The organism is Microbulbifer maximicatervae (SeqCode), assembly GCF_056231245.1.
Genome location: NZ_CP174334.1, coordinates 4,771,029 through 5,001,714, shown reverse-complemented (window position 1 = coordinate 5,001,714; position 230,686 = coordinate 4,771,029). Strand labels below are relative to the sequence as shown.

Here is a 230,686-nt window from a genome sequence, read left to right as displayed (position 1 = left end):
CGCAGCCAGGGCGCGGCGCAGGCGGGATTCGCGGCCCTCCAGATTCAGCAACTCCACCTCTGCCGCAGACAGGTCACCGTTGCCCGGGATCAAATCAAAACCGCTCTCTGTGGATACAATGGCCTGCTCAACGGGTAATTCAGCGGCCAGCACATCGTAACCGGACACCTCAAGGTCACTTTTATCCACACCGCTGCCCATGGTGGCATTGCCCTGGGGGTCCAGATCGATCAGCAATACGCGCCGCTTGTTGGCAACCAAAGATGCGGCCAGGTTGACGCAGGTAGTGGTCTTGCCAACCCCGCCTTTCTGGTTGGCCACAGCAAATATCTTGCTCAAGATTCTTGTCCTTTGTTGTTTCCGGGTGCGTTTGCCCCGACGCCGGCTCGGCTTCGGGCGGCAGCTGTTGTGCCCCACGATAGGGGAGCAGGATTGGGCGGGCGACAAACCCGCCAAACTATCATCTTACTCTGTGCGACAGAGCTGAATCATATGTCGCTCACCGTCGCAGCCGGGCACCGACAACCGGTGCACCTGCTCGACCTTAATGCCTTTTGGCAGAGCGCTCAACTCATCCTCAGGCAGCTTGCCCTTCATGGCATAAAAACGACCCCAGGGTGCCAACATGTGCTCACTGCCATTGACCATATCTTCGATGGAGGCAAAGGCGCGGGACACCACACCGGCAAAAGGCTGTTCTGGCACAAAGGCTTCTACCCGCTCATTGACTACCGTGATATTGGGCAGGGGCAGGGTGCTGGCGACTTGGAACAGGAAGCGGGTCTTCTTGCCATTGCTGTCGAGCAGGGTGATGGCGCGCTCCGGATGCACAATTGCCAGGGGAATCCCTGGCAGGCCGCCACCGCTACCCACATCGATTAAAGAACCTTCGCCACAGAGATTTACCACACTGAGGCTGTCGATAATATGGCGCTCCAGCATCTGCTCCGGGTCGCGTATGGCGGACAGGTTGTAGGCACTGTTCCAGCGGGCGAAAAGCGCCAGGTATTCCAGTAGCTGATCCTGCTGCCGGTCACTGAGTACCACCGACATCTGTGCCGCCGCCTCTAACAGGCGCGGACGAAACTGTTCCATTGAGTGAGAAATGGGTCTATCCCCCAGTAGTCCCGCGAAATTCAAACCCCGCAGGGCCTCGCGGGATACCCTGTGGAAAACCGATTTATACCGCTTTTTTGCGCTTCAGCAGCCCGCGCTTTTTCAACTGGATCAACAGCAGGGATATGGATGCGGGCGTCACGCCCGGTATTCGCGAGGCCCGCGCCAGGGTATCTGGGCGGGTCTCTCCCAGCTTTTGCTTAACCTCATTGGACAGACCAGAAATATCGCTGTAGTCGAAGTCCGCCGGGATCGGGGTATCTTCGTAGGCCTGCAAACGCTCAATTTCCTCGCGCTGGCGATCGATATAACCGGCGTACTTGGCCGAAATTTCCACCTGTTCGGCAACCTGCTCGTCGGTTACCGCTTCCCCTTTGAGGCCCGCCACATCCTGATAGCCCAGTTCCGGACGGCGCAACAGGTCCATCAGGCTATATTCCCGCGCCAATGGCTGCGGCAATTTGGTTTCTACAGAGGCGGCCTGGGGCGTCTTTGGGTGCACCCAGGTATCTTGTAGTCGCTGGGTCTCCCGAGCGATCTCCTCGCGCTTTTCACTGAACGCTGCCCAGCGGGTATCGTCGACCAGGCCCAATTCGCGACCTTTTTCGGTCAGGCGCAGGTCAGCATTGTCCTCACGGAGCAGCAAGCGATATTCCGCGCGGCTGGTAAACATGCGGTAGGGCTCTTTAGTGCCGCTGGTGATCAAATCATCCACAAGCACGCCCAGGTAGGCTTCATCCCGACGCGGGGCCCAGGCTTCGCGCTCCTGGGCCTGTAGGGCGGCATTGGCGCCAGCCAGGAGTCCCTGGGCAGCCGCTTCCTCGTAGCCGGTGGTGCCATTGATCTGGCCGGCAAAGTAGAGCCCCTGGATAAATTTGGTTTGCAGGGACGGCAAAAGGTCGCGCGGGTCGAAGAAATCGTACTCAATTGCATAGCCAGGGCGGGTGATATGCGCCTTTTCAAAGCCTTTGATGGAGTGCACCAGCTCAATCTGTACATCGAAGGGCAGGCTGGTGGAAATACCATTGGGGTACAGCTCGTTGGTGGTCAACCCTTCAGGCTCGATAAACACCTGGTGGCTATCTTTGTCCGCAAAGCGGTGCACCTTGTCCTCGATGGAGGGACAGTAGCGCGGGCCAATCCCTTCAATCACGCCGGAATACATGGGCGAGCGATCGAGCCCCCCCTGGATAATTTCATGGGTGCGGGCATTGGTGTGGGTAATCCAGCAGCAGACCTGGCGCGGGTGCTGATCGCGGCTGCCCAAATAGGACATCACCGGTGTGGGGCTATCTCCCCACTGTTCCTCCAGCTCGCTGAAATCTACCGAGCGGGCATCAATACGGGGAGGGGTGCCAGTTTTGAGGCGATCGACGCGGAAAGGCAGTTCGCGCAGACGATCTGCAAGGGCAATCGAGGGCGGGTCTCCAGCGCGGCCGCCGGCGTGGTTATCCAAGCCGATATGTATACGCCCACCGAGGAAAGTCCCGGCGGTCAGTACCACTGTCTTGGCGCGAAAGCGCACCCCCGCATTGGTGACAACGCCCACAACCTGTTCACCTTCGACAATCAGGTCATCCGCCGCTTGTTGGAAGATCTCCAGGTTTTCCTGTGCTTCCAGGATTGAACGGATAGCGGCGCGATACAGGGCTCTATCGGCCTGGGCACGAGTTGCCCTTACTGCGGGGCCTTTGCGGGCATTGAGGACCCGGAACTGAATTCCGCCCAAGTCTGTTGCCGTTGCCATAGCGCCACCGAGGGCATCGACTTCCTTCACGAGATGACTCTTGCCGATACCGCCGATCGCCGGGTTGCAGGACATTTGTCCAAGGGTCTCGATATTGTGGGTCAGCAGCAGAGTGGAAGCTCCCATACGTGCCGCTGCCAGTGAGGCTTCGGTACCTGCGTGGCCTCCGCCGATCACGATCACATCATAGGTCTTAGGGAATTCCATAGTGGCTGCTACTGGTTACAACTGGGGGCGCACATTTTATAGGCAGTAGGTGTGAGTCAGCAATTGGCTACAAGCATATTCCTGCACTCTAGTTGGTAGACGCTTGTAAAGCTGTAAAAACTGAGACTATCCAGTTCCATGCTATTGGGACTCTCTCTCCAATGAAACTTTCTAGAGCTAGCTTTAGAGCAAATTATTTTTTGGCTCTCTTAAGTTTATATAAATGAATATATGTATTTCTTAGAGAGAGGTTTTTGATTTAGTTGTTTTTATTAGTGTCCGGCAAATCATGTATAAGCAAAAAAAAGTCTTATAAATCAAAAGGTTACACTGATGAAAACATGGGCAATAACCCCTTGGCTGAAGGGGGAGCAACCCCGGTAGACGATTGTGGAAAGCCGGGACAACTTTGCGCGCCTCGTGCTGGCGGGAAAGTTATCATCATAGCATTCGTTGCTTACGCAGGTGTTTATCCCCTTTTTTACTCACACCTGGCAATTTCAGGTTTTAGCTTGTGCGTAGAGGGTGATAAGACTTGGGGGTTAATTGTGCGTAAGAGTGAATATTGTATAAGTCTGTGAGTTTTGTTGCTGTATCTATGTGATTTATAGGTGATTGAAGCAAGTGAAAAGATATCCACGGGAAATCCCCGTGGACATGTATAACTCGATCGGCGCCATATCTTATTTTGCAGAGTTTTTTGCCAGATTTTTTCGCGAATCTATTTAATAAGATCGGGAAAAATTGGGGATTTAATTTACCCGCCCTGAAAGTCGGGGTTAAGCCTGTGTAAAAGAAGTGAGAAATATGTTGGGAAGCTGGAAGTAGAGAAGCGGGGGAGGATAAAGTAGCCTCCCCCTTGGGATAACTTGGAAGTTGGGATGGGGCGTTTACTTACCGATACAAAAACTGCCGAAGATCTTGCCGAGTAATTCATCGGCACTGACGGTGCCAGTAATTTCTCCCAGAGCCTGCTGGGCTTGGCGTAAGTCTTCGGCGAGCAGTTCGCCTGCACCGCTAGTGTGAAGTTGCCGCTGGCCCTGATGTATAAAAGCTTGTGCCCGGCCCAGTGCGTCCAGGTGTCGGCGCCTGGCACTGAATGTTCCCTCTCCAGCGCCGCTGAAACCAATACTCTGTTTTAAATGTTCTTTTAACGCATCGAGCCCGGCACCTGTTTTTGCACTGATGGCAATCACTGGCACGCCTTCAGTGTGTGCCTGAAGGCCAGCGCTGTAGTCGGTGAGGTCAATCTTATTCAGTACTAATGTCAGTTTGTTGAGATCTTTTAGCTGACTGGTAAATTCTGGCCAAACTTGTGTGGGGTCCAGGGAGTGGAGCTGCTCTGCATCCATGACAAGAAGTACCCTATCTGCGCCGTGGATTTCCTCCCAGGCGCGTTCGATACCAATTTGCTCGACTCTATCCGGGGCATCCCTTAATCCCGCAGTATCGGCAAACTGGAGGGGCATACCGTCGATATGAATATTTTCGCGCAGGATATCCCGAGTGGTACCGGCGATATCGGTGACAATAGCGGCGTCGTGTCCGGCCAGTGTGTTGAGCAGGCTGGATTTCCCTGCATTGGGGCGTCCTGCGATAGCAACTCGCATTCCTTCGCGCATTATCGCGCCCTGACGCGCCTGGGTTTCCACACCCACCATTTGTGCCTGTAGGGTTTCTATATCAGCTGCCACTTTGCCATCGGCGAGGAAGTCGATTTCCTCTTCGGGGAAATCAATGGCGGCCTCCACGTAGATACGCAGATGGGTAAGGTTTTCCACCAAGTCTTCGATTTTCTCGGAAAACGCGCCCTGCAGTGAACGCATGGCATTACGCGCTGCCTGGGCACTGCCGGCGTCGATTAAATCGGCGATCGCTTCGGCCTGAGTTAAATCCATTTTGTCGTTGAGGAAAGCCCTCTCGGAAAATTCTCCGGGTCGGGCTTGTCGAGCGCCCAACTCGATAGTTGCTTGAAGTAACTGATCGAGAATCACTGGGCCGCCGTGTCCCTGGAGTTCCACCACATCCTCCCCGGTAAAGGAGTTGGGGGCGGGGAAAAAGAGCGCCAATCCCTGATCGATTAACTGCTCTTTGTGGGTAAAGTTCCGGTAGTGGGCAGAACGGGGCTGGAGGGAATTTTCCCCGCAGATTTGTTGGGCAATTTGCAGGGCTCTTGCGCCCGACAGTCGGATAACGCCGATGCCGCCGCGCCCGGGCGCGGTGGCAACAGCGGCAATAGTGTCGCGATTGAGGCTTTCTTGTATCATCGGCTGAGTTTACTCGACAGAACGGAAAAGGGCCGCATTAGCGGCCCTTGTTTATTGTGTTGCTGCAGATCGGTACTGGTTAGTACTTACCGGCATCCACCTGTTTATTGATATACCAGGTTTGCGCAATGGTAATCAGGTTGTTGGCGATCCAGTACAGAACCAGACCCGCTGGGAACCACAGGAAGAACACTGTCATCATTACCGGCATCAGCTGCATGATGCGGGCTTGGGTTGGATCGGTGGGAGCCGGGTTAAGCTTTTGCATAAACCACATAGACAGGCCCATCAGTACCGGCAGGATAAAGTAGGGGTCCTTCGCTGACAGATCGTGAATCCAGAAGATCCAGGGCGCGTGGCGCAGCTCAACGGTTTCGGTGAGCATCCAGTAGAGCGCGATAAATACCGGCATCTGCAACAGGATCGGCAGGCAGCCACCCATCGGATTGATCTTCTCGCGGCGGTAGAGCTTCATGGTCTCTTCCGCCAGCTTTTGCCGGTTATCCTTGTACTGTTCCTGCAGCTTTTTCATCTGCGGCGCAAACTTGCGCATACGCGCCATGGATTTGGTGCCAGCGGCGGACAGAGGCAAAAGCAGCGTCTTGATAAATACGGTGAGCAGGATAATCGCCCAGCCCCAGTTGCTGACAATATGTTCCTGGATAAAGTGCAGAACACCGAACAGCGGTTTGGCGATCCACCAGAGCCAGCCGTAATCGACGGTCAGGTCGAGGCCGGGAGAGATTTCTTCCAGACGGTAGACATCTTTGGGGCCAGCGTAGAAAGAAGCGCTCAGCTCGCCTTGGGTGGCAGCGGGGATTTGCACTTGAGGTGCGGTAAAACCCATGCGGAAGAGGCCGTTGGATAGCTCCTTCAATTCAAAAGTATTGCGCTCGTCCTGGGGGGGGATCCAGGCACTGATAAAGTAGTGCTGAACCATAGCTACCCAACCACCTTCGATGGTTTCGCGGGTGGGGCTTTCAGCAATCTCCTCGAAGTCCTGCTTGAAGTAGTTCTTTTCGTTGGTGCGGATGGCAGCGCCGAGGAAAGGCGACATACCGAAACCGGTGTCGGTTGCGGGTTCACTGGCATCGCGCTTAATCTGACCAAACATGGCCGCGGACCAGGGTTTGTCACTGGTGTTATCCACCAGGTAGGCCACTTGGATCAGGTAGTCTCCACGCTTGAAGGTGAAGCGCTTGGTGATATTGGCGCCTTCCTGTTGCAGAGTCAGGTCTACTATCAGGGTATCGTCGCCCTCAACCATCGCATATTCGGTTTTTGCCACCTTGAAAACCGGGCGGCCAGCGGCGCTGTCGGTCCCGTTTTTACCGATAAGACCACTCTGGGCAATATAAGTATGGTTGCGGGTCTGGTTCAACAGGATCAGGGGTTGGTCCGGGGTATCCAACTTCTCTTGCTGTTTGCGCAGCGCCACTTTGACGATATCGCCGCCACGAGGATTGATGAGCAGATCAAAAACGTCGGTGGTGACACTGATCAGCTTGCTCTCAGTACTGCTGCCTTCATTGGATGCGGGCACCTGGGAGCGAAGTTGGGGAACATCACTGTCGCCGGTGCTTGCGGGTGTTTCGGGGGGTATTTGGCTGACAGTCTCGCCGCCAGTCTGCACGACGGTTTCGCGGTCGAGTTCAGGAGTGTGTTGCTCTTGAAATGCGTTCCACTGGAAGATAAGTGCCAGGAGAACCGCGAGAATTCCGCCGAGCAGCGTATAGCGTTGCCAATCCATCTTATTACCTAGAGCGTGTTCTTGTGTCTGGTGGGGGGAACCGGGTCCAATCCACCAGGGTGCCAGGGGTGGCATTTTATAAGGCGGCGCAGAGTTAAATAACCCCCTTTTATCGCTCCATGAGTTTCAATGGCCTCTTCAGAGTACCGGGAGCAGGTGGGGTAGAAGCGACATTGGTTGCCTACCCAGGGGCTGGCCAGGTAGCGGTATACATGGATCAGCTTGATCAGTATCCACTTCATGGTCGGGGTTGCGGCTGTCGAGCCCGCTTGGCCAGTTTACGCCAGAGTTTATTCAGTAGTTTCGCCAACTCGGCCTTATCCAGATCTGCGACCCCAGGGCGCGCGAGCACCACGGCATCCAGCGGCGGCAAATCGTATTGCTGCAGACGGAAGGTTTCCCGGGTTATACGCTTGATTTGGTTGCGGTCGGAGGCGTTGCGTACATGCTTTTTAGCAATAACGAGACCGAGACGCGGGTGTTCCAAGGAGTTTGGACGGGCGAGGATCAACAGATGAGGGTGTGCGGCGCGCACCTGGTTTTCATTGAATACCAAGCGATACTGCGCCGCATTGAGCAGGCGCAGCGTCTTGGCAAATCCGAAGCTGCTGCGCACCTGCTGCATAAAGAGATATCTCTAAAAGGGAAGAGATCTTATGCAGACAGTACTTTGCGGCCTTTAGCGCGACGGCGGGCCAGAATCTTACGGCCGTTTTTGGTTGCCATGCGAGCGCGGAAACCGTGAGTGCGCTTGCGCTTCAAGTTGCTTGGTTGAAATGTGCGTTTCATAGTCTTGCTACCTGAGACTTTGTGTTCAAAATTTCTCGGGACCTTTCCCGGCTGCGGCCTGGACTCCGGTCCGGCACAAAGCCGGTGCAGACGGAGCTACGCGCTGCGAAGGCCGCGGATTGTATAGAAAGCCAGCAGCGAAAGCAACGCGCTAATCAGGGAAATTCTTTTTATTGGTGCGCGAGTTTACTGTAATTTTTTACGCCAACTAGACAAGTCGTTGAGTCATCAGGGGTATCTCTGAATGCCCACTGATTGACCCCAAGATACCCACAGCCTCCTGTGGATAACTTTCGAAGGGTTTCCACCTCAATTGTCTAATTGTTGTGCAAATCCTTGATTGTGTGGATCTTTTTGCGCAGTTTTTTCAACAGATGCAGTCTTTCTTGTGGATAACCTAAAGGTGGAAAGGTATACTGCGCCGATCTTATTTGATGGCCCCGGGTGATTCCTAATCCGGCCTTGCCGTCTCTCCTTGGTCTTACCATTTTGGGGTTTTTTGGGGGGTTTCTTGACTGAATCCGTATGGAAGCAGTGCGCGAGCTGTTTACAGGACGAGCTGCCGTCTCAGCAGTTCAATACCTGGATCAGACCGTTGCGCGTCAATCCCGTCAGTGCGGAGGGCGAGTTGCGCCTGATCGCACCGAACCGCTTTGTGCTGGACTGGGTTGGCAATAAATTCCTGAACCGCATTCGCGAGTTGGTGCAACAGTTTGCACCGGGACGCCCTCTGCAAGTGGCGCTCGAGATTACCGCTCGCCGGCCGGCTCGCTTCCAGCGCGGCCATGTAACAAATAATGCCCCTCCGACACCGGTACCGACACCCGCGCCATCGGCGCCAATTCCGCCACCACCTCCAGTCCAGCCGGCAGTAGTACCGCCACAGGTATCTGTACCACCTGTTGCCACTGCGCCACCTCCGGTGACTTCACCGCTGGGGTCTGGGTTTGGTGCCAGCAGGCCGGTGCCTCACCCCGCGATGGCTGAGGAGGTTACTGCCGAGCAAATGACGACAGGCGAACTGGCCCTGACAGATCTGCGACCAACGGCTATGAATGGGATGGCTCGCCCCGTACCGGAGCAGCCGGCCAGGCAGGTTGAGGTGGAGGGGGCCATCAAGCACGGTAGCTCACTCAATCGCAACTTTACTTTCAAATCCTTTGTTGAAGGTAAGTCCAACCAGCTGGGCCTCGCTGCGGCACAACAGATTTCTGACAATCCGGGCGGCGCCTACAATCCCCTCTTTATATATGGGGGCGTGGGTCTGGGGAAAACTCACTTGATGCACGCGGTTGGCAACGCACTGCTGGAGCGCAACCCCAATGCTAAGGTGGTGTATTTGCACTCCGAGCGCTTTGTTGCAGATATGGTGAAAGCGCTACAGCTGAATGCCATCAGCGACTTTAAGCGCTATTACCGGTCTGTTGACGCCCTTTTGATTGATGATATCCAGTTTTTTGCCGGTAAGGAGCGCTCTCAGGAGGAGTTTTTCCATACCTTCAATGCCCTGCTGGAGGGTGGTCAACAGATTATCCTAACCTGTGATCGCTATCCGAAAGAGATCGACGGCTTGGAAGAGCGCTTGAAATCCCGCTTTGGCTGGGGATTAACGGTGGCTGTAGAGCCTCCGGAGCTCGAGACCCGGGTAGCTATTTTGATGAAGAAGGCTGAGCAGGTGGGTGTGGATTTACCTCACGACTCCGCTTTCTTTATTGCGCAGCGTATTCGCTCCAATGTGCGGGAGCTCGAGGGTGCACTGCGCCGCGTAATTGCCAATTCGCAATTTACCGGCCGCGCTATTGACGATGTCCTTGTGCGCGAAGCACTAAAAGACCTGTTGGCCCTACAGGATCGACTGGTCAGTGTGGATAATATCCAGCGGGTTGTCGCTGAATACTACAAAATTAAGGTGGCGGATTTGCTCTCCAAGCGGCGCAGTCGCTCGGTGGCCCGTCCCCGCCAAGTCGCTATGTCCCTGGCCAAGGAGCTGACCAATCACAGCTTGCCGGAGATCGGCGATGCCTTCGGTGGTCGCGACCACACAACAGTACTGCATGCCTGCCGCAAAATACGTGAGTTGCAGGAGTCCGACGCGGATATTCGCGAGGACGTTAAATTGCTGACACGGTCGCTGACCACTTAATCGAATAACTGACAAAACAAGGCGAAACTACCGATGAAATTCAATGTGAGCCGGGACGCCCTTCTGAAGCCGTTACAACTGGTGGCCGGTGTTGTTGAGAAACGCCAAACACTGCCAGTCCTGGCCAATGTGTTGATGCAGTTACAGGGCCAGGAACTCTCCCTGACCGGTACTGACCTGGAAGTGGAAATTGTCGGCCGTCTCGGTGTAGACGGTGTAGAAATGGAAGGTGAGGTGACCGTTCCCGCACGCAAGCTGCTGGATATCTGTCGCTCTCTGCCCGATGGTGCTGAACTAAAGTTTGAGCGCGATGGTGAGCGCCTGATACTGCGCAGTGGCCGCAGCCGTTTTCAGCTGTCGACTCTGCCCGCAGCGGACTTCCCGAACCAGGAAGAGGCCAGTGCACAGACCCGTTTCGATATCTCCCAGCGCGAGATCCGCCGCCTGATAGAAGCCACTAGTTTTGCTATGGCTCAGCAGGATGTGCGCTATTACCTGAATGGTTTGCTGCTTGAATGCCGCCCGCAGCAGCTGCGTGCGGTTGCTACTGATGGCCACCGCTTGGCACTCTGCGATCGCGATGCCCCCGGCCTGGATGTCTCCACGCCTATCCAGGCTATTGTGCCGCGCAAAGGCGTACTCGAGCTGGGTCGTTTGCTTGAGGACAGCGATGCACAGGCACAGGTGGTGCTGGGTAACAACCATATTCGTGTGGTTAGTGGTCAGTTTACTTTCACCTCTAAATTGGTAGACGGAAAATTCCCTGACTATGAGCGCGTGTTGCCGCGAGGCGCGGGCAATGTGGTTTATGCGGATCGCCAGGGATTGCGCCAGGCCTTCTCCCGAGCGGCGATTCTCTCCAACGAGAAATACCGCGGGGTGCGCCTTCAGGTTTCTGAGGGGCTGCTGCAGATTGTTGCCAACAACCCGGAGCAAGAAGAGGCGGAAGAGCAGATGATGGTGGATTACGTAGGTGAGCCAATGGAGATTGGTTTTAACGTTTCCTATCTGCTGGACGTCACTGGTGCTATTCACAGTGACCAGATCCGTATCAGTCTGGCGGATGCCAACAGCAGTGCTCTGCTGCAGCAACCTGAAGAAGGTGATGCTCTGTACGTGATTATGCCTATGCGCCTGTAAGGCAGCCCACCCATTGCTCTTTTTTGAATGGATTGAGGCTACCTCCCCGCTCGGTGGGGTAGCCGATAAACAAACCGATGCCTGTGCATCGCGCTCTTCACTCTGGGGGAGGTGTCTGTGGCGCTGACCCGTCTTCTCTTGTCTAATTTTCGAAATATCTGCTCTGCCGATCTCAAACTGGGTCCTGGCGTTAATGTGTTTTGTGGTGCGAATGGCAGTGGTAAGACTTCACTGCTAGAGGCGGTACATATGCTGGCAACCGGTCGTTCCTTTCGCTCTCGTCAGCATAAGTCAGTTATTCAGCATGATACTGGTGGGCTTACAGTTTTTGCCCAGCTCGATACAGGTTTTAACTTGGGGGTAGAGCGCCTCGCCGATGGCTCGGGCAGAATCAAGGTTAACCAGGCTCCTGCTGAATCCAGCTCACAGCTTGCTAGTTGCCTGCCACTTCAATTGATAAACAGTGAAAGTTTTTCCGCACTTGATGGTGGCCCCGGCGTTCGACGCCGGTTGCTGGATTGGACAGTGTTCCACGTGGAACATTTATTTGCCCAGGAGTGGAAAAATTATCAAATCGCATTGCGGCAGCGAAATGCTCTCCTGCGTCGTGGTAAAATCGATGAGGCCAGCATCGGCGTATGGGAAGAGCAGTTGGCCCTTAGTGGCGAGCGTGTAAACGATCTGCGATTAGCTCAGTTTTCTCAATTGCAGTCTGCCGTTTCACAACTGCTTGGTGAGTTACCACAGAGCCTATTGAGCCGTGTCGATATGAGTTACCGTCGCGGTTGGCGTAAAGAAGTTGACCTGCGTGGCGCTCTATCTGAATCACGGGAATCAGATGTTTCACAGGGGCATACGCGTATTGGTCCCCATAGGGCGGATATTCGTTTTAGCGTAGCCGGTGAGTCGGCTCACAATATCCTATCTCGCGGCCAACAGAAGATGTTGGTGTGTGCAATGCGCACTGCCATGGCGGAGGTAGTCTGTAGGCTGGGGGATATGCCAGTATTCCTGGTAGATGACTTGCCGGCAGAGCTGGATGACAGTAACCAACAGATTTTTGCGCATTGGGTTGGGCGTTGTGCCAGCCAGGTGCTTGTAACCGGAATTGAGGAGGGCACTACAAGTCGCCCCTGGCGGCAACTAGATGCCCCTTGGAATTGCCCGAAAGTGTTCCACGTGGAACATGGGAAGATCAGTGCCGAAGCTTCGGCCGCACAATAAGTTTAATGGAGCGAATAAATGTCAGAGCAGCAAAGCTATGACTCAAGCAGTATCAAGGTATTAAAAGGCCTGGATGCGGTGCGCAAGCGCCCCGGAATGTATATTGGTGATACCGACGATGGCACCGGTCTGCACCACATGGTATTCGAGGTGGTCGACAACTCCATCGATGAAGCGCTGGCCGGCCACTGTGATGAGATCCGTGTAACCATCCACCCGGATGAGTCCATTTCCGTCTCGGACAATGGCCGTGGTATCCCAACAGAGATTCACCCGGAAGAGGGGGTCTCTGCAGCAGAAGTGATTATGACCGTCCTTCACGCGGGTGGTAAATTTGATGACAACACCTACAAGGTCTCCGGCGGTCTGCACGGGGTAGGGGTATCGGTGGTAAATGCTCTGTCCAAGGAGCTGAAGCTGATTATCCGTCGCGGTGACAAGATCCACGAGCAGATCTACCACCACGGTGTGCCCCAGGCACCCCTGGAAGTCGTGGGTGACAGCGATACCACCGGCACCACGGTGCACTTCAAACCCTCAGAGGACACCTTCAGCAATATCGAATTCCATTTCGACGTGCTGGCCAAGCGCCTGCGCGAGCTGTCCTTCTTGAACTCCGGTGTGCGTATTGTCTTGAAGGACGAGCGCAGTGGTAAAGAAGAAGGTCTATGAATACGAAGGTGGTTTGAGTGCCTTTGTGGAGTTCCTCAACCAGAACAAAACCCCGATTAACAAGGTTCTGCACTTCCAGAGCCAGCGTGAAGACGGCATTGCAGTAGAGGTGGCATTACAGTGGAACGATAGCTTCCAGGAAAGCATCTTCTGCTACACCAACAATATTCCCCAACGCGACGGCGGTACCCACCTGGCGGGCTTTCGTGCAGCCCTGACCCGTGGCCTGAACAGCTATATCGAGCGGGAAGGCCTGGGCAAGAAAGACAAGGTGAACACCACTGGCGATGACGCCAGGGAAGGTCTCACCGCGATTATCTCTGTGAAGGTCCCGGACCCGAAATTCTCCTCCCAGACCAAGGACAAGCTGGTTTCATCCGAAGTGAAACCCGCAGTAGAGCAGGAGATGGGCCACCACTTCACAGACTACCTGATGGAGAACCCACAGGAAGCCAAATCTGTCGTCACCAAGATGATCGATGCGGCCAAAGCCCGTGAGGCGGCCCGCAAGGCCCGCGAAATGACTCGCCGCAAGGGAGCGCTGGATATTGCCGGCCTGCCCGGAAAACTGGCAGATTGCCAGCAAAAAGACCCGGCACTATCTGAAATTTACCTGGTGGAGGGTGACTCCGCCGGTGGTTCTGCCAAGCAGGGCCGCGATCGCCGCACCCAGGCGATCCTGCCGCTGAAGGGTAAGATCCTCAATGTGGAAAAAGCGCGCTTCGACAAGATGCTCTCAAGTGCCGAAGTGGGTACCCTGATTACCGCACTGGGCTGTGGCATCGGCAAGAGCGAGTTTAACCCGGACAAGCTGCGTTACCACAGTATCATCATCATGACCGATGCTGACGTAGATGGAGCCCATATTCGCACCCTGTTGCTCACCTTCTTCTTCCGTCAGATGCCTGAGCTGATCGAGCGGGGTCACATCTACATCGCCCAGCCGCCGCTGTACAAGATCTCCAAGGGCAAACAGGAACAGTACCTGAAGGATGAGGGCGCTCTAACCCAGTTCCTCACCAACGCCGCCCTGGAAGGCGCCACGCTGTTTGTGAACCCGGACGCCCCAGGGCTTTCTGGTGCCTCCCTGGAGAGCCTGGTAGGCGAATACCGCAGCGTACTGGCGACAATCGACCGCCTGTCGCGTCTGTACCCCGAGGAAGTGCTGCGCAGCATGATCTACCTGCCCAGCTTGTCTCAGGAAGACCTGCAGTCCCAGGAGAAAGTTGCAGCTTGGAGTGAGAAGCTCCAGGAGAAACTCGGTGACGAAGAAAGTGGTGGAACCCGTCGTCACGAAGTGACGGTTCAGGAGAACACCGAGCGCGGCCTATTCCTGCCCCATATCCATATCGTGGCTCACGGTGTTGGCAGTGACTACCTGATTAACCACGAGTTTTTCGATTCCGCTGAGTACGCGTCTATCTGCGCTCTGGGTGAGAAGATGGTGGGTCTGTTGGAAGAGGGTGCCTTTATCCAGCGCGGCGAGAAGCAGCACCCTGTTGGCAGCTTCCCTGAAGTGATGGACTGGCTGATGGGCGAGAGCCGCAGAGGCTACGGTATCCAGCGCTATAAAGGTCTGGGAGAAATGAACCCGGAGCAGCTTTGGGAAACCACCATGGACCCGGAGAGTCGCCGTATGCTGCAGGTAACCGTTGAAGATGCCATTGCCGCGGACCAGATCTTTACAACTCTGATGGGTGATCAGGTAGAGCCACGCCGTGACTTTATCGAGACCAACGCCTTGGCAGTAGAAAACCTCGACGTCTAATTGCCATTTTTCTGAAAATCCCACAGTAATTCCCCAAAAGGGGAATTACTGTGGATATTTTTTCCGCTTAAAAATAACTTGCGACAAATTCGGTCTTTTTTCCCCCCTATCAAAAGCGTCACGCCGATTGGGCACCTACCCTTCCTTTAAAGCTTAAAATTACTGACAAACCATTAAAGTAAACAGTAAAATTTTTAGTAAATTCTGGCCAAGCAATAATTTTGTTGTATTTTTAAAAAGAAAAAAATTTTAGGTAACCTTTCTACTTATCTATTTCTACGAAAAAATAAAACTAAACGGACCATAAGGCTTATGGGGAACCTAATCTCTTCTATTCTCGGCGATGCTCGTCGTTTGATAGTTACTAGTGGTGTGATTGCACTGGCTTTATACGGTTGCACAAGCACGCAGAAATTAGTGAATTCCGAATGGTATGAGATCGAAACCGAGCATTTTCGGATCGTTACCAATGACAACCCCAAGCAAGTTGAAAAGCTGGCAATAGACTTGGAACGATTTCGAATTTTCGCAAAACGATACATCAGGTATTCAGCAGATCAACAAAAGTTGACGATATACGCCCTGGATGATCGGCTCAGCTTTAAAGGAGTCAGCGGTAGTGAGTCGTCTAGAACTGTCATTGGACAATTCCATAATACTGCGTATGGGAGTTTTGCATTATTAAACCTAAACGGAAATCGCGTCCTTCCTGACAACCCGGCTCGCCAGACGTTGTTTCATGAATATACGCATTTTTTGACCTACAGCGGAAGCCAGCACCTCTACCCCTACTGGTTTAGTGAAGGTATTGCTGAAGTGTTTTCCACGGTAGATTTTGAGGAAAATAAAAAGTACAGCTTCGGAAAAATACCTGTTGATCGAGCGATTAGTCTTACTCGAGCGAGAGAGTTACCACTGGATAAGCTGCTTTCAGCCACTCCTGGTTCGCTGAATTCAAGGGATACCGAGGCACTTTATGCCAGTGGATGGATGTTAGCTCACTGGATGATTTTCGATAAAGGTAGAAATAAAGCCTTAAATAACTATTTGGAGGCTTTCAACGCCGGCGATGATCCAATTGCGGGCCTACCTGAAGCTCTGGGAATGACTTTTGACGAGCTCAATGAGCAGTATAAGAAATTGCCGAAAAGTCATTTCAATTATTATGAGGGAGAATTTTCCGATAATGGTATCGTTAAGTCCCCCACCGTTAACCTGATGGAAAGTAGTACCGCAGTCGCAGAACTGGCCTACTTTATGGCAATTTCAGAGCAGGGATCCGAAGCACTAGAGAGATATATTGCCTATGCAGATAAAAAGCAGGCTTCTAGCCCATCGTTAAAGTCCGCACTGGCCATTGCCTTGACAGGTGAAGAAAACTATTCCCGCGCTGAGGAAGTCTTGAACTCTATTCCGGCGCAGTACCAGGGAGAAACCTGGTATCTTGAAGCCCAGGCAAAAAATGATTTATCGGCAGCCTTGGCGGAGGAGGGACACCCCAGTCCCAGAAACATGAAACGTATCCGGGATAAATATGTTCAATTGGTAAATGCCAATGGGGAAGTACCGGCGTACTGGCATGAACTGGCGATCACAATGCAAGTTTTGGGGTATCCCCGCCAGAAGTATACGGAAATGTTGGAGCAGGCGTATCTACGCGCACCGAGAGAAACAGGAATTGCTTGGTGGTATGTGCTGGAGCTTTACCTGGACCGAGATAAAGATCTTTTCGCAAAAGTCTCCCAACCGCTATTCATGCAAATTGCAGAAGAGGGCTCGCGGGCACAGTTGCAGTCGATGCTGGATGAGTTGGAGGAGGAAGAGGGATTGGAGTTCGAGCCTGAGATCAGTGGTTTGGGCCAACTAATGTCAACTTACAGGAAGTACTCAGGAAACAAGGCCCTGGCAATGGCTGTGGACTATCGTGGCGCATTTGTGGCCGGTTTTAACGAAGATGGTGGAAGCACCCAAGCTGAGGCGAGTCAAAGTGCTCTTCAGGCCTGTGAGGAACAGCGAAAGCAGTACCAGATAAGGGATCGCTGTGAACTCTACGCGGAAGGTGAAGTATTGGTGAATTCAACTACGAGGATGTAATTATCCAGTGGGCGTTAGGTAAGGCGCAAAGTAGGCTGTAATAGAGCTTGCTTTGCGACAATATTAAGCTTGGTGATGAGAGTGGATGAGCCGATTACCCCATTACCAAGTATCCACTCTGACAATCAGCTCCCAGAAAATTGGGTATTGGTCGGCAAAAATTATGGCCAAAAAGCGTGTAAATCAGTATTGAGTTATCACTAAAGTCACAATACATCCCATCACTTTTAGAATAATATCAGTCGATGCAGTTAAGCCTTGCCTATTAACTTATCATTCAGGCGGCTAAACAACTTCACGATAAATTCCCTAAAAACCTTAAAACGCATAACATTGCGGTGCTCTGGGTTGGAGACTAGCCACAGTTCATGCAGGCTGGATGGAGCTGCCCCAGGGACCCGGATGACTCCTTCAGCACCATCTGCAAGAAAGCAGGGCAGCCTGGCCAGCCCCAGTCCACTCTTAACTGCCTCTAGCTGTATCAAGCCATGATTAATCTGGTGCTGATAAGGCATCTGCGGATAGGGCGTGTCTTTGGCCCAATTCAATGTGGCGTCATCGCCACTCCAGCCGAGCCAGTGGCCATCGTCAGGTACAGATTTCTCGATATACCTCGGAGAACCGTAACAGCAACTGGGTAGGTCGGCGAGCTTGCGAGCAACAAGTCGATCCGAAATATCGACGTCGCCTTTGGGGAGAATACGAAGTGCTATGTCGGCTTGGTGACTTTCCAAATCGAGAACGTGGCTAGTAACCAGTAGCTGTATGTTGATCTCTGGATACGTACGTGAGAAGTCATTTAGGTAGGGGATAATTAAGTGCGATGCGACTACATCCGGCATAGTGATGCGAACTTCCCCGGACAGCTGGTTACTCCCCCCCTGTAAATGCTTCTGCGCGGCATTTAGATACTGCTCTGCCGATTGGGCGTAGTCGAGCATCGCCTTGCCATCCTCCGTCAGCTGATAGCCTTTGGAGCTGCGATAAAACAGCTTGGCCTGGAGTTTTTCCTCCAGGGCATCAATACGGCGAGAAACTGTGGAATGGCTGACTTTAAAGTCGTCAGCAACGCTGCGAGCGCTCTTACTCCTGGCTACCGCGATAAAGAACTGGATATCTCCCCAATCGATGGACTCTTTATGCAACACATTGTCCTATTTTGCTGTATTCCGTTGCATATAGTGTCCAGTTAATCTGTCTCCCGTCAATAGCACTCCGTAGAGAAACCCAGGAGATCAGAGATGAAAGAAGCCCAAGTAAACCGAGAAATCGCAATTAACCGCCCAATTGATGAGGTCTGGAAAGTCCTCGCCGTTGATTTTGATACAGCTTACGAGTGGATGACGTTAATCCCTCACTCCTTCGCTAAGGAGGGAAAACCTGTTGAAAATGCGAGTGTAGAAGGCCGGGTTTGTGTGCTGACAAATAAGGGACCGTCGGGTCTTGTCGCAGATGAAACTATTACAAGGTTTGATGAGAAAAACTATGAACTGGATGTCTCGGTTGAAACAAAAAATTCGCCACCGGGATTCCCCGTTAAAAAGAGTTTATCTCAATTTAAATTAAGCCCCTCTGTTGGTGGAGGCACAACAGTGAATTTCACTGCAAATATGGAGTTAAATGCTTTAGGAGGCGTGTTGAGTCCTGTGGTGAAGAAGATGACTGGCTCTCAATTTGAGCAAATGCTGAAGGACCTGAAAATTTACATGGAAAAAGGAGGTCATCTTGCAAAAGGGGCAGTTGCCTAGCCTATCGCATGATAAGTAATTTAAAGACTCTTCTGGATTTACGCGGAAGTAAATAGAAGAGTCTCCTTTTTGAAAAAATACAGCGAGTCGAGGCTCGCCTTTTGTAATAGATTTTATTATTCGGTAAATACGCAAAAAGTATTCACTTTATAAACGGCTGGGATAGAAGGCCTTGTTAAAGAAATAGGCGAAGTACGCTAGTCCTCGCCGAGTATTCCACTCTATTTTTCCAACAGCAATCCGCACTCCCGGTGCTCCTCACCTTTAGTTGGATCAAAGTAAATATCGTTATCGGGGAGGTTATTCTCATAAACATACTCTTCCACATCGATTTCCTTGAGGTGGAACATCGGTGCCACTCGAATAGTACCGTGGTTGCCCTGGGTGAAAATATCCAGGTTTTTGCGATGCGAATTCTGATCGTGGCGGATACCGTTTAGCCATACATCCGGTTGCAATTCCTGCATAGCGCGGTTAAACGGCTCCAATTTAACGGTCCTGGAGAAGAAGTCATGTTCAGGGGTATCCAGCTGTGGGATTCCCCCGTATACAGCGTTGTAGTGGGCCGCGGACATCTTCGGTGAGTAGGTGCGCAGGTTCAAATCGAGAGATTTGACCACGTTTTCAATATGGCGATAGGTTTCCGGGGTGTTATAGCCGTGATCCACCCAAATTACCGGGATATCCGGTTTGGCGCGCGTAACCAAGTGAAGAAAAGCTATCGCCAATGGGCGGAAATTAGTAAAAACCACCGGGTTCTGAGCGTGTTCCATGGTGAACTGCATAATTTCGCTTGGCTTGGCGCCAGCGAAACGAAGGTTCATGGACCCCAGATCCGCATCGTGATGAAAGGTGCGTTCTGGAATAGGCTGTAAAGTTTGGCTGGAAGCGTTGCGTCCCATAAAAATTCAGCGCTCAGGAAAATTATGATGGGAGGCATGCTACCCGGTTCAAGAGTCGCGTAGAAACAATAAAAAGAAGTGATTCAATAAGCTTCAGTTATAAGGGAAAGTCTATTCAATGGGCATAGTGCGGCAAATTTTATCTTGCAGATGCCTTGGGGCACTGCATGGAGATTGAATGCTGGCCATACTCCACGTGATAGCTGCGCTCCACCTCCACAAAACCATGCTTTTGTAGAAAGTATCGAGTGCGAAGATTTTCACGAAGTACTTCAGCCTTTAGTGGATAGCGTCGGTCACGAATTGCAGAAATGAGGTTAGTGCCGATTCCACAACCGGTAAATAAAGGACTGACACAGAGGTGGGTGACGGTACCGTCACTAAGAAGCGTGATAAAGGCTTCCGCGACAGCGTTGTTGCGATCGGTATAAACCAGGCATTGAGTGGCGTTACGGCAGTCTTTACGAAATTGAGCTATACGGTCCACCCAAAACTGGCGGGGTATGGAGGGGTGGGAGTTCGCTGATGCATGTAGCCAAAGTTGCTCCAACCTGTCCAGCTCTTTGAGTTTTGCCTTTCTAATCATGGGCACACCCGAAGCGGATACGTGAGCCCAATGCTAGTCAGATCGAAGAGTAGATCCTAGAAAACATCTGCTTATAAGCAAAACCTTAAAGTTGCAGGCACCCCAGCGAAGTTCGTGACGCTAAACAACAAAAATAAGAGTGTAAATAAAGTGTAATGGGAATGTTAAAATACAATCATTCGTATTTATAAAAACAATGACTCAAGGTTACTAATAATCCTTGGAGGGTTCATGAAGCACATTCCATTTACACCCCTGGCCTTTACGATAGCCACTCTTAGTGCTGCGCCGACTTTAGCCGAGCAACAGCTGGAGAGCGTAACAGCAATCGGCGACTCCTCATCTATTTCCAAGTTGCCTGGCTCTGCACACTTGGTTGATGCTGATGAGTTAGCCGAGTTCGAGTTTGTTGATATCAATCGCATGATGCGCTCAGTTCCTGGGGTCTACATTCTTGAAGAAGATGGCTACGGATTGCGTCCGAATATCGGGATTCGCGGTGCCCAAGGGGGACGCTCCGCCAAAATTTCCTTGATGGAAGATGGAGTGTTAGTGGCTCCGGCTCCTTACTCTGCACCAGAAGCTTATTATTTCCCCAGTGCGGGCCGCATGAATGCAATTGAGGTGTTAAAAGGCCCCGGATCTCTGCAATATGGCCCATTCACCGTGGGTGGTGCAGTCAATATGTTGAGCACACCTATTCCCACTGCCAGTGAAGGTATGGTGCAACTAGAGGCCGGAGAATTCGGTGAGACCCGTTTGCATGCTCATTATGGTGCCAGTACAGAAAATACTGGCTGGTTGTTGGAAACACAGCAGCAGTATGCAGATGGATTCAGAGAAATCGATAGTGCCGGCAGCGCAGATATTGCTAAAGAAGACTATCTATTAAAGGGCCGTATCAGTTCCGATAGAGACGCAACTTATCGCCAGCAGTTGGATATCAAGCTTCAGTACTCCGAAGAGGAGTCTGGCATGAGTTATCTGGGCCTAACGGATGCCGACTTTAAGAAAGATCCGAACCGTCGATACGGTATCAGCGCCCTGGATGAAATGCAGAATCGCCACAGCACTATCCAGCTGAACCACAGTATCGAACTGAGTGACAGTTTTGCCCTGCATACCCAGGCTTACTACAACAAGTTTAAACGCGACTGGTTTAAGGTCAGCGAGGGTGACTTGATAGATGCTGTTAATACCGGCGGCAGTGTTGATGGAGTTTTAGACCCTCAAGCGGTTTTGGATGGCACTGAAGATTACACCTTCGGTGTTAAGCACAACAATCGTGAGTACGAGGCCAAGGGCCTGCAGATCAGTGCCGATTGGCGCTTTAATACTGCTTCCGTTAGTCATGAGCTGTCCTTTGGAGTGCGCCAGCATCGAGATGAGGTGGATAGATTCCAGCCTGTGGAAAACTATGAGCAGGTTGATGGCAAATTGGTGTATCTGAGCACAGATATTCCCGATACCGCTGAAGAAAGCAGCAATAACCGTGTTGAAGAAGCGGATGCAACTTCGTTCTTTATCTACGACGATATCCAGCTGAACGATAAGCTGACTCTCACCGCTGTTCTTCGCTACGAGGATATAGAGACCGAGCAGCAGCGTTATAACGACGCTGAGCGTACAGAGAAGGGCAGCTATCGCTCCAATCAGGTGGATGAATGGCTGCCAGGCTTGGGACTTGTTTACCAGGCAAGCGAACAGTGGAGCCTGCTGGCAGGTGTGCACCGTGGCTTCGCCCCTCCCGGCGCAGGTGCAGCCGATGGCCAGGGGCCGGAGTTATCCACAAACTATGAATGGGGTGCTCGCTTCGATAACGGAAGCCTGAATGCTGAATTGATCGCCTTCTACAGTGACTATGAAAATGCTGTGCAAAACTGCTCGGTGGCGGTGAAATGTCCCAATGGTGCCGAGAGTGGTACCTACCAGTTGGGTGAAGCAGAAATCAAAGGGCTGGAAGCTACGCTTGGAAGTGAGTGGGTGCTCACAAACGGTTGGATACTACCGGTGCGGGCAACCTATACCTTTACTGATGCAGAAATCAGTGAAGATAGTGATGGTAATGACCTGCTTGCCGGCGACAACCTCGAATACCTCCCAGAAAATGTCTTTGCGATATCTGCGGGTCTGGATAGCGGCGCTGCTTGGCGTTTGAACCTGACTGCAGCCTATCAGGACGAGATGTGTGTTAATACCCAATGCAACCGGGGAGATACCGACCAATTTGATTATACCGAGTCACTTTGGGTTGTAGATGCTGCTGCGCATTATGATTTCATGGCTGACCTGACCGGTTACCTGAAAGTGGATAATCTGTTGGATGAGCAGGTTATTATTAGTCGCAGTCCAGATGGCGCCCGTGCAAACAGACCCCGCACTGCCACTTTAGGCATGAAGTATGTCTTTTGACCTGAAGTAGGTTCATCGATCTGAGAACAAGGCCCCGGTCATTACCGGGGCCTTGTGGGGTTCATGAGCACCTACTTATTGGTGTTTCCCCCGAGATGTACAAAATGAGCTTTTAGGTAGTTGGTTTCCGGAATTGCTGGATGCATAGGGTGATCAGCCCCTTGACCACCACTGGCCAGAATTGAGGCTGGGCGCCCCAAGCGGTGAGCGGCGCCACGGATACAGTCGAGAAGCTCATCAGATTGCAGATGCATAGAGCAGGAAGCGCTTACTAACAGCCCATCCTTCGCCAACAAACGCATTGCGAGTTCATTGATATGGCGATAGGCCGCCAAGCCGGCTTTATGATCTTTCCTCCGCTTAATAAAAGCGGGTGGGTCGAGCACAATCGCATCAAACCTCTCCCCCTCTGCGACCAACCCTTTGAGGACATCCAGTGCTTTACCCTGGATGGTTTTGAGCTTGTCGGCGAATCCATTGTGATCCGCATTGAGCAAACACCAGTCCAAGGCCTGCTGAGAGGCGTCTACGCACACTACCTCTGCCGCACCATTGGCCAGTGCCTGAATACCCCAACCGCCCGCGTAGGAAAACAGATCTAATACTTTTTTGCCGTTGACCCAGCGATTCAACAGCCTGCGGTTTTCCCGGTGATCGTAAAACCAACCGGTTTTCTGCCCCTGGTGTACCGGGGCCAGAAGTGGAACGCCGTTCTCCTCGAACGGGACCATCTCGGGTACATCTCCAAAGGCCACGTTGTGTACCAGCGGCATATCTTCAACTGCGCGCCCCTGATGATCATTGCGCAGCAGGATGCCTTTGGGGTTAACCATCTCCACCAACTTATCCACAACCGTTTGTTGGTAGCGCTCCATTCCCCAATTGCTGACCTGGACTACTAAATAATCCCCAAACCTATCCACTACCAAGCCCGGAAGCCAGTCAGAGTCACCGTATACCATCCGGTAGCTGGGGTGGGAAAAGTACCGTTGGCGCTGTTCAAATGCAGTTTGTATGCGCTCACAAACAGTATCTGTGGAAAAGTCAGAATTACGGCTGACTATTCGTCCACAAATAAGTTGGCTCGGATTTACAAAGGCTGTGCCGAGCAGCTTGCCCTGGCTATCGTGAACTTGGCACTGACTACCCGCATCAATTCCCTTTAATGGAGAGCGCTTAGTGTCCACCTCATTGCTGTAAATCCATAGGTGGCCACGCTTGAGTCGGCGCTCTGCGCCTCGATTCAGTATTAACTCCACCAAAAGGGGATCTCCGTTGATGTGTACAAATTAGGGGCCAATTGTGCGGACAGCTAAGTGAAGGTCAAGCCTCAAGCTGATGTATGGCTCGTTCGGAGCTTTAAGAACCAATAGTCACCCGAGGGTTACTCATATCCGTCAAAGTTTATACGTCAGTACCGGAGAAAATGACTATCAATTTGGGGTAACAGGGTGTCTAAGATGGTTATAACTGGCAGAATCTGGCGCCTGTAAATCATTCTTATCCCCAGCCGTTGTGGAAAACTGCCGAGATGAATAAGCACCAACAAACACAAAATGGAGCTAGGAAAGTCGCCATGGTGGTCTGCCCGGGTGCAACTAGCCTGGATATCACAGGTCCCCTAGAGGTTTTTGCCTTGGCAAATGATCAGTTGCGCAAACAAGGGCGTTCCAACCAGGATTTCTATGATATTCAGTTGGTGGGACTTGAGTCTGGTCCGGTTACGACTTCGACAGGGGTTAAGGTTTTTATAGACCTCCCGTTTCATGAAGCTGAGGGGATTCATACCCTGTTAGTGAGCGGCATGCCACCGGACTCCTGTCAGCGAGCTTGTGCCAATAGTTCTGTTCTGGAGTGGCTGGCTGAGCAGCAGAAAAAAGTTGCTCGTATTGGTTCAATCTGTAGTGGGGCCTTGATGCTCGCCAACGCAGGCATTCTCAATGGGCGGCGTGCTACGACGCATTGGGCGGATGTTCCTGAGTTGCAGGGATTCTCCCAGGTAGAAGTGGATCCGGATGCCATCTTTGTCCGCGACGGTAATGTTTATACGTCGGCCGGAATTACTGCTGGAATTGATTTGGCTCTATCGATGATTGAGGAGGACCATGGGAGGGGCTTGGCACTCAACCTGGCTCGAATTCTTGTTCTCTACTTAAAGAGAGATGGAGGACAGCAGCAATTTAGTGTGCGATTGGAAAATCAGATAAACAGCGATCGTTTTGCAACTTTAATTGAATGGATGTACCAGAATATTAGGAAACCTTTAACGGTGGAGAGGCTGGCTCAGGAAGCCGCTATGAGCCCACGGAATTTTGCCCGGAGCTTTGTGCGAGAACTTGGTGTAACACCTGCTCGTTTTCTAGAGCAGATAAGAGTGGAACGAGCTTGCCAATTATTTTCCGAACAAAATCAGTCACAGGATAAAGTGGCAAAACTCTGTGGCTTTCAATCCCAAGAGCAATTGAGAAGAGCCTTTAAAAAGCACAAGGGTATTTTGCCGAGTGAATATCGAAAGCGTTTTCACTAAAAATATAATTATTAATTACTTGCAGCCAATTGTTAATATTTAAATTGGAAGATTTATATTTAGCCTAGTTAAAAAGTAAATGATTCTTTAAATCTCTCCCAAACGGCATTTTTAATAATTGTTTATTGAAGGTTAGTTTTCAACTTTAGAGAAAATTTACTGAGTTGGAGGTAAACCTATGAATACCCTAATGGCGCTAGAGTTTATTAGTTTGCGAATAAAATACTTCTTTATGGAAAAATCTAAAAATAAATTTCGATATTGTTCACCGCTTAGGAAACGTGGGAATAGAATAAAACTTGAGACCTAGGGCCGATCTAAAATCGTGTCGGAATTGGTCGTAAATGTGTCTCCTGCGACACTTTTAATTGTGTCAAGCTTGCTTTTAAATCGGGCAACAGACCTAAAGCTTAATTCGGAGGGGGTATGAGACGTAAGCTCATATTGATGAGCGTGGCCACACTTCTGTGTGGTTTTACTTATATGTTGTGGCCAGTTTATCAATTCTATGCCTGGTCACTAAATACAGTGCCGTTAAGTCCATTGGGGTGGCAGGCTCTACCTACAAAGGCGCCGTCCACTCAAGAGCTCTCCGATAGTGGATTGCAGCTTGCCGCAGGGCAATCGCTTAAAGCAATTGAAAATCATCGTGAGAAAATCGGTGCTCCGGCAATTTCTGCGGCAGTATCTGCTTGTGGTGCAGTAGTTTGGGCTGGGGCTGCCGGCTGGGCTGATTTAGAGGAGCAAGTACCTGTTTCTACAGAGACACGCTTTCGTATTGGTAGCACCTCTAAGGCTTTAACAGGAACTGCATTGGCGCGTTTGGTACAGAGGGGGGCTATTGATCTGGATAAACCTATCTCAAATTATCTGGAACCCTTACCAAACCCCGATTGGGCGTCAATGACCCCGCGCCAATTGGCTTCCCATATGTCTGGCTTGCCACATTATAAAAAGAACTCCGATTGGCTGGGGTTGTATCAAACTCTGGCACTGGATGTTCACTACGAGGATATGTATCGGGCTCTGGGAATTTTTGATGCTAGTGAATTACTTTTCGAACCGGGTACCGATTTTTATTACAGTACTTTGGGCACAGTTCTTCTGGGAGCCGTTTTGGCTGGTGCTGAGGACAAACCTTATCTGGAAGTGATGCATGATGAGGTATTTACGCTTAGCGGAATGAACAGCACAGAGGTATCGCCACTGAATGGTGATATAGAACGTAATATTGCTCGTTTCTACAAAAGTAATGGCTTGTCTGGCAGTGCCCTTCGCCTGCGGGAATGGCGTCCAGTGGATTTAAGTCATCGCCTGCCGGGGGGAGGCTTTATTTCCACACCCAGTGACTTGGTGAGACTGGGTGCTCAGTTCCTGAAAGCAGACTACTTGTCCCCAGGAGTCCGGGAGATATTTTGGGCGCCACAAAAATTGGCCAATGGTGAAGTGAATGAACAAAACTATGCCTTGGGTTGGCGGGTGACTGAAGTAGAAATCCCTGAGGTAGGATTAACAAAAGTGGCCAATCACGGCGGAGTTAGTCGTGGCAGTCAGAGTTGGTTAATGATATTACCGGAATATCAGCTTTCTGTTGCTGTGAATATCAATCGAAAGACAAAAGATTTTTGGGACTTTGGTCGAGTATCCCTAGACATAGCGAGCGCTTTTATTCACCAGCAGGATGATCTTAAATGTGACTAAAAAACCGGCCAGATTCTGATCGGTTTTAATTCGCTCTTCTTACCACGAATGGCTAGCGGGTGAGTCCTACAGAGTATTTACTATAGTTTGGGTCTGCGAAAGTACTTTTTACCCGCCTTAGTGAGTCAAAGTCCCAGATGACGAGTGTTGGGGCAAAAATCATCCACTCGAGTGAAACCATACTAGCAGCACCGATTATGCCTGAATCGGTGCATCCCTGCGGCACACTATCCAGTAGAGATTAACCAGAAAAACTGGCTCATCGGAAGCCGCGTTACCGTTGGTGCTGACTTTAGGGTAGTCTGGGGCAGGAATGTAAACTGACAGATTCAGGTTATCACTTCCGCTACCGTCACCTACATCCGCATCAAACATGGCGATATATGCGTGCTCCGTTCCTGCATGGATATCAAAGAAAATCACCATCACCATCACCAGTGGCTGTGTTGATTTCACTTTCTGCCAAGCCAGTTAAGTCTACCTGGAAATTACCGTTGTAGCCGACGCCCATATTTAGATTGAGGTTGCCATCGGTGCCGTTGGCAGTTAGTCGAAGTGGAGCAGTCAGCTGAACAGGACGCTATTTATTACAAGTGTTGAAGGTTAGAGATTTATTTATTTAGGTTTTTGGAGAAAATGATTTTCTTAAAAACACTGTTCGGACAACCTTGGGATAATTTGTATACAAAATCTCTAGTCACTACCTATGTACCAACCACCACTAAATGTAATTTATGAGATTGATTATCTACGGTGAGCGAATAAGTATTCGCTAATGATAATTTATACAGAATGATTTAGTATATAAGGGATGAATTTTCATTTTATAGGGATTTTATGAAGGTTTTTATTAAAACAATAGTGCTAATTCAGCTTCTAACGTTAGTTGCTTGTGGCGGTAGCGGTAGCGGTAGCGGTAGCGGTAGCGGTAGCGGTAGTGGTAGTGGTAGTGATAGTAGTGGCGTATCCCCCACACCAACAACTTTAACTGTCACAGGAAAAGTTATTAGTGGAGTTGATGGAGCTTCAGATATTGAGTTGTTGGTGGGAGATGAAAGTTTTTCTACTGAATCAGAAAGCGATGGAACATATACTTTAAAAATTGAATTAGATAATGTAGTAGAAGATGATGTAGCTTATATTATAGCGAAACATTCAAGTGAAGAAAAAATAAAGTTTGTAAGTATTTTAGGTTCTATAGAAGAGTTAAAGCTCGCTGCTGGTGAAGATGAGTTGCTTGAAGCTTTCGAACTCCCAGAAGTAAATCTTTCGAGTTTGTCGACAGCTATCTCAGCGCAAATTACAGGTGGCTCAAACAACGGAATTGAAAATAGAGAGAGTTTATATACCTACTCTAAAAATATTGATACTCCATATGCTATTACAGTGGCATCAATTATTAACCTACTGATTTCTAATCCTTGGGAGCTTGAATCAAAAAATATAAAATTTCCCTCTGAAATCGAAGATACATACTTACTTGCAAGCAATGAATCGGTTATATCTAATTATCATAGTTTAATTAATAGCGATTTGATTGAAAGTACTACAGAAGACATAGTAAACAACGAAGATCTTGTTTTCTCTTCTCCAGGGAAGGGGGAGTTAATTGAAGATATTTATTATTTATCTTCCTCTGATTTCCACGGCGTGAAACTTCTCATAGGTTCTAGTAATGAGGGTAGTTTAAGCCATATTACAGGAGTTAAAAATTTTACCTGGCGGGAGACTTCAAATGGAATAGAGCTTGAGGGAGCAGAATTAATCGACTCAAAGAACGATGAATATGAAATTAAATTAGTACTTAATAAATTAAAGTGGATTTCTAGCAGAAAATCTATCGATTCCATCCTTGTCGAATACACTAAGTACAAAACTAATTTCGAATATAATACAATTACGAAAGATGAAAGTAGTGTACCATTAAATGCAATACGTAATTTTGGCCTTTTATCTGTAAGCAATGCGCTTGAAATAGGTAAAAATTATATTTTCCCATCCCCTTCAATAGAAAATACAACTAATTCACCTTATACCACTAACACTGAATCTCTAGAAATAAATTTTAGTGGAGATTTTGAAAATGGTGGAGTAGTGAACGTTGGTTATCCTCTGCTTTATTTATCGGGTGAAACTTCTACTTTATCCATAGCCGCCAACTGGTATGTTAACGATAGAGAACTAACAATTGAAATGCCGGGTGCGGAAAAACTAACATATGTTTTTTATGAAAAGCCCAGTAAAAATCAGATAGATACTTTCTTTTATACAAGTAAATTTCAGCATGAAATATCGTCCTATTACCCTCCTTTAATTTCAGGTGGAGATTATATGTGGGAGGAAGAGACCACTCCCGCCATATATCAGCGTGATAATTCTATTTACACGTTAAATAGTGATGGAACTGGTGAATTGGACTTAGATGGGTTTAACAGTCCTTTAGTATGGAAAATAACTACTAACGGAGATCTTGTTATAGGTTTTTATTATCTTCCATATGAAATGTCTGATTACAATAAGTGCATACCTGACTCATGGGACATTGGCCCATACGACAAATATGCTTCTTGCCAGCCATGGTTTTGGGAGGAATGGGATTTGAAGGAAATGCAAGAGCAAGGCAAATTTTGGGCACAAAGGATAGTTTATAGTCCTAATAATGGTGAGGTTACACGCCTTAACATTAATACCTATAACTTTACAAAAAAAGAAGAAACCGCCTTATAAAATTGAAAAGTATGCCCCTACTAGTTTTTTTGAGTAGGGGCCTCTGTCCCTGTTAGTCATCTATAGATGAAAAGACCACTAATTATAGACAATAAAATAAATAGGTTATCGGGTATGGATCATTATATTAGTTCCAGAAAATATTTTTTCACCATCCCCGTAAGTCAAAATACCAAGATGCCGAGTGTTGGGGGCAAGATTAATCCACTCCAAAGAAACTACTCCAGTTTCCCCAATCTGTGCTTGAGTTGGCGCATCCACTGCGGTATTTCCGTTGTCCCCGTTCAGATTAAAGTTGAATAAGCTGAAATTGGTGGGGCCGGCGGATGTCGCATAATCGACAACAACGGCTGCATATTGACCGGGAGAGGGGTTAGCCAGGGAAACTGACTCTGCGGAAGTGGCGCTGCCGCTGGTACCGACTTCGGGATAGTTTGGCGCTGGGCCATAAACTTCCAGGTCCAGGTCGTCACTTCCGCTACCATCGCCCACATCGGCATCATACATAGCGATATGCGCAAGCTCCGTTCCTTCAGGTATATTAAAGAAAATTACTTGAACATCGCCATCTTCAACAGTGGTTGTAGTGGCCTCACCCTCCGCCAGGCCAGTGACATTCACCTGGAAATCACCGTTGTAGCCGAAGCCCACATTGAGTTCTAGGTTGCCATCGGTGCCGCTGCCAGTTAATTGCTGTGGTGCAGCTAGAGGAACAGGCCGAATAGCAATTGGGCTGCGCACACTGATCTGGGAGCCTACGGATTGCCAGGTGAGGTCACCAAAGACCCAAGTATTCATTTCGGCGGACTCTGTGGCGGTGAAGGTCACCTCAAACTCAGCACTCTCTCCCTCCCTGAGGCGTAGCACTTTCGGGTTGATATCTACATCGATACCGAGTGGCGCGTTGATGGATGCCCAATACCAACGCTGGCCGGGGGCGACGCTAGTAACCCGGCGTTTGATGGTCTGGCTGCCGAGGAGGTCGGCGACCCCCATAGAAGCGAGGTTCAGGTCGCTGGAATCGCTAGAGTATCCCAGGGACGTCAAAGCATCACAGGTTGTGCTATCGACCATCTCGGGCTGGAGTTCAGCGCCACATAGGAAGGCGAGATAATCATTGAAGCCCGCATCGTAAACCAGACCCGGTTTAAAGGCGTCACGGGGCACTATGGCACCGGCACCAATATCAAATGGTGTTGCATCCGCTAGTCCGTAAGACTTGCGCAGGTCATTGCGTGCACTCGTCATCAATGCGGACTTGGCCATTGCCGGGCTCCAGTGGGGGTTGGCCTGTTTCAGCATGGCCATTACACCGGCGACATGGGGACTGGCCATAGAAGTTCCACTGAGGGCTCCGAATAGTTCTCCTCCGCTTAACACTGGAGAAATCCCCGCGATAATGCCAACCCCCGGGGCACTGATATCCGGCTTGATAATATCCGGAGCTCCGCCGTTCTGGCCGCGAGATGAAAAGTTTGCGACGCGGTCTTCCCTGGGGATCAATTGAGATGGATCGATAACCCCAGAAACTTCGCTACTGGCTGCGAGAGTTTCGCCCTCGTAGTACGAGATCATCATTCCGGGGATACGGGTATCAGGGGCTGACATGGAAATCGGGTTGATGCGATCGTCTGCAGTACCATCGTTGTAAACGACGATAGCCAAGGCTCCGGCATCGGCAGCATTGTTATATTTATCGGTAAAGGAGCAACCCCCACGTCTTACCAGAGCAATACTGCCCTCCAAAGACTCGCTGTTAGTGACTTCGCTACAAGCTTCTAACGGCTCGCTGAGAACAACCTCAGCAGAGACTGCTCCAACCTCTTCCAGACTTACTGTGCCGTTACCCTCGCGTCCTTCGTAAGTGCCGGAAACCGACTCTGGTGAGGATACTTGTAGGGCTAAGCCGAAGCTCTGGTCATCTTCAGAGGCGCCGACTGCGGTTATCCAAGGAACCCCTGAAGGGGTTCCCATGGTCTCTGGGCCTGGTCCGTTATTACCGGCAGATGTGGCGACGAAAACGCCGGCATCGGCGGCAAATAAAAATGCGATGTCATCGGCACCACTAAAGGTGGTACTGGCGCCACCTATCGAGAAGTTAATAACATCCACACCATCGGCAACGGCTTCATCAATAGCCGCCATGGAGTCGGCGGACGAGCAACCACTATCATCGGGGTCTGGAGCATCCCAGCACACTTTATACACCGCGATGCGGGCTCGTGGCGCCATTCCGGTAAGGGTTTTTCCATCCGGGGTAATAACGCCATAGTTACCGGCGGCAGTGGTCGCGGTGTGGGTACCGTGCCCGTCTGCATCCCTGGCTGACAGGAATTCGTAATCTGCCAATTCGTTGTTGGTCAGGAAGGCATCGGAAAATGACTTGGCCTTAATCAGCTTATTGTTACAGGTAAACGCAGCGTCGTTGGGGTTTTGGTCACTGTTACCAAATTCACAACCGTCACCAGTAAAGCTGTCGGGTATTGAACCGTAGGGAACTTGGGGCCCCAGGTTGCCCTGTAACGGTGTAGCTATATCTGCGACACTCTGGTGTTCAGGGTGGATCCCCGTGTCGATAACACCTACAACAATATCCTCACCCGTAATCCCCCAAAGCCATGGACTGGGCATATCTGTGATGCCGAGGAAGTCCGCAGTGGAGTCAGTATGGGGCTTTAGTATTTCATCTTCCCAAACACCTTTAACGTCGGCGCGACCGCGCAGAGCAGCCGCTTCCTTTTCACTCATTACGGCGGCGAAGCCATTAAAAGCGGTGTCGTATTCATGAACAGTGTGTGCGCTGGGAACGGTGGATAGAACTTGTTCCCGCCGCGACCGGAGGAAATTGGAATAGTGTTGGTAGCTACTGCTTTGGGGGTCGATTTTGCCACGCTTGGTCGGTTTGGTGGCCGATAAGCCGGGGATGGTACCGCTATAGGAGGACAGAGGTTCGCTGTCCAGTTGAACAATGTAAACTTTTTTTGGTTTTTCTTGACTGGGGGCGAACTTTTCCGCTGCTGACGCAGAAAATACGATGCTCGATAGCAACACTCCCGCTGTCAGGGCAGAAAAAATTTTTCTTTTCATTGGAATATCCCTTTTGTTATTTTGCGCAGGCGGCAACAAAAGGCCTAAAAGAGCTCGTCTCTCAGGGGCAATACTCCGTTTCCCCAGTAGAACTTCTCAGAGCTTCATTCAAGTCTTACCCATCCATGGCCTAGCACGAATCATTAATACAACAATGGGCTCACCTTCCCGCTAGTTGCTTTTATAGGAATGTGTCGTGCAACTCAATAACTTGGCGTGTAGCTAAACGTGTTGTGTCGAATATAGTGCGTGAAGCTCGGGATATGACGTCTTTTTGATTTTGTGGGGCTACATCTAAGAGTTGACTACTGGGTGAGAAAAAAATTAGAAAAGTGTGCCAGATCTGTGAAAACTGAAGTGGCGGTTAGGCGAGGATCCGGCTGCTCGATTAGGTGCTGCAAAGTCTGATCACCTGCACCAGTTTTTACTAGAACGGGTTTACACCCCTTCTCCAACGCCAGATAAAGGTCTGCCAGCTTGTCTCCGACCAAATAACAGTCGTGCAGGCTGGTATCAAATTCAGCCTCGATGGCATCCAGCAGACCCGCCAGGGGTTTGCGGCAGCGGCAATTATCTTCAGGGCCGTGGGGACAGTAGAAAATAGCGGCGATTTCGCCACCGGCATCTTCCACCTGAGCACGCATTTTGGCGTGCATTTCTTCCAGGTCATCCAGATCAAATTGGCCCAGCGCCAGGCCGCTCTGATTGGTGGCTATCACCAGTTGATGGCCGGCCTGACTGAGCGCTGCCAGCGCTTCAATACTGCCGGGCAGGGGTTGCCATTCGTCGGCGGATTTGACGAATTTATCGGGATTTTCGTTGATCACCCCGTCGCGGCCGAGAATGATAATTGCCATATTCGTATCTCCCTGATTTGCGAGGCGGGGGTTTAACACCCCGCCTCTGCAAGTCATTACTTGGCAGGAACCAGCAGGGAAATATCGGCAACTTCGAGGAACAGTGCGCGCAGCTGGGCTAATAGGGCCAGGCGGTTGTTGCGCAGTTGCTCGTCGTCACTCATTACCATTACATGGTCGAAGAAGCTGTCTACGGTTTCACGCAGGCCAGCCAGACCGGCGAGGCCCTCGGCGAAGAGCGCATCGCTATACAGGGGCTCGACTTCTGTGCGGGCAACCTGTACTGCGGCGAAGAGAGCCTTTTCCGCCTCTTCCTGCAACAGAGCTTCATCAACACTGCTGGGTACAGCACTGTCTAACTTGGCGAGGATATTGGAAACGCGCTTGTTGGCGGCGGCCAAAGCACCGGACTCCGGCAGCTGGCTAAACGCGTTGACCGCGTGCACGCGGTTGTCGATATCCAGCGGGCGCGACAGCTTGCGCGCGGCAACGGACATAAATACTTCGGTGGCGATACCCTGATCTTCGTAACGGGCGCGGAAGCGCTCCAGTACATACTGCAGAGTTTGCTCCACCACCTTGTCATATTCACCCAGGGCGGTGCGCGGGTAGTTGTCGCGGGCCAATTCCAGCAATTCGCGCAGGTCCAGGTCGAGACGCTTCTCTACGAGAATACGGATGATCCCCAGGCTGGCGCGGCGCAGGGCGAAGGGGTCGCGAGAGCCGCTGGGGGGTTGGCCTATGCCGAAGATGCCGACCAAAGTATCCAGGCGATCCGCCAGGGCGATTACAGTGCCGGTGTCGCTGGCGGGCAGCTCGTCACCGGCAAACTTGGGCATATACTGCTCGTACATGGCCTTGGCCACATCCAACGGCTCGCCGTCATTTTCGGCGTAGTAGTAGCCGGCGATGCCCTGCATATCGGCAAACTCGAACACCATCTCGGTAACCAGGTCCGACTTGCACAGGCGGCCGGCGCGCTCGGCCCAGTCGCCGTTGCTTCCGGTTTTCTCAGCGATGGTGCGGGCGAGGGTGGCTACCCGTTCAGTCTTGTCGTAGACGCTACCCAGGTGCTGCTGGAACACGATTTGGCGCAGTTTCTCGCGGCGTGATTCCAGGCTGGTCTTTTTGTCGGTCTCAAAGAAGAAGGCGGCATCCGCCAGGCGCGGACGGATTACGCGCTCATTGCCGTGGATAACCTGAGCGGCATCCTGGCTCTCGATATTGGACACGGTGATAAAGAAAGGCAGCAATTGGCCATCTTCATCTACCACATGGAAATATTTCTGGTGCTCCTTCATGGAGGAGATCAGGGCTTCAGCGGGTACTTCCAGGAAGCGCTCTTCGAAGCGACCGGTGAGGGCTACAGGCCATTCAACCAGTGCAGTCACTTCGTCGAGCAGATCGTCATCGATGACCGCTTCACCATTGACGTTGTTGGCTTCGGCGATCACCTGGGCGCGAATAGCTTCGCGGCGCTCGGCGAAGTCAGCCATTACGTATCCGGGTTCGCGCAGAACCTGTGCATAGTCGTAGGCGGAGTGGATCTCCAGCTCGCGATTGCAGTGGAAGCGATGACCACGGCTGGTGTTACCGGCTTTTAAGCCGAGTACTTCACCGTTGACTACCTTGTTGCCAAACAGCATGACGAGCCAGTGCACCGGGCGCACGAACTCCTCGCGGCGTGCCCCCCAGCGCATACGCTTGGGAATTGGCAGTTGAGCCAATGCTTTCTCGACAATGCCCGCTAACAGGGATTCGGTTTCAGCGCCTTTTTGCTCGCTGATAAAGGCCAGGCGCTCACCTTTGTCGGTCTCTTTGCGTCCCAGCTCTTCAACAGTTACACCGTTGCTGCGGGCGAACCCCTCAGCGGCTTTACTGGGCTTACCCTCTTTATCAAAAGCGGCTTTGACAGCCGGGCCCAGCTTTTCAATTTGTTTGTCTTGCTGCTTATCTGCCAAACCGAATACTGCTACGGCCAGGCGACGGGGGGCTGCGTAGGCTTTAACTTCGCCAAAAGACAACTCGGCGCCTTTGAGGCCCTGGGTAATACCATCGGCGAAAGCGCTCATTAATTTGTGTAACGCCTTGGGCGGCAGCTCTTCGGTGCCCAGCTCTACCAGAAAATCCTGAGCCATTACTGCTTCTCCTCTTGCTCGATGTCTTCCGCCAAAATATCTGCCCGCAGTGCTTTATCTGCCATGGGGAAGCCTAAGGCGCGGCGCGCATCGTAGTAAGCCTGTGCCACGGCGCGGGCCAGGGTTCGTACGCGCAGGATATAGCGCTGGCGCTCAGTCACTGAGATGGCGTGGCGCGCATCCAGAAGGTTGAAGGCGTGGGAGGCCTTCATAACTTGCTCGTAAGCGGGGAGCGGCAGGCCCAGCTCAATCAGGCGTGTGCTCTCGCGCTCGCAGTGATCGAAGGTCGCGAACAGGAACTCCACATCGGCGTGTTCAAAGTTGTAGTGGGACATTTCCACTTCGTTCTGATGGAAAACGTCGCCGTAGGTGACGGGGCTGCCATCCGGGTTGCGGGTCCACACTAAATCGTAGATAGACTCGACACCTTGCAGATACATGGCGATACGCTCAAGACCGTAGGTGATCTCGCCGGTAACTGGGTAGCACTCGAGGCCGCCAACCTGCTGGAAGTAGGTGAACTGGGTAACTTCCATACCATTCAGCCAAACTTCCCAGCCGAGGCCCCAGGCGCCCAGGGTTGGGGATTCCCAGTTGTCCTCAACAAAGCGAATATCGTGGACAGCGGGATCTACGCCCATGGCGCGAAGGCTATCGAGGTACAATTCCTGGATATTGTCCGGGGATGGTTTCATTACTACCTGGTATTGGTAGTAGTGCTGAAGGCGGTTGGGGTTCTCACCGTAGCGGCCATCGGTAGGGCGGCGGCAGGGCTGTACATAGGCCGCATTCCAGTTTTCCGGGCCTATGGCACGGAGGAAGGTCGCTGGATGAAAGGTGCCGGCGCCCACTTCCATATCCAGAGGCTGTAGAATGACGCACCCTTGGCGCGCCCAATAATCCTGCAGGGCAAAAATGAGTCCCTGAAAGGTACTGAGATCGTATTGCTTGGACACCGCTATCTCCGGATCAGTATCTGCTGTGGGCAAAGGGACGCAATTATAGCGGCAGCGGCTCCTGTGCTTAAAGCGCTATAGCCGCTTCGGAGGTGTCAATGTTCATTCTCGAACTAGATAGCCGTCTCAAAATGGCTTTTGTGGATAGGAAGTAATTCAGTGGATATTAAAGGGCGCCTTGCAGTAGGGGCACTGAAAATCATTGGCAAACTGCCGTTGTCTTGGTCGCGACGCCTCGGTTTACTCGTTGGCAAAATTGCTGTGTGGACGCGCTCCGAGGGGCTGCGTCTGAGCCGTATAAACCTGGAGTTGTGCTATCCGGCCATGGACCCAAAGCAGCGCGAACGGCTCGCCAGAGAGAGCGTGATCAGTACTGCAATGACCGGCTTTGAGATGGCGGCCCTATGGAACACCCCCTGGGCCAAAAGTAAGAATGCGATTGTGGGAGTGCGCAACCAGCACTTGCTCGACGGGAGTGAAGAAGGCAGGACCGGCACAATTGTACTGATGCCGCATACGGGCAATTGGGAAATTTTTGGCTTGCATGTAGGCACCCTGGCTCCCTGCACAGTGCTATACCAGCCTCCCAAAATTGAAGCCTTGGACCCGGTTATTCGCAATGGGCGGGAAGTGACCGGTGGCAAGATGGTTCCCACCAACGTACATGGGGTTCGCTCGCTACTTAAGGCTCTCAAAGCCGGTAATTTTGCCCTGATACTTCCCGATCAGGAGCCGGATATGGGCGGTGATTTTGCTCCTTTCTTTGGCCGCCCGGCCCTGACGATGACCCTCGCCCACAACTTGATTCAGCGCACCAACTGCCATGTGGTGTTTGGTTTCGGCAAGCGCGTTGAAGGTGGATTTGAGCTGGTATTTGTTCCTGCGGAAAAGGCCATTTATAGCGATGAGCAGAAAGTTTCCCTGGCGGCGATGAATCGGGGAGTGGAGGCCTGTATTGCCCAGGCACCAGAGCAGTATCAGTGGGAATACAAGCGCTTCAGGAAACAGCCGGAAGGCAAGAGTAAAATTTACCGCAAGAAAAAGTAGGGGCTCTTCATAGAAGCCCCCACATAAAATTATTTAAGTCGCGTGCCGGAAAGCGACCACAACCGGCATGCGTGCCGCGCGCCAGGCTGGGAAGAAGCCGCTGATAAAACCGATCACCAGCGCCAATACGGCGCCCTGCACAAACAGGTCTGGGGACATCTCAAAACTGAACACCACCTGGGTAAAACTGCCTCCCAGAGTTGAGGTGTTGAGACCGTCGAAAAACAGGTAAGCAGCCAGGGAACCCAAAAGCCCGCCGGCAAGGGCTAAAACCATTGCCTCAGCAATAGTGCCGCAGAACGCGGAGAAGTTGCTGAATCCCAACGCGCGCAGCGTGGCGATTTCACGAGCCCGGTCCGCTACCGAGGTATACATGGTGTTGAGAGCTCCGGCCAGTGCGCCTAGCGCCATCACAGAGCTGATGATCCAGCCAAAAGTAGCGATATATTGCAGCTGTTTACCCTGGCTGGCGAAGTACTCCTGTTCGGTTTGCGCTTCCAGGTTTAGGCGGGGCTCGCGTTTGATGGTTTCCTGAATGGGCTTGAGATCGCCGTCATTCTCCAATTGCAAACGGATTGACTGGTAGCTGTTGCCGCGGTTGTAGTGACTTTGGATAATTTTGATATCTGCCCACAGCTCGCTCTCAAATATATTACCCCCTGTGGAAAAGACCCCAACAACTGTCCACAGGTTTTTGCCAAAGCGCACTTCTTTACCGATTTCGAAACCATTAAATTCACGCAATACCCCTTCACCAACAATCATTTCGTTAGTGCCGGGAGTAAACATACGCCCCTCTACCATACGCATGTTATTGCGCATGGCCATGCCGGTTTCATTGAGGCCGCGCAAGGGGATATTGGCTTCGGTGCCGGTGGATTTCTTCAGGCCATCGACAATAACGTAGAGCTCCGGTGATACCAGCGGGCCGTTCGTATCCCTGGCAACACCGGCCGATTCCGCAATCAGGTTGACCTGGTCCTGCAGGATTACAGAGTTGATTTCACTGGCAGACCCCTCTCGCATCAGGATTGCGATCTGGCTGGAGCCGGCCCCACTCATGGTCGCCTCAAATCCCTTGGCCATAGCGAGAAACGCCAGCAGGATTACGACGACAACTGCCGAGGCAAATACCATGGCCAGTGACATCCACAGGCGCCGGCGCAGGCTGCCCAGATTCATCAGGGTTACCGAAACAATTTGAGCAATAAGAGAACCCATAATTTCTTCTCCTTTAAGGTTTCCCCAGTGAAAACCATTGTGTAGTTTCAGTGGGGCACCAGTTTATTGTTGTCGGTTAAATGCAGTTACTATGTTAAGTCGCAGAGCCTGAAAGGCTGGCATCAGCCCGGTAATCAGACCCAACAACAACATAAATAGAATGGCTTGCAGGGCGATATCCCCATCCAAAATCAAGTTGGGCAAAAAGCGGGCAAGGAAGGTTTTTACCCCTTCGACCAGCAGCCAGGCTGCGGCCAGGCCGGAAAGGCCGCCGACAAAGGCAATTAACAGGGACTCCGACAGCACCATTCGGAAAATACGGGTGCTGGAAAAACCCAGGGTTTTTAATACGGCAATTTCCCCGGTACGCTCGCGAATAGCTAGCGCCATAGTGTTGCCAACCACTACCAATATGGTGAAAAAGGCAGTAAACACCACAGAAAAAATAATTAAGCCAATATTTCCGATTTGTTCAATAAAGGCTTTATTAAAGGCTTTCTCGGTACTGGTATCGGTTTCACTCTGCGAGTTGGCAAAATTGTCATCGATAGTTTTTGCGACGTTTTCATTGATGGCGGGATCATCGGTTGTTAGTGCCATCCAGCCAATCCAGTCGCCACCGAAAGTCTGTGTCTCCATAAAATATTTATAATGAAACAATAATTGGCGTGTATCGTACTGTTCCGTATCCCCTTTAAAAATCCCGGAAATTACAAATTCCCAGGTGTAGCCACCTTCTTTGTGCGAAAAAATATTGGAGGATAAAGGAATCCTATCGCCCACTTTCCAGCCGTAAATCTGCGCGAGTTTTTCCCCAACCAAGGCCCCTTGCCGATTGTTAAACCAGGCCTGCTTTTGTTCCTCGGGAATAACAATTTCTTCATAGACTTTTAAATAGGATTCTGGATCTACAGCCATTGAAACGACCTGCCGGCTGGGTTCCTGAAAATAACCGCCAAACCAGTTGAGATGAGTTACATGTTTCACTCCCTCGACGGCTGCAACCTTTTGCACATAGGCAATGGGTAGTGACTGGGTAAAGTTAATTCTATTGAATACCACCAGACGATTATCAGCGGATAATTCCACGCTGGAATTTAATGCGGACTTGAGGCTGGTAACCGCACCGAAAATCAAGAAGGCGATAAAAATAGCAAAGCAAGTAAGGAATAGCCGCAAGGGCTTCCTTGTCATATTTTTAAAAACCAAATAAAAATCACTCATGCCACTATTTCCCTCTGCACAAATTGTCCTTTATCCAGATGCAGGGTGCGCTTGGCGTATCTTGCAGCCGCGGGATCATGGGTAACCATCACGATGGTTTTGCCGTGATCGCGGTTTAACAATTGCAGCATTTCCAGTATTTCATCTGCTGTGGCCCGATCCAGGTCACCGGTGGGCTCATCACACAGAATCAGTTTTGGATCGGAAACGATGGCGCGAGCGATGGCAACACGCTGTTGTTGGCCGCCGGACATTTCACTGGGCATATGTTTTGCCCGATCACTTAATCCCACCAGGGCCAGTGCGGTTTCCACATTGTGGCGGCGTTGAGATTTGGACAGATTTGTCAGCAGTAGCGGCAGCTCTACATTGCGCTGGGCATTGAGCATCGGCATTAAATTGTAAAATTGGAAAATGAAACCAATATTTCTCGCTCGCCAGCGGGTTAGGGCGCCTTCATTGAGGGAGTCAATGCGCTCGATGTCAAACCATATCTCTCCACCGCTGGGTTGATCGACGCCGCCCAACATGTTTAACAGCGTTGTTTTACCGGAGCCCGAAGGCCCCATAATGGCAACGAAATCACCGCGATCAATTTCCATATTCAGGGATTCAAAAATGGAAATGGTCTCTTTGCCCTTGGTAAAACTTTTGCTGACATCCTTCAGCTGAAACAACACTTCCTCTGACATCTCAAATTCCCTCTTATAAATACTGTTGTGTTTTTATTGGTGTTTGCTAGGGAGCTGCGGCCTCGCCTGCGAGGAAGCCCACCTTAACGCCCATATCCGGCAGGATTCGAGCATCTTTGTCGTCGATAGCGATTCGTACCCGGACAGTCGCCTTGGCTCGATCGGCCGTTGGAATGATGGCGATAACGGTAGCTGGAATGTCCCAGTTCGGGTAGGCATCCAGGTTGGCGTTAACTTTCTGTCCCTTGGCGACCCGGCCGATAAAGGCCTCGTTCACATCCACTTCGATTTCGAGTGAATTCATATCCACGATGGTACAGATTCCAGTACGGGTAAAACCTCCGCCGGCAGAGCTGGGGGCAACTATCTCGCCAGGTTGTGCATTTTTTGTAGTGACTACGCCGGCAAAAGGCGCGCGGATAATATGATCTGCCAGGCGTTCGCGCTGCCTCTCAGCTTCAAGAATGGCGACTTGAATATTGGCGCGGGCACTTTTTAAGTCTGCCCGTAACCCCTCTACCGAGGATTCACTTTGGGTGAGCTGCGCTTTGCTGGAATAATTTTTGTCTCGAAGTCCGGCAAAACGCCGATATTGGCGTTCAGCCTCTTTTAACTTCGCGTGAATACTCGCTTCCTTGGCTTGAAGCACTTGAATTTGTGCCTGGGCAAAATCCAGCGCGACCCGCGCTTTGGCATCATCCAAGCGGGCCAGAACCTGCCCCTCCTCGACCTGCATTCCTTCTTCGACATCCACACTACTGATCAGGCCCATTACTTCAGCAGAGACGGTAGCCATGCGCCTTGGTGTGATATAGCCGGAAGCATTGAGAATGGTCTCGTGAAATTTTTCCTCCCTGGGAATTAAGCTGAGAGTTTTGGCTTGAGGTTCGCTACTTTGGGGGAGCACTGGTGTACTGTCTTCTGCAAATAGAGAAGCGCCGGCAAGGCCTATAACTATGCCAGTAACTAGGCCGACAGATGCCGCCAATATAACTTTGCGCGATGGGGAACTGGGTTCGGGCGCTGTTTCCCGATCAATTTTGAGTTGACCGAGCAGCGCACTAGTATCTCTGCTCATACAGCCTGTTTTTATTAGTTACTTCCTGTAAACAGCAACTGTGGCAGAAATTAAAAAATATTGCCACGCGTTAGCGTGGCCATGACATCTTGTGTTGTTAGTGGCGCCAAAAAGCCGGGGTAAGTAGTACTAGCAGGGTAAAAATTTCCAAGCGTCCCATCAGCATCGCCAGGATGAGAAACCATTTGGCGACTTCATTAACCGCACCATAGTGGGCAGCGGCTTCGCCGAGGGCGGGTCCGATATTACTCAGGCAGGAGGCTACTGTCGTGACGGAGGTCACAAAGTCTTCACCGGTGGCGATGACTATAATGGCGAGGATAAAAAAGGATGAAACATAGACCGCAAAGAAGCCCCATACTGCGTCGGTAACTCGATCGGGGACAATTTTGCGGTTGATCTTGATAGGGATAACCGCATTGGGATGTACCAAGCGATTCAGCTCGCGCATGCCGGACTTCATAATCAGCATACCGCGCACCGCCTTAATGCCCCCTGAAGTGGAGCCGGCACAGGCACCGAGAATACCTAACAGCAAGAGGACGTAGGGTAAGAATACTGGCCAGGCTGAGAAATTTTCCGAGGCGAAGCCGGCAGTGGTGCTGATCGAGACCACCTGGAAGAAACCGTGTAGCAGGCTGTTACCGGGGGAGAAGATATTCAATATCCACAGGTAACAGCTGATCAACAGGCCGGCACCGAGAATCAGCATAACGTAGAAGCGGAATTCTGAGTCGCGCCAATAGTGGCTGAGGGTCCTGTTGCGAAATGCGAAGAAATGCAGACCGAAGTTAATGGCAGCAGTAAACATAAACACGATACAAATAATCATGATCGCACGGTTGTGGGCGTAGAACCCCATACTGGCATCGTGGGTGGAGAAGCCTCCATTGGCCACAGTGGAAAACGCATGGCCAACGGCGTCGAATACCGTCATGCCGGCCCACCAGTAGCCGATGCCGCAGAGGATTGTAAGAATCACATAAATAACAATTAGTGCCCGTGCTGTCTCGGCAATACGTGGGGTCAATTTGGTATCTTTTACCGGGCCGGGAATTTCCGCCTTATACAGCTGCATACCACCGATACCCAGCATCGGCAGGATGGCCAGGGCGATAACAATTACGCCGATACCGCCAAACCACTGCAACTGCTGGCGGTAGTAGAGAATGGCAGGAGGCAGTGAGTCCAACCCGGTAATCACCGTGGCGCCGGTGGTTGTTAGCCCTGAGATGGATTCAAAAATAGAGTCGGTGATACTCAAGTCAGGCTGTGGGCTGATAATAAAGGGCAGGGCACCGAAGCTGCCCAGTACCAGCCAGAACAAAGATGTCACTACGAACCCGTCCCGGGTGCGCAGGTCTTCGCGCAAATCGTGCACTGGCAGCCACATGAACAGGCCGGTGATCAGAGTGATGACGAAAGCTGCGACAAATGCGCTATGAGTACCATCTTCATACCAAAGGGATACGCCAATCGGCGGCAGCAGAGTCAGGCTGAACACCGTCAAGAGAATTCCAAAAACTCGCGCAATTACCGCAATTCGCATTGGCGCCTATCAGCCTATCGTTATTTGTTGCAATGTTATCTGGACGGCGGAGACCGTTATCGCCGGAAAACGAAAATATTATTTGCTCAGAAAAAGCCAAAACCAACTTGGAACAGTTGTTCTACATGGCGGGTCTGGCGGCGGTCGATAAGGAAGACAATCACGTGGTCATCGCTCTGCACAATGACATCATCGTGTGCCATCAAAACTTCGCTGCCATTTTCCGTTTCCCGTACTATGGCGCCAATCGAGGCGCCCTCAGGTAAGTCGATATCTTCGATCTTGCGCCCCACCACCTTGGAAGTGCGCTCGTCACCGTGGGCGATAACTTCAATGGCTTCAGCTGCACCTCGACGCAGGGAGTGGACGTTGACCATATCTCCTCGGCGCACATGGGTGAGCAGGCTGCCAATCGTATTTTGCTGCGGTGAAATGGCAATATCGATTTCACCGCCCTGTACCAGGTCCACATAAGCGCGGTTATTGATCAGGGTCATCACTTTGCGTGCGCCCAGACGTTTGGCCAATAGTGACGACATGATATTAGCCTCGTCGTCATTGGTAAGGGCAAGAAAAACATCGGTATCTTCGATGCTCTCTTCCAGCAGCAACTCCTGATCGGAGGCGCTGCCGTGCAGGATAATGGTGTGAGACAGCTCCTCGGATAAAAATACACAGCGCTTGTGGCTCTGCTCAATAATTTTTACCGAATAGCGATTCTCAAGCCGAGTGGCTAGGCGCAAACCAATATTGCCACCGCCGGCGATCACTACTCGTTTATAACCGTGTTCCAGTCGACGCAGTTCGCTCATTACCGCGCGAATATCTGCTCGCGCGGCGATAAAGAACACTTCATCGCCGGCTTCAATCACCGTATCACCCTGGGGAATAATTGGCCGGTTGCGACGATAAATCGCAGCAACCCGGGTATCTACCTTGGGCATATGCTCGCGCAAATAGCGCAGTTGGTGCCCAACAAGAGGCCCGCCCTGAACGGCTAAAACCGTTACCAGCTGTACGCGACCGCCGGCAAAATCTAACACCTGCAAGGCACCGGGATGTTCCATCAGGCGGGAGATATACTCTGAAACCAGTTGCTCCGGGCTGATCAGTACATCGATAGGGATGGCCTGAGTATCGAATAATTCCGGGTATTGCAGGTAGGAAGAGGCCCGTACCCGGGCGATTTTGGTGGGTACGCGAAACAGAGAGTGCGCAATTTGGCAGGCCGCCATATTGGTCTCATCGTTATTGGTGACTGCAACCAGGATATCCGCATCCTCAATCCCGGCTTCCATCAGAATATCCGGGTGAGAGGCGTGGCCCAGTACCACGCCGATATCAATGCGGTCGCGCAGTTCGCGCAGGGTTTTCTCGTCGCTGTCCACCAGGACAATATCATTGCGCTCGGAGGCCAGGGCCTCCGCCAGAGAGCCGCCCACCTGGCCGGCGCCGAGAATGACAATTTTCATATCGGATGAGACTCGCGACTAGCGACGCCGTTATTCAGCTTTGCTCAGCAGAGCGTAGTAGAAACCGTCACCGCCGCCGGTTTGGGGTAGAAGCTGCATACCGGCAACTTGTTTCTCACCCCAGGGCTTATCGTTTAGCAGTTCGGGGGTATTGTCGCTCGCATCCTCAGTCTCCGCAATGAACGCTGCGACGACTTCACTGTTTTCCGCCGGTAGGCTGGAACAGGTGGCGTAAAGCAACTGCCCACCCGGTTTAACCAGGGGCCACAGAGCGCGCAGGATCTTGCCCTGCAAAGCCACTAACTCGGCAATGTCTTCTTCCCGGCGCAATAGTTTGATATCCGGGTTGCGGCGAATTACCCCGGTTGCCGAACAGGGTGCGTCCAGTAGTATCTGGTCGTATTGCTGCCCGTCCCACCACTCATTCGGAGACGTGGCATCGGCACAAATAAGCTCGGCACTCTGCCCGTTGCGCTCGAGGTTTTCCTCGACCCGCACAAGGCGGTCCTCCTCAATATCCAACGCGCTCAGCTGAATGCTGGATTCCTGCTCCAATAAGTGGCAACTCTTGCCTCCAGGTGCCGCACACGCGTCCAACACCCGGGCATTTTCCTGCGGCTGTAACAGCAGCGCCGCTAATTGTGCGGACTCATCCTGAACACTGACCAAGCCCTCGGCAAAGCCCGGTAGCACTGTGACTGAAACCGGCTCAACCAGGGTGATACCGACCGGAGAAATAGTACAGGGCTCGGCGGAGAGGCCGGTTTCGTCGAGCTGTTGTAAATAATCCGCGCGCGAGATCTTGGCGCTGTTTACCCGCAAGGTCATGGGTGGGTTGGCATTGTTGGCGCGGAAGATGTCTGACGCCTTCTCAGGCCAGGCGGCTTTAATCCGCTGCTGTAACCAGGCCGGGTGCATAGAACTGAACTGTGGATTGCCGGACAGTTTGCGCTGAAGCTGCTCACTGTTGCGCAGGGCGTTGCGCAGCACCCCGTTGATCAGCCCGGTCGCTCTGTCCAGACCGAGGCTGCGTGCGGCATTGACGGTTGCAGATATGGCGGCGTGATCGGGTATGCGAGTGTACTCGAGCTGGTAAATGCCCAGCAGGATCAGTGCATTGATCTCAATATCCGAGACTTTTTTACGCAGCAACTTGGCGGCGATCAATTGCAGGCGCGGTGCCGTGCGGGCACTGCCGTAACAGAGCTCCCGCAACAGAGGGCGGTCGCGCTCCTCGACTTTGTCCTCGGCGGCAGGCAGAAGTCTTGCCAACGAGCCACGTTCTTCCAGCAGTGAGGCGATAACTCGGGCGGCCTCGGCGCGTACATCTCTGCTCATAATTATCCCAGTTTGGTACCCGGGGCGAACTGCTCCCGGTAGCCTTTCAAAATTTCTGCTGCGGGAAGCGCTTTTTTACCCGGTAGCTGTATTAATTGGAGGCGCAGGGCCTCGCGGCCGCAGGCCACTAAAATACCTTCGTCGTCACTGGAAAGAATGGTACCGGGCTGATCACTGTGGCAGCCCTGTTCGATGGCTGCGCTATAGATACGCAGGCGCTGCTCGCCCTTCTTATCCCGATAAGTGCTCCAGCACACCGGGAAGGGGTTAAAAGCGCGTATCAATCGATGCAGTTCAGCAGCGGGGCGCTGCCAGTCGATCTGCGCCTCTTCCTTGGTAATTTTGTTGGCGTAGTTAGCCTGGGTATCGTCTTGTACCTGAGGGTTGGCACTGTCACTTTCCAGTAGAGCCAAGGCCTGGAGGAGGGATGGGCCGCCGAGTTCCGCCAGCTTATCGTGCAAACTGCCACCGGTATCGGATTCGGTAATGGCGCAGCGGTTTTCCACCAAAACCGGGCCGGTATCCAGACCCGCCTCCATTTGCATAATGGCGACGCCACTTTCATTGTCGCCTGCTTCCACCGCGCGTTGGATCGGCGCGGCACCGCGCCAGCGTGGCAACAAAGAGGCGTGCACATTGATGCAGCCCAAACGCGGGGTATCCAGCACCACCTGCGGCAGTATCAGGCCGTAGGCCACCACCACCATAATATCCGCTCCAAGGGCAGCGAGCTCCGCCTGGGCCGTCTCGTCGCGCAGGCTCAGGGGTTGGTACACCGGGATATTGTGGGAGAGTGCCAGCTGTTTCACCGGGCTGGCGAGCAATTTCTTACCGCGCCCAGCCGGCCTGTCCGGTTGGGTGTAAACGGCAATGACATTGTGCTCGCTGTCGAGCAGCGCTTGCAGGTGCACAGCGGCAAAGTCCGGTGTGCCGGCAAAAATAATATTCACTGACTTGCTCTCAGGTAATGGGGGTGGGAGAGCTGCCGTAAGGCGGCAGCTCCAGGCTCCTGCGGCTGGCGCAGATCAGGCGCGGCGGCGCTGGGATTTTTCCAGCTTGGAGCGGATGCGGTTGCGCTTCAGTGGCGAGACATAATCCACGAACAGCTTGCCGTCCAAATGATCGACTTCATGTTGGATACAGACCGCCAACAATCCCTCGGCCTCAAGGGCAAAAGGTTCGCCATTGCGGTCCAGGGCTTTAACACGCACTTTGCGCGGGCGCTCCAATGTTTCGTAGAAACCGGGAACTGACAGGCAGCCCTCGTCGTACTGGTGGATCTCCGGGTCCAGCACTTCGATCTCAGGGTTGATAAACCCGAGTGGTTCATTGCCGTCTTCAGAGATATCCACCACTACAATGCGCTCCTGCACATTGACTTGGATGGCGGCGAGGCCGATGCCGGGCGCGGCGTACATGGTTTCAAACATGTCGTCGAGCAATTGGCGGTGGGCGTCGGTCACTTCAGCGACGGGTTTAGCGACCTCGCGCAGGCGCGGGTCGGGAAATTCCAGTATCTCGAGTTTAGCCATAACACCTGTGACAAACTTCTAGTATTCGTTGAACGTGCGCTGATAACATTATGATCGCGCTCAAAATTTACCGAGTGGACCCCTGTTTTTGCTGGCGCTATGCGCCCGGGTCCGGTCTCGCTCCCTTCACGGGAGTGGCCCGGCGCTGAGAATTATAGCGATAAAGAGCATAGGAATGCTTCCATGAAAAAAATTATCCTGGCCGCGATCTCGATGTTAGCGGTTGCCCTTGGTGTCGAAGCACAGGATCAGGTTCGCCTGAACCCCAGTCACCCCGACGCTTATGTGGTGCAAAAGGGCGATACGCTCTGGGATATTTCCAGTCAATTTCTGGTGCAACCCTGGTACTGGCCGGAGATTTGGCAAGTGAACCCACAGGTGGAAAACCCCCACCTGATTTATCCAGGAGATAGCCTGCGCCTTGTTTACATCAATGGCCAGCCACAATTACAACTGCAGCGCGGCCCCCGGGCGTATCAACTATCCCCGGGGATTGATGGTAATCGGTTGTCGCCCTCGATCCGTCGCGAGGCGGTAGAAGACGCGATCTCGGCGATTCCGCTGGATGCGATTAATGCTTTCTTATCCCGTACCCGTATTGTGGAGCCCGGTGCTTTTGAAGGTACTCCTTACATTGTTTCCGGCTCCGATGACCACATTCTGATGGGAGCGGGTGACACCATCTATGCGCGCGGTAATTTTGGTGCTCCACTGCCGTCTTATGGCATTTATCGCCCCGGCCCGGTCTATACAGACCCTGTATCCGGAGAAGTCCTCGGTCGACAAGCCCTCGGTGTAGGTTCTGTCGACTTGCTGCAGTTGGACCCAGACAACAACCCGACCTTTTCCGTTGCGACTATGGGCGTGCGCAGCACTGCCCGTGAGGTTCGCCTTGATGATCGGTTGATGCCGGTGGAGGAGCGCTCAATTGAAGCCCTGTTCCACCCCAGCGCGCCCACTATCGCTATCGATAGCCTGATTGTAGGAGTCGATGAAGGGGTTACTCAAATTGGTAAATTTGATGTCGTAATTCTCAATGTCGGTGATCGGGATGGACTGCTGCCGGGTAATGTCCTGGCGATATACAAAGCGGGTTCAACAGTGCGTGACCGTATTGCTGGTGACGTAGTGAAGCTTCCAGATACCCGTGCCGGTGAGCTGATGGTATTCCGCACCTTTGAAAAAATGAGCCTAGCCCTGGTACTGGACGCCCGTCGTCCGCTGGCAGTGATGGATATGGTGCGCAACCCCTAAGCGATCCCAGAAAATCTCGCGGCTGGTGTTGCTGTTTGCCCTGCCGCACAACCTTCAAAACAGAAAATGGTAAGTCGCATGGATGCATTGACCGCTACTATGGCGTTGCTGCGTCTCGAGGGAATTGGCCCGGCTCGCTACTGGCAATTACTGGAGCACTTTGCCACTGCCGAAGAGGCTCTCCAGCAGTTTCCTCAATCTCTTCTGCAAAAGTTATCACCGCGGGCCCAAAACCAGTGGCGGGAATTTTCCAGCCGATCTGCCGCCAGTGAGCTCGCTGATTGGGTTGAGCTTGAGCGAGCCCGCTGCGCAGATCTGGGCGTGCAGCTGATTTGTCACAGCGATCCCGACTATCCCGCCCTTTTATCGGAGACGTCGCGCCCCCCGCCTGTGCTTTATATCCGTGGTGAAAAAAGCGCTCTAAATCTACCGCAGGTAGCGATGGTGGGTGCCCGTCGGGCCACTGTGGCGGGTCTGGATAATGCCCGGGCCTTTGCCGCGGAATTGGCAGGTTCCGGATTTGCTATCACTTCCGGGCTGGCTCTGGGCGTGGATGCCGCAGCTCACCGGGGGGCGCTGCAGGGAGCGGGCTCCACGATCGCAGTTTTGGGTAGTGGAGTTGACCGCATTTATCCAAAACATAATCGCTCCCTGGCGGAGGATATTCTCTCTGCAGGCGGTGCTCTAATAAGCGAATTGCCTCTTGGCAGCAATGCTGAAGCGAAGAATTTTCCTCGGAGGAACCGGATTATCAGTGGCCTTTCAATGGGGGTATTACTGGTAGAAGCAGCAATGCGCTCAGGTTCTCTGATTACGGCACGTTTGGCGCTGGAGCAGAATCGAGAGGTTTTTGCGATACCAGGTTCTATCCACAATCCAATGGCCAGGGGTTGCCACTACCTGATTAAAGAAGGTGCGACACTGGTTGAAACCAGCGCAGATGTAGCCGGCCAGCTCGGCGGTTTACTGGCAGAGCCCACACCCACTGAACTCCCCCCCGGTAAACCACTGCCCGAGCTTCAGCAACATATCATCAGAGCGCTTGCCGGAGGGCCTCGGAGTATCGAGCTATTGTCTCGTGATACCGGGATTGAGGCGGGTGAATTGATGGCTGTATTGATGGAGTTGGAGTTAGAGGGCTTGGTAGAGCAATTCACAGGGTCTTACCAGCTAACAATGAAGGGCAGCCGTTATACAGAAGGGAAAAAACTGGCTAAACCCCCTGCGGAGCCAGTGAGCCTCTAAAGGTCTTGCTCGGAAGTTACGGAAAGAATTAGTAAGAATCCCCTTGTTTGATGGTGTAGCCGCCGATCAATTCGCGCAGTTCTGGGACAGCGCTAATACTCAGTGGATTCCAAAAGTGGAGTCTAATTATGGCGGATAAACCCAAACTCACCACTGATGCCGGCGCTCCGGTTCCCGATAATCAAAATAGCCTTACAGCGGGGCCAGATGGCCCACTATTGATTCAAGATTATCAGCTTATCGAAAAACTGGCGCATCAAAATCGTGAGCGTATACCCGAGCGGGCGGTACATGCCAAAGGTTGGGGCGCCTATGGGGTTTTGAGGGTAACCGGTGATATTTCTAACTACACCTGTGCCCGGGTGCTGCAGCCTGGAGCAGAGACCCCACTGTTGGCTCGATTTTCAACTGTGGCCGGCGAGTTAGGTGCAGCTGATGCGGAACGGGATGTTCGTGGTTTTGCACTGAAGTTTTATACGGAGGAGGGCAATTGGGATTTGGTCGGCAACAATACGCCGGTCTTTTTTGTACGAGACCCCTACAAGTTCCCGGATTTTATCCACACACAAAAACGCCACCCCCGCACTCACTTGCGCTCCCCTACGGCCATGTGGGATTTCTGGTCGCTGAGCCCCGAGAGTCTTCACCAAGTGACCATACTATTCTCCGATCGCGGTTTGCCCATATCCCCGTTGCATATGAATGGTTATGGCTCCCATACCTTCTCACTGTGGAATCACAATGGAGAGCGCTTCTGGGTCAAATTTCATTTTAAGACTCAGCAGGGACATAGGTACTTCACCAATACGGAAGCTGAAGCTGTGATTGGACGCTCCAGGGAGAGTTACCAGGAGGCGATGTACAGCGCGATAGAAAATGGGGAATGCCCGAAGTGGACATTCCAAGTTCAGGTCATGCCCGAGGCAGACCTTGGCAAAACAAGCTACAACCCCTTTGACCTCACCAAGGTTTGGCCCCACGGTGATTACCCTCCCATCGAGGTGGGAACCATGGAGTTGAATCGCAACCCGCAAGACTATTTTGCAGAAATCGAGCAGGCAGCTTTCTCTCCATCCAATATCGTACCGGGTATCAGTTTCTCACCGGATAAGATGTTGCAAGCGCGTATATTTTCTTATGCCGATGCACACCGTCACCGCTTGGGGACTCACTACGAGAGTCTTCCCGTGAATGCTCCCCGCTGCCCGGTCCATAATTATTACCGGGATGGTGAAATGAATAGTACGGGTATCCGAAGCGGCAACCCGGATGCCTTTTATGAGCCCAATAGTTTTTCTGGACCAGAGGAGGACCCAAAAGCGAAAGAACCCCCGTTACCAATATCCGGTGCGGCAGATAGATATGACCACCGCAAAGGCAATGACGATTACAGTCAGGTTCGAGCGCTCTTTGATTTGTTCGACGATGAACAAAAACAGCGCTTATATAACAATATTGCAGAAGCGATGGCGGGTGTACCGGATGAAATAATTCAGCGACAATTGGCTGAGTTCCACAAAGTACATCCCAGCTATGCGTCAGGGGTAAAAATGGCGCTTTGAGGAGCTGTTCGCAGGCCCTGTTTAATATAAATTGCCACAGCCTTTGCTCAAATAGAAAGCTGGGCTGAGCAAGGCGGTTACAACTTGTGCGCAGTTGGGCAATCCGCTAGATTGCAGTGGTTTACCTCGCTCGGCAGTAAAGTAAGTCGAAAGAGAAGCCTTTTGGAGCGATCCTCGTGGATTTTGACTTCGATCTGCCTGTAGGAAAAGTTGCCTGGCGCCTTGGATAAATTCCATCTTCCGTTGCAGCAAGATTGGCAGCGGCCTAAAAATGAAGTAAGACCAGCTTAAAAATGAAGTATTCACCGCTTTCCGTAAAACAGGCTGCCCGCGCCCTGGCAGCGGGTGGTGTTATTGCCCATCCCACTGAATCTGTATGGGGCTTGGCTTGCGACCCCAATAACCTGCTGGCTGTCAGGCGCTTGCTACAACTCAAGCATCGCCCACTTGAGAAGGGTTTGATCCTGGTCTCCGGTGACAGAAGACATTTTGATCCGCTCCTTAGAAACCTTAGTGATCAACAACAGGAGCAGCTGGATTGCAGCTGGCCGGGACCGGTGACATGGCTCGTACCCCATCGGGGCTTAATTCCTGCCTGGGTCTGTGGAGTACATAAATCTGTGGCCCTGCGCTGCACCGATCACCCGTTTACTGCTGCGTTAACACGCGCCTTTGGCGGTGCTATCGTATCCACTTCAGCAAACCCGGCCGGGTCTCAGCCCGCCCGTAATAAGTACCAGGTACTACGCTATTTCGGCCGCGACCTCGACTTTGTCGGCGGCGGCTCGACCGGCGGCCGCAGCGCCCCCAGTGAAATTCGCGATCTGCAAAGCGGCCGTGTGCTGAGGGCGGGTGCCTAACCTCAAACAGAGACGTAGTTTTCGCCTATGAGTGATATCGATACCAAGGAAGTAAAGGCCTATCTACTCGGCCTACAAGACCGTATTTGCAATGCCCTGAGCGAAGAAGACGGTCAGTCATTTCGTGAGGATAACTGGGACAGGCCCGGTGGTGGCGGTGGTCGAACTCGAGTGCTGGAAGAGGGGAATCTGATCGAAAAAGGCGGAGTGAACTTTTCCCATGTTTATGGGGATGGACTCCCGCCTTCGGCCACGGCTAATCGCCCCGAACTGGCCGGTTGTTCTTTTGAAGCAATGGGCGTCTCCTTGGTCATTCACCCGCGCAACCCTTACGTACCCACTAGCCATGCAAACGTGCGTCTATTTGTGGCGAAAAAGCCAGGAGCTGAGCCCATCTGGTGGTTTGGTGGTGGCTATGATTTGACCCCGTATTACGGCTATCACGAGGATGCCGTACATTGGCACCAAACGGCCAAGCAGGCCTGTGAGCCTTTTGGCAGGGAGGTATACCCTCGCTTTAAGCAGTGGTGTGACAAATATTTCTACTTGAAGCATCGGGATGAAGCTCGGGGAGTCGGCGGACTCTTTTTCGATGATTTTAACGAAGGTGGCTACGACAATGCTTTTGCGCTTATGCGCGCTGTTGGCGATAGTTACTTGGAGGCTTATCTACCCATTGTGCAGAAGCGCAAAGAGGCTGCTTACGGTGAGCGCGAGCGTGAATTCCAACTCTACCGCCGTGGGCGCTATGTGGAATTCAACCTGGTCTTTGATCGTGGCACTCTGTTCGGATTGCAAAGTGGTGGGCGTACAGAATCCATTCTGATGTCCTTGCCGTCACTGGTGAGTTGGAAGTATGACTGGCAACCAGAGCCGGGATCTGCGGAAGAGAAGCTATACACTGATTTTCTGCCACACAGAGACTGGGTATAGCCAAGCAATTTGTCACAATGGAGGTTTGTTGTGCACCCATCGCGATTGGAAGGAATCAACTCCCTGTTTCTCGATTACAGGCGGCATTTTGAAACGGGAGATGTTGAGCAGATTGCTGACTTTTATCGTTTCCCACTGCACTACTACCGGGAAGATGGCGTAAAGCTCACCGTAGAACGGGATGAGTTTATCCAGCAGGTGGTTAAGCTCCTCAATGCTTATCGACGCCTTGGTGTCTGTCAGATTCTCGGCACTGTTACCGAGGTGATAGAGCTGAATAATTACAGCACCCTTGCGAGCTTGCGCTGGACCCTGTTACACCCGCAGGGGGAAGAAAAGGCGGTAGAGCTGTACAGCTCACAAACCCGCTATTTAGTCACCGAAGCTGCCGACGGCCTCAAAATTGACGGTTTAATAATTGTCGATGAAAGTGCCAAGATTCGTGAGGCAGCGAGAGAGCGCAAAAGGGCGGAATCATGAGTGACCGCTATGCGGTGGTGGGTAACCCTATAGAGCACTCCCTCTCACCGGAGATACACCGAGCCTTTGTCGCGCAAACAGGCGAGGATATCGATTACAGGAAACTGCTTGCCCCTCTGGATGGCTTTGTTGATTACGCGCGAACATTTTTTGCTGAGGGTGGTTGTGGCCTCAATGTGACGGTGCCCTTCAAGCTGCAAGCATTTGAGATGGCGGATAACTTGACCGAGCGGGCTGCGTCAGTGGGAGCGGTGAATACCTTGGCACTGGCCGAAGGTGGAAAGATTCTCGGCGACAACACCGACGGGACCGGCCTGGTATTTGATATTTGTACCAACTTGGGCTGGGAAATTAAGGATCGGAAAGTTCTCTTACTGGGAGCTGGCGGAGCCGCCCGGGGAGCATTGCTGCCAATCCTTGCGGAAAAACCAGCACATTTACATATTGCCAACCGCACCTCAGAAAAAGCGGTACAGCTTGCGGCAGAATTTTCCCAGTTGGGCGAATTAAGTGGTGGCGGCCTGGAGGAATTGAGAGGCTGCTACGACCTGATTATCAATGCGAGTTCCGCAAGCCTTGGCGGTGTGCTGCCGCCGCTTCCTGAAGGCTGTGTCGCCAGTCATGGTAAAGCTTACGACATGATGTACGCCGCCGAGCCAACGCCTTTTTTACAATGGGCGCGTGGACAGGGCGCAGAGAGTGCTGATGGCCTTGGGATGTTGGTAGAGCAGGCCGCTGAGTCATTTTTACTGTGGCGTGGTGTACGTCCTGAAACAGCGCCGATCATGGCCAAGTTGCGCCGGGCCCTCAATCAGACAACCGATAATTAAAAGAGAGAAAGCGTTGTGCGTGATATTGTGCGAAACCTGTCGATTTGTTTTGCTGTGGGGTGTTTCGGTGGGCTCTGCTATGCCGTGGGGCTATGGGCCATGGGGCGGTATGGCTTCACCCAGTTTCTAGGGGTAGATTTGGCGCCATCCCTGAGCAATGCCTACCTGTACCAGCGCGTAGTTTGGGGTGGAGTTTTCGGGCTGCTGTTTTTGTTGCCTTTGCGCAACGCCTGGTTAATAAGGGGCTTCCTCTTATCCCTGGTGCCGGCAGGGTTGATGCTGTTGTATCTTCTGCCGCAGAGAGGTTATGACTACGGTGCTCTGGTACTGGGACAAATGACGCCCCTGGTTATCGTTCTAGCTTGTGCCATTGGCGGCATAGGTGCATCGGCACTGCTGCGGCTACAGGGTAAATAGTGAGGAGGCCTTGGTTGCCAAGGCCTGCCACATCACTGTTTAAATTCGATCTCAACCAGGCTGCAGCTTTGGGTATATCCCATAGCCCGCTTGATTGTGGGGAAGACCGACGCGGTAGCGACGCTGACCCCCAGCTCGATTCTCTGTCGGTTATCCAGTTGTGCACCTATCCGTTCATTGAGAACAGGATCGATCGTTTTGTAGCTGGCCACGGCTGTTGCAAAATCAAAAATGTCCTGCAAGTTCTCAGGCAGGCCGCTGCCGCCTTGGATACAAGCTTTCACCAAGTGGGGTTCAACACCAGCCTCTAGGGCCATACGCACATTCAGTTGCAGGCACATGCCGCAATCAGCTACTTGCATTGCCGCTATCTTACTCACCCAAAAAACATCAATAGGTAAAAACTCCCTGTGCATGGATAGGGGCTGAAAATTTCTAAATTTTTCAAAGCCTTCAGGAGAGCCCTGAAGAAACTCGCGCAAGTAGTCCATGTCATAGCGGTATTTTTGGGAGAAGGCCTCCATTTCCTGGAGGTATTGCTCTTTCGACATAGTTTGGCTCCTAATCAAGTCGGATTGAGTCACAGACCATCGGCCTACAACGCCAAGTCTTATGTAAAAGCCTGATAGGTAAAAATTAGTTTCTATCGGATATTTCGATAGGTGGGCTGTAAAAGTTACCGTAGAGTCGCCGGGCCTCTCGGGCAAACCATTGCGCAGCTAAGCCTTGTGGCGTCTGCTTGGACCAGAGCAGATCCACACCGAGGCTCCAGGTATTGAGAGAACCGGTTAAGTTGAGCTCAACCAACCTGCCGCTTTTTAAAAAGGGCCGGGCCAGTTCGTAGGGCGCATTGACCCACCCAACCCCCTTACATGCCAGATCCAGGGCCTGTAGCAGAGAATCACTCCGCCAAGTCTGTGCAGAGAGCTGCCAACGGTACCTTTGGGATTCTGGTGCTGTGGTGATCTGTCGGTGCTGGGCCGCTTCATTCAATGAGGATTGTTTTTTCTGGGCAAGGGGATGTTCCGGGCAGGCCAGGCTAAGTACCCGCTGTTGTCCCAGGTTACTGGTATCCAGCGAGCTGGGATAGGAATCCCTTGAGGTGACAAAGGCAAAATCGGCTTCACCCAGTGTCACCTGCTGGACTGCTTCCTCCCCAGTAACACTGCCGAGCTGAAGCTCAGTATGCGGAAAGCGCTCGCTGAAAGTTACCAGCATATCGTTGAGTCGATCTGGCATTACCAGCTCTTCAAATAATATATTGAGCTGGGGCTCCTCTCCCCGCTGGAAGGAAATTGCCGCTTGTTGGAAGCGCTGCAACTGCCCCAACGATTGACGTGCTAATGGTAGTAATGCCAAAGCGGCGGCGGTGGGTTGGGGATATTTCCCTTCGCGGTTAAATAGAGTCAGCCCCAGGTCGAGTTCAAGATTTTGAATCAAGCTGCTTACAGAAGACTGAGCCCGGCCCACTTCGCGAGCAACCGCCGAAAAAGATCCGACTTCACAGGAGCGCACAAAAATATGCAGCTGGTCCATATTCAGGTTAAGCATAGCGGGGAGCCGGCTGTGACTATGGTTGCTGCTTAAGGAGATACTGATCTTTCAGTTTCACGTAGTTTTCAGCGGAATACTTAAAGAAAGCCTTTTCCTTGTCAGACAGGGGGCGCGCCTTTTTGCAGGGGGCGCCTACGTAGAGATAACCACTCTCCAGGGTTTTACCGGGCGGAACCAGTGCTCCGGCTGCCAGTACGACATCGTCCTCAATAATGGCTCCGTCGAGAACAATAGATCCGATACCAATTAAGATCCGGTTGCCGATGGTACAACCGTGCAGGCAGGCTTTATGACCGATAGTGACATCTTCGCCAATGGTCAGCGGCCAACCGTCGGCGTTGAATGGTCCCGCATGGGTGATATGGAGAACAGCCCCATCCTGTACACTGGTTCGCGCGCCGATGCGGATCTTATGCATATCACCGCGCACAACGGCCATGGGCCATACGGAGCAATCATCCCCCAGGGTAACGTCACCAATGACTGCGGATTGCGGATCGATATATACGCTGTCGCCAAGTTCTGGAAACTTCTCGCCGTGGGAATCATCGTGGCTGCGCAGTGGGGACATAAATAAGCTCCTGTACAATGAATCCTCTATCATAGCTTTATCCTAATTCGAGCACAGAGTCTTATATGTCCAATCCACTGTTGAATATCCCGCTGCTGCCGCCTTTTGATAATCTCGAGCCCGAGCAGGTGGAACCCGCCATCGCCGAACTGATTAAAACGTGTGAGCAAACCCTTCAACAGGGATTGGAGACCCCCAGCTGGGATAATACGCTGGTGCCTCTGGAGCAGGCGGAAGACCAGCTAAATCGAGCCTTCTCCCCAGTCAGTCACCTGAATAGCGTTCTAAGTGGCCCCTGGCGGGCGCCCTATGAGGCCGCTTTAGCCAAAGTGACGGCTTACTGGACAAAGCAGGGGCAAAATCGTGAACTTTACGACCTGTACCTCCAATTAATGCAGTCGCCCGAGTTTGTAAACTGGCCACAGGCACGCAAGAAGTCTTTGGAGCTGGGAGTCAGAGACTTTGAACTTGGTGGTGTAGGCCTTGAAGGAGAGGCCCGTGAAAAGTTTGCCGTTAACAGTCAGCGTTTGGCGGAGTTATCCAGCCAATTTGCCAACAATGTCCTCGATGCAACCAATGCCTGGACCTGGCATACAAATGATGAAGCTCAGCTTCAGGGGCTTCCTCAAACTGCTCTTGCCGCTGCACGGAATGCAGCTGAGGCAAAAGGCCTCGATGGGTGGCTGATTACCTTAGAGGGGCCCAGCTTTCTCGCTGTTATGACCCACGCTGAAAATAGATCTCTGCGTCGGGATGTCCATTTGGCTTTTGTTAGTCGCGCATCCGAAGTTGGTCCCCAGGCAGGTGAATACGATAACTCCGAAGTGATGGAGGCAATTCTCGCATTGCGCGCTGAACAGGCCAGTTTACTGGGAATGAACAGCTATGCGGAGTTGTCATTGGCCAGCAAAATGGCTCCAAATACAGAGCGGGTTTTGGAATTTCTACAGGATCTGGCAGAACGAGCCAGGCCAGCTGCCCAACGAGAAATGGCTGAGCTGAAAGCGTTTGCTGCAGACCAACTCAGTATTGAAGAGTTGCAACCATGGGATGTGGCCTGGGCCGCAGAAAAGCTCAAACAGCAGCGATACGCCATCAGCCAAGAGGAATTGAGGCCCTATTTCCCTTACGCCAAAGTCGTTGACGGCCTCTTTACTGTGGTGGATAAATTATTCGGAATCACAGTTGAAGAAGATACCAGCGTTGCTACTTGGCATGCCGACGTGCAGTTCTTTTGGCTGCTGAGAGATGGCGAAAAGATAGCTGGTTTCTATTTGGATGCGTTCGCGCGTGAGAAAAAGCGTGGCGGGGCCTGGATGGATACAGTAAGTAGTCGTCGCCACACGCTCAACGGACTCCAGTTGCCTATAGCTTATCTAGTATGTAATTTCAGTCCGGCTGCAGGTGATATCCCCTCACTTTTAACCCACACGGAAGTAACCACTTTATTCCATGAATTCGGCCATGGCCTCCACCATATGCTGACACAGATTGATGTGGCAGCAGTTTCTGGTATTAATGGTGTTGCTTGGGATGCGGTGGAAATGCCCAGCCAATTTCTGGAAAATTGGTGTTGGCAACCCCAGGCTATTTCCATAATTTCTGCACATTTCGAAACTGGAGAGGCCCTTCCCGAAGCTTTACTGAATAAAATGCTGGCAGCGAAAAATTTCCAATCTGCCATGTTTACAGTACGCCAGTTGGAGTTTGCACTTTTTGATTTTCGCCTCCATGCCAGCGAAGAGGCATTGACCGCCGATAAAGTTCAGGTTTTACTGGATCAGGTACGAGCAGAGATTGCTGTTGTGCCTATCGCCGCAGAAAACCGCTTCCAAAATGCTTTTAGCCATATTTTTGCTGGTGGTTATGCCGCAGGATATTACAGCTATAAATGGGCAGAAGTGCTTTCGGCAGATGCTTTTTCTCTATTTGAGGAAGATGGTATCTTTAATAGAGAGACGGGAAATAAATTTCTGCACAGTATTTTGGAACAGGGTGGTAGCCGTGATGCGTTGGAGCTGTTTGTTCAATTCCGTGGACGAGAGCCGCAAATTGATGCCCTATTGCGTCACTCTGGTATCGAGCAGCAAGAGCTGAATATCAGTCCTGTGTAACGGATAAGTCAGTCATGAAATATTGAGTAGTAGTCATGATGAAGAAAGAAGATTCGGCTGAGTCTGGTAAGATCGTTAAAAAACGCTTTATTGCAGGGGCTGTGTGCCCCCGCTGTAGCGAAATGGATAAAATTATTAACTATCACAAGGATGGGAAAAATTATAGGGAATGTGTTGCCTGTGGGTTTAAGGATGAAATTCGATTGCAGTCAGCGCCAACAGAACTGTCTACTCGTGTTAACCAAGATACAGAGAAAGATATTCACGAGGAGCCAGTGAAACTTATCCAACCCACAAGTAGCCGTAAAAAGTGAAAAAAATATTTTTTATACTGGTGGTTTTTATTACGGTTGCGATCATAGGTCTCTATGGCCTTGATCGCCATCGAAAAAATACAGAACGGCAGAGAGAACAAGTTGCCTATCTACTAACGAGCTGTGTGAATCAGGGGATACTTACGTTATTCCGTTTACAGGCTAATGACTGGAAAGCCCATCCAGATTTTTACATTGAAGAGGAAAATAGGTTGGGAGTGGCTGTAAAAGCTTTACCTGATCAAATCCTTAAAGGAGAATCTTTTGAAAAGTGGAGACATGCAATAAAGATTTGTGACAAGCTCACAAGGAATAGCAATTTGCAACATGTCACTATTTTTCGCCCCCTAGGCGATTTCTCCGAAAAGGAAATCTCCAATATATATACCTTGAAAGATCGCGGTGCTCTGCGGAAGCGGGAAAAGACTATTCACGCACTATATGAATCAGCAGAAGCTGCTGCTCGCTATATGAAAGACCTAAAGCGTGATATCAACACGCAATTAAAAGCCTTTCGTTTTTCAGATGAAGAGCGCGAATTAACTCTTCAAAGAATCAGTTCTCAGGTTTTAGATAATTACCAACAAGGTAATTTTTCCAAAAAGCAGGCAGATACCTATCTGGAAAGGGTATCTCTTTTTTACAAAACCATGGCCGAGAACCCAAAGTCCTACAGTGTCCGAAATGGCAGCCTATATTTTTATAGCCAAGAATTAAAGCAGAAGGTTGAAGACTTATATAATGCTGTCATCCAGGGAGAAGGAGCGTTTTATGGAAATTTTAAGCAAATTTTAGTGCAAAAACAGGTGCGGTCTTCAAGCTATTAAAAATGTGAGCGGGCTTTATTATTTGTTGCTTTGCCCGCTCATTATTTACCAACCTGAGATTATAGCTTTAAATGTGTTTGTAGCATCGTAAGAGATTTACTATTTTGATAGTGAGTAATCCTGACTGAAATAGTTAATTTCTCAATCGCAAAATTTGTCACATTCTGTTATTTATACATTAAAAAATAACTCTAAATATCCTGCCACAGTTTTACTGTAATTTACGTATCCAGGAATTGGTTACAATGTAGTATTGAAAATATACTATGAGTCCTAAAGATCGTGCTCCGATCCACAAAAACAAGCTGAACCATATGCCTGTATTCCCCCAATCCCTTGTAAACCACCAGGCGGGAAAGAAAACCAGTACTGAGGCTATAAACATAGTATTACGCATATCGCGACTTCTCCCAGCACCGATAAAAACACCATCGAGCTGATAGCTCCAAACCGCTAATAAAGGTAGTGCACAGAGCCACCAATATACCTGTTCCGCTTGGTGAATTACTGGTTTGATATCTGTAAATAAAGATAGAATGAAGGGTTTCCCTGAAACTAGAACCAGCGTAATCAGGACAGCGCTTCCCAGGGCCCACAAACCTGCACTGCGAACGGTATTTCTGAATAGAGCCGTTGATCTTTTTGCCATGGATTCCCCAACCAAGGCCTCGGTAGCATGAGCAAAACCATCCAGGGCATAGGAAGTCATCATTAATAACTGTATAAGAATAGCATTTGCAGCAAGTACATTATCACCTTGGGCTGCCCCTTGTGCAGTAAAAAAAGTGAGTGTTAGCAAGAGCAAACAGGTTCTTATAAACAAGTCTGTATTTATCTTTAAAAGATTGATCCATGGGGATGAATCGATCCAGGGGAGAAGTTTCTTCTGCCCAATTTCTTTGCGTATATAGGACCAGATACCAACATGAACCCTGGAAAGAAGATAGAGACCCAGTAGAAATGCAAAAATATCAGCGAGTACCGTTGCCGCTGCTGCACCTTTTGCCCCTAGGCCCAGGCCAAGAATAAATAGGAAATCGAGGGCTATGTTCAGTAGATTGGCAGCGAAAAGTATATATAGAGGCGCACGGCTATCTTGTCGACCAATAAAAAAACCCAGAATGGCAAAGTTTGCCAGAGCCAGTGGGGCAGATAACAGACGTATTTGTAGGTAGGCCAGTGCGTGGGGTTGTGCTTCCTGACTGGCATTCATCCACTCAACGATATAGTAGATTAAAGGAGAGGCAACAATAAACAGAATGATTCCCAACCCCATGGCTAATACTAGTGCACGTACTAACCATTGAATCCCAAGATCTGTACTCCGAGCCACCAGTCCGGTAGTACCCATGCGCAGAAACCCAAATGCCCATAAAAGCATCGACATTACGCTAGCCCCGATAGCTACACCGGATAGGTACTCTGCAGATGGGAGGTGACCAAGAATTGCGGTATCTACTATCCCGAGTAAGGGCACTGAAATATTACTCAGTATCATTGGCCAAGCCAGATTCCAGACGCGAGACATGGGTTGGGATTCAAGTTTTGTAGAAGAAGGCATAAGTCATAACAACTAACGGATAGATTGGCTTCTAGCCGAAATCGGAAAAAGAAAAGCTGTGCAGGCGGATTCTACCAATGGTAACAGTACAGAGCTGATAAGATCCTTTTCCTAAATCGGTCTCCAAATACTGCTATTAGCAATTCATTTGGTAACGCTTACAAAATCGAAACGAAATATTTGGCGGAAAAATCATTTTGATTGAGTGTAGATAGTACAGGATTCTGTATTGATCTGCCTGATAATCCTCAAGCTTATTGAAACTAATCTGCCTTGGTTGTGTGAAGCAGTCAGAATTTAGTATTAGAGATTAAAAATCGTTGTCAACCTGTGTAAAAGCAATCAGGGGCACTTGAACCCGAGGATTTATACTTCTCTTGGCAGCATTGTTAATGCTTGATTAGTTGTCATCTTTCACCAAATAAATTGCCATGTCTCTATTTGGTGCGACTTTTTTCTGCTTGTGAAAAAGTATCCTATCAAAGTGGTTAAATTTATTTGTTAATCACCGAATTTTTTCACAAAGCGACAACGTTATTCAAAAATGATCCCGATTGACTTTTTCGTGTCGATGTGTTCCTTTTGTACCTGCAGTAGTTGCGACAAATAAAGAAACTGGTTGTTGGTTGTACCTTTCCGGACGACGGCATCTGGAGTAAAAAATCTTTTACTAAGAATAACAAGTTGCACTGACGGCAGTAACGCGAGGTGGTCTCCTCGCCCAGTGTATGTAGTCTTGTGTTACTACAGTATGTCCACAAATTTTGTGTGGAATTAATCCTGTTAGGCAGTTGATACAGGTAAAATTCGCTTATCCGTGAAGGCCAGTGGCCAAAATAAAAATTACGGGTTTCCCTGAGAGACCCGCAACCACGGAGATCTGTAGGCGATGTTGAAAGGCTTTGATCGGCTGTTCGCCTTGCTGGCTACTTCGCTATCTGCACAAGCGGTGTTAGCGAATGAGCAGGACGTTGAGCGCTGGGGGGTTAATATGCCCCAGGGGGTGACAGAAGTCGCCCAGACCACCTACGAGTTACACATGCTGATCTTTTGGATTTGTGTGGCTATAGGGGCATTGGTGTTCAGCATCATGTTCTACAGCATGTGGCGTCACCGCAAAAGTAAGGGATACCAAGCGGCCCAATTTCATGAGAGCACGGTTGTGGAATTGGTGTGGACTATTATTCCCACCGTCATCCTGATTCTGATGGCGATACCGGCCACCAAAACGCTCTATGATATTTACGATACTGAGGAAGAAGATCTCAATATCGTAATCACCGGTTATCAGTGGAAGTGGAAATATGAATATCGGGGCACTGATGTTTCATTCTTTTCCAGCTTGTCCACTCCCAAAGCTCAAATTGATAACCTCCAGCCTAAGGGTGCTAACTACCTCCTAGAAGTCGATGAGCCCCTGGTTGTTCCTATCAAGAAAAAAATCCGCTTCCTGATTACTGCCAATGATGTGATACATGCGTGGTGGGTCCCAGATCTAGCCGTTAAAAAAGATGCTATCCCCGGTTTTATCAATGATGCCTGGACGCGTATTGAGGAGCCGGGAATATATCGCGGGCAGTGTGCTGAATTGTGCGGAAAAGACCATGGATTTATGCCTATTGTTGTGAAAGCAGTACCACAGGCTGAATACGATGCCTGGTTGAGTTCTCGTGCAGCAGAAGCCATAAAAATGCGTGAACTTACAGCGAAGACATTTACCTTCGAAGAGCTTTTTGCTCAGGGTGAAAAAGTCTATACACGCACATGTGCCGCCTGCCACCAGCCGAACGGGCAGGGAGTACCCGGAGTATTCCCGGCAATTGCTGGCTCAAAAATTGCTACCGGTCCCCTCAATGGCCACTTAGATATCGTTATCGATGGTTCTACGGTAAACCCCGCAATGCAGGCTTTTGGTGAGCAGCTATCAGAAGTGGATCTGGCTGCGGTAATTACTTACCAGCGAAACGCTTTCGGCAATGAGATGGGTGATACCGTCCAACCCGTAGATATCCTCAACTTTAAGAATAAGCAGTAAGCGCCCGGAGGAATTTAAGAATGGCACATGGTCCTCAGCCCGGTATAAAGCGTTGGCTCTATACGACCAACCACAAAGATATAGGCTCTATGTATTTGTGGTTTAGTTTTGCGATGTTCCTGCTCGGCGGATGTATGGCATTGGTTATACGCGCTGAATTATTCGAGCCCGGTTTGCAAATTGTACAGCCGGAATTTTTCAATCAAATGACCACTATGCATGGTCTGATCATGGTATTTGGTGCCGTAATGCCGGCTTTTGTGGGGTTGGCTAATTGGATGATACCAATGATGATTGGTGCGCCAGATATGGCACTGCCAAGAATGAATAACTGGAGTTTTTGGATTTTGCCCTTTGCTTTCGCAATGTTGGCATCGACCTTATTTATGGAAGGGGGAGCGCCTAATTTCGGTTGGACATTTTATGCACCACTTTCAACGGAATATGCGCCACCCAGCGTAACCTTCTTCATTTTTGCCATTCATATTATGGGTGCCTCGTCCATCATGGGTGCGATCAACATTATCGCTACCATTTTGAATATGCGTGCTCCTGGTATGACCTTGATGAAAATGCCGTTGTTTGTATGGACCTGGCTGATCACTGCTTACCTTTTGATTGCTGTAATGCCGGTGTTAGCCGGAGTAGTGACCATGATGTTGATGGACATTCATTTTGGCACAAGTTTCTTCAGTGCAGCCGGTGGCGGTGATCCGGTTCTATTCCAGCATGTGTTCTGGTTCTTCGGACACCCGGAAGTTTACATCATGATTTTGCCGGCCTTTGGCATTATCTCTGCAATTATCCCCACCTTCGCTCGTAAGCCTCTTTTTGGATACAGCTCCATGGTATATGCCACCGCAGCAATTGCATTCCTGAGCTTTATCGTATGGGCGCACCATATGTTTACTGTGGGAATGCCGATTGCAGGTGAACTGTTCTTTATGTACGCCACAATGCTGATCGCTGTACCTACAGGAGTGAAAATCTTTAACTGGGTTTCCACCATGTTCCGGGGATCCATGACATTTGAAACCCCGATGCTTTTTGCAATTGCATTCATCATCCTTTTCGCCATCGGTGGATTCTCTGGTCTGATGCTAGCGATTGCGCCTGCAGACTTCCAATATCACGATACATACTTTGTGGTTGCCCATTTCCACTATGTGCTGGTTCCTGGTGCAATCTTCTCAATTACTGCTGGTGTTTACTATTGGTTGCCCAAATGGACTGGCCATATGTATAGCGAAGTTATGGGCAAGGTACATTTCTGGCTGGCATTTATTGGTCTCAATGTAACTTTCTTCCCAATGCACTTTGTTGGCCTGGCTGGTATGCCACGTCGGATACCTGATTACGCACTGCAATTTGCGGATTTCAATCAAATATCCAGTATCGGTGCCTTCCTGTTTGGCGCCGCACAAATAGTATTTTTGTTTAATGTGGTACGAACTGTAATGGGCGGGAAACAAGCATCCGATCAGGTTTGGGATGATCCTGAGGGACTGGAATGGACGGTTGCTTCCCCGGCCCCATATCACACGTTTAGTACGCCACCGGTTGTACGTTGACCTATGAAAGTTGGAGCAAATGCAAAGGTAACTATCAAGCTGCTGGCCGTGGCGACCAGCATGCTGGTATTTGCAATCTTCATTATGCCGCCTATTTACGATGTCTTCTGTGAAATCACAGGACTTAATGGTAAAACCGGTGGTCGTTATGAAGCTGTGCCAGCTGCGGTTGATAAAAATAGGCTGGTCACGGTGCAATTTGTGGCAAACAATAATGAAAATATGCCATGGGAATTTCGCCCGAGTGTAATGTCTTTGAAAGTACACCCTGGAGAAATTAAAGATACTGTTTTTATTGCAGAAAATAAGACATCTAGGGATATGGTTGGTCAGGCAATTCCCAGTATGGTTCCTTTCAAGGCTGCTGAGTACTTTCATAAAACAGAGTGTTTTTGCTTCAACCAGCAAGAATTAAAAGCGGGAGAGAGTGCAGAATTACCACTACGTTTTATTGTGGATCCAGATCTTCCCGCAAGTGTGAATACTGTAACGCTTTCCTATACGTTGTTTGATGTAACGGAAAGGTTTGCCAATAAAACCGATAAGAATGATATCGACCCCGAGCGAGAGGGATAAAAATTATGGCTAGTGAAAGCAGTTATTACGTGCCCGAACAATCCAGGCTGCCAATTTTTGCGACGATAGGTCTATTCCTAATAGCGTTCGGCGCAGCAAATTGGATTAATGGAGGAAGCTCCTATATTTTCTTCACCGGTGCGTTAGCGATGGCCGCAGTTTTGTGGTTTTGGTTTGCTGCCGTAATCAAGGAGAATATGGCAGGGCTCAATAGTGAACAGTTAAAGAGATCATATGTTTGGGGGATGGGCTGGTTTATATTTTCTGAGGTGATGTTTTTTGCTGCATTCTTTGGAGCACTATATTACATACGCAATTTTACAGTTCCCTGGCTAGGTGGTGAAGGTGATCGTGGAATTTCCAATATGCTTTGGGAGGGATTCGAAAGTAGCTGGCCCCTATATGTGACTCCTGACGCGGCAGCAAACGGAGAAACGGCAAAATTTATGGGGCCTAAAGATGTAATAGACCCATGGCACTTGCCACTATGGAACACCATCATACTTCTCACTTCCAGTGTAACTGTACACTTCGCACATGTTTTCCTGAAAAAGAATCAAAGAAAAAATTTCAATATATTACTGGCAATCACTGTGGCATTGGGTGGGGCGTTTATTTTTTTACAAGGTAAAGAATACTACGAAGCCTATCAACACTTGGGGTTAACACTTGAGTCAGGAATCTATGGTACAACATTCTTTATGCTGACCGGATTTCATGGTGCCCATGTCACACTCGGTACAATTATGTTGTTGATCATGTTGTTAAGGTCTGTGATAGCCAATCATTTTAGACCTGATGATCATTTTGGCTTTGAAGCAGCAAGTTGGTATTGGCATTTTGTCGATGTAGTTTGGGTCGGGCTGTTTATATTTGTATATGTTCTAGGTGCTTAATGTGGGCAAGGCTTTCTATCGTATTAATAGAAAGCCTTTGTTTTCTTAATATTTATCAGCCCAAGGTGCCGTTTTTGCCAAAATGCCACTTTCAAAGCCGTACCAAATGGCAAGAAGTAAGAGTGACGCTAGGAGTATTCTAATACCTAATGCGTAGAGTGTGCGCTTGGATTGAGGTGTTCCCATATCTCTAAGTAGAAAAAAAAGTGCACTTGAAAGACTTGCAAGTACGGAAAGGAATAGGACAACAATAACAATCTTTAGCCACATTTTATTATTTTCCATTATTTATGTAGTTGCGCATGATAGTAGATATTCCATCAGCTTCTGCGAAAGATATCAGTTTACCACTGATTCGCAATTGGCCCATCACGATATTTTCTCTGGGTGCATTCATCCTTTTTATCTTTTTAGGATTGTGGCAGCTTGATAGGGCAAAGCAGAAAGTCGAACTTATACAAAAGGTAGAGAGTAGGCTCTCTCTGCAACCGCAGGAAATCTCAAATCTAAGTTCTTATCAAGAGTATGCGTCTGTAACTTTAGTGGGAGTTTTCCAGAAGGAAATATATTTTCTGGATAACAGAACAAGAAACGGTCGTGTTGGCTATGAAGTACTACAAGTATTCTCAACAGAAAGTACTGATTGGCTTATCAATAGAGGTTGGATTCCCTCTACTGGCGACCGAGATAGCTTACCTGAAGTAACAGCTTCACTTGATGTGAAATCACTTCAGGGCTACTTATACCCTATCGATACTGAAACCTCCTCGAGTGTTAGTCTAGACCCGGTTTTTAATAATAGAATTCAACAAATAAATTCAAATTTCATTGAGACTATAGGCTTAGTTAACAATGGATGGTCGATCCGTTTGTTTGCGGATTCAGGTGCAGCTTTAATTACTGATTGGAATTTTTTCAATAGTGGCCCTGAAAAACATCAAGCGTATGCTTTCCAGTGGTTCACGATGGCAATAGCTGTCTGGCTTTTATGGGCTTATTCAGCCACAAATATTATTTTTAGATTACGTCGTAGATTGAGTAGAAGTTTGAAAAAGGAGTTTTAAAATGAAATCAAATAGTCAGCCAGTTTCACCTGAAAGAAATCTGAGCAAAAGGAAGCCAGCGAATAAAATCATTCAAGGACTCTCAGTGCTAGCATCCGTCGTACTCCCAATTACAGCTGCCTATGTCGTTTACTATACGGGCTTAGGCATGCCTAAAGAGACAATTAATCAAGGTGAATTATTGCAGCCCCCATTTGATATCACTGAAATAAAAATCACCTTTCAAGGACAACAGCAATCCCTGGCACAAGAGGGAGAATCAAAATGGCGCTATCTAATATTAAGTGACAGTGATTGTGGTAAAGATTGTGAAGATCTCTTGTATATAAGTAGGCAGGTTCATATTCGGCTGGGGGAAAAAGCTCATAGGGTTGAGAGGCTACTGGTGGTTGGTGATAGTTTGGATGAAAAACGACAAGAACAAATACAAACTGAGCATCCGAAACTAAAAATAGTTAATTTGGATGATGAAAACTTTAAGCAGTTGGTACAGAAAACTGATCATGACGGTGTGACTTCAACCAAGGCATTGCTGGTTGATCAGGAGGGTTATGCAATGATGGCCTATGATCGGCAGCATAGCGGAAACCAATTACTTAAAGATATAAAAAGATTATTGAAGTACTCCTACGAGCAATAAGATTAGTATTCGGAGATTTTCAGTAGTGTCTAAACAAGAAACCCCTAAGAATTGGCGACATATCATTACCTGGGCGGCCTGTATTCTAGCTGTCGTAGTTGTTGTTCTAGGTGCATTTACTAGGTTGGTGGATGCCGGTTTGGGCTGTCCAGACTGGCCTGGTTGTTATGGTCATCTCACCTGGCCGAATGATATAAAAGAAATTAAAACGGCCAATATGATTTTTCCGGACTCTCCGGTAGATGTTAGTAAAACTTGGCCGGAAATGGTTCATCGATACTTTGCAGGAACTTTACTTTTATTCGTTGTATTACTCACTTATCTTGCTTGGAGAGATCGGCAAGCCCCAACCTTTAAGCAAACACATATTCTTTTAATTATTATTATACTGCAAGCTGCTTTTGGGATGTGGACGGTAACCTTGAAGCTTTGGCCGCAGGTAGTTACTGCTCATCTATTAGGTGGAATGGCAACATTATCTATGTTGTGGATTCTCTGTGAAAGGTTGGCTGATAAACCTAGACAATTACATGGGAGGTATTTGCCGGGAATAAGGCGATTACGGCTACTTGCTCTGACTGCAGTTGCAATAGTAATTCTACAGATTGGACTCGGTGGTTGGACCAGCTCTAATTACGCAGCTTTAGCTTGTCCAGATTTTCCAACTTGTCATAACCAATGGTGGCCACAGGCAAACTTTGTAGAAGGCTTTAATATTTTTCAACAAATTGGCCCAAATTATTTAGGTGGTGCATTAGAGAGTGATGCACGTACGGCAATACATCTTGCCCATCGTATTGGAGCACTGATTACAACAGCAATTGTACTCATTCTTTCAGTTTTAGCTTGGAGGTCTGGGTTGAGAGGTTGGTCATTATGGCTTAACGGGGTACTACTTCTTCAAGTCAGCTTGGGAATAGCAAATGTTGTTATGTCTCTACCATTAGGGATTGCTGTGGCACACAATGCTGGTGCAGCTCTTCTACTTCTTAGTCTGCTAACTTTTTGTTACCGAATATACACAATGAATGCTGTCATTATAAATAAACAAGAGGTAGTCGATGTGGAAGTAATAGAGCGGGGAGAAGGTTTAACTACCGTATCCAATCTTAATTAGATATTAAGCGTATATAAATATAAAAATAGGTGCGAATATGGCCATAAATTCCACGGGAATACATCAAATTCAATGGCGGGACTACTATGAGCTTACTAAGCCTCGAGTAGTTATGCTTATGCTGTTAACTTCTGTTATTGGAATGTTTTTAGCTGTTCCAGGAATGGTGCCGCTAGATATTTTAGTATTTGGTAATTTGGGAATTGCATTTTGTGCGGGTAGTGCTGCGGCAGTAAATCATTTAGTTGATCGTCATATTGATACAAAAATGGCTCGTACCAGTAATCGCCCGATTGCGAAAGGACGGGTTGAGCCAACTAAAGCTATTGCTTTTGCTCTTAGCTTGGGCGTGACGGGGATGTTTATCCTATTGGTTTTTGTAAATGCCCTTACCGCTTGGCTAACCTTAATATCTCTTCTCGGATATGCGGTGATTTACACCATGTTTCTGAAACGCGCCACACCACAAAACATTGTTATAGGTGGGCTTGCAGGAGCCGCTCCGCCCTTACTGGGATGGACTGCGGTTACTGGGGAAGTGCATGGGCATGCATTGTTGTTAGTATTGATTATTTTTGCTTGGACTCCTCCACATTTTTGGGCCCTTGCCGTACATAGAAAAGAAGAGTATGCAAAAGCTGATATTCCTATGTTGCCGGTTACGCATGGAATACCCTATACAAACCTAAATATAGTTTTGTATACCTTTATTTTACTGGCCGTTAGCCTATTGCCCTTTGCTACCGCGATGTTTGGGTGGTTATATTTACTGGGTGCTGTTGTACTTGGGTTTGGTTTTGTTTATTGGAGCTTTGTAATGCTCATTGGAAAAAACCCCAATGCTGGTATGGAGACTTTCAAATATTCGATAATTTATTTAATGGCACTATTTTTTATCATGCTATTAGATCATTATTTAATTGAAGTGTGAGGGAAAAGTGGAAAATCAATATTCTGCCATCGATAAACAGAAACGTGGAATTAGAATTACCGTTATTGTTCTTTTAGTATTGATTCTTGCTGTGCTTGCAGGATTCATACATAAGCTCGGACAGCCTCGTATTATTACTGATGAGGAGCTTAGAATTAATGGCGCTGTAAAACTGCAGAGACCAAGAATCATAGAAGATATACAATTATTGTCTGATGACAGTAGAGATTTCTATACCAAAGACTTTCAAGGTAAGTGGACTCTAGTATTTTTTGGGTTTACCCACTGTCCAGATATCTGTCCAACAACTCTATCTACACTTAATAATTTTTATAAAACTTTAGACGAAAGTACCAGAGCATCTACAGACGTAGTACTCGTATCGGTTGACCCAAGCAGGGACAAGCCGGAGCAGTTAGGGCAGTATGTCCGTTATTTTAATTCTGAATTCCGTGGTATTACCGGTGATTTTTTTAAGCTGAAGAAATTTGCCACTCAGCTAAATGTACCTTTTAATAAAGTTTCTCTTGCTGAGGGCGGTTATACTATCGATCATGGGTCTCAAGTTGTATTAATTAATCCTAGAGGGCATTATCACGCTTTTTTTAAGGCACCTTTAGATCCTGCAAAAATGAAGTTGACCTATCGTTCAATACGAGCGACCTTTAATGGATAGTGAAGGAATCGCATGAGCTATTGTTATCAAATAATATATTAATTCTGGGTCAATCGATGCAAAATGAAGTTGCTGCCTTAAGGAGAAGAGGAGATCAGACACCATCTGGTATGGTGAGTCCTTGGGCTGCGCCTATCTTGCTATCACTTTGTATAATTCCTTTTGGCTGGAGTGGGCTTATAGCCCCTTTAATCTGGATTTTCCTGCGAGCAATTGAGTCTACCAGCAGTTGGCCGAGAGCGCTGTCTTTTCTTTCTGTAGCAGTTTTAATGCTGGTATCGGGGTTAAATTTGCTTCCCGGTAGTGAACATATCCAGGTGTTGCCACCCTATACAGATGCAAGTGGTAATCTTATCTATGCCAGCATAAACAGCGGTAAAGCAGTTATTGCTATTGCTTTATTGGCTTTTATGTTGCGCATGAAGCAGACCTTCCGTTTTACGGACTTACCCTATCTTTTATTGGCTATATTTACTCCCGTTGCATTGGGTCTACTCCTATGTATGCCTTCGATAAAATTTACTGGCACTATCGCCGTTGCGGTAATGATAAACTTAGTAATTGTTTGCATTTCTGAAGAGGGGTTCTTCCGGTGGATATTACAGCGGGGTACCGAAGAACTATTAGGGCGCTGGCGCTGGTTATCCGTACCAGTTGTAGCTACGGTGTTTGTGCTTCTACATGGAGGGTGGTCAACAGATATCTCCGCAGTTCTATTATTGATAGTTGCCTCAATCTGTTATGCATTGATTTGGACATTGCGGCAGAATTTTTGGATATGCGTAATGACGCATTGGGGGGTAAATCTTTTGCATATGATCTTGTTGCCTTACCCGTTACCCGGCTAGGCCATATATCAACTGCTTTGGATCATTGTTTTATTGTTACCCCTAAGATTCAGCCAATCTGCAGTTAAAAGAAAGACAACGATTTAATCTTTGTAGATTAACAAATCAAAGTAATGTATTTAAGAAATGTGGTTCTAGATGAGCACCATCTACGGTAAATTTTCTAGATTTATTCATATAAATAGGGAGATTGTCATTTGAAAAATTATTTTTTAGTTGGGACATTATGTGCACTAACTTGCACCCCTGTATTTGCAGATGAAGGTAAAAGTCTGGCCCAAGAGCTGGTTCAAGAGTATTTGATTGTTGATGGACATGTAGATGTTCCCTATCGTCTCGAACAAGGTGAAGAAGATGTTGGACTTAGCACGGATAAGGGAGACTTTGATTACCCTCGAGCTAAAGCAGGTGGACTAAATGCGCCCTTTATGTCTATTTATGTACCTGCAGAAAAGGAGGACCAGGGTGTTGCCAAATCGTATGCAGATACTTTGATTGATAAAGTGGAGGCAATGGTCAAACAGCACCCGGATAAATTTGCAATACCTAAGTCAATAAATGATCTACAAAAGCAAGTCGATGCCGGCTTAATTTCCTTACCTTTGGGTATAGAGAACGGGGCTCCTATTGAGGGGGATCTTGCCAATTTAAAGTATTTCTCTGATAGAGGGGTGAGGTACATTACCTTAGCCCACTCAAAGAGCAATCATATCTCTGATTCCTCGTATGATAAAAACAGGCCCTGGGAAGGCTTGAGTGCATTCGGAAAGCGCTTGGTACGAGAGATGAATCGGATGGGAGTAATGATCGATATTTCCCACGTATCAGATGCAGCTTTTTGGCAAGTTGTTGATTTATCTGCTGTTCCTGTTATCGCTTCACATTCTTCGGCAAGGCATTTTACGCCGGGATTTGAACGAAATATGAATGATGAAATGATAAATGCGTTGGCTGACAATGGCGGCATTATCATGGTGAATTTTGGCTCTACTTTTATTAGTGGTGAATCACTGAATTCATATCGTGAAATAACTGATCAGGTTGAGAAATTTGCTAAAAAAAAGGATTTACCCAAAGATAGTAAGGAAGTTGAGGAGTACTCCGATAAGCTTTCAACTGAGAAGTTCATTTTTGCAGATTTGGAAGATGTTCTTGATCATTTCGACCATATTCGTGATTTAGTGGGAGTGGATCATATAGGCATTGGATCGGATTTTGACGGTGTCGGAGATAGCTTGCCCGTCGGCTTAAAAGACGTCTCTCAATATCCTAATTTGGTTGAAGGCCTGCTGAAGCGTGGGTATAGCAAGCAGGATATTAAAAAAATTCTAGGCGGAAATTTAGTTAGAGTTTGGCAAGCTAATGAAGATTACGCCAAGCGCAATAAAGGATGAGACTCACACTCCTCTAACCATCTGAGGCTGCACTATTCTGTCAATAATGTTAAAACGGGCAAATCCCGTTTGTTTTGTATTATTAATGCAGAAAATACTTTTGGCCGGTTATTTTCGATCTAAGAAAGTACGATTGATAGTGGGTTGGACTGGACTGTCGATTGCCGGTATTTTCTTTTTATGGGGAATTTTAGGATTTCTTTCATTTATTCCCTCAATGCTGGACGTTTTTGGCGTATTGTGGATGCGGATTCCAGCTGGTATTACAGTTTTTGGTTTGCTGATGGCGGCAATTGGATTCTGGGAATTTGATGAAGATTAGAGGATATGGTGCGTGCTCAAAGTATCAGATTTCTTTATCTTACTGGCAGTTTTAATCTCTTTGATATTATCCGCGAGTTTGTGGTTTAGCGGTTATAAGGAGCAAGGAATTTTTACCGCACTTTGGGTTCCCACTATTCTGACACTGGGCATCTATTTCAAAGTGACGGCTTTGCTAGCTCGCAGGAGATAGTTGTGCCTGAAATTTATCTGTTATTGATTGGAGTGGCGGTTTCGCTTTTTGAGTTAATAGGAATTCTACTGGGCATTCGTGAGTTTCGAAAGGCAGGGCAAGAATTGACTAAACAGCGTATTTCTTTGGAGTCGGCAGCAATAAGAGTGCGGAAGAATGGCGTAGAAAAATGATTGTCGTCCTTAACTACTCTTAGTTAGGAATTACAAAGGGGAAGCCTAATGCTTCCCCTTTGTAATTTTTATGGTTTACAAAAAACTTAGAAGCTATAAGTCATCTTGCCGTAGATAAAGCGACCACGGGGATCGTGTTGTGACTGTACATAACCATAGAGGTCTCCGTCGCCATCCCCGATAGCGAAGGGCGGTTCTTCATCGAAGACATTATCCGCACCCAGGCTCAACACCATATTCTCGAAGCCGGTATAACGGGCCTGCATATTCATGGTCAGGAAAGAGTCTACGGTGCGGGAGTTATTGCTGTCATAGTCGAGTGTCCCGTCGAAATCGATATCCGGAGTATCCTCGAACTCACCAATGTAGCTGAGCCCGGCACTAAATCCGAAGGTGTCAAAGGTCCAGTCAGCGGTAGCGTTCCAACGGTGTTGTGGATACTCATATTCACCGGCCAGATCGCGGGTGATAAATGCGTCGCCGCTGGAATTCAGTTCAACACGCTCAAATTCTGCCAGGTAAGAGTAATCCAGGCGCAGGCCAAGCTCTCCGCCCACTAGCTCAAATCCGCTGTAGACAATACTTAGGTCGACGCCCGATACGTCCTGTTCACCAATATTGGTGAAGCTGCTGTCGATAGATTGCAGGGCGCCAAGGGTTTCACCATCAATCGGGGTATCGCGGCGGCACACGGTGCTGTCTTGATCCCAGCAATAGAGACTGTAGATATAGCCGAAGGGGACCTCGTCAATCTTACCTTCCTGGGTGATATTCCAATAATCCAGAGATAGTCGCAGGCCTTCTATGGGCTCGTAAACAGCGCCGATGTTGAAGGATTCTGACTCCTCTGCATCCAGATCCGGGTTGCCGGAGAAGACAATGGTGTAGTCGGTCTTTGCACAGTAGGCATCGTTAACTTCACAGCCATAGGTATCAGCGAAGAATAAGGACTCTTGTGACGGGCCTAAGCCGACCTGCGCCAGGGAAGGCGCGCGGAAACCGGTACCCCAAGAGGTTCGGAAGGATAGCTGGTCGGTTACTGTCCACAGCAGATTTGCCATTGGATTGGTGGTGCTGCCAAAGTCGCTGTAATCATCGTAACGGGCGGCCACAGTCAGATCGAACCTGGCAGGAAGGGGGATAGCAACTTCCACATAAGCTGAGGAGATATCCCGGCTGGCACTGGCGGATACGGATTCGGTACCGAAGATCAAACCGCGCTGGAACTGGTCATCAGGGATATCGGAAGCCTTTTCCTCCCGGTATTCCAGGCCTGCGGCCATAGCGATGGTGCCACTGGCGGTATCGACTAAATCTCCATTGACTGAGAAGTTATAGCTGGTGAGGTCGGACTTACCTTGGCGGACCAGGCTGGTGGTGATGGCATCAATGACCGAGTCCGGATTTTGAACCCCGCCAAACGGATTGTAGTTACCGGCATTAATCTGCTCTTGTAACAGGTCCGTACGCACCCAGCCCTGGGAGCGGTCACCGGTCTGGGTTGTTTCACTGCGGGAGCGCTGCACAGAAGCCTCCCAGTCCCAGTCAGCGACAGAGCCGCGCAGGCCGAAGACACCGCGCAAGTTATCGGTTTCGATATCCCACTGGCGGGCGCCTGCATCCACGGTGCGATAGCGGTAAATATCCACATCTTCGCCGAATGGGTTATTTGGATGATCTGCCAGTACATAGAGACCCGCGTCGCCATCGAGGGGGGTGGGTGCACCCTGGGCTACGGAGGTATTGTGCTGAACAGCGACCTCGCTAAAGAACTCCACGCCTTCGGCCAACTGGGTATGGCCAAGCATTAATAGGCCAGTGCGTTCGGCTTCGGGTGTGATCAAAGTCCAGGGGCCGTAATCATAGACACAGACTTCACCGGTATCGCGCTCTTCGGGACAGTTGGGGTCGGAAACAAAGGTACCGCCCACATTGAAGCTACCCGGATAGCCCCTGGAGGAGCGGAAGTCCATACCGCCACGGCTGGATTGGTTAGCGGTATCCAAACCACTGCGTTCGGTGCTGGATAGGCGGCTGTTTTTATGGTGGTCAAAAATAACAGTCAGGTTTGAGTCATCCCCATTGATGCCCCAGACGGCGGACATGGATTGCTCGTCATAGCCATCGGCACCGCCGTAATCTACGGATACCTCAGTACCTTCAAAGTCTCTACGCAATACCAGATTGACTACACCAGCAACGGCATCGGAACCGTAAATTGCGGAGGCGCCATCCTTTAGGACTTCGACCCGCTCAATCGCCGCAAGGGGCACACTGTTGATATCCACAAAGTTGGTAGTAATGCTCTCAGCAAATGCGCTGATAGCCACCCGGCGACCATTTACCAATACTAGAGTGGCGTCGGCACCCATACCGCGCAGGCTCACAGCGGCAGCCCCGTTTGCGGTAGAGTCCTGGTTGTTACCCCGGGTTGAGAAGGTGCCATTACCTGCGGCGGGGTTTTTCTCAAAAAGTTGCTGCAGATTGGTGTAACCGGACTTTTCGATGGCATCGCGATCCATTACCTGGATCGGGGTAGCTGTTTCAAATTCAGCGTTTCGACTAATACGGGAACCCACAACTGCAACTTCTTCCATCGCCTGATCCTCGGCGGCAAAGAGTGTTTGTGGGCTAGTGGCAGCGGTTGCCGCCACTATGGCTGTAGTTAATACCTTGCGACGAAGAGAGAACTTTTCCATATCGTTGTGAGTCCATTTTTTTGTCATTATTGGTGACCGGCCTAATACGGCTGGTCGTCGGGCAACACTAGCAACGACGGAAAATTGACACAATTAGCTAGCGGCTAACCATCTGCTTATTGCGATAAACGGTGACAGGTATCTCACCAATGGGTAGATTTAGGCGACAATGTGCGACAAATAACGAAATAAAATAAGAAATTAGGATGAGATTAACCGGCAGGCCACCTTTAGCTGGCTCGCAGTTGTGAAGTGAGGAAAAACAGTGCTGCGGCCAGAACAATGGAGGGGCCCGCCGGTGTATTCCACAGGATGGAGGCAAGAAGGCCGAGTACTACAGCTAAGCATCCCATCAATGAGGCCAGCACCGCCATACGCTCTGGAGTGTGCGACAGTTTTCGCGCGGTAGCTGCGGGAATAATCAGCAGGGCGGTAATTAACAGAACCCCGACAACTTTCATTGCGATCGCGATCAGTATTGCCAGCATCAACATCAGAGCGATTCGCAATCGCTCGATGGGGACACCTTCTACTGAAGCCAATTCCTCGTGCAGGGTGAAAGCCAGTAACTGTTCCCACAGGAAATAAAGCAGTCCCAGGATTGTGGCGGCGGCAATGGCCATTAGTACCAGATCCTGGCCACTGACTGCGAGTAAATCTCCCAGCAACAGAGATAAGAGGTCCACCTTTATCTTGAAGAAACTGACGGTGACAATCCCCAGTGCCAGCATGGAGTGGGACAATATGCCCAGCAGGGTATCTACGGCGAGCTTTTGGCGTTGCTGTAAATACATCAGTAGCAGTGCCAGTACACAGCAAGTAATGCCGACGGCCACCGTTGGCATAATTTGAAGTACAAAACCCAGCGTCACTCCGAGAAGGGCTGAGTGAGCCAGGGTGTCGCCGAAATAGGCCATACGTCTCCACACGGCGAAGCAGCCCAAAGGACCGCTGACAACAGCGACCATAAGGCCGGCGGCGAGGGCGTACCAGAGAAATTGGCTATGCAGTAATTCGCCGAAATCGACCACTTATTTTTGCTCTTTGTTTTTTGTATTTGTGTGAGTGTGTTGATGATTGCAGCTGCTTGCGGGCGCAATATCTCCACTTAATTTATGTTGGTGGTTATGTTGATGGGTATAGGGGGCGACCTTGTCCCCAAATAATTCCAGATAGGCAGGGTGGCGACTTACTTGCTCCGGATGTCCGTGACAGCAGATATGCTGGTTCAAACAAAGGACCCGGTCGGTTGCAGCCATAACTAAATGAAGGTCGTGGGAAACCAGTAACACACCGCAGCCGAGCTCGTCGCGCAGAGTGGCAATTAACTGGTACAACTCACTTTGACCACCGATATCGACTCCCTGCGTGGGTTCATCCAGGACAAGCAGCTGAGGTTTGCGCGATGCGGCACGGGCGAGTAAGACCCGCTGCATTTCTCCACCGGATAGATTTGCCAGAGAGGCGCCTCTAAGCTGCCCTGCGCCCACCCTGTCCAATGCCGACTGCGCTTGCTCGGGCTTCATGGCCGGTTGGCCAAGCTGCAAGAAGCGTTCAACTGACATGGGCATTGAGCTATCGATATGAAGCCGTTGGGGCATATAGCCAATACGCAACCCAGTTTGTCGCCACACGCGGCCCTGGGTCGGCTGGCTGAGCCCCAGCAGAAGGCGAAGGAGAGTGGTTTTGCCGGCTCCATTAGGGCCTATTAAGGTGACAATCTCCCCCTGGGACAATTCGACTGTAATATCTTTAAGTAACTGCCTGCCGCCCACTTGAAGGGCGATATTGTCAGCTGTGATAAGCGGCTGGGGTGGATTCAGAATTCAATCTCCGCAGGGAAGTCTTTAAGATGTTTGCTTCCATACCTTCTTTACCGGATATGGACAACCAGGCTGGCAGCTTGGCGCTGGTTGTGATTATATCGCAATTTTTCGCCGCCTAATGTCTCTGATGTATCCCTTCAAACGTCTTTTTACAATCTCCACGGTGCTTCTATTCGGGCTCTTTCTCCCGGCTTGTAGCAAACCGGAATCCGACAGTGGTGGAGAGCTGGTCGTCAGCGTGCGCCCTTTAGCCCTGATCGCCCGGGAAATAACCGGTGAGGATATTCCTGTTCGGGTGCTGGTTGAGGGAGCAGATCCTCACCATTATGCCCCTACGGTTTCCGATCGGGCTGCACTTGAGCGCGCCTTACTATTGGTGTGGCTGGGGCCGCAAATGGAGGGGGTGTTGGCAAAACAGGCAGCGCTGTTACCAGCGGGCCGGCAAATGCAGCTGCTGGATATAGAGACCCTTGAATATGAGGGAGCCAGTGCTACCGACCCCCACCTCTGGTTGCGTCCCCGCAATGCGGCAATAGCTGCGGCGCAGATCGCTGAGCGCCTGGCGCAATTACAGCCGCAGCAGGCGGAATTGTTTATGGGGCGTGCACGGCAGTTTTCCAGTTCGATGGCCAACTTGCAGAAAGTACTCGATCGGGCCTTGTACGGGTATCGTGAAGTTCCCATCGTTGTTACGCACGATGCCTATGGTCACTTTTTTGGTTCCGCAGGAGTGAAAACCCATGCCCTGGGCGATGGCAGTGGCGGGGGCTATGGTGCCAAGGCAATGCTGGATTTGTCACAGATTGGCGACGGCTGTCTATTTGGAGATATGCCGGCTAATGAACGAGATCAACAGTTGGCAGAAAATTTGGGGCTGCGTTACGCCGCTTTGGATCTGCTGGGAGATCAGTTGAGTGAAAATGCTGATTACAGGGAATTGATAGAGTCCCTCTTGTCTCAAGCCCGCACTTGCTTGAGTCAGGTTCCCGACCGCAACAAGGATAAATCAGAGGCTCCTTGAGGGCACCAAGTATCCCGCCTACCCAGGGAGGAGGCGGGACCTGGTAGGGTGGCTTCTAGGAACGATTGGTTATTTGCTGTAGTTTCTCTACCCGGGCAGCATCTCTTTCCGCTTGTTTTTGCAGTTTCTCCAGCTGCTGTTTTTGTCTCTCCAGCAAATCATTCTCTCTTTCACGGATAGCCTGCCTGAGTATTAATTCATGGCCTTCTACCTCAGACTGCTGTGAGTGTGTTTCATCAGTCGCCTCGGCTTCAGCGGTATGCTCTCCACTGCAATCCGAGCCGGCACTTGCCGAAATGGCAAAGATACTTGCGGCAAACAACAGGGTGGCGCGCATCACTCCTCTCATCTTTCGAATCCTTCCTTCAACATCGGGTGGCACAGTTTTTTGGAAATAAAAGATCCCTGACTGCCTGGGGGCAGCCTGTGACAATTTGATTTCCGGGGAGTAGCGAACGCATAAGGTCGCTACCGGCAAGACTAGCCAAGCCTGGGGATTTGGTGAGATCGATGCGCCGATAGTTTTAATCGGCGGGGTAAGTCGAGTGGGCTTTTGTGCAGAGGTTGCCTACGGTGTCTGGCGGGAAAGAATCAGTAAGCGGAAAAACAGAGCGAAGGGCGTTATCCTATCGGCCTGCCGCGCGTCCTGAACGCCAAACTAAGCAAGCAAGAATTCATCGTCTATGAGTAAACAAAACACCTCAGCCGCCCCGTTGATTTTGGTGGATGGTTCCTCCTACCTTTATCGCGCTTTTCATGCGCTGCCGCCATTGACCACCAGCCAGGGTAAGCCTACTGGTGCGGTGCGCGGTGTGATTAGTATGCTGCGCCGCCACCTCAAGGAGCATCCAGGCAGTCCTGTAGTGGTTGTTTTTGATGCCAAGGGCAAGACTTTTCGCGATGAGATGTTTGCCGAATACAAATCCCATCGCCCTCCTATGCCGGATGACCTGCGTGAGCAGATTCAGCCCATTCACGACATCATCGACGCTATGGGATTGCCGCGCTTGGTGGTCGACGGTGTTGAAGCTGATGATGTGATCGGCACCCTGGCGCTGGAGGCCCAGAGCCAGGGGCAGCAAGTCATAATCTCCACCGGCGATAAAGACATGGCGCAGCTGGTGCGTCCGGGCGTTACCTTGGTTAACACCATGTCCAATACCGAAATGGACAGCGAGGGCGTGACTAAGAAATTTGGCGTAGGTCCAGAACTGATTATCGATTTTCTCGCCCTGATGGGAGATAAATCAGACAATATCCCCGGAGTTCCTGGTGTGGGCGAGAAAACCGCTCTGGCACTGTTACAGAATCTGGGAGGCTTGGAGACCATTTATTCCGACCTGGATGCCATTGCACCGCTGGGGTTCCGTGGCTCAAAAACCCTCGGCAAAAAGATGGCGGAGCACCGCGAGGCGGCAGAACTCTCCTATAAGCTCGCCACTATCAAAACCGATGTGGAGATGCCTTATCACCCCCAGGAACTGCACAATTCAGAGCCCAATACAGAGGCACTGGTTGAGCTATTCACGCAGAATGAATTTCGCGGCTGGTTAGAAGAGCTAACCAGTGAAGAGGCTGAAGAAGCCATGGCGGAAGCCGTTGAGCGCGATTACGTCATCGTCACAGAAATGTCGGAGTTCGATGCCTGGCTGGAACAACTGAAGGGTTCAGACATCTTTGCCTTCGACACGGAAACCACCAGCCTCAATTATATGCAGGCAAAATTAGTGGGGGTGTCCTTCGCGGTGGAGCCCTATCGTGCAGCCTATGTTCCCCTGGCCCACGACTATATGGGTGCACCAGAGCAACTGCCGTTTGACGAAGTACTGGCCAAACTCAAACCCCTGCTGGAAGATCCACAGCAGAAGAAGGTGGGGCAGAACCTGAAGTACGACAGTCATATCCTGGCCAACTACGATATTGAATTGCGCGGCATCGCACGGGATACCATGTTGGAGTCCTATGTTCTGGACAGCACTGGCAGCCGCCACGATATGGATAGTCTCGCACTCAAGTACCTGGGGGAGAACACGGTTCACTTCGAGGATATTGCCGGTAAAGGCGCGAAACAGCTGACGTTTAACCAGATCGAGCTGGACAAAGCGGGCCCCTATGCGGCTGAAGATGCAGATATCACCCTGCGTCTCCACAATGAGTTGAGTGCGCGTCTTGAGCGAGAGCCAACTCTGGTAAAGGTACTCGATGAAATTGAGATGCCTCTGCTACCAGTTCTGGCCCGTATGGAGCGTAATGGTGCTTATATCGATGCCAAGATGTTGGCGGAGCAGAGTGCTGAACTTGAGCAGCGAATGCGAGAGCTGGAACAGCAGGCTTACGAAGTAGCCGGCGAAGAGTTCAATCTGGGCTCCACCAAGCAGCTGGGGGCGATCCTGTTTGAAAAGCTGCAGATTCCAGTGATCAAGAAGACCCCCAAAGGTGCGCCCTCTACCGCTGAGGCTGTATTGCAGGAATTGGCCCACAACCACGAGCTGCCCGCACTGATAATGCAGTATCGCGGCCTGGCCAAACTGAAGAATACCTACACCGATAAACTGCCAAAAATGATCGACCCGGGTAGCGGTCGTGTACATACCTCTTATCACCAGGCAGTAGCTGCTACCGGGCGCCTATCCTCCAGTGACCCTAACTTGCAGAATATTCCTATTCGTACAGAGGAGGGGCGCCGTATTCGTCGGGCCTTCACCGTTGACCCAAGAATCAATGGTGGCAGTGAGATCATCGCTGCGGACTACTCCCAAATTGAGCTGCGTATTATGGCTCACCTGTCTGGGGACAAAGGTTTGGTGGATGCATTTGCTCAAGGCGCAGATATTCACCGCGCGACGGCGGCAGAAGTCTTTGAAGTGGCTCAGGATGAGGTGACTGATGAGCAGCGCCGGCGGGCCAAAGCGATCAACTTTGGTTTGATTTACGGCATGTCGGCTTTTGGCCTGGCCAAGCAATTGGATATCCCCCGGGCTGACGCCCAAACTTATATCGACCGTTACTTTGAGCGCTACCCGGGTGTATTGCGCTATATGGAAGATACCCGTGCACAGGCCGCAGAAAAGGGCTATGTGGAAACCCTGTTTGGACGCCGTCTCTATCTGCCGGAAATTAACTCACGCAATGGCATGCAGCGCCAAGCAGCAGAGCGGACCGCAATTAATGCGCCAATGCAGGGTACTGCCGCCGATATTATCAAGCGGGCCATGATCGCTGTGGATAACTGGCTCAGGGAGAAGAAGCTGGCGACCCGGATGATTATGCAAGTACACGATGAATTGGTTCTTGAAGTACCCAAGGATGAGGTCGAAATTGTGGCCGATGGCATTGTTGAATTGATGCAAGGCGCGGCAGAACTCCACGTTCCCCTGATTGTGGATCTGGGGCAGGGCCGAGATTGGGATCAGGCGCACTAATTTGACTGAAGAAACCATCTAAGAATTGAGGGTAGGCGCGCTGTCCGGAATGATTTGGCGCGTCCTTGTTGGTACGGATGAATAAAATGCCAATTTTTGTGTTTTGTTAGGCGTTTTTACAATCTTTTTGAAATTCCGTGGAACTGTTCCGGCGACAGCCCCTCTAAAAAGGCAAGATCGTTGGAATGCGTCATCATCCCCCAAGGAAGTCAGATGTTTGCCCCGGTACTCCCCCAAGTCCGGGGCATTTTTTTGCCTGTCTTTCAGCCCTGACCCTCCCTATCTACGCAAGCCGCAACAACTGCAACACCCGCAGTACTCCAGATCCTAAATTTCACTGTCCATACTTCTATTAAAACGTGGGCAAGGCGCTTAGCGAGTGTGAGGCGTCAGGCAGGGTACTGAGCTTATGAGCCGCATTAAGTTATTCAGTCTCGATGTGGGAGCAGACTTCGCCGGACGTGTCGCCGCGAGTCTCGGTGAACCGGTATCTCGCCATGAAGAGCGTCAATTCGATGATGGTGAACACAAAGTTCGGCCACTGGATGACGTGGAAGGGGCGGATGTTTTTCTGGTCCAATCCCTTTACACCGATACCAGCAGCTGTGTTGACCAGAAACTTATGCGCTGCCTGTTTTTTATTGGGGCGCTTCGCGATGCCGGTGCCGCGAGAGTGACTGCGGTCATCCCCTACCTTTGCTATGCACGAAAAGAGCGGCGAACCAAATTGCGCGACCCCCTGCCGAGTCGCTATCTAGCCAGTTTTCTGGAAGCCGCCGGAGTGGATGTAGTCGTGACTATGGATGTTCACTCCCTGGCGGCCTTTGAGAACGCATTCCGCTGCCGCACCGTTCACCTGGTTTCCAACCCCCTGTTGATTGAAGTAGCGCGAATGCGCCTGTCCGGAGACCCGGGTCCCCTGGTTGTTTTGTCTCCAGATGAAGGAGGGATAAAGCGTGCGGAAAAATTCCGTTTGGCCCTTGGGGATCAGTTGGGGGTGCCGGTGGCTAGCGCATTTGTGGAGAAGTATCGCAGCGGTGCTCTGTTGAGTGGGGGAACTTTGATTGGGGAAGTTAAGAATGCCACGGTCATTATCGTCGATGACTTACTTGCTACTGGCCACACAGTTACACGGGCAGTGGACGCGGTGATAAAAGCGGGAGCGAGGCGGATTTTGGTGTTTTGTGTTCACGGACAATTTAGTCGCGATGCCCATACAGCAATGGCGCGCTTGCCGGTGGAATCAATTGTGGTGACTAATTCTCTTCCTCAGTCGCAGCTGCGAGGAAACTGTGAGTGGGTAGATTGTGCGCCGTTGATTGCAGATTGTATTCGCCGCCTCCACAGCAATGGGCCAGTGGCTGAGTTAACAATTTGATAAAAATCGACCGCCTTTACATAGAAGAACGTATGAGGCGCCAAAACACGTATTTTGTTTACACTTATTTACCAAAGGGGCGGGAACCATCGGGCTTGAGAGCCTATCCAAGTAATCAGTTCATTGTTGCTCCCTAACCCCAAAGCGTTTAGCTTTTTCTACCCCGGATGGTCCCCAACTCCGGGGTTTTTTTATGTCTTTCATAGAGTTCTGCAGTTTCATCCATCGGGATACCTGTCCTTTCCTTTTTGAGTTAAGACCTTAAATCGTTTTATGAGCCGCTCAGCTACTTTAAGTTTTCGTATACGGCGAGCAGGCCCTTAGATTGGCTCTCCCCGAGACTCCCGCAGAGGTTTTTCACAGTTACCCCTGGGTCCCACGACTACATTGCCTGTTATCCACTTCCGGCATAATCGATTTTGGGGGCATGGCGTAGGGCTAACCCAAAGGCTCAAACATGCGCTTGGGAAGAATGAAAGTTCAGCCTAATATCGATGCAGGTAAAGAAATTTTGGGATGAAAAGAACCCTCAGGCGTACCCGTCCCCCTGGGTGCGTCTGACAAGTGCCCCACCCCAAGGGCACTGTCCCCTAGCCGGCAGCCCCCATCTGCCGGCTTTTTTTATTTCAGTAAATGATGCCATCACAGCAGAAAGTAAAAGTTGCTTGTGAATGCGCTTGCAAATGATAATGGTTCGCATTATCTTTAAGTTAAATCAAATATGGGGGGTTATCGGTGAATTTACGTTACTTGTGTGCCAACCATCGCCAATGGTTGATCGCTGACACGGATCGTGCGGAAAAGGCGTGGCTCGATTGGATTGAGCGCGGCAAGCTTTTGCTTGAAGAGTGCAATTACGCCGAAGCAATACCTTATTTGGGATGCGCCTTCGATCTGGCCAGCTTTCTTCTGGAAAAGCAGTGGCCAACTTATGCCATTTCGGCAACGCGTTTTAGTGAAAGCGCTATCTGGTTAATGGCTGCCTACCGGGAGCTGGGTGATGAAAAACTTCGAAACTACATACTTGCCGGCGCCAGCTCAGTACTCGCCCGCGAGTTGGGCGATAGCCATAAGCAAAGGGTTGCGGCGGATTGCATCAGCTCACTCTACCCCGGAGAGACACAGCAGCAGGTACGCGAGTTCTCCACAGCCAGAATATCCGCCTGTATCAATGGTGGAAACAGAGTGCACTGAGGGGAATGAAAAGATGAATGCCAATGGCAATTCCCGTCTGCTGACGATTGCCATACACGAAGAAACCCTTGCCGCTCTTCTCGCGCAGAGGTACTTACATGCAGAGGAATTGCATTGTTTAACTCCGGGGGCACGCCGACGGCTGCACCGGGTACTGCTTCGCTCCCTGATCCCCGAACAGAAGCGCAAAGCAGCGGCAACTGGTGTGCCCGGAGTTCGCTTTTAGGAATTTTCTCCGGTGAGAGATAAATTGAAGTGCTTGTATTGCTCGGGGGGCGCTGCCCCCGGGTTCTCGGCTCGTTCAATCTTCAGTGGGGGCGGCTTCCTCTGGGATTTCCAGCCACTCATTGAGCTTGCGCTCGAGTTTGTCCAGGCCTGTTTTTTTGGTCGATGAGAAGATCTGCAGAGTGACCCCGTGATTGAGTCCCTGCTCCTTGAGGGTCTTCTCTACTGCAAAGCGAGTGTTGTTGGCTGGACCATTCTTCAACTTGTCGGCCTTGGTTAGCAGGATGTGCACTGGGAGCTCGGCCTCTACTGCCCAGGTGAGCATATGCAGATCGAACTCCTTGAGGGGTTGGCGAATGTCCATTAGTAATACGAGTCCACGCAGGCACTCTCGCTTCTCAAGGTAGGTGGCCAGATGGCGCTGCCACTCATCTTTCATACTTCGGGCGACCTTGGCAAAGCCATAGCCGGGCAGATCCACCAAGCGCTGCTGGTCGGAGAGGCGAAAGAAGTTGATCAACTGGGTGCGTCCCGGTGTTTTAGAGGTACGCGCCAACTTGTTGTTTTCCGTGAGCGCATTGATGGCACTGGACTTCCCCGCATTGGAGCGACCGGCAAAGGCCACCTCGGCACCAAAGTCCTCCGGACACTCAGTCAGGGTGGGGGCACTGGTGAGAAATTGTATGGAACGGTAGTTCAGTTTTGGTGGTTGGGCTTTAAAATCTGAATTTGACATCGTATAAGTCTGTTTATTCGGTACACTCGCTTGGCGCGCAAGTATATAATGCCGCCGTTTTCGCGTCGCAGGACTATCGGGGGCGGTGCGAAACGCCATCTCTCAGCGCGCAACGGGACGACGTATGAACAGCATTATCAAGAACACTGCTCTGGCACTCGGTTTAGTTTTCGGCTTGGGCGCCGTGCCCTTGGCGCTGGCTGCGGGTGACGCTGCTGCGGGCAAGGCAAAGGCCGCTCAATGTGCAGCCTGCCACGGTGCAGACGGTAACAGTATTGCTCCGGCTTTTCCAAAGATTGCCGGACTCGGTGAAAAATACCTGTTTAAGCAGTTACAGGATATCAAAAGCAAAACCCGCGATGTGCCGCAAATGATCGGTCAGTTGGACAACTTCAACGATCAGGACCTGCAGGATATCGCCGCTTACTTTGCCTCGCAGCCAATGCAGCTGACCGGATCTGAGGCTATTTCCGTGATGCTAAACAACGGTGAGAACGTCGACGGCCTGATGCTTGGACGTAAAATCTACCGTGGTGGCAATATGGAGACTGGTGTTCCCGCATGTATGGGATGCCACTCACCTGCTGGACTGGGCAATGCACCGGCCGGTTACCCTCGTCTGGGCGGTCAGTATCCAGAGTACATCGAAGCCCAGCTGAAAGCATTCCGTGCGGGTACCCGCAACAATGACGGTGAAGTTCGCACTATGCGCACCGTGGCCAAGCAACTCTCCGATGCAGAGATCAAGGCGCTGGCCAACTATATCGCAGGCCTGACTGACTAATAGTCACAGGGTTTGAGTACACTGAGGCCGGTCTGTAACCGGCCTTTTTTGTGCCTGTCGCCTGAGCATAAAGCCGCTTTCCATAGACGTATTAGGCAGTTTTTGCAGTGTTTCCTTGCACGAGGGTCCGGGAACTTAAATAATCTGCGTTGTCTATTGTGTCCTCAGTGGCTCGACAGCCCGCCGCTAGATGGCGTTCGCACCACTAAATAAAAGTTGGAGAAGACTTATGAGAGCATTTCTCGCCCCGATCACGATGGTTTTTGCTGTAATGTTCAGCCTCGTTGCCTGCGCCCAGGAAAGTGGCGAGTTCAAAGCGGGCCAGCACTATGAAGTATTGCCGCAGGCTGTACCACAAAAGAGCAACGACAAGATCGAAGTGACTGAGATGTTCTGGTACGGCTGTGCCCACTGCTTCACTTTTGAGCCAACTCTGGAGCGCTGGAAAGAAAAGATGCCCAGCGATGTTGCGCTGCTGAAATTGCCAGCAATTTGGCAGCCGGTTATGGATGTACACGCTCGTCTTTACTACGTAGCAGATTCCATGGGTGTTCTGGAAAAGATGCACACCCCTATCTTTAACACCATCTACACTCAGCGCCAGATGCTGGCTGTCCGCGAAGGTCGCAACTGGGTGCCTGACTTAAAGGCTATTGAGGCTCTGTTTAACAAGCATGGTGAAGATGGTGCCAAAGCTGCGAAGCTGATGAATTCCTTCGCTATCAACAGCAAAGTTAAGCAAGGTATGGCCAATCAGCGCGCTTACAAAATGACTGGTACCCCGGAAGTTGTTGTTGCGGGTAAATACCGCATCAGTTCCTCTTTCCCCGGATATAAAGGTAAGAGCAATGGCCAGGAGCTGATGCTGCAAGTGGCAGATTACCTAATTGCCAAAGAGCGAGCGGATCGCGGCTAAGCTTTCCGATTGAAGAAACCCCGCCTCGAGCGGGGTTTTTTATTTCTACCCTAAGAAAGGTGCCCCGCAATCTGTCGAGAGGCTCCTAACATCGATCAAACTTGCCCGATCCGGAAGCCACTAATGGGATTCAAATGGATTTTACTGTTTACCCTCCTAGCTGGCTTAATCGCACCTGTTTCAGCCCAGGACACTTCAAGCAGCAATACTGTGGCCGCTCAGGCCAGCAATCTTCTCTCCTATATAGCGGTAGACTACGGCGACGCCGTAGAGAAAGGGCAGCGACTGGACACTCCTCTTTATGAACTACAGAAGCAACAGGTAGAAGAAGTACTGCGCCTGGTCACTCAACTCCCCGATCGGCCTGGTCGGCAGGGTTTGCAGAAAAGCCTCTCGGACTTGCGTAAGGCGATTGAGGATAAGGATTCCAGCGCAGAGGTGCGCCGTCGAGCCAATGCAATCGCCGATCGCCTTGCTGCTTTGTATCAGCTGCAGCGGTCACCCAGTTACTCTTTGCCCTCGCCGGGTTTTATGATGCCTGTTTATCAGCAGCGGTGTGCCATCTGCCACGGTGTCGACGGTGAGGGTAGTAATGAAGGCCCAGCCCTCAATGATCTCGAGAGAATGGCGGGGTTCAGTCTCTATGATCTTTATAACACCCTGGACCCAGAAACTGACTCTATTCACACAGTCGACATTGATGGAGATCTGACCGGCCTACAGCGCTGGGCATTAGCGGTGACTGTCGCTGCTTTTCCAGTGGCGAATCAGTTACCACCCTCTTCCGACTTGGCGACCCGTTACTCCGGGTTACTGGGACTCCCGGGAATGGCGACCACTAAACCGGCGGAACTTGAGCCAACTCTGCAACAAGCATTGATGTGGTGGCGCGGAAACCCCCACCTTGTACGCACTCTGATCCCCCCTCTTATCAGCGCAATTGGCTTGCTGCAGCTGGCGGAGACGGACTATCGAGGAGGAGATATAACAGCGGCATACGGTAAGTTAATGCTGGCTTATCGTGATGGGTATAGGCCGTTACGACAGGAGCTGCTGATTCGTGACAAGGTACTGGTGGAGCAGCTTCAGGTCCAATGGCAGCAATTGCGGGATGACTTGATTGGTGGTGCCAGTTCCACAGAAGTTATTGCCGCGTTTCAAAATCTGCGGGCGGATCTCAATCTGGCCCACTCCAAGTTGGAGCCACCAGCGATGGGGGAGGGGCGATACCTATGGACTGCCGCTCTGTTTGCTTTGGCAATCGGTTTGGGGGCGCTGCTCTGGTGGGGACTGCGAAGACAAAAGCGAACTAGACTTTAAAAAGTTTTGTCCGCCATTTCCCGGCGCAGTAGTGAGGCCATACCATGTCAAAATTAGTTGCCACTGCCTTCATGATGTTACTGGCCCTGGATTGCCACAGTTCTGAGCCTCTGGATGCATTTCCAGAGGAGGTTGATGGCAAGTTACGTCACGTTATCAAGCTGCCCAAGGTTGTCGATGAAAGTCGCTTCAGGGTTGAGTTGATACCGGGAAAAAGCCAAGTCGCGGAATGCAACTTGCAAAGCTTTAGCGCCCCATTGCGCAAGGACATACTCCCAGGCTGGGGTTACCCCTTCTATGTCCTGTCCGACCTGACCCCGACCACAGATACGCAAAAGGTCTGTGCCCAAGGCAGTGAATCCCGGCGATTTATCACCGTGCGCGGTGATGGCTTGATGCTGCCTTATAGTAGTAAGTTGCCAATGGTTATATATCTGCCACAGGGCGTGCAGTTAAAGTATCGGGTGTGGAGAGCAGACAAGAATTTTTCCGAAGCAAAATCCAGATAGTTGGACTACCGGTAAAAATGACTTGCCATTCTTTTTGTGAATTTGTCGTAAATTTGAATATTTTTAACGTTTAACCTGCCACCGTTGTAAATTGCGTCTAGCCTTACTTTTCGAGGGATGTGAAAAATAGCGCCTGAGCGTTTTTTCACGCCGATAAGTGAGGCTTTAGCCCCGTAATCGGAAAGGAAAATTGGCGACTTCCCCAGTCGTCTTTTGAATAACCCGCCCCCTGTAATGCACTGGGGCCGATACCGTAGGGCAGCGCATGAAGTTTTTGCGTCTTTTACCAAAGCGGCATTTTATCAAGCCGGTTGTTCCATTTGTCACAGCAATTTTCCTAGCGATACCAATGTGGGCCTCGGCGGAGTCCGCCCAGCAAAAGTGGGCGGGAAATTGGCTGGTTGTGAGTGAAGGCGATGATCAATTAGTGTGGCAACTGCATGCCGATGGCTCCGGATATGCCTATGGATTTAATGCCAAAGGCCTATTGACCCATGGTTTTGCCATTAACTGGCAATTGGATGGTGACCGGGTGCGAGTTAAAACGGGAACCTCGGTGCGCTGTAAGGGCGGGGTTGTATCTGTCGCATTTCGAGATTGGAGCCGTGCCACCCTCCTATTTGCAGTGATTGATGGCCGTCATTGGCTGCAGGCGGGCGGTGGACTTCTGAGCTTTCAGCGTCGGTTGGCTGATTGGCGAACCCCCAAGGCCGGTGCAAGTTGCCCGGATATTGTCAGTCGCTAGCAGCTTAATTCCGTGCGAACGCTATTTAATCCGTGCGTGGAAAAGATGAGTAGTGGGTGGGAATGGATAAAATTCTATCTCTTCCTGCCACTGCTAATTTTTGTCGTAAGTGCAAATGCCAGTGAAGGGAAACGAAAAACACTCAATGAAGGCTGGCATGCAAAATCACGCTACGATGCCAGTCAATGGGTTGGGGCCTGGCTGATTTCCCGCGATGGTGAAGCGCGGCATGTCTGGAGTCTCAAGCCCGATGGCACTGGGAGATCCTACGCTTTTTTAAGGCAAAATGGAGAGATGCAATTCGTATTTGGATACGATATTAATTGGTATTTTGATCCATTTACTCAAATGGCCAATATAAAGACCGGACGCAGAATTATTTGCAAGCGAGGGAAGATTTACCCCTATTTTCTCACTTTAAAATCCTACGAAAGCGACTATGCGGTAAGGGGAAAGTTTGCCTGGCAAACAACATGGACAGAAGTGAGTATTGGGCGAAATCGCCTGCATAAATCCTACGTAGTTTTTGTAGCCCCCCTATCCGCATGGCATGATCCAGATAGAGATTCACCCTGCCCCAAATTTCCCCGTGTGCGACTGGAAAAGGATATTGATGCGGTGCTGAAGAGCTGGGAGGTTGAACAGGATTCGTCGGAAGTGGATACAACTCCGGCACTCAATGAACCGGAATTTGATGGTGAAGAGCTGAGAAATCCGTAACTTCTCACAGTCATTGGGTCAACTTCTCTCAATAAGAAGTAATCCCATTAATATATTTTTAACTTTCCACCAGCTAAAATCCGACTTTTCTAAGCTTCAGGAAAACTCATAAAAAGATTTAGTTATTAAACTGCCAGCTCTGTTAGGAAAATAATTCTAAAAAAATGCGTGATCTTATTTTTTCCAAATTAAAATACTCTGCCGGGTAATAGAGAGCCCACAAAAAGTAGTTTTAGAGTTGGACTATTTTCACCTGAAAACAGGTATTAATCAGGTTGGAGAAAACTTCCAGACGGCAAAGAAAGCATGAAAGCTGATCTATCCGTAGTGAGAGCATTGAGAACTTTGTATCCCAAGCTGCACGATGAAATCTATGTGTTTTGTCAGGTTTCAGATAGTCGGTTTACAGATATTTTGTCAGAGAGTTTGTGTTTCTTCCGAGAAGGTGAGGGAATGAGTGTGATACTGCCTCAACGTTCGGCTCGGCAATTAGATATTGCCGCAAGCGCCCCCTTTCGCCAAATCACTTTGCAGATCCTGGCTGGTCTTGATGCGGTGCGGGTTATTCCTGTGGTCGCCCAGGAATTAATGGAGGCTGGAATAGATACCAGCGTGGTATCCACACTACACCGTGACCACATTTTTGTCCCTGATGAGCGCGCGGAATTTGCAGTAAAAATTCTGCGCGGTATTCGAAATCGAGTTCAATATAGCTGATATGTAGCCTGCCAGTGCGTATCAACTATCCCCCCACAGAGCCCCACGGCGAGATTCGCCAACTGTTGCCTAATTTTTTTTATGTTCCCGGAACTATCAAACTAGCGCCGGGGGTCACTATCAATCGCAATATGGGAATCGCTCGCTGGCAGGATCACCTTACCTTGATTAATCCCATCAGATTGCGTCCACAGCAGGAGGAAAAGTTAAAAGATCTTGGGCGTGTGAGTCACGCGATACGGCTCGGCTATCACCATGGACGTGATGATCTCTACTACAGAGACCACTTTGATCTTACCTTTTGGACACAGCGCGGCTCAGATTTTTATCCGCCAAAAGCAGATAAGGTGTTGCGACAGGAGGATGTTTGTCCAATACCGGGGGGGCGCTTTATTGTCTTTTCCCAAAGTCAGTTTCCAGAAGCCGTATTGTGGCTCCCGTTTAGTGGCGGACTACTGGTCAGTTGTGATGCCCTGCAGTACTGGCAGTCATGGAATGGATGTACCTGGTTTGGTAAAAACCTGCTGAGGTTTTCTGGTATCCGCCGAGGTATGCAGATTGCTCCCTCCTGGAGAGCAAGGGTGACACCAAGTGATAAAAATCCCAGGCTGTGGTTGAAGTACGACTTCGAACAAATCCTAAGGCAGCCATTTTTGCACTTTCTTGCGGCTCATGGAGATTTTTGTGCGGATAATGCCTACGAGAAAGTAGCTTATGCGGTTGGACAAGCGTTCCCCGGTTTGGGGAAGGCTGCATAGATGAGTTTAGCGAGTACAGTCAGGGCGCAGCTCACTGGGCCTCAGCTTAGATTGCCCTAAATCGTGGTAAGATGGGCAATTGCTCGACGGTCCACAAGCACCTGTAGTGGTGCGATTTCAAATGACCTGTCCGTATCAACAATCACGCTTTGTATTCCTGAGAAGTAGCACTCCCCATGAGAGTTAAAAGTCTATTGGGTGCCCTGGCTATGGCACTATTGGTGGCTTGTACCACCTCCAGCATTAACAGCACTGGCCCCATTGCAGATAGTGATTACATCCGTAGAGATATCAATTTCCTCGCATCAGCGGAACTAGAGGGTCGCGATACCGGTAGCGAGGGTTATCGCCAAGCGGCACAGTATGTGGCTGGCCAATTTAAAAAGATGGGGCTGATTCCAGCAGGGGAGCAAGGTTACTTCCAGGAAGTGCCTTTTCGCAGTGCCAGTTGGGATGGGAGTGATCCTGAATTTGTCTTAGAGGGCCAGAACGATGAAATCGCCATGCAATTTGGCGAGGACTTTCTAGCATCGCCCTCCGCACTGAGTGAGCGCTCGCAGATCAATGCCGAGTTGGTATTTGTCGGTTACGGTATTGAGGCTCCGGATTTTGGCATTAATGACTATCACGGCCTGGATGTACAGGGAAAGATTGTCGTTGTGTTAGCAGGCCGGCCGCAGAGCTTGCCCAGTGAAGTGGGGGCTCACCACTCCTCTCCTCGCACCAAACGCCAGGTTGCCGCAATACATGGCGCTGTGGGTTTTGTTCGCCTGTATACGCCTGAGCGGGAGAAACGCCGCCCATTTGACTACTATGCGAAGCACCGTTTTGACGACACTTTTGACTGGGTGAAAAAGACTGGTATGCCCGGTAGTGCAATCCCGGGGATGCACCCGGGAGTTATGTTGAGCATCACTGCAGGCGGCAAGCTGTTTGATGGCGCTGAGCGCAGTCTTGAAAGTATTTTTGCCGATATCGAGCAAGGAAAAACTCCAGAAGGCTTCCCCCTTAGTTACCGTGCAAAAATGAGCAGCAGCTCTAACCACAAGCGCGTAACCAGCCCGAATGTAGTGGCCGTTTTACCGGGAAGTGATCCACTCCTGAAAGATGAATATGTTGTTTTTTCCGCACACCTGGATCATGTTGGAAAGAAAGAGGACGGCGAGATTTACTACGGAGCCCAGGATAACGCTGCCGGTATCGCGGTGATGTTGGAAACCGCACGTCTTTTTGTTGAATCTGGGCAAAATCCTCGAAGATCACTGCTGTTCGTTGCTGTTACCGCAGAGGAAAAAGGTTTGCTGGGATCGGATTATTTTGCCGAGTACCCCACGGTGCCACTGGAATCGATCGTAGCCAATATCAACCTTGATATGCCCATGCTGCTCTATCCATTCCGCGATATTATTGCTTTCGGTGCTGAACATTCATCTTTGGGGCGAGTTGCGGAGGAGGCTGCAAACCGTTCCGGGCTTAAACTCAGTCCCGATCCTATGCCGGAGGAAGTTATCTTCGTGCGCAGTGACCACTACAATTTTGTCCGTCGCGGAGTGCCCTCAATCTACTTGATTACCGGAAGGGAGGCAAAAGACCCCAGTGTGGATGGTACTGCTGCACAGATGGCTTTCTTCCGCGAGCGCTACCACAAGCCAGGGGATGCTGCGGACGAGCAGATTAATTATGAGGCGGCTGAGCAATTTACCAAGGTAAATTACCTGATTGCCCGGCAAGTTGCCGATGCCGACAGTCAACCATATTGGTACGAAGGTGATTTCTTTGGGGATTTATTTTCCAGGGATTGAGCGGTTTGAACACCCTGGGAGCAAACCTAACTGAAACCATTGATTGGCTTCAGGATAGTACTATCGCTTGTTCTCCCGCAGTGGCTAGCTCTAAATGTGCCTATTGGGTTTACGACAGAGGTGGCTTGATTGTGTTTAACCGCAAGGCTTAGGTAGGCTCCAGGCCTCGGCTGTCCTGTCCACAATAGGTAATTCTTGTACGGATGGTTCAATTGCTGAGGTCGATTAATTATAGGAGCTGAGGCCAGCAGCTGCCCCAAATCGACACCAGAACATTTAGCTAATGCTTCTTTGGCGGTCCATTTAGTGAGGAAACAAGCAGCTACTTGCGATGTCGGGAGCGAGTTTAGTTCGGTTATCTCCGCCTTGTGGAAGTATTGCTTAGCCATGGCCAACCAATTCCTTTGGCGGGACTCATTTTCGCAATCAATACCTACTGGAGTTTCCGCTATTGCTACGGCAACAAAGTCATCGGAATGGCTTATGGAAATATGACAAAGGGGTTTTCCTCTAACCATAGCAATGGTCGGTGCTTCAGCCTCAACTGTAATTTCCCAAGGTGAATACTCGTATTGCTCCGCAATTAAAGTGCGCAGTAATATTCGCCCGGCCAGGAACTGGGCTCGGCGTTTAATACTGTGTATTTTCTCCAGCCGTGAGAGCTCAGTGCTTCCCAGCAGGTGAATGGAATCTCCCTGCCAGTTTCCTGACCAGCTATTGAAGGAAGAGCAGGTAAAGTAAGGCATTTGATAACCCCTAAGAATTTGTTCCCTTTGGAAGCGATGGAATCTGGTCGACTTAAAAAACCTTCACTTTAACGGCTGGGGGGCTGTGCAATACAAGTTTCCCATGGCAAATGTGTACCATAGTACGAGAGAATAAGTGGCCGGAAAAGCCCGTGTATTTCACTGTAATCTAAGGCCGCGCATCGACCTATAATTCAGCGCTTTTACTGGCGGCTATTGGTCATTTTGTGTACCATTCCCGCCCTGTCTCTGGTCGCGCAATACCTATTAGCCAACTAAAAATAATGGTGGGAAAGGCCAGCTTCAGCTTTTTGATTTTGGGGGATGGAGCTCTGCTTCAGAATTAATGTTTGGTTATGGAATTTGTTGTCAGTAATTGGCGAGCATGGTGCTCGGGAATATCAGATCAATCGGATTGGCAGGGTTGGCGTAGAGGAGAAAAGCAGCTTGGTGGAAATAGCCAGGCGGATGTGTCTTTTCTTCCTGCAATGCAGCGCCGTCGTTTGAGTCCGCTGGCTAAAGCCGTTTTTAATACCGCTTTTCCGCTATTAGAGCAGGAAGATATTCCTTTACTGCTTTGCTCAGTGCATGGCGAAGCAATGAGGACTTATTCCTTGTTACAAGGCGTTGCAGCAAGTGAAGACCTATCGCCAACTGCATTTGGACTTTCTGTACACAACGCAATTGCAGGACAGTTCTCTATTGCCTGTAAAACCAGGTCTCCAGCACTTGCGTTAGCTGGGGGAGATTTTCCTATGCAGTCGGGTTTTATAGAGGCTGCTGGACTACTCCAAGAGGGTGCTGAGGAATTGCTTTTAGTGTTCTGTGAAGAAACACTGCCTGAGATGTACTATCCCAGCGCTGAGAGCTCAACATATATTTGCGCAACGGCTATGCGCTTGGCGAAACATAAATCTAGTGATACAGATATAAAACTATCGTTAACTGCCAGTGAATGTGCTGGAGCTGAGTCAGTATTTGCAGAGCCTGATTACCAGCTTCCGTTGATTAGATCTTTGATTGATCGCGAGGGGCGTATACCTGTTTCAGAGAGATGGGAGCTACAGATCAATGCCAGTTAACTTATTGCCGGCAAAGAAAAAAGACAAGTATTGGCTAAGGTTGGTCGCTACGGCGATAGCATTTAGCCTGTTCGGTATCGGTGGATTGATACTGCGGTTTGTTCTGTTCCCACCATTAAAGGTGATCTATCGGGACACAGAAGTTCGAAAATGCAAGGCTCGTTTGTGTATCCACAACGCTTTTCGATTGTTTATTGGCTTTATGCATATCACGGGAATCTACACCTATCAATTTCGTGATGAACAAAAGTTAGCTAAACCAGGCCAATTGATATTGGCAAATCATCCATCGCTTATTGATGTGGTATTTCTAATATCCCGAATACCGAATGCCAACTGTATTGTAAAAGCCAGTTTATTTAGAAACCCGTTTATGCGCGGCGCAGTAGTGACTGCAGGCTATATACCTAATGATGACCCGGAACAGATTATCGAACTGGCTTCGAAATCACTACAAAAAGGGGAATCAGTAGTTCTCTTTCCAGAGGGAACTCGCTCTGTACCAGGACAACCGTTTAGGTTTCAGCGTGGGGCAGCCTACATGGCGTTACGCTCCGGGGTGACCCCAACTCTGGTAACAATACGGTGTAATCCACCGATGCTGATGAAAAATATTCCTTGGTACAGTATTCCTCTGAGTCGACCACATTTTCAATTCGATGTGAATGAATCAGAGAGTTTTATTCAAGTAAAAGAAAAAGATGAAACACCACAAGTAGCCCGAGAGGTTACTCAAGAATTAAAAGCATTTTTTACCGAGGAGTGTGCTGCGTGAAAGAGTTAGTTGAAGAGCTTAAAGTTCTGATTATTGATGTATTAAATCTGGAAGATATTACTCCAGAAGAAATCGTAGCAGATGAGCCCCTTTTTGGAGAGGGCTTGGGGCTGGATTCTATTGATGCACTAGAGTTAGGTCTTGCTCTGCAAAAAAAATACAACATATCAATAGATGCAGAAAGCGAAGATACAAAATCGCATTTTGCTAATGTGAATAGCCTGGCAAATTTTGTCAGCAGCAGCCGCGCATAATAGAGGTATTTATGTTGAATAGCAGAGAAGAAATTTTACCAAAGTTGACCGAAATTCTGGTTGAGATGTTTGAGGTCGATGAGGCAGATATAACAGAAGAAGCCCACCTCTCTGATGATCTTGATATAGATAGTATTGATGCTGTGGACCTAATTGTTCGCTTGAAAGAAGTAACAGGAAAGAAAATTGCACCTGAAGAGTTCAAAAGTGTAAGAACTGTTGGAGATGTAGTTGGTGCAATTGAAAAGGTAATGGCAGAGAAGTGAGTCGATTCGCGCAGCTAATATTGGTCATTATTCTGACACTGTACCCTATGGCAATTTACTTTGGCATAGAATACTTGTCTTTAAGTAGTATTCTGTTACTGCTGTTGATAGTTGCGGTTTTAAGGGTATTGTTTGGCGGCGCGAATAAGGCGATTGGCACCAAGTTAATGGCTGTGGCCTTGGCTTTTGTTGTTGGGGTTTCCTGGTTAAGGGGCGACTCAAACGGACTTCTTTGGTATCCAGTTCTTTGTAATCTGATTCTATTTTCACTGTTTTTTTACAGTTTGAGTCAACCGCAAACATTAGTAGAACGGCTTGCTCGCCTTACGACTCCAGATTTACCACCTGAAGGTGTCCTATATACACGAAAGGTTACCAAGGCATGGTGTCTATTCTTTTTAATTAATGGAAGCCTCGCACTGGCAACTGTTTTAAACGGCGATATGAAAGTCTGGACTCTTTACAATGGCCTTGTTTCATATGTGCTAATGGGAATTATGATGGGTGGTGAATGGCTACTGCGTCGTCGCATCCAAAATAAGGTGTGAGTTAAGCTCGTGGACAAAGTACAGTTTGAACAGGTGTTTGGTTACTCGAATGACCAAGCAGTAGTTAGCTATTCAAGTCGTGGGGGAATTTCATTCGCACAATTTAAGCGTGAATTGGCATTTGTTGAGCGAAAGCTAAAAAAATCCCTAAGCGAAGCTGGGATCAAAAAAGCTGCCATTTTCTGTGAAGATAGTTACGAGTTTAGTTTACTTTTTTTTGCCGCTATGTCTTGTTGTGAAGTCGTTGTTATTCCGGCAAATAACAAGCGATTTACCCAGCAAAAACTGGGTGAGCAAACTCTATTACTGGGCAGCTGGGAAGACAGCTCGGCATTTAGTATAAATATTCCGGATCAATATAGCGAAGAGCTTTTTGTTCCCAGTTATTTTGATGCTGGTATTCAATTATTCACATCAGGAACCAGTGGTGAACCACAAATCGTTGATAAAACCTTATATCAATTGCTCAACGAGGTTAAGGCCCATAATCTGAAGTGGTCATCCCGGGTGGTTAATACAACTACTTTGGCAACAGTAAGCCACCAGCATATATATGGCTTACTGTTTAAATTACTGTGGCCGCTAGCCAGCGGGCGTCGATTTGTTAGTAAGACTTATGTGGATATTGTGGGATTACTCCAAGACGCCCAGAAATGGGGGCCTGCCGTGTGGGTTGCAAGCCCTGCACAATTAAGCCGCCGTATTTCTTCCTGGCCATGGGAGTTAGGAAAGTCCTTAGTGGATATCTTTTCTTCTGGGGGGCCTTTACTGGAAGTAGATGCAAAGGCGATTGATCAGTTGTGTGAAATCCAGCCCATAGAGGTCTATGGAAGCACTGAAACCGGGGGGATTGCCTGGCGTAATCAATTGCGTCAGAAAAGTTGGATTCCACTAAAAGGAGTGAACATTGCAAAAAACAGCGATGGGTTACTCAAAGTCTCTTCTCCGTGGTTACCCAAGGAGTTTATTTGTCAGGACAAAGTACAAATAAGTACAGACGGTATGTTCGAACTTAAGGGGCGGGCTGATCGCATTATTAAGATTGAAGAGAAAAGAATTTCTCTTACACAGGTTGAGTCCCTACTAGTTGGTAGCTCATATATTGTAAAAGCCAATGCACTTGTCCTGGAGCGTAAAAGAAAAGTAGTTGCCGCTGTTGCCACACTTACGGAATCCGGGAAAGAACTATTGCAAAAGAAAGGAAAGGCTTCTCTTGTTCGTAAACTTAGAGAAACCCTGGCCAAGGATCTTGATGGCGTGGCTGTGCCACGTTCTTGGCGTTTTGTTGATGAAATTCCCACTAACTTACAGGGAAAAATAACGAGAGACCTGCTAATGCAACTTTTTGATGAAATTCCGGCAGCAATGGTGCCACAGATTATTAGCAGCGAAATATTAGATAATACTCGTCAAGTTAATTTTACGGTTAATGACGATTTGCCTTGCTTGGATGGTCATTTTGAAGGCTCACCGGTAGTGCCGGGAGTGGTACAGCTGGATTGGGCTATGCATTTTGGCCGCCCACTTGTAAAAGCCGGCAGTACGTTTACCCAAATGGAAGTGATTAAATTTAAGCAGTTAATGATGCCCGGTGATGCTGTCACTTTATCTTTGGAGTTCAGCCAGGAAAAGAACAAATTAAATTATTCTTTTCGAAACACTCAAGATGGCAATATAGAATATAGCAGTGGTAGGTTGTGCTTCAGCCATGTCTAACTTTTGTTTTGTAATACCCGTTTATAATCATGAGGGGGCGATCGCACAGACGCTGGCATCTCTGGATGGCTTTAACCTGCCTTACATTCTGGTAGATGATGGCTGTGATAAACCCTGTAGAATTGAACTACAACGCTTAGAGCAGAGCTATGGTCCCCGGGTTCACTTGGTTGTTCGCCAGGCTAATGGTGGAAAAGGTGCTGCGGTAAAAAGTGGTCTGCGAGCTGCGAAAGAGCTTGGATATAGTCATGGAATTCAAGTCGATGCCGATGGTCAACACAGCCCCGCTGACATACCTCAATTCCTAGAGAAAAGCAGAAAGTGCCCTGATTCACTGATTTGTGGCTATCCGCAATACGATAAATCAGTACCTAAAGTTCGTTTGTGGGGACGCTATCTAACTCATGTATGGATCTGGATTAATACTCTTTCTCTGGAGATTAAGGATTCCATGTGTGGGCTGCGTTGTTATCCCTTATCTCGAACTGTAGATTTGTTAGATAACGAGTATACCGGTGATCGAATGGATTTTGATCCAGAGATCTTGGTACGGTGGTATTGGAGCAAAGGCGGTCTTTGCCAGGTACCTGTTAATGTGAGCTACCCAATAGATGGCGTTTCCCATTTCCGGGGATTTGAGGATAACTTCCTTATATCGGCAATGCACACCCGTCTATTTTTTGGCATGTTGGCCAGAACTCTGCGTATTTCGACAGTAGGGCGAAAAGCGTGAGTAATTTACACTGGTCAAAATACCGGGAACAAGGCTTTTTCCTGGGCATCAAGTTCTTATTCTGGTTGCATCACTGGTTGGGTCCGATTGCCTTTAAAGTTGCGGTATACCCGGTAGTTTTATGCTATTACCTAAAAAATCAGAGTGGCCGCAATTCGATCCGTGAGTACTTGGAATTATTCACCAAACGCTACCCATCTAGCGGTATAGAACCGAATTGGAAAACCGGATTTAGAATTTTTCTTAATTTTGCTAACAGCGCTAGAGAAAAGCTTGAAGCCTGGTTTGTGGGTATCCCGGATAGTCAGGTAAATTTCCCAAAAAGAGCGGGTCTTCATCAGTTGGCGGCTAGTGGCCAGGGTGGATTAATAATTGGCTCCCATCTCGGGAACCTGGAGGTTTGCAGAGCGCTTGGCAGCCTGACAAAGGTACGGGTAAATGTGCTAGTGCATACAAAGCATGCGGTGAAATTTAATCGCATGATGAAGATGCTCAATCCCCTGAGTCAAGTACGGCTTATCCAGGTGACAGAAGTAACTCCCGCTCTAGCGATGCGACTCTCCGAGGCTGTTGAAGCCGGGGAGCTGGTTGTTATTGTCGGTGATAGAACACCTATTAACTCTATGGGGCGCACCTGCGAGGCAGAATTCCTAGGGCGAAAAGCGCCTTTTCCCCAGGGGCCATATATTCTTGCTGCGCTGCTCAAATGCCCGGTGTACACGCTTTTCTGTCTGCGCAGTACTTCCGGATACGATATTTATATGGAAAAACTCTGCGATCGCGTTGTGATGAAACGCGGTGACAGAGAGGGGCATATTCGCTCTCTTGTCGAGGAGTTTGCACGACGGTTGGAACGCTATTGTCATATAGCACCTTTGCAATGGTATAACTTTTACCCGTTCTGGGATCAGCAAAAATGAATTCAGCAGTACTACAACGAACCCAAATAGTCTTTGATGGCACAGATCTATCTATTGATCAGGTAAACACCATTGCAGCTGGCCGTGGCGATATCTCTCTATCTGATGAAGAGGGCTTTGTCGCAAGGATAAATCGCGGTGCCGAGTTCCTGGATAGCCTTTGGCAGAAGGAAGGTGTGATCTACGGAGTAACCACTGGATATGGTGATTCCTGTACCGAAAGTATTCCAGCAGACCTGGTGGAAGAGTTACCTCATCGGTTATTTACCTTCCATGGTTGTGGAATGGGGGAAGTCTTTACTCTTGAGCAAAGTAGAGCGATTGTTGCTGCCCGGATTGCCAGCCTTGCAAAGGGCAGTTCAGGGGTCCGATATCGGCTGTTGCAGCAATTGGTTTTGTTACTTCAGAAAGACATTATTCCGGTAATTCCCCAAGAGGGTTCTGTGGGAGCCAGTGGCGACTTGACCCCACTGTCTTATGTTGCTGCGGTTTTGTGCGGGGAGCGCAAAGTTTGGTACCGAGGCCACCAGAGAGATACTGCTGAGGTATTCGATGAATTACAGATTGAGCCATTAAAGCTACATCCAAAAGAGGGTTTAGCAATAATGAATGGCACCGCCGCAATGACTGGCTTGGCGTGCTTAGCCTACAAACGGGCAGAGTATCTAGCACAGCTGAGTGCTCGTATTACCTCCATGATGAGCATTGCACTGGATGGCAATGCCTATCATTTCGATAGCGCGCTTTTTGCAGTGAAGCCTCACCCCGGTCAAAACCAAATTGCAAAGTGGATTCATGACGATCTCAATGTTGGTGCTGCTCCAAGACAAAATAGCCGATTGCAGGATCGCTATTCACTTCGGTGCGCTCCCCACGTAGTGGGTGTATTACAGGACTCTCTGCCCTGGCTCCAGCAGTTTATTCATAACGAACTAAACAGTGCCAATGATAACCCGATCATCGATGGTGAAAACGAGAGGGTGCTTCATGGTGGGCACTTCTATGGTGGGCATATAGCCTTCGCCATGGATAGCCTGAAGAATGCGGTAGCAAACCTCTCTGACTTACTGGATCGACAAATAGCCCAACTGGTAGACGTTAAGTTCAATAATGGACTCCCGGCAAACCTATCAGGTGTAACCGGGCCTCGAAGATCGATTAACCATGGCTTTAAGGCTGTTCAAATTGGTGTGAGTGCCTGGACTGCTGAAGCACTAAAGCAGACCATGCCCGCAAGCGTTTTTTCCAGATCAACGGAGTGTCATAACCAGGATAAGGTCAGTATGGGCACCATTGCTGCCAGGGACTGTATCAGGGTATTACAGTTAACGGAGCAAACAACCGCAGCGGCACTGATGGTTGCTTGGCAGGGCATTCAGCTTCGAGTTCGTAGTGGAGGAGTGGATTTGGAAAAATTATCTACCGCTCTTAATACCACAATCAGGCAGATAGGAGATGAATTTTCTTTTCTGGAGGAAGATAGAGAGCTTGAACAGCCATTGAGAAAATTCGTTTCGTTAATTCAGCAAAGACATTGGCGCTTATATGAAAACTAATAAACCTATGCGCCCTGAAAAATGGACGGCACAAGTTGAACTACAAATTCCTTTCCACGATGTGGATATGATGGAGATAGCTTGGCATGGGCATTATGCAAAGTACTTTGAAATAGCCCGATGTGCATTGTTTGAACAGTTGGAATATAACTACCAACAGATGAAGGAATCAGGTTTTGCCTGGCCGGTCATAGATTTGCGCGTACGATATGCCAAGCCTTTGCGATTTCAGCAGTGGATTGTTATTCGCGCTGAGGTTTCTGAATATGAAAATCGATTTAAGATCAATTATACGATAACAGATAGAGATACCGGTGTACGCTTAACAAAAGGACATACCGTACAGGTAGCTGTCGAAATAAGCAGTGCCGAAATGCTGTTTGCATCGCCTCCAATTTTGCTGGAAAAATTGGGGGTAAATTAGTGATGACTGCCAAGCGCTTGGTTTTATTTTTTATTTGTTTTCTATTTTCCACAGTAACTTCTGCTTTGACTTCGGAGCAGCAGGCAGTTTTGCGGGAGATAGAGAAAAATATTGTGTCATCTCCACAGATGCTTGGCACTTTTTCCCAGACAAAGAGGCTGCCCCAATTGCCCAGGCCTCTGGTTTCTTCAGGCATCCTGGCTATTTCTGAAGAGTTAGGATTAAGCTGGCGAATAGAGAATCCAATAGAATCCCATCGAATATTTAAGCTAGATGATGCTGATTCTGGGAATCGGGTCAATAGCAATATTGTAGGAAATCATGTGGCTGATCCTCTATTAAAGATTATCAGTGGTGATTTTAGCGAACTGGATCAGACTTTTACGGTGGGACCACAGATCGCAGAAGAGCAATGGAGAATTAACTTAATTCCCAAGCAAGAGGCTTTTAGAAAGGTTATTGAATCAATAGAAGTCGTGGGAGACAAAAAGATTCGGAAAATAGTACTAGCTGAAGCCAACATGGCAATTACTGAAATAGATATTTTGAATTTACATTCAGTTGAAGCTAATAACAGTCAACTACTGAGTGAATTCTCAGAAGATAACCAGAAATAATCTCATGTCACGTCGAGTTGTTATTTGGCTTTCCTTTGTTAGTGTAATTATTGGGATAACTGTATTACGCTATCAATCCAGCTGGCTACAAACAGATATTTTGTTATTAGCTGAAAATAACTCCGACTCGGTAAGTAGTGCTGGCATCCAGAAAAAAGTCAGTCAGCAATTACAGGGAAGTTTAATTTGGGTTTTAGTTTCTGAAGGAAAAGAATCACAACATCTGGCCAGGCATACCCAAGAGTTGGCGCAGAAACTAAAGGCCGCTAAATCTTTAGAGTCTGTTGAATATCGTTGGGCCGATTCTGAAAGCTATAAAGAGGAGTGGGAGCTGCTCTTTCCTCTGCGCCAACAGCTACTCAGCCCTGAAGATAGGGCGTTATTAGACGCTACGCCAGAGGAACTTATACAGCGTCAATTGAGTAAATTATACGGGCCTGACGGCGCTGGAATTGACTTGGAGAAAGATACTTTCTCAACTTTTCGCAATTACTTTACCGCTGATATTGAAGTTACTCCACAAGTCTTTGATGGAATTCCGGTACATACAGAAGGACATAAAGTTTTTACCCTGCTTTATACGCTGGCCGCACCAGTTGATTTGACTGGAGAGAGCGATATATCACTTCTTTCTTTACAGTCAGAATTAAAGCAATGGGCTCAAAAAAATGGTTATTCGCTGCTGGTAGCTGGAGCCCCCCTGCATACAGAGTATGCTGCTGCTATGGCACAGGATGAAATACGCCTGATTGGCTCCCTTTCGATCCTTGCTATTTGCTGTCTATGTATTGTTGTCTTTCGCTCATTAAAACCTTTACTAGCCTGTACATTCGCAATTCTATGTGGCGTGGCCAGTGGTATATCTGGTGTTATTATTATTTTGGGCCAAATTCATATACTGGCTTTTGTATTTGGTACAACGGTTTCTGGATTGGCGATTGACTACGCATTTCACTTTATTTGTAATAGATTGAGGCTGGGCAAGCCAAAAGATAAGGATATATTACCTGGGCTATTGCTGGGCTTGATATCAAGCTGCTTGGCATTTTTCTCTCTTGCATTAACACCTTTTCCGCTTTTACAACAAATAGGGGTTTTTGTCGGCTGTGGTTTAATAGGGGCTTGGTTGACTGTAATCCTGCTATTCCCACGCTGGATTAATATTAAGCATAGGCCTTTATCGTTTTCCAGTCAGTTTCCTAAACTCAATATTAGGTACTACCTGTTTCCATTGGTTGGGCTGTTGATTTTTGGATCTGCGGCACTTCAGAAAATTCAATTTAATGATGACCTAAAACTGTTTTACCAGCCTCCAGAATTTCTTACACAAGATGAAATAGATCTAAATTCTCTGATTAAATCCCGGCCAGACTCCCGTTATTTTTTGGTTTTTGGTGAAGATGAACAGCAAGTAATAACACGAGAATGGGAACTTAGAAATCAACTAGGCTATTTAGTAGAAAAGGAAATTATTAGTGGTTTTCAGGGGGTAACTAACCGGATACCTCCAAAAGAGGTTCAAGAAGCTGACTGGAAGTTATTGTCGAAGTTTTACAGTGGGGATGCTGTCAGGTCTTTTTATCAGCAATTGGGTTATTCTGAACAAGATATTAACCAGCAGTTAAGTTCTAAAATACAGCCATTCAATACCTTTAATTTCTCTGAATGGCTGCCAGTTGCAGGTCGGCAATATAAAGGGTTATGGCTGGGTTGTGAAAATAATCACTGTTATTCTGTGGTACGTATTTATGGCTTAAAAGAGGATTTGTCATCTTTAGAGTTACTGCCTGGAGTAACCTATGTTGATACTACTAGAAGTATCTCTAATGTTATGTCACAACAGCGCGATCTGTTGCTGCAATTACTGCCATTAATATTTATTGTTGTATTTCTGGTAACTGCAACTAAAACAGGAATAAAGCAAGCCTTAAGTATAGTTGCACTTCCATCCAGCGCAGTACTAGGCACCCTGGCGATAGTGATTTTACAGGGATCAGCAATTAATTTATTTCATGTTGCGGCTTTATTACTTGTCTTTGGTATTGGTATAGATTACGCAATATTTAGCCATACAAGCAGAAAGGCAGAGCAGCATTATACCCTGCTGGCGATAGCTATGGCTGGGTTAACAACTTTTTTAGGGTTTGGTTTGTTAGCATTGTCTGGCACACCGGCGATAGCAAATTTTGGGTTAGTCCTGGCTGTGGGCACAGTATTAACTTTGTTGTTGGCATTTTTATTTTTTTGTACACGGGGTAAGGGATATTAGCCAATGAAAGAAATTAAGTCTGACGTTGTTATTATTGGTGCCGGTCCTGCCGGAGCTATCGCAGGTGCGTTATTGGCTAAAAAAGGTTGGCAAGTTTCGATAGTTGAGCGGGAAGAATTTCCTCGCTTTTCTATTGGTGAAAGCCTACTGGCTCAATGTATCGAGTATCTTGAAAAAGCAGATATGTTAGAAGCTGTGAAATCAGCGGGCTTTCAATATAAAAATGGTGCTGCTTTTGAGTGGGATGGTGCTCGTACATCATTTGATTTCCGGGAGAAGTTCTCCCCTGGGCATGGCACCACCTTCCAGGTACAGCGAGCTAAGTTTGATAAAATCCTGGCTGATGAAGCAGAGCGCCAGGGTGTTAAGGTCTATTATCGCCATTCTGTAGTGTCAGTTGATATTGCTGAGAATAACGCAAAGTTAATTGCCGAGAATGACGGCGAAAACCTGGTTTTCCAGGCGCGCTTTGTATTGGATGCCAGTGGCTTTGGCAGGGTTTTACCGCGATTACTTGATCTCGATCGTCCGTCAGAGTTTCCTGTTCGAGAATCCGTATTTACACATGTTGAAGACAATATTGATGATAGCCATTTTGACCGGGATAAAATCTTAATCACTGTGCATCCCAGTGAGCGGGATATTTGGTACTGGTTGATTCCCTTTGCAGATGGAAGAGCTTCTATTGGGGTTGTAGGTGAGAAAGAAAAGATTTCGACCTGGGGGCAGGATCCGGAACAGATATTGAAAGGGGCTATTGCCTCCGCCCCCGAGTTGGCAAAAACTCTGCGCAATGCCAAATTCGATACAGAAATACAACGTATTCGCGGATATTCCAGTGATGTGACCAAACTGGCCGGCCCTGGTTTTGCGCTTTTGGGGAATGCCGGTGAATTTCTAGACCCGGTATTTTCATCCGGTGTTACCATTGCAATGAAATCTTCAGAGTTAGCAGTTGAGTGCCTGCATCGCCAGCTCTCAGGGGAAGCGGTTGATTGGGATGAAGAGTTTATTGAACCCCTGAAGCACGGTGTGGAAGTTTTTAAAACCTATGTCAAAGCTTGGTATGACGGTCGTTTCCAGGATGTAATTTTTTATCAAACCGACCAAAAAGAAATAAAAGGCATGATTTGCTCAATCTTGGCTGGTTATGCATGGGATAAAAAAAATCCGTTTGTTGCCGCTGCTGAGCGTCGATTGAATACGCTGGTAGAAATATGTTCCGCCAAGTAATACTGTTTTTGAGCTTTCTTACTCTGGTGGGGTGTATGTCCACAGGGGGGAGGAAAGAAGAGCTGCAAAGTTGGCCTTTGGCCCCGTTATTGAGCGAGGGACCGCGCCAGCTCAATCAACATTTACGCATTGTCTATCAAGGCGATGAGTATGAATTGATGGCGGCTACTTTCCACACTATGGAGAGTTTAAAGCTATCTCTTCTCAGCCCTGAAGGGATAAGCCTGCTGGATGTTACATACGATGGTAATGAGGTCAGCACCCATTACCACATGAGTAGAGCAGAGAGAGTGCCACCAGAGAAATTGCTGGCAGATATCCAGTTTGTATACTGGCCAATTGCCCAGCTTCGTGAAGTATTGCCCGTAGGCTGGAATTTGGACGAGGCTATTGTCGAGGGAATTTACACGCGAAAACTCTCACGCAATGGTGAAGTGAATTCAGTGGCTCGCTATAGCAGTAAAGATATTTGGAGGGCCCAAATTGAGCTGGAGCACAAACTACTGGGTTATAGGTTAAGCATTAGGAATTTCTAAGTATGAAAAATTTCTATCTTAATCATATGGGGATCATCTGCACTCTGGGAAATACTGCTGAGGCAGTAGCTAATTCCTTGTTCGGTGATGAGAGTTCTCATATGCAGGTCGATGAAACCTATTTGCCACAATACAGAGGGAATCTGGGTATTGTACAGGGGAAGCTGCCTGATTTACCGAGTTCGTTGCAAGATTACCACTGCCGCAATAACCAGCTGGCTATGGCTGTGCTGACTCAAATTGAAAGTGCAGTCGCTGAACTAATAGAAAAACATGGTGCGGGCCGAATTGGCGTTGTGATGGGAACCTCAACCTCGGGAATAGACTCAGGTGAGGCCTACTTAAGTGGTGAGAAAGAGACCGGATATAATTATCGGCTTCAACAGCAAATGGCTGGTTTAAGTACCTTTGTTGCGAAGTACCTGGGAATCCAAGGCGTTCAGCTCACCGTCTCCACAGCTTGCTCGTCCAGTGCCAATGCTTTTGCCTGTGCCCGGCGCCTTATCTCAACCGGTACTTGTGATGCCGTTGTTGTTGGCGGTGTGGACTCCCTCTGTGGCATGACAGTCCGGGGTTTTCATAGCCTGGGGGCACTTAGTGCCGGCCAGACCAATCCTTTCAGCGTTAATCGGGATGGTATTAACCTCGGTGAAGCTGGAGCAATGTTTGTGCTTAGCAAAGAGCCTGGTCCTGTGGTTCTATCCGGTGTTGCTGCCACGTCTGATGCCCACCATATGTCGGCCCCAGACCCAGAAGGACGTGGTGCGGAAGCCTGTATGCGCGGGGCTCTGGAGAATGCTGGCTTGGATACCGCCGACATTGATTACCTGAATCTTCATGGTACGGGAACGCCACATAACGACTCTATGGAGGCTCTAGCCGTTGAAAGAGTGTTTGGAAGCAAGCTACCGTGTTCTTCCACAAAACCTCTCACCGGGCACACGCTGGGTGCTGCAGGCGCTCTAGAAGCGGCTTTTTGTTGGCTTGCCTTACAATATGATCAATTTCCCCGCCATCAGTATGATGGCCACTATGATCCGGAGATAGTGCGACTGAACCTGTATCAAGGCCACGAGGCTCCTGGAAAATTGCGCTATGTAATGAGTAACTCTTTTGCCTTTGGTGGGAGTAATTGCTCGGTAATCTTGGGCAGTCAGAGGTAAAATAGATGCACAAATATACTGCTGAAGAACTGGTTCCACACAGTGGAAATATGTCACTCCTCGATGAAGTGATCTCTGTAGGCGAGGAGCAGCTACAGGCAAAGTTGCGAGTTCGTGATGATGGAATATTTTCCCGCAACGGTCGTGTTCCCGCTTACGTGGGCATTGAATATATGGCCCAATCCATCGCAGCCTTCTCCGGATATCATGCAAAAGAACAGGGTAAAGACGTTCGCCTGGGTTTTTTACTGGGTACTCGCAAGTTCCTGTCAAATATCGAGAGTTATCGCTGCGGGGAAGAATTAACAATTGATGTCCAGCGCATTCTCCAGGCTGAAAATGGCATGGCGACATTTGAGTGTGTGATAACCGGCTCATCTATCGAGCAGAGCGCGCGGCTTAATGTTTATCAGCCGGATAACGTAGAACAGTATTTGAAGGAAAGAAACTAAATGTCAGAGTGGGTTTTAGTTACCGGTTCCAGTCGTGGTATTGGCCGGGCGATTGCACTTCAGTTAGCTGAAGATGGCTACGATATTGTTTTACATTGCCGCAGCCGCCGTGATCAAGCAGAGGAAACAGCAGAAGAGATTGCTAAGTTAGGGCGAAAAAGCAGAATTTTGCAGTTTGATATTGCCGACCGGGAGCAAGCACGGGATGTCTTATTGGAAGATGTCGAGAGTAATGGCTGCTACTACGGCATTGTGTGCAATGCTGGTGTTACTGCTGACAATGCTTTCCCTGCGATGCCTGCAGAAGATTGGGATTCTGTTGTACACACCAATCTGGATGGTTTCTACAATGTTTTACACCCCTTAACCATGCCAATGGTCAGGCGCCGTGCGCCCGGCCGTATTGTCGTGATGACTTCTGTATCCGGCATTGCTGGAAATCGCGGCCAGGTAAATTACTCCGCATCCAAAGCGGGTTTGATCGGTGCGAGTAAGGCATTGGCGTTGGAGTTAGCCAAGCGAAAGATTACCGTGAATTGTGTTGCTCCGGGCCTCATTGACACCGATATGTTGGATGAAGACTTGCCCGTTGAAGAAATTTTAAAAATGGTGCCTGCCCGCAGAATGGGTAAACCAGAAGAAGTGGCGGCAACTGTAGCGTTCCTGATGCACGAACGTGCCGCTTACATCACCCGTCAAGTTATCTCAGTAAATGGTGGTCTCTGCTAATGAAGCGCGTGGTTGTTACAGGAATGGCCGGAATATCCCCTATCGGCCAGGGTTGGGACTCGGTTAGTCAGGCTTTACAGAGCGGTCTTTCAGGCATTTCCTACATGGAAGACTGGGATAAGTATGAGGGGCTTGAAACCCGACTGGGCGCGCCGGTAAAGGACTTCGAAAAACCGGCTCACTACAACCGTAAACGTGTGCGCAGCATGGGGCGCGTTTCATTAATGGCGGTTCGCGCCAGTGAGATTGCGCTTGAGGATGCGGGATTGTTGGATGACCCCATTCTCAAAAGTGGTGCTGTCGGAGTCTCCTATGGCTCGTCAGCAGGCACTCCGTCAGCAGTGGCTGATTTCGGCAATATGTTGATAAATCACCGCACCGACGGCCTCAATGCGACCAGTTATATAAAAATGATGTCCCATACGGCGGCGGTCAATATTGGGGTATTTTTCGGTTTGTGTGGACGGGTTTATACCACAAGTTCCGCTTGTACCTCTGGAAGCCAGGGGATTGGGTATGCCTATGAGGCAATTCGCAATGGTAGCCAAACCATTATGGTGGCCGGTGGTGCAGAGGAGTTGTGTGCAACTGAGGCTGCGGTCTTTGACACCTTATATGCGACTTCAACAAAGAACGACACCCCTGAATTGTCTCCTCGTCCCTTCGACCGCAACCGGGATGGATTAGTTATCGGCGAGGGCGCCGGTACACTTATCTTGGAAGAGTATGAGCACGCGATTGCCCGTGGAGCCAGGATTTATGCAGAGGTCGTAGGGTTTGGAACCAACTCTGATGGCAGCCACGTTACCCAACCTCAATCGGCAACTATGCAGGTGGCATTGCAGCAGGCAATAGCACAGGCTGGGGTAGAGACTAGCGAAATAGGTTATGTCAGTGCGCATGGCACAGCTACGGACCGAGGCGATATTGCGGAAAGTCACGCAACCCGTAATGCATTTGGGCGTGCAGTACCCATAAGCTCACTTAAGAGCTATACCGGTCATACGCTGGGTGCCTGTGGCGCATTGGAGGCTTGGGCAAGCATTCAGATGATGCGTAACGGTTGGTTCCATCCCACGATTAATTTGGCAGAGGTTGATTCTGACTGTGCGGAATTGGATTATATCCAAGGCAGTGGAAAGCACATCGATACTGAGTATGTGATGAGTAATAATTTTGCCTTTGGCGGAATCAATACTTCTTTAATATTTAAAAGACGTATTTAATTTTCCTCTTAAAGAGCTTTAATCTAGGGATTGCATATGAAGTGGATACAGGCTGCAGTTTCGACAATTCTTTTGGCTCAGCCAGTTACTGCTGATGAACTCCTAGTGAGTTTTGGCGGTGGCCCGCAACCTGATTCAAGTCAGAATAATAAAACCTACGGGATAGATTACTCCTTTAAAACATTTGAAAAGAGTTACCGTCAGCATATTGATATAGGTGTTAGCTATACGGAGCTAACTACTGATGCCGATGAAAATGAACGTATAAGAGCGTTTTCCATCTATCCTCAATTAAATTTATATCCCAGGCAAAGAAGTTGGGGGCAACCTTATTTCTTTGTTAGAGCGTTGGGTCCTAGCTATATTTCCAGCAACCAATTGGGAAACCGTCGTCAGGATAATAACTTTTCTTTCCAGGCACAGGTTGGATATGCTGCGCGAATTAACTGGAGAGGGAAAGAAGATCTGGTGCTAATGGTTTCCTGGAAACACTTCTCCAACGCCAACCTGTTCAGTAACAATGATGGAATAGATGTTCCGTTTGTTATTAATTTGGGCATGAAAATCTAATTTCCAGTTAAGATAGTTCCCCAATAGTCACAGCTACTGGGGATAGATATAAAAGCTATTAAATGGACAGTTCTTTTATAATTGCGTCATTCAAATTTCTGACCCAGCGATTGTAGTTTCTGTGAATGGTGTAATATTTTTCACTATAGTCAAGCATATCGCTGTCTTTATAGGTGATACTATAGCTATTAAGGTTATATATAATATCTGCTTCAGCATGATGCTTGCGAACGTTAATGGTGGCTAATATTTTCCCAGGAGCAACTTGTTGGCAAGTCCAGTTTCTCGCGATACACCCTGCAATAATTGATGTTTTAATTGAATCTTGAGTTTGAGCTGATCCATCAAGACGATCGGGAATTAGTCTACTTTCAATATTCATGATCGGATTACTTGTGCAGCCAGATATAATCAATACGCAGGCCGCAATAGATATAGACTTAATAATATAATTCATGAAATTTCCTTATTGGGGTGAGGCTAAATTTTATGGTTTCTAGAGATCCACTTAGCTACGTCATTGCCAAGGGTATTAACACAACGTTCAAGAACACTGCAGGAGCTTTTGAATTTATAAAATAAGCCTCCGTTTGAGTTTCTGGTGGTCTTGAAGTTATCTATCAAGTCGCCGTTTTTGTAAAGTTCAGCCTCAATTGAGACTGATTTTTGATGGCTACCTGAAATATATCTTCCGCTATATGCATTGAGAATTGTTAATTTAAGACTGTATCCCTCTGATTGAATATCCAACTCTGGGTCTAGTGAACTGGCAAATCCATGCTTACCAAGAAATTTCTTGGTTGAGCTTGAAAATTGATAAGCAAGGTTATTACACTCTTTAACTATATTGGATGCAATTAATTCTTCGTCGTGATATTCGGCTTTTTTATTGATGGAAATCAGGCCATTTCCGTAAGCGGATAGTGAGAGGCTGAAAACAGCACAAAACAATAAGATTCCTTTAATCTTCATATAATCTCTTTGTAAGTAAGGAGCAGACCACTTAAATAATCATAGATAAAACTATAAGTTGGGGAGGTCGTCTTAGGTTGCGTAATTTACCAAAATAAGTAGATAGGTAGTAGATCTTGGATTGATGGTAGAGGTGGATAAGAATTCATCATACGCAAAATGCAGGGTTAGCCCATACGGCTTAAAGACTGAAATGATGTAACTTTACTGATTTTAAGCAAACTAGATAACTCTATGATTTAAATACAAATTTTCTCAAATAATTAATCTTTTTTTATCCTGCTGAGTCACATAATTCCATCCATCGTTTAATTCCGGCGCTTCTGTATTTTTGTCGATGCAGGACAAAATAGAACTCTCGATGAAAGTCTCTATGTGGTACGGGTAGCTCAATAAGCGATCCGCGCTTTAAAGCATCAGTTAATGAAACACGGGAAAGGCAACTGATTCCCAGCCCCGCTTCTACGGCTCGCTTGATCGCTTCTGTATGTTGTAATTCCAATAGGATATGTAGTTGTGGCAATAGCCCTGCCATGGCTCTCTCAAAAGTCTGTCGCGTTCCAGAGCCCGATTCCCGGGTGATCCAGGTTGCACTGATCAGGTCTTTATCGGCGAGGCGCTTGCGGCTTGCCAATGGGTGGTTTGGTGCACAGAAAACAACCAGCTCATCATGGCGCCAGGGGATGATTTCCAGATCCGGGTGATTGATCTCTCCTTCAATTAATCCCAGGTCCAATTCAAAATTGAGCACCCTCTCGGCAATCGCTGCGGTATTGGCAACTTCCAGTTGTACTTGAGTACCGGGCTGCTCTTCCATATAACGAGCCATCACGCTGGCAGTCAGGTAGTTGCCAATGGTTAGGGTGGCTCCGATCTTCAGGCTTCCCAGTTCCCGGTGAGTGGCCAGTGTCTGCTCAAGTTCCTGGGCTCGCTCCAGGAGTTCTTCCGCCCTTGGCCACAATTGCCGTCCCAGTTCATTGAGACGCAATCGCTTACCGGTGCGCTCGAACAGGCGCAACTCAAACTGCTGTTCAAACTCTTTCAGCGCTGTGGAGGCTGCGGACTGGGACATACTCAGGCTCTCCGCAGCACGACTGACATTCTCGTGATGGGCACAGGCAAGGAACACCTCTAACTGGCGGAGCGTGTAGCGCAAAGGGATATCTCCAGTGATCGTTAAAATAGATAAGGAATATCGAAATATCCCACTTTGCCAATAGATCTTCTAGGGCTAAAATTCAACTATCAAGAGACTCGTGGAATAACCGGTTTTAAGTTTATGTCCAAATTGAATATAGAGAAGGTGTTGGAAGTCCATCACTGGAACGACACACTGTTTAGCTTCAAGACCACCCGGGATTCGGGTTTTCGCTTTGAGAACGGACATTTCACGATGATCGGTTTGCAGCAGGACAATGGCCGTCCACTGCTGCGCGCCTACTCTATTGCTAGTGCCAACTACGAAGACGAGTTGGAGTTCTTCAGTATCAAGGTTCCCGATGGCCCCCTGACCTCCCGCCTGCAGAAGATTAAGCCGGGCGATGAGATCTACGTGAGCCAAAAACCCACCGGTACTCTGGTGGCGGACCACCTGCTGCCGGGCAAACGCCTGTGGTTGCTGTCCACGGGTACTGGCTTGGCACCTTTCATGAGCATCATCAAAGATCCCACGGTCTACGAGCGTTTTGACCAGGTAATCCTTACTCACGGTGTTCGCTATGTTTCTGAGCTGGCTTACCAGGAGCAGATCGAGAACGAATTGCCGGAACACGAGTACTTTGGCGAGATGGTACGCGAGCAACTGCTTTACTACCCAACCGTTACCCGTGAGCCCTATCGGAATACTGGCCGCCTGACTGATCTCATGCTGTCCGGAAAGCTTTTCACCGATCTGGGTGTGCCCAAGCCGAGTGTTGAGGAAGATCGCTTTATGCTGTGCGGCAGCCCGGCAATGCTGAAGGATCTCACCAATATCCTCGATGACTGGGGATTCAAGGAGACCCGCGCAGGTGTACCTCACGAGTATGTGATTGAGCGCGCTTTCGTCGAAAAATAAGTTGGTCAGTCCAGCGATAAAAAAACCACCCTCGCGGTGGTTTTTTTATGGGTGAAATACAGATTCCCGAAACTATCCTGATCTTGTGAAACCCCTGCCTTCTATTCTGACTTGAGGGGAGCTTGCTGGGAGTGGCTAGATGAAGCTGTTTTCACTGGGTGTATTACTGATTTCCTTTTTCTGGCTGGGTGCCTGTACCCGGGTGCCGGAGGGGGTTGAGCCTGTCCAAAACTTCCAGCTACAGCGATATTTAGGTCACTGGTATGAGATTGCTCGATTGGATCACTCATTCGAGCGCGGCCTGACCCAGGTAACTGCCGACTACAGTCTCAACCATGATGGTTCTGTCGCGGTGATCAATACCGGCTATTCAAAAGCGCGTGATGCCTGGCAAATGGCGGAGGGGAGGGCCGAGTTTGTCGGCCCGAAAAATGTGGGCCATTTGAAAGTCTCTTTTCTTGGCCCCTTTTACTCATCCTATATCGTGATTGCTCTATCGGATGACTACCAATACGCGATGGTATCTGGCTACGATAAATCCTATCTGTGGATATTGTCCCGCACCCCAACCATGCCCAAGGATGTGTTGGAGCAGTTTTTACAGAAGGCCAAAGCTTTGGGGTATCCCGTCGACCAGATGATATTTCCCAAGCAAGAGGCTAAGCCCGGAAATAAGCCCTCGGTGCAGCCCTCAGGGTCGTGATCTGTTCAAAAGCCTGCGTTCCCGCCACCAGCTTATACACACTAGTAACAGCAATATAAGGGCCGGCCATTGGCGCCCCAACAAAACCCTGTTTGCGTGATTATTTGCTTCTGGCCCCAAACGTGCGGCAGCCATTAGTTGGGTTTCCCTGGCATTCAGGGACTGCTGCCATAGAGGCCAGTCCTCTTTGGCAAAGATATAGAAGTCTAGTACCGACTCCCCTTCCAATTCAGTCCAAAGCTGGTGCCAACCTGAATTTTGGGGCCAGAAGCTGTAGCACTGACCCTGGGAACTTCTGCTTGCGGCGATTCCTTTGGTAGAGCGGGAGCTATCTTGAAACTCTGATAAGAATGGACTCTGATCAGAAAAAAGTGGGCTGCATAGGGTGATGCGTTCTTGTGTACGCGGTAACTCATTGGAGAGGATTACTGGCTGCTGACTACCCAAATGCTTGAGTTGGTAATCAATAATGGACTTCCACAGGCTGGCGAATTCAGTAGTAAAGCCACTGGTTAGCCAGCGATGGCTGTCACTAAATAGGATAAACCCCAGGTGTTGTGTCTCAGTCGAACGCCCCCAGAAAAGTGGGGGCTCTCCATTGCCCAGTAAAAAGTCGTAGGAGCCGGGCTGTGTGACTTTGAAGCCAAGATTACGCAGTGGGGGAATCTCCGGATTGTCCGCTTTTTGGTAGCCAAAGCCGGAATGTAAGTGGGTGGCTTCTTCCTTTTGTAGAGGCATGGATTGGGCAGCAGCGTATTGGAGAAACTCTTCAGAGCTATCGTCACTGACTAACCACAACAGTGACTTTGTAGTGGCCAGCTCGTTGAGCTGACGCTTTTGCAGAGCAGAAAATTGTGGCCACAAACTGCTGTCGAGTATCACTAAATCGAAGGGACTTTCATTCGTGAATAAATCTGCAGACCCGGTAAGTGGAAGGCCGTTGAGAGTTTCTTTTCTTATGATTTCAGGTGCCAACTGGGTCATCACTTGTGCTGTTACACCGGATTGGCGCAGCCAGCGAGAGAGGGCTGCCGTCTCAAAAGAGGGGCGTGCCAGCCACAGTAATAATTTGGGTTGGAGCGGTTCTCGCACCAGGATGGGTAAAGGATCTGTATGGGTTTCGCCGGCTTCGCTTTCCGTCCGTACCCGGTATAGCTGGGGGCCCGCGAGTTTTGGAGTGGCAGTGAGTTGTGCCTGAATTGTTTCTCCCACTTTCAGCTCAAGACTGTCTTCAATATGGCCGTAGGGATTGAGCAGGCTAATTTTTACGTTTTCAGTCAGTGGCTGGTTGTTGTGAACCTTTAACTTTAAAGAATCACCCAAGGTAATTTGCCGCTGCCAGTCCAATTCCCAGCGGCCATCAGATTCCAGGATCTTCGATAACTCCAGACGCACCGGTGCCAGGTCCCGAAGTTTGTCGCGGCCGAGTGGCTCCCCACTGAGAGAGATATTTTCCACACCATTGAGATTCATTGGATGTGAGCTCGCCAGCTGTTTGCTGTCGATAGAGATATTGCGCTCGGTGGGAATGATTGCCGGCGGCTGCCAGAGCATCCAGGCACTCAACCAAATCGCCAGTTGCAGGCCATAGTCGAACGGCTTGGCACCTCGGCGGTGCAACAGAACGAGTGATGCTAAGCAGGCCAACAGGCACAGGCCGGGTATCAAGAAATCAATCACAATGACTTCTCCCCTTGCTGATGTAGCCAACGATTGAAATGGCCGTCGGCCTCAGCTTGCAAAGGCAGTGAAGGCGCAGACTCAGGTACTGGTAGTAGCTGATAGAGCAGCTGGCTCAGGGAGTCAGTGCAATCAACACAGTTCGGTTGTTGGTGGCGCTGCTGGTATAAACGCAGCTGTTTGGCGAGCTCCAGGCCAAGATCTAATGATTGCTCTGTGGCTAGCTCATTTATCTGCACTAGCAGATCGGTATCGAGTTCGGCGCCAGAGTCTACTTGGGCCATTAGGGCGAGCACCTGTGCTCTTTGTTTTTGTTCAAAGGCACTGTCGACAGTTTCTGGCGCTACGTCTTCCCGTTCACCGCTAAGCCGACGGCTTTCGTCTATGGGCGGCGCCTCGAAGCCGACTCTCTGTAAGTAAATACGCGAAGCCTGCTGTACTTCTTTGATAAAGCGCAGAGCCCGGTGCTGATGGGGCAGGGAGGCTTGGGGCTCTATAACCGACAGGTCGCGCCAGGAACTCCACATGGCATTCAGTGCATTGCGCAGTAGCTCCTTGGTTTGGGGATCAAACAGGGTGGCATGCTCAGAGCTGTCATGCTGATGCCCGGCAGAAGCAGCTATGCGCTCTGCCTGTTGGAAATGGGAGTCTCGCTGTGCAAAGGGAGTGGTATTTTCTTCGCCATGTGCCTGGTGCTCACCTTGTTCTGTATGATCGTGGCCATGGCCGTGTTCGGCTTCTTCTTTATCATCGTGCTTCTCGCTATCTGCGCCAGAATGCTCCGCTTCCGAATCCTCTTCGCCGAGAAAGCGGCCGTAGCGCATGCGCAGCAAATTCTGTTCATAGGCTAAACCCTCGGAGCGCTTGCGAAACTCCTGTGGATGCAGCTGCTCTCGCTCGGCTAGCAAGGCCTCGGTGTCAATAATCAGCTGGCGTTGGCTGCGGAAGTACTCCGGTAATATCTTAATCGCCATCCCCTCGCTGTCACTCAGCCCGAAAATCTCTTCTTGCGGCCAGCGCAAGATAAAGTGTTGGCTTTTGGCAACGTTGGCGCTGGGCTCGCGGTTATCCCTGGCCTCCAGATACCAGTAGAGTTCATCTCCCGCTTCCATGGAAAACTGGTGGATGGGCAGGAGGAAATCGTAGCGAGCTGCTTTCTTATCTTCCGAGGAGTTTGTTGATAAAGCAGTGGATTGCAAACTGGTGAGTGCAATACGCTCTTCGCGAAAACGTAAATTTTCCCCGGTGCCGCTGGCGAGGGTGACCAATAAATCTGCAGAGCTCACCTGGTAATCATCATTAATGATTACTTTTACGGGAATACCCTGGGTGCTTCCTTGAATGGTATCGACGCGCAGGCTGGGTGCCTCAAAGGTAAACTCCGGAGCATTGTCTTTTTGCACCCGAATATTATGAATTTCCGGCAATAGCATTTGGCTCTCCGCGAGTTGCACTGAGAGCTGGTAAAAGTCTGCTTTAGCGATTGTGCGTTGTAATTGCCATTTTTTACTGGGTAGATCACCTAGTGGAGAAAAGGCGAAGCACTCAGTTTCGGCCAGCATTTCCAGCCCTTGCACCGGTTGATTCAATTCAAGTAGCCACTCGACCGCAGACTGCTCCGGCACATCGACTTGTAGGGATTGGTTGTTGGCTGTGAGCCCAGTGTAGGCGGGCGGCTGGATATGGGTTGCCGCGCGTGTTATGGCGAGCTTTTCGGCAACGGGAATAGCTGTATTTTGTTGCGTGGTCTCGGTTTTATCCCCAGTGAAGTGAGAATTGCTCAGCACAAATAACAACAGTCCCAGGCAGGCACCGAAGGCATTTGTCAGGGTACTGCGGAGTTTTTTTGGACCGAAAGACGACCGGTCGCCACTTTCCAGCAGTTGTTGCAGCTCTGTTTCGATACGCGTGCGCTGTAATTGCTGCAATGGACTTAGGTTGGTTTTCTGTTGGCTAAGCAACTGGCTGCTGTCTTGCAGCTGTGGATATTGTCCATCCAACTGTCGACATAGGCTTTCAGGGCTAGGGCGCCAGCTGCGATCCAATAGAATTGCTACAACAGTAATTCCGAGCCAGGCGAGCAATAGCCACTGTGGCCAGCCGAATACAAAAATGCCCAAGCCAGCCAGAAGGCTGAGGCCAGTGGCAAGCCAGAGATAGGGCCGCAGGGCTGTCAGTTGCCAGCGCCTGCGCACAGCGTTAAGGGTGGACTCCCGCTTATCCATGGTCGGCCTCCCCGTTACTATCGGTTGCCATGATGACTGCGGGTCGCGATAGGACAATTAGGCGTTCAAAAGCCAGAAGTAACAGTAGGGCGGCTATTAACCAGGGTTGCAGTTGTTCAATACGGCGGTTTTCTACCTCGCTGTCTTCTACAGGAAGGCCTGCCACTACTTTATTGGCAGACCAGTGGCCACGATTTTGGTGTTGCAGAGCCCAGTCTTGCCCAGACCAGTGCTGCCATAAACGTTCAGGTAAATCTGCGCGGCGATAAAAGGCCTCGCTGTACCAGTCACTTTCGTAGCGCAGCCAACTTCCCCGTCCCACTGAGGCCGCTTGAGCTGACTGGCTGTTATCCACAGCAACGAAGTTGAGATTATCGGCAGGGGGGATGCTGTTGTCGGTGATTAACAGGCTGCCATCTGAAACAAATTCCAGCACGGCTTGTGGCAGGGGAGCGGGGCCCGTGTAGATCAACCAATCTGCCTGCTCGGCATTGGGGGTCTCTTCTTGTTCCTGAATATGCACCGGTAGTCCCGGCATATTGCTGTGCCAGTCTTCCAGCACTGGCGCCCACCAGCTGGGCGGTTTGCCCATTAAAGCGATACTCGGTAATACCGGGCTCGGAGCTGTGGATGCTTTGTTGAGGCCGTGCCACTGCCAATGGGGACTGACTCTTAGTGCCTGGTGGGATGCTGGAACTCCGTTGTTTATCAACAGGATATGAGCCCTGCGCAAATCCGCCCGGCGTGATAGTGCTGATAGAGTTTTCCACAGGTCCACATTTTGTGGTGGAGGTGAGGTTACTGAGGGTGTTTCTGGGGATAACCACAGCACTTTATAACCTTCCCCGACAAGCTGTGGCAGTGAATTGTGGATAAATGTATTCGCTTCGCCCGCCCCAATTCTGGGGTCTACCAGTATCACGCCCTCTTGGGGATAAATTTCCCGTTTAATCAGCGGCTGTGCCAATAAACCTGCCAGCAGGGCGACGATTAGCAGGCGCAATAGCAGCAACCACTTGTTATCCACAATAGGGCGGCGCGCGCGACTCTGTGAATATCTTTGTACCCATTGCAGCGCAGCAAAGGAGATCTGCTGTGGATTACTTCGGCGCAGCAAATGAATGGCGATAGGGATAATCAGGGCTGTGAATAGCCATAGCCACTGTGGGGATTGAAATAAGTTATTTATCCACAACATCTCAGCACAACCTGCCGTGCAGTTGAATAAATTGGCGCAGTGACTTTTCCACAGGCTGCTCGATAAGGTCGGTCTGCAGTGAACACTCCTGTGTGGCAAAGCGTGCTTTTAACTCGCTCTGCGCTTGAGCAAAAGCATCCAGGTAAGACTGGCGTTGCCGCTCGGCGTCTACTTCTAAAGTTGCGGGAGTACTGGCGCTTACTTCTGGATTGAGCAGCTTTAGCTCTCCGACAAAAGGAAAAGTCTGTTCTGCCTCAATTAACAATTGCAGTGGCAGGCAGGGGCGGCCGGCGGCATGCAGGCGTGCGGCAAAATCGCCGATCTCATTACCCTGTTGAAAAAAATCACTCAGTAACACCACCTGACAGGGCCGCTCAAAGTATTGCCACAGCGGCGCCAGTTGAGTGTGATCTGGCCAGTGGTCGCTGGCGTCGAGTTGTTGTAGCTGAAGGGCGATTTGGCGCTGGTGGCCCTCGCCCTGGCCTTCGGGCACATAAACCGTCCGGCTGCTGTTAAATGCCAATAGGGAATAGCTGTCTCCTTGGGCGTTGAGCAGCCAGCAGAGGCTGGCAATCCAGCACTTGGCGTAATGCAATTTATTCAGGCTGGGCTCGACAAAGCTTGCCTGGCCCAGGGAGGCGCTGCTATCGAGCACAAAGCACACGTGCATACGGCTCTCCTGCTCGGTCTCGCGCACATAGTAGCGATCACTGCGGGCAAACAGTTTCCAGTCGATATGGCGGATGGAATCACCCGCTTGATAGCCTCGGTATTGATGAAATTCCAGGCCGGTGCCACGGCGCTGGCTGTGTTGCACACCGAGCATCACGCCCTCGGCGATATGCCGCGACAGCCACACCAGATCGCGACAACTGGCCAAGGTTTTGGGGGACAGGTATTCCACGCTGATCAGTCCCTGCCCGGTTCCGGCACCGCCGTCAGTAATTCGTCAATCAGCTGTGGCATCTGCACGCCATCGGCCTGGGCTTGGAAGCTGAGCAGCACCCGGTGGCGCAGCACTGGCAGTAACAGGCTGCGGATATCCTCGCGGGTGACGGCGAGGCGTCGTTGCAAAAGGGCGCGGGCCTTGGCGGCGAGAATCAGAGCCTGCCCCGCGCGGGGGCCGGCGCCCCACTTGATCCACTGTTGCAGGGTATCGCTGCCGCTGGTTTCCATACGGGTAGCGCGCACCAGTGTCGCCACGTAGCGGTACAAATCGTCGCTAACATGAATTTCCCGCACCAGTTGCTGCATTTCGCGCAATTGCTCCGCATCCAGGCTGGGACTGGGTTTGCCCCTGCTGACACCGGTGGTGGAGCGCAGGATTTCAACTTCATCCCTCTCATCGGGATAGTCGATATGAATATTTAACAGGAAGCGGTCCAGCTGAGCTTCCGGCAGCGGATAGGTGCCGGCCTGCTCTATGGGGTTTTGTGTGGCCAGTACGAAATAAGGATCGGGCAATTTCAGTGTTTTACCGCCCACGGTTACTGAGCCTTCCTGCATGGACTCCAATAGGGCTGCCTGGGTTTTCGGCGGTGTGCGGTTAATTTCATCGGCGAGCAGGATATTGGTGAAAACCGGGCCCTGCTGGAATTTAAAAAAGCGCTTGCCGGTGCTGTGATCCTCTTCGAGGATCTCACTGCCGAGAATATCTCCGGGCATTAAATCCGGGGTGAACTGTACCCGCTTAAAATCCAGCGCACTGGCATCGGCGAGGGTTTTTACCAGCAGGGTTTTACCCAGCCCCGGCACCCCTTCGAGTAGGGCGTGGCCGCCGGCCAACAGGCAGATCAACATCTGCTCCACCACAGGTTTCTGGCCGACAATCACCCGTGCAATTTCCTGTTGAAGATTGTCGAGGCTGTGCAGTTGTTCTTCGATACTATTTTCCAGGGTGGTCAGCATAATCAGCTCGTCAGTGCGTAAATAACAATGTTCACCGCAAATTTTGTGTTATCGATGGCGAGCCAGCGTTTGTTGCGGTAGTCGTAGTCCCATTCGCAGCCGAAATCCTTGTTGCTATAGAGCACGGCGATACGGCCGTTAACAACTATGGCTTTCAGGTAGTCGTGTACCAGATCATCACCCCAGCCATTTAATTCAAAGCTGGTTACTGGCAATTCGTCGAATTGGAAGAAGCAGCGGTAGAGGTCGTGATCATCCGGGAGCTTTTGCAGGCAGTCTTCGCCAAACAGCTCGGCCATTTGCGCTTCGAAGGATTTGGCAAAGAGACCGTCGATATCGTGGTTGCAGTCGTCGACAAATACAAAGCCGCCGCGATTGACGTAATCGCGAAAATTCTTTGCCTCTTCCGTGGTGAATTGCACCAGCTTGTGTCCGGCCAGGTAGCAGAAAGGCGCCAGCAGCATTTTCTTATCGGCCAGCGGCACTATGTGCTCTTTGGGGTCGACTCTGAGGTTGGTGTATTCCACCAGCGAATTGAGCACGTTGGAGGGCATGCGCTGATCTACATCCCAGTCACCGGACTCGTACATTAAGCGGGTGAAATAAAAATCGTAGTGCTCCTGCGCACTACCCGGTGCGGTATTTTGTGCGCGTGTGCCCAGCGGCAGCGCTGCGGCGCAGCTACCCAGGATCAGGCGCTGGAGAAAAGCCTTGCGGGTGAGGGACACGGGATAACTCTGTTACTGCGTTGGTTTTTATTGTTGAGAGCAAAGGAAAGAAGGTGCTTCGTTCGAGACTCGCTGTAAATACATCCCTGTACGCTCGTAATCGGCATCCATGCCTCATACGGTCTCGAACGGAGCACCTTCTTTCCTTCTACCCATTTATTTTCAATGCTGGGAACTGACTGGTTTGCTGGCCAGCTCCCGCCTGGATCAATGGCTAGCCCAGCTTGCGCTTGGTGTTAATCACATTGATACCGTCGAAGCGTGCAGTGGAACTACCGTGGGATACCGCACTGGTTTGCATCGGTTGTCCCTTACCGTCAAAGAAGGAACCACCCAGGCGGTAATCATCTTTGTCGCAGACCTGCGAACAGGCATTCCAGAATTCCTGGGTGTTGGACTGGTAGGCGACGTCCTCCACCATGCCGGTAATCTTGCCGTCTTCAATCTCGTAGAACAGCTGTCCACCAAACTGGAAGTTGTAGCGCTGCTGATCGATGGAGAAGGAACCGGCACCCACAATATAAATGCCTTTCTCCACATCCTTGATCATATCGTCGACGCTCAGCTCCTCCTTGCCGGGCAACAGCGAAACGTTGGACATGCGCTGGAATTGCACGCTGGACCAGCTGTCTGCGTAGCAGCAGCCGTGGGATTTCTTTTGCCCCAGCATATGTACCTGATCGCGAGTGGCCTGGTAGTTCACCAGCACACCGTCTTTTACCAGATCCCAGTTGCGGGTCTTCACGCCTTCATCGTCGTAGCCGACGGCGCCGAGAGAGCCGGGCTGTACCTTATCGGCAAACAGGTTGACCTTGTCGCTGCCGTATTGGAATTTGCCGCTGCGCCATTTATCGATAGTGGCGAAAGAGGTTCCGGCAAAGTTGGCCTCGTAGCCGAGCACGCGGTCTAGCTCCAGTGGGTGGCCGACGGATTCATGGATGGTGAGCCAGAGGTGGCTTGGGTCCAACACCAGGTCGTACTTGCCCGGTTTGACCGATTTAGCCGTGAGCTTTTCCTTGGCTTGTTGCGCCGCCAGGCGTGCGTCTTCGGCCATATCGTAGGAATCGCGATAGAGCACCGTCTGTGCTTGGATCTTGTCTTCGGCGCGGCCATCCAGGTATTCAAAGCCGCGTCCTACCGGCTGGCTGAGGCCCTGGCGGGTACGGAAACCGCCGGTTTTCTTGTCCACTGCGGTGACCGAGAAGGGCGCCCACAAACGGTGAACGTCCTGGTCGATATAGGAGCCGTCGGTAGAGGCAAAATACTTTTGTTCATTCACCAGGTACAACATGGAGTTGATATAGCTGGCGCCGGCATCCATAGCGGACTTGTTCACGTCCATTAACAGGTCCACCTTGTCGGCCAGGGGGATCTGCATAGCGTTTTTCTGGATGGGTGTCTGCCAGCTCACCTCGCCGTGGCCTTTTACCGGAGCCAACTGTACGGGCTCCTGCTGGTACTTGGAGTTGGCCTTGGCGGTAGCTACTGCCTGGCGGGTGGCGCGAGCGACGCCATCGGCTGTCAGGTCATTGGTGGCAGCAAAGCCCCAGGTGCCGTTGGCAATAACCCGAATCCCCATGCCGATAGATTCGGTGTTCACCACGTCCTGCACTTTCATCTCGCGGGTGATCACATATTGGTTCAGGTAGCGACCAATACGCACATCGGCATAAGTGGCGCCGAGTTTAGTGGCGGTATTCAGGGCGACATCGGCAAATTCTTTTTTTACCGAGAGATCAATACCGCTTTGCGTCAGTTTGCTCTCGGCGACCAGATTGCCGGACAGCGGCAACATGGAAACACCCAGGCCGGCACCGCTGAGCTGGAGAAATTTTCTTCTTTCCATTTCGTTATCCTCGATGGGTGCTGGCTGTTATACGGCGTCGGAAAGGCTGCTGAAGGTGAAGTCGCGCACTTTCAACGCGGGAATCATGGCGGACATGCCCCACATACCCACTCGCTGGGGTACACCCATATCTTCGATATTGTTGAGCATGATTACCGGGCTCTCGTTGAAGCGGAAGTTCTTCACCGGGTATTTGATCTTGCCGTTTTCGATATAGAAGGTGCCGTCGCGGGTGAGGCCGGTCAGGAGCATGGACTGCGGATCGACCATACGGATATACCAGGTGCGACTTACTAAAATGCCTCGGTGGGTATTTTTGATCAGTTCTTCGGTGGATTTATCACCGCCGACCATAATTAGGTTGTTGGGCTCAGGGACCACTTCGCCTTTGCTTTGCTCGGCCCAGTAGCGACTGCGCGCCAGGTTTTTCACTACCCCATCTTTCACCCATTCGGTGCGTCCCAGCTGCATAAAATCACCGCCGGTCCAGGGTTGAGCCGGCACATCGAGGCTGGTGGGGTCGGAGTAGAAATTTACTCGCTTGTCGAACATCTTCTCGCCGGTACGGTTGCCGCCGCCCTTTTTGCTCATAAAGCTGCGGCCCTCGTCGGCACTGCGCGCATCGAAGCCGCTCATCATGTAACCCACCAGGCCGGACACCGCATTGGGCTCCAGGATCACGGTGTACTTGCCCGGTTCCAGGGCACGGGCTTCCTGGGACAGGACCGCTTTGTCGATGGCGACAGAGGAGGTGCTGCCGGTATTCATTGCACCGAAATCGGTAACGTCACTTTCGGCCCAACCAGAACCCAGGCCATTCTCGGTGCGCATAGTTACAGTGAAATTGGCAGAGGTAGAAGCGTGGTAGCCGAACAAGCCTTTACTGGTGGCGACTGCAGCAAAAGAACGCTGGTCTTCCAGGTAACCTGCGGCAACCACTTTCTTTTCCTTGGCTGCAATAATGGAATCTGCCGCAGCCTTGGCGCGCTGGTCTGGAGTGATATCTGCAGTGGACTTGGCGAAGCCGTCTACGCTGACATATTTCTGCGGTCCCAGCATCGGCATGGCTTCCGGGTTTTCCGGAGATAGCTTGGCCAACTCTTCGGCGCGACGCATCACTTTTTCCAGGGAGGCATCACTGAATTCATTGATAGTGGCCACACCGGATTTCTTGCCGAAACGGGCCTCTACGGCCAGCTCGATATCATTGACGATACCACTGGTGGAAACGCTGTTGCGCGCGTAGCGAATATTGCCGGTTTCGCTGCCGGCCAGCTGCGCGCTGGCTTCATCGGCGCGGCTGTATTTTAAAACCTTGTCGAGAATGCGCTTCGCTTCACTTCTACTCAGAATGGCCATTGCCTTTTCTCCAATTACTTATTCTTGTGCGCCGCTCAGGAAATCTTGCGCTTGGTATTGATTACATTAATTTGGTCAAAACGAGTGGTGGAACAGCCGTGGGAGACCGCACTCACCTGGCTCGGCTGGCCCTTGCCATCGAAGAAGGTTCCACCCAAGCGGTAATCGCTGCTGTCGCATATCGCCGAGCAGGAATTCCAGAATTCCTGGGTATTGGACTGGTAGGCGACGTCCTCAACCTGGCCGACGATCTCGCCGTTTTTGATCTCATAGAAAAGCTGCCCGCCGAATTGGAAGTTGTAGCGCTGCTGGTCGATGGAATAAGAGCCGCGTCCGACGATGTAAATGCCTTTTTCCACATCGCGGATCATGTCTTTGGCTGAGTACTTCTTCTCGCCCGGAGCCAGGGAGACATTGGGCATGCGCTGGAATTGCACGCTGGACCAGCTATCGCCATAGCTGCAGCCGTGGGATTCCTTTTGGTCGATCATATGCACCTGATCGCGGGTAGCCTGGTAGTTCACCAGGATGCCGTCTTTTACCAAGTCCCAACGCTTGGTTTTTACCCCCTCGTCGTCATAGGCGACGGCGCCGAGGGAGCCCGGTTGCACCTTGTCGGCAAACAGGGTGACCTTATCGCTGCCGTACTGGAATTTACCGCTGCGCCACTTATCCAGGGTGGCGAAGGAAGTTCCCGCATAGTTGGCCTCGTAACCCAGCACGCGGTCCAGCTCTAATGGGTGACCCACAGATTCATGGATGGTCAGGCACAGATGCGAGGGTTCCAGTACCAAATCGTACTTGCCCGGATCGATGGACTTGGCTGATAGCTTGGCCTGGGCTTGCTCGGCTGCAAGCACTGCATCCTCGGCCATATCATAGGAAGCTCTATAGAGCGTGGTCTGACCAGGAATCTTGTCTTTGTCGTGACCGGCCAGGTATTCATAGCCTCTTCCCACTGGGTCACTGAGACCGTTGCGAGTCTTGAAAGCACCGCTCTGCTTATCAACAGCGGTCACCTGCATAGGTGCCCATAGGCGATGGACATCCTGGTCAATATAGGAGCCGTCGCTAGAAGCAAAGTACTTTTGCTCATTCACCAAATACAGGGAAGAGCGGATATAGCTGGCCCCAGCTTTGAGTGCCCCATTGTTAACATCCATCAGGAAATCGACTTTTTCACTGATGGGGACCTGCAGGGCATTTTGTTCGATAGGTGTCTGCCAGGAAACCTCGCCCACCCCTTTTACCGGTGCCAAACGCACGGGCTCAGTTTGGTATTTGGCATTGGCCTTAGCTACGGCAACTGCTTGGCGCGCGGCAAGGGCGACGCCATCCGCTGTAAGGTCGTTGGTGGCGGCGAAGCCCCAGGTACCATTGGCGATCACACGAATACCAGCGCCAAGGGATTCTGTGTTGACGATATTCTCCACGTTGGTTTCGCGGGTCATAACATACTGGTTCAGATAGCGGCCGATACGCACATCGGTATAACTGGCCCCGGCTTTGCGCGCGGTATTCAGGACTACATCAGCCAGGTGTCTTTTATGGGAGCTGTGCATGCCCTCATTGAGCAGCTGCTCCGCGCTGACCTGAATGCCCTGTAGAGGCAACAAAATACCACTGGAGCCGACGCCGGCGATCTTGAGGAATTTTCTTCTTTCCATTGGCTACCTTTACCCCACGAGAGCACGAGCACTCTCTGCGGGTACTTATTGTTATTACGACTGACGCTGGAGGCCTTGTGTGCACGGAGGTCAGACTTTGGATACGCACAACTAACAGGACCAACCTAAAGTTGTAAAGTACTCGCTCGGTAAAGTGAAGTTTCGTAGGGGTAAGACGTTGTGAGGGTGGAACGGGAATCAGAGGGCAGCATTTCTTCGAACTTTGTCGAAAGTAATGTCCTTAAGCAGGAGACCGTTGCGGTAAACGGGCCTTAGCAGGCTAGCCCCTGATTTTAGATCGCTCTGCGCAATAGTTCGAAGTGCACCATCATCGCCGCGAATCAAGGCAAGGCGGCCACCCTTGGACCTTTTCTCGGGTCCGGTTCTCGGATTCTTAAAAATATCGTACCAACGGCCATTGATACAGATAGCGCTAGCTTTCATAGCAAATCCCATCATATCGCGGTCAACTTTTTGTAGTAATCCTCCGCCCATACCAAAGGTCAGATTTTCAGTGCTTTGATTGTTTTCTTTCATTGCTTGGAGAATTTTCGGGATTACAAAGCGAGTGATACCGTCTCCTTGTATGACGCGAATAAAGGGGGGGAGTAATCGATACCCTTTTTTATTCTTCTGCGAGCCAAATATCCGCATCAACCTTTCTATTGCTTCTATCACGACTTCTTCTGGGTTGCCGGAGTCAGGCCTTATTACTAATGTGCCGCCACTATGAGTAACTCTATCCTTTAATTTTTTTCCCCAGATATTCTCTATAGCATTCCATAAATCGTAGCTATCGCTGACAACAGCCACAGTTTTTCCTTCCCCAGAAAATTGCTCAAGTATATTACGGTAAGCATCTTCCTCATGCTGTTGTCCCCAAGCGATAATTGTGCTGTGTTCAGCGGCGGGAATGGAAGCTCCAGGTACAGCGGCGTTGTAAAATCTTTTTGCGGCTAATATTCCAGATATCGTATCAGTCCCCTTAAAATTAACTAAGTGAGCCATACCTCCCAGCATCGCTGTTTCGAGACTGCTGGCTCCCCGAGCCCCGAAATCATGTAAACGAAATTCCAGCGTATCCAGATTTTCCGCTGTTTCAAATAAATACTGTGAGATAATTTTCTTTATTTCGCGGCTCTGGGTAGCTACGGTTGATGGATACCAGATGCTCCGTAAAAGTGCAGTTTCAATATAAGTGGTGAGCCAAAAGCAGGAGGGGCAGGTATTAACAACCTGAGCTAAAACATTGGTTACTGGAATAACTTGTCCTTCTTCTATCGCTGTAATTTCAAGGGGCATTAAACCATTGTGGTCGTTTAAAATATGATTCCATCCATCACGGTTAAATGGCAGTCCATGGGGTTTTAAAATATTTTCAGCTTCATTAATTTGATGAAAACTGATGGGGGTGCTTAGGTATTGCTTGATAAACGCCTGCAAGCCAAAGAATACCGTCGACGCAAATTCACCGCCACGACACTCTACATAACTACTAATATGTGATGTTCCTGGGGGGTACTGCAGATAATGACTAGTTTTATAGCTATCGACATTGAGAATAGGATTTCCCAAGCACTCAAAGGATGAATTAGAGCCGGGCGCGTTCATATTTTCAAAACCATAAGTTGGCGTTGATTTTATGTCACTATTTTCCTGCTGTTATAGCGTGTAATTGATTTTTGAATTGTATACCAACCACAATGTTCAGTTTTACAGCGCTAATAGCTGCTACTTAAGCAAAGCATAAAAGCAAGCGACCCACGTTTAAAAACTTGTCATCCACTCATTTTACCTCCTATTGATTGACCTACTCTATTGGTATGTGTACATTTATATGCATGTGAGGCAAAGGAACGTCATGCTCAATGAACTCCAGTAAATTTCGGCGTGTTTACCGGCGGATGACTATGCCTACCATGGTGTCGATCGATCACAGTAGCGCTGTCACACAAAGTAAAAAATGCGTAAATTGGTTGCTGTAGAGAGAGGTTCGGCAGAGCAAAAAAATCTGCCCGGTCATAACTTTCCTGTGTAGAAGCGTTCCTTCCATTAATGACTTATTGTTTGGGAAAAAGTCATCGCAGTTTACTAATTTGAATGATATTGGAATTGCTCGTAGAGAATACGGCATTGATATAATTTAGTATTGATTCCAATCCTATTGCGCTACTTATAAAAACTCTGCTGCAGACTCGTAATACTTTGCGGAAAAATTGTCTTGCCGTCATAGCAGGAAAGCATAAACAGTATCTTTGGTGAGAGATTGGACACTGTTTCGACATCATTTGAAGTTTGTAGCCAATAATAAGGTGGATTTTTCTATTTGGGAGCAGGAGATAAGTTATGAGTGAAGGGTTTATAAAGCGCATATCACGTTTAATCTCTGTGTCCGCCAATGCCGTCGTGGACTCGGTTGAAGCCGCTGCACCAGAGTCAGTGATGGAGCAGGCAATTCGGGAGGTGGATGATGCAATTGCAGATGTGCGAGATCAGCTAGGGAAGGTGGAGGCATCCAAGTATCTAAACAGTAGAGCGTTAAGCGATGAAAATGCTCGTCATAAGCGTTTAGCTGAACAAATTGATATTGCTATAAATGAAGGTCGTGATGATTTGGCTGAAGTCGCCATTGCCAAACAAATGGATATTGAGGCGCAACTTCCAATTTTAGAAAAAGCGATCAATGAAAATGAGATAGAAATAAAGGAACTAGGTTCCTATATTCTTGCCCTGCAAGGTAAGAAACGTGAAATGCGTGAGCAGTTACAAGATTTTATTGCAGTCAATAAAAAGGTAAGTAGTAGAGTTACTGCGGATGAATATGGCAGGGATAGAAAGCCAAAAGCCCAGGTAGAACAAGCTACCGATGCATTTAATCGAGCAGTAGGTAATACAGCTATATCGACATTTGACTCTGGGATAGATGCCAGCAAATTAGCAGAACTTGAGGAGTTCGCGCGAAATAATCGTGTGAAAGAACGTTTAGCCAAGATTAAATCGGGGGGCTGATGATATTTTTATTGCAAGACCAAAACCTGATCTTTACCGGTGCGCTGATTTTAATGTTTATGATAGCGCTTCTTGAAGGCATCATGACATTGATTGGTGTTGGTATTTCAGATTTACTGGATAATTTATTACCAGATTTTGATGTTGACGTGCCAGATACAGGGTTGTCTGGGGGGATGACTAAGCTGCTTGGGTGGTTGCGTTTCGGTGAAGTTCCTGCACTTATACTGTTAGTAACTTTTCTGGTTAGCTTTGGAGTGACCGGCCTAGTAGCCCAAATGCTCATAGAGTCTCTTGTTGGATATTTATTGCCAGGCGGTTTACTTGCTGTGGCAGTCTTTTTTCTTGCGCTACCTCAGGTACGTTTTGTTGGCAACATTATGCGGCGCTTTGCTGTGGGTGATGAATCCGAGGCAGTTGAGAGAAATTCCTTTATTGGCCGTGTAGCTATTATTACGATCGGTAAAGCAGAAATCGGTTCACCAGCAGAAGCACGTTTTAGTGATGAATACGGAACTACACATTATGTGATGGTGGAACCGGATGAAAGTGAAACATTTAATCAGGGGGATAAGGTGTTACTGGTTGAAGAGCTGGGAGCACATTTTCGAGTAACACGCCCCAGCAGTATACATCTTATGGAGAATAACTAAATGGAGAATCTAGAAGTGATAGGAAACCTACCGGTTATGGTATTTATTGCCGGGGCTGTATTAGTGGCCTTAATTGTTATTGGAACTATTTTTGCGCGCCTGTATACAAGAGCCTCAAAAGAGCGCTCATTTGTGCGTACTGGTATGGGGGGTCAAAAAGTCATAATGAATGGAGGTGCATTGGTACTACCGGTTCTACATGAAATTATTCCTGTGAACATGAATACTTTACGCCTGGCGGTTTCCCGTAAAGAGCATCAAGCGCTGATCACCAAGGATCGTATGCGTGTTGATGTACTTGCTGAATTTTATCTGCGGGTAAAGCCGGATGTAGATGCGATAGCCAATGCTGCACAGACTTTGGGGCTGCGTACTTTAGACCCCGAAGCATTAAAAGAAATGATCGAGGGTAAATTTGTTGATGCGTTACGCTCTGTAGCAGCTGAAATGGAAATGGCTGAATTACATGAGCAGCGCAGTCAGTTTGTACAAAAAGTTCAGCAGGTAGTTTCCGAAGATCTATTAAAAAATGGATTGGAACTCGAGGCTGTATCTTTGACCGGTTTGGATCAAACCCATAAAGAATTCTTCAATCAGGATAATGTGTTTGATGCTGAGGGCCTCGCCAGCATGACCCGCTCTATTGAGACGCGTCGTAAAGAGGTCAATGATGTCGAGCAAGAAACTATGGTACAGATCGAGAAGAAAAACCTCGAAGCTGAACGCCAAAAGTTAGAAATTGATAAAGAAAAACGTTACGCACATCTGGAGCAGCAGCGCGAGCTGGAAAATCGTGAAGCTGCTCAGAAGGCGGATATTGCCCGTGAACAAGCAGAGCAGGAACGCGCAGCACGCAAGGCTGAAATTGAAGCCCAGCGTGAAGTGAGTCAATCCCAAATTGCTGCGGAACAGGCAACTAAGTTGCTGGAAATCGAGAAAGAGCGTCGCTTGAAAGAACAAGAGATTGAAGGTGAGCGTATTCTCGATGAACAGCGTATTTCCAAAGAGAAGTCGGTAGAAATTGCTGAACAGGAACGTGCCATTGCCGTTGCGGAGAAATCAAAAGAGCAATCCCTTGCTGACCAACAGGCAAACGTGGCCCGGGCTGAAGCCGTAAAAGCCGAAGAACAAGTCCGCACTGCCAAGGATGTTGAAGTTGCAGAGCGTGATAAGCGCATTGAAATTATTGAAGCTCAAAAAGTAGCGGAACGTCAGGCCACGGGTATTAAAGTAATGGCCGATGCGGAGAAAGCGGCTGCTGAAGATAAGGCCGAAGCGTTGCGCTTGCAGGCTGCAGCTGAAGCTGAGGCTATTCGTATTAAAGTTGAAGCTGATCGTGAAAAATATGCAGTGGACGCTGAGGGTCAGCGCCTGATGAATGAAGCCTATAACAGCCTGAATGAAGCCCAAATTGCCCTTAAGAAGGTGCTCAGCTTGCACGAAAATCTGCCCAATATTATCCGAGAAAGCGTTAAGCCGATGGAGAGTATTGAAGGCATGAAAATTATTTCTGTTGAAGGCTTAAATAGTGTTGATGGTAGAGCAAGCAGCGGCATTTTAGATGGCGAGGCTGAATCCAAAGGACAAAGCTTGCCTGAGGCTCTGGTGGGTAGTGCTCTAAAACATCGGGCTATGGCGCCACTAGTCGATTCGTTGTTAAAAGAAGCTGGTGTAGCTGATTTCAGTGCTTCAAGAGAGATAGAATCTTAATAATTTGGTCAATATTTAATTAAATAATAAAGAGAGAGCACTCTCTCTTTATTATTCTAGATATTAGCTGAATTGTGATTAACCTTTGAGTAACATTTTTGTGATATAGTTATCATCACTGTCCTTTATTCTATCTATTAATAAAAACTCTTTTTATAATTGTACCTTACATAGATTTTAATTGCGGAAGCTATAGGTACATTTATGAAAAGGAAGTTATATATTATTCTTTCTGTTCTTTATATTTTTTCATTTTCTGTAAATATTTTAGCCAATGATTTTTCTGATAATAGAACTAAAGTACTTGATGTATCCCTAGCAAGGGTAGATTATTTTGAAGCAGAAGTTATTCTGGATATATGGGTAAGTGAAAATATAGGGCATGCAAATTTAGGCTACGACATCTCTGAAATAACTGGGGGATATGCGCCGCTGAGAGTTAATCCAGGATTTAATACATTAAAGTTGTATATACAGAGAAATAGAAATAAGTTTTCTGCTGTAAAAACTTCTCAAATCGAAGTACATATATATAGTCGCGAGGACACTTTTTTAAAGGAAATTGTTCCTCTACAGATTACCTGGCCAGGTCCGGAATATGCTGACAAAATCCTAAAATCTAGAACTATTAATAAGTTAGAATATGCAGGCGTGGATAAATTAAATGTAAATAGAAATCTCTCATATTCTGAAAACTTAATAGAAAATTTTCTGCTTAACGGTTTCCCAATTGAAAAGCTTGATACATTTAGGCCTGCATATGATTTCTCTAAAAATAATTTAACATTAAGTCGATTTTTAGATGTCAATACGATTAAAAACATAAGTAGAGTTTTTGCGATATCTACAAACGGTACACCTTTAATTAAAGTGAAAAATAATGAGGTGAAAGCTGGGGAAGTTTATATAGGATCTGGCGAGCATATATCAGACGATAACTTAATTAAAACTGAAGAATTAACCTCTCTAAAGCAAAAGAATTTAAGTGTCGATAGTCTTTCTCGAATCCTTAATTTTGACGTTCCAAACGGTAGTGAAGTCGAAGATAGAATGTACAAGGAAGCCTATAGTTTAATTAATACAGGTTATAGGGATAACATATATAGAGCTAAAGCAATTTTGGATGAATTATTAAGTTTGAATTCAGAGTACTATAGGGCGTACTTAGAGTTGGCTAGATTTCATATGAAAACGAACTGGCCAGCTGGTGTAAAAAAAGCTGAAAAATTAATTCTTATTGCCAATGATCTTGAACCTGAATTTGCTGATACTCATGTCCTATTGGGATATGTATATACACATCAGGGAAAATATTTGGCTGCAAATGATGAATATATCCTTGCTGAAAAACTTGGAACTGACAATTTATGGTTGTATGCAAATTGGGGTTTGAACTATGAAATGCAAGGCGAAAAAGCTAAATCTATTAATCAATATTTGATGGCAATTGATAAGTCTTCAGATGTATCTCGTAATCAGAGGCCAATTTATTGGATTCTAAGAAATAGCAAGTTATTTGAATTCTTAATTTCTGAAGGTGAATTAAAAAAAGCTGATGATTTGTACTCATTTTCTGCTGACAAAATTCACTCTGAAAAATGTTTTTTACAGCAGCAGGCAAAGCTAAGACTTCATTATATGCAATGGTATGATGGGGCAATAGATAGTTCCATTAAAGCTAAAAAATCCGGCTGTAAAGTGAATAGTCCAGTTCTCGCTGTTTCGTATTATATGAAGTGGGTACATCAGCTAGACAATAATTTTAACCGAAAACAAGCAGAATCAAATTTAAGACGGGCGGAGGCTGCTGGTGATTCAGACGGCCACCTATTTTTTGAACTTGCTGATAGTGATCAAGTATCAAAAATAATTCCTAAGATAATTGATTTAGGGAAAGATATAGATCATGAACTTGATGGTGGTAAAACAGCTTTATTGTTGGCGATAGAGAGCGGTGATATAGATAGGGTAAGTCGCCTTTTAACTAATGGTGCCAATGTAAACAAGAGCACTATAAATAATTATTATCGCCCGTTAACATACGCGGTTTACTTAAAAGATTTTGAAATGGTTAGCCTTTTGTTAAGTTTTGGAGCAAATGCAAATTTCTATGTAGAAGAAGGCATTTCCCTATATGACTTCTCTAAGGAAGTAGGGGGGGAGAAAATTTCTAATATGTTAAGTGCTGATTTGAAAACCTAAAATAACTTCTATTGAACTTGAAAGGGCCGTCCTGGCGGCCTTTCTTATAAAGCACATAGAAACTGAGTGTTAAATTGGAAGTTAAATTAAGTGTGTTTAATCTTAGTTAATTAAATTGTCTGTAAGATGGTTTAGTTTGTGTCATATTTATTCGTAATTAGGGAATTATATTTTAGAGTTTAATATGCATAATTGTACCAGCTGTAAAGATGGCGTTCTTAAACCAGGATCTATCGAAAAGTTATTTCGTGGATATACTTGTTCTTCCTGTGAAGGTAACTGGATTCTAATTGAAGATTACTTAAGCTGGAAAAGACAAAATCCTAAATACAAATTTTCAGAAGACATTAGTAATCTTAATGATGTAGTTGCCGAAGATACTAAGCGAGCTATCTTGTGCCCTGTGTCTGGCTCCATAATGCAAAAGATAAAAATTATTGCTAGTAGTGAACATCGTATTGATTACAGCACTGTTGTCGGTGGAGTTTGGTTAGATAAAGGCGAGTGGGATTTACTAAAAGCTGAAGGGCTCGCTGGCTCACTTAACTTTTTAGTTACTCATGAATGGCAGAAAAAGATCAGGGAGAACAAAGCCCAAGAGACTTTTTCTGAAATGTATCGGAGTAAATTTGGCGATGACTTATATGATGAAGTTAAAAAAGTTCGCAAGTGGCTGAATTCAACCGAACAGAAAGTAGATGTTTTGGCCTATTTAAATGCGGAAGATCCTTACTCTGCTGAACGTTAACGCCTAATCAATATGTCCTGTTTCAGTGGGGCTGACTAACGTGGCTTCCCTGAAATATTAGCTCCATTATACTCTCATGTACAAATAGATTTATTTTCAAGTGATCATATTCGTAAAAATTACAGATTTAATTTGATTACATTGCTTTTTTGAATTAATGGAATTTAATTGTCTTGATTTGATAACTGGTTAGCTTATTTTTCTGGCGTATTTTTGGAGTCGTATAGGAAGCCCAGCTATTCAATGATAACCTCAATTTCGTTGTTTACTTAAAAAAATAATAGAGACATTTAAACTTAAGGTTAGGTATATGGATATCAAAAAATTATTACTGGCAAGTTTACTATTAGTGGGTGCATCTATTTCGTTGCCTGCGCTATCTGCTAATCTTGTGTGTCAGCTCAATGTAAAGTCTGGAGGTCAAGTTTTTGGCAATGGCACCTCTAGCTGCACGGGGATAGATTTTAGTTTTGGAAATTCCACCTCTGGAAAATGGACTATTACGAATATAACCAAGTCTATTGATCGAATAAATTGGATAAAAGGTTGTAGTTCAGGCCTCTCATGCAATGTGACAGTAAGAGCCTATTCAACAAATCAAGGCCAAGCATATATTCACTATGTTGATGGCAGTATTGAGTATGTGAGTGCTGATATGTGGTATGAAACAGGTCATTAACCTGTGGTATTTGGCGCCGAATTTAATTCGGCGTCAAATATAATATATGTATTGCGGTATGCCTGCTGGACTTAAAGTATAAATGCGCCATATCGAAGTTTAATAATTATCCTCAGTGTCTTCACCTTAATGCTGTTTGTTCCGCATCCTAATGACTCTTAAATTAGGTTGGCGGATACACTCATCACTGACATATTCTTCTGCTAGTTAATTAAATTATGCATGGCAAAATGCACCATCTTTGGCTTTTATTAAAGCCATGGAATACAAGGACTATTACAAAATACTCGGCCTGGATCGGAGTGCGGATCAGGCACAGATTAAGCGTGCCTATCGAAAATTAGCACGTAAATATCATCCGGATGTCAGCAAAGAGGAGGGCGCCGAAGAACACTTTAAGGAAGTAAATGAGGCCTATGAAGTATTGAAGGACCCAGAGAAGCGAGCTGCTTACGATCAGCTCGGCAGTGGTTTTCAGTCTGGCCAGGATTTCCGACCACCCCCCAATTGGGACCAGGGTTTTGAGTTTCACGGTGGTGGATATACCGAAGCTGATCCTGAAGCTTTTAGTGACTTCTTTGAAAGCTTGTTTGGCCGCGGCGGGTTTCGTCAGGCTTATGGGCAAGGGCAGCGCCGCTCTTACAGTGCCCAGGGTGAAAATACCTATGCCCGCATCACAGTAGATCTCGAAGATAGTTATCGTGGCGGTACACGCCAAGTAACCTTAAAGCACTCGGTATTGGGTGCAGATGGGCGACCGCAACTGCGTGAGCGCACTCTTAATATAAAAATTCCCAAGGGGATCACTGAAGGGCAACAGATTCGCTTGGCTGGACAGGGTGAGCCTGGCATTGGAGAAGGTAAGCCTGGTGATCTCTACCTGGAAATTGCTTTCAACTCTCATCCCCTTTTCCATACAGAAGGTAAAACGGTTTACCTGGATTTGCCTTTGGCTCCCTGGGAGATAACGCTTGGAGCCAAGGTTCAGGTACCCACTCCCGATGGTCCCATTAAAGTGACCATTCCAGCAAACAGCACCAATGGTAAAAAACTGCGCCTCAAGGGCCGCGGTATCCCGGCAAAGCAGCCGGGGGATATGTATATAGTGATGCAAACTGTTACGCCGCCAGCCACTACTGATAATGAACGCGAGGCATACCGTCAGTTTGGCGACGCATTCAACTTCAATCCCCGCCAGTCCATGGGAGGATAATTGTGATGCCTAAAAAGGTTGAGCAGCTTAGCGGTGTTCTCCTGGATGAAGAGAGTGAGTTAACTTTGAGTGAACTGTGTCGGGCTTGTGGTGTACCGGCGGAGCGCATTATTGCCTTGGTTGAGGAGGGAATTATTGAGCCGCGTAGCAGGGAAGTGCAGTGGCGCTTTAGCGGAATTTGTGTGCGCCGTGTGCGCCGGGTTTACAGCCTGGAGCGAGATCTGGGGGTAAATCTTGCCGGCGCTGCATTAGCGATAGAGCTGCTGGAAGAAATAGAGCGTCTTCAGGCGCATCTGGCACGGCTGGAGAAAGGTCGAAAACGCTAAGGTTATCTATTGTCTTGATTTTAGATATGGGCCAATCAGCTCGATCTTCTCAATCCAAATAGCTCCGCTATATCCTTCGGGTAGAAAACTGAGCTCTTCCAGTGTGTAAATACCGGGCAAGCCCCGCTTGCCATTTTTATGGTCCACTGCCATCACCAAGCTATTGGCTTTGGCCACTCGTTCAGAGTAGCGATTGGGCCAGCCCCACAAAGCCCATCGCCAGGTATTGGGTGCAACAACAATACTGTTCCGGCAAGACTCGGGAAAGTAGCCACTCCAACCGAACAGTGCATATTGCAAAGCACATTGTTTGGCGCTTGTCTTGCTGAAGGCCAATGCATTTGGCCGCAGCTGCCGTATCCTTTTAATTGGGCGATCGCCGCCGTAGATCATAAGCCGGGAATTAATAGGCAATTGGTGTAGCCGAAGATAGTTATCCAATCGGTCTGCTTCTGTCGGATCATTACTCTTAATATTGATCAGAAACTGCTTGCTGGGAAAGTGCAGTAAGACTTCTTTTAAAGTGGGAAGTAAGCCCACCCCTTGGCCACGAAAGGGAAATGTCTTGCCGCCATCAAAGGTATAGCCGTAACCAATATCCAGCTTCTTTAAGTCCTTTATGGACTGTTCCCGGGTCACACCTGTTCCATCCGTGCGGCAGTCTATGGTCCAGTCGTGAAATACTGCGAAGTCGCCATCAATGGTGGGATGGACGTCGATTTCGACAATGTCCGCGCCATGGGAAAAGGCAGCTTCCATAGAGGGAATCGTGTTTTCCAGGTAGTGGTGTTGCGGGGTATGGATACGGACGGCGGTGCACTCGTCACGGGCTAAATTATCCCGGTTGTAAGTTTGGTAGACACCGCGATGGGCAATCAGGATCGGTTTTCCTTGCTGGGCTGTCGCCAGCCAAGAGGCATTGGGAAGGTAAATTGCACCGAGTCCAAATAGGGCCGTTAGCGCGACGGTTTTGCCAATGGTGCTTCTCTTCATCAAGCTGCTCAGCACTTTTCCTTGGAAAGTACTTGCAGATATTAGTCAGTTTTTGGGAAGAGAAATGGGCGCAGAGGTGGTGAATTACGGTTAATTCAGGCGGTAACTATGGGGTGGTGCGGCACCACCCCAAATATTATCAGAGTGCAGCTTTGGTAATGGTTCCCACTAGGTAGCCGGTATATACGAGGTATGCCATAAGCAGCGCGGAGCCTTCCCAGCGATTGATCCGGCCCTGGCCTTTGAAGCCGTAGGCAAAAATAAACAGGGCGATTGTGAGGCCCAGAACCATCGGCCAGTCCCGGGATAGCACCTCGTGGGGTACGTTGTTCATGGGAGCAATGGTGCCAGCAATGCCAACCACCGCCAGAAGATTGAACATATTGGAGCCGACAACGTTACCGATGGCGATATCGTGCTCACCTTTTCGTGCGGCCACTAAGGTTGCGGCCAGTTCCGGCAGTGAGGTTCCCAGGGCAACAATAGTCAGGCCTATTACCAGGTCACTAACCCCCAAAGATTCAGCAATGGTGACTGCTCCCCATACGAGAATTCGGGAGCTGACAATCAATAGCACCAGTCCCGCTACCAACCAAAATATGGCAGTTCCGAGTGGCATAGGGTTGTCTTCCAGCTCAGTTTCTACTTCTCCCTCAAGCTGGTCACCTTTATTGCGCATGGCAGAAAAGATACTCCAGCCGATCAAGGCGAAGAAACCGAATAACAGAACAATGCCCTCCCAGCGCTCCAAGCGGTCATTCCACAGGAAGGCACCACTGAGCAGGGTGATTGCCAGCAGCAGTGGCAGCTCTTTACGCACAATCTTTGAGTGGACCGAGAGGGGGATCAGTAGGGCACTGAAGCCGAGAATCAGACCGGTATTGGCAATATTGGAGCCATAGGCATTACCCAGGGCCAGGCCTGGGTTGCCGTTTAATGCGGCAATGGCTGAGACCACCATCTCAGGGGCAGAAGTGCCAAAGCCGACGATCACCATACCAATTAATAATGTGGGCATGCCGCAATGTTTGGCCGTGGCGGCAGCTCCATCCACAAAGCGGTCGGCACTCCAGACTAGCACAATAAAGCCGGCAATGATGGCAGCAGCGGCGAGAAGCATAGGGGGTCCTCAATAAATACATTCCTGTCGGGGCTTTTTACCCGACAAACGGGGGCCGATTGTACCGGCTCTGGCAAATACAAAAAGGTATTCAGCTATCTGGATGGGCTGTCAGGGGCAAATTAACGTAAATGTCCCGTCAGTCAGATGGTTTCGCTGCCAGTGTGGGCTACAGTCAATGCATGGCCCGGTAAATCTGCAGGGTGACAATGGGATGGCGCGCCTAATCGCAAAATCCCTGAGCTGGTGGAGATGTCGGGTAAATCTACGCGGGTCGCACAAAGCAATGCGCGGCAGATTCCGCGATATCCATGTCACCGGCCGCTAAGCCGGGTATTTAGGAGGCCTTAATGAGACTCAAAGCTTCAATTGGGATACTGGCCGCAGCGATGGTATTGACCCTATCTGCCTGCGAACAGCGCAAGAAAGATGAAGGTATGGAAGGCGGTAAGGGAATGGGTACCGCTGAAACTGGTTGCTGCCAGCATGCCGAAAATGCCTGTGCCGGAGATGTGAGCAAATCCCAGTGCGACCAGATGACCGGCAAGTTTCACAAGGATCATATGTGTCGTACCGATACCGGAAAATGCACGCGTAAATAAGGTCGGCTGTGCACGGGTGTGGCGCAGCCAATGTGTCGCACCCGGCTCCCGATTACTCTTCCGATCCTGTCCAAGGACCCGTTGCCAGCTGGTTATTCTCCCAGGCGCTAGCTTTGGAGGCTGGTGACTAAAAATACTCTTTTAGTACTCATTTGTTAGCTGATCCAGAGTTTCTTGACATTAGTTACATCTGCAACTAACTTCGTTTGCGCTTTAAATCCACAATCCGCAGCCCGGCTTTGAAGTGCTGCGATGATAAGAAATGGAGGACCGCATGGCCGACTTATTTGAAAACCCGATGGGACTTAACGGCTTCGAATTCGTAGAGTTTACAGCGCCGGAAAAAGGCATCCTTGAAACCGTTTTTACCGCCATGGGCTTTGAGAAAATCGCCCGTCATCGCTCCAAGGCAGTGGAGTTGTGGCGCCAGGGTGATATCAACTTCATCACTAACTACGAGCCCAACAGCCACGCCTATTACTACGCCCAAGAGCACGGTCCCTCCGCTTGTGGCCTTGCCTTCCGCGTAAAAGATGCCAAGTTCGCCTACGAAGAGGCCCTGCGTAAAGGTGCACAGCCTGTTCATGTGAATACTGGCCCGATGGAACTGCACCTGCCGGCAATCAAAGGTATTGGCGGTGCGACCCTGTACATGATTGACCGCTACGAAGATGGTGAGTCCATCTACGATATCGACTTTATCTGGGAAGAGGGCGTAGAGCGCCGCCCCGAAGGTTGTGGTTTCCACACCCTGGATCACCTTACCCACAACGTGTATCGCGGCCGTATGGATTACTGGGCCAAGTATTACGAAGACCTGTTCAACTTCCGCGAGATTCGTTACTTCGATATCAAAGGCGAATACACCGGCCTGCTGTCCAAGGCGATGACTGCACCGGATGGCAAGATCCGTATTCCGCTGAACGAAGAAGCAGCTGGTGGCGGCGGCCAGATCGAAGAGTTCCTGATGAAGTACAACGGCGAAGGTATCCAGCATATCGCCTTTGCTTGTGATGACTTAATTGCCTGTTGGGATCGCCTGAAAGAGCGCGGCATGGAGTTTATGACCCCGCCGCCGGACACCTACTACGAAATGCTGGAAGAGCGCCTGCCTGGGCACGGTGAACCTACTGAAGAATTCCAGAGCCGTGGCATCCTGCTGGATGGCACCACTGAGGGCGGCCAACCACGCCTGCTGCTACAGATTTTCTCCGCTAATATGCTCGGCCCGGTATTCTTTGAGTTTATCCAGCGCAAGGAAGATGAAGGGTTTGGTGAGGGTAACTTTAAGGCCCTGTTCGAATCCATTGAGCGCGACCAGCTCAAGCGTGGCGTCATTAAAGAAAAGGAATAATAACGGAGGCTTCAATGGGCATTAAGCGCATTCACCACGTGGCGTATCGCTGTAGGGACGCCAAGGAGACAGTGGAATTCTACCGCGATCTTCTCGGCATGGACTTCCAGCTGGCCATTGCCGAAAACGAGGTACCCTCAACCGGTGAGCCGGACCCTTACATGCACGTCTTTATGGATGCGGGTATGGGGAATGTGCTTGCCTTCTTCGAAATCCCCAACTCCCCGGAGATGGGGCGCGATGAGAACACACCCAAATGGGTGCAGCATATCGCTTTCGAAGTAGAGTCCATGGAAGAAATGCTTGAGACCAAAGCGCGACTGGAAGCGGCCGGAGTCGACGTACTCGGCCCTACCAATCACACTATCTTCCAGTCGATCTACTTCTTCGACCCCAACGGCCATCGTATCGAGCTGGCCGCCAATACCGCCAAGCCCGGAATGCATAAAGAGCTGAAGCGGGTTGCTGAGGATATGTTGGAAGAGTGGTCACGTACTAAAAAAGCCCCAAGGCACGCCGCCTGGATGCATGGGGAAGAAGAATTTGTGGAAAAAACTGAAGGGGAGGCACAGTGAAGTTAGCCAGCCTTAAATCCGGCCGCGATGGCCAATTGGTTGTTGTTAGCGACGATCTTACCCGTATGGTGCCAGCTGGGGATATTGCCCCCACCATGCAGAGTGCGTTGGACAATTGGGTATCTGTCAGCAGCGAGTTGGAGAAGTTACACGAGCGCCTGCAAAATGGTGAGATTCAAGGGGAAGCCTTTGACCAAACTCTGTGTGCTTCGCCTTTACCGCGCGCATATCACTGGGCCGACGGTAGTGCTTACGTGAATCATGTTGAGCTGGTGCGCAAAGCCCGCGGTGCTGAGGTGCCGGAGAGCTTCTACAGCGATCCGCTCATGTATCAAGGTGGTTCCGATACCTTCCTGGATCCACGCGAGCCGGTAAAGATGCCGCAAAGCAATGGCTTTGGCATCGACTTCGAGGCAGAAATTGCCGTGATCACCGACGATGTTCCTATGGGGGTGTCCGCTGAGGATGCACTGTCCCATATCAAGTTGGTAATGTTGGTCAACGATGTATCCCTGCGCGGATTGATACCTGCGGAACTGGCCAAAGGATTTGGTTTCTACCAGTCCAAACCCTCTAGTGCTTTCTCCCCTGTTTGCGTAACCCCTGAACAGCTGGGTGAAAACTGGAGCGAGGGTAAATTGCATCTGCCACTGGTTTCCCATCTGAATGGTGAGAAGTTTGGCGAGCCCAATGCCGGTGTGGATATGACCTTCCACTTCGGGCAACTGGTCGCCCACGCGGCCAGAACTCGTCCACTTTGCGCAGGCACCATTATTGGCTCTGGAACGGTGTCCAATAAGTTGGATGGCGGTCCCGGTAAGCCTGTAGCAGAAGGTGGTGTTGGTTACAGTTGTATTGCCGAGATTCGCATGATTGAGACCATCCAGAATGGCTCTGCAAGCACGCCATTTATGGACTTTGGAAATACCATTTCCATCGAAATGCTCGATGATCAAGGGCAATCTATCTTTGGACGTATTGAGCAGACTGTAGAGCAGGTTTAACACCGCTTAGCCAAACCTCGACCGGATTTCATCCCCTGGAGTTAACGACCTAGGGACAGAATTTGGTCGAGGCATCTTACCTACCACTTTGCTGTTGAATCATTCCTGCCTAAATTTTTCACAACTAACTTATAGTGCTGTATTGAGTGGCTAAAAGTGTGCTGGCAACGAGACCGGCACAGACGTTGTTGCTTAGTTTTTTATGCAATTTATTGCATAGCTTTTTACTTGCACACCTACTCTAGCAGTTTGCTGTTACAAGCCACTTTTTTAAACTGGTGAGTTTTGTAAAAGTGTACTTTCTATAAATTGCTATGCGTCCTATTTGAGATTAAGAATGATAGATATTTATAAGTAAAAATATCTTCTTATCTTTATTTTGTCTTCGCAGTTGGAAACGGATAAATATTGTCTGTTGCCAGATTATTTTTGGCTAATAGATTTCAACAAAGTAGGATTCAGGCAAGATTAACGCTAGATAAAAAAATAGTGCCAGAGTCGATTTAAAAAGCGCTTTTATACTCTGTTGGCCCTGGAACTTTTCTGGTTCAATGCCCGCCCAATTCACAGGCGCTACAAATTTTCAGTTTTTAAAAAAGGATTTGTGCAGCGTTTTTATCTCATAAAATGAGGGATCGAATATGCCTATTTGGGTCGATAAAACCGTTCTCGCTGTAACTGGAACACGCGTAAACCCCGTACAACAATCTGTAGCCAATCATCGGGGTCAACTGACATACAACTTCAGCCAGTGTAAAGATCCGGTAAAAGCACAAATCACTATTCATGAAGATACTTCCGGTGGTGTTTGTGAAGCGCTTTCCGCTTTTTGGATCAAGCATCACTCTGATGGCGGGAGCTTGTGGGATTGGTTAATGCCTGCGGGTGTACTGGATGAGCAACACTTATTTCACGTAATGACCCTGCAACAGGCGGGCACACAGAATAACCAGGACAGAACTACAGAAGCCTGGCTGAGCACACAAAATATCTTCCCTACCAGTCAAAATGTATTTGGTGGAGCTTTCCCGAATGGCCGGGGAGGAAATACTATCCGGGGTATTCACAATCCCCGTAGAGCGCAAGGCCAGAGTGGCGTTTTCTCTCCCAATGCTTTGGCCAGGGAGATTATTTTGGATCAGACGGGTGGTGCTGGATGCTATAAGAAGATAGGCCTTGATGGCACTTTTGCAGGTCATGCAATGGCTGCCTGGGTTGCGCAGGACATTACTTTTTTTGACCCCAACTTTGGTGAATTCTGGTTTGAATCCAGAAATTCATTCTTTAATTGGTTTACCCAATCATTTTGGCATAACTCTATGTATTCAGTAGGGCTAAGCGGTGGCTATGAAGTTCGCTCTTACGCTCGCCGCACATAAATTGGCAGTAGCTGTTTTTAGTGGTTAGCAATCCACTACCAATTTTTTCCTCTTAGCCCTTCCCCCATGGGCGCTCGGCAGCCGGGTTCACCCGGCTGCCTTTTTTAGTTGTTACCACTTCTACCTATTTCACTTCTTTTCATTGACTCATTTTCAAGTCGTAATTATCTGGAGGTAACAAGTTCTATCTCTAAAAAGATAAAACCAATTGTCGCCAACTACAAAAAATATTTCCATTTAGATAGTTTCCTTGTCATAGGTCAATTTTTTTGTACCAAAAATAGTACCAGAGTCGAATTAAAGGACCCGTGTAATCTGACTGGCAAGCGTAGTTGGGTCTGTTCTAACATGCAATTAATCGTAAATAGCTACGACATTCTTATCCATAAAAAATAGTGCCAGAGTCAAATAAATACCAGCGCTTCAATCTATTTCGAACTGCTATCTATGGCCTGAGAAAAGAGTGCCAGAGTCGATTTTAAAAAAAAATGGACACCTATCTGCCCTGTAAATTTTCTGTTTCAATCTAATGCATATACCGGAAAGCACTTCTCAGAAGCAGTTAACTATTCGCTGAATAAGTGTTTCTACATTGTGAATACAGGGGAGATGGACATGCCGATTTGGTTTGATAAAACAGTACTTGCACTTACCGGGACAAGGGTAGGTCCTGTTCAGAGATCTGTGGCCCAGCACGGTGGCACACTTCAATATAATTTCAGTCAGTGTTTGGATCCGGTGAAGGCACAGATCACCATACACCAGGATACTGCTGGCGGAGTCTGTGAATCCCTGAGTGCCCACTGGATCAAATTTCACGCAGAGGATGGAAGCCTTTGGAATTGGCTCTTCCCCAATAATACATTGAGTGAGCAACATCTTTTTCATGTGATGACCTTGCACCAGATTGGTGGAAATGCACCAAACCAGGATCAGGTCTCAGAGACATGGCTGCAATCTCACAATATTCTGCCTCTTCAGAATAATGGCGGTGTGGGTATTGCTGGGCCAAATGGTCAGCGCCAAATTCACGTGGTCACAGGCCCTCGGTTAGATCGTGGGCAAACTACTATGCGCAACTCTGCAGCGCTTGCTGACGAAATTATTAGGGAGCCGACGAGAAGCGCCGGCTCTTACAAGAAAATCGGTATTTCAGGTAAGGTGGGTGCCCACGCCATGGCAGCTTGGGTTGCGGAAGATGTGTTGTTTTTCGACCCAAATTTTGGAGAATTCTGGTTCCCAACCAAGAACGCATTCCGCAACTGGTTTGTAAACTCTTTCTGGAATACATCTATGTATGCCATTGGTCTGAGTGGGAGCTATGACGTGCGCTGTTATGCGCATGCAACTTAACGGCTAATAGATAGCTTGATTGTATGGCGGAGAGATTTTTATTCCTCCGCCGTTTCTATGGCAGTATTTTTATCCTATAGCCCCCGCCGAGCTTCCTTCGTGTATAGTGCTGGTACAAACTTGTCACTTCTACAATCTTTATAAAGTACTAAATGAACAACTTCTATTGTTCTTCTATGACACTAACAGTGCTACGGAGCCCAGGGTGAAATCCAAGAGATCTTTTATCTGTTACTTAAGGTCCCTCGTAGGATCAATTATTGCCACGAGCCTGATGACTTCCCCGGCCTGGGCCGTGAATGCCACCGAAGAGCTACAAAGTGTGATTGCCGATCATTGGCAGTACACGTTGAGAGAGGATCCGATAACCGCCGGCCGGGTTGGCGTTTCCGATTATAACCACGAGCTCCCCGGGGTAACTGCCAAAGATCGTCAGCGCCGTATTAAAGCAGAGCAGGCCTTTATTAAGCGCCTCGAAGCTATCGACAACAGTAAATTGAGCGCTTCTGATCGAGTAAATAGTGAACTACTTTCCTGGGTCTTAAGCAGTGCGATTGAGTCAAAAGAACTGTACCTCGAGCGAATCCCTCTAAATACATTTTCGAGTTTTTACACCACTGCATTGGAAGCAAACAATGGAGTGGCGATGAGGGATATTGCTGATTACGAAGACTATATCGCTCGTATAGGTCAGTTTGGTCGATACTTCGACGAGAATATTGCGAATATGCGCGAGGGGATTCGTACAGGCTTTGTACTACCCAAAATTGTTGTCGAGGGCATAGCGCCGACCGTGCGGGCTCAGGTATACAAAGACCCGACTAAAAGTAGTCTTTACAAGCCATTTACTGAGATCCCCCAGTTCATAGGTACCGTTGATCAGAAGCGTCTGCAGGAGCAGGGACGTGTTGCCATTGAGCGGGTGGCTATGCCTGCTTTTGAGCGGTTAGCGAGCTTCTTGGAGGGAGAATATCTAAAGGCGGCCACAAAGACTTTGGGTGCTGAACAGATGCCTGGTGGTAGCGATTACTATCGCCACAACATCCGCTACTACGTGACCCTGGATCTGGGCCCTGCGGAGATTCATCGCACGGGCCTTGCCGAAGTGAAGAGAATCCGTGCGGAAATGAAAGCTCTGATCAAGGAGTCAGGCTTTAAGGGCAGCTTTACAGAATTCACCCAATTCCTGCGCACAGACCCACAGTTTTATGCTAAAACGCCGGAACAGTTGCTCAAGGAAACGGCCTATATATCCAAGCGTATTGACTATGTATTGCCAGAGTTCTTTAACTTATTGCCGCGTACTCCCTATGGCGTGGTACCAGTTCCCAGTGAAATAGCACCTAACTACACTACGGCCTCGTATAATCCAGCCGCCATTGGTGGTACTCGCGGTGGTGCCTACTGGTTGAATACTCACGGGCTGGACCAGCGTCCCTTGTATGAGCTACCTGCTCTTACCTTGCATGAGGCTGTGCCGGGCCATCATTTACAGAATGCTCTCTCGCAAGAGCTTGAGAATGTACCGAACTTTCGTCGCAACCTTTACCTGAGCGCTTATGGAGAAGGTTGGGCCCTTTATTCAGAGCGACTAGGTAAAGAGATGGGACTGTACACCACTCCCTACGAGCACTTTGGCCGGCTCAGCTATGAAATGTGGCGTGCCGCGCGGCTTGTCATTGATACTGGCATTCATTCTCAGGGGTGGTCACGACAGCAGGCATTAAACTTCCTTTCCAATAATACATCCCTCTCTCCGGCTAATGTACGTGCAGAAGTAGATCGCTATATATCCTGGCCGGGGCAGGCGCTATCTTACAAGATGGGGGAAATTAAAATTCGACAACTGCGAGCCCTTGCGGAAAAAGAGCTTGGCGATAAGTTTGATTTGCGATCATTTCACGATGCACTGCTAAGTAATGGTGCTTTGCCTCTTTCGATGCTGGAAGAGCAGATGCAGCGCTTTATTGAAGAACAGAAGTCTGCCTAAGCCTACCCTGAATCCCATCACAATCTGTGGGTGGGATTCAATCTTTTCAAGATATCCTCTGTCGTAAGCAAAACTTTCTTTTAGATAGCTGAAAAACACAAGCCCCTTTAGTGGCATAAAATGCAATATTTTTGTCTCATATTTGGAGTGGAGGTTGTGTAGACAATAAAGGCCTAATAATCACACAATAAGCATTCTTTTTAGATTAAATACCTAGTTATTCTTTTCTTTTACATTTTTACGAGGGGTAAAATGAATATCTTTAAGTGCGTGATTTTTTTAGGCTTGTTACTGATAAGCCTTGCGGCTTTTTCCTCAGCGAAAGTAACTGATAATATAACAATTGATTTTGAGAGTGCTGATAGATTAGTTGATATTTTATCTGGAGACAAAGTATCTGATGACCAATTAGATCAGCTAATGAGTTTGCAGGGTATACAAGCAACGATCCATCAAACCTCAAGATTTGACAATAAAGCGAATGCAGAGTCATTTCGGTCTAGTTTGATCGATGTTGTTGAAGGTAATCCAGTTAAAAATGATCCCTTTAGGTTTCAACAGTTAAATGAACGGTTGTCCGAAGTTAAAGATATACTCAAGATAATAAAGCGCAATCCTCAGCAATACTTAAATAGTGTAAAGAGGGGAATTGGTGATTATTCTCCTAAAGATATTTTCTTTGATACCAATATTTTTATGGTAGTCGGGGGAACTTCTGACGGTTGGGCCCATGATGATAACTTTTATATTGCGCTGCAGTATTTTAAAGGCGATTATGAAGGTTTACTGACACTTTCTACACATGAATTGTATCATGTTGCGCAGTCAAATTTTTATGGGAAGGAAAAAAATCCAGGCTCTAATTGTGAGAAAATCTTAAATCAAACCCGCCTGGAGGGGATAGCCTCTATTGTGGGTTCTCCATTAAGTGTTGCAGACGGAAAAGAGTACACAGAATGGTTTAAGAAAAAATTTAAAAGAAATTTACAGCGAATAGATAGTAACTTTGTTTTATTTGAAACAATGCTTTTTCGTGCATGCCGTGACTCAAGTTTAGACTTCAACAAAATCTATCATTTGGGTTTTTCTGCAGTATGGGATAGTCCTCTGTATTTTGTAGGTTTCTATATCGGTAACAGAATCGAAGAGTTAAAGGGTAGGGATTATCTGATTTCACTTTTGGAGGAATCACCTTCAGCTATGTTTAAAGCCTATATTAAGCTTTATAAAGATGAGAAAAATAAAGATTTAATAATATTTGATAAGCCGATTGAAGATATTATTCTTGCCATATAGAACCTAATCAAAACTCTAAGAGTTGGTTCTGGCAAATCTAGGCGCCTTGAGTAGGCGTCTAATTCTCTTGTTACATACTCTAGCCTTCCCGAAAGCATCTAGCTTAAGAAAATCATCGATTAATAAGTTTGAAAAAAGGTGTATAGCTGTCTACTTTAAGTGATACAGCGTTTATCAGACTTGATTGTATTCAAATTAATTTGCTTATCGTGTTTATATTTAACTCTGCTGTTTTGGGATAATAGAGAGAATTGTAAAGAGAATTTGTATGCCTAACAGTAAAGTTGGGGTGGTAATACCAACATACAATGAAAAAAATAATATTGTTAATACGTTGAACTCTATTGTTCATAATAATACGACTGATGTAAAAATCTACTTATCTGACGATAATTCCTCAGATACCACGGTTGGGTTGGCCGCTGATTTTCTTCAGAAAAATAGAATCCCATATAAAATTATTTTAAACGATGGTAACAATGGGGCAGGCTATTGTAGGAATAGTGCTCTCGATCAAATAGCTGAACCGCTGACTTTATTTTTTGATGCCGATGATCTAATCCTCCCAAATATGTTGGATCGATCTGTTTCAATTGCTACAAAAATTAACAGTGATGTTTTGTTGATGGCCTATCAGTGTAGATTTCCAGGAAGCACTATTAATCTTGGTATGGCAGGTGATGACAATTCCATTTTCTACAGAGCGCTTAGAGCCTTTGGTAACAGGACTTTCTCCGCTTTTGATCATGATGGCATTCTATGTTTAACACCCTTCCCTTGGAATAGATTGATTAAAACCAGTTATGCGAAAAGGGTTTTCCTTAGATTTTCACAAACGCCTGTACATAATGATGTATTAGCACATTGGAATTTGCTCACAAATGCTAAAGATATTGCATTATTTGAATCCCCTTTCTGTATTCATAATGTCGACTCCACAGGAAATAGGTTGTCAAATATATCAGATGCACGGCGTATATCTGTATTACAGGTTTTTGATGAGATTGAAGACTTCTTTAATAAGAATATTAATCTTAGAGATAGGTTTTACCACTTGTATGTCAAAAGCAAGTTAGCATTGTTTAACTGGTGCTGGCGTAATCTTGACGAAGAGTATAGGGGGAGCTTTCAATCTCAGTTTACAAGATCTTTTCTATCATTGAGTAATGCGGATTTGAGAATACTCTTTGATAAAGATCCAGATACTGCTAATTCAGTATTAGATTACCGAACTTCAGTGGTATGCGCATGATTTCGATTGTCGTTATTTCAAAGTCTAGCGGTGTCTATCTCAATACCTGTCTGCAGAGTATTATTCGACAGCAATACAAGGACATAGAGATTCTTGTTCTTCATTTTTGCGAAAATTATGAGCGCAGTCGAATTAATAAATTTACAGGTTCAATGCCCAGAATTCGAAGTATTCATATTCCGAGTACTTCACAGGTTGATGACCAGTTAATTTTTGAATTTGGGATAAAAAATACTTTTGGCGAGTATGTTGGATTTATCGATGAGGGAGATTGTTGGTACCCTACATTGATCCCTAAATTACAGGATATAGTCAATAGCGAGAATCCGGATATAGTATTTTTTAGCCATAATAAACCCCTACAAAAATTCTCAGAATCCATTGGTGATAAATCCAGGTTTGTTTTAAAAATAAATTCTATAAATGTCAGGAGGTTTTATCGCAGGGACTTTGTTTGTGGAAATAAAATATCCGAATTTATTTTGGGTTCCTGCGTTAATGGTCACTCTCTACATTGGATAACAACCGTCAAGGCTAAATCAATATTAGTTTTGCCAGAAATTGGGTCGTATAGTTTAGTCAACATAGATGAAAAGAAAAGTGATCTAATGATTCAGCGATTGGTGAATCAATACCATTTTGTATTTGACTACTTAACAAAAAATGCTAGAGATGCGGATTATAAGAATGATCTTCTGGGATGTTGGTTGCTGTATTTGATAGAATTACGACCGCTTTATGGTGATAAAAAAGTAATTTCTCTATTAATTAAGTCAAAATTAATAGAGAAATATACAGAAAGAGAATTTAATGAAGCTTTAGGCGCTCTGAAGTTAGACAGAGATAAGCAGAGTTTGGTGAGAGAGTGGTATTCTGACTGCAATAAGATGGATAAATATTTAAATCTATTTTATAGGTTGCTGCCATCAAAGCTATCTAGCTATATACGACATAATGGTTTTAGATACTCCATGAGCAGAGGGTTTCAAAATACTTATTATCGACTGCCTGACTGGGTAAAGTCACTGATAAAATTTACCAGGAAAAGAGCCAAGAGAAGAGTTTCCAATGATGAATTACTAGAGAGATTAGAATATCTAATAAAACAGGGACGGTTTGAGCAGTATATGTCGATAATCAATGAAGATTTTGAAAGCAAGCTATCGAATCAAGTCACCGAGATCAAGAAGGAGTTGATGGAGCTTAAAAAAGAAGTTCATTAAAGATCTTTTTAGATGCTCCATAAAACAATCCAAAGTCTTAATATTTAATCTGATTTTTCTGAGTTCCAGCCACCTCCTTACCTTTCAGAAGATATAATCTATCCATCCCATAGAGTGGATATATTTTATTAACATTCCACCACACATAAGAACTACCATTCCCCGTAAATAACCAGGATTAATTTTAAATAGAAAATGAGATCCCAGCCAGGCACCTATAACTTGTCCAATCATCATTAAGATTCCCGCAGCCCATAAAACTTGACCGGCGAATAAGAATACGATTAAAGATGCGATATTAGTGGAAAAGTTGAGAGGTTTTGCATTGGCCGTGGAGGTTAGTAAATCCTGTCCCCTACAGGCAACGCCTGATAAGGCAAAAAATGATCCAGTTCCGGGGCCAAACATACCATCATAGTAACCAATAAATGGGATTACGCCATATTGGTATTTCTTCCTTGAGACCTTGGGTTTAGTACTACTATGAGTAAAGGATGGAGAAACTATAAAATAAATAGCGATAAATAAAAGAACAGCAGGGATAATAAATGACAAAACATCAGTATTGATGAACTGTACTGCTATTGTGCCCATGGCTGCGCCAATAAAGGCAAATAACATTAGATTTTTAATTCCATCCCAACTGATCTTGTTGTTTTTAAGCATCATGTAGGTAGCAGTTGCAGTACCAATACTGCCTTGTAATTTATTGGTGCCCAAGGCAGCTAGTGGCGGGACGCCACTAAGAATAAGGGCCGGTACAGTTATCAGGCCGCCCCCACCTGCTAGTGTATCAAGTAGGCCCGCAATAACGGCGACGAAAAACAATATAAACAATAACTCTACAGAGAGGCTAGCGAACTCCAAGAAGGTATCTCCTTTCGCTTGGTATTATGGTAGATAGTGATTAGTACCAAAAATAATTTTTTAGTCGGTTTGCACCGGAATTCCAAAATTAATAAATCGATTTTTTTCCATGCCACCACATTAGGAAATTCTCTCCCACTGAATATTGGGGCAGGGAGTGGCGGCTTCTTTTAATCCCCTGTTCCTGTTCCATCTCGGTTACTTTTAACTTGGCGGCTTCAAACCATGCCTCAGGATTATTCACTCCCTGATTGAGGGCTTCACCGTAAAGCGCGGAACTAAACCAGGTGCGCTCGGAATCATCGCTACATCCAAAGGAGCTGCGATCCGCAGCGGCCGAAGTAAAGATGACCCGATTGGGGCTATGTAGGGCTTCTACCCATTGACCGGAAAAGCAGGCTGAAACAACGATCCACTGGTACTGGGCGTTAATATTGTTCAGCAATCGTTGCCCATCTTTCAGTGAGAAATCATTTAGGGGAATCTCCCCTTCGGCAATTTTGAAATCCCCATTTCGAGCACCATGGCTGACCAGGTGTATAAGAAGTAAATCTTCTTTGGGGTCCATTAACTGATCAATAGCATTGAGGCTTTCCTGGATACTGGTGCGGGTAGCTAGGGGGAAACCGTATCCGCCGCCGTTACTGAGGCGCAGCATACGTTGGTCAATGCTAAAGGCTTCGTCGAGGCGCTCTGCCACCCAGTCCAGCTCCCTTGCGAATACTGGAGAGGTGCCATCACCACCTATCAGTAGGGTATAAATATCGCGCACGCCGGGCCTCTGCGAGGGGAGGGCTTTTATAGCGTCATGTAAGCGCTCACTTTCGCTATAGAGACGGATTTCTGCTTGGGCACCGGGAATATTCGTCTGTGCGCGCCAGGCGTCTTCGCTGGGGTAATAGGTACCACCGGAAAAATAGGCAGACTCCTCGACAGTGTTTCCTTCTGCATCCGTACTTATTCGTACACCTTCGCCTTCTGCTTCTCCATAGCGAAAAGTGGCACGGATAATCGTACCGTCAGGCTGGGTGAGTTCACCTTCGCCGGAATAGGAGCCGTACTCGAAGCTGCCGGTATAGCGATAGCCATCGCTATCTGAGTAGCTGCCCTGTATTAAATATCCGTGTTCAAAGGTGCCCAAATAAAGGCTGCCATCTTCCGCAGTGAGTTTGCCTTCGCCGTGGGGATCAAAGTCTAAAAACTCACCATGATAGCTCCCATCTTCATCCCAATTTAAAGTACCGTTTTGCAGCTCCCCTTCATGGAATTCTCCCGCCCATTCATTTTCATCGCAGTTATAGCGACCTTTGCCGTGGGGTTCTCCATTGAGGAATTCCCCTTTATAGCTACAGCCATCACTTCCAGTTAACTCACCTTCACCTGTCATGCGACCTTCTTGAAAGTCGCCACGATAATGGCTTCCGTTGGGCCATTCGAGCTGACCCCGTCCATGAAACAGACCGTTAAGCATCTCGCCTCTGTAAACAGAGCCATCTGGCAAGGCGGTACCACCTGCGAACTGGGTTGGCTCACAGGCGCTGAGTAAGAAAATAAACGGGGTTAAATAGGTGTATTTCATTCCATGATCCAGCATCCGGCTTTTGGAATCAGACTAACAAAAAATGATGCTAAGTGGCCTCTATGTTTTATTCAGCTGGTCGAATTTAAGACCGTATTTATCTAAAAGTTGGCGTACCCGGTGTGAGTCGTTGTTGGATTTTTTTGAGGTGCGGCTCACTTGAAATAATTTGCGTCCGGCCTCGGCCATCGAGTTGGATTCTTCACAAACTTGAATTAGCCCAGCAAGTTTGATTTGCTCGTAGTAATCCATCTGTTCGATCTGATCAGGGCCCAACAGTGCTTCAATGTGGGCAAGAGGTAGTGATGAATCTGTTAGTGGATTTTGCCATTTAATTCGCAGCCTATGGAGTTCCTCTTCCACCACTTGAGTCGTGATACGCCCACCGTCGGCGAGGGTACCCATACGCAAGATACTGGCGTTAAGATCGCGAAAGTTCGCAGACCAGCTGGCCTCGCGGGAGCGCCCAAAACTCAGGTACTTTTCCCGTGCTGCTCTATTAAAGCTGACAAGATGCCCGGATTTCCTGGAGAAAGCCTCTAACTCAAAATCTATATTGGGTTCCAGGTCTTCAATGCGCTCTCGTAGAGAGGGCAGTCGGTAGGTCCATAGATCGATACGGGCGAGCAGGTCCGCACGAAATTTACTTTCTTGGCAGAGCTGTACCAGATCCCGGTTGGTACCGGCGATCAGCTGGAAGTGACTGCTTACTTCCTTATCAGAACCGAAAGGCATAAAGCGTTTATGCTCAATCGCACGCAATAACATGGCCTGCTCGTCCAGTCCCAACTCACCGATTTCATCGAGAAACAGCAGGCCCTTATCTGCTTCCATTAGCAAGCCTGGACGGTGGGTGGTGGCACCGGTATAGGCGCCTTTACGATGGCCGAACAGGGCGGACATGGCATTTTCGCCGCGCAGGGTGGCGCAGTTAACGGCTACCAGGCCACCCTCCAGCTTGCCCCGCTGCTTGCGTAGTTCAAAGACACGCTGGGCCAGCTGGGATTTACCTGCCCCTGTGGGACCGGTAATTAGTATGGGGGCGTCGGAGCGAATCGATACCTGCTCCAGCTGCTCGATCATCTGGTTAAAAGCGAGATTGTTGGTCTCGATTCCCCCCTTCAGATAGGTGGTGCCCTCCTGGTGTTCCCTCTGGAAGCGCGAGGCAATCTGGTCGTATTTGGACAGGTCCAAATCGATGATTTGGTATTCGCCCGGCAAGCTACTGTTCTTTCGCGCCGGGGAAGTTTGCAGCAGACGCCCGGGGAAATACCCCGCCTCTGTTAACAGGTACAAGCAGATCTGAGCTACATGGGTACCGGTGGTGATATGCACCAGGTACTGCTCGTCATCCGGCTTGAAGCTATAGGCGCGGGCGAAATCCAGCAGATTGCTATACACGCTCTCGAAATCCCAAGGGTCATTGAAGTTCACCCGGTGGTGGACCACTTCGGTCTCTGGAGAGACCCGCGCAATATCTTCTGTGACCTGATCAGCCAGGTTTTTTGAGTGGTTGTCGAAAAGGAGCTCCAGCCTATCGATCAATAGGTCATCGTGCTGGCACATGGAAATGTTTGGGCGCCACTTATCCCAGCGCTTGTCGCCTTTGCCGCGCCGGTCCTTACTGGTACCGAGAATACTGATAGCGATTGTCTTCATGCTATCTAAAATATGATTTAACTATCAAAAAAGATAGATATTTATGAATCCCCTGTCTCAAGAAATCTACTAAAAAATCCTGAGATAAAAAATAAATCGTTAAAAAACAATGGGTTACAAGTATTTTTCAGCTGTCTACAAAAGTTGGCACCCAATTCGCTATATCAATAACTAAATGAAACACATGAATACCAAGCGCGGTTTCAAAAGGAGTGGAAGATGAAACCAATGCCATATGAAGTAATGCAGGCAGGTGGGGTACCGATTAAGTCTTGGACCCTGGGTGTGCCTTTTGAAGATGAAGCCAAAGCGCAGCTCAAAAATATCTCGCAGATGCCATTCGTCCATAAATGGGTGGCGGCGATGCCTGATGTACATCTGGGCAAAGGCGCCACCATTGGCAGCGTGGTCCCAACTCTGGGGGCAGTAATTCCCGCTGCCGTAGGGGTGGATATTGGCTGCGGCATGATGGCGGTTCGCACCAGCCTGACGGCGGCGCAACTGCCAGACAACCTGGCTGGAGTGCGCAGCGCCATCGAATGCGCTGTGCCCCACGGCCGTACTGGACGACACCGGGGGAGAGGGCGGGATAAGGGGGCCTGGGAGAACCCACCGGACGATGCACTTGCTGGTTGGGTGCCTCTAGCCGCCCAGTTTGAACTGCTCAAAGAGAGGCATCCAGTATTAAAAAATACTAATAATATCAATCATTTGGGAACACTTGGCACAGGCAATCACTTTATCGAGATGTGCCTGGATGAACAGGGTAGCGTGTGGTTGATGTTGCATAGTGGCTCTCGGGGAGTGGGAAATCGAATAGGTACTTACTTTATTGAGAAAGCCAAGCGGGATATGGAGCGCTGGCATATCCACTTACCGGACAGTGACCTGGCCTATTTCCCGGAAGGTACAGAGCACTTTGATGACTATGTGCAGGCGGTGGAGTGGGCGCAGGAGTTTGCCCGTATCAATCGCGAAGTAATGATGGTGCGAACTATTAGCGCGGTGAAGCAGGCCCTGGGGATGGATTTTGAGGCACGGATGGAAGCGGTGAATTGTCACCACAATTACGTTTCCCGTGAGCATCATTATGGCAAAGATGTGTTGGTGACCCGGAAAGGCGCTGTAAGAGCGCGTGCCGGCGAAATGGGTATTATTCCCGGTAGTATGGGGGCCAAGTCATTTATTGTGCGGGGGCTGGGTAACGAAGAAAGCTTCTGTAGCTGTAGCCATGGGGCCGGACGAGTGATGTCCCGTACCAAGGCCAAAAAGCTGGTCTCCCTGGAAGAGCATCGCGCGGCCACCGCCGATGTGGAATGCCGAAAAGACGAGGGTGTGATCGATGAAACCCCATCGGCCTACAAACCTATAGAAAAGGTTATGGCAGCACAGAAAGACCTGGTGGAAATCGTCTACACCCTCAAGCAAGTGGTTTGCGTCAAAGGCTGACGCGTTTTAGGCCAGGGATCGGCCGAACTAAGGCAATTGCCAAAGCATGCAGGTTGCCGGGCGAATTTGCCGGGTTGCCGCAACCGAGTTTGAGGCCTTTAGTCCGTCAGCGGAGCCGGTTCTGAATCCCGGCCCGGCACCACCGCCTATGGCGGCAGGTGTACCCACGGGATAGAAGTTCAAACGCCTACTTTGTAGCTCATTTGGTAGAGCAGTCGATAACTTATCGATTGGTAGCAGGTTCGATTCCTGCCAAAGTCCCATCGTTATCCAAACGACCTGGAAAGAGGCGAGAGCCTGGGGTTCGACTCCCCATTAAAAATCTACCTGGGGTCCGATAGCCTCTCGATACGGTAAATAAGATTTAGCGATTTACTGCGGAGGCATTCTGGCAACTGTGTCGTTAATCGTGGGTCTGCCCTGTGCGATCCAGCGGCAAGATTTATGATTGTGTCTCCTGGCCAAGGATTTTGGCTGCAGGCTCAGGGGGAGCCATGTGGGGGAAATCGTAAGTCCTCTGCCGCTGGGCCCCGCTCGGCACAAACGGTTTACCACCTGTCGCTGGACGGGCCCCACCCTTGCGGCCCAATGGGGTAGCGCAGTATAGAAATGGAATAAAAGATAAGAACCATGATATCTCTGTTCAAAATATGGAAGAACGTGGATGTTGCGGATAGCGAGCGAGTGTTGCTATTTCGCCGCAACCGTTTTGAAGGGGTGCTGCCACCTGGCAGCCATCGTATATCCCTATTGTCCGGTGATGTACGGGCAGAAACTTACGATATTACCGATGTGGTATTCGGTGAAATCAAAGCCAAATTTTTGTTAAACACCTATGGTGAGATCCTTGGTGAATACCTGCAATCCTATGAATTGTCAGACCATCAGGTGGGATTGTTTTACCGGGATAATCACTTGGTCGATATTTTGCCACCGGGTACTTTTCGCGCTGTGTGGAAGGGCGGTGAATCCGTGCGGGTGGAAATCGTGGACATCTCTGAGGAATACGCCATCGATAAAAAAGTCCTGGGCTTACTGGGGCGAGGTGTACGTGCTGGACAAATGCGCACCGCCCTTCAGGCGGTAAACTACAACGAGATTCCCGATGAGCACGTGGGCCTGTTAATGGTCAACGGTAAGTTAGAAAAGGTGTTACAGCCCGGCTGTTATGGCTACTGGAAATACAACCGCTCTATCGAGGTCAAGGTACTGGACTTGCGGTTGAAAACCATCGAAGTTAGCGGCCAGGAAATTCTGACCAAGGATCGGGTCAGCCTGCGTATCAACTTGACTGGCGCTTACAAAATTGCCGATGCAAAAAAAGTAGCGCTAAAGCTCAGCGATAGTACAGGTTTTATTTATCGCGAATTGCAGCTGCACTTGCGCGAGGCCGTGGGTACTCAAACCCTGGATAGCCTTCTGGCTGATAAGGACAGGTTGAATATTGTGATTGCGACCGGCATCCGCGACAAGCTGGCGAAATATGGTATCGAGCTTACCAGTGTGGGAGTCAAGGATATTATTTTGCCCGGTGATATGAAGATGATCCTTAATCAGGTTGTAGAAGCGCAGAAGGAATCTGAGGCAAATCTGATTAAGCGTAGAGAAGAAACCCAAGCAATGAGATCTCTGCACAATACCGCCAAGCTGATGGATAACAACCCGGTACTGTTGCGCTTGAAAGAACTGGAGGCTTTGGAGAGGGTCAGTACCCGCATCGATAAAATTTCCGTATATGGCGGTCTCGATGGAGTGATGAATGAGTTGGTGAAGTTACGTCCTACGGCTTAAAGGCGCCACTCACCAAAAAAAGATGTAAATTTTAAGGAATTAAACAGTGATTGAGATAGACGGCGCCCAGGGGGAGGGCGGCGGACAGATTTTGCGGACTTCCCTCACCTTGTCTGTTTGTTTAGGGGTACCGGTTCGAATTAAGAATATTCGAGCGGGTCGTAAAAAAACCGGTTTGTTGCGTCAGCACCTAGCCTGCTTGCGAGCAGCCAAAGCGATTAGCCATGCCGAAGTTAGCGGCGAACAATTGGGTGCTTCGGAAATAACTTTTGCACCGGGAAAAGTGCGTCCCGGTAAATACCACTTCTCTATTGGCTCGGCCGGTAGTACCAGTTTGGTGTTTCAAACCGTATTGCTACCGTTGTTATTATCTGATGGTGTCAGTGAGCTGTGTCTTGAAGGCGGCACTCACAATAAAAAGGCTCCCAGCTTTGATTTTATTGCTCATGCATATTTGCCCCTATTGGCTCGTATGGGCGCCGGTGTGGAAGTGGCCCTGGATGATTACGGTTTTTATCCTGCCGGGGGGGGCTCCTGGAGGGCTAGAATCCATCCCCTCTCGCAATTGTCAAAACTGGAGCTGACAGAGCGTGGTGAAATTGTGGATTGCGAAGCAGTGGCTACCTTTGCCCATATTCCCGCTCATGTAGCCCAGCGGGAGTTAGCGCAGGTGCGCAAGAAGTGCGACTGGCAATCGGATCGCTTGTACCAAAAGCGGGTGAAATCTCAGGGGCCGGGTAATTTACTGTCGCTGCGGTTGCAATTTGAAAATGTTACAGAAGTTTTTGAGTCTGTGGGGGAACTTGGGGTGAGTGCCGAGCGAGTTGCTCAGCGCGGAATCTCACAGATGCAGGGATATTTAAATTCTGGTGTGCCGGTCGGTGAATATCTGGCTGATCAGTTGTTGCTGCCAATGGTCCTAGGGGCGGGTGGTCGTTTTCGAACATTAAATCCTAGCCAACACCTTCTGACCAATATCCAGGTAATCCGGAATATTACCGGTACGGAAATACAAATAATGGAATTTGGTGACAATGGCTGGGAGGTTTTAGTTGATTGTAATTAAGGCGGGGCAAAGAAAATATTAAGTTATCAAATAAAAATATATTTAGGTTATTATAGGCCCCCTTCATAGAAGTTTTTGCTTACTCATATTGCAAGGAACATAAAGGAGATTTCCGCAAGTGTTAGTGGTGCTTCTGTACTGACTTTGGCATCAATACTCAGACTTGTGAATATCTTTTTAAATTTATCTTTCTGTGACATTTTTTCTTGATGAACTTTTTACAAACTTATAAAAGGACTTTATAGGAATGAGTACTAATTTCCTAAAGCTAGCAGTTCCACTGCTAGCCCTGATAACAACCGCATGTGGCGGAAGTGGTGGTGACGGAGGGTCATCAACACCTGAAGAGAATCAGGCACCAGTAGCCAGTTTTACTTTATCTCCTGAGTCTGGGCTCTCGCCGGCAGTTGTGACATTTGATGCGTCTGCGTCCAGTGATAGTGATGGCAGTATCAAGAGCTACGGCTGGGATTTTGGTGATGGTAGTAGCGCGAGCGGGAAGTATGTCGAGCATACTTTTCATGCGGACGACACCGTCGATCAGGAGTACACGATTAAGCTGACCGTAACTGATAATGATGGAGCCACAGATACAGCTGAGATAACGTTTACAGCACTAAAAAATTCACAACCGGTTGCAAAGTTTTCGTACAGTCAACCAAATGCAAAATCTCGTTCAATTAAGTTTGACGCATCAGAAAGTACAGATGAGGAAAGTAGCGAATTACTCTACACCTGGGATTTTGGTGATGGTAATACCGGTGAGGGTATACAGCCCGAGCATGAATACCAAGAAAATGGAGAATATGAAGTTCATCTTGTGGTGGACGATCAAACGGGGCTGACTAGTGAACAGTCTATTAGCGTAATCGTTAGCAATGGAGAGTTTCTTATCTCGGGCCAGCTGTCGCTTTTGCAGGGTGTATTTGTTGATAGCGACACCAATGATTCAAACACCGAGCACACGCCTAATAATTACATGAAAGATGCACAGGCGATTTCAAGTATTAGCGAAGTGTCTGGTTTTGTAAGCCGATTAGACAGAAGCTCAGAGGAAAATCGATACGATTTTTATCTCGCTACCCTAAAACAAAATCAGGAAGTATTCCTCCACATGCAGGAATGGAATGGCGGCAGTGCAGATATTGACCTGTCTCTCATCGATGAATCTGGAAGTTTGGTAGATGGTTCATATGGTATTGAAGATGAGGAGTCTGTGCTGGTACCTGAAGACGGTACTTACTATGTAGTTGCATATGCTTACGGGGGTGCCTCAGCATACCGAATGCGATTGTCTTCAGTTCCGACGGTTGCTGGCGCAAGAAAAGGAATCCGGGCTAGTGACAATATTGTGGCCAATCAGCTAGTAGCTCGTCTTAAGCCCAGTGTTAAGGCTACGGGTATTCAAGCACTGGACTTAATGGGTGCGATTAAGGGAGGTTCCGGAGCGCATCGACCAATGCTATTAGATGCTAATCAGGCTGCAATCGGGTTTGGTAAGGCTAAGGCAACTGGCACTGTTACAGATTTAAGCCGCATTGGAATAAAAGTTCCTAGTGAAGTGCAGATCAAGTTGGAGACCATTGATGCACTCAAGGGCCTTCATGCCAGCGGTCAGTTTGAGTATGTGGAATTAAACCGTATTCGCCAAAATCAGTCAGTTGATGACCCACTTTACCCCAGGATGTGGCACTACTCGCAAATTGCTGTATCAGATGCATGGACAACTTCCACGGGTGAAGGGGCAATTGTCGCGGTATTGGATACGGGTATTTTATCCGGGCACCCGGATATGCAGGGCCAACTGGTTGCTGGTTACGATATGATCAGTGACAGTGATATGGCGGTGGATGGGGATGGTATTGATCCTAATCCAGAAGATCCGGGAGATGATCCAGGTGGCACTTCTGACTCCTGGCATGGGACCCATGTTGCAGGGACTATTGCAGCGGCGACAAATAACGGAGTTGGTATCGCTGGGGTTGCCTATAACGCAAAAATTATGCCTGTGCGTGTACTCGGTTCCGGTGGCGGGAGCGATTATGATATCGCTCAAGGAATATATTTTGCGGCTGGCCTTACCAATGATTCCGGTACAGTCCCTGATCGCAAAGCAGATGTTATCAATATGAGTCTCGGTGGGTGGGGCTATTCCCAGACTATGCAGGATGCGGTAAGTGCAGCTCGTGAGGCGGGCGTCATAGTGGTTGCGGCTGCCGGTAATTCTACAGATGATGCTACTAATTACTCACCAGCAGGCCTAGACGGGGTTGTGACGGTAGCTGCGACTCGAGAGGGAGGCGAATCTGCCTGGTACTCCAATTATGGGTCCGTTGTTGATTTGACTGCCCCGGGGGGGGAGACAGGAGGGTTCAATGCCGACGGTGGTGTGATTAGCACGGTCGGGCAAGAAACCGAAGTTGGGGAAATAGAATTTACCTATACGGGGATGCAGGGCACTTCCATGGCCGCACCTCACGTGGCTGGTGTTATTGCTCTTATGAAAGAGGAGTGGGAGTCAATGACCCCCGACGACTTTGATGGGCTAGTCACAGACTTCAAGGTTTCATACGGCGAGACACCGGATGCCTTTTACGGATATGGTGAAATTGATGCGGAGCTCGCTGTGGCTTCGGCCAGAGCCCAGGCCACTGGCTCGGCTATGGCTGGTCGCCTTTATGTCGAGAATGGCCACCAGCGAGAGTTGTGGACCCAGACCGAGCTGGATATTGAGCTGCTCTCCGATACATCGGGAGTTTCGGTGGCTGAAGTTAACGTGTCGGACTCTTGGTTAAGTGCTACTTACCTGGATGAGGAATCAAGCGGACTTGGTAGTTATCGAGTTGCTGTAGACACCGATGCCATGCAAGCCGGACGCTATACCGGCACCGTGAGTTTTACAGCATCTACAGATACCCGATTTGATCTGTGGGTGTCGGTGCAGGTTATCAGTGAGGATGTTGCTTCAAATTCTTATGCTGGTGCCATATATGTGGAGTTTGTAGATATTGCAACTGGCGAAGCTGTTGGTCGGGTGATGGCAACTTATGATCCTGAGCTGGGAAGTTATAGTTACACCTCACCATCATTGGATGCGACCTCGGAATCAGGCTTTGGTGTGATGGCTGGTACTGATGTCGATAATGATGGTGTTATCTGCGAGATAGATGAACTCTGCCAGCGTTTAGAAGGTGAGGATGGCTGGGATCCGGTGAGTGCAGGACCATCTCATATGGACGTGAAAAACGTAGATATGGAGTTGGGTGTGCTGTCGGAGGCCCTTGAAGAGTTATAAACTCAAGTACACTTGATTAAGTTTGGCAATCCCTATCCCTGATGGGGATTGCTACAAGTTTAAGCACCTATCTACTTTTATTTTTAAAAATAATGCATAGCATGGATTTTGAAATACCGTTTAAGTAGTCAAATCCGTGTAAAATTCCATAGTTTTTACAGTTGTCAAAATCAATAACTGACTATTGGATTTCGTAGTTATTTATCTCTTCTTTTGTTACGGTCAGGTTAGCTCAGGTATTAATACGTAAACGGCGTCACGAACTCAGCCCAGTAGCATCAATAACTATTTGGCCTGCCATCACCACTTTCCAGGAAGTCTCTCAAGCTGCCGAGTAGATAGTGGTCCCAACCACTCTTACACATATCCCAGCATTTAATGTCAGGGGATAGGCCAATATGAGTGAATATGATTTCGGTTCCATTGTTGGCACTGCTAAATTCAAAACGTAGTGTAGTTCCTTCCCACTCTTTAGGATCATCAACAAATTCTGAGATCATAAAAGACTGTATACATTCGAGCTCTATCAGCTGCATAGGTATTAATCTTTTGGCGCGAAATATCCAATATGACTTCCCTTTAAAACCAGTTTTGGCGACATCGTCAACGGCCAAGAAAGGAGCACTTGTGGGAGTCCACCACTTGGGCATTTGTTTAGTTACTGCCAGATAAGCTCTTTCTTGTGTAACTGGGCTAAAGAAAGATACGGTGTAGTCAGACATAACTCTCTCCCACTTAGGTTTTTCTTTGGATAGATTTAGATTATTAGTTTTAGCGTTGAAAACTATTCTTGCAAGTGTTTAAGCTGAAATTATTTGATTTATTGAGATGGCCTCATGGTATCCCTCTTTTGTTCCACTCATAGTGACCGTTGTCCATAATAATTTTTGAATGCCTATATTAGTTAAATTTGTTCAAAATGCTCCATTAAGCTGATTTTGCCTATTTTATTGAACTATGGGAAATCTTATTTCAAGTGGTTGATGTTTCTCAATTAAATTAAATTTTAAAAAGCTTCATATTTTTAGAAGAAGGCAATTTCACTGATTTATATCAATAGCTAAGTTGCTACTTGAGCTGCATAATGCCCTCGCACCTGGGATGGCTGCTGAATATTGGAATTATTTTATGGAATAAATCTTATTTCAGCGGTTGCCTTCTACTTAATCTTTTGCAAAGGAACGGCGAATGAAACAACAGAAATTGTCCACCGTAATCGCGGCCATCATCCTTGGGAGTTCCAGCTACCAGACTATCGCAGCAGAGAATGAAAGCGCCACACTCACTGATGCACTGACTTCAGGAGAGGTGGGAGTGAATCTTCGTTACCGGGTAGAAAACGTTGACCAGGACAATATGGATGATGTTGCTATCGCCTCGACCCTGAGAACCCGGCTGAACTGGACCAGTGGCAACTACCGTGGTTTTGATGCGTTTTTTGAAGTGGATGACATTAGTGAAATTGGCAACGACAATTACAATTCCACAGTGAATGGCAATACCGAGCACCCCGTGGTTGCCGATCCCCAGGGCACAGAGGTTAATCAAGCTTACTTAAAGTACAGTGGTTTTAATTCCATGGTGATTGCTGGTCGACAGCGAATTAACCTGGATGATCAGCGCTTTATCGGTGGCGTGGGCTGGCGCCAGAATGAACAGACGTATGACGGCCTGCGTTACCAATTTGGCGGGGAAGGGGAGTTAAAACTGGATTACAGCTATATCTACAACGTAAACCGTATTTTTGGTGAAGACAGTGACTTATCGGACCTGGATGGTGATATTCAACTATTTCATGCCAGCTATCCACTGGTAGAAGCGCATAAGTTAACTGCCTTCTTCTACAACCTGGATCTGGATAACGCTGAGAGATTCTCATCCCGTACTTTCGGTGCCGCTTACCGGGGAGATTTTGGCCTGTTTGAAACTCAGCTGAGTTATGCCCGCCAGGAGGATATCGGCAATAATCCCAGTAATTTTGCAGCCGATTATTATCTTGCTGAAGTTGCCGCACCATTGGGGCCGGTAAAAGGCAAGTTGGGTTATGAAGTTCTGGGTTCTGACGACGGTGTGGGTTTTAGCACACCACTGGCGACACTACACAAATTCCAAGGCTACACAGATAAGTTCATTGAAACTCCAGCAGATGGTGTTGAAGATTTATATATCGGTGCCAGCCTGGCGCTTGCCGGGGGAGATTTGGGAATTACTTACCACAGTTTTGAGGCCAATGAAGGTTCAGCAGATTACGGGACTGAGTGGAATATCAGTTACGGTCACGAGTTTAATGAATATTTCTCAGCGTTGGTAAAGTATGCCGCTTACGATGCAGATGAATACAGTGAGGATACCGATAAGCTCTGGTTGATGCTTACAGCAAAATTCTGATTTTTGTTAATTAACAATTTTTAGGTAGATATAAAAAAGCTGGGCTTGTACATAACGAAGCCCAGCTTTTCTTGTCTCAGCAGTAAACTCTGGCTTATAGATGCGCCAGTAAATTTGCAATCTACTTATCCATTGTTAGCAGGCCGGAAACCTCACCTTTGGGGTCCAGCTGGGTATGCAAGTTAACAAAGACCTTCCCATCCATTAGCGCCTTGCGATAGGGCTCCTCCACCATCCACTTGCCCATGATATATCCACTGGTGCCTTCAGCACATTTTTTTGCCAGGCCGTGCTTGCCCTTGTCAGTTTTAGTCTCTGGCCAGTCGGGAATCATACCCGGGTGATTGGGCATTCCGCAGATAGTTTGAATAATTGGGCCACTGGGTTTACCCGGCTTGCAAATAGGGGGCTCTTTGCCATCGCCTGCACATTGCATATGGAAGTGCGACATTGCCACCCCGCCCTTTGATAGATCGCTGTAGCCCACCATAAAGTGCAGCATATGTGACTGTTTGTCGTAGGCGCCAATAAAGAATCCATCGGCATCTTTAGGGGTTTGTGGATTCACCTTCTTGCCGAGCATATTCTCATTAGCAGTGGTTAAGTCAGATTTAAAGATGGTGAACATCTTGTCATTGCCCGCTTTGGACCAGGCTTTCTCACCACCAGCCCCATGCTTGGCAGCTGATGGATCTTTCTCTTTTTTGTTATGGCTATCGGAAACAGTGAATGCAGAATAGGCCAGCAGAAATACTGCCAGCATTAAGAAAGTGGCTCTGGGCAATGAACTCAGCTTCATAAACCTCTCCTCTCTATTAAATCGATATAGTCATTGCTTGATGGAATGGTTGGATGCCAGGCCATCGAGGAAGCTGATATTCACCAATGTAATCGGTGTGAATCACGGGATAGGCTAGCGATAAGTACTTGTAGCATATGGGCTAGCAATTGGCCCTTGGGGGTCAATTTAAGAGTCAGTATTTTTGACGATAGCTACTTGGGTGTCGGAGGGGCTTCAGGGTGGAAGAGCGCTTGGATAGGTAATAAGGTCGTTGAAGATAGTTACTACTTGGGTGGAAGGAAAGAATACACCGCACTCGAGACACGCAGTGAATACATCCCTGTAAGCTCCTAATCGGCATCCATGCCTCATAGGGTCCCGAGTGCGGTGTATTTTCTCCTTCTCCCTTTTTAGTAATAAAGATACTGGCGGATTTCGAATGATAGGGGCGGCAATTATGTGCTCGCCCCAAGTGACCTTTCATAAAGGTAGAGAGTTATCACCCCACGTCTTTCCACACCAATTCCCGCTCGCGGGCGTAGAGGGGAATAAAGTTGAAACGCACTTCGGTGCCCCCTTCGTCGCGGCGGCGGATATTCAGATTGCCATTTAGGTTGCTGGCGCGCTCTTGCATGATCGACATACCGAAGTGATTGCGTTTCTCCGGCGCGTTGCTGATACCGATGCCGTTGTCGAGGATGCGTACATTGAGGGAGTGGTTGTCGGCCTGGGTCAGGCTGATCTGCACCATATCGCCCTGGGAGTGGTACACAGCGTTTTGCGAGGCCTCGCGCACCAGTTGTAACAGGTGAATTTCCTCGTGGGGAGTTAGGGGCACCTCGTCCAGATGGTAATCCAGCAGCACATTAATTTGCGGGTGCTGCTCGCGGTAAGCGAGGATAGATTGCTCCAGGATACTGCGCAGGCCGCCGGGACCTATTTGCAGTCGGAAGGTGGTGAGCAGTTCGCGCAGCTGGCGGTAAGAGGAATCCAGACCCTCTTTCAGCTCGGTAATAATCTCTTCTACTTTGGACTTGTCCACCTGCTCACTGCGATTGGCGCGGTTGAGTCGGGTAACCTGAATTTTCAGATAGGACAGGGATTGGGCCAGGGAATCGTGTAGCTCCCGGGCGATGATCGCGCGCTCGTCCAGTAGGGCAACACGGCGCTCCTGTGCCTCCCGCTCATTAATGGCGATGGCCGCAGTGACACTGTCGGCAAAGGTAGCCAGGCGCTGCTGCTGTTCTTCATCAAGGCTTTCACCTCGGGGCAGGGTGCAGGTGAGTACGCCGTAATTGCGTTTGTCCACTTCCAGCGGGAATCGGTACACGCGCTGTTGGTCTTCATCAGAGGGACCGCAGGTGTTTACGCAGATATGGCATTCACTTCCTGTGCACTGAGTGTTGCCTAGCCCCTGTACCAGATGCTCGTAGGGGGCCTCGCCCTCCGGGGTCATCAGACACAGATCCAGGTTGTCCAGGCTGGCGACATTGGCAAACTCCCCCAGCCACTGGCCCAATTCCGCTCCCGAGAGCGGACCCTCGCTGATCCGCCGAGCCAGACGATACTGGAAGTCCAGGGCTTTATGGCTCTTCTGTAACTGAGAGGTTTTCAACTCCACGCGGTGGGCAAGATCCCGGTGGGTCGCGTGAATTTCATCGCTCATATAGTTGATGGTGCGTGCCAATACTCCCAGCTCGTCCTCGCTGTTAATCTCCAGACGGTTTTGGTTGAAGTCTCCCTGGGCGATGCTCAGGGAGCGATTGGTCAGCTGCTTGAGAGGCTGCTCCACAGAGCGGTGCAGTATGCACAGGGAGAGATACACCAGGGTCACAATGGCAAACAGTGAGCCCACCTGCACCAAACGCAGCAGGCTTATTTTTTCCTCGGCGATGGTCTGATAATCGAACACCAGTGTATCCACATCACCGATAAAGGGCTCTAGGCGGTTGGCTAACTGCAAGGAGTCCATGGAGGTGCGCCCGGCGGCAATGGACTCCAGCATTGGGCGGATTTCTCCCTCCCAGCTTTCGATTACCTTGCGGTAATTGCGCGCTGCGGGCAGGCTATCGCTGGCAGTGAAGTCGGAGATGCTGAGTACCCGGGTCAGGCGTGCGGTCACCTCGTCTGCCAACTCAGCTGTGGCTTCGACATCCCCAGAGGGTGCAGTGGCCGCAAGTCGGTAGCTCATAGCCCGCAATGAGCCGGCCAGGTTAACGGCGGCGGCATCGTTTTCGGCGGCATCGGAGATAATATAGGACGCCACCATAGAGCTCAGTGCTACCAGCACAGTGAGCAGCATCAGGGTGCCGATGCGGTAGACGATGGACTGTCGAATTCGGTTCAGCATATCGGATTCACTTCGCCCTGGGGCGGTTGTGGATGGCTGATCTCTATTGTGCCGTCCATTGGCGCACAAAGTTGTGGGTACCACTAAAGATCGCCAGTTTTGCACATAATTTAACCTGGCGCCTGTTTTTTACACAGAGGCCCTGTTATTGCTGGGATAGGGCTCCACCATAGCGGCCCCCTGGCGTCGTTTCCCTACCTATTCGGGGGTAGTTCGTCGCTTTTCTACCCCTTTTTGGTCAGGTGATCCCGCCGGCCCTCCCTTTTATATTCCCGGTAAACCGATGCTTTAACCGCATGCCGATGCCCTGGGAGTACCGCATGAGCCATTTCCTGGACCGACTGAAATATCTGAAGAAACAAAAAGAGCCCTTTTCCGGAGGACACGGGGAAAAGACGAATGACGACCGCAGCTGGGAAGATGGCTACCGTCGTCGCTGGCAGTTCGACAAGATTGTGCGCTCCACCCACGGGGTGAACTGTACCGGCTCTTGCAGCTGGAAGATCTACGTCAAAGACGGCCTGGTCACATGGGAAACCCAGCAGACCGACTACCCGCGCACCCGCCCGGACCTGCCCAACCACGAGCCTCGTGGCTGCCCCCGTGGTGCCAGCTACTCCTGGTATATGTACTCGGCTAACCGCCTCAAGTACCCGAAAATCCGCAAACGTCTGGTAAAACTCTGGCGCGAAGCCAAGTTGAGACACAGTGATCCGGTGGAGGCCTGGGCCAGTATTGTCGAAGACCCGGCCAAGGCGCAGTCCTACAAAGAGCGTCGCGGTATGGGCGGCTTTGTGCGGATCAAGTGGGATGAAGTTAACGAGCTGATTGCCGCTTCCAACGTCTACACCACCAAGAAATACGGTCCCGACCGGGTGACCGGCTTCTCGCCGATTCCCGCCATGTCCATGGTTTCCTACGCCGCTGGTGCTCGTTATCTGTCTCTGATCGGCGGCAACTGCCTGAGTTTCTACGACTGGTATTGTGACCTGCCGCCCGCCTCACCGCAGGTCTGGGGTGAGCAAACCGACGTGCCGGAGTCCGCCGACTGGTACAACTCCAACTACCTGATCGTATGGGGCTCCAATGTGCCTCAAACCCGTACCCCGGATGCGCATTTCCTCAGTGAAGTGCGTTACAAGGGCGCCAAAACCTGTGTGGTCACCCCTGATTACTCAGAGTGCTCCAAGTTTGGCGACACCTGGCTGGCACCGCGCCAGGGTACCGATGCGGCCCTGGCGATGGCCTTTGGCCATGTGATCCTGAAAGAATTCCACGTCGACAAGCCCAGCGCCTACTTCACCGAGTATGTGCGCACCACCACCGATATGCCGATGTTGGTGACCCTGGAAGAGCGCGACGGCAAGCTGGTACAGGGCCGATTCCTGCGCGCCTCTGACCTGGCGGACAACCTCGGCCAGGATAACAACCCGGAATGGAAAACCATCGGTGTTAATCACGATGGCCAGCTGGTTTCCCCTCAGGGCTCCATGGGTTATCGCTGGGGAGAGCCCTCAGCGAAAGAAGGCCGTGGCAAGTGGAATATTGAGCAGCGCGATGGTCGCAGTGGCGAAGAGTTGGAGCTGAAGCTCAGCCTCAAAGACTGCGCCGATGAAATCGCACAGGTCGCCTTCCCCTATTTCGGTGGCCAGACCCACGAGCACAATTACTTCCAGCACACTGATCACGATGAAGTGATCGACTACAAGGTGCCGGTGAAGCTTGTTCAAAACAAAGACGGTGAGATTCTCAAAGTAGCCAGTGTCTACGACCTGACCCTGGCTAACTACGGTGTCGAGCATGGCCTCGACGACCCCAACTGTGCTCAGAGCTACGACGAAGACAAGCCCTACACCCCCGCCTGGCAGGAAAAGGTGACCGGTTGTCGTCGTGAGAATGTCATCCAGGTAGCCCGTGAGTTTGCCAACACCGCCGACAAGACCCGTGGACGCTCCATGGTAATTCTGGGTGCTGGTCTCAACCACTGGTACCACATGGATATGAACTACCGCGGGATCATCAATATGCTGATGATGTGCGGTTGTATCGGCCAGAGCGGCGGTGGTTGGGCCCACTATGTGGGGCAGGAAAAACTGCGCCCGCAAACCGGCTGGACCCCGCTTACCTTTGCCCTCGACTGGCAGCGTCCACCGCGTCATATGAACGGCACCTCCTTCTTCTATAACCACGCCAGCCAATGGCGCTATGAGAAGCTGGAGATGGATGAAGTGGTGTCGCCGCTGGCCGACAAGAGCAAGTGGCAGGCGTCCATTATCGACTACAACAGCCGCGCCGAGCGTATGGGCTGGCTGCCCTCTGCGCCGCAGTTGGGTATGAACCCGCTGCAACTGACTAAAGATGCCGCCGCCGCCGGTATGTCTGCCAAAGACTACACGGTGCAGCAGCTCAAGCGCGGTGCGCTCAAATTCGCCAACCAGGACCCGGATAACCCGCAGAACTTCCCGCGCAATATGTTTATCTGGCGCTCCAACCTGCTCGGCTCCTCTGGTAAGGGCCACGAGTACATGCTGCGCCACCTGCTTGGTACCAAGCACGGTTTGATGGGCAAAGACCTGGGTGAAGAGGGAGGCAAAAAACCAGAAGACGTGGCCTGGCACGATACGCCCAGTGAAGGCAAGTTGGACCTGTTGGTGACACTGGACTTCCGTATGTCCACCACCTGTCTCTACTCCGACATAGTGCTGCCGACGGCCACCTGGTATGAGAAGGACGACCTCAACACCTCAGACATGCACCCCTTCATCCACCCGCTCACCAAGGCGGTGGACCCGGCCTGGGAAGCGCGAAGTGACTGGGAAATTTTCAAAGGCATAGCGAAGGAATTCTCCAACCTGACCGATGGCCACCTGGGGGTGGAGAAGGATCTGGTGACTCTGCCGATCCACCACGATACCCCCGGAGAAATCGCCCAGCCGTTCGGTGTACAGGCTTGGTGGAAAGGCGAGTGCGACCTGATCCCCGGCGTAACCGCGCCGAGCATGATCGAGGTGGAACGCAACTACCCCGAGACCTACAACCGCTTTACCTCAATCGGCCCGCTGCTGGAGAAACTCGGCAACGGCGGTAAGGGCATCAACTGGAATACCGATGATGAGGTGGACTTCCTCAAGAAGCTCAACCGAACCTGGTCTGAGGATTCAAGCCGCGATGGCCGCGCCCGTATCGACAGTGCGGTAGATGCTGCGGAGATGATCCTGTCACTGGCCCCTGAAACCAACGGCCAGGTAGCCGTGAAGGCCTGGGAAGCCCTCGGTGAGATTACCGGTCGCGATCACACCCATTTGGCCAAGCCCAAGGAAGACGAAAAAATTCGCTTCGCCGATATCGTGGCGCAGCCTCGCAAGATTATCTCCTCGCCCACCTGGTCTGGCCTGGAAGATGAGCATGTGAGCTACAACGCCGGCTACACCAATGTGCACGAGTTAATCCCCTGGCGCACCATCACCGGCCGCCAGCAGTTCTACCAGGATCACGAGTGGATGCGTGATTTCGGCGAGAACATGTGTGTGTACAAGCCGCCCATCAACCTGAAAACCGTGCAACCGGTGTTGAACCAGAAGCCCAACGGTAACAAGGAGATCCTGCTGAACTGGATCACCCCGCACCAAAAGTGGGGCATCCACAGTACCTACTCCGACAACCTGTTGATGCTCACCCTGTCTCGCGGTGGACCCATCGTTTGGATGAGTGAGTACGACGCCAAGTTGGCGGGTATTGAGGACAACGACTGGATCGAAATCTTCAACGTCAACGGCGCCATTGCTGCCCGCGCAGTGGTATCTCAACGAGTGCCCGACGGTATGGCGATGATGTATCACGCCCAGGAGCGCATCGTGAATACACCGGGAGCGGAAACTACCGGCACCCGGGGCGGTATCCACAACTCCGTAACCCGCGCGGTGATGAAACCCACCCATATGATCGGTGGCTACGCCCAGCAGTCCTACGGCTTCAACTACTACGGCACTGTGGGCTGTAACCGGGATGAATTTGTGGTGGTCAGGAAAATGAACAAGGTCGATTGGCTGGATGGCGAAGACGTCAAAGAGCCGGCGCGAGAGGAGGTGTAGCAATGAAAGTTAGAGCCCAGATAGGCATGGTGCTGAACCTCGATAAATGTATCGGCTGTCACACCTGCTCGGTGACCTGTAAAAATGTGTGGACCTCCCGCGAGGGGGTTGAATACGCCTGGTTCAATAACGTCGAAACCAAACCCGGTGTTGGCTACCCCAAAGAGTGGGAGAACCAGGACAAATGGAACGGCGGCTGGACCCGCAAGAAGAACGGTAAATTGCAGCCGAAGATCGGTGGCAAGCACCGCGTACTAGCCAACCTGTTCGGCAACCCGGATATGCCGGAGATCGACGACTACTACGAGCCGTTCGACTTCGACTACCAGAACCTGCACAAGGCACCGGAGCAGAAGCACCAGCCGGTAGCCCGCCCGCGCTCGCTGATCACTGGCGAGCGTATGGAAAAGATCGAATGGGGCCCCAACTGGGAAGAGATTCTCGGCACCGAATTCGAGAAGCGTAAAAAGGACAAAAACTTCGAGCAGGTGCAGGCCGACATTTACGGTGAATTTGAAAACACCTTCATGATGTACCTGCCGCGCCTGTGCGAACACTGCCTCAACCCGGCCTGTGTTTCTGCGTGCCCCAGCGGTGCCATCTACAAGCGCGAAGAGGACGGCATTGTTCTGATCGATCAGGACAAATGTCGCGGCTGGCGCATGTGCGTATCCGCCTGCCCCTACAAGAAGATCTACTACAACTGGAAAACCGGTAAATCTGAGAAGTGTATCTTCTGTTACCCACGTATCGAGGCGGGTCAGCCAACCATCTGCTCCGAGACCTGTGTGGGCCGTATCCGCTACCTGGGCGTACTGCTCTATGACGCAGACCGCATCGAGGAAGCCGCTTCTGTAGAAGACGAAAAAGCGCTCTACCAGGCCCAGTGCGATATCTTCCTCGACCCCAGCGATCCCAAGGTCCAGGAAGCTGCCCGCGCTGAAGGTATCCCCGAAGCCTGGCTCGAAGCTGCGCAGAAATCTCCGGTGTACAAGATGGCTATCGACTGGCAGATCGCCCTGCCGCTGCACCCGGAATACCGCACCTTGCCCATGGTTTGGTACGTGCCACCCCTGTCTCCGATCCAGAACGCAGTACAGGCCGGCCAAGTGGAAACCGTTACCGTGGGTCGCGGCGCCGAGATCCCCGATCTCTCCACCCTGCGTATCCCGCTGCAATACCTGGCCAACTTGCTCACCGCCGGCGACGAGAAGCCAGTGGCCCGTGCCCTGGAACGCATGATTGTGATGCGCGCCTATATGCGCGGCATCCATGTGGACGGCATTCAGGAGCGCGAATTGCTGGAAGAGGCTGGCCTGACCGTAGCCCAAGTAGAAGAGATGTATCGCTACATGGCACTGGCCAATTACGAGGATCGCTTCGTGGTGCCCTCAAGCCATAAGGCCTACGCCGAAAACGCCTACGACATGAAGTCCTCTTGTGGTTTCAGCTTCGGCAACGGCTGTAGCACCGGCAACGACAGCACCAATATTTTCGGTGGCAAGCAACAAGCGGTGCGCGAAGTAATACCCGCCAAAGTAGTCGACTAAGGTCGAGCGGAGAATACCGATGAAAGTACTAAACCTGATCGCCCGCCTGCTGGATTACCCGTCCGATGAGCTGGTGGCGCACCTGGATGAGCTGACCAGCTGGTTGGCTGAATCCGAGGATCTGGATGTTCCGTTGCGCGACAAGCTGCTGGCATTTATCTCCCATTACGAGCGTATGGATGCGCTCGATTGGCAGAGCGAATACGACGGTCTGTTTGAGCGCGGCCGCGCTGTATCCCTGCATATCTTCGAGCACATCCACGGCGAATCCCGTGATCGTGGCCAAGCCATGGTAGACCTGACCGCGCGCTATCGCAGCGCCGGCCTTGAGCTGAATGAGCGCGAACTGCCGGATTACTTGCCCACCTACTTAGAGTTCTGTGCCACCCAGGGGGAAGCTGCCTACGGCTGGGTTCACGATATTACCCATGTGATTGCCCTGTTGAGCGCGCGCTTGTCCAAGCGTGAGAGTCCCTATCACCTGCTGATGGATGCGCTCTTGCAGATGGCAGGGGTATATGTCGATCTGACAGCACTCAAGGAAGAAGTCGCCAACGAAGAACGTGACGATACCCCCGAGGCGCTGGACAAGATCTGGGAGGAAGAGGCCGTTAGCTTTAGCGGCGCCAACAATTGCGACCAGTCAATAACGCGGCCCAGCAATGCGCAGCTGCGCGACGGCCAGCCCCTTAACTGGGCCAACGCCGCGCAGAATTCTGCCCAGCCCGCACCACAGGAGTAACAAGATGAACTATCTGAATACGCTGCTCTTTGCCATCTACCCCTTTGTCGCCCTCACGGTGTTCCTGGTGGGTAGCCTGATCCGCTACGACCGGGATCAGTACACCTGGCGTACCGGCTCCAGTCAGTTGTTGGAGCGCAAGCAATTACGCATCGGCAGTTACCTGTTCCATATCGGGGTGATCGCCATTCTCGCGGGCCACTTTGTCGGCCTACTCACACCCAAGGCAGTGTGGCACTTCCTTGGCATTGAAGCTTCCACCAAGCAGATGATGGCAATGGGGATCGGTGGTTTCTTCGGGGTGATCTGCTTTATCGGTCTCACCATTCTGGTTAAGCGCCGCCTCACCAACAAGCGCGTACGCGCCACCACTTCCAAAATGGACTTGGCCATACTGCTGATGCTCTACGCGCAATTGATCCTCGGCCTGATCAGTATTGTGGTATCTGCTGGCCATATGGACGGTGCTGAAATGCTCAAACTGATGGCTTGGGCTCAGTCCATTGTCACGCTAGATGGTGCCGGTGCAGCTGCTGCAATCAGCGGAGTGAACATCATTTACAAGCTGCATATTTTCCTCGGCATGACACTGTTCCTGCTGTTCCCCTTCAGCCGGCTGGTACACGTATGGAGTGTTCCGGTGCAGTACTTCCGCCGCAATTACCAGGTAGTCCGCGCCAAAGCCGCGCGCTAATCCCTGCAACTATTAAATGGCCCGCCATGAGCGGGCCCAGTGTGGAGTTGAGTCATGAATACATTACTGGCCACTGATGCTGCCGGCGGTGAATTTGAGATGGCCGAGGTAGTGGCCGTCAACGGAACTGAAATCCCCGCCGACCTGATCTACCAAGAGATGCAGTACCAGCCTGCCGATTCTCCGCGTCAGGCGATCTACTGCGCCGCACGCGCTCTGGTTATAGGCTGGCTGCTGCGAGATCGAGCTGCAGGGCAGGGCCTCTGCGCTGCCGACGAAGACTTGCACAGTGAGGCTTTCGATCGCGCAGTCTCAGATCTATTAAAAGGCGAGCTACAGGTGAACCCGGCAACCGACGCCGAGTGCCGCGCTTACTTCGAAGCCCACCCGTATAAGTTCCGCTCCGATCCCCTTGCAGAAGTACGCCATATCCTGATCCCGGCCGCACCGGATGACTCCGAGGCCTGCGCCAAGGCACGCACCGCAGCCGAGAATATGCTGGAACAGATTCGCGCCGACTCCAATCCGCTGCAATCTTTCGCTCGTTTGGCCCAATCTCACTCAGCCTGCTCCTCCTCCGAAGCCGGTGGCAGCCTCGGCCAAGTGGGGCGCGGTGATACCGTCGCCTCCTTCGAGCGCGCAGTGTTCGAGCAGGGCACCGGATTGGTAGCGGAACCCGTGGAGACCCCCTACGGTGTGCACCTGATTTATGTGGAGCAATGCGAACCGGGCCGCCCACTGGAATACGAATATGTCTCGGAGCGAATCGAGGAATACCTGACCGAAAAACGCCGCCGCCGGATGACCAGTGACTACCTGCAAAAAATGGTGAAAGCCGCGCAAATATCCGGCCTGGACTTATCGGGGGAGGCCCACTGAGGTGGCAGAGATTCGCCAACTGTTCGCGCGTAATCGCGCTTGGGCGGAAGATAGGACGGCACAGGACCCGGAGTTTTTCCAACGCCTGAGCCGCCTGCAAGTACCCAAGTATTTATGGATCGGCTGCTCCGATTCCCGCGTGCCCGCCAACGAGATTGTGGGCATGGCACCGGGGGAGCTGTTCGTTCACCGCAATATCGCCAACGTGGTGGTACACACAGACTTTAATTGCCTCTCGGTGCTGCAATACGCCGTAGAAGTACTCAAGGTGGAACACGTGGTGGTGTGTGGCCATTACGGTTGTGGCGGCGTACAGGCCGCCATGGGCCACAGCGAATGTGGCCTGGTGGATAACTGGTTGCGCCATATCAAGGATGTCTACGCCCGCCACCAGCAAGAGCTGGAATCACTCGATAAAGAATCCCGCTCAGCGCGCCTTTGTGAATTGAATGTAATGGCACAGGTACAAAATCTGGCCATGACCAAGATAGTCCAACACGCCTGGGACCGAGGCCAACGCCTCAGCCTGCACGGCTGGATCTACGATATTCGCGACGGCCTGATTAGAGATCTGGGAATGCGGATGGACGACCGCGGCCAGGTGCCAGAGATTTATCATGTTTATGGTGAGGTGCAGGAGGAGGGGTGAGTTTATAACTGCTTTACCCCCTTCGAGACCATAAGTATAAATAGCGCAGTTGCGTTTAAATATTTTATAGTAATACTACGTTCGATTCTACTTGGCTTCTGCTAAAGCCGACGGCTATCAGCATCAGGTGGGGCGGAGCGATACCGCCGTCTCTTTCCAAACTGCAAAGAGGGTAACCATAAATACCGTTATCCTCAATCACATGTTCGCCCCATGCTTATCTCTATTTCTTCTAACTCCCAATACTGCACTGAGTGCAAGGCACAGCGATTAAATCCCTAATATGATAAATAAATAGCGGTTTATTACTGATATGGCCCTCAAATACCAGAATTACCCAAGCTGCGAAATAAAGCCAATGCACTCAAGATCGCGGGATACTGGCGTAATAAGAGCTAGAGATAGATTTTGGTGAGGAGATAATCCGTTAGCAAAAATTGAAGGCCAAACCCTAGAACGAGCTGAGTAACTTTTAGAAGTACAAAACCAAATTGATCATTTGAACATCAATTTGGATATGTGAGTTATACGCTAAAATCTCTCTTTCTCCTATTCTGCGCTTGCTGCTCCCCGTAGCACTCTGCTTTTCCTAAAACGCTACTTTCTATGCCACTTTATCGCCTGAAGTCTATCTGATTTTCGAACATCGATAGGAGACAAAATATTTATCTTAAAACCTTCGATTACTGAAAACTCAATATTTGAAAAATATTCAAATTTAGTAACAAGAAATTAAGGATAAGCAGACAAAGATAAAGAGTTTTGCGCCCCCAGATTGTGGCTTACTTATTATAAATAAATATATTCGCGAATAAATGAAAATCATTAAGTAATTTATAAATTCATAAAATTAATAAACATTCCCGATATTTATCCTCATGAAAAAAATATAACTAAAACTGGCATCAAATACCATGTTTATCAAAATTTGTATCCCTCCGAACTGACGAAGAAGAGCGTCTTATAGGAGTGGAGATAAGAGGACTTGGAAGTTGAATATTACTGCAGTTTAAGTGGGCCCAATTTTTTGCTTCTCCAGCGATGATTAATGTAGATGCATTACCCGTAAGGGATGAATACTCAGCGTATTCATGCTTCTACCTATTCTAATTACTAAAAATAGGAAATAATGAACATGAAAAAGATCCTTACCGCGCTCGCCCTGGCAATTGTTAGCACCGGCGCAGCCGCTGACACCTGGTCTCCCCAAGGTACCATTGGCCTGGCCAATGTCGGTGATATAAAAGTATCTAAGGGTATAAACCTTACTTGTGGTCTATCCGGTAGTTCTACAACAAATTCAGCAGGTAACGCCTCTGTGGGCAGCTTGTCACTGAATACTGGTTTCCTTTGTGGAGCAGTTAGCTTTACCAATCTGCCCTATACATTGGTAGGTAATGCAGGGAATACCGTTACCCTAAAAGATGTAACTGTTGCAGCTATTACCGGCAATTGTTTTGGTGATATTACCGGTAGTTTTAACCAATCTACCGGAGAAATTACTTTTAATGCCGCGGTACTCCCAAGCGTTGGTATTGGTAGCGACTGCAAAATAACCGGTACTATCTCCACAAATCCCCAGGCATCTTTCGTGCCATAAGTAACCTTTAAAAGGCCAATATCTAAAGTAGAGTAGTCAGAAAGTACTGGTTGCTCTACTTTTTCCCCGTCTGTATATTCATAAAAAAACCAAGATATCTGTTTCTAAATATCAATCATTATCTGCAAAAAAATTCTTATCCTCTTTTTTAATATGCCTGCCATTAGTTGACCCGCTCGCTTTATTAACTCGGCATGTTAATAATGTACCAAATGTACAGCTATATAGTTTTTACTCAACTATTTGTTTATAGATTGTATAAACTTGCATTTTTGGCTCAAAGTTACTTTAGGCCTTAATAAGAAGACAATGCAGAGAGACTAGGCTATTCCCAAAATAAAGTACAATTGGGAGGTGTGTGGCTAGTCCTAGCAAACAATCATCAACCGCCCGCTACACGATTGATCGATGATTTATATGAGTGAAAAGAAGGTTAGAAATAGAGGTGTTTTCAGGCATAGCCAGTCTGAAAAACCAGTAAGACACTATAGAACTATTAGTGCCTTACTGGAAATATAAAAATTAGAAACGCTTATTTAGACTAAAGCCTATAATACGCGGATCTAGGGTGAATACATTGGTAGTAAGGCCGGAGTCATCACTATTGGTAAAGGCGCTTGTGATAGGCGTATCATCAAAGATATTTTTCACATATAACTGCATTTGCAATTCTGATTCCGGATGGGTTAGGGTCGCTGATGCATTGAAGTTATCCCAGGCTTTTAAGCGGTCATACTCGGTATTATAAACCCGCGCATAACTCTCAGACTGTCGATAGTAATCGGCACGTAAAGCTAAATCCCAATCTGAAAGGGGAATGACATGCTCCACTGCTAAGTTAAACGTTAACTTAGGAGCATTTGGTAGTTCATTGCCACTTAGATCAGCAGAAAAACCGCGCCCGCCATTGGGGGCATCAGTAAGTGGATTATATTCGCCCAGATCGTAACCGAAAAGAGCCAGCATTTGATCCCATCGGAAATTTGGATTTTCAATAGAATCAGAGTAAACGCCCCATTGTTGTGAGCCCGCACATAATGCCCAAAGGGGGACTACACCAAAAAATCCTTCCAAGGCAGTCATAGCAGCTTCTACATATTCTACCGGAGCAATACAGTTGGAGGGTACCTGTAAGCTAGGCCGCAGAACTGTCCAGTCTTCATTTCCCTGGGTGCGGTCCATAACATCTATAGATTCCTCCCCTTCTGCTATGCGGGTTCTCAAGTAACCCACATTCATATTCATCCTGGTGCTCTCTGTCATTTGCCATGCCAGCTCTAACTCCAGTCCCATACTTTCTGCATCAAAGTTTTCATTTAATGCGATACGATCAACAATCTGGGAAACCTGGTAATCGGTATAGTCGTAATAGAAAGCTGTTGCATTTAAGTTTAAACGGCCATCAAGCAAAACATTCTTGGTACCGAACTCAAGGGAATTTACAAATTCAGGTTCAAAAGTATTAGGTAAATCTTGGTATTGAACCCGCGCTGGATCAATCACCGCACGTGGTGGGTTAGAACCGCCTCCTTTATAACCGTGGGCAAAAGAAACGTAGAACATAGTATCATCGGTAAAGGGAGTATCTGCTCGCCAGTCTAGCACTGCCCGCCCGGTATACTCTTGCCAATCCTGAGAAAACTCCTCACCCTCAGGATATCCCATATTGGAATAACCACCTGAGCTGCGACCTGAATAAGTTTCACCATCTTCATAATAATTACCAAGTAATAACTGGCTAGGTACAGGATTTGTGGTCTTTTCATCATTGGTATAACGTAGACCAGTGGTAAGTTTTACATCGTCAGTAATTTGCCAATATGCCTCACCAAATACAGCCCAGGAACTAGTTTCTACCAAATTACGGCTAAGAAAATAATTATGACCCATTTCATCAACATTGTTTAACGAATTAGGGTCTACATATATACAGTCATCCCCAGATAAATCTGTGGCGGGGTCAATGCAATTTATCGGAATGATATTGCCATCTTCATCGTATCCCCGACTGTAAACATATTCAGAAATCATGGTGAACATGTTATTAAAAACAAAGTAATCATCCTGGGTTTCAAAATTCAGGTAGTTTGCACCAACGGAGAAATTCCAGGGGCCATCAAAAGCTGTTTGCAAACGGAACTCCTGACTCCACTGTTCATTATCAGAGCGGCTTATATCTACTGCCAAAATACCATCAGAGGCACCGAGTTGTGGGTCGGTATAAATTCCTCCAGGTGTAGGGCCCAATGCCCAACTTTCACCAAGTTCTGCTGAGTCAGTAAAGACCGCGCCGGTTGTAAAACGATTATAGTCCTGAGAGGAGTAGTAATCGTCCTTAGCATAGGTAGACTGAGAATAAAATGTCAGAGTATCAGATAAAGCCCATTCAAAATTCAGTTGTACTAAATCATTTTCTGCACGAAATACCGGGTCAAAACTAGTGGATATTTCACGTAAATCACGTGATTGATCAACCCCACTGTAGGGATTTGGGAGATTTGTGAGACTACCATCTTGAAAAAGATTTGGGTGGATAAGCATTGTCGGTGCAACTATATAAGCAAGGCCAGCCCCATTGGGTGCACTAAAAGCATCACTACTATATAGCGAGCTAGGCAAACAGCCCTGACTTGTCATTGCTTGAGTAAACTGTGTTGTTTCCGTATCACCGACCATTGCATCACCGGGGTCAGTAGTACAAAGCTGCTTACCGGTGCGGGATCGCTTGTCATCTTCATCAAAGTGTTGCCAAATCAAATTAGCATTAAACTTATCACTGGGAGTCCACTCAAAAATGGCACGCGTTGAGTAGAGATCCCGGTCGTTAACATCATTCTTGGTATAAGTATTGTAATCAAAGCCATCCCGCTTGGTCATGGCTCCAGAAAAGCGGAAAGCCATGGTTTCACCCAATGGTATATTCAACATACCCTTGGTGCGCTTACTATTATAATTGCCCACTTCAACCTCAATCTCTGAGGCGAATTCATCTTCCGGCATGATTGGTAACATATTAACCACACCAGCAGTGGCGTTACGACCATATAATGTGCCCTGAGGGCCACGCAGAACTTCTACCCGCTGTACATCAAAAAATTCCTGCTCAAACAGACGATTCCTGATTAAAGAAGCATTATTAAAACTTACTGCAACGGCAGGATCACTACTGGCAGAAATTGACTGAGTTCCCACTCCTCGAATAGAGAAATTGTATGAGCTAAAGTTTGTTTTGGAGAAGTTAACATTGGGAACGGCTCGCAGCAGTTCATTGCCCCCTTCAATCTTTAAATCATCCATGTTATCCCCAGATAGCGCAGAGACTGCAATAGGCACATCCTGAATGCTTTCCTCAATTTTCTGTGCGGTAACCGTAACTTCTTCAATAGCCGAACCAGAATAGTTACTGGGCTTGTCCCCTTGCCCATCCTGGGCAAATGCTGCCACAGATGCAGTATTTATTACCAAACAGGCAATCGCCACACTGTACCAGGGGGTTGAATAGTCGCTAGGGTTTGCGGCGGGGATTGCTTGAGCAATCAAATTTTTTTGTTTACGAAGGCGCATCATCATACTGAGTTTCTCTCTCTTATGCTCACTATTATTTTTTTTCAAGGCCAAAACTGCCTTCCTTGGGCTCAACTAGGTTGAAGACGCAAAAAAAATAGAATAGGGGGGGGTAAAAAAGTGGCCGACAGTTTAAAAAATTTAGTTCTTTTAGGTAGCGCACAAAAATTGGGCACGCTTGAAGCCAACATTGTTGATAAGCGCGCCTGAAAGATTCGTCAGCGTCTTTAGCTTACTTATAGAAACTAGCTAAAAGTGAAATTCCCTAAAAGGAAAGAGAAAAAATATATCGAACACTGGACCGTATAAGATAAGGATTCAGATTGAGAGTTTATGGAAATATATTCATTATGTTTATACAAAATGCCAGGGCTGAATGGCATAAAAATGCACAGCAAAGAATCGGAATCTATTTTTGTGTCCGAGCTTGGGTAACAAATTATATATATTCGCTACGCCAGAATTGAAGCGTCAAATAGAACCACAAGAAGATTGATGCAAATCCAATAATTTCTCTAGCAAGTTCTTTCGAAAAACGTAGCTTTCGAACTCTATTTTTGATCTTAAATCTTTCTGCCTAAACGCCTAACAAATAGATGCAAAGCCGTCAATGGTCATGTGGAAAGTAATATCATTTAAGGAAATATATTTTGGTTCCTTATGTGTACTTCTAAAGTCTAATTTTTTATAGCTAGAAGATTATTAGTTATACAATTAACTGCATGGATCACATGTATCCAAAATTATGCCGCAGCTTGGTTCATATAACAGTGAAGTTATTCTTTATTCTTGTGTGGGTAGATACTAGTTATGGTAAATAAATCAATTGTGTATTTTTGTTGAGTAGATTTCCTGCGGTTTGATTCCACTAGCAGCACTGTAAAACCATCCAAGTATTAGAAAAGTTCAAATCTCTAGCCTCTGACTCTTGGACCCAAAAATAAAGCATACCTGAATCACCCCACATGATTTCGATATCATCATCAGAGTCAAATTGGAATAATAATTTCCAATCTGTTTTCTCTTTCATTAACTCTCTTGCTTTGTCAGTTCTATATGCTTCAGGATTCCCACAGTAAACATCATTACTTACCAGATGACATTCTTCTTCCATAGTGTCGTTCTGAACTGCGTCAGGAAATCCATCTACTTGGTGATGAGGTTCATCGCCATATATTTCTTGAATAAACTCATAATACTCTTCATCTTCTGAAACACCATATTCTGCCAAGTTAATCCTCTGGGGATCTGGATAGCTTTTGAAAGAAATAGCCCTGACATATTTCACTTCCTCGGAAATAAACTCCGAGTCAAGATCTAGAGGTGGGTCTTGTTCTGAAAGCTCACAAACCCCATTTTCAAAAAGTACAGCCCAACCGCCCCTATCTTTTGGGTCAAAACCCCAAGGCCATTCATTTAAATCATAGAAAAATAAAATCCTACCAAAATCTGGAAGCCAATCTATAGTACTATTCTTATTGATTTCAGATAAATCCAGCTGACCTATGAAGCTAAGAGGTTTACCATTTTTTTCTGGCCACTCAATATTTGAAGAAACTATTGGAAGTCCGCCAAGAAAGCTATTGGTTTCTCTATCGCTTTTTACGATTCTTAGACATTCTCTTCCTAACTCTAAAATCTCTTTATTCATACGATATGGCTATTTAGTATATTAAGAATTATGTTTTGAATGGTTGTTGGTACTTTATTGGAGATACTGTCTGATTGTTTACGGTATAATATGATCGATGTGAATGTAGTAGAAAGAATTTATTAGTTATCTTACCTTACCCCAAGTACTATATTCAACTCTGAAGTGCATCACTTAAATTCGGGGTAGAGAATAAACGAAAGGTATTACCTTCAGCTGACCACTCTTCCCCATATGACTAACTGATGTACTTCAGAATTGAATACGGATCTCATTGATTAATATAATTAAGGTCAATAACTTCTATCCTTACTCCGTTATCAACTACTTCAGATAAATGGAGCTTGCCGTCAGGTTGTTTCACTATAGATTTCTCAGTATCACCAGATACAAATTCCCATAGCACAGGGTTCATTGCATTTGGGTTTGGTTTGTAAACTTCCGCAGTGAAACCGGCTTTCTCTCTATTATTGCGTAGAATAACTATGTCACCTTTATAACCTGGTGTAGTTATAATCGTTAGAATAGATGTTTCGACCTTATTGTGAAATCCTTTTTGGTTCCATTTCCGCAATACAACGCTAACCTCAGTTTTATAAAGTCTAACACTATCCATTACCGTGCTAGAAAATGAAAAAGGTGATAGCAGCATGAAAAATAGTGTAATAATTGTTATTTTTGTAAACTTGATTTTCATCTTTGCCGGCATATAAAGTCGTAAATTTAGTAGCTGAGAATACTGTTTGATAATCTAAAACCTGATTATAAAAATTAACTGTGCACTGCCGAAGGCAGTGCACGATATCTAAGTAACTTATTATGTGAATTTATATTTCCTAAAAGAGCTGGCTATTTCATTGAGTGAAAACCGATATTATTCCCTTCGGTATCTTGCGCTATAGCGATATAACCATTCTCTCCGATAGACATCTTAGGGACAACTAGCTTTCCACCGGCTGGCTCGACTCTGGCCTGTTCAACGGAACAATCTTCGCTATCAAAATACACAAGAGTGCTATTACCTCCTGCCTCAACACCATCCATTTTGCAAATTGCTCCGCTTGCACCAGGCTCTTGCTTCATAGGAAATGCCCACATTTCGGGCTGTGGAAAATCTTTTACCTCGTCAGGATTGTCTAGACGAGTTAACTCCTGCTTAAGAACAGCTTCATAAAAAGACTTTGCACGTGCCATATCATTTACATAAACTTCAAACCAACAAACTGCATTTGTATTCATTTGACTATCCTATATGCTAAAAATCTAAATATGGTTAATATTTCAAGACATATAACGAGTTTTTGGAAAATACATCCTCTATATTTTAAGAGTACGAAATCAATCTAGCTAAAGTAACATAAAATCAGCATGTTATTTCACTCTGACGCAAAATAGCTCTAGTGATATCTTGCGGTTGTATTGAATCGTATTGCGTAGTTCCTTTTGATCAAATGTATAAACGATTAAAAATCAATAGGTTAACTTAAGGTTGCTATGGCTGTACGAAGTTGATTCAGCTCTTTAGTCTTAATACGAAAGAAATTTTCATGCGTCGTGTTGTAGATAAAAACAGAATTGATAAAGCGTTATGAATTAGCTTTATCAATACTACTGACTAGATTAGAGCCCAAAAGCATGATTGTCGGGGCAGATATGCCTCTTCTCACAAGACCTTGCAGGTAGAAATTATGTAGACAATGTTTCTCGGAAAACGCTGCTGTACACCCATCAGAGAAAGCAAGGTGCCACAATTTCTGAAATAATGCAAAGGCCGCCATAAAAATAATGGGTATTGAAATAGCTTAATATACATTCTGTGTCACAGATTCGCTGTGCAGACAGGATGTTTCTTTGTGGAAAAGGTACTCAATCTAAGAAGAAATATGAGCACTGCTGCCGGTGTATTGATATCAGCACACGAGACTTGGCCGGTATCATTGCACTTGAGATAGATGCTTGTGCCACATCTAAATAGCACTTGCCATGAAATTAACGGATATACGTCATATACTTTTATCGCAAAAAATACTTGAAGTTAAAAATACTTCTTATATAAATCTGGGTATAACTTTGGTAAATCGTCCTCATCCCATGCCTCGCCAGCCGGATCACTTCCTCCATCCTCTTCAGAAGTAAGGCGGTCATAGGGGAGCTCCTCTCCTGTGACCTTCTCGTAGGCATCATTAGCTATATACATGAAGTCCTCAGCTTCGAAGTCTTCAGGTAGCCAGTCAGCAAGCGATTCAGGATTTTTGAGTGCTGCTTCAAATTTCTCTCGCCCTCCAGAGATCAAGCCGGCCCTGAAGTAAGTAAAGCCGTCATCGGAACAGCCACCATTTAAGATATAAGCTACTGCCCAAACATCCCAACGATAAGCGAGGTCACTTACCTCATATTGCTTTTGCTTGAATTCGATAATTTCTTCAGGGGCGAGCTTGCTTACAACCTCAACTAACCCCTCGAAGACGTATTCAGTTTCAGACGCTCGGTTTGTAACGCTTTCAACAATATCCCAAAACCTAGTGTCTTCCACGGCCCCTTCCTTTTATACAACAGCGTATTCAAACTAAGCTGTATCATATCATTTATCGTCAAATTTCAAGAACTTAAATATTGTCTAAGTAGGATGATATGGATTATCGTGATAGCTAGTGTTTGTACCAAATATAAAAGGCATCCATGCAGATAAGCACTCACAGATCTATGGGGGGCTAGTATTATTTCTTCTTTGCTATTCCAATGGATTGCTCAAAATTCACAGTAAGATCTGTAGCAGCAAAGCGACAGCTGTTGAACAGCAAAGGTTCATCTATACAAATTTTATTAATTTAGGCCGTTTGGTGCTATTTTTATGAAGTAAATTATTAGAGGTATGAAACAAATCAAGGTTAAAGCCAAGTTTGCGATTTTCAGCAATCGCTTGCTCCCAAATATCACAAATAACAACCCTGCTATTTGAGCAACGGTTGTATAAAGGAAATACATCCCTAGTGTTCTATAAAAATCCGCTAGTTCTGGAGCAATAAGAGCTGGAAAAGTAGCTACCAATAAATATGAGATGAACCCACATAGCATCGCGATACTAAGTCTACATATGAAATAATTTGTTCTTCCCATATTAGTTTTTAATTTTACTTCTCGCATAATGAAGCGGGTCAGATATTAAAAAGCCCAATAACAGCAGGTGTAGAGGTTGATTGATTTTTTAGTAATACATATGTAATAAAAGGTCAAAGCCTTTTACTGAAAATCTTACTCTTTCCATGTCTTCTGTATATTTGCCGAGGTTATTCCCATCAAGATCCCAGACATTTTCTTTGGCGAACCACGTATTTAATTCGTGATCATGACATTTGAACTGGCTTTGTGGGACTACCTTACCGTTTTTCATGGTCGGCCCAAAATTCCTACAGTCTGTGCCCCACCTCCACCACTTTATATCTGGCATATTTACCATGCCTTCTCTGAGGGGAACGCCAAAAACTGTGATTTCGGACTCATAGTTTTTATAAATTATGTATCTAAAGCCCCACTTCCCTCCCGCCTCATAATTTACATCCCGAGTAAGTATTTCACCAGGATCCAGGTCAGCTACATCAATACTAGGAGATAGTTCACCAGCATCTGCTGGAGGCTTTAGGGCACTGCCAAACATGCCAAGTATGAATCCGACTCCAATTAAAGAGACAGTAAGAAAGCTGAACCAAAGTAATTTCTTGCGCTTTTCCATTTGAGGTTCACAACGTATCCAAACTAAGCTATATCATATCACCTGCTGACAAATCAAAAGAGCTTAAGAACCGCCTGATTAGTGTGGTATTGATTGTCATACTAGATAGTATGTACCAAATATGAGAGAAACCCATGTAGTTAAGCATTCATTGATCTATGGGTGTTGAGTATATTTACTTTGCTATAAGTTTCTGCTTATTCGTCAACATTCATTGGTGATGAAATATGTTGGTGACTAAATTGCCATGAACTCTCAGTTTCAACAAAGCAAAAGGGTATACGAACGGTGTTTCTGACCTGTTTTCCATCCGGTAAGGTACCCCCCACAATTTATAAGACAATAAGTAAGCCCCCGGCATTTCGAACTTATATATCTAGGGAGCCTCTGAATAACTCCGTAATGCCTCTGCGGGTTTTGAAGGCTGCAGATGTTAGGCGCAGCTCGCCGCGAATGGCCGTAGCCCTTTGCAAGAGCTGCAACGCAGCAGCTGTGGCCTTCAAGGCCCGCCCTTCGGGGCTTGCAGAGCGATTCACACTCCGCGTTGCGACTTCTTGAAAGGTCTAGACATTCCTGCGAAGCCACGCCTTGATTGTGAACCGCTCTGCATGCCAGAGGTATCATGGAGTTATTCAGAGGCTCTCTAGTTCCGATATCTCGAACAGGTATGGAGTGGCGAGAGATGGCTGCCATTCATCAAAGCTCTTTCTGTACGCGATCTACCCTTCATATTTAATGGAAGCCAGAACATCAAAGATGACCGTTTCTGGTTGATATTTTTCCTGGATTTTTTCTTTTTTATTCTGGCGAGTTGGTTCGACCCTGTCGTAAAGAAATGATTATGTTTCTTCGATATTTGCTTTGTTCATAGGTTTATCCTCATGAATTCAAAAACTATGGATATCCAGGTTGATATTTGGTATGGAAAATTCCATGATTTCTTACACACTAAACTATTCGTATTTATGTTGTGACTTCTCTGTAATCACCTTGAGTTTAAGCTTTATGCCGCTCGCTACGGTTTTGAAGGAAAGAAATAAATAAAGGAGCAAAAATAGAAGTAAATATACCTAACACTAAAGTAATTGTTGTAGTGACAAAGAAATCAAGTCTTGAATCCAGGCGCTCTAAATGCTTTTCAAGACGGTGTAAGTCTCTATCATTAACTACTTTGTAATTTTTCAGGTCATTTTTTATAAGAGGTACAGATAAAACCTCCATAGGGTTCCCTTCGATTGAATCTTCGATTGCTTTTATCTTGTTCTCGATATCTGATGATGTAATTTTTCTAAGGGAGGATTCTACAAAAATTAGTCTAGCATTTAATTGAATAATATCTGAATGTATTTTTTCATTAATTTTTCCTGGCTCGACGATTCCGATTGAATCAACTGCTTTGGCTTGTTCATTTAATTCAAAAATCAAACTCTCAATCTTTGATCTAACTTTCTCTGTCTCTTCGAGTAATTCATCACTTCTAATGGCCGCTTGTTGGTTTAGAATTTTTCCGGTTTCTGCTATTTCTATGTCTTGAACGAAAAAGATGTATGAGAAAAACACCATTACAATCAGGGCCGTTGTTGCAAGTATCATATAGAAGAGATTTTTCCTGGAGCGTGCCTCTTCTTCATGTTTTAATTTATTGAACTTAGTCTCTAAAAGTTTACCTTCAAGATCAAGTTCATGCTTTAGTGCTTCAACTTTTGCCTTCACTTCTTCTGTTGTATGCTTTTCAGCGTTTTTTATTTTATCAATTCTTTCATTTAAAAGATCTCTTTCGTGCTGAAATTCTTCTAATGAGAGCTCGTGCTTCATATTATCCAGATCTTTTATTTCGGAACTCATTTCCATATCTCTTGCTTGGTCGTGATTCTTTCAGAACGACGATTGTAAAGGAGGCCATATCATACCATATTGCTAATATGTCTCAGGAGTAACAAGTTAAGAATTTTACGATTTCGTCCAGGTGATAGGTTGTGTCACCTGACTACTTTTGCTATTTATTTTTGATACATGACAAGTTATCAATTTGTTTTCTACATATAATTTTAGAATAGGATAGATGTAGAATATTGCACTTTGTGCTTTTATAAGAAGACTTTTAGGGAATAAGTACTACCGTATGGTAGCGTTGACAATTATTGGGGGGAATAGTACTTAATCAATAGAGGAATAGCGGATTATCACAAAAATATTTTCACTTAGATTATCGACAGCTATATCTATCAATTCAGTACGAACGTTTATAAGAAAGAACTAATGAACTTTGCAAGTGTTAAAGTAAGAACTGATGAATAAGTACTAATTTTAGTATCAATTGATATTGAGAAATCATATGCATAGATCTATGAAAATATAGGCACAAAAATGATCTTATTGGATTTTATTCAGTTTGTTTTAGTGTCAAAGCTGCGTAAAATCGATTGATATTTATTGGTATTTTGGCCGGAATTGGGTGGCCTTTTGTAGGCCGATGACCAAGGACCAAAGAGATTCGAGAGAATCAAGACATCTAAGAGTTTTCTAAAGAACCATCTTCTTAAAGGAGAACGGTAGCGTGACGTAAGAGACAGTAAAAGGCGCTGACCCAAGGTGCAGCAACACCAGGGGCCAGCTGACCAAATTGATAACGTAACTATCAAAATGGCTATATGGATCATACGCTAGAAACCCGCTCGTCTTCAATAAAGTGGAGAACATTCAGCGGCTTGGAGCGACTCCCCAAGCTCTGGAAGCGTTGTGCCTGCCTTTTCTTCTTCTATGCCTACCGTTCCCGCGCACCACCCCGTATTTCCTCACAACGTTACTTTCTCAGCCCTTCCATCAAGGAAGGCCTAACTATGGTTTGAGTATCAGTAGGAAATCAATATGTTGATCTTAAAGCGCCGGACAGGTGAGAACTTAAGAATTGGGGCCAATGTTTCAGTTACAGTCTTGGAGGTTAAGGGTAATCAGGTGAAGATAGGGATACGTGCTCCCAAATCTTTACCTGTTCATCGTGAAGAAATATACTTTCATGTCCGAAAGGAGCGAGCGCAGAGGAATAGAAATCGTTGAAAATCTGATCGTGAATATGGAGTACCATTATCAGTGGATTAAAAAAGCTTGCTTTTTTCCTCAGAAATAAAAAATAAAAGCTAATTTAATTCCACTGCATAATTTCTTTACATGCTCGACATGTTCCCAAATGCCACCTTTACGAACAAATCCCATCTCTAATATCATATGAGATCGCTCGCTCGACGAATAATAACAAACTACTAAATTGCCTAGTTATAACTCCGACTTCCAACGTCGATAGGCTTGGCCAATGGAAAACATTAAATCCGAGAAACTTGCTTCTTCATTTACATGCCCTAATCCACCTTCTATTTCAACGAATAGATTATGTGTATGAACCCTAGAGGTCGGTACATCAATGATCCTATTTAATGCTAACTTACTCCATGTATCGAAACCGAGCCGAGTCATCTGGCTTAAGTATTTAAGATTGTTGCTTTGGGTTTCAAATTCGATTTCTGTAATCACATAGTGATATACATGCGCTAAAATTCCAGCGGCATATGCAATTTCAGGTACAACACGGATAACAAATTGACGGGCTTTGCTACATTTATTAAGTCTATTTTCAGTTGTACCAATACCTAGCTCAATCTCTTTCAAGCTTGAGCCTTTCATCCAGGAGATTAAGGCATCAATGACAATAGACTTGAAATAATCTATTTTTTCATCTTCGCTCAGATTGGTAAATCCCCCCTGAAATGTTCTTTCCAGAGTTTCCACTCGAATGAATCTTTCAAGTCTATCATATGATTCTGCCATCCATTCCATGAGCCATACTATATGCTCAATGGGCGTGTGAAGATTAAACAATATATCCGTAAAGTCTTGCTCTAATTGGCGAATTAAATCAGGTTCTATTCCTGATGCCGAAGCCAATTGATCATGCCACTCCAGGTTACCATCATTATCATCCCTCTCTCGAATCGTTCTGAAAGCACGATTAGCAACCTCAATACTATCATCTATCCAATTGTTGTTATTTTTTAATTGAGCTTGATAAGCACTGAAAGTTGAACGAATGAATTCTGAGCAATCTCCATCTTCGTTGACAGGTAGTCTTTGAATAAAATATTTTACGTCCTCATCATCAATGTCATCTGAGATATGTAATTTATCCAGCACCAGCTGTAGAGGGTCTTCGATAATCAAGCACTGGTCTTCATTTGAGAAAACCTCCTGTATCTCTCTCCAATAACCTGTAATCCTAGTTCTTTTAGCATCAAAACTAACAACTTTACCTGGGATGACCAAAACGACACCTGTTGCATTTTTTCCGGCTCTGCCAGCCCTGCCTGCGGCATTTAATAATTCATGCGCATCCAGTTCTTGCTGTCTATTTTCCAATGGATCAAATCTTGTATTCCCTGCAATAATTACGCATTCTGCAGGCAAGTTTATTCCTTGTGCTAGAGTGGAGGTGGCAACAATTAAATTAATCCCGCTATCTCTACTAAAAAGCGACTCATGGAGCTGACGTTCTTCTTTAATTAAAAGACCGTGATGAGGCAAAGAAATAGAATCTGATGCATAGTAAGAATGATTGCCACCAAACTCCAAATCGATAAGGTCTTTCAACTTTATTTCGATATCACTTAGCTCTATATCCACTGGATCTGTTAAACTGATATTTTTTACAATTGAATCACATGATTTTGTATCCGCTGCAAATATCAGTGTTTTTATGTTTGCTGATATCGAGTTTTTCGCAATTGATGCAGCAACCTGGTTTCTATTTGCTATCAAAACGTCGTAATTATTTACTCCAAGAGTTACTTCGCTATTAGAGAGTTTTGTTAGCTTATAATCATTTGAGCTGTTTGAGTGCCAAGTTTGATTGAGAGAGAAAAAGCTAAAAGGGATAGCCCTCAGCTCTCTTTTTTCAGAGGTGGTTAGTTGACCACTTGGAGTCCGGTCTGCGTTGCGAATATATTCACTTAATTCTGCTGTTCGATGAGAGTCATACACGACACAGCCTTTCGCTTGTCTAGTTGGTTTCCACTTGATATTAAGTGCGAGTACATCTCGATTTATCAGCTGTCTAAGCCAACTAGCAAGCTCGCTATTGTTTTCGATCATTGCAGACATGAGCAATATATCTACATCGTTAGCCAAATTAATTATCCTTAGCAAGCAGAGCATTGCATCAACACTTCTTCTGTCAGCAATATTTGACGATCTTGAATGTATAAGATGACATTCATCAAAAACAAATAAACCAACCGATTCGAATGCATCTGGAGAGAAGCTCATTCTTACCAGTACACTTTCAGGTGTCATTACAGATATATCTGGTAGCATCTCTACTTCTAGCTCCTCAATGTCGAACTCCTCTATGCTCATTTTAGTTGTAACAGTGGGGAATGCAGCTTTAAGAGATTTTGAAACTTGATCAACTAGCGCTAGAGTAGGAACTATAAAAACTACTGGCTCGTTACGAACTAAAGAGGTAGCAATTTTCAATTCTGAAAGTGTAGATTTACCTCCACCAGTTGGAAAACTAACTACTGAAGAAACACCTTGATCTAGATAACCTTGGTTTATAGCTTCAATATGATTAGGCCATAGGTACGGACGACTCTTTGATATGCTATTTAGAATATTCTTCCAAGGTTCATTATTAACCCCGTTGGGTAATGGTGAGTTTACCAAAGCAATTTCTTTGATAGTTTCACTGGCAACACTCAGTAAACTAGCCAAATAAAATTGCCCTACATAAATGCCTTGGTAAATAAACTCAGCATCGCTACCCTCCAAGGTTATCTGTTCATTGCTTTGAGATAATTCCTTTACGTGATTAAATATTGAGTTTGCCTCTTCATGGGAATCATAGAAATTATCTGGATCGCTTGAAATAGAGCTTAAGAGAATATTTACCCCTTGGTGGATGTGCGCCCATAATGCATTCGAAGCAGCGACCTCTCCCCATTCACTTTCTAAAGGATAGCTAGGCTGATTGTTATCGAAATTATTTAGATGACCTGTTAATAATGATTTCAATGCAGTTACTAGTTCTACTTCTATATCACGGCTATTTTCGATATCGACTTTACCGATCATCTCTGATGAATCAGCAGTGTAGCCGGCGATAAAATAAAGCAAAGAAGCTGAAATCTGCGGAGCAATATAGTGGTCATTTAGTGCGTCGCAGGTGTGCTCAGTATTTATTTCTTTGTTTAGTTGGAAAACCAATTGGTGAGCTGATGCTGCTACAAATGCTGCTGCTTTATGATCATCTTCTTCGTTAAGCAAGAATACATAAGCCTCATATGTAGAGGCGATTTTTTTTACCTTATCTAGTAACGAAATTAATTCATCATCATCACCAATGTTTTCCCTATATGCCATTCTTGCAGAAATAATTTCTGTGTAGCCTTCAGTCAACTCTTTTGAAAAATTTGGTAAGTCTAGGTCCCCAAAAGAGGGGGCTTGGCTAATAAGCTCTACGGCACTAGAATCAAACATTATTATTATCTCTAAATGAGTTTAAGTGCTCGATAGCATTTTCACTGAATTCCTGCATCCAGTCTCGAAGCTCAGGTAGGTATACACATTCAGCGTTTCTGAAGTCAACTGTACGGTTCGGAATTATCTTATCATAATCTTTGAATAATCTTTTTTTACCTACATCAGTCATATGACTAATATTAGCAGTAACTGCCACTCTATACTTTCTAGCTTGATCCCAAAAAATTGTTTCAATTGCTTCTTCTATATCATCGACGATATCAGGCCTAGTGCCTAGCATTGAGGTTATTTCTTGCTGTAATTCACTCTCTCTGTGGCCTTGATCGAACTCTGCAAATTCAGGCCATACGTTATCTCTTATAAAATCTCTTGGGTTTTCTGTAGCCTTATCCTCAAAAATAACAACCGCCTGCACATTTCTGTCAACAATGTTAATTTGAAGGCCGTCAAAACCTTTTTGAGCTTCAACTAGATGGGGAGCTCTTAGTATTGAGGAGCTTCCCTTAGATAAATATGCAGCTAACCATGAAAATATCTGGAAAATAAGACCGTCTCGATGATAGGGATATTCAGGGTCATCGAGAGTTAGCTTATTAATCGCATCATTAATCGTATTTTCTCTGAAATTGACAGTGCTGCCTACAATGCCATTCAGAATCTTCTCAACATGTAGCTGTTTTCCCATGAGAATTTTAGCAACTATCTGCGCTAACAAATCTTCATTTGTGATGTCCCAAGAATGTCCTTGGCAAAGCTCCCCAGAAGTATAAGGTGTTAGAGTTATTGGCATAGCTTTTTAACTTGAATTATTTAGTTAAGTTGACCTAGAAGACCCTATAATATTTTCTATTTGAAAGAGAGTTAAGTAATTTAAATTTCTATTTATTGATAAAACAGAGTTGGACTGATGTACATCATGCTCATAAAGTCTTTGTTTAAGACGGACTACTCGAAGCTAGGAATATTTGGCAGGGGCTCATAAATAGGGAATGAATAGCATCAACTTGTTAGAGATTTTAAGACTCCTTGGATAGTTATATTGTAGAGAGAGCTGTAGTCTCAAGCACTAGACGAAAACAACGCCGCCACCGCCAACAAAGTAGCTACCCAAATCCCACAAAGAATCTTCCAAAACAAAGAGGCATCCCCTTTTTCAGTAGGATCTTCCCTTAGGTAATCCGGGTTCGGATTGGCCAGGTCGCGCATAAATTCCGTTAGGGTGGAGTAGCGCTGTTCCAGGTCGATACTGCATCCGCGCTCCAGGGCGCGGTCGAACCAGATGGGGACTACAGGATTAAACTGGCTGGCGGTGCGGTAGCGCAGGCGTTCGAAGTCGGCGTGGGAGCGGCAGTTTTCGATTTCCTCGCCGTAGGGCAGTTCTCCGGTAAACATTTCGTAGGCAATGGTGGCGAGAGCATAGATATCGCCGCGAATACCGCTGTTGTGCCCAAGGATATAGTGGGGGTCGGAATAGCTGGCGGTGCCCAGCGCTTCCGGGTGCTCCAGGGGGCGAAAAATCTCGGCACTGCCGGCTACATAAACTGAGCCGAAGTCGATAATTTTTACCCGTCCGTTGCGGTCTATCATGATATTGGCTGGGCGCAAATCCTGGTGAATGGTCTCCTGATCGTGGAAGGCCTGTAGCCCGGTGGCAATCTCCTTAAGGATGCGAAACGCTTCCGCCGGTTTGGGAAAGCGGTTGTTGGTGATCCACTGCTCCAGGGTGCTGCCCTGCACATACTCCATCAGGTAATAGAGCGCGGTGCGTGGGCGGGTCTGCCGGTGCAGGCGCACTACTTGGGGGCTGCGAATACGCAGGCCTATCCACTCCTCCTGAATAAAGCGGTCGATATAGTGGATATCGTCCTCGTAATTTACCGAGGGGGTTTTCATTACCAGGATTTCCCCGGTGGCACTGTCGCGCACCAGGTACAGCTGGCTGCGCTGGGAGGAGAACAGCTCCCGTTCCACCTGGTAACCATCCAATACCATGCCCGGTTCCAACTCCGGCGGGAAGGGTAGGCGGGTAAGCTGGCGGCTGTAGTCGTCCAGGGTGGTTTGTGGCAATGCTTTTACCTTTACCACTAATGCGGAGAGATTATCATCACTGCCGTTTTCCTCGGCGAGGCGCACCAGGGTTTCCGCTGTTTCCTGTTCGCTTATTTGGGTATCTGCCAGCAGCTCCCGCAGTAGATCCTGCTTGATAAAGTCGTGCACGCCGTCGCTGGTAATCAGCAGCACATCGTCCTTAGCCAGGCTGAGCTGACCGTAATCCACTTGCAGGCCGGTATCCATTCCCAGCGCGCGGGATAGCATCTGCTGGCGGTGGGCCAGGGTGATGTTGTGGTCCCGGGTGAGGCATTTAAGGTTGTCGCCTCGCAGATGATAGATACGGCTGTCGCCGATATGGAAGTAGTGGGCGGTACGGGATTTAAAAATCAGGGCTGAGAAGGTGCAGAGGAAGCCCTTTTCCTGTTGGGGAAAGTCGTGGCTCTTGCGGTATAGCTTACTGTTAATGGAGGCGAGGATTTTTTGTCCGGCGTGGGCCACAGACCAGGTATCCGGCACCTTGTAGTAGTCCCGCACAAACTGCTCGGTGGCGGTGTGGCTAGCGAGGGCGCCGGCTTCGGCAGAGCTGACGCCGTCTGCCAGTGCGGCGACTGCGCCCAGGTATTCCTGCAAGTGCGGGTTGTCTGGCCAGTGGTAGATTGCGGCATCTTCGTTCTGTGGTTTGATGCCGGCACTGGTGCAAAGGCCGTGGCTCAATCGCGGTGTCTGGGCTTCGGGGTTTGCCTCGGTTTCTGTTTGCACCCCGGAATTGGTTTCGCTCACAGCTTTCTCCTATCTCTTTTCGTCCCCTCAGACCAACGGCGAAAAACAAAGAAGGGCCATTGGCCCTCCTTTGCGTTTTTTGCTTGATAACCGCTTTCCGATCACTCCACGCTGATCAGCTGCACTGTGCCATCCGGTAGCACTTCGGCGATATTGCCTTTGGGCTCCTCCAGGAACAGGCAGGCGAAGAAGATCACCGCTGCTGCGCCGCAGATAATCAGGAAGAACTGGCTGTAGCTGACATAAGACAGGGCGGTAAGGAAAGTAACCGCACCCACGTTGCCGTAGGCTCCGGCCATACCGGCGATCTGCCCGGTCATGCGACGCTTCACCAGGGGTACGACGGCGAATACGGCACCCTCACCGGCCTGCACGAAGAAAGAGCAGCACATGGTGGCAACTACCGCAGCGGGTATCCACCAGCCGCCGTTGATCTGGCTCAGTACAAAGTAACCCACTGCGAGGCCGCCGATCAGGAACATCAGGCTGCGGCGGCGTCCCAGTTTGTCAGAGAAGTATCCACCGGTTGGGCGAGCCACCAGGTTCATAAAGGCGAAGCCAGAGGCGAGCAGGCCGGCCTTCACCGGGCTCAATCCTTCAAAGGTTTCCAGGAAGAACAGAGGCAGCATAGAAACCACGGCCAGCTCTGAGCCGAAGGTGACGAAGTAGGCCAGGTCGAGGATGGCTACCTGCTTGAAGTTGTATTTCTCCAGCTCGGGCACACCTTCGCGTAGGTGGTCTTTGTTTACATTCCAGATCATACGGGTCTGGAAGGCGAACAGTGCTACCAGCAGTCCCCACATCACGTAGGTGGCATTCTGGCTCAGCAGGGCTACGCCGCTGGGAGATAGTTTGTAAGCCAGCGCTGCCAGTGCCAGGTACATGGGCACATTCATCAGCAGGTAGAAGTAGAAATCCCGCTTGCTGGTCACTTCCAGGCCGCCGCTTTTCTTCGGCTTGAAGTAAGTGGAACCTTTAGGAGTGTTGCGGGCAACGCGGTAGTAGATGATGCCGTACAGGCCGGCGATGATGCCAGTGAGGCCCAGGGCATAGCGCCAGCCGTCTTCACCGCCGAACAGCAGGGCGATGGTGGGTAGGGTCATGGCACCGGCAGCAGAACCGAAATTCCCCCAGCCGCCGTAAACACCTTCTGCCAGGCCGACTTGTTTGGCTGGGAACCATTCACCCACCATGCGGATACCAATTACAAAGCCGGCACCCACAAATCCCAGCAGGAAGCGGAACAGGGCCAGGGATTCATAACTGTCTGCGGTGGCGAAGCCCAAACAGATTAAAGATGAGGTCATCAGCAGCCCGCTGTACACCAGGCGCGGCCCCAATTTATCCACCAGCATACCGATAATGATACGGGCGGGGATGGTGAGTGCCACATTGAGGATTAACAGGGCTTTTACTTGCTGGCTGGTGAGGTCGAACGCTTCCTTGATAAAGACCATCAGCGGAGCGTGGGAGAACCACACCACGAAAGTCAGGAAAAACGCAAACCAAGTAACGTGCAGCGTCTTTATTTTGGGATCGCCCCAATTAAATAAATTGAGGCCGCTGGATTGACTCATGACTATTTTCTCCGGCTTCTCAGAAATTTTTAGAGGTGGATAGGGTCATGACCGATAGTATTTGAGCAGCGCCAGAGGGAAAGCGCGCAAAAGGGGTAAGTGGAAGGGAAATGGATTTGTATATGGAAGGGAGTAACCCCTTGGGGTTAGTAGCTCGGAGTGGGTAGGGGCGGTTTTTAGTGCGTTTCTACCCCTGTGGGGGTAGTTGGCGGAAATTGATAATGATTAAAAAGGGTTTTTGGGAGTAATTGTCGCTAGCCGATTTTTTGTGCATCTTGCCAATAGCTTGCCTCTGTAGATTTCTCGCCTCCGCTGTATTTCTGTGATCACTTTTCTTGGGCGGGGGGCCAATGCGGTGAATAACCGGGGTGGCAATTAATTTTCGACAGCCAATATTTTGGAGATGCCTGCCGTGCAATATACACAGCAACTCGCCGGGCGCGCGCTGATATTTGCCTCGGCCATGTTCGCCGCTAACTTTTCTGTTTGGACGCTCTACGCGGTATTGGGGGTAGAGATTCGCGGGCAGTTGGATCTGTCTGCAACTGAATACGGGGTTCTACTGGCTGCGCCGATTTTGAGTGGGGCGCTGTTGCGTTTTCCGGCGGGATTTCTGGTGGAATATTTTTCTGCAAAAAAGCTGATTTTATTGCAGATGCTGTTATTGCTGCCGGTGCTCTTTTTGTTGCCCTTTATCGATAGCTACGGGGCCCATTTGCTGGCGGGGCTGTGGCTGGGTATTTCCGGGGTGTCTTTTGTTTTGGGAATTCGCTATATCAGCCCGTGGTTCGAAAGAGGGCGACAGGGTACTGCGATGGGCATTTTTGGTGCAGGAAATGCAGGAGCTGCAATTACCTTGGCATTGGCTCCAGCCATTCAAAATTGGTTTGGCCGCGAGTGGATAGGGCCGGCTTATGGAGCCGGGATTATCCTGATGATGGTTTTATTCGAATTTTTTGCACCAGAGGAAACCCGCTATATGCGCAGCCGGGGAAAACCGGATCTGCGCAGTCATTTAAAGCCGCTAACGCAAATCCGGGTTTGGCGTTATGGGCTCTACTATTACTTTGTTTTTGGCAGTTTTCTCGCGCTTTTATTGTGGTTGCCGAATTACTATCTGTCGGTATACCAAGTCAGTACACCGGTAGCAATGGCACTCACCCTGCTGTTTGTGGCCCTTTCCAGTTCACTGCGCGCTTTAGGGGGTTGGTTTGCCGATCGCTACGGTGCGCGCACCGTCAATTGGAGTGTTTTCTGGACCTGCCTGGTCTGTCTTTTCTTCCTCAGTTATCCGCCCACCAGCATGACAATTCACGGGGTGGAACGGGATGTGCATTTAAATATTGAAGTGGGTATTGAGCTGTTCACTTTACTGCTACTGGTTATCGGTATCGCCCAGGGATTTGGCCGTGCGTCTGTTTACAAAGCGCTGCACGATAATTTCCCCGCGCATATGGGGAGTGTTGGCGGTACCGTAGCCACTATTGGTGCCCTCGGTGGTTTTACCCTGCCTGTTCTTTTTGGTATCGCTCAGGACTTAGTAGGTATCCACAGTGCGGCCTTTATGCTGCTCTATGGTGTGCTCGCTATTTGTATGTTGGTTATGTATTTGGCGATTCAAAGAGAAAATTATATGCAGCGTTTACAGTACGCACAGCAAAATAATTTCCTGCTTGAGGAAACCAGCGAAACCGAGGCTTTGCCGGATAGGTAGTGCCCACTACCAATAAGGGATTACGCCTGAGTAAAGGCTAGGGAGTAAAGATTAATTAGGCAGGAAAAAATCTATGGTTTCAGTCGAGTCTGAAAAATTGTAATTTGTCACTGTTCACTCCGTTGTTGCAAAGGAAAAGCGTCATGACCGTTTCCAAATTCCCAAAAATTCTCGGTGCCTTACTGTTGGGGGCATGCAGCACTGTTGCATTGCAGGCCGCTGCGCAGGAAAGTGAAAATGCCACTCTGGTGGATGCGTTGAAATCCGGTGAAGTCGGATTGAATCTGCGTTACCGCGTAGAGACTGTTGATCAGGATGGTATTGATGATGAAGCAGTTGCATCCACTTTAAGAACCCGCCTCAACTGGCGCAGTGGCAGCTATCGTGGCTTTACCAGCTTCCTGGAAATGGATGATGTTACGGCAGTTGGCAATGACAGCTACAACTCCACCGTTAATGGTGAGGGCGAATACCCGGTAGTGGCTGATCCGGAAGGAACTGAAATTAACCAGGCCTATATTCGCTACAGCGGTGGAAATTCCATAATTACCGCCGGTCGCCAGCGCATTAACCTGGACGGGCAGCGATTTGTCGGCGGTGTTGGCTGGAGACAAAACGAGCAGACCTACGATGGTGTTCGTTATCAGTACGGCAGTGCTGATAGCTTCCAGTTGGATTATAGCTACGTCTACAACGTTAATCGTATTTTCGGTGAAGACAGTGCTGGTTCCGATATGGGCGGCGATATCCAACTGCTACACGCGATTTATCCAGTAGCTGAAAACCATAAAATCAGCGCTTTTGTTTACAATCTGGATCTGGAAGATCTCACCGATAATGCCAGCCGCACTTATGGGGTAGATTACAAAGGTAAATTTGGTCCGGTAAAAGCCAACCTGAGTTATGCGCACCAGTCAGATATTGGTGACAACCAGTATGACTATAGTGCTAATTATTACCTGGCAGAGCTTGGCGCTGATCTGGGTCCTGTTGCGGCAAAACTCGGTTATGAAGTTTTGGGTTCCGACAATGACGTTGGTTTTAAAACCCCGCTGGCAACCTTGCACAAGTTCCAGGGTTTCACTGATAAATTCCTGGGAACCCCCGCTGACGGTGTCGAAGATCTGTATGTTGGCGGTTCTATGAAAGTGGCCGGTGGCAAGCTGGGCTTGACCTATCACAACTTTGAAGCAGCCGAGGGATCCGTTAGTTACGGTGATGAGTGGAACCTGAGCTACGGGCACAAAATCACCGATGACATTTCTGCACTCGTTAAGTACGCAACTTATCGTGCTGATGAGTACAGTACTGATACCGATAAGCTTTGGATCATGGTAACCGCTAATTTCTAAGCGGCTGAAAGAACTCCTTAGCGAGGCCCCCGGCTTCGGCCGGGGTTTTCCCTGCACCTTGAACCTGTTTTTATAATTTATAAATTTTAATCGACTGAAGCTCCACGTTTTGATGTCTCCCCAAGGAGCATCAGTTCGAGCACCAAGGGAGTACCACCTTTGCCCCAAGCATAAATTAACCAGCTTGATACACTGACATCAGTTTAAACACCGAGTCCCGCTACCTAAACAGCGCTGATTTTTATTGTCGCTACAAGGTGCCGGGACCGTGGCCGTACCGGCCACCAGGGTCTAGCGGGAAACTGCGCGGCCTCCCGACATTGGAAAGGCGTTTAATGTTACAAGACAATTTTGGCCGTAGGTTTTACTACCTGCGCCTGTCCGTGACGGACATCTGCAACTACCGCTGCAACTATTGCCTGCCTGAGGGCATCGGTTGCGGACGTTCCCTGGAAGGGGAAAATCCTCTCTCAGTCGCTGAGGTGGGCACATTAGTGCGCGCTTTCGCTTCACTGGGTACGGAAAAGGTACGCCTTACTGGCGGAGAGCCCTCCCTGCGCAAAGACCTGGTGCCGCTGCTCGAAGCCGTGCGCGCTAGCGATAAGATTCGCCGCTTAGCCATCACCACCAATGGTTACCGCCTGCCCAGTCAGATTGACGACTGGCACCGCGCGGGCTTGGATCAGGTGAATGTCAGTATCGACAGCCTCGACCCGGCTCAATTCCACCATATCACCGGCCACAATCGCCTGGATAAAGCCTTAGCAGGCCTGGATCGCGCCCTGGCCTTGGGTATCGATACCAAGGTCAATGCAGTGCTGATGCGCCAGTACAATCTGGCCGAGCTGGATAACTTCCTCGCCTGGGTTCGCGAGACTCCGGTGACCCTGCGTTTTATTGAATTGATGCGCACCGGCGATAACCGCGAGTTCTTCGCCAGCAACCATGTCTCCGGTGGCGATATAGAAACCCTGTTGCTGCGGGAAGGTTGGGAGCTGGTGATCCGCACCCGCGATGCCGGTCCGGCGCGGGAGTATTTCCACCCGGATTACGCCGGCCGTATCGGCCTGATTACCCCTTACGGCAAAGACTTCTGTGCAAGCTGCAACCGCCTGCGGGTATCGGCCCAGGGCAAGCTGCACCTATGCCTGTTCGCCGACCAGGGCTTTGATATGCGCGAGATCATCGCCGATGGCGATAGCGAGGCGCTGGCGGCCCATATCCGCGAGTTGATCGTGGATAAGACCGCAGGCCACCAGCTGCACGAAGGTTTTACCGGCGCTACCCGCAACCTGGCGATGCTGGGGGGCTAGGGTTATGGCCAGGGCTTTTGTTAGTAAATCAACAATCGGCGTGGTGCTGGCCGGCGGCCGCTCCAGCCGGATGGGCCGAGATAAGGCCTTGCTGGCCCACCCCCAACGGGGCAATTTTTTACAGCATGCTGAGGCATTGCTGAGTGAGCTTCCGCTGGAAAAAGTCGTCACCAGCGGCGCCCGCCCCGGAGCGATTGAAGACCTGGTGCCGGAGCGGGGTCCACTGGGCGGCCTTTATTCGGTAGCCCTGGCAACCGGTGCTGATGCGGCCCTGGTGATCCCGGTAGATATGCCTCTGCTCGGGCGGAAGCACCTCGCAGAGTTATTGGCAGAGGGGCAGGCAAGTGGCCGGCCCTGTTATTTTGAAAACTTCTTTTTTCCCCTGTGGTTGCCTTTAAATGGCGATTGCCTGGATTATTTGCGCCGTGCCGTCGAAGGCAGTGCGCGCAATTCTGTCGGCGCGCTGCTGCGTCACCTGGGGGCCAAATCCATACCCATAAAAAGTGCTGGCGATTGGCATCGTAATATCAATACGCCGGCAGATTATCTCGGCTTGAGTACGCCGGATAAAACCCCAGAAAACAGTTTTTTGAGAGACCACTGATTATGTCCGCACACGCTAGCAAAGAATTTGTACCGCTCAATATCGCGGTACTTACCGTATCCGATACCCGCAACGAGCAGACTGATACCTCTGGCCAGTACCTGGTGGAAGCCCTCAAAACTGCCGGCCATCAGCTCGCAGATAAACGCATTACCCCGGACGATGTTTACCAGATGCGCGCGGTGGTCTCCGCCTGGATTGCCGATCCCAAAGTACAGGTGGTATTGGTGACCGGCGGTACTGGTTTTACCGATCGCGACTCCACGCCGGAGGCCCTGAGCCCGCTGTTCGACAAAACCGTCGACGGCTTTGGCGAGCTGTTTCGCCATATTTCCCTGGGGGATATCGGCAGCTCCACCGTGCAATCCCGCGCGCTTGCCGGCCTCGCGAATCGTACACTGATATGTTGTATGCCCGGTTCCACCGGAGCCTGTCGCACAGCTTGGGAAGGCATATTGCTGGAGCAGCTGGATGCCCGCCACAAGCCCTGTAACTTTATTCCCCATGTGCGCTTTGCCAGCGCGCCCTGCGAGAGCCGGGGGTAATTTGTGAGCCAATTAACCCATTTAAACCAGCGCGGCGAAGCCAGCATGGTGGATGTTACCGAGAAGGACATCACTGACCGCAGTGCCCTGGCCGAGAGTAGTATCAGTATGAGTGCAGAGGCTTTTGCACTGCTGAGCCAAGGGGCGCACAAAAAAGGCGATGTGCTTTCTGTAGCTCGTATCGCCGGCATCCAGGCCGCGAAGAAAACCTCGGATTTAATTCCCCTGTGCCATCCGCTGGCGTTGACCAAAGTAGCGGTGGATTTCGAATTACAGCCGGAAAAGCACAGTGTGCATATCACCGCTTTCTGCCGCCTGGCCGGGCGCACCGGAGTAGAGATGGAAGCGTTAACCGCAGCTTCGGTAGCGGCGCTGACCATTTACGATATGTGCAAAGCCGTGGACCCGGCGATGGAAATCGGTCCGACCCGCCTGCTGCAAAAAACCGGCGGTAAGCGCGGCCACTGGCGCGGCGATGCTGCGGACAAGGCGTAAAAATTTCAGAGGTGTAAAGCGATGGTAAAGGTTCTGTTTTTCGCGCGTCTGCGCCAGCAATTGGGCATGGGCGAGATTACCCTGAAGGATTTTTCCGGCAGTCTCAGCGAGTTGCGCAAAACCCTATGTGAACAGCACCCGGATTGGAGCTCGCATCTGCAAAGAGGCGATATTCGTATGGCCCTGAACCAGGAGCTGGCAGAAACCGGAGCCCAGGTGAAGGCTGGGGATGAAGTTGCATTTTTCCCGCCGGTTACCGGCGGTTAGTGGTGCCAATATGACAGCTGTTGATCGTATTGAAGTCTGTAAAACGCCCCTCGACGTAGCGGCTGAATATACTGCGCTGCAAGGCAACAGTGGTGATGGTGCCTGCGCCCTGTTTGTGGGTTCGGTGCGGGACTTCAATGCCGGTAGTGATGTCTGCGGCCTGGCCCTGGAACACTATCCGGGCATGACTGAAAAAAGCCTGCAACGGATTATCAATGATGCCCGCGATCGCTGGTCCCTGGGGCGTGTGACTATCGTCCACCGGGTTGGCCCCATGCAGATCAACGATGAAATTGTTTTTGTCGGTGTTACCAGCCCCCACCGTCAAGCTGCCTTTGCTGCCTGCCAATACATCATGGATCGCCTCAAAACGGAGGCGCCTTTCTGGAAGCGCGAAGCGGTTGCGGATGAGTCCGGTAAGCCTTCAGAGCGCTGGGTCGAAGCCCGGGCCAGTGATGCTGCGGAGATGGAAAAGTGGTCCGCCGGCTGAGCCTGCTGCTATCCGCTTTACTGGTGGCCATCGCGCTGCCGGTTAACGCGGATAACTGCACCTTGCGGGTGGCGGTAGCGGCCAGCTTCCGCCCGGCACTGGAAGAGGTACTGCCGGAATTTGAGCGTCGCCATGCTTGTGTGGTGCAAATCAGCAGTGGCAGCTCCGGGGTGCTTTACCAACAAATAGCGCACCGCGCGCCCTTCGATTTATTCCTGTCTGCCGATCGCGAGCGACCCGAACTGTTGGAAAAGCAGGGTGGGGCACTGGCCAACAGTCGTCAGACTTACGCCCTGGGTTTACTGGCCCTCTGGCACCCAAAATCGGAATCGAATATCGAGCAGTTACTGCAAACCTGGCCCGATAAAATTGTATTAGCCGATCCGAAAGTAGCGCCGTTCGGCAGTGCCGCCCGGCAAGCGCTGCAAAGCCTGGGTTTGTGGAAGAAAAAACAAACTCAATTGGCCCGGGCCCACAATGCAGGCCAAGCCTACTTAATGTTGGATTCCGGCAATGCGCAGTTGGGCTTTGTCGCCGCCAGCCAGATGCAAGCAGCCGGCCGCGATAACTACTGGTTGCTGCCGCAGCATTTGTATAAACCCATTGAACAGCAGCTGCTGATTCCCACCCAGAGTCGCCGACCTAAAGAGGCACAGTCCCTCGCCGACTATTTGCGTTCAGCGGAAGTGCAGGTGCAACTACAGCACTTGGGTTACGGTGTTTTGCCAACTCAATATCGAAGTAGAGATGGAGGGAGTGGCTTATGAATATCGCCGCTGCCGACTGGCAGGCCCTGTGGCTAACTTTGAAATTGGCCGGCTTAACCACCTTACTCCTGTTTATTATCGGCGTGCCCCTGGCCTGGAAATTGAGCCAATGGCAGAGCCGCTGGCGCCACGGTATCGAGGTATTAATTACCCTGCCGCTGGTACTGCCACCCACGGTGTTGGGTTTTTATTTACTGCTTTTATTTTCCCCTAACTACGCCCCCGGGCAGTGGCTGTCACAACTTTTTGATGGCCCTTTGGTGTTTTCCTTTACCGGCCTGGTATTTGCGTCAGTAATTTATTCCCTGCCGTTTATGGTGCAGCCGCTGTTGGCCGCGTTTAATGCCAATGGCCAGCGCTTGACCCAGGCTGCCGCAGTGCTGGGTATACCGCCCTGGGCGGCATTGTTAAAAGTTCTTTTGCCGGCGAGTCGCGCCGCTATTGTGAGTGCCTGCGCTTTAACCTTTGCCCATACCCTCGGTGAGTTCGGGGTAGTGCTGATGATTGGTGGCGCTATTCCCGGTGAGACCCAAGTGGTTTCTATCGCTCTTTATCAACATGTGGAGGCGATGGAATACGGTGCGGCGCACCGACTGGCTTTGATGTTGATGGGAATTACTACGGTACTGCTACTCGCTGCCCGTTGGCTGGGACATAGTTTGGCCTCGCGCGGATCAAACAGCGAGCGCGTTAAACCGGTAATGGGGGTGCTGGGCTAATGGAAATCACCTTACCCCTTTTCGGTACTGCGTCTACCACTTCTGATTCCACCGGACTGAGTGTTTCAGGGCTGGTGACTCCGCTTAACGCTGCGATTCCCTGGCAATTAGAGCTGCCAGCCTCTGGAGTTTTTGGTCTTACCGGTCCCTCCGGCAGCGGCAAGAGCACATTACTGGCTGCTTTGGCTGGCCAGCGCCACTGCCGTGGCAATATCACTTTTGCCAATACGGTTTGGCAGCGCGGACGCCGCGCCCTGGCTACCCACAAAAGGACGCTTTCTTTGGGCTTTCAGGACAGCCGCCTGTTTGCCGGCCAGTCAGTGGCAGATAACCTGGCACTGGCCCGCCGTTACGGCCGCAGGCCACTGCCCGAGGAAGAGTGTGATCGGCTGCTAAAGGCTTTTGGTATTGAACTGCTACTCCATCAGCCGGTAGAGCTATTGTCTGGCGGAGAATCGCAGCGTGTGGCTGTATTACGCCAGCTTTTTAACAACGCGCCGCTGCAATTATTTGATGAGCCGCTTTCAGCGGTTGACCGCGCCCAAGTACTGCGGCGCCTATTGCCGACCCTACGGGATTTCTGGGCTCGATATCCTGCGCTGGTAATCTGGACCAGTCACGACTTTGATGAAATCCAGTTGCTGGCCCAGCGCTGTTTGTGGATGGATTCTGCCAATTTGTCCGCGCCACTTCCCTTACCTGAAGTTGCCCAGCGCCTGGATAACCACGGCGTAGGGGATAGCTGCCGCAGCCGGATTGAAGCGCGAGTGGAATCCCTAAACAATGGCCTGCTGACTTTGGATTTGGGGGGGATTTCTATCTTTGCAGATAGGGTGGCAGGCCATTATCGCAAAGGCGATACCGCAGCTTTTCTGCTGGAAGCTGGAGATATTAGCCTCAGTGTAGAGAAGCCGGGCCTGTCCAGTATCCTCAATTGCTTGCCGGTAACTTTAGTTGCTAAGCAGAACCTTACCGACGGCCGCATTCGTTTACAGTTAGCCGCTGCTGATCAGGTGTTCTACGCAGATATTTCCCGTCTCTCCTGCGAGCGTCTAGAACTGCGTGAAGGCACTACCTACTTTGCCCAGTTTAAGGCCGGTAGTCTTGCCGGTTTGTAAGTAGTTTCAGGGCAATTTCTGAAAGTGCATTTCTTCGATCCCTAAAACCCCAGCAATTTTTTTGCTAAGTTTGAACATCAGCTAACTTAGTGGTGCTCCTATGGGCGTTCTGTTGGGAATTTCTCTCTTTAACGAGAGCGATAAGTTTTACCGGGAAAAAGCACAGGTCGAGGGCTTACCTTTAGCGAAAGCTGTGACCATTGAGGATCTACACCCGGTACTTACTCGCTGCATAGAAGAAGGCGGGCACAACTATCGAGTAAGCCGCCTGGAATCGGGTGAGCTGGAAATTGCCGAGCTACTTGAGGATTGTGAGCCCTACCGGATCGATGCTTTCCGCTATCAGCTTCGCCGAAAGGGCGACGCTATCGTTATCCGCTCTACTTACAAAGACGATTCCTTGTACTTTCATCTGGCTTGCCGCGCAGCCAGTGGGCAGAGAGTTAAGATAGATTTCCACGGCGAGCACCCGTTTTATAACTATGACTCCATAGCGGAATACCAGGGTGGTAACTACCATCTGGCTAATTTCTTTGACCTTCAATATTTGCCCGGTTATATCGAAGAGCACTGCCGGCGATTTATTCACTGCCCGGAGTACTGGTCCTTTACCTTCTTTATCCCGTATTTGGGCAAGGTAGAGCTGAGTAACCACACTTCCGATCCAGAACAGCCTCTCTACCACCTCGATTTCTATTGCCCGGAGCGCAAGCTAAAAATCTTCCAGTTGGCGGTGGAGAGAGAAGGCTCTTACTATTTTCGCGACGCTATCCCGGCAGAAAAGCTGGTGCAATTGCTTGAAGATATGGCGACAGAACTGCTGCCAGAGCTGCAAGAAGCGGGTGTTAAGTCTTGCTTGAGCTGCTTTGAAGCTATCCATCAAGCCTACAGTGAAATTGAGAGCACCATTGAGACGGATGACAGTCTTGCCTCAGTTGCGGAGGATCTTGTTGGGTACCAACAGAGTATCTGCGGCAGACCTGTCCAATACGAAGTCACTGAAAATGCAGATGGGTCTATTACTGTGCAGGCCTACTATTTTCAGCCGCCCATAGGTTACAACTATACGATTAGTGCTGAAGATATCGCAGGGTGCCATATCTATCTGGATAAGCTGCACGATTTAGATTTTTATGAGCAGATGTGTATAGCTATTGCCAGGCATCTATGCCCGACGATGCCAACCGTTGAAGACTTGGATGAAGTGACGATCTACTATCGCAGGGATACCGATAGACAGCTGATTTCCAGCCTGTTTGAAGGTTCGGATATAACGCCGATATTGATTCAGGTGAAATAAAAAAGGGGAGGTTAAACCTCCCCGCAACAGCGGTTCCCCGCCCGTGAGACCAAATTATGGATTGTAGAATTCGCCGTTTTTGCGCAGGTAGAACCAGTAGTTAACCACCAGGCAAACCGCGTAGAAGATAGCAATGCCTGCCAGAGCGTACTCCGGGGTAGTGGCTTTGATCTGCTCGCCGAAGACCTTGGGAATATAGAAGGCACCGTAGGCGGCAACGGCTGAAGTCCATCCCAATACCGGGCCTGCCTGCTCTTTCGGGAACACCATGGCGATGGTGCGGAAGGTAGAGCCATTGCCGATACCGGTAGCGGCGAACAGCACCAGGAACAGTAGGAAGAAGGGCAGGAAGAACTCTTCCGGAGTGGCTGAGCCGTAGGCGGCCTTCATGTAGTAAGCCACACCCAGGGCACTCCCCACCATGATGGCAGCACAGATTTGGGTAACCAGGGCTCCGCCGATGCGGTCGGAGATCCAACCACCTACCGGGCGAATCAGAGCGCCGATAAACGGACCCATCCAGGCGTACATCAGGGCGCTGGGGCCATTGTTATTGATGGTATCGTGAGTCATAACCCCGTCCACCATCACGTGGCTGTATCCGAAGATCACCTTGATAGCCAGGGGGAAGGCCGCTGCGAAACCGATAAAGCTGCCGAAGGTCATGGTGTAAATGACACTCATCACCCAGGTGTGCTTGTTGTTGAAGATACGGTACTGACGCTGCAAGCTGGTTTTAATCTCACCGGGCAGCAGCTTCAAGCCGAACACGGTAGCGGCGATTACCAGCACCAGAACGATTTCCTTGGGCACACCCCAGCCTGAACCGTTGGCCGCTTCGGGAAGCAACAGCCACAGACCTGTGATTGCGGTGAAGAGGCCGATTCCCAACATCATGGTCATCTTCAACATCGCGCCGATAGAACTGCCCACATCTGGGGTGACTTCGTCGGTGCGCAGGTTGTTCATACCGAACCAACCTACAAAGGCCAGAGGAATCAGGAACAGCAGCCATACAAAACCGGCATTTTGAATCCACGCTTCAGAACCGGCTGGAACTTTACCAATCAGGGAGCCAGAGCTGCTCACCAGGGTCATGGGGTCGCCGCCAGCAGCGCCGAAAGCACCGAAGGTCATAAACAGCGGTACCAGGATCTGCATGGTGGTAACACCGAAGTTACCCAGGCCCGCATTCAGGCCAAGTGCCAACCCTTGTTTTTCCTTGGGGAAAAAGAAGCTGATATTGGACATGGAAGAGGCGAAGTTACCACCGCCAATACCTGACAGCAGAGCCAGCAGCTGGAATACCCACAATGGGGTCTCAGGATTTTGCAAGGCGATACCCGTGCCTAGGGCAGGGACCATCAATAGGGCCGTGGTAAAGACAATGGTGTTGCGCCCACCGAATAATCGAATAAAGAAACTACTGGGTATTCGAAGGGTAGCGCCGGTGAGGCCGGCAATTGCCATCAGGGTAAACAGGTCGGCTTTGGCAATGGGGAAGCCAAGGTTGAGCATTTGAACGGTAATAATGCCCCAGTAGAGCCACACGGCGAAGCCGCACAGCAAACTGGGAATGGATATCCACAAATTCCGGTTTGCGATTTTTTTGCCCTTGGACTGCCAGAACTTGCTGTCCTCTGGGGCCCACTCGTAGATGTCAGACACGGCGGCCACTCCTCCTCGAAATGATTCGTCCGGCCACTATGGGCCGGGGCTTATCCCTGCTCAATTACCAACAGTAAGTAACCCCTTTGCCCCCGCGCGTAATAGCTACCCATTTGGGGGTAAGCGCAGGCACTGAGCCCTGTGTTAAAGTCACTGTTCAGAATTAGTACAACTTACAGCAATGAAGCAGGACACCCCATGACTTCTTCTGCCACGGTAATGATGGTTGATGACCATCCTCTGTTTCGTAAAGGTCTCAAGCAATTGTTTGCTATGGAGCCCAGCCTGGAGTTGGTAGCTGAGGCCAGCAGCGGGGAGGAAGCGCTGGAGCTGGCCAAACAGCACGAGCCGGACCTTATTCTATTGGACCTGAATATGCGCGGTATGGACGGGCTGGATACCCTGCGGGCAATGCGTGCAGCCGATGTAGCCTCTCGCATCGTGATACTCACTGTTTCCGATAACAATGCGGACGTAGTTTCCTGTATTCGTGCCGGTGCCGATGGTTACCTGCTCAAGGATATGGAGCCGGAAGATATTCTCGATCAGGTTATCCAGGCCACACACGGCAAGCTCGCTATCAGCCAGCGCCTTACCGAGATCCTCGCCTCCGCTCTGCGCAAGCCGGACAATTCCGGTGCGGATACCCTGTCGACGCTGACCAGTCGCGAATACCAGATCTTGCAATTGATCGCCGATGGCCTCAGTAACAAGTTAATCGCCCGTGAATTGGATATCAGTGATGCCACTGTCAAGGTTCACGTTAAACACTTATTGAAAAAGTTGGGCATGCGCTCCCGCGTAGAAGCTGCTGTGTGGATGGTTAATCAGAAGCGACCGGAATCCCAAAACCGCAGCCACTAATTTGTCCCAACCGCAAAGGAATGAAGTAAGAGATATTGTCCATGCCCACTATCGACTGCTGTAGCCAACCGGGCCTGATGCCCATCGAAAGCGCCCGCGAAAAACTTCTTGAGGCACTGAGCCCAATCAGTGGCACTGAGACTTTGCCCCTGGCACAAGCCGCCGGTCGAGTATTGGCTGAGGATGTTATCTCCACAGTAAACCTACCGCCATGCGACAACTCCGCAATGGACGGTTACGCCCTGCGCTTTGAAGACCTGGCCAGTGGCTTGCCACTGGAACTGATCGGCAAATCTTTTGCCGGTGCACCATTTGACGGTGTGGTGAACCCCGGCACCTGCGTGCGCATTATGACAGGAGCCGCAGTACCGGCCGGTGCAGATACGGTAGTGATGCAGGAAAATGTCGATGCCCAGGGGGAGTCGATACGAATAAATTGTGAAGTTCGCGCTGGCGACCATGTTCGCCGCTGCGGTGAAGATGTGGCTGAAGGAGCTAGCCTGCTCAAGGTCGGAGAGCGTATCAGCGTTCCACATATTGCCCTGCTCGCTGCTGCCGGTGTGGGCACAGTGACTGTAGTGCGCAAACCGGTAATCGCACTTTTCTCCACCGGCGATGAATTGCGCCAGCCTGGCGAAGCCCTGGGTAAGGGCGATATCTACGATAGCAATCGCATTGCCCTGTTATCCGCCCTGGAACAGCTGGACCTGGACGTTTTGGATTTGGGTATATTGCCCGATAACAAACAGGCTATTACCAATGCCTTGCAGCGCGCTTCCGAAGAGGCCGATGCTATTATCACCTCCGGTGGAGTCTCCGTTGGCGAAGCGGATTACACCCGTGAAGTGTTGGAAGAGCTGGGAGAGATCGGCTTCTGGAAAGTGGCGATGAAGCCCGGCAAACCTTTTGCATTTGGTTTCATACAGGGAACGCCCTTCTTCGGCCTACCCGGCAACCCAGTTTCCGCCCTGGTAACTTTCTATCAGCTGGCCGTCCCCGCCCTGAGTGTGATGAAAGGCGATCAGTGGACTGGCCCGCAGACCTTACAGGCAAAACTGTTAAAACCGTTGAATAAAAAGCCCGGCCGTACCGATTTCCAGCGGGGTGTATATCGCAGTGATGAAAACGGGATGTTGGTAGTAGAACCGGTTGGTACCCAGGGGAGCCATATTCTTTCCGGTCTGGCTGCTGCTAACTGCTTTATCGTTTTGGCGCGAGAGAGTGGCAGTGTAGAGGCTGGGGAGCAGGTGGTGATTGAGCCTTTGAGAGTGCCGTTGGGGTAGGGTTTTTTATAGCTGCTTTCGTATTGGCTATGGGCTCGTATAAGTTATATCCAAATTAATTTGATTGAAGTTAATAAAGGCGGGGAGGGTTTGCTTCGCCCTTTGGGGTGCTGCTCTGCGGCAGCTTTGCTGCCTCCGAGTCGAACCTGAGTTCGAACAAAACCCTGGGAGTTAGCCATATACAAAAAAGCCCGCTTATGCGGGCTTTTTTGTATATGGCCCGCCCGAGAGGATTCGAACCTCTGACCTTCGCCTCCGGAGGGCGACGCTCTATCCAGCTGAGCTACGGGCGGTTTAATTGGCTATCTGTGCCAATGGGAGGCGGATTATACAGAAGCTGGGGGGTGGGTTAAAGGACATTCTGTTGGCTTATATAGTCTTTGGCAGGTGGCGGCGCAGTGCTTATAATGCGCGGCGTAGGAGTTTGCGACGATATTTTGAACGTTTGTGGGCCAACTCACTTCGGTCCTTTTGGGGGAATATGATGAAGCGTATTTTGGGTATTGTGGCGGCATTGGCCGTCAGTGCGGCTACGGCAGTGGCCCAGCAGTCTGTTGATGAAGAAATCGCAGAGCGAATTGCTCCGGCAGGTGAAACCTGCATGAAAGGTGAAGAGTGCGCAGCAGCAGTAGCGGCAGCTCCTGAGGGCGCTAGCGGCGGCGCTGCTCGCAGTGGTCAGGATATCTACAACGCAAGCTGCCAGACCTGTCACGCAATGGGTGTTGCAGGTGCGCCAAAATTTGGTGATGCCGCAGCTTGGGCGCCCCGTATTGCCAAGGGCATGGACACTCTTTATAACAATGCCATTAACGGTATCAATGCCATGCCGGCCAAAGGCCTGTGTATGGACTGTAGCGATGACGAGATCAAAGCTGCTGTGAATTACATGGTGGATAACAGCAAGTAAGCTGTTTCACTATTGGAAAAAGGCCGCTCATTGAGCGGCCTTTTTTGTTTCTCTTCGGTAAAAGTACATTTTCAATCAATTGATTATACGGTTTGGGATTTTAATTAATTCCAGAATTTTTCTTTTGTATTGAGTGTCATGCAAGGGCAAATTACTTTTCTGCCTAAACTGACTATATGTAAAACTTTTTACTGAATATCTTCTAATCAAATACGTAATAAGCCGTAATCAGGCATTACATCCCTCCTACTTTGAAAATTCTGTATTATCCGCGCTTGCTCGAAAAATAGATTTATATGACAACACAAGGATATTGGGCATGAAGTTGGGGAAGCTTCTTTCATTTATCATTATTTCATCTTTTTTGACTGCCTGTGGTGGAGGTGGGGGAAGTGGTGACTCAGACACTAAGACTGAAGTCTCCGACACGACACCTGATGCATTCTCCTTTGTAGATGTTGCTAATGCTAAAACAAATACGCTTGTTGTTTCAGAGGCGATCGTTGTTGAGGGTATTAATAGCGAAACTTCAATTGAAATAGAGGGCGGGGAGTATTCAATTAATAATGGAGGGTTTACGGCTGCAGCAGGAAAAATCTCCCCTGAAGATGAATTTCGGGTTCGTATTTTATCATCGTCTGATTTGAGCGCAGAGACGTCCGCAGAGCTAACAATAGGTGGTGTCAGTGATAGTTTTGAGGTCACTACCCGAGCGGATGAGGTTGCCCCTAGTGCAAAAATTGAATTTCCAAAATTACAAGATACATGGGTATATGAGCCATTATTAATAATTCGTGGAACTGCTACAGATAATCGGGGTATTGAGGCTGTATATGTAAATGGAGTACTTGCGGAAACATCTGATGACTTTCAAAATTGGCAATTACCAGTATCTATCACTGAAAAAAATACAGAATTTTCAGTGACAGTAGTTGATGTTGATGGCAATGAAACAGAGTTGGACTCTCTAGTTGTTAATGCACATCAGGGGAATTCTCAGCGAGCATTTCGTGCTTTATCTATTGATATAAACGGTGGCAATTTATTCGCAGGGCCAAGGCTTACCAAAATAGATAACACTGAATTTGAATTTGAATTGTATCCTAATTTAGATTTGGTGATTACTCACTTGGTATTTGATCCGGAGAGGGGGAGATTATATGGAATGGCTAACGATAATTTAGTTGAATTTTCCCCGCAGACTGGAGAGGTAGTGCAACAGTTTGATGCTGGAGGACCCTCTACATATGCTCTTGATGTTGATCAGCAATCTGGAAAGCTTTACTGGGCAGATGGTCGTATAAACTCGTTTGATCCAAGTACAGGAATTTCAGAAACTGTATCTAGCTTCGACAGAGGTACTGGCCCTGATTTAAACCCTGATGCATTGGTTGTGGTAAGTGATCAGGCAATTTATGCAGTTTCGGGTTCTGACTTAATTCAAGTAAATGAGGATACTGGAAACCGTACGGTGATTGCAGACTTGTACGAGTCTGATGAGAAGATCACGGAGATTATAACGGTTGACTCCGATCCTAGAGAATCAAGATTGTACCTAATAGCTAAGTCAGAACTATCTTCTGAGGGAGCTGAAAATCTATATAGCTTTGATTTATCTCGCCAGGAAATCGAGAAAGTTTTTGACCTAGTAGAAGCAGAAGATGTTTCCGCAGATTTCCTATTTTCTAGCTTGCAAGTTGATCAAGATAATGGTTTTGCATATGTGCTATCCCATAGTTCTAGCCATTTGTATCGTATTGACTTAGAGGAAAAGTCACTTGAGCAAGTGTCTTCTGGATTTCGTGGCCAGGGACCAGCTATTTCGGGTAGTAGTGTTGATAAAAATATTAAATACGATACAAATTTAAACCGCTTGGTTGTTCTTGCCTCTTCGGTTTGGTCTGATTTTGGTGGGAAATTACTTTCTATTGATGTTGATAGTGGAGATCGAGAAATACTTTCTGGGCCGAACACGGGGTCTGGTCCTGAATTTTCTAACTTGAGGGATATATCTATCACAGATGGTGGCAGAATTTTTGTGGCTGATTACGGCGATGATTCGTTCAAAGAAGTTGATGCTACAACTGGGGATAGAAAAATTTTTATTAGTTCAGACGTTGGATGTTGCAATGTAATTGAGTTATCAAATGCGATTGATGTTGATCCTGCAGGCGTAACGGCTGTCGTTATTAATGATATGGATTATTTGCTCAAAGTTGATGTTAATACTGGCACAAAATCTATCTTATCTAGTGAATTTCTGGGTGCAGGTTCTGGTCCTGGTTGGAATGGGCTAGGTGATATTGAAACAGATTTTGAAGCGGGAATTGTTTATGCTTTAGGATACCAAACTGGAGCAATTACAACTTTATATGGAGTTGACTTAAGTACAGGTGATAGGGAAATTCTAACCAGTGAGGATCAGTGGTCAGATGTTCCATCTATCAATCGTATTTTCTTAGATAAAGACACAGAGCGGTTATTGCTTATCCCTAGAGATGAATATTCGGGGTATTTTGAATTTAACTTGAGCACTAAGCAGCTAGTGAAGAAGCCATATGCCGGAACTGATGCATCGATTAGGATATTAGGTTTCGCTAAGTATGAAGACCGTTTGTTTGGAATAACAACTATTCCGAATAGTGTAGTGGAAATCGATGAACAAACGGGCTCAATGGTGATTATTTCCCAATAGTACTTTGAGCCATCGAAATTGAGGCTGCATTTGCAGCCTCAATCAAACATACTCAGCAAAGACCCTAAAGTTTCCTCTCCCTTCGCCTGATTCTGCTCCGGCGTCGCCTTACCAAATCCTTCCAACAACACATCTTCTTCCGGCAATTCGTCAATAAAGCGGCTGGGTGTTGTGTCCTGGGTTTCGCCGAACTGTTTGCGCTTGCCTGCCAAAGTCATGGTGAGGGTGCGCTGGGCGCGAGTGATACCCACGTAGGTGAGGCGGCGCTCCTCTTCGATGTTGTCGTCTTCAATACTGTTGCGGTGGGGAAGTAAGTTCTCTTCCATACCGATCATAAACACGTGGGGGAACTCCAGGCCCTTGGCGGCGTGCAGGGTCATAAGGCTGACCTTATCGGTGGCTTCCTCTTCTTCCTGGCGCTCCAGCATGTCCCGCAGGATCAGTTTGGAGATGGCCTGTTCCAGGCGGATATCCTGCTCCAACTCATCGTCCGTGCCCTCCATAATCTTGTTGAGGCTCTCCAGCAGCCAATACACATTTTCCATGCGCTTCTCGGCCACCTTCTCGCTGCTGGCGTTTTGCGAGAGCCAACCGGCGTAGTCGATATCTTCCAGCATTTCACGCAGGGCACCATTGGCGGTGGTATCGCGACAGTTGCGCTGTACCCCTTCGAGCCACAGGGCGAAGCGATTCAGGCGCTCGTAACCCTGCTCGTTGATATGCTCCTTAAAGCCCAGTTCCGAGCAGGCTTTGAACATGGAAATCTCGCGGCCCTTGGCGTAGTTGCCCAAGGCTTCCAGGCTGCTGGTACCTATTTGGCGACGCGGGGTATTGATAATGCGCAGGAATGCGTTGTCATCATCCGGATTCACCAACAGGCGCAGGTAGGCCATCACATCCTTGATTTCGGCGCGGGCGAAGAAGGAAGTACCGCCGGACATCTGGTAGGGAACCTGGTGCTCCTGCAATTTCATTTCGATCAGGCGCGCTTGGTGGTTGCCGCGATAGAGCACGGCAAAATCCATAAATTTGCAGCCGCGACGGCTCTTTTGTAGGAAAACCTCGTTGGCGACTCGTTCTGCTTCTTCAGTTTCATTAGCCACCTTGAGCACGCGGATCTCCTCACCCAGACCGCGATCGGACCACAATGCTTTGTCGAATTCGTGAGGATTGTGGGCGATCAGGTGGTTGGCCACTTTGAGGATGCGGCTGGTGGAGCGGTAGTTTTGCTCCAGTTTGATCAGGCGAAGGTTGGGGAAGTCGGTCTTCAGCGCACTCATATTTTCCGGGCGCGCGCCGCGCCAGGCGTAGATAGACTGGTCATCGTCTCCCACCACTGTGAGGCCACCGCGCCCGCCCACCAGCAGCTTTACCAGCAGATACTGGGAGTTGTTGGTGTCCTGATATTCGTCCACCAGTAGGTAGCGAATCTTTTTGCGCCAGCGTTGCAGTAACTCTGGATCTTTGTCGAACAGCTGTACCGGCAGCAGGATCAGGTCGTCGAAGTCGACGGCATTGTAGGCCTTGAGGGCTTCACAGTAGCGATCGTAGGCAACCGCGATGGCCTGTTCACCGGGGCTCTGTGCCTGCTCGAGGGCACGGCGCGGGGTGAGCATATCGTTCTTCCAGTTGGAGATCTGGTTTTGTACCCGATCCAACAGGTCTGTATCCAGGTCGCCATCCCTGAGCATCAGCTCCTTGATCAGGGCGCGGGCGTCTTCCGCATCGAAGATGGAGAAGCCGGGCTTAAAGCCGGCGGCGCGGTATTCCTTACGCAGGATATTCAACCCAAGGTTGTGAAAGGTGGATACGGTGAGACCGTGACTTGCCTTGGAGCGCTTGCCATCCGGGCCCGCCAGCAGTTTGCTGACCCGCTCTTTCATCTCCCGTGCCGCCTTGTTGGTGAAGGTGAGGGCGGCGATATTGCGCGCGGCGTAGCCACATTGCTCGATCAGGTAGGCGATCTTGCGGGTAATTACGCTGGTTTTGCCGGAGCCGGCACCGGCCAGTACCAGGCAAGGGCCATCGACATACTTCACGGCTTCGGATTGGCGGGGATTGAGCTGGGTCATAGATGGGGCTGCATCTTCGCGTCGCGGAAAAGCGGGAGATTCTAGCAGTCTTGGCTCGAATCATCCCAGTACCAGTGCGAACCACCGGCCACACGTATACTTTGCCATTGGGATTGGCTATAACTGCGCCTTATTCCCTGCTTGTGTAACCCCATGCAACAACCCATCGCCGGCTACCACCTGGATGAAGAGAATCACTGGGTGGCGGAGCTCGCCTGTGGCCACTTCCAACATGTACGCCACAACCCTCCCTGGACCAACCGGCCCTGGGTGATCACTGAACAAGGGCGCGAGTCCATGCTGGGATTCCAGCTCAATTGCAAGAAATGCGATGAGGGTGCACCGCCCGATACGCTCGAAAAGGTTGTATAGCCATGACAAAACTCTGGGTCGATGCCGACGCCTGCCCGGTTGCCATCAAAGAAATCCTGTTTCGCGCCGCTGAGCGCACAGCCACAGAACTGACACTGGTTGCTAACCAAGCGGTGCGGGTGCCGCCGTCGCGTTATATTCGCTCCGTGCAAGTGACAGCCGGTTTTGATGTGGCGGATAACGAGATTGTACAGCGCTGTGAGGCGGGGGATCTGGTTATTACCAGCGATATCCCCCTGGCGGCAGAGGTGATCGACAAGGGTGCTGAAGCCCTTAACCCCCGTGGGGAGCGCTATACCAAAGCCAATATCCGCGCGCGTCTGAATATGCGGGACTTTATGGATACCCTGCGCTCCAGCGGTGTGCATACCGGCGGACCACCGGCCCTTAGCCAGGCCGACCGCAAAGATTTTGCCGATCAGTTAGATAGATGGCTGGCAAAGAGTCGCAAGTAACTTTAAGGAGAATTGCCGTGGAGAACTTGAGACTGAAGCCAATGGAAGAGTGGCAATTCCCAACATTGATGTCCTGGCTACCTGATAGGGAGCAGTGCCAACAGTGGGGTGGTCCTGATTTCAGGTTTCCCTTCGAGGGGAGGTCCTTCTTGGAGGATTGTCGCTGGCCGGAGTTGCCCAGCTACGCGCTTCAGGATAGCAGCGGTGACGTGCTGGCTTTTGGGCAGTATTACCAACACCTGGGCCGCTGCCACCTAAGTCGCTTAATTGTCTCGCCTAATCATCGCGGAGCCGGATTAGGGCGTTCGCTGGTAGTACAGCTTGCGCAAACAGGAGCCAGAGCCCTGGATGCAATCGAGTGCTCTTTATTTGTCCTGCGTACTAATCTAGCGGCACGGACTCTCTACCAGAAATTGGGCTTTGAGGAAGCGGCTTACCCAGGGCAGCGAAAATGGCTGGATCAGTGCGATTTTATGGTCGCACCGTCTATAGATTTTCAGCAGAAACAAAATATTGAATAGCGCGAATATTCCATGCCTGAATTAATACAACCTATGACAGAGCGCTTACAGCTGCGCCAGTGGCGAGCGGAAGATAAGCCTGTACTTGCGGAAATGAATGCCGACCCCAGGGTGATGGAGTTCTTCCCCGCATTGCTGACGCGACAGCAGAGCGACGCCGGTGTGGATCGCAGTATTGCGCATATTGAGAAATACGGCTGGGGCTTTTGGGCCTTGGAGCTGAGAGAGACTAAAGAGCTTCTTGGATTTGTCGGCATGAAAAATGTGACCGAAGATTTGCCCTTCACTCCAGCGGTAGAGATTGGCTGGCGCTTGGCCTTTCCCTACTGGGGAAAAGGCTATGCCACGGAAGCCGCACAAGCCTCTTTGGATGTAGCTTTTAATGTCCTGAATCTCAGCGAAGTCGTTTCCTTTACTGCACTGCAAAACCTTCGTTCCCAGCGGGTGATGGAGCGGCTGGGTATGCGGCGGGATTCTCTCGTCTTTGAACATCCACTGGTCCCCAGCGAAAGCCATCTGCAGCGGCACTGCCTTTATCGCTTAAGTGCTGATGATTGGAAAAAATCTTGATGTGATTAGCTTCAGTTAGCTCGGGAACCATTACTTTTTCTTGGGTTCGGAGAGGGGGTGAATATGAGGTTCACCCCCTCTTCAACAATAACCAAGCAAATATAGCCCCACCATTAATTTCAGGTGAGGGCAGGGAGTTCTCGCTATGGGTTGTCTTAAATCGGCCTTTATAACGGCAACTGGTTTTCTGCTAGCGACTTTGCATACCGGCGTGTCCGCCGAACCTTTACTTAAAGTTAGTAAACGCCCTGATGGATCAACGCTTTACTGGTCTTTAGAGCAACCATCGGCTAACGGGAAATATGGCTTGTTTCTGATAGCCCAGGGATCTGGCTGCCTGCCAGCTGTTAAAAATACTACTATCCAACAGGCTAAAGAGTTAGTGGCAGGATATGCTGTTTTATTGGTAGAAAAATATAGTGTAACTCACTCTGACAGCCCGGAAGAGCAATTTAAAGATTGTTCAAAAGAGTATGTAGCTAACCATACCGTTGAGCAGCGTGCGGTAGATGTAGAGCAGATTGTCGACGAACTGCGCGGGGCTGATTGGTGGAATGGCAAGCTGGTCTTGTTCGGCGGTTCCGAGGGTGGTGATCTTGTTGCACGACTGGCGCCGAGGCTAAATCCCGATGCGGCAGTGGTCTTTTCAAGTGGATTGGGGGAATCCTTTGCTCAAGTGCTAAAGAGTTTGGTTCCGCCCCACGTAGCTAAAGAGGTAGATGCCAAACTCGCCTATGCCCGAGCTAACCCAGAAAGCGCGGAAGTCTGGGGTGGAAACTCTATGCGTTGGTGGGCCGATGTCGTCGATCGGGTACCAGTTAACGATTTATTGAACAGCCATGCCCCCGTATTATTGATCCAGGGTACAGAAGATAAATCTGCCCCGGTCAGTTCCGGCCGAGCAGCACAAGATGCCTATGCATCAGCCGGACGTTGTGAGCTGACTTATTGGGAGTACCCCGGTTACGATCACTATATGACGGATAAGGATGGTGTAAATCACCGGGGAGAAGTTTTTGAAAGAATTTCTGGATGGATCAAAAAGACTGCACTAAATGGAGCTCCCGGGTGTATCTCTGATGCCGGTAAAAGTTGAGACTGATCAATGAATATAAGAATCCAATTAGCCGCAATAGTGATGGCCGCTTATTCCAGTTTTTCGGCAGCGGAAAACTATGCTGTCTTACCACAACTGGAAACCTACAAGGTACCAGAATCCTGGCGTCAGCCGGTAGCGCCTCTAAAGATTGCAGGTAACACGTGGCAAATAGGTACCGAGGGAATTACCTCACTGTTATTAAAAGGCAAAGAGGGATCGATTCTAATTGATGGTGGCATGGAGCAGACGGCTGAGCATTTATTGGAGAATATGCGCAGGTTGGGAGTCGCCCCCTCGGATCTCAAGTTAATTTTGCACAGTCAGGCCCATGCAGACCATGTAGGTTCCTTAGCCGAGCTAAAACGCGTAACTGGTGCACAGGTAGTAACCAATGCCGAGTCAGCGGTGTTAATGGCTCGCGGTGGTGCCAATGATATTCATTTTGCCGACGAACTTTTATATCCGCCAATAAAGGCGGATCGTATCCTGCACGATGGCGAGCAAGTGGTTCTAGGGGATTTGCGTCTACGCGTACATTTTATCCCAGGCCATACACCAGGCAGTATGGCCTGGACCTGGGAAGACAAAGTTGATGGTAAAACTAAAGATATAGCTTATGTGGATAGCCTTACAGCGCCCGGTTATCAACTGATTGATAACCGCCGCTATCCCAATATCTTAGAGGACTTCCGCACAAGCTTTGCCCGTGTGCGGGATTTACCTTGTGATTTACTACTTACCCCTCATGCACCTGCCAGCGGTTGGGAGTTTAAAAACAAAGCTATACAGAAAAAATCAGTAAGCTGTCATCAATATGCAGAGAAAGCGAAAGAAAAATTAAGTGAAAAGCTGGAAGCTGAGAAAGATCCAGCTGACTAGATATTTGCGCTACAAAACATGGCTCGGCATATTAATGCCGGGCCAAAAATTGATGCACCTTTGGCACAAGATAGAAATACATTAGTGGGACCAGAATAACGGTCATTATTAGCGCTTTTAAACCAATTGCAATTTGCAATTCCAGTGCCTGCATCCCTAGAAGTAATAGAGTAACAATAGGGTAAACCAATGCCCAGATGCACAGAGCATGTAGTATCGGTTTCTTCATTTGTTCAATTCCTCCATAAATTTAGAAATTGTCTTAAAATATCCGGGCAAGATTTTCTGTAGAAATTTTTTTCCATTCTCAGTAAGTGCTACACATTTTGCCCTGCCATCGCTGGAGTCTGCTTCCATAACGATGAGCTCATCTTCCACCATGCTTTTCAGGGTTCGTGTCATTACCGGGCGAGAAACATCGATACGCTCTGCGATTTCTGAAGCCAGCAAACTATCTCTTTGAGGCTCCCGGTCGATAACGATCATTACCAGGAAGCGCAGCTGGGAGGTTCCGTGTTCAGAAAAATATCCCTCCAGCTCCCGCAATAGCAGACTCGCATCCCGCATCATGGTAAGGGCGCCCTGAACGGCAGCGGGATCTTTTACAGAAAATCGTTTGGAATATCCCTCAACCATCTGTTGTGAGGGAAGTTCTTTGAGAAAAAACATAAGGGTATTAAGCTAACCTCTCCAGCTTATTGATCTCCACAGGCTCTTTTAGCCACTCTTTATAGGCTTCGAATATCGGAGCGATATAGGGCATAGCGTAATGCTTGTCTAAGTCTTCCTGACTGCGCCACTCCTCGTATAAAAACAGGTTTTCCCTATCCTCGTGCACAGAAAACTGCAGGCAGCCCTCTTCCTCCAATGTATTAGCCACTATGGACAGGATGGCCTGTTTGGCTTGCATGAAGAATTCAGCCTTGGGGGAAATCTTGGCAATAATGAATAGATGCTTGTTCATACATAGTGCCTTTATATAGCGATGGTTATCATGATAACTATTTGGGTGGTTATGTCAACTGATCGCCATGTCAATAATTGCAATGATTAATGGGAATGAATACAGGCCTATTTTAAGTGGGCTGGGTTTATAAAATACTGAAATCACTAGGGGGAGAAATAGCAAGAAAAATCAAAAATACAGTAAAGCCTCACTGTAGGATGAAGGTTAATTGTTCATGTACATGCAATCGGACGAAAAGTTGTCGACAAGTTGAGTTGCAACAATTTGTCGAATAATGATCGAAGCTTTTACTGGGTGAGGATAAATATGCCTTTATGGATGAATCGAACTGCAAGAGATACTCGCAGAATTATAGAAAGAGTTATCTTAGCAGCAAGAGCTCGGGGTTGTATTAGAGTTGTTGAGTTTTCACAATCCCCTGGAAGTAAAATTCACACTGTACTCACTAAAAGGGGAGTTGGAGATGGTATATGTATAGCACTAGCACTTTATTGGCTTGAGGGGCAAATTAAAAACAGGGGCTATCTAGACCCTATGGTCGGGCAGAATAAGAGAGTTATTGCTGATGCTCTTTCGCCGGCAATAGAATTATTTAATGCCACAAAAGCTGCGAATACTCAGATGAAGGATGCCCATTTGTGGATGAATACTCACGGTTTCGTAGGAAATATGCCCCGTAAAGAATATGTCAATAGACTTAGAAATTGGGTTGGTGATTACTGCTGTCAGGGGCCAGATATAAATCAATTTCGAATAATTTCCACTCGAAGTTTTCATTCGCATACTATGGCCTTGGATCTTGAAAGTTTGATATTTTTTGATCCAAATATTGGGACTTTCCAATTTAATTATCTGGCGCACCTGAGGAATTTTTTAAGCGATGTGATCTTTCCTTATGGGGTTGGGGGACGTGAACAAGGTGCACAATATTTGGGGCGTAAAGTGCTCCATGTTTTGGAAATGGGGTCTTATAGTCGGGATCCTAATTTAAATTACTTCATGAGCTGATATTGAGTATCCACCTCAGTTTACGAATAAAGGTATCGAGACCGGTATAGATTCCTCGGGATGTGTAAGTGTTCATATAGGCAAGTTATGCCGTAGCCGTTTGGCGCCTGTCCAGATTGCGATACGCCAAAGCTTCAGCAATTTGAGTTGTGCTTATACGTTCAGAATTAGCAAGGTCTGCCAAGGTTCGGGCTACTTTAAGGACCCGATGGTAACTACGCGCGGATAGCCCCAGTTTTTCCACCGACTGTCGTAAGAGGTGCTTTTCCTTTTCCCCCAAGGCACAGTGCTTTTCCAGCTCTGCGCCTTTTAACAGGTTATTTGTCTTACCTTGCCGCTGTATTTGTTGCTGGCGTGCGGCACAAACTCTCTCTCTCACGGTATCGGAAGTTTCTCCGGGAGCTGAATCCTGTAATTGCACAGCATTCATAGCGCCCACCTCTACCTGCATGTCGATACGATCTAGCAACGGGCCTGAAAGCTTGTTGCGGTATCGATCTATCTGGTCTGGGGTACAGCGACAGCGGGGCTCGCCTAAATACCCACAAGGGCAGGGGTTCATAGCCCCAACCAGCTGAAAGTGGGCGGGGTAGGTGACTTGGGCTCGGGCGCGGGAGATTCGCACTTCACCATTCTCCAGGGGTTCCCGCAGTATCTCCAGAGCGTGCCTGGGAAATTCGGGCATTTCATCGAGAAAAAGGACTCCCCGGTGCGCGAGGGATATCTCACCGGGCCTTGGGGTGCTGCCACCACCGACCAGCGCTGTTGGTGAGGCGCTGTGGTGCGGGGCCCTGAAAGGGCGCAGGCTCTGGTGAGGTAGGCCTGCGCTGGAGTAAACGCTCGCTACCTCTAGTGACTCTTCAGTTGTCAGCGGGGGCAATATACCCGGCAGGCGGCTGGCCAACATGGTTTTGCCGGTGCCGGGAGGACCGTAAAAAAGCAGATTGTGGCTCCCGGCTGCTGCCACTTCGAGAGCGCGGCGGGCTTTTAGTTGGCCGCGCACATCGGCCAAGTCTGCGCAAAGGTGCTCTTCGGCAATAGGCTCTACAACAGCTTTAGGCATAGATTCACGTCCATGAAGTTCGGCGCAAACCTGCAGCAGGGAGTTGGCAATGCTGACTTCGCCGGTTGCCAGCGCGGCTTCCGCACCGTTCTCGGTAGGCACAACGAGTTTACGGTCTTCATTGGTGCAGGCTACGGCTGCCGGTAAGCTACCACTTACTTCCCGCAAGGCGCCAGTGAGTGCTAGCTCGCCAATAAATTCATAACGTTCCAGAGTTTCGGTGGGAACCTGTCCCGAGGCGCTGAGAATGCCGATGGCGATGGCCAGATCGTAGCGGCCACCTTCCTTGGGTAAGTCGGCGGGGGCGAGGTTGACGGTAATACGGCGCTGGGGGAAGTCGAAATGACTATTGATTAGGGCGCTGCGGACACGGTCGCGGCTCTCCCGCACCGCCGCTTCCGGTAAACCCACAATATGAAAAGCAGGGAGGCCATTTGCCAGGTGGGTTTCTACGGTAACCAGAGGTGCAGAGACCCCGAGCTGAGCTCGGGAGTAGGTGACTGAGAGGCTCACGATTTCATCCTTGAAGTGGCTCCCTGGGCTTAGTCCTTGGCGGCGCTGTCTCTCTGCGCCAGGGCTTGCTCCAGCATTTCGACCTTATCCTCGAGTCGTGCCAGCTTTTCCCGGGTCCGGCGCAGTATCTCCACCTGAGTGTCGAACTCTCGCTGGGAGACCAATGGCAATTTATCCAGTGATACTTCCAGAGCACTGCGCAAGTCACTGGTCACCACGGCGCCCTGTTGTTGTAGCTCTTTCAGCAGCTGTTGCAGTTTATCTGCTGCCACGGGCATTTCCTCGCTAAATAAGATGGATATGAATAGCACGGGATTGTAACCCAGTGCATTTTTTGGAAAAAGCAGCCTAACAGCGCACCGTTCTGAGCGCACCTTAATCTTTACCTCCCCACTTCAGTGCAAAGGAAGAAAGGCAGTTCCATGTTGGTGCAACACTTTGCCTTCGAGTTTCTATTCGTACGAATTTTAATAATTCAGTTACTCCTAACTTATTGATTTTGCTTGTGGTTGCAGTGTTGGCATCAAGTCTGCAAACAATCTGTGCAGGTGTCCCATTAACGATCATTGGGAGTCTGGGAAAGTAGCAGTTCACGAGACGCAAGCGACCCTCTGTCACACCCGACAGTGAAGGACTGATTGCAGGCGGCGCCATAAAAGCACTCGAAAAAACAGCTTCAAAAGCCTTGGAGGATCAAAGTGGAAAATAAAATGTATAAAGTTGCCACTCTCGTCACCGGTGCCGTTCTTGCACTGGGCGCTGCAAATTTATCGATGGCTGCCGAGGGCGGTCCCAGCATTAGTGCCAATGTGGGTCTTGTTTCTGACTATCGATTCCGTGGAATTAGCCAGACTGATGGAGGCCCCGCAGTACAGGGTGGTGTCGATGTTGATTTTGGAAACGGCATTTATATTGGCACCTGGGCATCCCAAGTGGATTTTGATTACGGCTCCGATGAAACCGATTATGAACAGGATTTTTACGGCGGTTATAGCGGAGATATCAATGACAGTGTCAGCTTTGATGTTGGCTACATCTATTACGCCTATCACGGCGGTAATGCCGATGAAGATTATCAGGAAATATACGGCAGCCTGAGTTTTTCAGATTTAACGTTGGGGTTTGCCTATTCCGATGATTATTGGGCGGATACCGGTGAATTTTATTACCCTTATGCGGAATATAGTTTCGCTCTTCCCTCAGATCTTTCTCTCGATCTACATCTGGGATTAAACCTCTTTGAAGAAGAAGGTTTTCTCGATGGATCTGATTCCTATATCGATTACTCCGTTTCCCTCAGTAAAGAATTTGGTGGCTTGAGCCTGAGCGCTTCTTTCGTGGGCACCGATGTTAGCGATAGCGAATGTTACGAGACTGACTGGTGCGAACCTACATTGCTCGCCGGCGCGACTTATACCTGGTAATACAAAAGGGCCTTCGTTAATGCGAGGGCTCGTTTTCTTTAGGGGAATACCA

General features: G+C 48.8%; 201 protein-coding genes, 2 tRNA genes, 1 pseudogene and 1 riboswitch (2 of these 205 only partly in view). Of the genes and pseudogenes, 127 read left to right on the top strand and 77 right to left on the bottom strand.

What is annotated here, in order from left to right:
* From ACJJIS_RS21860 to rpmH, 8 genes are all read right to left on the bottom strand, one after another.
* A protein-coding gene (locus tag ACJJIS_RS21860; protein WP_020413891.1) for a ParA family protein crosses the window boundary here: on the bottom strand, positions 1-339 show its beginning. The gene continues 471 nt to the left of window position 1, outside the view; only the first 339 of its 810 coding nucleotides appear in the window; its start codon is at positions 337-339; its stop codon lies off the left edge, out of view.
* Positions 340-465: 126 nt separating this feature from the next.
* Positions 466-1,095 carry a 16S rRNA (guanine(527)-N(7))-methyltransferase RsmG gene (gene rsmG / locus ACJJIS_RS21855; protein WP_444915122.1) on the bottom strand — a complete coding sequence of 210 codons (630 nt, stop codon included), beginning with the start codon at positions 1,093-1,095 and terminating at the stop codon, positions 466-468.
* Positions 1,096-1,180: 85 nt separating this feature from the next.
* Positions 1,181-3,070, bottom strand: a complete 1,890-nt coding sequence (mnmG, locus tag ACJJIS_RS21850) for a tRNA uridine-5-carboxymethylaminomethyl(34) synthesis enzyme MnmG (protein ID WP_475709078.1) — start codon at positions 3,068-3,070, stop codon at positions 1,181-1,183.
* A gap of 890 nt (positions 3,071-3,960) precedes the next feature.
* Positions 3,961-5,337 carry a tRNA uridine-5-carboxymethylaminomethyl(34) synthesis GTPase MnmE gene (gene mnmE, locus ACJJIS_RS21845; protein ID WP_475709077.1) on the bottom strand — a complete coding sequence of 459 codons (1,377 nt, stop codon included), beginning with the start codon at positions 5,335-5,337 and terminating at the stop codon, positions 3,961-3,963.
* 79 nt (positions 5,338-5,416) lie between these two features.
* Positions 5,417-7,087 carry a membrane protein insertase YidC gene (yidC, locus tag ACJJIS_RS21840; protein WP_444918643.1) on the bottom strand — a complete coding sequence of 557 codons (1,671 nt, stop codon included), beginning with the start codon at positions 7,085-7,087 and terminating at the stop codon, positions 5,417-5,419.
* Between the two features lie 8 nt (positions 7,088-7,095).
* On the bottom strand, positions 7,096-7,329 hold the full coding sequence (gene yidD / locus ACJJIS_RS21835) for a membrane protein insertion efficiency factor YidD (RefSeq protein ID WP_108735100.1): 234 nt from the start codon (positions 7,327-7,329) through the stop codon (positions 7,096-7,098).
* Positions 7,326-7,712, bottom strand: coding sequence for a ribonuclease P protein component (gene rnpA, locus ACJJIS_RS21830; RefSeq protein ID WP_413663877.1), 387 nt, complete (start codon positions 7,710-7,712; stop codon positions 7,326-7,328). The genes yidD and rnpA overlap by 4 nt, the downstream gene beginning before the upstream one ends.
* Before the next feature lie 29 nt (positions 7,713-7,741).
* Positions 7,742-7,876: a 50S ribosomal protein L34 gene (gene rpmH, locus ACJJIS_RS21825; RefSeq protein ID WP_020413885.1), complete on the bottom strand. Its 135-nt coding sequence runs from the start codon at positions 7,874-7,876 to the stop codon at positions 7,742-7,744.
* A gap of 511 nt (positions 7,877-8,387) precedes the next feature.
* Here rpmH and dnaA point away from each other — a divergent pair.
* The 5 genes and pseudogenes from dnaA (at position 8,388) to ACJJIS_RS21800 (ending at position 16,917) form a co-directional block, all read left to right on the top strand.
* Positions 8,388-10,019, top strand: coding sequence for a chromosomal replication initiator protein DnaA (gene dnaA / locus ACJJIS_RS21820; RefSeq protein ID WP_444918644.1), 1,632 nt, complete (start codon positions 8,388-8,390; stop codon positions 10,017-10,019).
* Between the two features lie 33 nt (positions 10,020-10,052).
* Positions 10,053-11,159, top strand: coding sequence for a DNA polymerase III subunit beta (dnaN, locus tag ACJJIS_RS21815; protein ID WP_444895604.1), 1,107 nt, complete (start codon positions 10,053-10,055; stop codon positions 11,157-11,159).
* Between the two features lie 117 nt (positions 11,160-11,276).
* Complete coding sequence (gene recF, locus ACJJIS_RS21810; protein ID WP_475709076.1) at positions 11,277-12,383, top strand: DNA replication/repair protein RecF; 1,107 nt, start codon at positions 11,277-11,279, stop codon at positions 12,381-12,383.
* A gap of 18 nt (positions 12,384-12,401) precedes the next feature.
* Positions 12,402-14,823 (top strand): annotated as a pseudogene (gene gyrB / locus ACJJIS_RS21805) (DNA topoisomerase (ATP-hydrolyzing) subunit B).
* A 312-nt stretch (positions 14,824-15,135) separates the two neighbouring features.
* Complete coding sequence (locus ACJJIS_RS21800; RefSeq protein WP_475709075.1) at positions 15,136-16,917, top strand: hypothetical protein; 1,782 nt, start codon at positions 15,136-15,138, stop codon at positions 16,915-16,917.
* Positions 16,918-17,168: 251 nt separating this feature from the next.
* Here the strand turns inward: ACJJIS_RS21800 and ACJJIS_RS21795 are convergent, their stop codons facing one another.
* The gene (locus ACJJIS_RS21795) at positions 17,169-18,062 is read right to left on the bottom strand and encodes a LysR family transcriptional regulator (RefSeq protein ID WP_475709074.1); all 894 of its coding nucleotides are present in this window, start codon (positions 18,060-18,062) and stop codon (positions 17,169-17,171) included.
* 96 nt (positions 18,063-18,158) lie between these two features.
* Between ACJJIS_RS21795 and ACJJIS_RS21790 the strand changes: the two genes are divergently transcribed.
* The gene (locus ACJJIS_RS21790) at positions 18,159-18,665 is read left to right on the top strand and encodes an SRPBCC family protein (RefSeq protein ID WP_475709073.1); all 507 of its coding nucleotides are present in this window, start codon (positions 18,159-18,161) and stop codon (positions 18,663-18,665) included.
* A gap of 221 nt (positions 18,666-18,886) precedes the next feature.
* On the opposite strand, the gene ACJJIS_RS21785 is transcribed toward ACJJIS_RS21790, so the two are convergent.
* Entirely contained in the window at positions 18,887-19,567 is a 681-nt protein-coding gene (locus ACJJIS_RS21785) for a phosphoadenosine phosphosulfate reductase domain-containing protein (protein ID WP_475709072.1), read from the bottom strand.
* A gap of 139 nt (positions 19,568-19,706) precedes the next feature.
* On the bottom strand, positions 19,707-20,153 hold the full coding sequence (locus ACJJIS_RS21780) for a GNAT family N-acetyltransferase (RefSeq protein ID WP_475709071.1): 447 nt from the start codon (positions 20,151-20,153) through the stop codon (positions 19,707-19,709).
* 231 nt (positions 20,154-20,384) lie between these two features.
* Here ACJJIS_RS21780 and ACJJIS_RS21775 point away from each other — a divergent pair, with 231 nt between their 5' ends.
* Entirely contained in the window at positions 20,385-22,565 is a 2,181-nt protein-coding gene (locus ACJJIS_RS21775; protein ID WP_475709070.1) for a TonB-dependent receptor family protein, read from the top strand.
* A 71-nt stretch (positions 22,566-22,636) separates the two neighbouring features.
* Here ACJJIS_RS21775 and ACJJIS_RS21770 read toward each other — a convergent pair whose 3' ends face one another.
* Complete coding sequence (locus ACJJIS_RS21770) at positions 22,637-23,824, bottom strand: class I SAM-dependent rRNA methyltransferase (protein ID WP_475709069.1); 1,188 nt, start codon at positions 23,822-23,824, stop codon at positions 22,637-22,639.
* A 272-nt stretch (positions 23,825-24,096) separates the two neighbouring features.
* Here ACJJIS_RS21770 and ACJJIS_RS21765 point away from each other — a divergent pair, with 272 nt between their 5' ends.
* Positions 24,097-25,092, top strand: a complete 996-nt coding sequence (locus ACJJIS_RS21765) for a GlxA family transcriptional regulator (RefSeq protein ID WP_475709068.1) — start codon at positions 24,097-24,099, stop codon at positions 25,090-25,092.
* Between the two features lie 426 nt (positions 25,093-25,518).
* Positions 25,519-26,793: a serine hydrolase domain-containing protein gene (locus ACJJIS_RS21760; RefSeq protein ID WP_475709067.1), complete on the top strand. Its 1,275-nt coding sequence runs from the start codon at positions 25,519-25,521 to the stop codon at positions 26,791-26,793.
* Between the two features lie 195 nt (positions 26,794-26,988).
* Here ACJJIS_RS21760 and ACJJIS_RS21755 read toward each other — a convergent pair whose 3' ends face one another.
* Entirely contained in the window at positions 26,989-27,249 is a 261-nt protein-coding gene (locus tag ACJJIS_RS21755) for a hypothetical protein (protein ID WP_475709066.1), read from the bottom strand.
* Between the two features lie 381 nt (positions 27,250-27,630).
* Here ACJJIS_RS21755 and ACJJIS_RS21750 point away from each other — a divergent pair, with 381 nt between their 5' ends.
* Positions 27,631-29,520, top strand: a complete 1,890-nt coding sequence (locus ACJJIS_RS21750; RefSeq protein ID WP_475709065.1) for a hypothetical protein — start codon at positions 27,631-27,633, stop codon at positions 29,518-29,520.
* A 105-nt stretch (positions 29,521-29,625) separates the two neighbouring features.
* On the opposite strand, the gene ACJJIS_RS21745 is transcribed toward ACJJIS_RS21750, so the two are convergent.
* From ACJJIS_RS21745 to glyQ, 4 genes are all read right to left on the bottom strand, one after another.
* Positions 29,626-32,607 (bottom strand): S8 family serine peptidase, encoded by a 2,982-nt coding sequence (locus tag ACJJIS_RS21745; protein WP_475709064.1) that lies wholly within the window; start codon positions 32,605-32,607, stop codon positions 29,626-29,628.
* Between the two features lie 305 nt (positions 32,608-32,912).
* Positions 32,913-33,464, bottom strand: coding sequence for a D-glycero-beta-D-manno-heptose 1,7-bisphosphate 7-phosphatase (gmhB, locus tag ACJJIS_RS21740; RefSeq protein ID WP_475709062.1), 552 nt, complete (start codon positions 33,462-33,464; stop codon positions 32,913-32,915).
* Between the two features lie 56 nt (positions 33,465-33,520).
* Positions 33,521-35,602, bottom strand: coding sequence for a glycine--tRNA ligase subunit beta (gene glyS / locus ACJJIS_RS21735; protein WP_475709061.1), 2,082 nt, complete (start codon positions 35,600-35,602; stop codon positions 33,521-33,523).
* Positions 35,602-36,558 (bottom strand): glycine--tRNA ligase subunit alpha, encoded by a 957-nt coding sequence (gene glyQ, locus ACJJIS_RS21730; protein WP_475709060.1) that lies wholly within the window; start codon positions 36,556-36,558, stop codon positions 35,602-35,604. The genes glyS and glyQ overlap by 1 nt, the downstream gene beginning before the upstream one ends.
* A 159-nt stretch (positions 36,559-36,717) precedes the next feature.
* On the opposite strand from glyQ, the gene ACJJIS_RS21725 reads away from it, so the two are divergent.
* Positions 36,718-37,605, top strand: coding sequence for a lysophospholipid acyltransferase family protein (locus tag ACJJIS_RS21725; protein ID WP_444895588.1), 888 nt, complete (start codon positions 36,718-36,720; stop codon positions 37,603-37,605).
* Positions 37,606-37,638: 33 nt separating this feature from the next.
* On the opposite strand, the gene ACJJIS_RS21720 is transcribed toward ACJJIS_RS21725, so the two are convergent.
* The 9 genes from ACJJIS_RS21720 to def all read right to left on the bottom strand — a co-directional run bounded on the left by ACJJIS_RS21720 (position 37,639) and on the right by def (position 47,711).
* The gene (locus ACJJIS_RS21720) at positions 37,639-38,826 is read right to left on the bottom strand and encodes an ABC transporter permease (protein WP_475709059.1); all 1,188 of its coding nucleotides are present in this window, start codon (positions 38,824-38,826) and stop codon (positions 37,639-37,641) included.
* A gap of 63 nt (positions 38,827-38,889) precedes the next feature.
* Positions 38,890-40,050, bottom strand: a complete 1,161-nt coding sequence (locus tag ACJJIS_RS21715; RefSeq protein ID WP_475709058.1) for an ABC transporter permease — start codon at positions 40,048-40,050, stop codon at positions 38,890-38,892.
* Positions 40,047-40,742, bottom strand: a complete 696-nt coding sequence (locus ACJJIS_RS21710) for an ABC transporter ATP-binding protein (RefSeq protein WP_475709057.1) — start codon at positions 40,740-40,742, stop codon at positions 40,047-40,049. The genes ACJJIS_RS21715 and ACJJIS_RS21710 overlap by 4 nt, the downstream gene beginning before the upstream one ends.
* 46 nt (positions 40,743-40,788) lie before the next feature.
* Positions 40,789-41,820: an efflux RND transporter periplasmic adaptor subunit gene (locus tag ACJJIS_RS21705; protein WP_108731210.1), complete on the bottom strand. Its 1,032-nt coding sequence runs from the start codon at positions 41,818-41,820 to the stop codon at positions 40,789-40,791.
* Positions 41,821-41,917: 97 nt separating this feature from the next.
* Positions 41,918-43,369 (bottom strand): TrkH family potassium uptake protein, encoded by a 1,452-nt coding sequence (locus tag ACJJIS_RS21700; protein ID WP_282930546.1) that lies wholly within the window; start codon positions 43,367-43,369, stop codon positions 41,918-41,920.
* Positions 43,370-43,455: 86 nt separating this feature from the next.
* Complete coding sequence (gene trkA / locus ACJJIS_RS21695; protein ID WP_475709056.1) at positions 43,456-44,841, bottom strand: Trk system potassium transporter TrkA; 1,386 nt, start codon at positions 44,839-44,841, stop codon at positions 43,456-43,458.
* 30 nt (positions 44,842-44,871) lie between these two features.
* A complete protein-coding gene (gene rsmB, locus ACJJIS_RS21690; protein ID WP_475709055.1) occupies positions 44,872-46,179 on the bottom strand; it encodes a 16S rRNA (cytosine(967)-C(5))-methyltransferase RsmB in 1,308 nt (435 codons plus the stop codon).
* Between the two features lie 2 nt (positions 46,180-46,181).
* Positions 46,182-47,129, bottom strand: coding sequence for a methionyl-tRNA formyltransferase (gene fmt, locus ACJJIS_RS21685; RefSeq protein WP_475709054.1), 948 nt, complete (start codon positions 47,127-47,129; stop codon positions 46,182-46,184).
* Between the two features lie 75 nt (positions 47,130-47,204).
* Positions 47,205-47,711 (bottom strand): peptide deformylase, encoded by a 507-nt coding sequence (def, locus tag ACJJIS_RS21680; protein WP_475709053.1) that lies wholly within the window; start codon positions 47,709-47,711, stop codon positions 47,205-47,207.
* A 183-nt stretch (positions 47,712-47,894) separates the two neighbouring features.
* Between def and ACJJIS_RS21675 the strand changes: the two genes are divergently transcribed.
* The 8 genes from ACJJIS_RS21675 (at position 47,895) to ACJJIS_RS21640 (ending at position 55,292) form a co-directional block, all read left to right on the top strand.
* Positions 47,895-48,965 (top strand): LysM peptidoglycan-binding domain-containing protein, encoded by a 1,071-nt coding sequence (locus ACJJIS_RS21675; RefSeq protein WP_475709052.1) that lies wholly within the window; start codon positions 47,895-47,897, stop codon positions 48,963-48,965.
* Between the two features lie 78 nt (positions 48,966-49,043).
* Positions 49,044-50,210, top strand: coding sequence for a DNA-processing protein DprA (gene dprA, locus ACJJIS_RS21670; RefSeq protein ID WP_475709051.1), 1,167 nt, complete (start codon positions 49,044-49,046; stop codon positions 50,208-50,210).
* 128 nt (positions 50,211-50,338) lie between these two features.
* Entirely contained in the window at positions 50,339-51,772 is a 1,434-nt protein-coding gene (locus ACJJIS_RS21665) for a catalase (RefSeq protein WP_475709050.1), read from the top strand.
* Positions 51,773-52,065: 293 nt separating this feature from the next.
* A complete protein-coding gene (locus ACJJIS_RS21660; protein WP_444906778.1) occupies positions 52,066-52,632 on the top strand; it encodes an L-threonylcarbamoyladenylate synthase in 567 nt (188 codons plus the stop codon).
* A 27-nt stretch (positions 52,633-52,659) separates the two neighbouring features.
* Complete coding sequence (hemF, locus tag ACJJIS_RS21655) at positions 52,660-53,565, top strand: oxygen-dependent coproporphyrinogen oxidase (protein ID WP_444915098.1); 906 nt, start codon at positions 52,660-52,662, stop codon at positions 53,563-53,565.
* A gap of 30 nt (positions 53,566-53,595) precedes the next feature.
* Positions 53,596-54,045, top strand: a complete 450-nt coding sequence (locus ACJJIS_RS21650) for a DUF6841 family protein (protein ID WP_413663901.1) — start codon at positions 53,596-53,598, stop codon at positions 54,043-54,045.
* Positions 54,042-54,875 (top strand): shikimate dehydrogenase, encoded by an 834-nt coding sequence (aroE, locus tag ACJJIS_RS21645; protein WP_444915097.1) that lies wholly within the window; start codon positions 54,042-54,044, stop codon positions 54,873-54,875. The genes ACJJIS_RS21650 and aroE overlap by 4 nt, the downstream gene beginning before the upstream one ends.
* Before the next feature lie 15 nt (positions 54,876-54,890).
* Positions 54,891-55,292 (top strand): hypothetical protein, encoded by a 402-nt coding sequence (locus ACJJIS_RS21640; RefSeq protein ID WP_282930533.1) that lies wholly within the window; start codon positions 54,891-54,893, stop codon positions 55,290-55,292.
* Positions 55,293-55,324: 32 nt separating this feature from the next.
* Here the strand turns inward: ACJJIS_RS21640 and ACJJIS_RS21635 are convergent, their stop codons facing one another.
* The 3 genes from ACJJIS_RS21635 to ACJJIS_RS21625 form a co-directional block, all read right to left on the bottom strand.
* Positions 55,325-55,843, bottom strand: coding sequence for a carboxymuconolactone decarboxylase family protein (locus ACJJIS_RS21635; RefSeq protein WP_444915096.1), 519 nt, complete (start codon positions 55,841-55,843; stop codon positions 55,325-55,327).
* 85 nt (positions 55,844-55,928) lie between these two features.
* On the bottom strand, positions 55,929-56,843 hold the full coding sequence (locus ACJJIS_RS21630; protein ID WP_444915095.1) for a LysR family transcriptional regulator: 915 nt from the start codon (positions 56,841-56,843) through the stop codon (positions 55,929-55,931).
* 19 nt (positions 56,844-56,862) lie between these two features.
* Complete coding sequence (locus ACJJIS_RS21625; RefSeq protein ID WP_444892455.1) at positions 56,863-57,417, bottom strand: gamma carbonic anhydrase family protein; 555 nt, start codon at positions 57,415-57,417, stop codon at positions 56,863-56,865.
* Between the two features lie 65 nt (positions 57,418-57,482).
* Between ACJJIS_RS21625 and ACJJIS_RS21620 the strand changes: the two genes are divergently transcribed.
* From ACJJIS_RS21620 to ACJJIS_RS21610, 3 genes are read left to right on the top strand one after another with little or no spacing between them, the layout of a single operon-like run.
* Complete coding sequence (locus tag ACJJIS_RS21620) at positions 57,483-59,531, top strand: M3 family metallopeptidase (RefSeq protein WP_475709049.1); 2,049 nt, start codon at positions 57,483-57,485, stop codon at positions 59,529-59,531.
* Between the two features lie 35 nt (positions 59,532-59,566).
* Positions 59,567-59,845, top strand: coding sequence for a YheV family putative zinc ribbon protein (locus tag ACJJIS_RS21615; protein WP_282930528.1), 279 nt, complete (start codon positions 59,567-59,569; stop codon positions 59,843-59,845).
* A complete protein-coding gene (locus ACJJIS_RS21610; protein WP_444915093.1) occupies positions 59,842-60,672 on the top strand; it encodes a hypothetical protein in 831 nt (276 codons plus the stop codon). The genes ACJJIS_RS21615 and ACJJIS_RS21610 overlap by 4 nt, the downstream gene beginning before the upstream one ends.
* Before the next feature lie 211 nt (positions 60,673-60,883).
* On the opposite strand, the gene ACJJIS_RS21605 is transcribed toward ACJJIS_RS21610, so the two are convergent.
* On the bottom strand, positions 60,884-62,170 hold the full coding sequence (locus ACJJIS_RS21605; protein WP_475709048.1) for an MATE family efflux transporter: 1,287 nt from the start codon (positions 62,168-62,170) through the stop codon (positions 60,884-60,886).
* 952 nt (positions 62,171-63,122) lie between these two features.
* On the opposite strand from ACJJIS_RS21605, the gene coxB reads away from it, so the two are divergent.
* From coxB to ACJJIS_RS21585, 4 genes are read left to right on the top strand one after another with little or no spacing between them, the layout of a single operon-like run.
* The gene (gene coxB / locus ACJJIS_RS21600; RefSeq protein ID WP_413663910.1) at positions 63,123-64,268 is read left to right on the top strand and encodes a cytochrome c oxidase subunit II; all 1,146 of its coding nucleotides are present in this window, start codon (positions 63,123-63,125) and stop codon (positions 64,266-64,268) included.
* A 20-nt stretch (positions 64,269-64,288) separates the two neighbouring features.
* Positions 64,289-65,839 carry a cytochrome c oxidase subunit I gene (ctaD, locus tag ACJJIS_RS21595; protein ID WP_475709047.1) on the top strand — a complete coding sequence of 517 codons (1,551 nt, stop codon included), beginning with the start codon at positions 64,289-64,291 and terminating at the stop codon, positions 65,837-65,839.
* A gap of 3 nt (positions 65,840-65,842) precedes the next feature.
* Positions 65,843-66,415, top strand: a complete 573-nt coding sequence (locus tag ACJJIS_RS21590; RefSeq protein WP_475709046.1) for a cytochrome c oxidase assembly protein — start codon at positions 65,843-65,845, stop codon at positions 66,413-66,415.
* A 5-nt stretch (positions 66,416-66,420) separates the two neighbouring features.
* Complete coding sequence (locus ACJJIS_RS21585; protein WP_282930522.1) at positions 66,421-67,311, top strand: cytochrome c oxidase subunit 3; 891 nt, start codon at positions 66,421-66,423, stop codon at positions 67,309-67,311.
* Between the two features lie 45 nt (positions 67,312-67,356).
* Here the strand turns inward: ACJJIS_RS21585 and ACJJIS_RS21580 are convergent, their stop codons facing one another.
* Positions 67,357-67,581: a DUF2909 domain-containing protein gene (locus ACJJIS_RS21580; RefSeq protein WP_413663912.1), complete on the bottom strand. Its 225-nt coding sequence runs from the start codon at positions 67,579-67,581 to the stop codon at positions 67,357-67,359.
* Positions 67,582-67,613: 32 nt separating this feature from the next.
* On the opposite strand from ACJJIS_RS21580, the gene ACJJIS_RS21575 reads away from it, so the two are divergent.
* The 9 genes from ACJJIS_RS21575 to ACJJIS_RS21535 all read left to right on the top strand — a co-directional run bounded on the left by ACJJIS_RS21575 (position 67,614) and on the right by ACJJIS_RS21535 (position 74,668).
* Positions 67,614-68,375 carry an SURF1 family protein gene (locus tag ACJJIS_RS21575; protein ID WP_445360783.1) on the top strand — a complete coding sequence of 254 codons (762 nt, stop codon included), beginning with the start codon at positions 67,614-67,616 and terminating at the stop codon, positions 68,373-68,375.
* A gap of 1 nt (position 68,376) precedes the next feature.
* Positions 68,377-69,015, top strand: coding sequence for a redox-active disulfide-containing membrane protein (locus tag ACJJIS_RS21570; RefSeq protein WP_445355322.1), 639 nt, complete (start codon positions 68,377-68,379; stop codon positions 69,013-69,015).
* A 25-nt stretch (positions 69,016-69,040) separates the two neighbouring features.
* Entirely contained in the window at positions 69,041-70,132 is a 1,092-nt protein-coding gene (locus tag ACJJIS_RS21565; protein ID WP_444892462.1) for a COX15/CtaA family protein, read from the top strand.
* Positions 70,133-70,169: 37 nt separating this feature from the next.
* Entirely contained in the window at positions 70,170-71,063 is an 894-nt protein-coding gene (cyoE, locus tag ACJJIS_RS21560) for a heme o synthase (RefSeq protein ID WP_444892463.1), read from the top strand.
* A gap of 7 nt (positions 71,064-71,070) precedes the next feature.
* Positions 71,071-71,739 (top strand): SCO family protein, encoded by a 669-nt coding sequence (locus tag ACJJIS_RS21555; protein WP_475709045.1) that lies wholly within the window; start codon positions 71,071-71,073, stop codon positions 71,737-71,739.
* A 56-nt stretch (positions 71,740-71,795) separates the two neighbouring features.
* Entirely contained in the window at positions 71,796-72,587 is a 792-nt protein-coding gene (locus ACJJIS_RS21550; protein ID WP_475709044.1) for a CPBP family intramembrane glutamic endopeptidase, read from the top strand.
* A gap of 197 nt (positions 72,588-72,784) precedes the next feature.
* Complete coding sequence (locus ACJJIS_RS21545) at positions 72,785-73,981, top strand: dipeptidase (protein ID WP_475709043.1); 1,197 nt, start codon at positions 72,785-72,787, stop codon at positions 73,979-73,981.
* Between the two features lie 85 nt (positions 73,982-74,066).
* Positions 74,067-74,303, top strand: a complete 237-nt coding sequence (locus tag ACJJIS_RS21540; protein WP_444906761.1) for a hypothetical protein — start codon at positions 74,067-74,069, stop codon at positions 74,301-74,303.
* Between the two features lie 194 nt (positions 74,304-74,497).
* Complete coding sequence (locus ACJJIS_RS21535; RefSeq protein WP_444906760.1) at positions 74,498-74,668, top strand: hypothetical protein; 171 nt, start codon at positions 74,498-74,500, stop codon at positions 74,666-74,668.
* 86 nt (positions 74,669-74,754) lie between these two features.
* On the opposite strand, the gene ACJJIS_RS21530 is transcribed toward ACJJIS_RS21535, so the two are convergent.
* The 3 genes from ACJJIS_RS21530 to znuC form a co-directional block, all read right to left on the bottom strand.
* On the bottom strand, positions 74,755-77,394 hold the full coding sequence (locus ACJJIS_RS21530; RefSeq protein ID WP_475709042.1) for a TonB-dependent receptor: 2,640 nt from the start codon (positions 77,392-77,394) through the stop codon (positions 74,755-74,757).
* Between the two features lie 203 nt (positions 77,395-77,597).
* Positions 77,598-78,398: an iron chelate uptake ABC transporter family permease subunit gene (locus tag ACJJIS_RS21525; RefSeq protein ID WP_475709041.1), complete on the bottom strand. Its 801-nt coding sequence runs from the start codon at positions 78,396-78,398 to the stop codon at positions 77,598-77,600.
* A complete protein-coding gene (gene znuC / locus ACJJIS_RS21520) occupies positions 78,399-79,190 on the bottom strand; it encodes a zinc ABC transporter ATP-binding protein ZnuC (protein WP_413665908.1) in 792 nt (263 codons plus the stop codon).
* A 121-nt stretch (positions 79,191-79,311) separates the two neighbouring features.
* Between znuC and ACJJIS_RS21515 the strand changes: the two genes are divergently transcribed.
* Entirely contained in the window at positions 79,312-80,214 is a 903-nt protein-coding gene (locus ACJJIS_RS21515) for a metal ABC transporter substrate-binding protein (protein ID WP_444934565.1), read from the top strand.
* Between the two features lie 55 nt (positions 80,215-80,269).
* Here the strand turns inward: ACJJIS_RS21515 and ACJJIS_RS21510 are convergent, their stop codons facing one another.
* Positions 80,270-80,563 carry a hypothetical protein gene (locus ACJJIS_RS21510; protein WP_444918683.1) on the bottom strand — a complete coding sequence of 98 codons (294 nt, stop codon included), beginning with the start codon at positions 80,561-80,563 and terminating at the stop codon, positions 80,270-80,272.
* 334 nt (positions 80,564-80,897) lie between these two features.
* Between ACJJIS_RS21510 and polA the strand changes: the two genes are divergently transcribed.
* From polA to ACJJIS_RS21490, 4 genes are all read left to right on the top strand, one after another.
* Positions 80,898-83,636, top strand: coding sequence for a DNA polymerase I (polA, locus tag ACJJIS_RS21505; RefSeq protein ID WP_475709040.1), 2,739 nt, complete (start codon positions 80,898-80,900; stop codon positions 83,634-83,636).
* Between the two features lie 409 nt (positions 83,637-84,045).
* A complete protein-coding gene (locus ACJJIS_RS21500) occupies positions 84,046-85,014 on the top strand; it encodes a ribose-phosphate diphosphokinase (protein WP_444959037.1) in 969 nt (322 codons plus the stop codon).
* Positions 85,015-85,749: 735 nt separating this feature from the next.
* Positions 85,750-86,208 carry a hypothetical protein gene (locus ACJJIS_RS21495; RefSeq protein ID WP_444915080.1) on the top strand — a complete coding sequence of 153 codons (459 nt, stop codon included), beginning with the start codon at positions 85,750-85,752 and terminating at the stop codon, positions 86,206-86,208.
* 13 nt (positions 86,209-86,221) lie between these two features.
* Positions 86,222-86,434 carry a hypothetical protein gene (locus ACJJIS_RS21490; protein WP_444915079.1) on the top strand — a complete coding sequence of 71 codons (213 nt, stop codon included), beginning with the start codon at positions 86,222-86,224 and terminating at the stop codon, positions 86,432-86,434.
* 75 nt (positions 86,435-86,509) lie between these two features.
* Here ACJJIS_RS21490 and yihA read toward each other — a convergent pair whose 3' ends face one another.
* The gene (gene yihA, locus ACJJIS_RS21485) at positions 86,510-87,169 is read right to left on the bottom strand and encodes a ribosome biogenesis GTP-binding protein YihA/YsxC (protein WP_475709039.1); all 660 of its coding nucleotides are present in this window, start codon (positions 87,167-87,169) and stop codon (positions 86,510-86,512) included.
* 124 nt (positions 87,170-87,293) lie between these two features.
* On the opposite strand from yihA, the gene ACJJIS_RS21480 reads away from it, so the two are divergent.
* From ACJJIS_RS21480 to ACJJIS_RS21440, 9 genes are all read left to right on the top strand, one after another.
* The gene (locus tag ACJJIS_RS21480; RefSeq protein WP_444940315.1) at positions 87,294-87,953 is read left to right on the top strand and encodes a c-type cytochrome; all 660 of its coding nucleotides are present in this window, start codon (positions 87,294-87,296) and stop codon (positions 87,951-87,953) included.
* A gap of 229 nt (positions 87,954-88,182) precedes the next feature.
* Positions 88,183-88,869 carry a thiol:disulfide interchange protein DsbA/DsbL gene (locus ACJJIS_RS21475; protein ID WP_413663932.1) on the top strand — a complete coding sequence of 229 codons (687 nt, stop codon included), beginning with the start codon at positions 88,183-88,185 and terminating at the stop codon, positions 88,867-88,869.
* Between the two features lie 123 nt (positions 88,870-88,992).
* Positions 88,993-90,189, top strand: a complete 1,197-nt coding sequence (locus ACJJIS_RS21470) for an HlyD family secretion protein (protein WP_475709038.1) — start codon at positions 88,993-88,995, stop codon at positions 90,187-90,189.
* A 44-nt stretch (positions 90,190-90,233) separates the two neighbouring features.
* Positions 90,234-90,698 carry an ecotin family protein gene (locus ACJJIS_RS21465; RefSeq protein WP_444926362.1) on the top strand — a complete coding sequence of 155 codons (465 nt, stop codon included), beginning with the start codon at positions 90,234-90,236 and terminating at the stop codon, positions 90,696-90,698.
* A 265-nt stretch (positions 90,699-90,963) separates the two neighbouring features.
* On the top strand, positions 90,964-91,443 hold the full coding sequence (locus ACJJIS_RS21460; RefSeq protein WP_282930498.1) for a hypothetical protein: 480 nt from the start codon (positions 90,964-90,966) through the stop codon (positions 91,441-91,443).
* A gap of 45 nt (positions 91,444-91,488) precedes the next feature.
* Positions 91,489-92,163, top strand: a complete 675-nt coding sequence (locus ACJJIS_RS21455) for a hypothetical protein (protein WP_475709037.1) — start codon at positions 91,489-91,491, stop codon at positions 92,161-92,163.
* 306 nt (positions 92,164-92,469) lie between these two features.
* Positions 92,470-92,880 carry an ACT domain-containing protein gene (locus ACJJIS_RS21450; protein WP_444911866.1) on the top strand — a complete coding sequence of 137 codons (411 nt, stop codon included), beginning with the start codon at positions 92,470-92,472 and terminating at the stop codon, positions 92,878-92,880.
* A gap of 14 nt (positions 92,881-92,894) precedes the next feature.
* Positions 92,895-93,638, top strand: a complete 744-nt coding sequence (locus ACJJIS_RS21445; protein ID WP_444906748.1) for a hypothetical protein — start codon at positions 92,895-92,897, stop codon at positions 93,636-93,638.
* 176 nt (positions 93,639-93,814) lie between these two features.
* Positions 93,815-95,440 carry a M28 family metallopeptidase gene (locus ACJJIS_RS21440; protein ID WP_475709036.1) on the top strand — a complete coding sequence of 542 codons (1,626 nt, stop codon included), beginning with the start codon at positions 93,815-93,817 and terminating at the stop codon, positions 95,438-95,440.
* A gap of 26 nt (positions 95,441-95,466) precedes the next feature.
* On the opposite strand, the gene ACJJIS_RS21435 is transcribed toward ACJJIS_RS21440, so the two are convergent.
* On the bottom strand, positions 95,467-96,186 hold the full coding sequence (locus ACJJIS_RS21435; RefSeq protein WP_444934573.1) for a 4'-phosphopantetheinyl transferase family protein: 720 nt from the start codon (positions 96,184-96,186) through the stop codon (positions 95,467-95,469).
* 356 nt (positions 96,187-96,542) lie between these two features.
* Here ACJJIS_RS21435 and ACJJIS_RS21430 point away from each other — a divergent pair, with 356 nt between their 5' ends.
* From ACJJIS_RS21430 to ACJJIS_RS21340, 19 genes are read left to right on the top strand one after another with little or no spacing between them, the layout of a single operon-like run.
* Positions 96,543-97,268, top strand: coding sequence for a beta-ketoacyl synthase chain length factor (locus ACJJIS_RS21430; protein ID WP_444934574.1), 726 nt, complete (start codon positions 96,543-96,545; stop codon positions 97,266-97,268).
* A gap of 4 nt (positions 97,269-97,272) precedes the next feature.
* Positions 97,273-98,043 carry a lysophospholipid acyltransferase family protein gene (locus ACJJIS_RS21425; RefSeq protein ID WP_475709035.1) on the top strand — a complete coding sequence of 257 codons (771 nt, stop codon included), beginning with the start codon at positions 97,273-97,275 and terminating at the stop codon, positions 98,041-98,043.
* Positions 98,040-98,297: an ApeE family acyl carrier protein gene (locus tag ACJJIS_RS21420; RefSeq protein ID WP_108731261.1), complete on the top strand. Its 258-nt coding sequence runs from the start codon at positions 98,040-98,042 to the stop codon at positions 98,295-98,297. Before ACJJIS_RS21425 ends, ACJJIS_RS21420 begins: the two co-directional genes overlap by 4 nt.
* Before the next feature lie 11 nt (positions 98,298-98,308).
* Positions 98,309-98,563 carry an acyl carrier protein gene (locus tag ACJJIS_RS21415; RefSeq protein WP_202862844.1) on the top strand — a complete coding sequence of 85 codons (255 nt, stop codon included), beginning with the start codon at positions 98,309-98,311 and terminating at the stop codon, positions 98,561-98,563.
* A 47-nt stretch (positions 98,564-98,610) separates the two neighbouring features.
* Positions 98,611-99,111, top strand: a complete 501-nt coding sequence (locus ACJJIS_RS21410; protein ID WP_444934577.1) for a COG4648 family protein — start codon at positions 98,611-98,613, stop codon at positions 99,109-99,111.
* A 9-nt stretch (positions 99,112-99,120) separates the two neighbouring features.
* Positions 99,121-100,827, top strand: coding sequence for an ApeI family dehydratase (locus tag ACJJIS_RS21405; protein ID WP_475709034.1), 1,707 nt, complete (start codon positions 99,121-99,123; stop codon positions 100,825-100,827).
* Positions 100,820-101,560: a glycosyltransferase family 2 protein gene (locus ACJJIS_RS21400; RefSeq protein ID WP_282930482.1), complete on the top strand. Its 741-nt coding sequence runs from the start codon at positions 100,820-100,822 to the stop codon at positions 101,558-101,560. The genes ACJJIS_RS21405 and ACJJIS_RS21400 overlap by 8 nt, the downstream gene beginning before the upstream one ends.
* Positions 101,557-102,480 carry a lysophospholipid acyltransferase family protein gene (locus tag ACJJIS_RS21395; protein ID WP_282930481.1) on the top strand — a complete coding sequence of 308 codons (924 nt, stop codon included), beginning with the start codon at positions 101,557-101,559 and terminating at the stop codon, positions 102,478-102,480. The genes ACJJIS_RS21400 and ACJJIS_RS21395 overlap by 4 nt, the downstream gene beginning before the upstream one ends.
* A complete protein-coding gene (locus ACJJIS_RS21390) occupies positions 102,477-104,036 on the top strand; it encodes an HAL/PAL/TAL family ammonia-lyase (RefSeq protein WP_475709033.1) in 1,560 nt (519 codons plus the stop codon). The genes ACJJIS_RS21395 and ACJJIS_RS21390 overlap by 4 nt, the downstream gene beginning before the upstream one ends.
* The gene (locus ACJJIS_RS21385; protein ID WP_475709032.1) at positions 104,026-104,460 is read left to right on the top strand and encodes an acyl-CoA thioesterase; all 435 of its coding nucleotides are present in this window, start codon (positions 104,026-104,028) and stop codon (positions 104,458-104,460) included. Before ACJJIS_RS21390 ends, ACJJIS_RS21385 begins: the two co-directional genes overlap by 11 nt.
* A gap of 17 nt (positions 104,461-104,477) precedes the next feature.
* Positions 104,478-105,077 carry a LolA family protein gene (locus tag ACJJIS_RS21380; protein ID WP_475709031.1) on the top strand — a complete coding sequence of 200 codons (600 nt, stop codon included), beginning with the start codon at positions 104,478-104,480 and terminating at the stop codon, positions 105,075-105,077.
* A gap of 4 nt (positions 105,078-105,081) precedes the next feature.
* A complete protein-coding gene (locus ACJJIS_RS21375) occupies positions 105,082-107,346 on the top strand; it encodes an MMPL family transporter (protein ID WP_475709030.1) in 2,265 nt (754 codons plus the stop codon).
* A 3-nt stretch (positions 107,347-107,349) separates the two neighbouring features.
* The gene (locus ACJJIS_RS21370; protein WP_444940303.1) at positions 107,350-108,579 is read left to right on the top strand and encodes an NAD(P)/FAD-dependent oxidoreductase; all 1,230 of its coding nucleotides are present in this window, start codon (positions 107,350-107,352) and stop codon (positions 108,577-108,579) included.
* A gap of 35 nt (positions 108,580-108,614) precedes the next feature.
* Positions 108,615-109,115 carry an ApeN family LolB-like membrane protein gene (locus ACJJIS_RS21365; protein WP_444906734.1) on the top strand — a complete coding sequence of 167 codons (501 nt, stop codon included), beginning with the start codon at positions 108,615-108,617 and terminating at the stop codon, positions 109,113-109,115.
* 2 nt (positions 109,116-109,117) lie between these two features.
* A complete protein-coding gene (locus ACJJIS_RS21360; protein ID WP_444940302.1) occupies positions 109,118-110,278 on the top strand; it encodes a beta-ketoacyl-ACP synthase in 1,161 nt (386 codons plus the stop codon).
* Between the two features lie 5 nt (positions 110,279-110,283).
* Complete coding sequence (locus ACJJIS_RS21355; protein WP_413663951.1) at positions 110,284-110,730, top strand: hotdog family protein; 447 nt, start codon at positions 110,284-110,286, stop codon at positions 110,728-110,730.
* Positions 110,731-111,459 carry a 3-oxoacyl-ACP reductase FabG gene (fabG, locus tag ACJJIS_RS21350; RefSeq protein ID WP_282930472.1) on the top strand — a complete coding sequence of 243 codons (729 nt, stop codon included), beginning with the start codon at positions 110,731-110,733 and terminating at the stop codon, positions 111,457-111,459.
* Complete coding sequence (locus ACJJIS_RS21345) at positions 111,459-112,685, top strand: beta-ketoacyl-ACP synthase (RefSeq protein ID WP_475709029.1); 1,227 nt, start codon at positions 111,459-111,461, stop codon at positions 112,683-112,685. The genes fabG and ACJJIS_RS21345 overlap by 1 nt, the downstream gene beginning before the upstream one ends.
* A gap of 36 nt (positions 112,686-112,721) precedes the next feature.
* Complete coding sequence (locus ACJJIS_RS21340; protein WP_475709028.1) at positions 112,722-113,255, top strand: acyloxyacyl hydrolase; 534 nt, start codon at positions 112,722-112,724, stop codon at positions 113,253-113,255.
* Between the two features lie 58 nt (positions 113,256-113,313).
* Here ACJJIS_RS21340 and ACJJIS_RS21335 read toward each other — a convergent pair whose 3' ends face one another.
* From ACJJIS_RS21335 to ACJJIS_RS21325, 3 genes are all read right to left on the bottom strand, one after another.
* Positions 113,314-113,712, bottom strand: coding sequence for an ApeA family protein (locus tag ACJJIS_RS21335; RefSeq protein WP_475709027.1), 399 nt, complete (start codon positions 113,710-113,712; stop codon positions 113,314-113,316).
* Between the two features lie 23 nt (positions 113,713-113,735).
* Positions 113,736-114,227 (bottom strand): hypothetical protein, encoded by a 492-nt coding sequence (locus tag ACJJIS_RS21330; protein WP_475709026.1) that lies wholly within the window; start codon positions 114,225-114,227, stop codon positions 113,736-113,738.
* Between the two features lie 274 nt (positions 114,228-114,501).
* The gene (locus tag ACJJIS_RS21325; RefSeq protein WP_444940299.1) at positions 114,502-115,383 is read right to left on the bottom strand and encodes a LysR family transcriptional regulator; all 882 of its coding nucleotides are present in this window, start codon (positions 115,381-115,383) and stop codon (positions 114,502-114,504) included.
* 123 nt (positions 115,384-115,506) lie between these two features.
* Here ACJJIS_RS21325 and ACJJIS_RS21320 point away from each other — a divergent pair, with 123 nt between their 5' ends.
* Entirely contained in the window at positions 115,507-116,283 is a 777-nt protein-coding gene (locus ACJJIS_RS21320; protein WP_413663957.1) for a ferredoxin--NADP reductase, read from the top strand.
* Between the two features lie 139 nt (positions 116,284-116,422).
* The gene (locus ACJJIS_RS21315; RefSeq protein WP_444906728.1) at positions 116,423-116,986 is read left to right on the top strand and encodes a lipocalin family protein; all 564 of its coding nucleotides are present in this window, start codon (positions 116,423-116,425) and stop codon (positions 116,984-116,986) included.
* Here the strand turns inward: ACJJIS_RS21315 and ACJJIS_RS21310 are convergent.
* The 10 genes from ACJJIS_RS21310 to ACJJIS_RS21265 all read right to left on the bottom strand — a co-directional run bounded on the left by ACJJIS_RS21310 (position 116,975) and on the right by ACJJIS_RS21265 (position 131,208).
* Complete coding sequence (locus ACJJIS_RS21310; RefSeq protein ID WP_475709025.1) at positions 116,975-118,666, bottom strand: hypothetical protein; 1,692 nt, start codon at positions 118,664-118,666, stop codon at positions 116,975-116,977. The two genes, ACJJIS_RS21315 and ACJJIS_RS21310, sit on opposite strands and share 12 nt — an antisense overlap.
* Positions 118,663-120,891, bottom strand: coding sequence for a hypothetical protein (locus tag ACJJIS_RS21305; protein WP_444959057.1), 2,229 nt, complete (start codon positions 120,889-120,891; stop codon positions 118,663-118,665). Before ACJJIS_RS21305 ends, ACJJIS_RS21310 begins: the two co-directional genes overlap by 4 nt.
* On the bottom strand, positions 120,884-122,089 hold the full coding sequence (locus ACJJIS_RS21300) for a BatA domain-containing protein (protein ID WP_475709024.1): 1,206 nt from the start codon (positions 122,087-122,089) through the stop codon (positions 120,884-120,886). The genes ACJJIS_RS21305 and ACJJIS_RS21300 overlap by 8 nt, the downstream gene beginning before the upstream one ends.
* Position 122,090: 1 nt before the next feature.
* Positions 122,091-122,993, bottom strand: coding sequence for a DUF58 domain-containing protein (locus tag ACJJIS_RS21295; RefSeq protein WP_475709023.1), 903 nt, complete (start codon positions 122,991-122,993; stop codon positions 122,091-122,093).
* Positions 122,994-122,998: 5 nt separating this feature from the next.
* A complete protein-coding gene (locus ACJJIS_RS21290; RefSeq protein ID WP_475709022.1) occupies positions 122,999-123,997 on the bottom strand; it encodes an AAA family ATPase in 999 nt (332 codons plus the stop codon).
* A 2-nt stretch (positions 123,998-123,999) separates the two neighbouring features.
* Positions 124,000-124,725 (bottom strand): DUF4159 domain-containing protein, encoded by a 726-nt coding sequence (locus tag ACJJIS_RS21285; RefSeq protein ID WP_475709021.1) that lies wholly within the window; start codon positions 124,723-124,725, stop codon positions 124,000-124,002.
* A 214-nt stretch (positions 124,726-124,939) separates the two neighbouring features.
* Positions 124,940-126,571: a TldD/PmbA family protein gene (locus ACJJIS_RS21280; RefSeq protein WP_108731287.1), complete on the bottom strand. Its 1,632-nt coding sequence runs from the start codon at positions 126,569-126,571 to the stop codon at positions 124,940-124,942.
* Positions 126,572-126,598: 27 nt separating this feature from the next.
* Positions 126,599-127,930, bottom strand: a complete 1,332-nt coding sequence (locus ACJJIS_RS21275) for a TldD/PmbA family protein (protein ID WP_475709020.1) — start codon at positions 127,928-127,930, stop codon at positions 126,599-126,601.
* A 35-nt stretch (positions 127,931-127,965) separates the two neighbouring features.
* Positions 127,966-129,597, bottom strand: coding sequence for a TldD/PmbA family protein (locus ACJJIS_RS21270; protein ID WP_475709019.1), 1,632 nt, complete (start codon positions 129,595-129,597; stop codon positions 127,966-127,968).
* A 198-nt stretch (positions 129,598-129,795) separates the two neighbouring features.
* On the bottom strand, positions 129,796-131,208 hold the full coding sequence (locus ACJJIS_RS21265; RefSeq protein WP_475709018.1) for a nicotinate phosphoribosyltransferase: 1,413 nt from the start codon (positions 131,206-131,208) through the stop codon (positions 129,796-129,798).
* A gap of 735 nt (positions 131,209-131,943) precedes the next feature.
* Between ACJJIS_RS21265 and ACJJIS_RS21260 the strand changes: the two genes are divergently transcribed.
* The 8 genes from ACJJIS_RS21260 to ACJJIS_RS21225 all read left to right on the top strand — a co-directional run bounded on the left by ACJJIS_RS21260 (position 131,944) and on the right by ACJJIS_RS21225 (position 140,137).
* The gene (locus tag ACJJIS_RS21260; RefSeq protein WP_444915067.1) at positions 131,944-132,606 is read left to right on the top strand and encodes a PspA/IM30 family protein; all 663 of its coding nucleotides are present in this window, start codon (positions 131,944-131,946) and stop codon (positions 132,604-132,606) included.
* Positions 132,606-133,259 carry a YqiJ family protein gene (locus tag ACJJIS_RS21255; protein ID WP_445355307.1) on the top strand — a complete coding sequence of 218 codons (654 nt, stop codon included), beginning with the start codon at positions 132,606-132,608 and terminating at the stop codon, positions 133,257-133,259. Before ACJJIS_RS21260 ends, ACJJIS_RS21255 begins: the two co-directional genes overlap by 1 nt.
* Entirely contained in the window at positions 133,260-134,969 is a 1,710-nt protein-coding gene (locus tag ACJJIS_RS21250; protein WP_445360753.1) for a flotillin family protein, read from the top strand.
* Between the two features lie 204 nt (positions 134,970-135,173).
* Positions 135,174-137,171 (top strand): ankyrin repeat domain-containing protein, encoded by a 1,998-nt coding sequence (locus tag ACJJIS_RS21245; protein WP_475709017.1) that lies wholly within the window; start codon positions 135,174-135,176, stop codon positions 137,169-137,171.
* 184 nt (positions 137,172-137,355) lie between these two features.
* Positions 137,356-137,919: a TFIIB-type zinc ribbon-containing protein gene (locus tag ACJJIS_RS21240; RefSeq protein ID WP_475709016.1), complete on the top strand. Its 564-nt coding sequence runs from the start codon at positions 137,356-137,358 to the stop codon at positions 137,917-137,919.
* Positions 137,920-138,229: 310 nt separating this feature from the next.
* A complete protein-coding gene (locus tag ACJJIS_RS21235) occupies positions 138,230-138,598 on the top strand; it encodes a hypothetical protein (protein ID WP_282930449.1) in 369 nt (122 codons plus the stop codon).
* A gap of 259 nt (positions 138,599-138,857) precedes the next feature.
* On the top strand, positions 138,858-139,811 hold the full coding sequence (locus ACJJIS_RS21230; RefSeq protein ID WP_475709015.1) for a DnaJ C-terminal domain-containing protein: 954 nt from the start codon (positions 138,858-138,860) through the stop codon (positions 139,809-139,811).
* Between the two features lie 5 nt (positions 139,812-139,816).
* Entirely contained in the window at positions 139,817-140,137 is a 321-nt protein-coding gene (locus tag ACJJIS_RS21225; RefSeq protein ID WP_413665909.1) for a chaperone modulator CbpM, read from the top strand.
* A 6-nt stretch (positions 140,138-140,143) separates the two neighbouring features.
* Here the strand turns inward: ACJJIS_RS21225 and ACJJIS_RS21220 are convergent, their stop codons facing one another.
* Both ACJJIS_RS21220 and ACJJIS_RS21215 read right to left on the bottom strand, forming a co-directional pair.
* On the bottom strand, positions 140,144-141,130 hold the full coding sequence (locus ACJJIS_RS21220; RefSeq protein WP_475709014.1) for a glycerophosphodiester phosphodiesterase family protein: 987 nt from the start codon (positions 141,128-141,130) through the stop codon (positions 140,144-140,146).
* A 139-nt stretch (positions 141,131-141,269) separates the two neighbouring features.
* Entirely contained in the window at positions 141,270-142,250 is a 981-nt protein-coding gene (locus ACJJIS_RS21215) for a calcium/sodium antiporter (protein WP_413663970.1), read from the bottom strand.
* A gap of 350 nt (positions 142,251-142,600) precedes the next feature.
* Here ACJJIS_RS21215 and ACJJIS_RS21210 point away from each other — a divergent pair, with 350 nt between their 5' ends.
* The 10 genes from ACJJIS_RS21210 (at position 142,601) to ACJJIS_RS21165 (ending at position 154,278) form a co-directional block, all read left to right on the top strand.
* On the top strand, positions 142,601-142,852 hold the full coding sequence (locus tag ACJJIS_RS21210; RefSeq protein WP_282930445.1) for a hypothetical protein: 252 nt from the start codon (positions 142,601-142,603) through the stop codon (positions 142,850-142,852).
* A gap of 274 nt (positions 142,853-143,126) precedes the next feature.
* Positions 143,127-144,206, top strand: coding sequence for a 4-hydroxyphenylpyruvate dioxygenase (hppD, locus tag ACJJIS_RS21205; RefSeq protein WP_444906715.1), 1,080 nt, complete (start codon positions 143,127-143,129; stop codon positions 144,204-144,206).
* A gap of 14 nt (positions 144,207-144,220) precedes the next feature.
* A complete protein-coding gene (locus ACJJIS_RS21200) occupies positions 144,221-144,781 on the top strand; it encodes a VOC family protein (RefSeq protein ID WP_252084079.1) in 561 nt (186 codons plus the stop codon).
* Entirely contained in the window at positions 144,778-145,785 is a 1,008-nt protein-coding gene (locus ACJJIS_RS21195; protein WP_475709013.1) for a fumarylacetoacetate hydrolase family protein, read from the top strand. Before ACJJIS_RS21200 ends, ACJJIS_RS21195 begins: the two co-directional genes overlap by 4 nt.
* A gap of 641 nt (positions 145,786-146,426) precedes the next feature.
* Positions 146,427-147,164 (top strand): YopT-type cysteine protease domain-containing protein, encoded by a 738-nt coding sequence (locus tag ACJJIS_RS21190; RefSeq protein WP_444915058.1) that lies wholly within the window; start codon positions 146,427-146,429, stop codon positions 147,162-147,164.
* A 615-nt stretch (positions 147,165-147,779) separates the two neighbouring features.
* Entirely contained in the window at positions 147,780-148,517 is a 738-nt protein-coding gene (locus ACJJIS_RS21185; protein WP_413663975.1) for a YopT-type cysteine protease domain-containing protein, read from the top strand.
* Between the two features lie 205 nt (positions 148,518-148,722).
* Complete coding sequence (locus ACJJIS_RS21180) at positions 148,723-150,507, top strand: DUF885 domain-containing protein (RefSeq protein WP_475709012.1); 1,785 nt, start codon at positions 148,723-148,725, stop codon at positions 150,505-150,507.
* A gap of 252 nt (positions 150,508-150,759) precedes the next feature.
* Entirely contained in the window at positions 150,760-151,803 is a 1,044-nt protein-coding gene (locus tag ACJJIS_RS21175) for a DUF5700 domain-containing putative Zn-dependent protease (protein ID WP_475709011.1), read from the top strand.
* Positions 151,804-152,071: 268 nt separating this feature from the next.
* A complete protein-coding gene (locus tag ACJJIS_RS21170; RefSeq protein ID WP_475709010.1) occupies positions 152,072-153,055 on the top strand; it encodes a glycosyltransferase family A protein in 984 nt (327 codons plus the stop codon).
* Positions 153,052-154,278 carry a glycosyltransferase family 2 protein gene (locus ACJJIS_RS21165; RefSeq protein WP_475709009.1) on the top strand — a complete coding sequence of 409 codons (1,227 nt, stop codon included), beginning with the start codon at positions 153,052-153,054 and terminating at the stop codon, positions 154,276-154,278. Before ACJJIS_RS21170 ends, ACJJIS_RS21165 begins: the two co-directional genes overlap by 4 nt.
* An 84-nt stretch (positions 154,279-154,362) precedes the next feature.
* Here the strand turns inward: ACJJIS_RS21165 and ACJJIS_RS21160 are convergent, their stop codons facing one another.
* From ACJJIS_RS21160 to rtcR, 3 genes are all read right to left on the bottom strand, one after another.
* Positions 154,363-155,145 (bottom strand): TSUP family transporter, encoded by a 783-nt coding sequence (locus tag ACJJIS_RS21160; protein ID WP_444918730.1) that lies wholly within the window; start codon positions 155,143-155,145, stop codon positions 154,363-154,365.
* Positions 155,146-155,233: 88 nt separating this feature from the next.
* Positions 155,234-156,724, bottom strand: coding sequence for a C13 family peptidase (locus ACJJIS_RS21155; protein WP_475709008.1), 1,491 nt, complete (start codon positions 156,722-156,724; stop codon positions 155,234-155,236).
* Between the two features lie 60 nt (positions 156,725-156,784).
* Positions 156,785-158,383, bottom strand: a complete 1,599-nt coding sequence (rtcR, locus tag ACJJIS_RS21150; protein ID WP_475709007.1) for an RNA repair transcriptional activator RtcR — start codon at positions 158,381-158,383, stop codon at positions 156,785-156,787.
* A 219-nt stretch (positions 158,384-158,602) separates the two neighbouring features.
* On the opposite strand from rtcR, the gene ACJJIS_RS21145 reads away from it, so the two are divergent.
* The 5 genes from ACJJIS_RS21145 to ACJJIS_RS21125 all read left to right on the top strand — a co-directional run bounded on the left by ACJJIS_RS21145 (position 158,603) and on the right by ACJJIS_RS21125 (position 165,984).
* A complete protein-coding gene (locus ACJJIS_RS21145; protein ID WP_475709006.1) occupies positions 158,603-159,832 on the top strand; it encodes an RtcB family protein in 1,230 nt (409 codons plus the stop codon).
* A gap of 189 nt (positions 159,833-160,021) precedes the next feature.
* Positions 160,022-160,093: transfer RNA gene (locus tag ACJJIS_RS21140), tRNA-Ser, on the top strand.
* A gap of 369 nt (positions 160,094-160,462) precedes the next feature.
* Entirely contained in the window at positions 160,463-161,623 is a 1,161-nt protein-coding gene (locus tag ACJJIS_RS21135; RefSeq protein ID WP_444940276.1) for a slipin family protein, read from the top strand.
* A gap of 46 nt (positions 161,624-161,669) precedes the next feature.
* Positions 161,670-162,689 (top strand): RNA 3'-terminal phosphate cyclase, encoded by a 1,020-nt coding sequence (rtcA, locus tag ACJJIS_RS21130; protein WP_475709005.1) that lies wholly within the window; start codon positions 161,670-161,672, stop codon positions 162,687-162,689.
* A 247-nt stretch (positions 162,690-162,936) separates the two neighbouring features.
* Positions 162,937-165,984 carry a S8 family serine peptidase gene (locus tag ACJJIS_RS21125; protein ID WP_475709004.1) on the top strand — a complete coding sequence of 1,016 codons (3,048 nt, stop codon included), beginning with the start codon at positions 162,937-162,939 and terminating at the stop codon, positions 165,982-165,984.
* A gap of 278 nt (positions 165,985-166,262) precedes the next feature.
* Here ACJJIS_RS21125 and ACJJIS_RS21120 read toward each other — a convergent pair whose 3' ends face one another.
* Positions 166,263-166,706, bottom strand: a complete 444-nt coding sequence (locus ACJJIS_RS21120; RefSeq protein WP_475709003.1) for an SRPBCC family protein — start codon at positions 166,704-166,706, stop codon at positions 166,263-166,265.
* A gap of 466 nt (positions 166,707-167,172) precedes the next feature.
* Here ACJJIS_RS21120 and ACJJIS_RS21115 point away from each other — a divergent pair, with 466 nt between their 5' ends.
* Positions 167,173-168,372 carry an alginate export family protein gene (locus ACJJIS_RS21115; protein WP_475709002.1) on the top strand — a complete coding sequence of 400 codons (1,200 nt, stop codon included), beginning with the start codon at positions 167,173-167,175 and terminating at the stop codon, positions 168,370-168,372.
* A gap of 121 nt (positions 168,373-168,493) precedes the next feature.
* On the opposite strand, the gene ACJJIS_RS21110 is transcribed toward ACJJIS_RS21115, so the two are convergent.
* Both ACJJIS_RS21110 and ACJJIS_RS21105 read right to left on the bottom strand, forming a co-directional pair.
* The gene (locus tag ACJJIS_RS21110; protein WP_445355292.1) at positions 168,494-169,171 is read right to left on the bottom strand and encodes a CHRD domain-containing protein; all 678 of its coding nucleotides are present in this window, start codon (positions 169,169-169,171) and stop codon (positions 168,494-168,496) included.
* Between the two features lie 481 nt (positions 169,172-169,652).
* On the bottom strand, positions 169,653-171,503 hold the full coding sequence (locus tag ACJJIS_RS21105; RefSeq protein WP_475709001.1) for a histidine kinase: 1,851 nt from the start codon (positions 171,501-171,503) through the stop codon (positions 169,653-169,655).
* Positions 171,504-171,799: 296 nt separating this feature from the next.
* On the opposite strand from ACJJIS_RS21105, the gene ACJJIS_RS21100 reads away from it, so the two are divergent.
* The 7 genes from ACJJIS_RS21100 (at position 171,800) to ACJJIS_RS21070 (ending at position 181,708) form a co-directional block, all read left to right on the top strand.
* Positions 171,800-175,594, top strand: coding sequence for a nitrate reductase subunit alpha (locus ACJJIS_RS21100; protein ID WP_475709000.1), 3,795 nt, complete (start codon positions 171,800-171,802; stop codon positions 175,592-175,594).
* A 2-nt stretch (positions 175,595-175,596) separates the two neighbouring features.
* Positions 175,597-177,144, top strand: a complete 1,548-nt coding sequence (gene narH, locus ACJJIS_RS21095) for a nitrate reductase subunit beta (protein WP_444918740.1) — start codon at positions 175,597-175,599, stop codon at positions 177,142-177,144.
* A 19-nt stretch (positions 177,145-177,163) separates the two neighbouring features.
* Positions 177,164-177,886, top strand: coding sequence for a nitrate reductase molybdenum cofactor assembly chaperone (gene narJ, locus ACJJIS_RS21090; RefSeq protein WP_475708999.1), 723 nt, complete (start codon positions 177,164-177,166; stop codon positions 177,884-177,886).
* A gap of 4 nt (positions 177,887-177,890) precedes the next feature.
* A complete protein-coding gene (gene narI, locus ACJJIS_RS21085; RefSeq protein WP_282930422.1) occupies positions 177,891-178,580 on the top strand; it encodes a respiratory nitrate reductase subunit gamma in 690 nt (229 codons plus the stop codon).
* Between the two features lie 54 nt (positions 178,581-178,634).
* Positions 178,635-179,459 carry a peptidylprolyl isomerase gene (locus tag ACJJIS_RS21080; protein WP_475708998.1) on the top strand — a complete coding sequence of 275 codons (825 nt, stop codon included), beginning with the start codon at positions 178,635-178,637 and terminating at the stop codon, positions 179,457-179,459.
* Position 179,460: 1 nt separating this feature from the next.
* The gene (can, locus tag ACJJIS_RS21075; protein ID WP_475708997.1) at positions 179,461-180,108 is read left to right on the top strand and encodes a carbonate dehydratase; all 648 of its coding nucleotides are present in this window, start codon (positions 179,461-179,463) and stop codon (positions 180,106-180,108) included.
* 1,135 nt (positions 180,109-181,243) lie between these two features.
* Positions 181,244-181,708, top strand: a complete 465-nt coding sequence (locus ACJJIS_RS21070) for a PraA/PraB family alkane oxidation protein activator (protein ID WP_475708996.1) — start codon at positions 181,244-181,246, stop codon at positions 181,706-181,708.
* 522 nt (positions 181,709-182,230) lie between these two features.
* Here the strand turns inward: ACJJIS_RS21070 and ACJJIS_RS21065 are convergent.
* From ACJJIS_RS21065 to ACJJIS_RS21035, 7 genes are all read right to left on the bottom strand, one after another.
* Positions 182,231-185,326 (bottom strand): TonB-dependent receptor, encoded by a 3,096-nt coding sequence (locus ACJJIS_RS21065; protein ID WP_475708995.1) that lies wholly within the window; start codon positions 185,324-185,326, stop codon positions 182,231-182,233.
* An 814-nt stretch (positions 185,327-186,140) separates the two neighbouring features.
* Positions 186,141-186,923 carry a YwqG family protein gene (locus ACJJIS_RS21060; protein ID WP_475708994.1) on the bottom strand — a complete coding sequence of 261 codons (783 nt, stop codon included), beginning with the start codon at positions 186,921-186,923 and terminating at the stop codon, positions 186,141-186,143.
* Between the two features lie 271 nt (positions 186,924-187,194).
* Positions 187,195-187,620: a hypothetical protein gene (locus tag ACJJIS_RS21055; RefSeq protein ID WP_475708993.1), complete on the bottom strand. Its 426-nt coding sequence runs from the start codon at positions 187,618-187,620 to the stop codon at positions 187,195-187,197.
* A gap of 152 nt (positions 187,621-187,772) precedes the next feature.
* Positions 187,773-188,162 carry a VOC family protein gene (locus tag ACJJIS_RS21050; protein ID WP_445355288.1) on the bottom strand — a complete coding sequence of 130 codons (390 nt, stop codon included), beginning with the start codon at positions 188,160-188,162 and terminating at the stop codon, positions 187,773-187,775.
* A gap of 796 nt (positions 188,163-188,958) precedes the next feature.
* Positions 188,959-189,456, bottom strand: a complete 498-nt coding sequence (locus tag ACJJIS_RS21045) for a DUF4240 domain-containing protein (RefSeq protein ID WP_475708992.1) — start codon at positions 189,454-189,456, stop codon at positions 188,959-188,961.
* 672 nt (positions 189,457-190,128) lie between these two features.
* The gene (locus ACJJIS_RS21040; RefSeq protein WP_475708991.1) at positions 190,129-190,653 is read right to left on the bottom strand and encodes a hypothetical protein; all 525 of its coding nucleotides are present in this window, start codon (positions 190,651-190,653) and stop codon (positions 190,129-190,131) included.
* A 996-nt stretch (positions 190,654-191,649) separates the two neighbouring features.
* Positions 191,650-192,498, bottom strand: a complete 849-nt coding sequence (locus tag ACJJIS_RS21035; protein ID WP_475708990.1) for a hypothetical protein — start codon at positions 192,496-192,498, stop codon at positions 191,650-191,652.
* Positions 192,499-193,521: 1,023 nt separating this feature from the next.
* Here ACJJIS_RS21035 and csrA point away from each other — a divergent pair.
* Positions 193,522-193,710, top strand: coding sequence for a carbon storage regulator CsrA (gene csrA / locus ACJJIS_RS21030; protein ID WP_475708989.1), 189 nt, complete (start codon positions 193,522-193,524; stop codon positions 193,708-193,710).
* A 216-nt stretch (positions 193,711-193,926) separates the two neighbouring features.
* Here the strand turns inward: csrA and ACJJIS_RS21025 are convergent, their stop codons facing one another.
* From ACJJIS_RS21025 to ACJJIS_RS21010, 4 genes are all read right to left on the bottom strand, one after another.
* On the bottom strand, positions 193,927-197,178 hold the full coding sequence (locus tag ACJJIS_RS21025; RefSeq protein WP_475708988.1) for a DEAD/DEAH box helicase: 3,252 nt from the start codon (positions 197,176-197,178) through the stop codon (positions 193,927-193,929).
* Entirely contained in the window at positions 197,171-197,971 is an 801-nt protein-coding gene (locus tag ACJJIS_RS21020) for a hypothetical protein (RefSeq protein WP_475708987.1), read from the bottom strand. Before ACJJIS_RS21020 ends, ACJJIS_RS21025 begins: the two co-directional genes overlap by 8 nt.
* Positions 197,972-198,240: 269 nt before the next feature.
* The gene (locus ACJJIS_RS21015; RefSeq protein WP_475708986.1) at positions 198,241-200,013 is read right to left on the bottom strand and encodes a bifunctional protein-serine/threonine kinase/phosphatase; all 1,773 of its coding nucleotides are present in this window, start codon (positions 200,011-200,013) and stop codon (positions 198,241-198,243) included.
* Positions 200,014-200,114: 101 nt separating this feature from the next.
* Positions 200,115-201,590, bottom strand: coding sequence for a NarK family nitrate/nitrite MFS transporter (locus ACJJIS_RS21010; RefSeq protein WP_444926413.1), 1,476 nt, complete (start codon positions 201,588-201,590; stop codon positions 200,115-200,117).
* A gap of 412 nt (positions 201,591-202,002) precedes the next feature.
* Between ACJJIS_RS21010 and ACJJIS_RS21005 the strand changes: the two genes are divergently transcribed.
* The 12 genes from ACJJIS_RS21005 (at position 202,003) to ACJJIS_RS20950 (ending at position 212,274) form a co-directional block, all read left to right on the top strand.
* Entirely contained in the window at positions 202,003-203,304 is a 1,302-nt protein-coding gene (locus tag ACJJIS_RS21005; RefSeq protein WP_475708985.1) for an MFS transporter, read from the top strand.
* Positions 203,305-203,447: 143 nt separating this feature from the next.
* The gene (locus ACJJIS_RS21000; RefSeq protein ID WP_444918757.1) at positions 203,448-204,656 is read left to right on the top strand and encodes an alginate export family protein; all 1,209 of its coding nucleotides are present in this window, start codon (positions 203,448-203,450) and stop codon (positions 204,654-204,656) included.
* Between the two features lie 196 nt (positions 204,657-204,852).
* Positions 204,853-205,003: riboswitch (molybdenum cofactor riboswitch) on the top strand.
* Positions 204,992-205,969, top strand: coding sequence for a GTP 3',8-cyclase MoaA (gene moaA / locus ACJJIS_RS20995; RefSeq protein ID WP_475708984.1), 978 nt, complete (start codon positions 204,992-204,994; stop codon positions 205,967-205,969). Its footprint overlaps the riboswitch before it by 12 nt.
* A gap of 4 nt (positions 205,970-205,973) precedes the next feature.
* A complete protein-coding gene (gene mobA / locus ACJJIS_RS20990) occupies positions 205,974-206,573 on the top strand; it encodes a molybdenum cofactor guanylyltransferase (RefSeq protein ID WP_475708983.1) in 600 nt (199 codons plus the stop codon).
* 2 nt (positions 206,574-206,575) lie between these two features.
* Positions 206,576-207,118, top strand: a complete 543-nt coding sequence (moaB, locus tag ACJJIS_RS20985; RefSeq protein ID WP_108731355.1) for a molybdenum cofactor biosynthesis protein B — start codon at positions 206,576-206,578, stop codon at positions 207,116-207,118.
* Positions 207,119-207,121: 3 nt separating this feature from the next.
* The gene (moaC, locus tag ACJJIS_RS20980; protein WP_282930383.1) at positions 207,122-207,613 is read left to right on the top strand and encodes a cyclic pyranopterin monophosphate synthase MoaC; all 492 of its coding nucleotides are present in this window, start codon (positions 207,122-207,124) and stop codon (positions 207,611-207,613) included.
* Between the two features lie 21 nt (positions 207,614-207,634).
* Positions 207,635-207,880: a molybdopterin converting factor subunit 1 gene (gene moaD, locus ACJJIS_RS20975; protein ID WP_475708982.1), complete on the top strand. Its 246-nt coding sequence runs from the start codon at positions 207,635-207,637 to the stop codon at positions 207,878-207,880.
* Positions 207,881-207,890: 10 nt separating this feature from the next.
* The gene (gene moaE / locus ACJJIS_RS20970) at positions 207,891-208,370 is read left to right on the top strand and encodes a molybdopterin synthase catalytic subunit MoaE (RefSeq protein ID WP_475710375.1); all 480 of its coding nucleotides are present in this window, start codon (positions 207,891-207,893) and stop codon (positions 208,368-208,370) included.
* On the top strand, positions 208,355-209,137 hold the full coding sequence (gene modA / locus ACJJIS_RS20965) for a molybdate ABC transporter substrate-binding protein (protein ID WP_475708981.1): 783 nt from the start codon (positions 208,355-208,357) through the stop codon (positions 209,135-209,137). Before moaE ends, modA begins: the two co-directional genes overlap by 16 nt.
* Positions 209,134-209,856, top strand: a complete 723-nt coding sequence (gene modB, locus ACJJIS_RS20960; RefSeq protein WP_475708980.1) for a molybdate ABC transporter permease subunit — start codon at positions 209,134-209,136, stop codon at positions 209,854-209,856. The genes modA and modB overlap by 4 nt, the downstream gene beginning before the upstream one ends.
* Positions 209,856-210,974: an ATP-binding cassette domain-containing protein gene (locus tag ACJJIS_RS20955; protein WP_475708979.1), complete on the top strand. Its 1,119-nt coding sequence runs from the start codon at positions 209,856-209,858 to the stop codon at positions 210,972-210,974. Before modB ends, ACJJIS_RS20955 begins: the two co-directional genes overlap by 1 nt.
* Before the next feature lie 100 nt (positions 210,975-211,074).
* Positions 211,075-212,274 carry a hypothetical protein gene (locus ACJJIS_RS20950; protein ID WP_475708978.1) on the top strand — a complete coding sequence of 400 codons (1,200 nt, stop codon included), beginning with the start codon at positions 211,075-211,077 and terminating at the stop codon, positions 212,272-212,274.
* A gap of 54 nt (positions 212,275-212,328) precedes the next feature.
* On the opposite strand, the gene ACJJIS_RS20945 is transcribed toward ACJJIS_RS20950, so the two are convergent.
* The gene (locus ACJJIS_RS20945; protein ID WP_444918765.1) at positions 212,329-213,942 is read right to left on the bottom strand and encodes an MFS transporter; all 1,614 of its coding nucleotides are present in this window, start codon (positions 213,940-213,942) and stop codon (positions 212,329-212,331) included.
* 198 nt (positions 213,943-214,140) lie between these two features.
* Between ACJJIS_RS20945 and narL the strand changes: the two genes are divergently transcribed.
* Together narL and moeA are read left to right on the top strand one after the other, a co-directional pair.
* Complete coding sequence (gene narL, locus ACJJIS_RS20940) at positions 214,141-214,806, top strand: two-component system response regulator NarL (protein ID WP_108731363.1); 666 nt, start codon at positions 214,141-214,143, stop codon at positions 214,804-214,806.
* A gap of 41 nt (positions 214,807-214,847) precedes the next feature.
* Positions 214,848-216,089, top strand: a complete 1,242-nt coding sequence (moeA, locus tag ACJJIS_RS20935; RefSeq protein WP_475708977.1) for a molybdopterin molybdotransferase MoeA — start codon at positions 214,848-214,850, stop codon at positions 216,087-216,089.
* A 216-nt stretch (positions 216,090-216,305) separates the two neighbouring features.
* On the opposite strand, the gene ACJJIS_RS20930 is transcribed toward moeA, so the two are convergent.
* Positions 216,306-216,382: transfer RNA gene (locus ACJJIS_RS20930), tRNA-Arg, on the bottom strand.
* A 191-nt stretch (positions 216,383-216,573) separates the two neighbouring features.
* Here ACJJIS_RS20930 and ACJJIS_RS20925 point away from each other — a divergent pair.
* Both ACJJIS_RS20925 and ACJJIS_RS20920 read left to right on the top strand, forming a co-directional pair.
* Complete coding sequence (locus ACJJIS_RS20925) at positions 216,574-216,996, top strand: c-type cytochrome (protein WP_444935148.1); 423 nt, start codon at positions 216,574-216,576, stop codon at positions 216,994-216,996.
* A 319-nt stretch (positions 216,997-217,315) separates the two neighbouring features.
* Positions 217,316-219,691, top strand: coding sequence for an NHL repeat-containing protein (locus ACJJIS_RS20920; RefSeq protein WP_475708976.1), 2,376 nt, complete (start codon positions 217,316-217,318; stop codon positions 219,689-219,691).
* Between the two features lie 38 nt (positions 219,692-219,729).
* Here the strand turns inward: ACJJIS_RS20920 and rep are convergent, their stop codons facing one another.
* Positions 219,730-221,763 carry a DNA helicase Rep gene (gene rep / locus ACJJIS_RS20915; protein ID WP_444899313.1) on the bottom strand — a complete coding sequence of 678 codons (2,034 nt, stop codon included), beginning with the start codon at positions 221,761-221,763 and terminating at the stop codon, positions 219,730-219,732.
* A 153-nt stretch (positions 221,764-221,916) separates the two neighbouring features.
* On the opposite strand from rep, the gene ACJJIS_RS20910 reads away from it, so the two are divergent.
* The 6 genes from ACJJIS_RS20910 (at position 221,917) to bla (ending at position 225,659) form a co-directional block, all read left to right on the top strand.
* Positions 221,917-222,135 (top strand): DUF3565 domain-containing protein, encoded by a 219-nt coding sequence (locus ACJJIS_RS20910; protein WP_252084134.1) that lies wholly within the window; start codon positions 221,917-221,919, stop codon positions 222,133-222,135.
* 2 nt (positions 222,136-222,137) lie between these two features.
* Complete coding sequence (locus ACJJIS_RS20905; protein WP_475708975.1) at positions 222,138-222,590, top strand: YaiI/YqxD family protein; 453 nt, start codon at positions 222,138-222,140, stop codon at positions 222,588-222,590.
* Between the two features lie 17 nt (positions 222,591-222,607).
* Positions 222,608-223,111 (top strand): GNAT family N-acetyltransferase, encoded by a 504-nt coding sequence (locus tag ACJJIS_RS20900; protein WP_475708974.1) that lies wholly within the window; start codon positions 222,608-222,610, stop codon positions 223,109-223,111.
* A 12-nt stretch (positions 223,112-223,123) separates the two neighbouring features.
* On the top strand, positions 223,124-223,681 hold the full coding sequence (locus tag ACJJIS_RS20895) for a GNAT family N-acetyltransferase (protein ID WP_475708973.1): 558 nt from the start codon (positions 223,124-223,126) through the stop codon (positions 223,679-223,681).
* Between the two features lie 145 nt (positions 223,682-223,826).
* Positions 223,827-224,777 carry an alpha/beta hydrolase family protein gene (locus tag ACJJIS_RS20890; RefSeq protein ID WP_475708972.1) on the top strand — a complete coding sequence of 317 codons (951 nt, stop codon included), beginning with the start codon at positions 223,827-223,829 and terminating at the stop codon, positions 224,775-224,777.
* A gap of 15 nt (positions 224,778-224,792) precedes the next feature.
* Positions 224,793-225,659, top strand: coding sequence for a subclass B3 metallo-beta-lactamase (gene bla, locus ACJJIS_RS20885; RefSeq protein ID WP_444913410.1), 867 nt, complete (start codon positions 224,793-224,795; stop codon positions 225,657-225,659).
* 31 nt (positions 225,660-225,690) lie between these two features.
* Here bla and ACJJIS_RS20880 read toward each other — a convergent pair whose 3' ends face one another.
* The 3 genes from ACJJIS_RS20880 to ACJJIS_RS20870 are packed head-to-tail and all read right to left on the bottom strand — an operon-like array spanning position 225,691 to position 226,623.
* Positions 225,691-225,888 (bottom strand): putative antibiotic biosynthesis monooxygenase, encoded by a 198-nt coding sequence (locus ACJJIS_RS20880; protein WP_413664037.1) that lies wholly within the window; start codon positions 225,886-225,888, stop codon positions 225,691-225,693.
* Positions 225,885-226,328, bottom strand: coding sequence for a MarR family winged helix-turn-helix transcriptional regulator (locus ACJJIS_RS20875; protein WP_475708971.1), 444 nt, complete (start codon positions 226,326-226,328; stop codon positions 225,885-225,887). The genes ACJJIS_RS20880 and ACJJIS_RS20875 overlap by 4 nt, the downstream gene beginning before the upstream one ends.
* Before the next feature lie 7 nt (positions 226,329-226,335).
* Positions 226,336-226,623 carry a putative quinol monooxygenase gene (locus ACJJIS_RS20870; protein ID WP_475708970.1) on the bottom strand — a complete coding sequence of 96 codons (288 nt, stop codon included), beginning with the start codon at positions 226,621-226,623 and terminating at the stop codon, positions 226,336-226,338.
* Positions 226,624-226,932: 309 nt separating this feature from the next.
* On the opposite strand from ACJJIS_RS20870, the gene ACJJIS_RS20865 reads away from it, so the two are divergent.
* Positions 226,933-227,634, top strand: a complete 702-nt coding sequence (locus ACJJIS_RS20865; protein ID WP_475708969.1) for a YopT-type cysteine protease domain-containing protein — start codon at positions 226,933-226,935, stop codon at positions 227,632-227,634.
* An 85-nt stretch (positions 227,635-227,719) separates the two neighbouring features.
* Here ACJJIS_RS20865 and ACJJIS_RS20860 read toward each other — a convergent pair whose 3' ends face one another.
* The gene (locus ACJJIS_RS20860; RefSeq protein ID WP_475708968.1) at positions 227,720-229,210 is read right to left on the bottom strand and encodes a YifB family Mg chelatase-like AAA ATPase; all 1,491 of its coding nucleotides are present in this window, start codon (positions 229,208-229,210) and stop codon (positions 227,720-227,722) included.
* Between the two features lie 29 nt (positions 229,211-229,239).
* Positions 229,240-229,488: an accessory factor UbiK family protein gene (locus ACJJIS_RS20855; protein WP_282930338.1), complete on the bottom strand. Its 249-nt coding sequence runs from the start codon at positions 229,486-229,488 to the stop codon at positions 229,240-229,242.
* 432 nt (positions 229,489-229,920) lie between these two features.
* Here ACJJIS_RS20855 and ACJJIS_RS20850 point away from each other — a divergent pair, with 432 nt between their 5' ends.
* Positions 229,921-230,634: a TorF family putative porin gene (locus tag ACJJIS_RS20850; RefSeq protein ID WP_475708967.1), complete on the top strand. Its 714-nt coding sequence runs from the start codon at positions 229,921-229,923 to the stop codon at positions 230,632-230,634.
* Between the two features lie 51 nt (positions 230,635-230,685).
* A protein-coding gene (locus ACJJIS_RS20845; RefSeq protein ID WP_282930336.1) for a P-II family nitrogen regulator crosses the window boundary here: on the top strand, position 230,686 shows a 1-nt sliver of it. The gene runs 338 nt beyond the window's last position; only 1 of the gene's 339 nt is visible here; only part of the start codon is in view: it crosses the right edge, with 1 base visible at position 230,686; its stop codon lies beyond the right edge, outside the window.

Bases quoted from the DNA above. Each gene is read 5' to 3' on its own strand.
- rsmG (WP_444915122.1), bottom strand. From the start codon at position 1,095: ATGGAACAGTTTCGTCCGCGCCTGTTAGAGGCGGCGGCACAGATGTCG.
- mnmG (WP_475709078.1), bottom strand. From the start codon at position 3,070: ATGGAATTCCCTAAGACCTATGATGTGATCGTGATCGGCGGAGGCCAC.
- mnmE (WP_475709077.1), bottom strand. From the start codon at position 5,337: ATGATACAAGAAAGCCTCAATCGCGACACTATTGCCGCTGTTGCCACC.
- yidC (WP_444918643.1), bottom strand. From the start codon at position 7,087: ATGGATTGGCAACGCTATACGCTGCTCGGCGGAATTCTCGCGGTTCTC.
- yidD (WP_108735100.1), bottom strand. From the start codon at position 7,329: ATGAAGTGGATACTGATCAAGCTGATCCATGTATACCGCTACCTGGCC.
- rnpA (WP_413663877.1), bottom strand. From the start codon at position 7,712: ATGCAGCAGGTGCGCAGCAGCTTCGGATTTGCCAAGACGCTGCGCCTG.
- rpmH (WP_020413885.1), bottom strand. From the start codon at position 7,876: ATGAAACGCACATTTCAACCAAGCAACTTGAAGCGCAAGCGCACTCAC.
- dnaN (WP_444895604.1), top strand. From the start codon at position 10,053: ATGAAATTCAATGTGAGCCGGGACGCCCTTCTGAAGCCGTTACAACTG.
- ACJJIS_RS21800 (WP_475709075.1), top strand. From the start codon at position 15,136: ATGGGGAACCTAATCTCTTCTATTCTCGGCGATGCTCGTCGTTTGATA.
- ACJJIS_RS21790 (WP_475709073.1), top strand. From the start codon at position 18,159: ATGAAAGAAGCCCAAGTAAACCGAGAAATCGCAATTAACCGCCCAATT.
- ACJJIS_RS21785 (WP_475709072.1), bottom strand. From the start codon at position 19,567: ATGGGACGCAACGCTTCCAGCCAAACTTTACAGCCTATTCCAGAACGC.
- ACJJIS_RS21780 (WP_475709071.1), bottom strand. From the start codon at position 20,153: ATGATTAGAAAGGCAAAACTCAAAGAGCTGGACAGGTTGGAGCAACTT.
- ACJJIS_RS21775 (WP_475709070.1), top strand. From the start codon at position 20,385: ATGAAGCACATTCCATTTACACCCCTGGCCTTTACGATAGCCACTCTT.
- ACJJIS_RS21765 (WP_475709068.1), top strand. From the start codon at position 24,097: ATGAATAAGCACCAACAAACACAAAATGGAGCTAGGAAAGTCGCCATG.
- ACJJIS_RS21760 (WP_475709067.1), top strand. From the start codon at position 25,519: ATGAGACGTAAGCTCATATTGATGAGCGTGGCCACACTTCTGTGTGGT.
- ACJJIS_RS21750 (WP_475709065.1), top strand. From the start codon at position 27,631: ATGAAGGTTTTTATTAAAACAATAGTGCTAATTCAGCTTCTAACGTTA.
- ACJJIS_RS21745 (WP_475709064.1), bottom strand. From the start codon at position 32,607: ATGAAAAGAAAAATTTTTTCTGCCCTGACAGCGGGAGTGTTGCTATCG.
- gmhB (WP_475709062.1), bottom strand. From the start codon at position 33,464: ATGGCAATTATCATTCTCGGCCGCGACGGGGTGATCAACGAAAATCCC.
- glyS (WP_475709061.1), bottom strand. From the start codon at position 35,602: ATGGCTCAGGATTTTCTGGTAGAGCTGGGCACCGAAGAGCTGCCGCCC.
- ACJJIS_RS21720 (WP_475709059.1), bottom strand. From the start codon at position 38,826: ATGGGTTCTCTTATTGCTCAAATTGTTTCGGTAACCCTGATGAATCTG.
- ACJJIS_RS21715 (WP_475709058.1), bottom strand. From the start codon at position 40,050: ATGAGTGATTTTTATTTGGTTTTTAAAAATATGACAAGGAAGCCCTTG.
- ACJJIS_RS21710 (WP_475709057.1), bottom strand. From the start codon at position 40,742: ATGTCAGAGGAAGTGTTGTTTCAGCTGAAGGATGTCAGCAAAAGTTTT.
- ACJJIS_RS21705 (WP_108731210.1), bottom strand. From the start codon at position 41,820: ATGAGCAGAGATACTAGTGCGCTGCTCGGTCAACTCAAAATTGATCGG.
- ACJJIS_RS21700 (WP_282930546.1), bottom strand. From the start codon at position 43,369: ATGCGAATTGCGGTAATTGCGCGAGTTTTTGGAATTCTCTTGACGGTG.
- trkA (WP_475709056.1), bottom strand. From the start codon at position 44,841: ATGAAAATTGTCATTCTCGGCGCCGGCCAGGTGGGCGGCTCTCTGGCG.
- rsmB (WP_475709055.1), bottom strand. From the start codon at position 46,179: ATGAGCAGAGATGTACGCGCCGAGGCCGCCCGAGTTATCGCCTCACTG.
- def (WP_475709053.1), bottom strand. From the start codon at position 47,711: ATGGCTAAACTCGAGATACTGGAATTTCCCGACCCGCGCCTGCGCGAG.
- ACJJIS_RS21675 (WP_475709052.1), top strand. From the start codon at position 47,895: ATGAAAAAAATTATCCTGGCCGCGATCTCGATGTTAGCGGTTGCCCTT.
- dprA (WP_475709051.1), top strand. From the start codon at position 49,044: ATGGATGCATTGACCGCTACTATGGCGTTGCTGCGTCTCGAGGGAATT.
- ACJJIS_RS21665 (WP_475709050.1), top strand. From the start codon at position 50,339: ATGGCGGATAAACCCAAACTCACCACTGATGCCGGCGCTCCGGTTCCC.
- ACJJIS_RS21660 (WP_444906778.1), top strand. From the start codon at position 52,066: ATGAAGTATTCACCGCTTTCCGTAAAACAGGCTGCCCGCGCCCTGGCA.
- hemF (WP_444915098.1), top strand. From the start codon at position 52,660: ATGAGTGATATCGATACCAAGGAAGTAAAGGCCTATCTACTCGGCCTA.
- aroE (WP_444915097.1), top strand. From the start codon at position 54,042: ATGAGTGACCGCTATGCGGTGGTGGGTAACCCTATAGAGCACTCCCTC.
- ACJJIS_RS21635 (WP_444915096.1), bottom strand. From the start codon at position 55,843: ATGTCGAAAGAGCAATACCTCCAGGAAATGGAGGCCTTCTCCCAAAAA.
- ACJJIS_RS21630 (WP_444915095.1), bottom strand. From the start codon at position 56,843: ATGCTTAACCTGAATATGGACCAGCTGCATATTTTTGTGCGCTCCTGT.
- ACJJIS_RS21625 (WP_444892455.1), bottom strand. From the start codon at position 57,417: ATGTCCCCACTGCGCAGCCACGATGATTCCCACGGCGAGAAGTTTCCA.
- ACJJIS_RS21620 (WP_475709049.1), top strand. From the start codon at position 57,483: ATGTCCAATCCACTGTTGAATATCCCGCTGCTGCCGCCTTTTGATAAT.
- ACJJIS_RS21615 (WP_282930528.1), top strand. From the start codon at position 59,567: ATGATGAAGAAAGAAGATTCGGCTGAGTCTGGTAAGATCGTTAAAAAA.
- ACJJIS_RS21605 (WP_475709048.1), bottom strand. From the start codon at position 62,170: ATGATACTGAGTAATATTTCAGTGCCCTTACTCGGGATAGTAGATACC.
- coxB (WP_413663910.1), top strand. From the start codon at position 63,123: ATGTTGAAAGGCTTTGATCGGCTGTTCGCCTTGCTGGCTACTTCGCTA.
- ctaD (WP_475709047.1), top strand. From the start codon at position 64,289: ATGGCACATGGTCCTCAGCCCGGTATAAAGCGTTGGCTCTATACGACC.
- ACJJIS_RS21590 (WP_475709046.1), top strand. From the start codon at position 65,843: ATGAAAGTTGGAGCAAATGCAAAGGTAACTATCAAGCTGCTGGCCGTG.
- ACJJIS_RS21585 (WP_282930522.1), top strand. From the start codon at position 66,421: ATGGCTAGTGAAAGCAGTTATTACGTGCCCGAACAATCCAGGCTGCCA.
- ACJJIS_RS21580 (WP_413663912.1), bottom strand. From the start codon at position 67,581: ATGTGGCTAAAGATTGTTATTGTTGTCCTATTCCTTTCCGTACTTGCA.
- ACJJIS_RS21575 (WP_445360783.1), top strand. From the start codon at position 67,614: ATGATAGTAGATATTCCATCAGCTTCTGCGAAAGATATCAGTTTACCA.
- ACJJIS_RS21570 (WP_445355322.1), top strand. From the start codon at position 68,377: ATGAAATCAAATAGTCAGCCAGTTTCACCTGAAAGAAATCTGAGCAAA.
- cyoE (WP_444892463.1), top strand. From the start codon at position 70,170: ATGGCCATAAATTCCACGGGAATACATCAAATTCAATGGCGGGACTAC.
- ACJJIS_RS21550 (WP_475709044.1), top strand. From the start codon at position 71,796: ATGCAAAATGAAGTTGCTGCCTTAAGGAGAAGAGGAGATCAGACACCA.
- ACJJIS_RS21540 (WP_444906761.1), top strand. From the start codon at position 74,067: ATGCAGAAAATACTTTTGGCCGGTTATTTTCGATCTAAGAAAGTACGA.
- ACJJIS_RS21530 (WP_475709042.1), bottom strand. From the start codon at position 77,394: ATGACAAAAAAATGGACTCACAACGATATGGAAAAGTTCTCTCTTCGT.
- ACJJIS_RS21515 (WP_444934565.1), top strand. From the start codon at position 79,312: ATGTCTCTGATGTATCCCTTCAAACGTCTTTTTACAATCTCCACGGTG.
- ACJJIS_RS21510 (WP_444918683.1), bottom strand. From the start codon at position 80,563: ATGAGAGGAGTGATGCGCGCCACCCTGTTGTTTGCCGCAAGTATCTTT.
- polA (WP_475709040.1), top strand. From the start codon at position 80,898: ATGAGTAAACAAAACACCTCAGCCGCCCCGTTGATTTTGGTGGATGGT.
- ACJJIS_RS21500 (WP_444959037.1), top strand. From the start codon at position 84,046: ATGAGCCGCATTAAGTTATTCAGTCTCGATGTGGGAGCAGACTTCGCC.
- ACJJIS_RS21490 (WP_444915079.1), top strand. From the start codon at position 86,222: ATGAATGCCAATGGCAATTCCCGTCTGCTGACGATTGCCATACACGAA.
- yihA (WP_475709039.1), bottom strand. From the start codon at position 87,169: ATGTCAAATTCAGATTTTAAAGCCCAACCACCAAAACTGAACTACCGT.
- ACJJIS_RS21480 (WP_444940315.1), top strand. From the start codon at position 87,294: ATGAACAGCATTATCAAGAACACTGCTCTGGCACTCGGTTTAGTTTTC.
- ACJJIS_RS21475 (WP_413663932.1), top strand. From the start codon at position 88,183: ATGAGAGCATTTCTCGCCCCGATCACGATGGTTTTTGCTGTAATGTTC.
- ACJJIS_RS21470 (WP_475709038.1), top strand. From the start codon at position 88,993: ATGGGATTCAAATGGATTTTACTGTTTACCCTCCTAGCTGGCTTAATC.
- ACJJIS_RS21465 (WP_444926362.1), top strand. From the start codon at position 90,234: ATGTCAAAATTAGTTGCCACTGCCTTCATGATGTTACTGGCCCTGGAT.
- ACJJIS_RS21460 (WP_282930498.1), top strand. From the start codon at position 90,964: ATGAAGTTTTTGCGTCTTTTACCAAAGCGGCATTTTATCAAGCCGGTT.
- ACJJIS_RS21455 (WP_475709037.1), top strand. From the start codon at position 91,489: ATGAGTAGTGGGTGGGAATGGATAAAATTCTATCTCTTCCTGCCACTG.
- ACJJIS_RS21450 (WP_444911866.1), top strand. From the start codon at position 92,470: ATGAAAGCTGATCTATCCGTAGTGAGAGCATTGAGAACTTTGTATCCC.
- ACJJIS_RS21440 (WP_475709036.1), top strand. From the start codon at position 93,815: ATGAGAGTTAAAAGTCTATTGGGTGCCCTGGCTATGGCACTATTGGTG.
- ACJJIS_RS21435 (WP_444934573.1), bottom strand. From the start codon at position 96,186: ATGCCTTACTTTACCTGCTCTTCCTTCAATAGCTGGTCAGGAAACTGG.
- ACJJIS_RS21430 (WP_444934574.1), top strand. From the start codon at position 96,543: ATGGAATTTGTTGTCAGTAATTGGCGAGCATGGTGCTCGGGAATATCA.
- ACJJIS_RS21415 (WP_202862844.1), top strand. From the start codon at position 98,309: ATGTTGAATAGCAGAGAAGAAATTTTACCAAAGTTGACCGAAATTCTG.
- ACJJIS_RS21410 (WP_444934577.1), top strand. From the start codon at position 98,611: ATGGCAATTTACTTTGGCATAGAATACTTGTCTTTAAGTAGTATTCTG.
- ACJJIS_RS21400 (WP_282930482.1), top strand. From the start codon at position 100,820: ATGTCTAACTTTTGTTTTGTAATACCCGTTTATAATCATGAGGGGGCG.
- ACJJIS_RS21390 (WP_475709033.1), top strand. From the start codon at position 102,477: ATGAATTCAGCAGTACTACAACGAACCCAAATAGTCTTTGATGGCACA.
- ACJJIS_RS21385 (WP_475709032.1), top strand. From the start codon at position 104,026: ATGAAAACTAATAAACCTATGCGCCCTGAAAAATGGACGGCACAAGTT.
- ACJJIS_RS21375 (WP_475709030.1), top strand. From the start codon at position 105,082: ATGTCACGTCGAGTTGTTATTTGGCTTTCCTTTGTTAGTGTAATTATT.
- ACJJIS_RS21370 (WP_444940303.1), top strand. From the start codon at position 107,350: ATGAAAGAAATTAAGTCTGACGTTGTTATTATTGGTGCCGGTCCTGCC.
- ACJJIS_RS21365 (WP_444906734.1), top strand. From the start codon at position 108,615: ATGTCCACAGGGGGGAGGAAAGAAGAGCTGCAAAGTTGGCCTTTGGCC.
- ACJJIS_RS21360 (WP_444940302.1), top strand. From the start codon at position 109,118: ATGAAAAATTTCTATCTTAATCATATGGGGATCATCTGCACTCTGGGA.
- ACJJIS_RS21355 (WP_413663951.1), top strand. From the start codon at position 110,284: ATGCACAAATATACTGCTGAAGAACTGGTTCCACACAGTGGAAATATG.
- fabG (WP_282930472.1), top strand. From the start codon at position 110,731: ATGTCAGAGTGGGTTTTAGTTACCGGTTCCAGTCGTGGTATTGGCCGG.
- ACJJIS_RS21345 (WP_475709029.1), top strand. From the start codon at position 111,459: ATGAAGCGCGTGGTTGTTACAGGAATGGCCGGAATATCCCCTATCGGC.
- ACJJIS_RS21340 (WP_475709028.1), top strand. From the start codon at position 112,722: ATGAAGTGGATACAGGCTGCAGTTTCGACAATTCTTTTGGCTCAGCCA.
- ACJJIS_RS21335 (WP_475709027.1), bottom strand. From the start codon at position 113,712: ATGAATTATATTATTAAGTCTATATCTATTGCGGCCTGCGTATTGATT.
- ACJJIS_RS21330 (WP_475709026.1), bottom strand. From the start codon at position 114,227: ATGAAGATTAAAGGAATCTTATTGTTTTGTGCTGTTTTCAGCCTCTCA.
- ACJJIS_RS21320 (WP_413663957.1), top strand. From the start codon at position 115,507: ATGTCCAAATTGAATATAGAGAAGGTGTTGGAAGTCCATCACTGGAAC.
- ACJJIS_RS21315 (WP_444906728.1), top strand. From the start codon at position 116,423: ATGAAGCTGTTTTCACTGGGTGTATTACTGATTTCCTTTTTCTGGCTG.
- ACJJIS_RS21305 (WP_444959057.1), bottom strand. From the start codon at position 120,891: ATGGATAAGCGGGAGTCCACCCTTAACGCTGTGCGCAGGCGCTGGCAA.
- ACJJIS_RS21300 (WP_475709024.1), bottom strand. From the start codon at position 122,089: ATGTTGTGGATAAATAACTTATTTCAATCCCCACAGTGGCTATGGCTA.
- ACJJIS_RS21290 (WP_475709022.1), bottom strand. From the start codon at position 123,997: ATGCTGACCACCCTGGAAAATAGTATCGAAGAACAACTGCACAGCCTC.
- ACJJIS_RS21280 (WP_108731287.1), bottom strand. From the start codon at position 126,571: ATGGAAAGAAGAAAATTTCTCCAGCTCAGCGGTGCCGGCCTGGGTGTT.
- ACJJIS_RS21275 (WP_475709020.1), bottom strand. From the start codon at position 127,930: ATGGCCATTCTGAGTAGAAGTGAAGCGAAGCGCATTCTCGACAAGGTT.
- ACJJIS_RS21270 (WP_475709019.1), bottom strand. From the start codon at position 129,597: ATGGAAAGAAGAAAATTCCTCAAGATCGCCGGCGTCGGCTCCAGTGGT.
- ACJJIS_RS21265 (WP_475709018.1), bottom strand. From the start codon at position 131,208: ATGAACGCGCCCGGCTCTAATTCATCCTTTGAGTGCTTGGGAAATCCT.
- ACJJIS_RS21260 (WP_444915067.1), top strand. From the start codon at position 131,944: ATGAGTGAAGGGTTTATAAAGCGCATATCACGTTTAATCTCTGTGTCC.
- ACJJIS_RS21255 (WP_445355307.1), top strand. From the start codon at position 132,606: ATGATATTTTTATTGCAAGACCAAAACCTGATCTTTACCGGTGCGCTG.
- ACJJIS_RS21250 (WP_445360753.1), top strand. From the start codon at position 133,260: ATGGAGAATCTAGAAGTGATAGGAAACCTACCGGTTATGGTATTTATT.
- ACJJIS_RS21245 (WP_475709017.1), top strand. From the start codon at position 135,174: ATGAAAAGGAAGTTATATATTATTCTTTCTGTTCTTTATATTTTTTCA.
- ACJJIS_RS21240 (WP_475709016.1), top strand. From the start codon at position 137,356: ATGCATAATTGTACCAGCTGTAAAGATGGCGTTCTTAAACCAGGATCT.
- ACJJIS_RS21235 (WP_282930449.1), top strand. From the start codon at position 138,230: ATGGATATCAAAAAATTATTACTGGCAAGTTTACTATTAGTGGGTGCA.
- ACJJIS_RS21230 (WP_475709015.1), top strand. From the start codon at position 138,858: ATGGAATACAAGGACTATTACAAAATACTCGGCCTGGATCGGAGTGCG.
- ACJJIS_RS21225 (WP_413665909.1), top strand. From the start codon at position 139,817: ATGCCTAAAAAGGTTGAGCAGCTTAGCGGTGTTCTCCTGGATGAAGAG.
- ACJJIS_RS21220 (WP_475709014.1), bottom strand. From the start codon at position 141,130: ATGAAGAGAAGCACCATTGGCAAAACCGTCGCGCTAACGGCCCTATTT.
- ACJJIS_RS21215 (WP_413663970.1), bottom strand. From the start codon at position 142,250: ATGCTTCTCGCCGCTGCTGCCATCATTGCCGGCTTTATTGTGCTAGTC.
- ACJJIS_RS21210 (WP_282930445.1), top strand. From the start codon at position 142,601: ATGAGACTCAAAGCTTCAATTGGGATACTGGCCGCAGCGATGGTATTG.
- hppD (WP_444906715.1), top strand. From the start codon at position 143,127: ATGGCCGACTTATTTGAAAACCCGATGGGACTTAACGGCTTCGAATTC.
- ACJJIS_RS21200 (WP_252084079.1), top strand. From the start codon at position 144,221: ATGGGCATTAAGCGCATTCACCACGTGGCGTATCGCTGTAGGGACGCC.
- ACJJIS_RS21190 (WP_444915058.1), top strand. From the start codon at position 146,427: ATGCCTATTTGGGTCGATAAAACCGTTCTCGCTGTAACTGGAACACGC.
- ACJJIS_RS21185 (WP_413663975.1), top strand. From the start codon at position 147,780: ATGCCGATTTGGTTTGATAAAACAGTACTTGCACTTACCGGGACAAGG.
- ACJJIS_RS21175 (WP_475709011.1), top strand. From the start codon at position 150,760: ATGAATATCTTTAAGTGCGTGATTTTTTTAGGCTTGTTACTGATAAGC.
- ACJJIS_RS21170 (WP_475709010.1), top strand. From the start codon at position 152,072: ATGCCTAACAGTAAAGTTGGGGTGGTAATACCAACATACAATGAAAAA.
- ACJJIS_RS21165 (WP_475709009.1), top strand. From the start codon at position 153,052: ATGATTTCGATTGTCGTTATTTCAAAGTCTAGCGGTGTCTATCTCAAT.
- ACJJIS_RS21155 (WP_475709008.1), bottom strand. From the start codon at position 156,724: ATGAAATACACCTATTTAACCCCGTTTATTTTCTTACTCAGCGCCTGT.
- rtcR (WP_475709007.1), bottom strand. From the start codon at position 158,383: ATGAAGACAATCGCTATCAGTATTCTCGGTACCAGTAAGGACCGGCGC.
- ACJJIS_RS21145 (WP_475709006.1), top strand. From the start codon at position 158,603: ATGAAACCAATGCCATATGAAGTAATGCAGGCAGGTGGGGTACCGATT.
- ACJJIS_RS21135 (WP_444940276.1), top strand. From the start codon at position 160,463: ATGATATCTCTGTTCAAAATATGGAAGAACGTGGATGTTGCGGATAGC.
- ACJJIS_RS21125 (WP_475709004.1), top strand. From the start codon at position 162,937: ATGAGTACTAATTTCCTAAAGCTAGCAGTTCCACTGCTAGCCCTGATA.
- ACJJIS_RS21120 (WP_475709003.1), bottom strand. From the start codon at position 166,706: ATGTCTGACTACACCGTATCTTTCTTTAGCCCAGTTACACAAGAAAGA.
- ACJJIS_RS21115 (WP_475709002.1), top strand. From the start codon at position 167,173: ATGAAACAACAGAAATTGTCCACCGTAATCGCGGCCATCATCCTTGGG.
- ACJJIS_RS21110 (WP_445355292.1), bottom strand. From the start codon at position 169,171: ATGAAGCTGAGTTCATTGCCCAGAGCCACTTTCTTAATGCTGGCAGTA.
- ACJJIS_RS21105 (WP_475709001.1), bottom strand. From the start codon at position 171,503: ATGCTGAACCGAATTCGACAGTCCATCGTCTACCGCATCGGCACCCTG.
- ACJJIS_RS21100 (WP_475709000.1), top strand. From the start codon at position 171,800: ATGCCGATGCCCTGGGAGTACCGCATGAGCCATTTCCTGGACCGACTG.
- narH (WP_444918740.1), top strand. From the start codon at position 175,597: ATGAAAGTTAGAGCCCAGATAGGCATGGTGCTGAACCTCGATAAATGT.
- narJ (WP_475708999.1), top strand. From the start codon at position 177,164: ATGAAAGTACTAAACCTGATCGCCCGCCTGCTGGATTACCCGTCCGAT.
- narI (WP_282930422.1), top strand. From the start codon at position 177,891: ATGAACTATCTGAATACGCTGCTCTTTGCCATCTACCCCTTTGTCGCC.
- ACJJIS_RS21080 (WP_475708998.1), top strand. From the start codon at position 178,635: ATGAATACATTACTGGCCACTGATGCTGCCGGCGGTGAATTTGAGATG.
- ACJJIS_RS21070 (WP_475708996.1), top strand. From the start codon at position 181,244: ATGAAAAAGATCCTTACCGCGCTCGCCCTGGCAATTGTTAGCACCGGC.
- ACJJIS_RS21060 (WP_475708994.1), bottom strand. From the start codon at position 186,923: ATGAATAAAGAGATTTTAGAGTTAGGAAGAGAATGTCTAAGAATCGTA.
- ACJJIS_RS21055 (WP_475708993.1), bottom strand. From the start codon at position 187,620: ATGAAAATCAAGTTTACAAAAATAACAATTATTACACTATTTTTCATG.
- ACJJIS_RS21050 (WP_445355288.1), bottom strand. From the start codon at position 188,162: ATGAATACAAATGCAGTTTGTTGGTTTGAAGTTTATGTAAATGATATG.
- ACJJIS_RS21040 (WP_475708991.1), bottom strand. From the start codon at position 190,653: ATGGAAAAGCGCAAGAAATTACTTTGGTTCAGCTTTCTTACTGTCTCT.
- ACJJIS_RS21035 (WP_475708990.1), bottom strand. From the start codon at position 192,498: ATGAGTTCCGAAATAAAAGATCTGGATAATATGAAGCACGAGCTCTCA.
- csrA (WP_475708989.1), top strand. From the start codon at position 193,522: ATGTTGATCTTAAAGCGCCGGACAGGTGAGAACTTAAGAATTGGGGCC.
- ACJJIS_RS21025 (WP_475708988.1), bottom strand. From the start codon at position 197,178: ATGTTTGATTCTAGTGCCGTAGAGCTTATTAGCCAAGCCCCCTCTTTT.
- ACJJIS_RS21020 (WP_475708987.1), bottom strand. From the start codon at position 197,971: ATGCCAATAACTCTAACACCTTATACTTCTGGGGAGCTTTGCCAAGGA.
- ACJJIS_RS21010 (WP_444926413.1), bottom strand. From the start codon at position 201,590: ATGAGTCAATCCAGCGGCCTCAATTTATTTAATTGGGGCGATCCCAAA.
- ACJJIS_RS21000 (WP_444918757.1), top strand. From the start codon at position 203,448: ATGACCGTTTCCAAATTCCCAAAAATTCTCGGTGCCTTACTGTTGGGG.
- moaA (WP_475708984.1), top strand. From the start codon at position 204,992: ATGTTACAAGACAATTTTGGCCGTAGGTTTTACTACCTGCGCCTGTCC.
- mobA (WP_475708983.1), top strand. From the start codon at position 205,974: ATGGCCAGGGCTTTTGTTAGTAAATCAACAATCGGCGTGGTGCTGGCC.
- moaB (WP_108731355.1), top strand. From the start codon at position 206,576: ATGTCCGCACACGCTAGCAAAGAATTTGTACCGCTCAATATCGCGGTA.
- moaD (WP_475708982.1), top strand. From the start codon at position 207,635: ATGGTAAAGGTTCTGTTTTTCGCGCGTCTGCGCCAGCAATTGGGCATG.
- moaE (WP_475710375.1), top strand. From the start codon at position 207,891: ATGACAGCTGTTGATCGTATTGAAGTCTGTAAAACGCCCCTCGACGTA.
- modB (WP_475708980.1), top strand. From the start codon at position 209,134: ATGAATATCGCCGCTGCCGACTGGCAGGCCCTGTGGCTAACTTTGAAA.
- ACJJIS_RS20955 (WP_475708979.1), top strand. From the start codon at position 209,856: ATGGAAATCACCTTACCCCTTTTCGGTACTGCGTCTACCACTTCTGAT.
- ACJJIS_RS20950 (WP_475708978.1), top strand. From the start codon at position 211,075: ATGGGCGTTCTGTTGGGAATTTCTCTCTTTAACGAGAGCGATAAGTTT.
- narL (WP_108731363.1), top strand. From the start codon at position 214,141: ATGACTTCTTCTGCCACGGTAATGATGGTTGATGACCATCCTCTGTTT.
- moeA (WP_475708977.1), top strand. From the start codon at position 214,848: ATGCCCACTATCGACTGCTGTAGCCAACCGGGCCTGATGCCCATCGAA.
- ACJJIS_RS20925 (WP_444935148.1), top strand. From the start codon at position 216,574: ATGAAGCGTATTTTGGGTATTGTGGCGGCATTGGCCGTCAGTGCGGCT.
- ACJJIS_RS20920 (WP_475708976.1), top strand. From the start codon at position 217,316: ATGAAGTTGGGGAAGCTTCTTTCATTTATCATTATTTCATCTTTTTTG.
- rep (WP_444899313.1), bottom strand. From the start codon at position 221,763: ATGACCCAGCTCAATCCCCGCCAATCCGAAGCCGTGAAGTATGTCGAT.
- ACJJIS_RS20910 (WP_252084134.1), top strand. From the start codon at position 221,917: ATGCAACAACCCATCGCCGGCTACCACCTGGATGAAGAGAATCACTGG.
- ACJJIS_RS20905 (WP_475708975.1), top strand. From the start codon at position 222,138: ATGACAAAACTCTGGGTCGATGCCGACGCCTGCCCGGTTGCCATCAAA.
- ACJJIS_RS20895 (WP_475708973.1), top strand. From the start codon at position 223,124: ATGCCTGAATTAATACAACCTATGACAGAGCGCTTACAGCTGCGCCAG.
- ACJJIS_RS20890 (WP_475708972.1), top strand. From the start codon at position 223,827: ATGGGTTGTCTTAAATCGGCCTTTATAACGGCAACTGGTTTTCTGCTA.
- ACJJIS_RS20880 (WP_413664037.1), bottom strand. From the start codon at position 225,888: ATGAAGAAACCGATACTACATGCTCTGTGCATCTGGGCATTGGTTTAC.
- ACJJIS_RS20875 (WP_475708971.1), bottom strand. From the start codon at position 226,328: ATGTTTTTTCTCAAAGAACTTCCCTCACAACAGATGGTTGAGGGATAT.
- ACJJIS_RS20870 (WP_475708970.1), bottom strand. From the start codon at position 226,623: ATGAACAAGCATCTATTCATTATTGCCAAGATTTCCCCCAAGGCTGAA.
- ACJJIS_RS20865 (WP_475708969.1), top strand. From the start codon at position 226,933: ATGCCTTTATGGATGAATCGAACTGCAAGAGATACTCGCAGAATTATA.
- ACJJIS_RS20855 (WP_282930338.1), bottom strand. From the start codon at position 229,488: ATGCCCGTGGCAGCAGATAAACTGCAACAGCTGCTGAAAGAGCTACAA.
- ACJJIS_RS20850 (WP_475708967.1), top strand. From the start codon at position 229,921: ATGTATAAAGTTGCCACTCTCGTCACCGGTGCCGTTCTTGCACTGGGC.